The 230,686-nt window shown below is 71.6% G+C and carries 165 protein-coding genes, 7 tRNA genes and 1 pseudogene (2 of these 173 cut by a window edge); 114 read left to right on the forward strand and 59 right to left on the reverse strand.

Features of this window, described 5'->3' with window-relative positions:
• The 7 genes from OG623_RS29055 to OG623_RS29085 all read left to right on the forward strand — a co-directional run.
• A protein-coding gene (locus tag OG623_RS29055; protein ID WP_406150496.1) for a helix-turn-helix transcriptional regulator crosses the window boundary here: on the forward strand, positions 1-706 show its 3' portion. Its footprint begins 251 nt before the window's first position; 706 of the gene's 957 nt are visible here — the last part of the coding sequence; its start codon lies beyond the left edge, outside the window; it ends in the stop codon at positions 704-706.
• A 37-nt stretch (positions 707-743) separates the two neighbouring features.
• Positions 744-1,019 carry a hypothetical protein gene (locus OG623_RS29060; RefSeq protein ID WP_406150497.1) on the forward strand — a complete coding sequence of 92 codons (276 nt, stop codon included), beginning with the start codon at positions 744-746 and terminating at the stop codon, positions 1,017-1,019.
• A 23-nt stretch (positions 1,020-1,042) separates the two neighbouring features.
• The gene (locus OG623_RS29065; RefSeq protein ID WP_406150499.1) at positions 1,043-1,240 is read left to right on the forward strand and encodes a hypothetical protein; all 198 of its coding nucleotides are present in this window, start codon (positions 1,043-1,045) and stop codon (positions 1,238-1,240) included.
• Positions 1,241-1,454: 214 nt separating this feature from the next.
• Positions 1,455-1,748, forward strand: a complete 294-nt coding sequence (gene tatA / locus OG623_RS29070) for a Sec-independent protein translocase subunit TatA (protein ID WP_406150500.1) — start codon at positions 1,455-1,457, stop codon at positions 1,746-1,748.
• 49 nt (positions 1,749-1,797) lie between these two features.
• On the forward strand, positions 1,798-2,757 hold the full coding sequence (tatC, locus tag OG623_RS29075; RefSeq protein WP_406150502.1) for a twin-arginine translocase subunit TatC: 960 nt from the start codon (positions 1,798-1,800) through the stop codon (positions 2,755-2,757).
• A 37-nt stretch (positions 2,758-2,794) separates the two neighbouring features.
• Positions 2,795-3,685 (forward strand): diacylglycerol kinase, encoded by an 891-nt coding sequence (locus OG623_RS29080; protein ID WP_406150503.1) that lies wholly within the window; start codon positions 2,795-2,797, stop codon positions 3,683-3,685.
• Between the two features lie 50 nt (positions 3,686-3,735).
• Entirely contained in the window at positions 3,736-6,564 is a 2,829-nt protein-coding gene (locus OG623_RS29085; protein ID WP_406150504.1) for a DEAD/DEAH box helicase, read from the forward strand.
• A gap of 76 nt (positions 6,565-6,640) precedes the next feature.
• Here OG623_RS29085 and OG623_RS29090 read toward each other — a convergent pair whose 3' ends face one another.
• The 3 genes from OG623_RS29090 to OG623_RS29100 form a co-directional block, all read right to left on the reverse strand.
• Complete coding sequence (locus OG623_RS29090; protein WP_406150506.1) at positions 6,641-7,111, reverse strand: SPW repeat protein; 471 nt, start codon at positions 7,109-7,111, stop codon at positions 6,641-6,643.
• Between the two features lie 166 nt (positions 7,112-7,277).
• Entirely contained in the window at positions 7,278-7,925 is a 648-nt protein-coding gene (locus OG623_RS29095; protein ID WP_406150507.1) for a fasciclin domain-containing protein, read from the reverse strand.
• A 72-nt stretch (positions 7,926-7,997) separates the two neighbouring features.
• Positions 7,998-9,701, reverse strand: a complete 1,704-nt coding sequence (locus OG623_RS29100; protein WP_406150508.1) for a molybdopterin-dependent oxidoreductase — start codon at positions 9,699-9,701, stop codon at positions 7,998-8,000.
• Positions 9,702-9,860: 159 nt separating this feature from the next.
• Here OG623_RS29100 and OG623_RS29105 point away from each other — a divergent pair, with 159 nt between their 5' ends.
• From OG623_RS29105 to OG623_RS29125, 5 genes are all read left to right on the forward strand, one after another.
• Complete coding sequence (locus OG623_RS29105) at positions 9,861-11,132, forward strand: NAD(P)/FAD-dependent oxidoreductase (RefSeq protein WP_406150509.1); 1,272 nt, start codon at positions 9,861-9,863, stop codon at positions 11,130-11,132.
• Positions 11,129-11,851 carry a DUF1365 domain-containing protein gene (locus OG623_RS29110; RefSeq protein WP_406150511.1) on the forward strand — a complete coding sequence of 241 codons (723 nt, stop codon included), beginning with the start codon at positions 11,129-11,131 and terminating at the stop codon, positions 11,849-11,851. The genes OG623_RS29105 and OG623_RS29110 overlap by 4 nt, the downstream gene beginning before the upstream one ends.
• 137 nt (positions 11,852-11,988) lie before the next feature.
• Positions 11,989-13,185: a class I SAM-dependent methyltransferase gene (locus OG623_RS29115; RefSeq protein WP_406152047.1), complete on the forward strand. Its 1,197-nt coding sequence runs from the start codon at positions 11,989-11,991 to the stop codon at positions 13,183-13,185.
• A gap of 5 nt (positions 13,186-13,190) precedes the next feature.
• Positions 13,191-14,489 (forward strand): class I SAM-dependent methyltransferase, encoded by a 1,299-nt coding sequence (locus OG623_RS29120; RefSeq protein ID WP_406152049.1) that lies wholly within the window; start codon positions 13,191-13,193, stop codon positions 14,487-14,489.
• On the forward strand, positions 14,486-15,289 hold the full coding sequence (locus OG623_RS29125; protein WP_406150512.1) for a DUF1295 domain-containing protein: 804 nt from the start codon (positions 14,486-14,488) through the stop codon (positions 15,287-15,289). Before OG623_RS29120 ends, OG623_RS29125 begins: the two co-directional genes overlap by 4 nt.
• Before the next feature lie 52 nt (positions 15,290-15,341).
• Here the strand turns inward: OG623_RS29125 and OG623_RS29130 are convergent, their stop codons facing one another.
• The 4 genes from OG623_RS29130 to OG623_RS29145 all read right to left on the reverse strand — a co-directional run bounded on the left by OG623_RS29130 (position 15,342) and on the right by OG623_RS29145 (position 18,696).
• Positions 15,342-16,097, reverse strand: coding sequence for an anti-sigma factor domain-containing protein (locus OG623_RS29130; RefSeq protein WP_406150513.1), 756 nt, complete (start codon positions 16,095-16,097; stop codon positions 15,342-15,344).
• Positions 16,094-16,678: a sigma-70 family RNA polymerase sigma factor gene (locus OG623_RS29135; RefSeq protein ID WP_406150515.1), complete on the reverse strand. Its 585-nt coding sequence runs from the start codon at positions 16,676-16,678 to the stop codon at positions 16,094-16,096. Before OG623_RS29135 ends, OG623_RS29130 begins: the two co-directional genes overlap by 4 nt.
• 202 nt (positions 16,679-16,880) lie before the next feature.
• Positions 16,881-17,723, reverse strand: a complete 843-nt coding sequence (locus OG623_RS29140; RefSeq protein ID WP_406150516.1) for a siderophore-interacting protein — start codon at positions 17,721-17,723, stop codon at positions 16,881-16,883.
• A 64-nt stretch (positions 17,724-17,787) separates the two neighbouring features.
• Entirely contained in the window at positions 17,788-18,696 is a 909-nt protein-coding gene (locus OG623_RS29145; RefSeq protein WP_406152051.1) for a 5'-3' exonuclease H3TH domain-containing protein, read from the reverse strand.
• Positions 18,697-18,963: 267 nt separating this feature from the next.
• On the opposite strand from OG623_RS29145, the gene OG623_RS29150 reads away from it, so the two are divergent.
• The 4 genes from OG623_RS29150 to OG623_RS29165 all read left to right on the forward strand — a co-directional run bounded on the left by OG623_RS29150 (position 18,964) and on the right by OG623_RS29165 (position 24,134).
• Complete coding sequence (locus tag OG623_RS29150; RefSeq protein WP_406150517.1) at positions 18,964-20,055, forward strand: glycine betaine/L-proline ABC transporter ATP-binding protein; 1,092 nt, start codon at positions 18,964-18,966, stop codon at positions 20,053-20,055.
• Positions 20,048-22,672, forward strand: a complete 2,625-nt coding sequence (locus OG623_RS29155) for an ABC transporter permease/substrate binding protein (protein WP_406150518.1) — start codon at positions 20,048-20,050, stop codon at positions 22,670-22,672. Before OG623_RS29150 ends, OG623_RS29155 begins: the two co-directional genes overlap by 8 nt.
• 191 nt (positions 22,673-22,863) lie before the next feature.
• Complete coding sequence (locus OG623_RS29160; RefSeq protein ID WP_406150520.1) at positions 22,864-23,409, forward strand: helix-turn-helix domain-containing protein; 546 nt, start codon at positions 22,864-22,866, stop codon at positions 23,407-23,409.
• A 20-nt stretch (positions 23,410-23,429) separates the two neighbouring features.
• Positions 23,430-24,134: a helical backbone metal receptor gene (locus OG623_RS29165; RefSeq protein WP_406152053.1), complete on the forward strand. Its 705-nt coding sequence runs from the start codon at positions 23,430-23,432 to the stop codon at positions 24,132-24,134.
• Here OG623_RS29165 and OG623_RS29170 read toward each other — a convergent pair.
• Entirely contained in the window at positions 24,073-25,227 is a 1,155-nt protein-coding gene (locus OG623_RS29170) for a TDT family transporter (RefSeq protein WP_406150521.1), read from the reverse strand. The two genes, OG623_RS29165 and OG623_RS29170, sit on opposite strands and share 62 nt — an antisense overlap.
• 70 nt (positions 25,228-25,297) lie before the next feature.
• Here OG623_RS29170 and OG623_RS29175 point away from each other — a divergent pair, with 70 nt between their 5' ends.
• Positions 25,298-26,257: a LysR family transcriptional regulator gene (locus tag OG623_RS29175; protein WP_406150522.1), complete on the forward strand. Its 960-nt coding sequence runs from the start codon at positions 25,298-25,300 to the stop codon at positions 26,255-26,257.
• Positions 26,258-26,277: 20 nt separating this feature from the next.
• On the opposite strand, the gene OG623_RS29180 is transcribed toward OG623_RS29175, so the two are convergent.
• Complete coding sequence (locus OG623_RS29180; protein WP_406150524.1) at positions 26,278-26,991, reverse strand: gamma-glutamyl-gamma-aminobutyrate hydrolase family protein; 714 nt, start codon at positions 26,989-26,991, stop codon at positions 26,278-26,280.
• Between the two features lie 112 nt (positions 26,992-27,103).
• Positions 27,104-27,841: a FadR/GntR family transcriptional regulator gene (locus tag OG623_RS29185; protein ID WP_406150525.1), complete on the reverse strand. Its 738-nt coding sequence runs from the start codon at positions 27,839-27,841 to the stop codon at positions 27,104-27,106.
• A gap of 78 nt (positions 27,842-27,919) precedes the next feature.
• Between OG623_RS29185 and OG623_RS29190 the strand changes: the two genes are divergently transcribed.
• The 4 genes from OG623_RS29190 to OG623_RS29205 are packed head-to-tail and all read left to right on the forward strand — an operon-like array spanning position 27,920 to position 32,455.
• Positions 27,920-29,281 carry a glutamine synthetase family protein gene (locus OG623_RS29190; protein WP_406150527.1) on the forward strand — a complete coding sequence of 454 codons (1,362 nt, stop codon included), beginning with the start codon at positions 27,920-27,922 and terminating at the stop codon, positions 29,279-29,281.
• Between the two features lie 8 nt (positions 29,282-29,289).
• On the forward strand, positions 29,290-30,654 hold the full coding sequence (locus OG623_RS29195; RefSeq protein ID WP_406150528.1) for an aldehyde dehydrogenase family protein: 1,365 nt from the start codon (positions 29,290-29,292) through the stop codon (positions 30,652-30,654).
• A gap of 6 nt (positions 30,655-30,660) precedes the next feature.
• The gene (locus OG623_RS29200) at positions 30,661-31,503 is read left to right on the forward strand and encodes a 3-oxoacyl-ACP reductase (protein ID WP_406150529.1); all 843 of its coding nucleotides are present in this window, start codon (positions 30,661-30,663) and stop codon (positions 31,501-31,503) included.
• Between the two features lie 4 nt (positions 31,504-31,507).
• The gene (locus tag OG623_RS29205) at positions 31,508-32,455 is read left to right on the forward strand and encodes a DUF2510 domain-containing protein (protein ID WP_406150530.1); all 948 of its coding nucleotides are present in this window, start codon (positions 31,508-31,510) and stop codon (positions 32,453-32,455) included.
• An 11-nt stretch (positions 32,456-32,466) separates the two neighbouring features.
• Here OG623_RS29205 and OG623_RS29210 read toward each other — a convergent pair whose 3' ends face one another.
• Positions 32,467-33,669, reverse strand: a complete 1,203-nt coding sequence (locus OG623_RS29210; protein WP_406150531.1) for an amino acid deaminase/aldolase — start codon at positions 33,667-33,669, stop codon at positions 32,467-32,469.
• 396 nt (positions 33,670-34,065) lie between these two features.
• Between OG623_RS29210 and OG623_RS29215 the strand changes: the two genes are divergently transcribed.
• Together OG623_RS29215 and mycP are read left to right on the forward strand one after the other, a co-directional pair.
• A complete protein-coding gene (locus OG623_RS29215) occupies positions 34,066-34,929 on the forward strand; it encodes a hypothetical protein (RefSeq protein WP_406152054.1) in 864 nt (287 codons plus the stop codon).
• The gene (gene mycP, locus OG623_RS29220; protein WP_406150532.1) at positions 34,926-36,161 is read left to right on the forward strand and encodes a type VII secretion-associated serine protease mycosin; all 1,236 of its coding nucleotides are present in this window, start codon (positions 34,926-34,928) and stop codon (positions 36,159-36,161) included. The genes OG623_RS29215 and mycP overlap by 4 nt, the downstream gene beginning before the upstream one ends.
• A gap of 89 nt (positions 36,162-36,250) precedes the next feature.
• On the opposite strand, the gene OG623_RS29225 is transcribed toward mycP, so the two are convergent.
• On the reverse strand, positions 36,251-37,144 hold the full coding sequence (locus OG623_RS29225) for a serine hydrolase (protein WP_406150533.1): 894 nt from the start codon (positions 37,142-37,144) through the stop codon (positions 36,251-36,253).
• Between the two features lie 86 nt (positions 37,145-37,230).
• On the opposite strand from OG623_RS29225, the gene OG623_RS29230 reads away from it, so the two are divergent.
• Complete coding sequence (locus OG623_RS29230) at positions 37,231-37,959, forward strand: SseB family protein (protein WP_406150535.1); 729 nt, start codon at positions 37,231-37,233, stop codon at positions 37,957-37,959.
• A gap of 61 nt (positions 37,960-38,020) precedes the next feature.
• Here the strand turns inward: OG623_RS29230 and OG623_RS29235 are convergent, their stop codons facing one another.
• Positions 38,021-38,386, reverse strand: a complete 366-nt coding sequence (locus OG623_RS29235; protein ID WP_362889221.1) for a DUF1844 domain-containing protein — start codon at positions 38,384-38,386, stop codon at positions 38,021-38,023.
• Between the two features lie 389 nt (positions 38,387-38,775).
• Here OG623_RS29235 and infC point away from each other — a divergent pair, with 389 nt between their 5' ends.
• The 10 genes from infC (at position 38,776) to OG623_RS29285 (ending at position 49,704) form a co-directional block, all read left to right on the forward strand.
• Positions 38,776-39,438, forward strand: coding sequence for a translation initiation factor IF-3 (gene infC, locus OG623_RS29240; protein ID WP_406152056.1), 663 nt, complete (start codon positions 38,776-38,778; stop codon positions 39,436-39,438).
• 122 nt (positions 39,439-39,560) lie between these two features.
• Positions 39,561-39,755 (forward strand): 50S ribosomal protein L35, encoded by a 195-nt coding sequence (gene rpmI / locus OG623_RS29245; protein WP_099176763.1) that lies wholly within the window; start codon positions 39,561-39,563, stop codon positions 39,753-39,755.
• 115 nt (positions 39,756-39,870) lie between these two features.
• The gene (gene rplT / locus OG623_RS29250; protein ID WP_003970214.1) at positions 39,871-40,254 is read left to right on the forward strand and encodes a 50S ribosomal protein L20; all 384 of its coding nucleotides are present in this window, start codon (positions 39,871-39,873) and stop codon (positions 40,252-40,254) included.
• Positions 40,255-40,417: 163 nt separating this feature from the next.
• Positions 40,418-41,257 carry a TrmH family RNA methyltransferase gene (locus OG623_RS29255; RefSeq protein ID WP_406150537.1) on the forward strand — a complete coding sequence of 280 codons (840 nt, stop codon included), beginning with the start codon at positions 40,418-40,420 and terminating at the stop codon, positions 41,255-41,257.
• Positions 41,258-41,403: 146 nt separating this feature from the next.
• Complete coding sequence (locus OG623_RS29260; protein WP_406150539.1) at positions 41,404-42,573, forward strand: ATP-binding protein; 1,170 nt, start codon at positions 41,404-41,406, stop codon at positions 42,571-42,573.
• A gap of 113 nt (positions 42,574-42,686) precedes the next feature.
• Entirely contained in the window at positions 42,687-43,814 is a 1,128-nt protein-coding gene (pheS, locus tag OG623_RS29265; RefSeq protein ID WP_362889214.1) for a phenylalanine--tRNA ligase subunit alpha, read from the forward strand.
• Entirely contained in the window at positions 43,814-46,324 is a 2,511-nt protein-coding gene (gene pheT / locus OG623_RS29270; RefSeq protein ID WP_406150541.1) for a phenylalanine--tRNA ligase subunit beta, read from the forward strand. Before pheS ends, pheT begins: the two co-directional genes overlap by 1 nt.
• Before the next feature lie 363 nt (positions 46,325-46,687).
• On the forward strand, positions 46,688-48,028 hold the full coding sequence (locus tag OG623_RS29275; RefSeq protein WP_406150543.1) for a transcriptional regulator: 1,341 nt from the start codon (positions 46,688-46,690) through the stop codon (positions 48,026-48,028).
• Positions 48,029-48,126: 98 nt separating this feature from the next.
• On the forward strand, positions 48,127-48,657 hold the full coding sequence (locus OG623_RS29280) for an NUDIX domain-containing protein (RefSeq protein ID WP_406150545.1): 531 nt from the start codon (positions 48,127-48,129) through the stop codon (positions 48,655-48,657).
• Positions 48,658-48,924: 267 nt separating this feature from the next.
• On the forward strand, positions 48,925-49,704 hold the full coding sequence (locus OG623_RS29285; RefSeq protein ID WP_406150546.1) for a thioesterase II family protein: 780 nt from the start codon (positions 48,925-48,927) through the stop codon (positions 49,702-49,704).
• Between the two features lie 61 nt (positions 49,705-49,765).
• On the opposite strand, the gene OG623_RS29290 is transcribed toward OG623_RS29285, so the two are convergent.
• Together OG623_RS29290 and OG623_RS29295 are read right to left on the reverse strand one after the other, a co-directional pair.
• Positions 49,766-50,008, reverse strand: coding sequence for a ferredoxin (locus OG623_RS29290; RefSeq protein WP_406150548.1), 243 nt, complete (start codon positions 50,006-50,008; stop codon positions 49,766-49,768).
• A 3-nt stretch (positions 50,009-50,011) separates the two neighbouring features.
• Positions 50,012-51,217 carry a cytochrome P450 gene (locus OG623_RS29295; RefSeq protein WP_406150549.1) on the reverse strand — a complete coding sequence of 402 codons (1,206 nt, stop codon included), beginning with the start codon at positions 51,215-51,217 and terminating at the stop codon, positions 50,012-50,014.
• 379 nt (positions 51,218-51,596) lie between these two features.
• On the opposite strand from OG623_RS29295, the gene OG623_RS29300 reads away from it, so the two are divergent.
• The 3 genes from OG623_RS29300 to OG623_RS29310 all read left to right on the forward strand — a co-directional run bounded on the left by OG623_RS29300 (position 51,597) and on the right by OG623_RS29310 (position 83,684).
• Positions 51,597-52,748, forward strand: a complete 1,152-nt coding sequence (locus tag OG623_RS29300; protein WP_406150551.1) for a glycine amidinotransferase — start codon at positions 51,597-51,599, stop codon at positions 52,746-52,748.
• Positions 52,749-53,042: 294 nt separating this feature from the next.
• Positions 53,043-72,512 (forward strand): type I polyketide synthase, encoded by a 19,470-nt coding sequence (locus OG623_RS29305; RefSeq protein ID WP_406150553.1) that lies wholly within the window; start codon positions 53,043-53,045, stop codon positions 72,510-72,512.
• 90 nt (positions 72,513-72,602) lie between these two features.
• Entirely contained in the window at positions 72,603-83,684 is an 11,082-nt protein-coding gene (locus OG623_RS29310; protein WP_406150554.1) for a type I polyketide synthase, read from the forward strand.
• Between the two features lie 122 nt (positions 83,685-83,806).
• Here OG623_RS29310 and OG623_RS29315 read toward each other — a convergent pair whose 3' ends face one another.
• Positions 83,807-84,850, reverse strand: coding sequence for a methyltransferase (locus OG623_RS29315; protein WP_406150555.1), 1,044 nt, complete (start codon positions 84,848-84,850; stop codon positions 83,807-83,809).
• A 303-nt stretch (positions 84,851-85,153) separates the two neighbouring features.
• Between OG623_RS29315 and OG623_RS29320 the strand changes: the two genes are divergently transcribed.
• The 13 genes from OG623_RS29320 (at position 85,154) to OG623_RS29380 (ending at position 120,191) form a co-directional block, all read left to right on the forward strand.
• Positions 85,154-103,951: a non-ribosomal peptide synthase/polyketide synthase gene (locus tag OG623_RS29320; protein WP_406150557.1), complete on the forward strand. Its 18,798-nt coding sequence runs from the start codon at positions 85,154-85,156 to the stop codon at positions 103,949-103,951.
• 38 nt (positions 103,952-103,989) lie between these two features.
• Positions 103,990-105,207 carry a cytochrome P450 gene (locus tag OG623_RS29325; RefSeq protein ID WP_406152058.1) on the forward strand — a complete coding sequence of 406 codons (1,218 nt, stop codon included), beginning with the start codon at positions 103,990-103,992 and terminating at the stop codon, positions 105,205-105,207.
• A 91-nt stretch (positions 105,208-105,298) separates the two neighbouring features.
• The gene (locus OG623_RS29330) at positions 105,299-106,231 is read left to right on the forward strand and encodes a sulfotransferase domain-containing protein (RefSeq protein ID WP_406150558.1); all 933 of its coding nucleotides are present in this window, start codon (positions 105,299-105,301) and stop codon (positions 106,229-106,231) included.
• A gap of 68 nt (positions 106,232-106,299) precedes the next feature.
• On the forward strand, positions 106,300-107,181 hold the full coding sequence (locus OG623_RS29335) for a TauD/TfdA dioxygenase family protein (protein WP_406150560.1): 882 nt from the start codon (positions 106,300-106,302) through the stop codon (positions 107,179-107,181).
• A 26-nt stretch (positions 107,182-107,207) separates the two neighbouring features.
• Positions 107,208-108,332 (forward strand): 3,5-dihydroxyphenylacetyl-CoA synthase DpgA, encoded by a 1,125-nt coding sequence (gene dpgA / locus OG623_RS29340; protein ID WP_406150561.1) that lies wholly within the window; start codon positions 107,208-107,210, stop codon positions 108,330-108,332.
• A gap of 20 nt (positions 108,333-108,352) precedes the next feature.
• Positions 108,353-109,078, forward strand: a complete 726-nt coding sequence (dpgB, locus tag OG623_RS29345) for an enoyl-CoA-hydratase DpgB (protein ID WP_406150563.1) — start codon at positions 108,353-108,355, stop codon at positions 109,076-109,078.
• Positions 109,075-110,469, forward strand: a complete 1,395-nt coding sequence (gene dpgC, locus OG623_RS29350) for a (3,5-dihydroxyphenyl)acetyl-CoA 1,2-dioxygenase DpgC (protein WP_406150564.1) — start codon at positions 109,075-109,077, stop codon at positions 110,467-110,469. The genes dpgB and dpgC overlap by 4 nt, the downstream gene beginning before the upstream one ends.
• Positions 110,466-111,767, forward strand: a complete 1,302-nt coding sequence (locus OG623_RS29355; protein WP_406150565.1) for a PLP-dependent aminotransferase family protein — start codon at positions 110,466-110,468, stop codon at positions 111,765-111,767. The genes dpgC and OG623_RS29355 overlap by 4 nt, the downstream gene beginning before the upstream one ends.
• A 55-nt stretch (positions 111,768-111,822) precedes the next feature.
• Positions 111,823-112,971, forward strand: a complete 1,149-nt coding sequence (locus OG623_RS29360) for a glycine amidinotransferase (protein WP_406150567.1) — start codon at positions 111,823-111,825, stop codon at positions 112,969-112,971.
• Between the two features lie 50 nt (positions 112,972-113,021).
• On the forward strand, positions 113,022-116,204 hold the full coding sequence (locus OG623_RS29365) for a non-ribosomal peptide synthetase (protein ID WP_406150569.1): 3,183 nt from the start codon (positions 113,022-113,024) through the stop codon (positions 116,202-116,204).
• Positions 116,201-117,823 carry a condensation domain-containing protein gene (locus OG623_RS29370; RefSeq protein ID WP_406150570.1) on the forward strand — a complete coding sequence of 541 codons (1,623 nt, stop codon included), beginning with the start codon at positions 116,201-116,203 and terminating at the stop codon, positions 117,821-117,823. The genes OG623_RS29365 and OG623_RS29370 overlap by 4 nt, the downstream gene beginning before the upstream one ends.
• Positions 117,814-119,289 carry a lyase family protein gene (locus OG623_RS29375; protein ID WP_406150572.1) on the forward strand — a complete coding sequence of 492 codons (1,476 nt, stop codon included), beginning with the start codon at positions 117,814-117,816 and terminating at the stop codon, positions 119,287-119,289. Before OG623_RS29370 ends, OG623_RS29375 begins: the two co-directional genes overlap by 10 nt.
• Positions 119,286-120,191 carry a kinase gene (locus OG623_RS29380; protein ID WP_406150573.1) on the forward strand — a complete coding sequence of 302 codons (906 nt, stop codon included), beginning with the start codon at positions 119,286-119,288 and terminating at the stop codon, positions 120,189-120,191. The genes OG623_RS29375 and OG623_RS29380 overlap by 4 nt, the downstream gene beginning before the upstream one ends.
• A 21-nt stretch (positions 120,192-120,212) precedes the next feature.
• Here OG623_RS29380 and OG623_RS29385 read toward each other — a convergent pair whose 3' ends face one another.
• The 5 genes from OG623_RS29385 to OG623_RS29405 all read right to left on the reverse strand — a co-directional run bounded on the left by OG623_RS29385 (position 120,213) and on the right by OG623_RS29405 (position 129,048).
• On the reverse strand, positions 120,213-121,655 hold the full coding sequence (locus tag OG623_RS29385; protein ID WP_406150574.1) for an FAD-dependent oxidoreductase: 1,443 nt from the start codon (positions 121,653-121,655) through the stop codon (positions 120,213-120,215).
• Positions 121,656-121,796: 141 nt separating this feature from the next.
• The gene (locus OG623_RS29390; protein ID WP_406150576.1) at positions 121,797-122,168 is read right to left on the reverse strand and encodes a nuclear transport factor 2 family protein; all 372 of its coding nucleotides are present in this window, start codon (positions 122,166-122,168) and stop codon (positions 121,797-121,799) included.
• A 236-nt stretch (positions 122,169-122,404) separates the two neighbouring features.
• Entirely contained in the window at positions 122,405-125,254 is a 2,850-nt protein-coding gene (locus OG623_RS29395) for an AAA family ATPase (protein ID WP_406150577.1), read from the reverse strand.
• Entirely contained in the window at positions 125,251-128,013 is a 2,763-nt protein-coding gene (locus OG623_RS29400; protein ID WP_406150578.1) for an AAA family ATPase, read from the reverse strand. The genes OG623_RS29395 and OG623_RS29400 overlap by 4 nt, the downstream gene beginning before the upstream one ends.
• Before the next feature lie 156 nt (positions 128,014-128,169).
• Positions 128,170-129,048: a TetR/AcrR family transcriptional regulator gene (locus OG623_RS29405; protein WP_406150580.1), complete on the reverse strand. Its 879-nt coding sequence runs from the start codon at positions 129,046-129,048 to the stop codon at positions 128,170-128,172.
• A 20-nt stretch (positions 129,049-129,068) separates the two neighbouring features.
• Here OG623_RS29405 and OG623_RS29410 point away from each other — a divergent pair, with 20 nt between their 5' ends.
• On the forward strand, positions 129,069-129,275 hold the full coding sequence (locus tag OG623_RS29410) for an MbtH family protein (RefSeq protein WP_406152060.1): 207 nt from the start codon (positions 129,069-129,071) through the stop codon (positions 129,273-129,275).
• A 27-nt stretch (positions 129,276-129,302) separates the two neighbouring features.
• A complete protein-coding gene (locus tag OG623_RS29415) occupies positions 129,303-131,537 on the forward strand; it encodes a pyridoxal-phosphate dependent enzyme (RefSeq protein WP_406150582.1) in 2,235 nt (744 codons plus the stop codon).
• A 155-nt stretch (positions 131,538-131,692) separates the two neighbouring features.
• Here OG623_RS29415 and OG623_RS29420 read toward each other — a convergent pair whose 3' ends face one another.
• The 3 genes and pseudogenes from OG623_RS29420 to OG623_RS29430 form a co-directional block, all read right to left on the reverse strand.
• Positions 131,693-134,215, reverse strand: coding sequence for an ATP-binding protein (locus OG623_RS29420; RefSeq protein ID WP_406150583.1), 2,523 nt, complete (start codon positions 134,213-134,215; stop codon positions 131,693-131,695).
• A gap of 855 nt (positions 134,216-135,070) precedes the next feature.
• Positions 135,071-135,709 (reverse strand): annotated as a pseudogene (locus tag OG623_RS29425) (hypothetical protein); the annotation flags it as partial.
• A 165-nt stretch (positions 135,710-135,874) separates the two neighbouring features.
• Entirely contained in the window at positions 135,875-136,735 is an 861-nt protein-coding gene (locus OG623_RS29430; RefSeq protein WP_406150584.1) for a 3-hydroxybutyryl-CoA dehydrogenase, read from the reverse strand.
• 223 nt (positions 136,736-136,958) lie between these two features.
• On the opposite strand from OG623_RS29430, the gene OG623_RS29435 reads away from it, so the two are divergent.
• Complete coding sequence (locus OG623_RS29435) at positions 136,959-138,188, forward strand: glycoside hydrolase family 10 protein (protein WP_406152062.1); 1,230 nt, start codon at positions 136,959-136,961, stop codon at positions 138,186-138,188.
• Positions 138,189-138,224: 36 nt separating this feature from the next.
• Here the strand turns inward: OG623_RS29435 and OG623_RS29440 are convergent, their stop codons facing one another.
• Together OG623_RS29440 and OG623_RS29445 are read right to left on the reverse strand one after the other, a co-directional pair.
• Positions 138,225-138,428: a DUF1918 domain-containing protein gene (locus tag OG623_RS29440; RefSeq protein ID WP_406150586.1), complete on the reverse strand. Its 204-nt coding sequence runs from the start codon at positions 138,426-138,428 to the stop codon at positions 138,225-138,227.
• Between the two features lie 42 nt (positions 138,429-138,470).
• Entirely contained in the window at positions 138,471-139,442 is a 972-nt protein-coding gene (locus OG623_RS29445; RefSeq protein WP_406150588.1) for a DMT family transporter, read from the reverse strand.
• On the opposite strand from OG623_RS29445, the gene OG623_RS29450 reads away from it, so the two are divergent.
• The 4 genes from OG623_RS29450 to OG623_RS29465 all read left to right on the forward strand — a co-directional run bounded on the left by OG623_RS29450 (position 139,441) and on the right by OG623_RS29465 (position 143,223).
• Positions 139,441-140,901 carry a PLP-dependent aminotransferase family protein gene (locus OG623_RS29450; protein WP_406150590.1) on the forward strand — a complete coding sequence of 487 codons (1,461 nt, stop codon included), beginning with the start codon at positions 139,441-139,443 and terminating at the stop codon, positions 140,899-140,901. The genes OG623_RS29445 and OG623_RS29450 overlap by 2 nt on opposite strands.
• Entirely contained in the window at positions 140,898-141,335 is a 438-nt protein-coding gene (locus OG623_RS29455) for a GNAT family N-acetyltransferase (RefSeq protein WP_406150592.1), read from the forward strand. The genes OG623_RS29450 and OG623_RS29455 overlap by 4 nt, the downstream gene beginning before the upstream one ends.
• A 65-nt stretch (positions 141,336-141,400) precedes the next feature.
• Positions 141,401-141,961 carry a histidine phosphatase family protein gene (locus OG623_RS29460; RefSeq protein ID WP_406150593.1) on the forward strand — a complete coding sequence of 187 codons (561 nt, stop codon included), beginning with the start codon at positions 141,401-141,403 and terminating at the stop codon, positions 141,959-141,961.
• A 110-nt stretch (positions 141,962-142,071) separates the two neighbouring features.
• Positions 142,072-143,223: a serine hydrolase domain-containing protein gene (locus OG623_RS29465; protein WP_406152063.1), complete on the forward strand. Its 1,152-nt coding sequence runs from the start codon at positions 142,072-142,074 to the stop codon at positions 143,221-143,223.
• Between the two features lie 173 nt (positions 143,224-143,396).
• Here the strand turns inward: OG623_RS29465 and OG623_RS29470 are convergent, their stop codons facing one another.
• Positions 143,397-144,158 carry a LysR family substrate-binding domain-containing protein gene (locus tag OG623_RS29470; protein WP_406150595.1) on the reverse strand — a complete coding sequence of 254 codons (762 nt, stop codon included), beginning with the start codon at positions 144,156-144,158 and terminating at the stop codon, positions 143,397-143,399.
• Between the two features lie 58 nt (positions 144,159-144,216).
• Here OG623_RS29470 and OG623_RS29475 point away from each other — a divergent pair, with 58 nt between their 5' ends.
• Positions 144,217-144,615 carry a DUF5997 family protein gene (locus OG623_RS29475; protein ID WP_406150596.1) on the forward strand — a complete coding sequence of 133 codons (399 nt, stop codon included), beginning with the start codon at positions 144,217-144,219 and terminating at the stop codon, positions 144,613-144,615.
• A gap of 60 nt (positions 144,616-144,675) precedes the next feature.
• Here OG623_RS29475 and OG623_RS29480 read toward each other — a convergent pair whose 3' ends face one another.
• From OG623_RS29480 to OG623_RS29525, 10 genes are all read right to left on the reverse strand, one after another.
• A complete protein-coding gene (locus tag OG623_RS29480) occupies positions 144,676-145,314 on the reverse strand; it encodes an SRPBCC family protein (protein ID WP_406150598.1) in 639 nt (212 codons plus the stop codon).
• Between the two features lie 120 nt (positions 145,315-145,434).
• Positions 145,435-146,433 carry a type I glyceraldehyde-3-phosphate dehydrogenase gene (gene gap, locus OG623_RS29485; protein WP_406150599.1) on the reverse strand — a complete coding sequence of 333 codons (999 nt, stop codon included), beginning with the start codon at positions 146,431-146,433 and terminating at the stop codon, positions 145,435-145,437.
• Positions 146,434-146,530: 97 nt separating this feature from the next.
• Positions 146,531-147,490, reverse strand: coding sequence for a GlxA family transcriptional regulator (locus OG623_RS29490; protein WP_406150601.1), 960 nt, complete (start codon positions 147,488-147,490; stop codon positions 146,531-146,533).
• A gap of 71 nt (positions 147,491-147,561) precedes the next feature.
• Positions 147,562-148,776 carry a D-mannonate dehydratase ManD gene (manD, locus tag OG623_RS29495; protein WP_406150603.1) on the reverse strand — a complete coding sequence of 405 codons (1,215 nt, stop codon included), beginning with the start codon at positions 148,774-148,776 and terminating at the stop codon, positions 147,562-147,564.
• A 65-nt stretch (positions 148,777-148,841) separates the two neighbouring features.
• Positions 148,842-149,702: a carbohydrate ABC transporter permease gene (locus OG623_RS29500; protein ID WP_406150604.1), complete on the reverse strand. Its 861-nt coding sequence runs from the start codon at positions 149,700-149,702 to the stop codon at positions 148,842-148,844.
• Positions 149,699-150,661, reverse strand: coding sequence for a carbohydrate ABC transporter permease (locus OG623_RS29505; protein ID WP_406150606.1), 963 nt, complete (start codon positions 150,659-150,661; stop codon positions 149,699-149,701). Before OG623_RS29505 ends, OG623_RS29500 begins: the two co-directional genes overlap by 4 nt.
• On the reverse strand, positions 150,661-151,968 hold the full coding sequence (locus OG623_RS29510; protein WP_406150607.1) for an extracellular solute-binding protein: 1,308 nt from the start codon (positions 151,966-151,968) through the stop codon (positions 150,661-150,663). Before OG623_RS29510 ends, OG623_RS29505 begins: the two co-directional genes overlap by 1 nt.
• A gap of 190 nt (positions 151,969-152,158) precedes the next feature.
• Positions 152,159-152,944 carry a FadR/GntR family transcriptional regulator gene (locus OG623_RS29515; RefSeq protein ID WP_406150608.1) on the reverse strand — a complete coding sequence of 262 codons (786 nt, stop codon included), beginning with the start codon at positions 152,942-152,944 and terminating at the stop codon, positions 152,159-152,161.
• A 72-nt stretch (positions 152,945-153,016) separates the two neighbouring features.
• Positions 153,017-154,144 carry a Gfo/Idh/MocA family protein gene (locus tag OG623_RS29520; protein ID WP_406150609.1) on the reverse strand — a complete coding sequence of 376 codons (1,128 nt, stop codon included), beginning with the start codon at positions 154,142-154,144 and terminating at the stop codon, positions 153,017-153,019.
• The gene (locus OG623_RS29525) at positions 154,144-154,953 is read right to left on the reverse strand and encodes a sugar phosphate isomerase/epimerase family protein (RefSeq protein ID WP_406150611.1); all 810 of its coding nucleotides are present in this window, start codon (positions 154,951-154,953) and stop codon (positions 154,144-154,146) included. Before OG623_RS29525 ends, OG623_RS29520 begins: the two co-directional genes overlap by 1 nt.
• 304 nt (positions 154,954-155,257) lie before the next feature.
• On the opposite strand from OG623_RS29525, the gene OG623_RS29530 reads away from it, so the two are divergent.
• From OG623_RS29530 to OG623_RS29555, 6 genes are all read left to right on the forward strand, one after another.
• Positions 155,258-155,938 (forward strand): TetR/AcrR family transcriptional regulator, encoded by a 681-nt coding sequence (locus tag OG623_RS29530; protein ID WP_406150612.1) that lies wholly within the window; start codon positions 155,258-155,260, stop codon positions 155,936-155,938.
• Positions 155,939-156,030: 92 nt separating this feature from the next.
• The gene (gene argC, locus OG623_RS29535) at positions 156,031-157,059 is read left to right on the forward strand and encodes an N-acetyl-gamma-glutamyl-phosphate reductase (RefSeq protein ID WP_406150614.1); all 1,029 of its coding nucleotides are present in this window, start codon (positions 156,031-156,033) and stop codon (positions 157,057-157,059) included.
• Positions 157,060-157,147: 88 nt separating this feature from the next.
• Complete coding sequence (gene argJ, locus OG623_RS29540) at positions 157,148-158,302, forward strand: bifunctional glutamate N-acetyltransferase/amino-acid acetyltransferase ArgJ (RefSeq protein ID WP_406150615.1); 1,155 nt, start codon at positions 157,148-157,150, stop codon at positions 158,300-158,302.
• The gene (gene argB, locus OG623_RS29545; protein WP_406150617.1) at positions 158,299-159,225 is read left to right on the forward strand and encodes an acetylglutamate kinase; all 927 of its coding nucleotides are present in this window, start codon (positions 158,299-158,301) and stop codon (positions 159,223-159,225) included. Before argJ ends, argB begins: the two co-directional genes overlap by 4 nt.
• Positions 159,222-160,421, forward strand: coding sequence for an acetylornithine transaminase (locus tag OG623_RS29550; protein WP_406150619.1), 1,200 nt, complete (start codon positions 159,222-159,224; stop codon positions 160,419-160,421). Before argB ends, OG623_RS29550 begins: the two co-directional genes overlap by 4 nt.
• A gap of 25 nt (positions 160,422-160,446) precedes the next feature.
• On the forward strand, positions 160,447-160,992 hold the full coding sequence (locus OG623_RS29555) for an arginine repressor (protein ID WP_406150621.1): 546 nt from the start codon (positions 160,447-160,449) through the stop codon (positions 160,990-160,992).
• On the opposite strand, the gene OG623_RS29560 is transcribed toward OG623_RS29555, so the two are convergent.
• Positions 160,986-161,687, reverse strand: a complete 702-nt coding sequence (locus tag OG623_RS29560) for a L,D-transpeptidase (RefSeq protein WP_406150623.1) — start codon at positions 161,685-161,687, stop codon at positions 160,986-160,988. The genes OG623_RS29555 and OG623_RS29560 overlap by 7 nt on opposite strands.
• A 187-nt stretch (positions 161,688-161,874) precedes the next feature.
• On the opposite strand from OG623_RS29560, the gene argH reads away from it, so the two are divergent.
• Together argH and OG623_RS29570 are read left to right on the forward strand one after the other, a co-directional pair.
• Complete coding sequence (argH, locus tag OG623_RS29565; protein WP_406150624.1) at positions 161,875-163,308, forward strand: argininosuccinate lyase; 1,434 nt, start codon at positions 161,875-161,877, stop codon at positions 163,306-163,308.
• Positions 163,309-163,371: 63 nt separating this feature from the next.
• Positions 163,372-164,343: an aldo/keto reductase gene (locus OG623_RS29570; protein ID WP_406150625.1), complete on the forward strand. Its 972-nt coding sequence runs from the start codon at positions 163,372-163,374 to the stop codon at positions 164,341-164,343.
• A 51-nt stretch (positions 164,344-164,394) separates the two neighbouring features.
• Here OG623_RS29570 and OG623_RS29575 read toward each other — a convergent pair whose 3' ends face one another.
• Positions 164,395-164,895, reverse strand: coding sequence for a hypothetical protein (locus OG623_RS29575; RefSeq protein WP_406152065.1), 501 nt, complete (start codon positions 164,893-164,895; stop codon positions 164,395-164,397).
• Between the two features lie 104 nt (positions 164,896-164,999).
• On the opposite strand from OG623_RS29575, the gene OG623_RS29580 reads away from it, so the two are divergent.
• Positions 165,000-165,551, forward strand: a complete 552-nt coding sequence (locus OG623_RS29580; protein ID WP_406150626.1) for a TetR/AcrR family transcriptional regulator — start codon at positions 165,000-165,002, stop codon at positions 165,549-165,551.
• Entirely contained in the window at positions 165,548-167,095 is a 1,548-nt protein-coding gene (locus tag OG623_RS29585) for an MFS transporter (protein WP_406150628.1), read from the forward strand. Before OG623_RS29580 ends, OG623_RS29585 begins: the two co-directional genes overlap by 4 nt.
• Before the next feature lie 74 nt (positions 167,096-167,169).
• On the opposite strand, the gene OG623_RS29590 is transcribed toward OG623_RS29585, so the two are convergent.
• Complete coding sequence (locus tag OG623_RS29590) at positions 167,170-167,841, reverse strand: lysophospholipid acyltransferase family protein (protein ID WP_362890374.1); 672 nt, start codon at positions 167,839-167,841, stop codon at positions 167,170-167,172.
• A 232-nt stretch (positions 167,842-168,073) separates the two neighbouring features.
• Here OG623_RS29590 and OG623_RS29595 point away from each other — a divergent pair, with 232 nt between their 5' ends.
• The 3 genes from OG623_RS29595 (at position 168,074) to OG623_RS29605 (ending at position 170,468) form a co-directional block, all read left to right on the forward strand.
• Positions 168,074-169,249, forward strand: coding sequence for a glycerophosphodiester phosphodiesterase (locus tag OG623_RS29595; protein WP_406150630.1), 1,176 nt, complete (start codon positions 168,074-168,076; stop codon positions 169,247-169,249).
• Between the two features lie 108 nt (positions 169,250-169,357).
• Complete coding sequence (locus OG623_RS29600) at positions 169,358-169,927, forward strand: sigma-70 family RNA polymerase sigma factor (RefSeq protein WP_406150631.1); 570 nt, start codon at positions 169,358-169,360, stop codon at positions 169,925-169,927.
• Between the two features lie 37 nt (positions 169,928-169,964).
• Positions 169,965-170,468 carry a GNAT family N-acetyltransferase gene (locus OG623_RS29605; protein ID WP_406150632.1) on the forward strand — a complete coding sequence of 168 codons (504 nt, stop codon included), beginning with the start codon at positions 169,965-169,967 and terminating at the stop codon, positions 170,466-170,468.
• A 49-nt stretch (positions 170,469-170,517) separates the two neighbouring features.
• On the opposite strand, the gene OG623_RS29610 is transcribed toward OG623_RS29605, so the two are convergent.
• Positions 170,518-170,979 carry a hypothetical protein gene (locus OG623_RS29610; RefSeq protein WP_406150633.1) on the reverse strand — a complete coding sequence of 154 codons (462 nt, stop codon included), beginning with the start codon at positions 170,977-170,979 and terminating at the stop codon, positions 170,518-170,520.
• A gap of 2 nt (positions 170,980-170,981) precedes the next feature.
• Positions 170,982-171,341: a hypothetical protein gene (locus OG623_RS29615; RefSeq protein WP_103516013.1), complete on the reverse strand. Its 360-nt coding sequence runs from the start codon at positions 171,339-171,341 to the stop codon at positions 170,982-170,984.
• A 587-nt stretch (positions 171,342-171,928) separates the two neighbouring features.
• Between OG623_RS29615 and OG623_RS29620 the strand changes: the two genes are divergently transcribed.
• The 8 genes from OG623_RS29620 (at position 171,929) to OG623_RS29655 (ending at position 182,417) form a co-directional block, all read left to right on the forward strand.
• Complete coding sequence (locus tag OG623_RS29620; RefSeq protein ID WP_406150635.1) at positions 171,929-172,993, forward strand: methionine ABC transporter ATP-binding protein; 1,065 nt, start codon at positions 171,929-171,931, stop codon at positions 172,991-172,993.
• Positions 172,990-173,661 (forward strand): methionine ABC transporter permease, encoded by a 672-nt coding sequence (locus OG623_RS29625; RefSeq protein ID WP_406150637.1) that lies wholly within the window; start codon positions 172,990-172,992, stop codon positions 173,659-173,661. Before OG623_RS29620 ends, OG623_RS29625 begins: the two co-directional genes overlap by 4 nt.
• 68 nt (positions 173,662-173,729) lie before the next feature.
• Entirely contained in the window at positions 173,730-174,596 is an 867-nt protein-coding gene (locus tag OG623_RS29630; RefSeq protein ID WP_406150638.1) for a MetQ/NlpA family ABC transporter substrate-binding protein, read from the forward strand.
• 142 nt (positions 174,597-174,738) lie between these two features.
• Positions 174,739-175,377, forward strand: coding sequence for a GNAT family N-acetyltransferase (locus tag OG623_RS29635; RefSeq protein ID WP_406150639.1), 639 nt, complete (start codon positions 174,739-174,741; stop codon positions 175,375-175,377).
• A 121-nt stretch (positions 175,378-175,498) separates the two neighbouring features.
• Positions 175,499-176,713, forward strand: coding sequence for a precorrin-6y C5,15-methyltransferase (decarboxylating) subunit CbiE (gene cbiE / locus OG623_RS29640; RefSeq protein WP_406152066.1), 1,215 nt, complete (start codon positions 175,499-175,501; stop codon positions 176,711-176,713).
• A 331-nt stretch (positions 176,714-177,044) separates the two neighbouring features.
• On the forward strand, positions 177,045-180,263 hold the full coding sequence (gene cobT / locus OG623_RS29645; protein ID WP_406150640.1) for a nicotinate-nucleotide--dimethylbenzimidazole phosphoribosyltransferase: 3,219 nt from the start codon (positions 177,045-177,047) through the stop codon (positions 180,261-180,263).
• A gap of 89 nt (positions 180,264-180,352) precedes the next feature.
• Complete coding sequence (gene cobA, locus OG623_RS29650) at positions 180,353-181,600, forward strand: uroporphyrinogen-III C-methyltransferase (protein WP_406150641.1); 1,248 nt, start codon at positions 180,353-180,355, stop codon at positions 181,598-181,600.
• On the forward strand, positions 181,593-182,417 hold the full coding sequence (locus tag OG623_RS29655) for a TrmH family RNA methyltransferase (RefSeq protein WP_406150642.1): 825 nt from the start codon (positions 181,593-181,595) through the stop codon (positions 182,415-182,417). The genes cobA and OG623_RS29655 overlap by 8 nt, the downstream gene beginning before the upstream one ends.
• A 1-nt stretch (position 182,418) precedes the next feature.
• Here the strand turns inward: OG623_RS29655 and OG623_RS29660 are convergent, their stop codons facing one another.
• Positions 182,419-183,747: a serine/threonine-protein kinase gene (locus OG623_RS29660; protein WP_406150643.1), complete on the reverse strand. Its 1,329-nt coding sequence runs from the start codon at positions 183,745-183,747 to the stop codon at positions 182,419-182,421.
• A gap of 781 nt (positions 183,748-184,528) precedes the next feature.
• Here OG623_RS29660 and OG623_RS29665 point away from each other — a divergent pair.
• The 4 genes from OG623_RS29665 (at position 184,529) to OG623_RS29680 (ending at position 187,791) form a co-directional block, all read left to right on the forward strand.
• The gene (locus tag OG623_RS29665; RefSeq protein ID WP_362890345.1) at positions 184,529-184,735 is read left to right on the forward strand and encodes a hypothetical protein; all 207 of its coding nucleotides are present in this window, start codon (positions 184,529-184,531) and stop codon (positions 184,733-184,735) included.
• A gap of 216 nt (positions 184,736-184,951) precedes the next feature.
• Positions 184,952-185,914, forward strand: a complete 963-nt coding sequence (locus tag OG623_RS29670; RefSeq protein ID WP_406150644.1) for a phosphotransferase family protein — start codon at positions 184,952-184,954, stop codon at positions 185,912-185,914.
• A gap of 64 nt (positions 185,915-185,978) precedes the next feature.
• Positions 185,979-186,299 (forward strand): zf-TFIIB domain-containing protein, encoded by a 321-nt coding sequence (locus OG623_RS29675; RefSeq protein ID WP_406150645.1) that lies wholly within the window; start codon positions 185,979-185,981, stop codon positions 186,297-186,299.
• 142 nt (positions 186,300-186,441) lie between these two features.
• Positions 186,442-187,791, forward strand: a complete 1,350-nt coding sequence (locus tag OG623_RS29680) for an OFA family MFS transporter (protein WP_406150646.1) — start codon at positions 186,442-186,444, stop codon at positions 187,789-187,791.
• Positions 187,792-187,942: 151 nt separating this feature from the next.
• Here OG623_RS29680 and OG623_RS29685 read toward each other — a convergent pair.
• The 5 genes from OG623_RS29685 to OG623_RS29705 form a co-directional block, all read right to left on the reverse strand.
• Positions 187,943-188,017: transfer RNA gene (locus OG623_RS29685), tRNA-Val, on the reverse strand.
• Between the two features lie 24 nt (positions 188,018-188,041).
• Positions 188,042-188,113 (reverse strand) — tRNA-Val (locus OG623_RS29690).
• Positions 188,114-188,132: 19 nt separating this feature from the next.
• Positions 188,133-188,204 (reverse strand) — tRNA-Val (locus tag OG623_RS29695).
• A gap of 1 nt (position 188,205) precedes the next feature.
• Positions 188,206-188,279, reverse strand: a tRNA-Cys gene (locus OG623_RS29700).
• A gap of 37 nt (positions 188,280-188,316) precedes the next feature.
• Positions 188,317-188,389: transfer RNA gene (locus tag OG623_RS29705), tRNA-Gly, on the reverse strand.
• 208 nt (positions 188,390-188,597) lie between these two features.
• Here OG623_RS29705 and OG623_RS29710 point away from each other — a divergent pair.
• The 3 genes from OG623_RS29710 (at position 188,598) to OG623_RS29720 (ending at position 191,458) form a co-directional block, all read left to right on the forward strand.
• Positions 188,598-189,653, forward strand: a complete 1,056-nt coding sequence (locus tag OG623_RS29710; RefSeq protein ID WP_406150647.1) for a chorismate-binding protein — start codon at positions 188,598-188,600, stop codon at positions 189,651-189,653.
• Complete coding sequence (locus tag OG623_RS29715; RefSeq protein WP_406150648.1) at positions 189,650-190,474, forward strand: aminotransferase class IV; 825 nt, start codon at positions 189,650-189,652, stop codon at positions 190,472-190,474. The genes OG623_RS29710 and OG623_RS29715 overlap by 4 nt, the downstream gene beginning before the upstream one ends.
• A gap of 141 nt (positions 190,475-190,615) precedes the next feature.
• Positions 190,616-191,458: a GNAT family N-acetyltransferase gene (locus OG623_RS29720; RefSeq protein WP_406150649.1), complete on the forward strand. Its 843-nt coding sequence runs from the start codon at positions 190,616-190,618 to the stop codon at positions 191,456-191,458.
• A gap of 17 nt (positions 191,459-191,475) precedes the next feature.
• Here OG623_RS29720 and OG623_RS29725 read toward each other — a convergent pair whose 3' ends face one another.
• The gene (locus tag OG623_RS29725; RefSeq protein ID WP_406150650.1) at positions 191,476-191,991 is read right to left on the reverse strand and encodes a DsbA family protein; all 516 of its coding nucleotides are present in this window, start codon (positions 191,989-191,991) and stop codon (positions 191,476-191,478) included.
• A 154-nt stretch (positions 191,992-192,145) separates the two neighbouring features.
• On the opposite strand from OG623_RS29725, the gene OG623_RS29730 reads away from it, so the two are divergent.
• The 3 genes from OG623_RS29730 (at position 192,146) to OG623_RS29740 (ending at position 194,250) form a co-directional block, all read left to right on the forward strand.
• The gene (locus OG623_RS29730; RefSeq protein ID WP_406152067.1) at positions 192,146-192,634 is read left to right on the forward strand and encodes a hypothetical protein; all 489 of its coding nucleotides are present in this window, start codon (positions 192,146-192,148) and stop codon (positions 192,632-192,634) included.
• A 250-nt stretch (positions 192,635-192,884) separates the two neighbouring features.
• Complete coding sequence (locus OG623_RS29735; RefSeq protein ID WP_406150651.1) at positions 192,885-193,904, forward strand: LacI family DNA-binding transcriptional regulator; 1,020 nt, start codon at positions 192,885-192,887, stop codon at positions 193,902-193,904.
• Between the two features lie 190 nt (positions 193,905-194,094).
• Positions 194,095-194,250, forward strand: coding sequence for a hypothetical protein (locus OG623_RS29740; RefSeq protein WP_362890326.1), 156 nt, complete (start codon positions 194,095-194,097; stop codon positions 194,248-194,250).
• Positions 194,251-194,325: 75 nt separating this feature from the next.
• Here the strand turns inward: OG623_RS29740 and OG623_RS29745 are convergent, their stop codons facing one another.
• Together OG623_RS29745 and OG623_RS29750 are read right to left on the reverse strand one after the other, a co-directional pair.
• On the reverse strand, positions 194,326-194,883 hold the full coding sequence (locus OG623_RS29745) for a CGNR zinc finger domain-containing protein (RefSeq protein ID WP_406150652.1): 558 nt from the start codon (positions 194,881-194,883) through the stop codon (positions 194,326-194,328).
• Positions 194,884-195,324: 441 nt separating this feature from the next.
• On the reverse strand, positions 195,325-195,738 hold the full coding sequence (locus OG623_RS29750) for an SsgA family sporulation/cell division regulator (protein WP_003959770.1): 414 nt from the start codon (positions 195,736-195,738) through the stop codon (positions 195,325-195,327).
• 190 nt (positions 195,739-195,928) lie between these two features.
• On the opposite strand from OG623_RS29750, the gene OG623_RS29755 reads away from it, so the two are divergent.
• From OG623_RS29755 to OG623_RS29780, 6 genes are all read left to right on the forward strand, one after another.
• Complete coding sequence (locus OG623_RS29755) at positions 195,929-196,384, forward strand: TIGR02611 family protein (protein WP_406150653.1); 456 nt, start codon at positions 195,929-195,931, stop codon at positions 196,382-196,384.
• Positions 196,385-196,438: 54 nt separating this feature from the next.
• Positions 196,439-196,510 (forward strand) — tRNA-Val (locus OG623_RS29760).
• A 211-nt stretch (positions 196,511-196,721) separates the two neighbouring features.
• Complete coding sequence (locus tag OG623_RS29765) at positions 196,722-198,008, forward strand: ABC transporter substrate-binding protein (RefSeq protein WP_406150654.1); 1,287 nt, start codon at positions 196,722-196,724, stop codon at positions 198,006-198,008.
• A gap of 10 nt (positions 198,009-198,018) precedes the next feature.
• On the forward strand, positions 198,019-199,011 hold the full coding sequence (locus OG623_RS29770) for a carbohydrate ABC transporter permease (RefSeq protein ID WP_406152069.1): 993 nt from the start codon (positions 198,019-198,021) through the stop codon (positions 199,009-199,011).
• Positions 199,008-199,868 (forward strand): carbohydrate ABC transporter permease, encoded by an 861-nt coding sequence (locus tag OG623_RS29775; protein WP_406150655.1) that lies wholly within the window; start codon positions 199,008-199,010, stop codon positions 199,866-199,868. The genes OG623_RS29770 and OG623_RS29775 overlap by 4 nt, the downstream gene beginning before the upstream one ends.
• A 46-nt stretch (positions 199,869-199,914) precedes the next feature.
• The gene (locus OG623_RS29780; protein WP_406152070.1) at positions 199,915-200,463 is read left to right on the forward strand and encodes a hypothetical protein; all 549 of its coding nucleotides are present in this window, start codon (positions 199,915-199,917) and stop codon (positions 200,461-200,463) included.
• 35 nt (positions 200,464-200,498) lie between these two features.
• Here OG623_RS29780 and OG623_RS29785 read toward each other — a convergent pair whose 3' ends face one another.
• Positions 200,499-202,931 carry an SCO7613 C-terminal domain-containing membrane protein gene (locus OG623_RS29785; RefSeq protein ID WP_406150656.1) on the reverse strand — a complete coding sequence of 811 codons (2,433 nt, stop codon included), beginning with the start codon at positions 202,929-202,931 and terminating at the stop codon, positions 200,499-200,501.
• 115 nt (positions 202,932-203,046) lie between these two features.
• Here OG623_RS29785 and OG623_RS29790 point away from each other — a divergent pair.
• Positions 203,047-203,118 (forward strand) — tRNA-Val (locus OG623_RS29790).
• A gap of 61 nt (positions 203,119-203,179) precedes the next feature.
• Here the strand turns inward: OG623_RS29790 and OG623_RS29795 are convergent.
• Positions 203,180-203,905 carry an exonuclease domain-containing protein gene (locus OG623_RS29795; RefSeq protein WP_406150657.1) on the reverse strand — a complete coding sequence of 242 codons (726 nt, stop codon included), beginning with the start codon at positions 203,903-203,905 and terminating at the stop codon, positions 203,180-203,182.
• A gap of 192 nt (positions 203,906-204,097) precedes the next feature.
• On the opposite strand from OG623_RS29795, the gene thrS reads away from it, so the two are divergent.
• Positions 204,098-206,074, forward strand: a complete 1,977-nt coding sequence (gene thrS / locus OG623_RS29800) for a threonine--tRNA ligase (protein WP_406150658.1) — start codon at positions 204,098-204,100, stop codon at positions 206,072-206,074.
• 56 nt (positions 206,075-206,130) lie between these two features.
• Here the strand turns inward: thrS and OG623_RS29805 are convergent, their stop codons facing one another.
• The gene (locus tag OG623_RS29805) at positions 206,131-206,808 is read right to left on the reverse strand and encodes a potassium channel family protein (RefSeq protein ID WP_406150659.1); all 678 of its coding nucleotides are present in this window, start codon (positions 206,806-206,808) and stop codon (positions 206,131-206,133) included.
• A 66-nt stretch (positions 206,809-206,874) separates the two neighbouring features.
• Between OG623_RS29805 and OG623_RS29810 the strand changes: the two genes are divergently transcribed.
• The gene (locus tag OG623_RS29810) at positions 206,875-207,447 is read left to right on the forward strand and encodes an HIT domain-containing protein (RefSeq protein ID WP_362890307.1); all 573 of its coding nucleotides are present in this window, start codon (positions 206,875-206,877) and stop codon (positions 207,445-207,447) included.
• Positions 207,448-207,471: 24 nt separating this feature from the next.
• Here OG623_RS29810 and OG623_RS29815 read toward each other — a convergent pair whose 3' ends face one another.
• A complete protein-coding gene (locus tag OG623_RS29815; RefSeq protein WP_406150660.1) occupies positions 207,472-209,142 on the reverse strand; it encodes a hypothetical protein in 1,671 nt (556 codons plus the stop codon).
• A gap of 149 nt (positions 209,143-209,291) precedes the next feature.
• The gene (locus OG623_RS29820) at positions 209,292-211,526 is read right to left on the reverse strand and encodes an elongation factor G-like protein EF-G2 (protein WP_406150661.1); all 2,235 of its coding nucleotides are present in this window, start codon (positions 211,524-211,526) and stop codon (positions 209,292-209,294) included.
• Positions 211,527-211,799: 273 nt separating this feature from the next.
• Between OG623_RS29820 and pgsA the strand changes: the two genes are divergently transcribed.
• From pgsA to OG623_RS29895, 15 genes are all read left to right on the forward strand, one after another.
• A complete protein-coding gene (pgsA, locus tag OG623_RS29825; protein WP_406150662.1) occupies positions 211,800-212,483 on the forward strand; it encodes a phosphatidylinositol phosphate synthase in 684 nt (227 codons plus the stop codon).
• A complete protein-coding gene (locus OG623_RS29830) occupies positions 212,480-213,403 on the forward strand; it encodes a phosphatidylinositol mannoside acyltransferase (protein ID WP_406150663.1) in 924 nt (307 codons plus the stop codon). Before pgsA ends, OG623_RS29830 begins: the two co-directional genes overlap by 4 nt.
• Positions 213,400-214,560, forward strand: a complete 1,161-nt coding sequence (locus OG623_RS29835; RefSeq protein ID WP_406150664.1) for a glycosyltransferase family 4 protein — start codon at positions 213,400-213,402, stop codon at positions 214,558-214,560. The genes OG623_RS29830 and OG623_RS29835 overlap by 4 nt, the downstream gene beginning before the upstream one ends.
• Before the next feature lie 38 nt (positions 214,561-214,598).
• A complete protein-coding gene (locus OG623_RS29840; protein ID WP_406150665.1) occupies positions 214,599-215,144 on the forward strand; it encodes a hypothetical protein in 546 nt (181 codons plus the stop codon).
• Positions 215,145-215,310: 166 nt separating this feature from the next.
• Positions 215,311-216,231, forward strand: a complete 921-nt coding sequence (gene pdxS / locus OG623_RS29845; RefSeq protein ID WP_406150666.1) for a pyridoxal 5'-phosphate synthase lyase subunit PdxS — start codon at positions 215,311-215,313, stop codon at positions 216,229-216,231.
• A gap of 6 nt (positions 216,232-216,237) precedes the next feature.
• Entirely contained in the window at positions 216,238-216,831 is a 594-nt protein-coding gene (gene pdxT, locus OG623_RS29850; protein ID WP_406150667.1) for a pyridoxal 5'-phosphate synthase glutaminase subunit PdxT, read from the forward strand.
• Positions 216,832-216,892: 61 nt separating this feature from the next.
• Positions 216,893-217,645 carry a YebC/PmpR family DNA-binding transcriptional regulator gene (locus OG623_RS29855; protein WP_406150668.1) on the forward strand — a complete coding sequence of 251 codons (753 nt, stop codon included), beginning with the start codon at positions 216,893-216,895 and terminating at the stop codon, positions 217,643-217,645.
• Positions 217,646-217,758: 113 nt separating this feature from the next.
• Entirely contained in the window at positions 217,759-218,292 is a 534-nt protein-coding gene (gene ruvC, locus OG623_RS29860) for a crossover junction endodeoxyribonuclease RuvC (protein ID WP_406150669.1), read from the forward strand.
• Entirely contained in the window at positions 218,289-218,915 is a 627-nt protein-coding gene (gene ruvA, locus OG623_RS29865; protein ID WP_406150670.1) for a Holliday junction branch migration protein RuvA, read from the forward strand. The genes ruvC and ruvA overlap by 4 nt, the downstream gene beginning before the upstream one ends.
• Before the next feature lie 11 nt (positions 218,916-218,926).
• A complete protein-coding gene (ruvB, locus tag OG623_RS29870) occupies positions 218,927-220,027 on the forward strand; it encodes a Holliday junction branch migration DNA helicase RuvB (RefSeq protein ID WP_406150672.1) in 1,101 nt (366 codons plus the stop codon).
• A gap of 168 nt (positions 220,028-220,195) precedes the next feature.
• A complete protein-coding gene (yajC, locus tag OG623_RS29875; RefSeq protein ID WP_406150673.1) occupies positions 220,196-220,681 on the forward strand; it encodes a preprotein translocase subunit YajC in 486 nt (161 codons plus the stop codon).
• 147 nt (positions 220,682-220,828) lie between these two features.
• Complete coding sequence (secD, locus tag OG623_RS29880; RefSeq protein WP_406150675.1) at positions 220,829-222,586, forward strand: protein translocase subunit SecD; 1,758 nt, start codon at positions 220,829-220,831, stop codon at positions 222,584-222,586.
• Between the two features lies 1 nt (position 222,587).
• Positions 222,588-223,724 carry a protein translocase subunit SecF gene (gene secF / locus OG623_RS29885; protein WP_406150677.1) on the forward strand — a complete coding sequence of 379 codons (1,137 nt, stop codon included), beginning with the start codon at positions 222,588-222,590 and terminating at the stop codon, positions 223,722-223,724.
• The gene (locus OG623_RS29890) at positions 223,721-224,278 is read left to right on the forward strand and encodes an adenine phosphoribosyltransferase (protein ID WP_362890277.1); all 558 of its coding nucleotides are present in this window, start codon (positions 223,721-223,723) and stop codon (positions 224,276-224,278) included. Before secF ends, OG623_RS29890 begins: the two co-directional genes overlap by 4 nt.
• 178 nt (positions 224,279-224,456) lie before the next feature.
• Entirely contained in the window at positions 224,457-227,219 is a 2,763-nt protein-coding gene (locus OG623_RS29895) for a RelA/SpoT family protein (protein ID WP_406150678.1), read from the forward strand.
• A gap of 63 nt (positions 227,220-227,282) precedes the next feature.
• Here OG623_RS29895 and OG623_RS29900 read toward each other — a convergent pair whose 3' ends face one another.
• From OG623_RS29900 to OG623_RS29910, 3 genes are all read right to left on the reverse strand, one after another.
• Positions 227,283-228,032 carry an ALF repeat-containing protein gene (locus OG623_RS29900; RefSeq protein ID WP_406150679.1) on the reverse strand — a complete coding sequence of 250 codons (750 nt, stop codon included), beginning with the start codon at positions 228,030-228,032 and terminating at the stop codon, positions 227,283-227,285.
• Positions 228,033-228,267: 235 nt separating this feature from the next.
• The gene (locus OG623_RS29905) at positions 228,268-229,497 is read right to left on the reverse strand and encodes a DUF349 domain-containing protein (protein ID WP_406150681.1); all 1,230 of its coding nucleotides are present in this window, start codon (positions 229,495-229,497) and stop codon (positions 228,268-228,270) included.
• 189 nt (positions 229,498-229,686) lie between these two features.
• The gene (locus OG623_RS29910) at positions 229,687-230,475 is read right to left on the reverse strand and encodes a peptidylprolyl isomerase (RefSeq protein WP_406150682.1); all 789 of its coding nucleotides are present in this window, start codon (positions 230,473-230,475) and stop codon (positions 229,687-229,689) included.
• A gap of 149 nt (positions 230,476-230,624) precedes the next feature.
• Here OG623_RS29910 and OG623_RS29915 point away from each other — a divergent pair, with 149 nt between their 5' ends.
• Positions 230,625-230,686: the beginning of an MBL fold metallo-hydrolase gene (locus OG623_RS29915; protein ID WP_406150683.1), read on the forward strand. 625 nt of this gene lie beyond the right edge of the window; only the first 62 of its 687 coding nucleotides appear in the window; it begins with the start codon at positions 230,625-230,627; the stop codon falls past the right edge of the window.

The raw sequence follows: 230,686 nt of genomic DNA on the forward strand, positions 1-230,686 counted from the left end.
CGCCGCCGACGAGGCGACCGCACTGCTCGTCGCGGCCCGTGCCGTCGCGACGCTCCCCGGTCTGCGGGAGAGCGACCGGCAGGCGCTGGTGCGTGCGACGGCGAAGCTGGAGACGGCGGCCGGTGAGGTGGGGGCCGCCAGCTCGCGGCTCTCGGTCACCTTCGAGTCCGAGGGCGGTGTCTTCGCCGACGTCGACCGGGCGATCTCGGAGCGGCGCCGTCTCTGGCTGCGCTACTACTCGCCCGCGCGCGACGAGCTGACCGAGCGCGAGGTGGACCCGATCCGGCTGTTCGCCGTCGGCCACACCTATATGGAGGGCTGGTGCCGGCTCACCGAGGCACGGCGTACGTTCCGGCTCGACCGGGTCGCCGAGATCAGACTGCTGGACGCGCCCTCCGCACCGCCCGAGCTGGAGCTCCGCGATCTCTCCGAGGGGCTTGTGCAGCCCGCGGCCGAGGACCCGGAGGTCGTGATCGAGGTCGGCCCCGGTGGCCGGTGGGTCGCCGAGTACTACCCGCACGACAGCGCCGACGAACTGCCCGACGGTGGCCTGCGGATCACCCTGCGCACCCCCGACCCGGCCTCCCTGCGCAGGCTCGCCCTGCGGCTGGGCGGCGAAGGCCGCATCACCTCGCCTCCCGAGCTGGCCGAGAGCGCCCGGCTGGCGGCGAGCGAGGCACTGGCCGCCTACGACGGCGCGCTCTGAGAGGGGGCCACCGGTGCATCGACGGGAGGAAGGGCGCATGGCCGTGATACCGGGCATGCGGAGCGGACCGGTTCCGGTCGCGGTGCCCGACGCCGTGCGCTTCCGGGCCGCCTGCCCCGACTGCCGTGAGCGGTTCGAGCTCGCGGCGGGTGCGCTGCGGCTGGCCATCGGCGCCAGCCGCCGTACGACCTTCTACTCCTTCACGTGTCCCGCGTGCGGCTCCGCTGTCCGCAAGCCGGCGGGGGAGCGCATCGTCGAGCTTCTCAGCGGTGGCGGGGTACGGACACTGCGCCTGCACACCGCCCTGCGGTGACGAGAGACATAGAGGATCCGTCCATGTTCTGGCCCATGCTCGCCATCGCTCTGGGGTTCGCCGGCCTCGCCGTGCTCGGTGTGCTGGCCGTCAAGGTCTTCGTCGAGGCCCAGCGGCTCTCCGGACAGATCGCCGCGACGACGCGGCGGATCAACCGAGCGGCGGAGGATCTCGAACGAGCGGCCACCACCCTCGCCGACACGGGAGAGGCCCTGCGATAGCCGGGCGCGGCCTCCAGATTCATGGTTCCGGGGGGTACGCTTCTTGAGCGGCCCAGGCAGGGAGGTGTGGGCCGCAAGCGGGAGTACGCACAGGCATTGCCTCACGTTTACCCCTGCGGGTTACGATCGCTGCCAGCGCCGGGCCGGACAACTGTCCGGTCGAACGGGTAGCGAGCCCCACCCCCCAGACGCCTCAGTGAGAAGGAAGTCGCACATGATCGGCAATCTGAAGCCCCTAGAGATCGTTCTGATCATCGCTGTCGTCCTGCTGCTCTTCGGTGCCAAGAAGCTTCCCGACATGGCGCGTTCGCTCGGCAAGTCGGCCCGCATCCTCAAGAGCGAGGCCAAGGCCATGAAGAAGGACGACACGGAGCCCGCGGCGCCCACCACGGAGAACGTCGCGGACACCACCGCGGCCGACGCCACCGCGCGCACCATCCAGGCCGCTCCGGGAGACGTCACCAGCTCCCGCCCGGTCAGTGAGCCCAAGCCCACCACCCAGAGCTGACAGCTGATCCGCACCGCCGGAAGCTGTCGTACGAGACGAGGGAAGTGGGTTGCTCAAGTCTGCCCGCAAGCAGGATAAGGACGACGAGGGGCGGATGCCCCTCCTCGATCACCTGCGTGAGCTGCGCAACCGGCTGCTGAAGTCGGTCCTGGCGATCATCGTCGCCGTGATCGTGGCAGCGTTCTTCCAGAAGGAAATCTTCGAGTTCCTGATGAAGCCGATCCTGGACTCGGTCGGCTGCAAGAACGGCGCCGTGACCATGATCAATGGTCGGCCGTGCGCGGAGATGACCACCAACGGTCTGCTGTCGCCGTTCACCATCGCGCTGAAGGTGTCCTTGATGACAGGCGTGCTGGTGGCCACCCCGGTGTGGCTGTACCAGCTGTGGGGATTCGTCGCCCCCGGCCTGCATCAGAAGGAGAAGCGCTACTCGATCACCTTCGTGGCGGCCGGTGTACCGCTCTTCGTGGCCGGGGCCTACCTGGCGTACACGATCCTGCCGGAGACCGCGGACATCATGCTCGGGTTCACCCCCGACAACGTGAAGAACCTGCTGCCGCTCGACGACTTCCTGGACCTGATCACCCGCATGGTGATCGTCTTCGGTCTGGCCTTCGAACTGCCCCTGCTGCTCATCCTTCTCAACATGACGGGGGTCCTCTCCGGCGCCCGCATGCTGCGCTGGTGGCGCGGCATGATCGTCGGTCTCACCGCCTTCGGGGCCATCGCCACCCCGGGTGGGGACCCCATCTCGATGCTGCTGCTCGCGGGCCCCCTCGCGGTGCTCTACTTCATCGCGGTCGGTTTCTCGCTCCTCAACGACAAGCGCAGGCGGCGTGCCAACCCCGACGCCGAGCTCGACGACGACGAGGCGTCGAGTCTGGACCTCACGCCCGAATCGGTCGGCGCGGTCGAACCGGTGTCGAGGCCGGCCCTGCCCGAGCAGTCGGACGGTGAGGCGGACGGCGGAAGGTCACGCCGGCTCAACGGCTACGACGACATCACCTGACCTTGGACGACATCGTCCGACCTTGTAGGGTCCGCTGGTGACCAGCGAGATCACCCTCTTCGTCAATCCCACCGCCGGAAGCGGCCGGGGCGCGCGTGCCGCGCAGCCGGCCGCTTCCGCCTTGCGGGACGCGGGCTTCTCCGTACGCACCGTTCTCGGCGAGGACGCCGATGACGCGCTGCGCCGCGCCAGGGAAGCGGTGGCGCAGGGCACCGGTGCCCTGATAGCCGTGGGCGGGGACGGCATGATGTCCCTCGCCCTCCAGGCCGTCGCCGGGACCTCGACCCCGCTCGGTGCCGTGGCCGTCGGCACCGGGAACGACTTCGCCCGCGCACTCGGGCTGCCGATCCGTGATCCGGCCGCCGCCGGGCGGGTGGCCGCCGAGGTGCTCCAGGCCGGCACGGCGCGCGCGATCGACCTGGGGCGGACGGAGGAGCGCTGGTTCGGCTCCGTCCTGGCCTCGGGCTTCGACTCGCGGGTCAACGACCGGGGGAACCGGATGCGCTGGGTGGGCGGGCGCTTCAAGTACGACCTGGCGATCCTCGCCGAGCTGGCCTCCTTCAGGCCGGTCCCGTACCGCGTGAGCTTCGACGGCGGTCCCCCGGCCGAGATCGAGGCGACGCTGATCGCCGTGGGCAACGGCACGACGTACGGCGGCGGCATGCGCATCTGCGCCGACGCGGTCATGGACGACGGCCTCTTCGACGTGACCGTGGTCGGCGACTGCAGCCGGACCACCCTCCTCAAGGTCTTCCCGAAGGTGTACCGGGGCACGCACATCGGGCACCCGAAGGTCACCGTGCACCGGGTGTCGTCGATAGAGCTGGTCGCGGCCGGTGTCACCGCCTACGCGGACGGTGAGCCGCTGGGCGCGCTGCCCGTCCGCGCCACCTGCGTACCCGGTGCGGTCCGGGTCCTCGCACCGTGAGAACAAAGATCGGGCTGACTGTCATACGGGGCGGGTAGGCTCGTATCACGATGACAGAGGACCTCTCACCAGCTGAGCGATACCAGGCGTCCCGCGTCCGTGCGGCCGAGCAGGCCACGGCCCTCGGGCCCTTTCGCGAGATGTACGAATTCGGTCTGGACCCGTTCCAGATCGAGGCCTGCCAGGCCCTGGAGGCCGGCAAGGGAGTGCTGGTCGCGGCCCCCACCGGGTCGGGCAAGACGATCGTCGGTGAATTCGCCGTGCACCTGGCCCTGGAACAGGGCCGCAAGTGCTTCTACACCACGCCCATCAAGGCCTTGTCCAACCAGAAGTTCACCGATCTCGTCCGGCGTTACGGCGCGGACAAGGTCGGTCTGCTCACCGGTGACAACAGCGTCAACGCCGACGCACCCGTCGTCGTCATGACGACCGAGGTCCTGCGCAACATGCTGTACGCGGGATCCCAGGCCCTCACCGGCCTCGGTTACGTGGTCATGGACGAGGTGCACTACCTCTCCGACCGTTTCCGGGGCGCCGTGTGGGAGGAAGTGATCATCCACCTGCCGGAGTCCGTGACCCTGGTATCACTGTCGGCGACCGTGTCCAACGCCGAGGAGTTCGGCGACTGGCTGGACACCGTCCGGGGCGACACCCAGGTGATCGTCTCCGAGCACCGGCCCGTGCCGCTGTGGCAGCACGTCATGGCCGGACGCCGGATGTACGACCTCTTCGAGGAGGAGACCGACCACGGCGGCCGGGGCACCGGCCGGCGCGAGGTCAGTCCGGATCTCGTCCGGCTCGCCCGGATGGAGAACCAGCGCGGATACGACCCGCGTGAGCGCAGGCGCGGAAAGATGGTGCGTGAGGCGGACCGGGAGCGTGAGAGACGCCGGCGCAGCCGGATCTGGACCCCGTCGAGGCCCGAGGTCATCGACCGGCTCGACGCCGAGGGACTCCTGCCCGCCATCACGTTCATCTTCAGCAGGGCAGGCTGCCAGGCGGCCGTCCAGCAGTGCCTTCAGGCCGGGCTCCGGCTGAACGACGAGGACAAGCGCCGGCTGGTGCGGGAGATCGTCGAGGAGCGTACGGCGTCCATTCCCCCCGAGGACCTCCATGTCCTCGGGTACTACGAGTGGATCGAGGGCCTGGAGCGTGGCATCGCCGCGCACCACGCGGGGATGCTGCCGACCTTCAAGGAGGTCGTGGAGGAGCTGTTCGTCCGCGGCCTGGTCAAGGCGGTCTTCGCGACCGAGACGCTGGCGCTCGGCATCAACATGCCCGCGCGTTCCGTGGTGCTGGAGAAGCTGGTCAAGTGGAACGGCGAGCAGCACGCCGACATCACCCCCGGCGAGTACACCCAGCTGACCGGGCGGGCCGGCCGCCGGGGCATCGACGTGGAGGGCCACGCGGTCGTCCTGTGGCAGCGGGGGATGGACCCGGGCGCGCTCGCCGGGCTCGCGGGGACGCGTACGTATCCGCTGCGCTCCAGCTTCCGGCCCTCGTACAACATGGCGGTCAACCTCGTCCAGCAGTTCGGGCGGCACCGCTCGCGCGAGCTGCTCGAGACCTCCTTCGCGCAGTTCCAGGCCGACCGGTCGGTCGTCGGGATCTCCCGGCAGGTCCAGCGCAACGAGGAGGGGCTCGCAGGCTACAAGGAGGGCATGACCTGCCACCTGGGGGACTTCGAGGAGTACGCGCGGCTGCGCCGCGATCTCAAGGACCGTGAGACGGAGCTGGCCAAGCAGGGCGCCGCCCAGCGGCGGGCCGCCGCCGCCTCGTCCCTGGAGAAGCTGAAGCCGGGTGATGTCATCCATGTGCCCACCGGGAAGTTCGCCGGGCTCGCCCTGGTCCTCGACCCGGGACTCTCGGCGGGCCGGACCAACGGCCATCGTGGGCTCGAATACCACGACGGTCCGCGCCCCCTGGTGCTGACCGCCGAGCGGCAGGTCAAGCGGCTGGCCCAGATCGACTTCCCGGTGCCGGTCGAGGCGCTGGAGCGGATGCGGGTGCCCAAGTCGTTCAACCCGCGCTCACCGCAGTCCCGCCGGGATCTGGCCTCCGCGCTGCGGAGCAAGGCCGGGCACGTCGACCCGGGCCGGCACCGCAAGAAGCGGGCCGCGGCCGCCGACGACCGGGAGATCGCCCGGCTGCGCGCGGAGCTGCGGGCGCACCCCTGCCACGGGTGCGACGAGCGCGAGGACCATGCCCGCTGGGCCGAGCGCTACCACCGGCTGCAGCGCGACACACGGCAGCTCGAGCACCGTATCGAGGGCCGGACGAACACCATCGCCCGGACCTTCGACCGCATCGTGGCGCTCCTGACCGAGCTCGACTACCTCCGGGGCAGCGAGGTCACCGACAACGGCCGGCGGCTGGCACGGCTCTACGGGGAGCTCGACCTGCTGGCCAGCGAATGCCTGCGGGACGGCGTCTGGGAGGGTCTCGACCCCGCCGAGCTCGCCGCGTGCGTGTCCGCCCTGGTCTACGAGGCGCGGCAGGCGGACGACGCGGTCGCGCCGAAGCTGCCCTCGGGTCCCGCGAAGGCCGCGATGGGCGAGATGATCCGTATCTGGGGCCGTCTCGACGCCCTGGAGGAGGACTTCAAGATCAGCCAGACGGAAGGGGTCGGGCAGCGCGAGCCCGACCTCGGCTTCGCCTGGGCGGTCTACATGTGGGCCTCGGGCCGGACGCTGGACGAGGTCCTGCGCGAGGCGGAGATGCCGGCGGGCGACTTCGTGCGCTGGTGCAAGCAGGTCATCGACGTACTCGGCCAGATCGCGGCAGCCGCGCCCCGGGACGGGAGTTCCGTCGCGAAGAACGCCCGCAAGGCCGTCGACGCGGTGCTGCGGGGTGTGGTGGCGTACAGCTCGGTGGGCTGAGCGCCGTCCGGACGCGGACCTGACGACGGGTGGCCAGGGGCATGCGTGCCCCTGGCCACCCGTGAGGTGCCTCCCGTCAGGCCTTCTTCTTCTTGTTCATGATCGAGAGTCCTGCGCAGGTTGCGCCCAGCACAACCGTCAGACCACCGACGATCACGTTGGTGAGGATGACGCCCATGTCCGGGCTCTGGCCCACGATCCAGGGCGACACGATGAGCCATGCGCCCAGTGCGACGATGCCCATGCTCATCCCGGTCATCCGCTCCGGCATGGCGGTGAAGCAGAGCGCCAGCAGGGCTATCGCGATTCCGATGACGACGTTGTGGACCACCAGGGAGGGCTGGTTCGCGGTGAAGTGGAGCACCCACGGCGAGACGGCGGCGAACAGACCGGCCAGGAACAGCGGGGCGTCCGCGCCGGCCGTGGTGCGGCCGCCGCTCATGACACGGTTGTGGCGCGCTCGCATTTCCTCGGCGTCGGGATGTCCGGAGAGGTCCCTCGCGGTGTGTCCGGAAACGTCCCTTCCGGTGTGCGAGATGTTACTCATGAGGATGTTCTCCTTCGCACTTGCTGGAGCGACCGCGGTCAGATGACACGGTCATCAGCTCTCCACACCAGTGTGCTCTTACATGTCCCTTATGTGTAGTTTTCCTGGCGATCGAATTCTGCGGTTCCGTCGGGGCGGTGGTCACCGCCCCGACGGAGGCGCCGGCTCAGCTCTTCGGCATCAGAACGGTGTCCACGATGTAGACCGTCGCGTTGGCGGTCGGGACGTTGCCGCAAACGACCTTCGACGAGTCGTTCACGGTGTACGACGTCTTCGACCCCGACGTCGTCAGCTTCGTCTTGGCCAGGGTGTCGAAGGAACCCTTCTCCAGCTGCTTCGGCGTGAGCTTCTCTCCCACGACGTGCGAGGTGAGCACCTTGGTGAGCTCGGCCTTGTCCGCGAGCAGCTTGTCCAGGTCGGCCTTCGGGATCTTGGCGAACGCGTCGTCGGTCGGGGCGAACACCGTGATGTTCTCGGCGCTGTTCAGGGTGTCGACGAGGTCGGCCTTCTTGACGGCCGTGACCAGCGTGGACAGCGCGGGGTTGTTGGACGCGGCCGTGGCGACCGGGTCCTGCGCCATGCCGTCGAACGAGCCCGCACCCGTCTTCGGGACCGTCGCACAGCCCGGGCCGAAGGGCTCGTCCATGGGCTGGGTGTCCTCGGCCGGCGCACTCGACGACGAGGCCTTGTCCGCACCGGAGTCGGAGCCGGAAGCGGAGGTGTCCGAGTCGCTGGAGCAGGCGGTCAGGGCGAGGGGCAGCATGGCGGCCGCGGAGGCGGCGACAGCGATGCGGCGGAGGTGACGGTTGCTCATGAGGATCTCCTGGGTGAATCGTTACTGATGGGGATGGATCTGGATAGGGGGCACGGGGTGCGCAAGGGACGGTCAGGGCACGTCGACCACCACCGAGTGCCACCCGGTCGCACCGTCGGGGACGGTGCCGACCCGCTTGTCGGTCTGTGTGGCGCCGGTGCGGTCCGTCGCACGGACCTGGAGGGTGTGGTGGCCGGTCGTGGCGGGCCACTCCCACACCCACTGGCGCCAGGTGTCACGGCCGGCCTCGGCGGCCAGCTTCGCGGTGTGCCACTCGCCCTCGTCGACCCGGACCTCGACCCGGGCGATGCCCCGGTGCTGGGCCCAGGCGACACCGGCGACCGGCACGGTCCCCGCCCGCGGGGCGGCGAAGGGGCGGGGCGTGTCGATGCGTGACTGGGTCTTGATCGGAGCCCTGCGCGACCAGTCGCGCTTGACCCAGTAGGCGTCGTAGGCGTCGAACGTCGTGAGTTCGATGTCCTGGATCCACTTGCACGCCGAGACATAGCCGTACAGGCCGGGGACGACCATCCGGACCGGGAAACCGTGGTCGAACGGCAGCGGTTCGCCGTTCATACCGACCGCGAGCAGCGCGTCCCGGCCGTCCATGACCTCCTCGACCGGGGTGCCGATCGTCATCCCGTCCACGGAACGCGCCACGATCTGATCCGCGGAGCCGCCCTTCGACGGTGGCCTGACCCCGGCCTCGCTCAGCAGGGTGGCCAGGCGTACGCCGATCCACCGTGCCGTGCCCACATAGGGGCCCCCGACCTGGTTGGACACGCAGGTCAGCGTGATGTCGCGCTCGACGAGCTCACGCTTCAGGAGATCCTGGAAGCTGAGGGTGACGGGTCGCGTCACCCCCTTGCCGTGGATCCGCAGCCGCCACCGGTCGGCGTCGACGCGCGGGACCACCAGGGCGGTGTCCACCCGGTAGAAGTCCTTGTTCGGGGTGACGAAGGAACTCAGACCCCGGATGTCAGGACCCGCTCCTGAGGGGATGGGGCGCGCCGGTGAGGCGGGCGGCGGGAGCGTGATGTCCTCGCGTGAAGCGGCCGCCCCGGCCAGCTGGGACGCCTGGAGCCCTCGGCCCAGGAGCCCCGCACCGGCCGAGGCCGCCGCCGCCGCGGTCGCCGCGATCACGAACCCGCGGCGGTCGAAGGCGCTCGGCACCGTGCTGCCCTGCACCGTGCTGCCCTGCACCGTGCTGCCCTGCACCGTGCTGTCCGGCGCCCCGCCGTCCGGCACGCCGCCGCCCGTCTCACCCGCCGCGGGAGACGGGGCGGCGGCCGGCGCCAGCCGACCCGCGAGGAGATACAGCACTCCCGCGGCCACCAGCGCGCCCACGGCCGAGGGCAGCGCATCGCCCGGACGTCCTTCCGGCCGTCCGGCCGCGGACACCGCCCCGACCACACCGAAGACCAGTACGGCCGCGGCGCCGGTCCGCCGGTGGCGCAGCGCGAGGATCCCCACCGCCATGGCGAAGAGCGCCAGCAGGACGAGGATGCCGAGCTGCAGCACCAGCTTGTCGTTCGTGCCGAAGTTCCGTACGGCGAAGTCCTTGACGGCCGGGGGAGTGCGGTCGATGACCGCCCCGCCCACGGCCGCGACCGGACCCGCCTCGGGACGTACGGCGGCGGCGACGAGCTCGGCGACACACAGGGCGGTGAACCCGGCGATCAGACCGCTGAGCGCGGCGAACGCGGCGCGCGCCCAGCGGGACCGCCGGGACCCGGTGGCCCCGTACTTCTGCGAAACGTCTCGGTCTGTGCTCACACCGGGGGTTCGGCGCCGACCGCCCGGCGGATTGGTCGTTCACCCCGACGAAGGAAATCCGGTCATCGGCCAATCCACCGTGTCCACCGCCCCGAATGACCTCTGAGGGGCACTCCGACAGGGCCCCGGCCAGGCACGCGACACCGGAAGGAGCCCGAATTGGCACGGGAGCGACGGCGTACAGCCGTGGTGGGCAGCGGGGTGGCGGGACTGACCGCCGCGCACATCCTGGGGAGGGCGCACGAGGTGACGCTCCTGGAGGCGGACGAGCGGCTCGGCGGGCACGCGCACACCCATGACCTGAGGTCGTCGGACGGCCGGACCCACCGTGTCGACTCGGGGTTCATCGTGCACAACCGGCGGACGTACCCGCATCTGCTCAGGCTCTTCGACGAACTCGGCGTCGCCACGCAGGAGTCGGAGATGAGCATGTCCGTCCGCTGCGAGGGGTGCGGACTGGAGTACGCGGGCGCCCGCGGCGCCGCGGGGCTGTTCGCCCGGCCGGGGTCGCTGCTCAGGGGCCCGTATCTGCGGATGCTGACCGAGGTGCCACGGTTCCACCGCGCGGCCAGGGCGTTGCTCACGCTGCCCGAGGACACCGGGGCCATGACCCTGGGCGAGTTCGCGGCGCGCGGCCGGTTCTCCCGCTACTTCCGCACCCACTTCCTGACACCCATGGTCTCGGCCGTGTGGTCCTGCGACCCGGCGACGGCGATGCGTTACCCGGCCCGCCACCTCTTCACGTTCCTGGAGCACCACGGGATGCTCTCCGTCGGGAACTCACCGGTCTGGCGGACCGTCACCGGCGGCTCACGTACGTACGTCGACCGCGTCGCGGAGCGGGTGCACTCCGTGCGTACGTCCGCCCCGGTCCGCGCGGTGCGCCGGCACAGCGACGGCGTGGAGATCGTCACGGAGGACGGCGCCACCGACGACTACGACGCGGTGGTCGTCGCGACCCACCCCGACCAGGCGCTCCGGCTGCTCGCCGACCCCACCGACGAGGAGCGGCGCACCCTCGGGGCCTTCCGTTACTCCCGCAACCCCACACTGCTGCACACCGACACCTCGCTGCTGCCGCGCAGCCGGGGCGCCGCGGCCTCCTGGAACTATCTGATGCCGTCCTGCGCCGCCGACGCGGACCGGGTGACCGTCAGCTACGACATGAACCGCCTCCAGCGTCTGGACGCGCCCGAGCGCTTCGTCGTCACGCTGAACGGCGCCGACCGCGTCGACCCGGACCGGGTTCTGGCCAGGGCGCTCTACGAACACCCCGTCTTCACCCCGGAGTCGGTCGCCGCGCAGGCCGGGCTGCCCGCACTCTCCGGGCCGGTCACCGCCTTCGCGGGGGCCTACCACGGCTGGGGGTTCCACGAGGACGGCTGCCGGTCGGGTGTGCGGGCCGCCGAGGCGCTGGGGGTGATCCGGTGAACGCCCTCTACCCGTGCACCATCACCCATGTGAGGACCGCGCCCCGCAGATACGCCCTGCGGCACCGCACCTATCTGTGGCTCATCGACCCGGACCGCCCGCCACGGCTGCCGCACCTCCTGCGCCCGCTCGCCCGGTTCGACGCCCGCGACCACTTCGGCGGCACGGCGCCCACCGTCAGGGCCGGACTCGAACGGTTCCTCCTGGCCCAGGGCGTGGAACTCGGCGGCGGAGCCGTCACCATGCTCACCCAGGCCCGTGTGCTCGGGCATGTGTTCAACCCCCTGACCGTCTACTGGTGCCACCGCCAGGACGGCACCCCGCTCTGCGTCGTCGCCGAGGTCCACAACACCTACGGGGAGCGGCACGCCTACCTGTTGCGGACGGACGAGGCGGGCCGCGCGGTCACCGCCAAGGACTTCTACGTCTCGCCGTTCTTCCCGGTGGACGGCGCCTACCGGATGCGGCTGCCCGAGCCGGGCCCCCGGCTGAACCTGACGGTCCATCTGGAGCGCGCGGAAGCCCGCCCGTTCACCGCGACCGTACGCGGAACCCGGCGTCCGGGTACGCCCGCCCAGCTGCTCCGGCTGTTCCTGCGCCACCCCTTCTCCACCGCGGTGGTATCCGCCGCGATCCGGCTGCACGGCGTCCGGCTGTTCCTGCGCCGGCTCCCCGTACAGCCACGTCCCCGTCATCGCACCCAGGAAGGCATGCAGTGAAGGTGCCCACCTCTCCCGTCTCCCACCGTCCCCCCGCCTCCGCCTCCGCCTCCGCCGGCACAGGCACCGGCGTACCGGGCCAGGGCGGTCTCGCGTCCGCACCCCGCGCCACCTCCGATCCCGGGCGCTGGCCCGATGTGGCCGCGCTGCCACGGGCCTCGGCGGCGAGGACCGCGGTGGCCGAGCGGCTCGTACGGCACGCGCTCGCCCGGCTCCCGCTGTGGGTGAGCCTCGCCGGCCGTCGAAGCATCGGGCTCGGCGGGCCCCTGATGGAGATCCGCGATCCCGACGCCTTCTTCCGGCGGATCGGGGCCGGCGGGCTCATCGGCTTCGGCGAGTCCTACATGGCGGGTGAGTGGGACTCTCCCGACCTCGTCGGCGTCCTCACCGTCCTCGCGTCCAACGCGGCCGGCCTCGTCCCCGCACCGCTGCAGAGGCTGCGGAGCCTGTGGGCCCCGCGGAAGCCCGCGGCGCAGACCAACACCCCCGAGGGCGCCCGCGACAACATCAGCCACCACTACGACCTGTCGAACGACCTCTTCGCGCTCTTCCTCGACGACACACTCACGTACTCCGCCGCCGTATTCCGCGGCTTCCCCGCCGAGCGCGACCTGCTGGCCGCCGCACAGCACCGCAAGATCGACCGGCTCCTCGACCTGGCCGGTGTGGGCGACGGCACCGAGCTGCTGGAGATCGGCACCGGCTGGGGCGAACTCGCCGTACGAGCGGCGGCGCGCGGCGCTCGGGTCACCACCCTGACCCTCTCCGGGGAACAGCGGGAGCTGGCCAGGGCCCGGATCCGCGAAGCGGGCCACGCGGACCGGGTCGACGTCCGGCTCAGCGACTACCGGGACGTCACCGGGGAGTACGACGCGGTCGTCAGCGTCGAGATGATCGAGGCGGTCGGGGAGGAGTTCTGGCCGGAGTACTTCCGGACCCTGGAGCGCTGCCTGGCCCCCGGCGGGAGGATCGCCCTCCAGGCGATCACGATGCCCGACGACCGGATGCTGGCCAGCCGCGGCACGTACACCTGGATCCACAAGTACATCTTCCCCGGCGGACTGCTGCCCTCCACCGAGGCCGTGGAGCGCGTCACCACCTCCCGCACCTCGCTCCGCACGGCACGGCGCGACAGCTTCGGCGCGCACTACGCCGAAACCCTGCGCCTGTGGCGTGAGCGCTTCACGGAACGTGCCGACGAGGTCGACGCGCTCGGCTTCGACGCGGTCTTCCGCCGCATGTGGACCTTCTATCTCGCCTACTCCGAGGCCGGCTTCAGGTCCGGCTATCTCGATGTGCAGCAGATGCTCCTGACCCGTGAGGACACCGCGTGAAGACCATGACCGAGACCCCGCGGAACGGAGCGGCGCAGCTGATCGCACCCCTCATCGAGCGGTTCACCGGCGGGCCGCCGCCGGTCAGGATCAGGATGTGGGACGGCAGCGAGACCGGTCCCGAAGGCGCCCCCACGGTGGAGGTGCGCTCCCGCAGGGCGCTGCGCCGGCTCCTGTGGCAGCCCGGCGAACTCGGCCTTGCCGAGGCCTACATCACCGGCGACATCGACATCGCCGACGACCTGGCGGCCGGGCTCCGCGCGCTGCGCCGGGGACCGGGACAGCGGCTGCCCCACCCCGGCCTCGCCGACCGGCTGCGGGCGGCGGGCACCGCACTGCGCCTCGGTGCGATCGGGCCCCGCCCACCGACTCCCGCGGCCCGCGCCGGACTTCGCGGCGCGCCGCACAGCAGGGCGCGCGACCGGGCCGCCATCAGCCACCACTACGACCTGTCCAACGCCTTCTACTCGCTGCTGCTCGACGAGACCATGGCGTACTCCTGCGGCTACTGGACCGGCGCCGGGCCCGACTACGGACCGGCCGACGCGCAGCGCGACAAGCTCGAACTCATCTGCCGCAAGCTGGCGCTGACAGCCGGCGCACGCCTCCTCGACATCGGCTGCGGCTGGGGATCCCTGACCCTGCACGCGGCGGCCCGGCACGGGGTCCGGGTCACCGCCGTCACCCTCGCCGCCGAACAAGCCGCCCATGTGCGGGGGCAGGTGGAGGCGCGGGGCCTCCAGGATCTCGTCGATGTGCACTGCTGCGACTACCGCGACGTCGCAGCTCTGCCCGGTTTCCGGGGCGGGTACGACGCCGTCTCCACCGTCGAGATGGGCGAGCACGTCGGCGACGCGCAGTACCCGGCCTTCACCGCGCTGCTCCACTCCGTGCTCAGGCCGCGCGGCCGGGCCCTGGTCCAGCAGATGTCGCGCGGCACGACCGCACCCGGCGGTGGCGCGTTCATCGAGTCCTACATCGCCCCCGACATGCACATGCGTCCGCTCGGCGAGACCGTGGGCCTGCTGGAGGGCGCGGGACTCGAAGTGCGTGACGTCGAGTCGTTGCGCGAGCACTACGTCCTGACCGTCGAGGCCTGGCACCGCACCCTGGAGGAGCGCCTGCCGGAGTTCGTGGCGCTGGTGGGCGAGGAGACGGCCCGGGTGTGGCGCCTCTACCTGGTGGGCGGCGCACTCGCCTTCGAGGAGCGGCGCATGGGCGTCGACCAGATCCTCGCGGTGCGCCCCGACGCCGACGGCTCGTCGGGCCCGGCCACCACCCGGCACGGCTGGTACTCCGGGTGAGCGGCTTCGACTGGGCGGAGTTCGCGCGGAGCCTGCCGGTGACGGCGGGCGCCGCACTCGGCGTCATGCTCGTGACGTTCCTGATCGCCCTGCGCAGGGGCCTGCACCGGATCGTCGACGTGGCGTGGGGACTCGGCTTCGCGGCGGTCGCCCTCGTCGCGTACGCGCTGTCCGACGGCGAGGGCGACGACGGACGCAGGGCCCTGGTCACCGTGCTCACCGTCGTCTGGGGCCTGCGGCTGGCCGTGCACATCGGCCGCCGGGGCCGGGGCCACGGCGAGGACCCGCGCTACGAGGCCCTGCTGGCCAAGGCGCCCGGCCATCCCGGCCTGTACGCGCTGCGCACGGTGTACCTCCTCCAGGGGGCGCTCGTCTGGCTGGTCTCCCTGCCCGTGCAGGCGGCCTCACATCTGCCTGGCCCGCTCGACGGGTGGGCCAGGGCCGGGACCGCGCTCTGGGCGGTGGGGCTGGGCTTCGAGGCGCTGGGGGACAGCCAGCTCGCGCGGTTCAAGGCCGATCCCGCGAACCGGGGGCGGATCATGGACCGTGGCCTGTGGTCCTGGACCCGGCACCCCAACTACTTCGGGGACTTCTGCGTCTGGTGGGGGCTGTTCCTCATCGTCTGCGTGGACCCCGCGGTCGCCGCCGCGACCCTCGTGTCCCCCGTCGTCATGAGCTTCCTGCTGACCAGGGGCAGCGGAAAGGCGCTGCTGGAGCGGCACATGGCCGGACGGCCGGGATACGCGGACTACCGGGCCCGCACCAGCGGCTTCTTCCCGCGCCCGCCCCGCCGACGCTGAAACGCGGGGGGACACGCGACATGTCCCCCCGCGTTTCCCCGCTGCCGGGACCTCAGGCGTCCTCGAACGTCATCAGGGCCACCGGATCCGAGGTCGGCTGTGCCGATCCGCCGGCCGGTTCGACGGTGATGCCCATGCCGGACGCCCGGTCCACCGGCCCGTCGAGCAGGACCGCGTCATCCGTTGCGGACGGGTTCAGCAGTCCGGCCGCACGCATGGTGTCGCCGTCGTCGAACCACAGCTGGTACACCTTGCCGCCGGGCGGCTGTGCCAGGCCTGATGCCAGGAACACCGCCCGGTTCACGCTCTGCGAGACCACCACCGTGCCCCGCGCGCCGTCCCCGAGGTCCGCCGCGCTGGTCGCCGCGTCCGAGGCGGTCAGCACCCGCGCCACCTGCTCGTTGTGCTGTTCGGCCCTGGCGGTCTCCTGCCTGGCGTCCTGCGCGAGCCGGTTCTGCCACACCGCGACCCCGCCGAGAGCGGCAGCGGCGGCGACGCAGGCCGCCAGTGCGTACGCCGACCAGCGGCGGGACCGCCCGACCGAGGCGCCGGAGCGGGCGCCGCGCGCACGCGACGGCGGCTCCTGCCGTACGGTCGCGATGTCGCGCAGTACCCGTTCCCGGAGCGCGGGCGGCGGGGTGGTGGACACGGCGAGCCCCAGCCTGGCGGCGGTGGCGGACAGCTCGCGCACCTCCTGGGCGCACGCCTCGCAGGCACCCAGATGCCGCTCGAAGGCGATGCGCTCGTCCTCGGGCAGCGCGTGCAGGGCGTAGGCCCCGGTCAGTGTGTGCAGCTCGGCCGTGCTCATACGCCCACCCCCAGGCAGTCGCGCAGCCGGATGAGCCCGTCGCGCAGCCGCGTCTTGATGGTTCCCAGTGGTACGGACAACAGCTCGCCGACCTCGCGGTAGGTCAGCCCGCGGTAGTAGGCCAGCGTCACGGACTCCCGCTGGAGTTCGGAGAGCGTCCGCAGACAGCGCCGGACCTGCTCTCTCTCCAGCCGGCTCTCGACCTGCTCGGACACCTCGTCGAACTCCGGGGTGCGGTCGAGCAGCGCGGCCCTGTGCTCCCGTGCCGCGGTCGCCTCGGCCGACCTGACCCGGTCCACCGCGCGGTGGTGGGCGAGCGTCAGCACCCAGTTCATGGCGCTGCCCCGGGACGCCTGGTAGCGGGGCGCGGTGCGCCACAGCTCGACCAGGACCTCCTGGGCGACCTCCTCGGACTGGGCCGGGTCACGGAGCACACTGCGCACCAGCCCGAGGACCGGCCCGCTGACCTGGTCGTACACCTGGGTGAAGGCCTCCTGGTCCCCACGGGCGACCTGGCCGAGCAGCTCCTGCAGGCCGGGGCCCGACGAAGGGACCCCACTGATGTGTACGGCTTCTCTCACGCGGACGGTCCTCCCGGAGCACGCATCGGTTTCCTTGGTGATTCGGAGCCGGTGGCCCGGAGGATTGGTCGGACACCGCGCGGATCCGCCTGCCCGCCCGGCCCACCCGCACACCCTCTCCCTCACATGCTGTGCCGCACATGCGAGAACCCGGTCGCCGTCAGGGGCGGCGACCGGGTTCGAATGACGCGGGGGAGGGGCGCTACGCGGCGCTCTCCTGCTCGCGCTCCACCTGCTCGTTCCACTCGCGCTTGACCGCGCGCCAGGCGTCGTCGTCCTTGCCGAGACGCCAGTAGCCCGAGATCGACAGCTGCTGGAGCGGGATGCCGCGCTCCAGGCGGAGGTGGCGCCTGATCTCCTTGACGAAGCCCGCCTCGCCGTGGACGAAGGCCTGCACCTGGCCCTCGGGGAACTCCAGGCCGGTCACCGCGGTGACGAGCCCCTCGCCCACCGGGGCGTCGCCGCGGTGCAGCCAGGTCACCGAGACGCCGTCCGGCGACGCGAGCTTCTGCTCCTCCGAGGCGTCCGGCACCTCGACGAAGACATGCGCCGTCGCGCCCGCCGGGAGCTGCTCCAGCGACGCCGCGATGGCGGGCAGGGCGCTCTCGTCGCCCACCAGCAGATGCCAGTCGGCCGAGGCCTCCGGGACGTAACCGCCGCCGGGGCCGAGGAAGGTCACCTGGTCGCCGCGCTGTGCACGCGCCGCCCAGGGGCCCGCCAGGCCCTCGTCGCCGTGCACCACGAAATCGATCGCGAGCTCACGGGTGTCGGGATCCCAGGAGCGCACGGTGTACGTCCGGGTGGTGGGCCACAGCTCGCGCGGGTACTCCTCGCGGATCGCCGCCATGTCGAAGGGGTGGCTGTAGTCCGCGCCCTCCGGGGCGAAGCACAGCTTGACGTAGTGGTCCGTGTACTCCCCGAGGGTGAAGTCGGCCAGGCCGTCGCCACCGAGGATCACGCGCACCATGTGCGGGGTGATCTGCTCGGTGCGCAGAACCTGCGCCCCCTGCGCCTTCGGTGTCCGGCGTTGCGGCCGCTCTGCCACGAGGTTCTCCCTGCTCTGGACCTATGCGAGGAACTACAAACTTAGGTTTACCTAAGCTAGCACCTCATGCCTGGAGTGTGACGAGCAGGCGCTGGAGCGCGTTCCCCAGACCCCACTGTGCCGCAAGGGACTCCAGGGCGGCGGGGTCACGTGGTTCGCGGGGGAGCGCGGGGGTGAAGTCGGGCAGGGGCACGTCGTCGGCGACACGGACGACCTTCGGGGCCACCGCCACGTAGTCCCGGGCCTCGTCGAGCCGCTTGCGCCGCGACGGGGTCAGCGGGGCGGCGGGGTCGTCCACCGCCGCCATGATGCCCGCGAGGTCGCCGAAGGTGTCCAGCAGCTTCGCCGCCGTCTTCTCGCCGATACCGGGCACACCCGGAAGTCCGTCGCTCGGATCGCCGCGCAGCAGGGCCAGATCGACGTATCCGCCGCCGTCCACGCCGTACTTCTCGCGGAGCCAGGCCTCGTCCGTCACCTGGAGGGTCCCCACGCCCTTCAGCGGGTAGAGCACCCGCACCCCGCGGGCGTCGTCGACCAGCTGATACAGATCGCGGTCCCCGGTCACGATGTCCACCGGTCCCGCGGCCCGGCCGGCCAGGGTGCCGATCACGTCGTCCGCCTCGTACCCCGCGACGCCGACGCGGGCGATCCCCAGGGCGTCCAGCACGGCCTCGATCACCGGGACCTGCGGGGAGAGGGTGTCGGGGACCTCCTCCTCGTCCGGGACGCCCCCGGGGGTCTCGACGGCCACCCGGTGCGCCTTGTAGGTCGGGATCAGATCGACCCGCCACTGCGGACGCCAGTCCGCGTCCATGCAGGCGACCAGGTCGTCGGGCCGGTGGTCCTGCACCAGCCTGGCGATGAAGTCGAGCAGCCCGCGCACGGCGTTGACCGGGGTGCCGTCGGGCGCGCGCACCGAGTCGGGGACGCCGAAATACGCGCGGAAGTAGAGGGAGGCGGTGTCGAGGAGCATCAGGCGTCGGGTCACACTCCGATCATGCCGCACGCCTCCGACAGCCGGGCCTGACGCGGTGACGGGTTCCCGCGACAGCGTTTTCTTTCGAGTGATCTAAATCACACGTGTGTTTGGGTCGCGTGAGCGGGGGCAGGCGCGGCATCGGAGCGGACCACGTCCATTTTTCAACTTGATGCGCGTGCTCTGCGGACCGAATCCGCACCGCTCCACGGTCTGCCGCAGGGGGCTTGGCAGACCGTTTTCGGTTCAACGCGTGAGGTGTATGTGTCAAGGCTGCAAGCTGAGCACCTGTACAAAGTGTTCGGCAGACGACCCGATCAAGCCGTGCAGAAGCTCGAGAGCGGTATCCACCGCGACGAGCTGCGCGCCGACGGAACGACCGCAGCGGTGATCGACGCCTCGTTCACCGTGGAACCGGGGCAGATCTTCGTCGTGATGGGACTCTCCGGTTCGGGGAAGTCCACGTTGCTGCGGATGCTCAACGGCCTGTTGGAGCCGACCGCCGGCAGCGTGCTGTTCGACGGCCAGGACCTGACCGCTCTGAGCCCCCGTGACCTGCGTGATGTGCGCTCGACCAAGATCAGCATGGTCTTCCAGCACTTTGCGCTCTTCCCCCACAGGAGCGTCCTGGAGAACGCGGCGTACGGCCTGGAGGTCCAGGGCGTCCCGCGGGTCGCACGGGAGGCGCGCGCCGCCGAGGCGCTGGAGATGACCGGCCTCGCCGGCTGGGAGAAGTCCTGGCCCGACGAGCTGTCCGGCGGCATGCAGCAGCGTGTGGGCCTGGCCCGCGCGCTCGCCACCGACGCCGACCTGCTCCTGATGGACGAGTCCTTCAGCGCGCTCGACCCGCTGATCCGGCGCGACATGCAGGACCAGCTCCTGGAACTGCAGAAGCGCCTGAAGAAGACCATCGTCTTCATCACCCACGACCTCAACGAGGCCATGCGCCTCGGCGACCGTATCGCCGTGATGCGGGACGGCGAGATCGTCCAGCAGGGCACCGCCGAGGACATCCTCGTACGGCCGTCCAACGACTACGTCGCCTCCTTCATCCAGGACGTCGACCGCTCCCGGGTGCTCACCGCCGGTTCGATCATGGAGGCGCCCGAGAAGGGCCGCTCCCACAAGGACCTGCTGGCCGAGGCGCCCGCGACGGTGTCGTCCGAGACTCCCATAGCGGAGCTCTTCGCACCCTGCTCCACCAGCGGTGCGGCCGTCGCCGTCACCGGTGAGGACGGCGGTGTCATCGGCGTCGTCCAGCGCACCAGGCTGCTGGCCGCGCTCGGCGAGGAACCTCAGGTGGACCACCAGGTTCCGGCCCCGGGTGAGGTCAAGAAGGTGATCGCCGGTGCCTAGGTTCACCTTCGGCTCGTGGGTCGAGGACGCGGTCGACTGGCTCCAGTCGAACCTCACCTGGATCTTCGACTTCATCAAGACCGTGCTCGGCGGGATGTATGACGGCGTCAACGCCGTGCTGGGTGGCGGCGAGCCGTTGCTGATGGCCGGGATCTTCGCGGTCCTGGCGTTCTGGCTGCGTGGAGTGATTCCCGCGGTGCTCACCTTCGTGGGCTTCGCGCTCATCGACTCCCTCGCCCTCTGGGACGAGGCGATGGGGACCCTCTCGCTGGTCATCGTGGCCGCGGTCATCACCATCGTGATCGCGGTGCCCACCGGTATCTGGGCGGCCCGCAACAGCCGTGTCAGCGCCACGCTGCGGCCGGTGCTCGACGTCATGCAGACGATGCCGGCGTTCGTCTACCTGATCCCCGGCGTCATGTTCTTCGGCGTCGGTGTCACCCCGGGTGTGATCGCCACCATCGTCTTCGCGATGCCGCCCGGCGTCCGTATGACCGAGCTCGGTATCCGCCAGGTCGACGGCGAGTTGGTGGAGGCGGCCGAGGCCTTCGGTACGACGCCCAAGGACACCCTCACCCGGGTGCAGCTGCCGCTCGCCCTGCCGACGATCATGGCCGGGATCAACCAGGTCATCATGCTCGCCCTGTCGATGGTCGTCATCGGCGGCATGGCCGGCGCCGGCGGCCTCGGCGAGAAGGTCTACGCCGCGATCACCCAGCTCCAGGTCGGCCTCGCCGCCGAGAGCGGGATCGCCGTCGTCATCCTCGCCATGTACCTGGACCGGATGACCGGTGCGCTCAACGAGCGGGTCTCCCCGCTCGGCCGCCGCGCCGCCGCCAAGGTCGCCGCCGGTGCGCGGCGCCTGAAGTTCACGCACTACAAGCCGGGAACCGCCATCGCGATGACCGGGATCGTCGTACTCGCGCTCATCGCGGGCGGCCTCAACATCGCCGGTTCCAGCGACTCGAAGGCCTCACAGGCCGACAGCTCCAACGTCGGCAACGGCCAGAAGATCAACCTGGGCTACATCCCCTGGGACGAGGGCATCGCCTCCACCTTCCTGTGGAAGGAGATCCTGGAGCAGCGCGGCTACGAGGCCGGGGTCACCCAGCTCGACGCCGGTCCGCTCTACTCCGGTGTCGCCCGCGGTGACATCGACTTCCAGACGGATGCCTGGCTGCCGACCACGCACAAGGACTACTGGGACAAGTACAGCGACGACCTGGACGACCTGGGTTCGTGGTACGGCCCGACCTCGCTGGAGCTGACGGTCCCCTCGTACGTCAAGGGCATCGACTCGCTGGCCGACCTCAAGGGTCAGGGCAAGAAGTTCAACGGCAAGATCATCGGCATCGAGGCCAGCGCCGGGATGATGGGCACCCTCAACAAGAAGGTGCTCAAGGAGTACGGCCTGGAGGGCGAGTACAAGGTCGTCTCCTCCAGCACCTCGTCGATGCTCGCCGAGCTGAACGCCTCCATCAAGAAGAAGGAGCCCGTCGTGGTGACCCTGTGGTCGCCGCACTGGGCCTACGGCGCGCACGACCTCAAGAAGCTCAAGGACCCGAAGGGTGCCTGGGGCAAGGGCGAGGACGTGCACACCGTGGCCCACAAGGGCTTCGCGAAGAAGGCACCCGCGGTCGCGGACTGGCTCAAGAACTTCAAGCTCACCGAGAAGCAGCTCACGAGCCTGGAGAACGAGATCCAGAAGGCGGGCCAGGGCAAGGAGCAGGACGGCGTCCGCAGCTGGCTGAAGCAGAACCCGGGCCTCGTCGACCAGCTCGCCCCGCTGCCCGGCGGTTCGCAGAAGGACGGCAAGGACGCGGGCAAGACCGTCAACCTGGGTTACTTCCCGTGGGACGAGGCCATCGCCTCCACCTACCTCTGGCAGAACGTGCTGGAGGACCGTGGATACAAGACGACGGTCAAGCAGCTCGACCCCGGCCCGCTGTACACGGGTCTCGCGCAGGGACAGCTGGACGTCCAGTTCGACTCCTGGCTACCGACGACGCACAAGGACTACTGGGACAAGTACAAGGACAACCTCACCGATCTGGGTTCCTGGTACGGGCCCACCTCGCTGGAGCTGACGGTCCCGTCGTACGTCAAGGGCATCGACTCGCTGGCCGACCTCAAGGGCCAGGGCAAGAAGTTCAACGGCAAGATCATCGGCATCGAGTCGAGCGCCGGGATGATGGGCACCCTCAACAAGAAGGTGCTCAAGGAGTACGGCCTCGAAGGTGAGTACGAGGTGGTCTCCTCCAGCACCTCGTCGATGCTCGCCGAGCTGAACCGGTCGATCAAGAAGAAGGAGCCGGTCGTGGTGACCCTGTGGTCGCCGCACTGGGCCTACGGTGCGAACGACCTGAAGAAGCTCAAGGACCCGAAGGGTGCCTGGGGCAAGGGCGAGCAGATCCACACGGTCGCCAAGAAGGACTTCGCCAAGGACTTCCCGGAGCTGACCGGCTGGCTGAAGGACTTCAAGCTCAGTGAGGCGCAGCTCGCCTCGCTCGAGGTGGAGCTCCAGAAGGGCGGCGCCGGCAAGGAGAAGGAGTCCGCCCGCCGCTGGATGGACGCCAACCCGGACGTGGTGGAGAAGATGGCGCCTGTCGCCGGCTGATCCACGCACCCCGCCACACTGAAGGGGACGGCCCCGGTAGCGAACCGGAGCCGTCCCCTTCAGGCTGGTCGGGGGAGTCCGCGGAGGTCCCTCGTCCGGCCCCGGTCCGCCGGATTGCTCTCCGTCCGCGTAAACGACATGCGTAGGGTGCTGGCAACCGGGAGGATGGCGATCCGGGGAGGGAGCCGGACATGGACGACAAGGAAGCCCTTCGAGTGGGTGCGGCGGTCCGCCGACGCCGCAGATCCCTCGGACTCACCCTGGCCGCGGTGGCCGGGCGCAGCGGACTGTCCGTACCGTTCCTCAGCCAGATCGAGAACGAACGAGCCAGACCCAGTCCCCGGTCCCTGGACCGGGTGGCGGATGCGCTGGAGACCACGACCGAGCGGCTGCGGGCCGCCGCGGACTCGGCACGCGCGGTGGACGTCGTGCGGGCGGACGACGAGGACGGCGTACGCAGGCTGGTGCGCGGGCGGCACCAGCTCAGCGCGCTGGAGTTCGTGGGCGAGCCGGACCTCGGGCGCGAGTTCCAGCACCGCAACGACGAGGTGATGTACGTCGTGGAGGGCGCCGTCGAGGTCGAGGCCGAGGGCCGGGCCCACCGGTTGGGCCGGGGCGACACGCTCTTCCTCTCCGGCGGGGTCCGTCACCGGTGGCGGGCGACCGTGCCGGACACCCGGCTGCTGGTCGTCTCGGTCGCCGAGCACATCGACGCGACCTACGACTCGCGCCGCTGACCTGGGGAGCAGGGGTGCCCATGCGTGTCGTCTCGCTCGTCCCCTCGCTCACCGAGGCCGTCGCCGTCACCGCTCCCGGTCTGCTCGTCGGCGTCACCGACTGGTGCACCCGTCCCACGGACCTCACGGCCGCCCGGATCGGCGGCACGAAGAACCCCGACACCGCCGCCGTGGCGGCCCTGCGCCCCGACCTCGTCATCGCCAACGAGGAGGAGAACCGGGAGCCCGACCTGGCCGCACTGCGGGCGGCCGGGCTGAACGTCCTGGTCACCGAGGTACGCACCCTCGACCAGGCCTTCGTGGAACTGGAACGGGTCCTCACCGCCTGCGGGCTGTCCCGGCCGCCGTGGCTTGAGGAGGCCGAGGCCGCCTGGGCCGCGCTGCCGCCCGCACCGGCCCCGCGGCCCGCGATCGTGCCGGTCTGGCGCAAGCCCTGGATGGTGCTGGGCCGCGACACCTTCGCAGGTGACCTGCTGGCCCGTCTCGGGGTGCGCAACGTCTACGCGGGCCACCCCGAGCGCTACCCCCGCGTCCCGCTCGACGAGCTGAACGCGTCCGGCGCCGAGCTCGTCGTCCTGCCCGACGAGCCGTACCGCTTCACCGCCGACGACGGCCCGGAGGCCTTCCCCGCCCTGACCGCGGCGCTCGTCGACGGGCGTCACCTCACGTGGTACGGACCGTCGCTGGCCGAGGCGGCCGGGGCGCTGCGAGCAGCACTCCGCTGAACAGCCCGCCCAGCGTCCGTACGCCGGCCACCGCCCAGGCCGTCACCAGCAGGGCGTAGAGCGCCACGGCCAGCCAGGTGTACGCGTCAAGCCCTGTGTGCCTGGCAAGACCCGCCGCGCCGGTCACACACGTACCGACCGGGAAGGTGAACCCCCACCAGGTCATCGTGAATCCCATGCCGCGCCGCATCGCGCGCACCACCAGCGCCGCTGACAGGGCCAGCCACAGCAGGGCGAAGCCCATCACCGGCACCCCGTACAGGACGGCGAACGCGCCGAGCGCCGAGGCGTACGGAGCCGCGACCGCGCCGGGCGCCATGTCGGCCAGCTGGTTGACGGCGGTCGTGGACTGGCCCAGCGGCCCGAGCACCAGGAACAGCGTCGGGGTCAGCGCGAGCGGCAGCGGGCCCTGGTGGACCAGGCGTGCGAAGACCAGCGGAAGGACCATCAGGGTCGCGAGCAGGGACAGCCCGAACATCGCGTAACAGGCAAGCAGCAGCGCCTCACGCCCCTGGCCGGGCGACAGCTCCGGCACCAGCAGCGGTCCGACCGCGGCCGAGACCATCGGGGCCACCAGCGGCAGCAGCCAGACCGGCGACGCGGTGCCCGGGTCGGGACGGTGGCGTACGACCATGAGGTACGGGATCGCCACGGCGGCGCCGAGGGCGGTGGCCGTGCCCGCCGTGAACAGCAGCACGTCCACGACGACGGCGGCCGGATGCCCGATGACGTCCCTGCCCACCACCAGGGTGCCCGTGCCGACCGCGAGCAGCGCCATGGACATACAGCCGTGGAACGGGGCGACGGCGGGATCGCCGAGGTGGGCCAGGCCCTGGTCCCGGTGCAGGACCCAGTGCCCGGCGCGGGCCGTCAGCACGAGCACCAGGAGCAGGGCGGACAGCGCCCACACCGCGACCAGACCGGTCCGCAGACCCGGCACCTCCACGGGCAGGGCGGCCCCGGCGGTCGCGACGATGGCGGTACCCATCACCGTCGCGTACCAGTTGGGGCCCAGATGCCGCAGGGACGGGAGGCGGAGGGCGGGGGGACGGAGGGCCGGGGACCCGGTGCTGGTCTGCGAAAAGATGGCCATGCCACGATTCTCGGCGGGCCGGGCGCCGCCCACCAGGAAGCGCGGGGCTATGAGGTCATAGGCTGGCCTTATGTCCGGTCAGATTACCCCCCACTCCGCCCTGCCCCACCGGGTTCCCGACCTGGGAGCCATGGTGCTGCTGCTCGCCGTCGCACGGCGCGGGAGCCTGGGGCGGGCGGCCCGGGACGTCGGCATCAGCCAGCCCGCAGCGTCCGGCCGCATCCGGTCGATGGAGCGGCAGCTCGGCGTCGCACTTCTTGACCGCTCGCCGCGCGGATCCCGGCTGACCGACGCGGGCGTCCTCGTCACCGACTGGGCGCGCAGGGTCGTCGAGGCGGCCGAGGCGTTCGACGTGGGGGCCCAGGCGCTGCGGGACCGGCGCGACTCCCGGCTGCGGGTGGCCGCGAGCATGACCATCGCGGAGTATCTGCTGCCCGGCTGGCTGATCGCCCTGCGGGCCGAGCGCCCGGGGACCGCCGTGTCCCTGCTCGCGGGGAACTCGGCGGCGGTCGCCCTGCGGCTGCTGGCCGGCGAGGCGGATCTGGGCTTCGTCGAGGGACTCTCGATACCGGAAGGGCTCGACGGCACCGTCATCGCGCACGACCGGCTGGTCGTCGTGGTCGCCCCGTCCCACCCGTGGGCGCGCCGGGCCACGCTGACCCCGGGGGAGCTCGCCGGGGCGCCCCTGATCCTGCGGGAACACGGCTCGGGCACCCGCCAGGTGCTGGACGCCGCGCTCGCCGTGCACGGCGGACTCGCGCGCCCCCTGCTCGAACTCTCCTCGACCACCGCGGTGAAGGGGGCGGCGGAGAGCGGCGCCGGACCCTGCGTGCTGAGCGAACTCGCGCTGGGGGAGGAGCTGTCCGCGCGCCGCCTGGTCAAGGTCCCGGTGGCGGGCGTCAGGCTGCGCCGGCAGCTGCGCGCGGTCTGGCCCGCGGGCCACCGGCCCACCGGACCCGCCCGGGACCTGCTCTCGCTGACCGCCCGCGCGCCGGGCGGGACTCCGGGACGGCCCGGCCCCGAGCGCTGAGCGGTCGGGGTGAGGGAACCTCAGGCCGAGGGCACCGCGGTCCCGGCCCTGGCCGCCGCCACCAGGGCCCGCATGATGCGCAGGTCGTCGCCCATCTCGGGGTGCCACTGGACCCCGAGCACCCACCGGGCGCCCGGCAGCTCGATCGCCTCCACGGTGCCGTCCGCCGCGTGCGCGGAGGCCGTCAGACCCGGCGCGAGCCGGTCCACGGCCTGGTGGTGGTAGGTGGGTACGGACGCCTCCTCGGGCACGAGCGAGGCGTACAGCGTCCCGGGGACCGGCGTCACCGGGTGCTCGCCGAGCACCCCCGCCTTGCCGAACGGGCCCGTGTGCCCGTCCAGATGCTGGGTCAGCGTGCCGCCGAGCGCCACATTGAGCAGCTGCATGCCCCGGCAGATCCCGAGGACCGGGGTGCCGGCCTCCGCCGCTGCGCGCAGCAGGGCGACCTCCCAGGTGTCGCGTGCGTGCGCGGGCGGGCCCGTCCTGAAGTCGCGCTCCGCGCCGTACAGCCCGGGATCGACATCGGCACCGCCCGCGATCACGAGACCGTCCAGTCGCGCCACGGCGGCCCTCGCCCTCGCCGGGTCGTCCGGCGGCAGGAGCGCGGCGAGTGCGCCGGAGCGCTGGACCAGCGCGGGATAGGCGGAGGGGAGTACCGCCGCGGGGAGTTCCCAGACGCCCCAGCGAGCCGCCGGCTCCAGATAGGTCGTCACGCCGATGAGCGGTTCGTGCATGGTGCGGTCCCTCCGGCGGCCGGTCTGCGGGCCGGCCCGGTGCAATGGTGTTGCGGCATACCTTTGTTCGTCCCGGTCCTTCGCGCAAGAGCGGTGATCCGGAAGGGCGGGTTCAAGCCAGGAAGCCCCGGAGCAGCGCGGCCGTCCCCGCGCAGTGCTCGCGCATCACCGCCCGTGCGCCGTCCTCGTCGCCGTCGAGTACCGCGGCGACGAGGGCCGTGTGCTGGGCCTGCGAGTGTTCGAGGTTCCGCACCAGCAGGGGGATGCAGTCCAGCAGGTCGTTGACGCCCGCGCGCACGGTCGCGTACCCGGCGGCGAGCGAGGGGGAGCCGGAGAGCTCGGCGAGCGTGAGGTGGAAAAGGGTGTCGATCCTGCGGTAGTCGGGCAGAGGTGCCTCGTGTGTCGCCGCCAGAGCCCTACGCAGCCGGTCCGCCCTTCCGCCGTCGAGTCCGCGCGACGCGCAGAGCCCGGCCGCACCCGACTCCAGGACCTCGCGGAAGAGCAGGACGTCCTCGATGTCGACGTCCGCCACCCGGCGGCGCAGCTCGTCGCCGTCGGCCGGACGGACGCGGGGGAGCACGAACGTACCGCCGTACCGGCCGCGTCTGGCCTCGATCAGGCCCTGGTCCTGGAGGACCCGCAGCACATCGCGCAAGGTCACCCGGCTGATGCCGAGCAGCCCGGCCAGCTCGCGTTCCGCGGGCAGCCGTCCGCCGTCCGGCACCAGGCCGAGCCTGACCACCTGGAGGATCTGCTCCAGCGCCTCCTCGAAACCGTTGCCCGCCCGGACGGGCCGCAGCCCGGGCAGCGGCCCGTCGAAGGACCCGGATTCCCCCGTCTCTTCCGCCACGTCCCGATTCCCTTCCCCCCAATGGTCTTCTCCCATACCTTAGGGCGTCCGACCGGCTGACCGAACGAGGAGTATCCCGTGGCAGACCGACAACCCCCGCTCGGGACCGACGAGCTGCGCCTGCTCGTGGAGCGGGGCGAGATCGACACCGTCGTCCTCGCCTTCACCGACATGCAGGGCAGGCTCCAGGGCAAACGGTTCGCGGCGTCCTTCTTCCTCGACGAGGTCCTGGAACACGGCACGGAGGGCTGCAACTACCTGCTCGCCGTCGACACGGACATGAACACCGTCGACGGATTCGCCATGTCCTCCTGGTCCAACGGCTACGGCGACTTCGCGATGCGCCCCGACCTCACGACCCTGCGCCGCATCCCCTGGCACGAGGCGACCGCCCTGGTCATGGCCGACCTCGCCTGGGAGGACGGGACACCGGTCGTCGCCGCGCCCCGCCAGATCCTGCGACGGCAGCTGGAGCGGCTCGCCGCCCACGGACTGACCGCCCACGTCGGCACCGAGCTCGAATTCATCGTCTTCAAGGACACCTACGAGCAGGCCTGGGACCGCAACTACCGCGGCCTCACCCCGGCCAACCAGTACAACATCGACTACTCCGTCCTCGGCACCGGCCGCATCGAACCCCTGCTGCGCCGCATCCGCAACGAGATGGCGGGCGCAGGGCTCACCGTCGAATCGGCCAAGGGCGAGTGCAATCCCGGCCAGCACGAGATCGTCTTCCGCTACGACGAGGCGCTCGTCACCTGCGACCAGCACGCCGTCTACAAGACCGGCTCCAAGGAGATCGCCGCCCAGGAAGGCTTCGCGCTCACCTTCATGGCCAAGTTCAACGAGCGCGAGGGCAACTCCTGCCACATCCACCTCTCGCTCCAGGACGCCGACGGGCGCAGCGTCATGGCCGGCGCCGACGGTGCGATGTCCCCCGTGATGCGGCACTTCCTCGCGGGCCAGCTCGCCGCCCTGCGCGACTTCTCCCTGCTGTACGCGCCGAACATCAACTCCTACAAGCGTTTCCAGCCAGGATCCTTCGCCCCGACCGCCGTCGCCTGGGGCCGCGACAACCGCACCTGCGCGCTGCGCGTCGTCGGACACGGCCGCTCGCTGCGCTTCGAGAACCGGCTGCCCGGCGGTGACGTCAACCCGTACCTGGCGGTCGCCGGCCTCGTCGCCGCAGGGCTCCACGGCATCGAGCGGGAGCTTGAACTCCCCGAGCCCTGCGAGGGCAACGCCTACACCGCCGGATACGACCAGGTCCCCACCACACTCCGGGAAGCCGCCGCCTGCTGGGAGAACAGCGAGCTCGCCCGGGAGGCCTTCGGCGACGACGTCGTCGCGCACTACCGCAACACGGCCCGCGTCGAACTGGAGGCCTTCGACGCCGCGGTGACCGACTGGGAGCTCCGCCGCTCCTTCGAACGCCTGTGAGGCACCCCGTGATCCATGAACACCGCGTCCTGAACCCGGCGACCGAAGAGCTCGTCGCCACCGTCCCCGCCACCTCGGTGGCCGATGTCGACACCGCCGTCATCCGCGCCGCCGCGGCCCAGCGGACCTGGGCCGCCCTGGCCCCCGCCGACCGCGCCCGGCTGCTGCGCCGCTTCGCCGTCCTGGTCGACGAACACGCCGAACGGCTCGCCCTGCTCGAAGTCACCGAAGCGGGACACACCCTGGGCAACGCCCGCTGGGAGGCGGCCAACGTCAGGGACCTGCTGGACTACGCGGCCGGGGGAGTGGAACGCCTGACGGGGCGCCAGGTCCCGGTACCCGGCGGCGTCGACCTCACGTTCCTCGAACCCCTGGGTGTCGTCGGGGTGATCGCCCCGTGGAACTTTCCGATGCCGGTCGCCGCCTGGGGCGCGGCCCCCGCCCTCGCCGCCGGCAACGCCGTCCTCCTCAAACCCGCCGAGACCACCCCGCTCACCACACTCCAGCTGGCCAGGATCGCCCTGGACGCCGGCCTGCCCGAACACCTCTTCCAGGTGCTGCCGGGCGCGGGTGACGTGACGGGTGACGCACTGGTCCGGCATCCCGACGTGGCCAAGATCGTCTTCACCGGTTCCGCCCGGGTCGGCAAGCGGATCATGGCCGGGTGCGCGGACCGGGTGAAACGGCTGACCCTCGAACTCGGCGGCAAGAGCCCCAACATCGTCTTCGCCGACGCCGACGTCGAGGCCGCCGCGACATCGGCGCCCATGTCCTTCCTGGACAACGCGGGCCAGGACTGCTGTGCGCGCACCCGCATCCTGGTCCAGCGCTCCGTGTACGACCGCTTCCTCGAACTCCTGGCCCCGGCTGTCTCCTCCGTCGTCGTGGGCGACCCGTCGGACGAGAGGACACAGATGGGGCCCCTGATCTCCAGGGCCCAGCTGGAGCGCGTATGCGGATTCGTCCCCGAGGGCGCCGACGGCATCAGGGGCAGCGCGCCCGCAGGACCCGGCTTCTGGTTCCCCCCGACCGTCCTCACCGGCACAGCCCCCGACGCCCCTGTCGCCACCGAAGAGGTCTTCGGCCCGGTCGCCGTCGTCCTGCCCTTCGACGACGAGGACGACGCCGTCCGGCTCGCCGACGCCACCGAGCACGGACTGGCAGGCTCGGTCTGGACCCGTGACGTGGGCCGCGCCCTGCGGGTCTCCCGGGCGGTCAGAGCCGGGAACCTGTCCGTCAACTCCCACTCGGCCGTCCGCTACTGGACCCCGTTCGGCGGGTACAAACAGTCCGGACTCGGCCGTGAACTGGGGCCCGACGCCCTCGCGGCCTTCACCGAGACCAAGAACGTCTTCATCGGCACGGAGGCCTGAACAGACATGACCACCGAGACGACAACTGGCACGACCACCGGTACGACCACCGAATCCGGGAACGTCTGCCGCCGGCTGACCGGCCGCACCGCCGTCATCACCGGGGCGGGCAGCGGCATCGGCCTCGCCGCCGCGCGCCGACTGGCATCGGAAGGAGCGCGCGTCGTCTGCGGCGACATCGACGAGCGCGCGGGCATGGCCGCGGCGAAGGAGGTGGCGGGCGCCTTCGTACCGGTCGACGTCACCGACCCGGACCAGGTCGAGGCGCTCTTCGCCGCCGCGCACGACACCTACGGCTCCGTCGACATCGCCTTCAACAACGCCGGCATCTCGCCGCCCGACGACGACTCCATCCTCACGACGGGGCTGGAGGCCTGGAAGCGCGTCCAGGACGTCAACCTCACCTCCGTCTACCTCTGCTGCAAGGCCGCCCTGCCCTACATGCGGAGCCAGGGGCGCGGCTCGATCATCAACACCGCGTCCTTCGTGGCCAGGATGGGCGCCGCGACCTCCCAGATCTCGTACACCGCGTCCAAGGGCGGTGTCCTCGCGCTGTCCCGCGAACTCGGTGTGCAGTTCGCCCGCGAGGGGATCCGCGTCAACGCCCTGTGCCCGGGCCCGGTCAACACCCCGCTGCTCCAGGAGCTGTTCGCCGCGGATCCGGAGCGCGCCGCCCGCCGGCTCGTCCACATCCCGCCCGGCCGGTTCGCCGAGGCGACGGAGATCGCCGCCGCCGTCGCCTTCCTGGCGAGCGACGACTCCTCGTTCGTCAACGCCACCGACTTCCTCGTCGACGGCGGCATCTCCGGGGCGTACGTGACCCCGCTGGACCTGGCCTCTCTAGAGTGAGGGCATGAGCAACGCCACTCCGCCCGGCTGGTACCCGGACGTGAACACACCCGGCACCGAGCGCTGGTGGGACGGCACGGCCTGGACCGGCCACGCCCGCCCGACCGCCGTCACCCAGCCGTCGGGGCTCCAGCCGCAGGCCGCGCACGGCTCGGCGGGTACCACGGGTACCAGCGCGCGGACCGTCGTCATGACGGTCGCGGGCCTGGTCGTCGTGGCCGTCGCCGTCACGGGGTTCCTGATGCTGGGCGGGGACGGCGACGACACACCGCCAGGGTCCGGGACCGGCAGCAGCGCGCCGTCCACCGCGGGCGCGGCGGACCCGAAGTCCTCCGGGTCCTCCGGGTCCTCCGCGGACCCGGACGATCCGGAGGACTCGGAGGACGACCCCACGGTGCTGGTCGATCAGCTCAACGGGGTCACCCTCCCGGTTCCCGACGGCTGGGAGAAGCCGGAGGACACCATCGAGGGCGACCCCACGATGCGTACCGTCGGCTCCTACGCCTGCCCCGGCGACTCGGGAAGCTTCTGCTACCACGGCACCGTCACGGTCCACACGGCGAACGGCACCGACCTCACGGACATGAAGGCGCTGGCCGAGGACGACATCGGGACGGCGGCCGACCACGCCTACGAGGAGGACACCGTGGGCGACCTCATCCACGGAGGCATCACCTTCCACAAGGACCTGGCGTCCAGGTCGGTGACCGTGGCGGGGCGCAGCGGATACCTGGTGCGCCGCCAGGTCACCACGGGCAAGGGCCCCGGCGGATACGTGGAGTCGCTCGTCTTCCCCTCCGCGGTGGGCAGCGAGACACCGGTGATCGTGCGCTTCGCCTTCGACGCAGGCCAGGACGCGCTGCCGCTCTCCCTCATGGACACCATCACCGAGGGCATCCGCCCGATCGGCGACGCCACGAGCGGCGGCGTGGGCAGCAGCGTGGCGCCCTGAAGCGAGACGCCCTAGAGGAAGGTGCGGCCCTCGCCGCGGTACGTCGGCACGGTGGCCGTGATCCGCTCGCCCTCGATCAGCCGCAGCTCGTCGAAGCGCTCGCACAGCTCACCCGCCTTGGCGTGCCGGAACCACACCTTGTCGCCGATCAGCAGGTCGTCCGCGGGGGCGCCGAGCAGCGGCGTCTGGACCTCACCCGGGCCCTCCTGCGCGTCGTAGCGCAGCCCTTCGGGCAGATACGGCACCGGCAGCCGGTCGGCGCCCGCGGCCCCGGACGCCGGATAGCCGCCGCCCAGCACCGTCACCACGCCCACGCCAGGCCGCCGCACCACGGGCTGGGCGAACAGCGCCGCCGGACGGCCCGTGAACGAGGTGTAGTTGTCGAACAGCCTCGGTACGTAGAGACCGGAACCCGCCGCGATCTCCGTCACCGCGGACTCGGCGGCCGTGTGCTGCACGCTGCCGGTGCCCCCGCCGTTCACGAACTCCAGGCCCGGTGCCACCGCGCGGACCGCCCGCACCACCTCCGCGCGCCTGGCCGTCAGCTCCCTGCGGGCCGCGGCCTGCATCAGCCGGACCGCGCGCGACCGCAGCGGCCGGCCGGCGATCGAGTCGCCCACACCGGCGACATGGCCCTCGTACGCCATCAGCCCCACCAGCCGGAAGCCCGGCCTGCGGTCCACCGAGCGGGCCAGGTCGGCCAGTTGGGCGGGGGAGCGGAGCGGGGAGCGCAGGGCGCCGATCCTGATCCGCCCGCCGAGCAGCCGCAGCGAGGTGTCCAGCTCCAGGCAGACCCGGATCTCCTCCGTGCCGCCGGCCCGCGCGGCGTCGATCAGCTCCAGCTGCGCGTGATCGTCCACCATCACCGTCACGGCCGCCGCGAGCTTGGGATCGGCGGCCAGTTCGGCGTACGCGGCCCGGTCGGCCGACGGATAGGCCAGCAGTACGTCGTCGAATCCGGCGCGGGCCAGCCACAGCGACTCCGCGAGGGTGAACGACATGACGCCCGCGAAGCCGGGCCGCGCGAGCACCCGCTCCAGGAGGGCACGGCAGCGCACCGACTTGCTCGCCACCCGGATCGGTTTCCCGCCCGCCCGGCGCACCAGATCGGCGGCGTTGGCGTCGAAGGCCTCCAGGTCGACGACGGCCACCGGGGCGTCGAGATGGGCGGTGGCCCGGTCGTACCGGCTCCGGTCAGTGGCGCGGACAGTCATGGACGCAGCTTGCCAGACGGCCGTACCACTGGGTAGGGGGGACGTTCGGTGCAGATCGTCCCTGACCCCGCGTCCGTTCCCACGGGGTGCCCTCCACCCCGTAGAGTGACCGTCACACGATCGACCGGCGGGCCCGTGCGCAGCGGTGGTCCGTGGGCGGTGCGGGGACGTGGACCAGGGGGACGGATGAGTACCGAGGCGCAGCGCGCTCCAGTGCCGCCCCGACCGACCACCCCGCCGCCCGTGCCGCCTGCGCAGCCCGTCCCGCCGGTGGAGGCGGCCACCCCGTCCGCGCCGCCGGTGGAGACGACCGCCCGGCTCCGCCCCGTACCTCCCGTGCCGTCCTCACCGCCCCCGCAGCCGCCCGCCGTCACCAGACGCAGACCCGTCGGCGCTGTGGACCTCACCCCGCGCCCCGGCGCGACCCCGCCCCCGCCCGGGACGTACTACGCGCCGGCGGAGACACCGGCCGAGACCACCACCCGGCTGCGCCCCGTCAAGGCACGGCGCCCCGGCAGGACCGCCGCAGCCGCGGTGTGCGCCGTGCTCGGCCTCGGGCTCATCGGCGGCGCGGTCACCGGCACCTGGCTCACCGGCGACTCGGCCGCCGAGCCCGGCGACGTGAGCCCGTACGCCGTGACCCGTTCCCTCTGGCACAGCGAGCCCGTCGACTCCCTCTTCCCGCGCACCCTCAAGGGCGACGGCGCCGGTCCGGGAGCCACCGACCGGGTCTGGACCAGGGTCGCCGTCGCGAGCGACGGCGGGTGCGCGGCAGGACTGGACCCACTGCTGCTCAAGACGCTCGGCCCGGTCGGCTGCGAACGCCTGGTGCGCGCCACCTACACCGACGCCACCCACAGCAGTGTCACCACCGTCGGCATGGTCTTCACCGAGGCGGGCACCGAGGCGATGGGCGCGCTCAGCACCCGGTTCACCACCCAGCACCTCGCCGGGCGCTCCGATCTGATGCCCCGCACCTATCCGGTCAAGGGCACCGTGGCCGCCGACTTCGGCGACGAGCAGCGCGCCAGCTGGACGGTCCATGTCCTGACCGGGCTGCCCGTCGTCGTCTTCGCCGTCTCCGGCTTCGCCGACGGCCGCGCGGTCGCCGAGCCGCAGCCCGCCGCCGAGGCCATGGCCGCCGACGCCACGACCGCCCCCGCCCAGGCCGGACTCGGCCACGAGGCGAAGGGCATCGCCGACCGGGTGGAGCGCGCCCTGCGCAGGACCGTCACCGACCGCACGGAGAAGCCGGAATGACCCGCCCCCGCCGGCTGCGGGCACTCGCCGCGGTGACCACGGCCACCGCCTTCGCGCTGCTGCCCGCAGTCCCCGCCCACGCGGACGCCATCCGCGACCAGCAGTGGGGCCTGGAGGCCCTGCACACCGACACGGCCTGGCAGACGACGAAGGGCAAGGGCATCACTGTCGCCGTCCTGGACACCGGGGTCGACGACGACCACCCCGACCTCGCGGGGCAGGTGCTCCCGGGCAAGGACCTCATCGGCTTCGGGGCCGAAGCGGGCGACCGCTCCTGGGCCCTGCACGGCACCGCGATGGCCGGCATCATCGCGGGCCGCGGCAACGGCCCCGGGCGGGCCGACGGCGTGCTCGGCGTCGCCCCGGAAGCGAAGATCCTGCCCGTGCGCGTGATTCTGGAGTCCGGCGACCCGTCGCGCGCCAAGGCCCGCGAGTCGCGTGGGAACGCGCTCGCCGACGGCATCCGCTGGGCGGCCGACCAGGGCGCCGACGTCATCAACCTCTCCCTCGGGGACGACAGCGAGTCGGCCCACCCGGAACCGGGCGAGGACGCCGCCGTGCAGTACGCCCTCGGCAAGGGCGTCTCCGTCGTCGCCTCCGCGGGCAACAGCGGTGAGAAGGGTGACCGGATCTCCTACCCGGCCGCCTATCCCGGTGTGATCGCCGTCGCGGCCGTCGACAAGTACGGCACGCACGCCGCGTTCTCCACCCGTCGCTGGTACGCCACCGTCAGCGCGCCCGGTGTCGACATCGTCGTGGCCAACCCCGACCGGCAGTACTACATCGAGTGGGGCACGTCCGCCGCGTCCGCGTTCGTCTCCGGGGCCGTGGCCCTCGTGCGCGCCGCGCATCCGGGACTCTCGCCCGACCAGGTCAAGACCCTGCTCGCGGACACCGCGGGCAACGCCCCGTCGGGCGGCCGCGACGACTCCAGGGGTTACGGACTGGTCGACCCCGCCGCCGCGATGGAGGCCGGGGCGAAGCTGAGCCCCGACGGTCTGAGCGCGGAGTCCGCGAAGGCCGGCTACCGCAAGGAGTACTTCGGCTCGGGCCCCGACCCGCGTCGGGACGACGGAGAACCGGCCGGTTGGCTGGCACCCACCGCGGGCGGCCTCGGAGCCGTGCTGCTCGCCCTGGCCGTGGTGCTGTGGCGCGGCAGGCGGCCGGGCGGCAGGGGCCCCGGCGGGACCCCGCCCCACTACAGCCGGTTCCCCACCCGCCCCCTGCGCTGACCGGCCCGCCCCCCCGCGCTGACACCCTGCACCCCGCCCGCCGACGCCCTCGTCCGCGCCGAGCGACCCGACCGGCCACCCGTCTCGGCTCAGCCCGATCCGGTCACACCGACCGCCGCCTTCGCGACCGTCTCCACCAGTGCGATGCCTGCCTCCTTCGACGCGTGTCCGCGCGACAGCACCGCCACCAGCACGGTGTGCCCGCCGCTCTCCACCCGCCCGATGCTGTTGACGTCCCACAGCCCCGTCGTCGTCCGGGGCATCCAGCCGTTCTTCAGCACGGCGTCGGTGCCCGCCGCCGACACACCCCACCGCTGGTCCGCCTCGACCTGGCCCATCAACCCCTCCAGATACGCCCGCGAGTCCGCCGAGAGCTCCGAATCCGCCCCGGACACCGCACCGAGCAGGCGCACCTGGTCGGCGGCCGTGGTCTGGGTCAGCCCCCATGCGTGGGAGGCCTCCGTCTCGGTCAGCCCCAGCCGTGCGTTGGCCGCGTCGAGGCCCTCCTGCCCGCCGATCACCTTGAGCAGCTCGGTGGCCGATGTGTTGTCGCTGCGCTGGATCATGGCCTCCGCGTACGCCTGCTCGGCGCCGCTCAGCTTCCGGTCCTCGTCCTGTGCCCGGAGGAGCAGCGCCGCCAGGATGTCGACCTTGACGATGCTGGCGGCGTCGTACGTCCCGTCGCCGTACGCGCCGCCCGCGCCGCTCCGCGTGTCCAGCACGGCCACCGACACATCGGCGCCGTCCGCCAGGGGCGCCAGCGCGTCGGCGAGCTCCGCGTCGAGATCCACTCCGGCCTCCTCGCTCGGGCCCGCCGCGGCCGGCGGGCTCGATGCGGACGATACGGCGGCCACGGCCGTGGACGCGTCACCCGGTGGGTGACCCACCAGATACGCGCCGCCCGCGGCGGAACAGCCCAGCAGCACCACCACAGCGGCCACCGGCCAGGACCGCGCGCTCCTGCGAGTTCTGTGACGGGACATGGCCCGGACGCTAGGGAGCCCGGCTGGCAGCAGCCTGTGCCCCACCTGTCGCCCAGGTGGGAGAACCGACCCACTACGCTCGTCGTGTGGCGCTCAAGAACATCCCGGACTCCGGTTTCTCCGACGACGACGGCACTGCCTCGCCCGAACTGACGGCGGCCCTCACGGCGTGGGCCGACGACAGGACGGCCGTCGGCCCGGTCCTGGCGGCGCTCCGCGGCGCCCGGCTGCTCGTACCGGTCGTCGCCGTGCTCGGCGAGGCCGAGGAGGACGAGAAGGGAATGCGCCGCGAGAAGACGAGTGACATGGCAGTGCCGACCCTTCAGGCCGGCGACCGGCGCGCCCTGCCCGCCTTCACCTCCACCGCCTCGCTGGCCCTCTGGGACCCGCAGGCACGCCCCGTCGCCGTACCCCTGCACCAGGCGTTGCAGGCCGCCGCGCACGAGAAGGCGGACACGGTGGTGCTCGACCTCGCCGGGCCCGTGGCCTTCGAGCTGACCGGCCCGGCGCTGCTTGCCCTCGCCGAGAACCGCACCAGCACGGACCCCATCGACGACCCGGCCGTCGTCGCCGCCGTACGGGACGCGGTCGCCGCCGAGCCCGCGGTGCTGCGCGCGCACCTCGGCCCTGGCCGGGCCGACGGCACCCTGGCCCTGGTCCTCACCCCGGACGCCGTCGTCGCCGACGCCGCCCGCCGGGTCGCCGACGCGCTGTCCGCCAGCGAGGTGCTGCGCGCCCGGCTGGTGCGGGGGATCGACCTTGCGCTGCTGCCGGCCGATGCCGAGGCCCCGGGCGAACCGCTGTTCAGCCGCTGACACGGGCGAGCCCGCCACCTGTCGCGGGCGGCGGGCTCGGAAATCGGAAGGCGCGCGGCGGCTAGCCGTAGACGGGGCCCGTGTACTTCTCGCCCGGCCCCTTGCCGGGCTCGTCCGGTACGAGCGAGGCCTCGCGGAAGGCCAGCTGCAGCGACTTCAGGCCGTCCCGCAGCGGCGAGGCGTGGAAGGTGCTGATCTCGGTCGCGCTCGCGTCGAGCAGCCCCGCCAGGGCCTGGACCAGCTTGCGGGCCTCGTCCAGATCCTTGTGCTGCTCGCCCTCCTCGGTCAGGCCGAGCTTCACGGCTGCCGCGCTCATCAGATTGACGGCGACGGTCACGATCACCTCGACCGCGGGAACCTCCGCGATGTCGCGGGCCATGTCGTCGAAGCCGGGGTTCTCGGTGCTGGGAGTGGTCGCGTCGCTCATGCCCCACACGATAAGGCCACGCCGGCACGGCTCCTCCTGCGGGAGCCGTGCCGGCATCGGGTTCGCAGCAGCCCCGGCGAGCTGCTAACCTTGTGTAACGACCGGCCGGACACCTATGTGCTCGGCCCACAAGTGGAGGCTCCGATCTCCCACCTGACCGTCCTCACGGACGGCGGGTCACCGGTCAGGTGGCAGCCATCGTTCCGTACGGACGATGGGGCCGCCCGATAGCGCCCCGCGGTTGCACGCGACGGTGTTCCGGTAGTTCCAGGAGCCCCGCCTGTGTCCCGTCCGGGGCATTTGTTCTTTCCCGGCTCGGTTGGTCACTCAACAAGAGACGTTACGCGGCTGTCCGCCAGGCGGTCGCGTGGTGCTACCGAGGAGGATCCATCAGCGCCGAGCCCCGCATCAACGACCGGATTCGCGTTCCCGAGGTGCGACTTGTCGGTCCCAGCGGCGAGCAGGTCGGGATTGTTCCGCTTGCCAAGGCCCTGGAGCTCGCACAGGAGTACGACCTCGACCTGGTCGAGGTGGCGGCGACAGCCCGTCCCCCCGTGTGCAAGCTCATGGACTACGGGAAGTTCAAGTACGAGTCGGCCATGAAGGCCCGTGAGGCGCGCAAGAACCAGGCGCACACGGTCATCAAGGAAATGAAGCTCCGGCCGAAGATCGACCCGCACGACTACGACACCAAGAAGGGTCACGTCGTCCGGTTCCTCAAGCAGGGGGACAAGGTCAAGATCACGATCATGTTCCGTGGTCGTGAGCAGTCCCGCCCCGAGCTGGGCTTCCGACTGCTCCAGCGTCTCGCTTCGGACGTCGAGGACCTCGGCTTCATCGAGTCGAACCCGAAGCAGGACGGCCGGAACATGATCATGGTTCTGGGCCCGCACAAGAAGAAGACCGAAGCCATGGCCGAAGCCCGTGAGGCCCAGGCCGCCCGCAAGGCGGAGCGTCAGGGCTATGCCCCCGACGCCGAGTCCGAGGGTGACACCGCTGAGGCCCCGGCCGCAGCGGCCGGGGCTCCGGCCGAGACACCTTCCGAGGCGTGACCTCCGGGGGCCGCCACCCAGGCGCCCCCGGGTCCCTCGGAAGCCACCCAAAGATCTGACGCCCCCGCGGTCCGGTGCCCGCACCGAACAGGGGGCGCCACTGACGAGGAGAGAACGGCGCGATGCCGAAGAACAAGACGCACAGCGGTGCCAGCAAGCGCTTCAAGATCACGGGCTCCGGCAAGGTGCTGCGCGAGAAGGCCGGCAAGCGCCACCTGCTCGAGCACAAGTCCTCGAAGAAGACCCGCTCGCTGACCGGCACGGTCGTCGTGGCTCCGGCCGACGCCAAGAAGGTCAAGAAGCTTCTCGGCAAGTGAGGCGCGGCCTCCGGCTCACCCCGGAGGCGCGACCTCGATCCGACCGGGACCAATTCGTTTCCGGGCCGGGTGAGTCCTCAAGGCGACCACCCGACCCCGCTGCAAGGAGTTAAAAGTGGCACGCGTCAAGCGGGCGGTAAACGCCCACAAGAAGCGCCGGGCGATCCTCGAGGCGGCCAGCGGTTACCGCGGTCAGCGTTCGCGCCTGTACCGCAAGGCCAAGGAGCAGGTCACCCACTCCCTGGTCTACAACTACAACGACCGCAAGAAGCGCAAGGGCGACTTCCGTCAGCTCTGGATCCAGCGCATCAACGCGGCCGCCCGCCAGAACGGCATGACGTACAACCGCCTCATCCAGGGTCTGAAGGCCGCCAACATCGAGGTGGACCGCAAGATCCTGGCCGAGCTCGCGGTCAACGACGCCAACGCGTTCGCCGCCCTCGTCGAGGTCGCCCAGAAGGCCCTCCCGAGCGACGTCAACGCCCCGAAGGCCGCCTGACCAAGGCAGCACTTCCCGTCGTCCCAGCGATGTGAGCCGGACCCGCAGGCGTGAGCCGTCTGCGGGTCCGGTGCGTTGCAGCACGTGTCGCGTACGCGGTCAGCCGTACGCAGAGAAACGTACGCAGAGAAGCTGACTTACGCAGAGAGGCTCGCCGCCGACCATGGGCACCCCCGAACTGATCTCCGCGCGGTCGCCGCGAATCGTCGCCGCACGCCGACTGGCCAGGCGTAACTTCCGCGGCAAGGAGCGCAGGTTCATCGCCGAGGGCCCGCAGGCCGTGCGGGAGGCCGCGGCGCACCGGGGCGACGACGGCGAGCCGACGCTGATCGAGCTCTTCGCCACCGTCGACGCGGCCGAACGTCACGACGACATCGTCGACGCCGCCCTGGCCGCGGGCGCCCGGGTGCACCTCGCGGACGCGGAGGTGCTCGCCGATGTCTCGCAGACCGTCACCCCGCAGGGCCTGATCGGTGTCTGCCGCTTCCTGGACTCGCCCTTCGACGCCATCCTCGCGGCGAGGCCCACCCTGGTCGCCGTCCTGGCCCATGTACGCGACCCCGGGAACGCGGGCACGGTGCTGCGCTGCGCGGACGCCGCCGGCGCCGACGCGGTCGTGCTCACCGACGCCTCCGTGGACCTCTACAACCCCAAGTCGGTCCGTGCCTCCGTCGGCTCCCTCTTCCATCTGCCGGTCGCCGTCGGCGTACCCGTGGAGCAGGCCGTGCGGGGGCTCCGCGACGCGGGCGTACGCATCCTGGCGGCCGACGGCGCGGGTCAGGACGACCTCGACGACGAGCTCGACGCGGGCACCATGGGCGGACCCACCGCCTGGGTGTTCGGCAACGAGGCCTGGGGCCTCCCCGAGGAGACGCGCGCCCTGGCCGACGCCGTGGTCCGGGTCCCGATCCACGGAAAGGCCGAGAGCCTCAACCTCGCCACCGCCGCCGCCGTGTGCCTCTACGCCTCCGCGCGGGCCCAGCGCCCCCGGCGGGCCGGCTGATCCCGGGCCGCGGCCGGCCGACACCGATCGATACGGGCCACACCCGGCGGGCAGCCGCCCTGAGGGTGTCGCCGGGCGGCCGGCGCCTAGTAGGGTGACGAACTCGGGGGCCCACTGCACCGGTTCGAGAGGTGGGGTACGGGAAGATGGCTGTCGGCATGAGCAGGCCGCGAGCGACACACACGGCCGCCGTGCGCGCCCTTTCCGACGCGGCGGACTCCGACGCGACAGGCGTGGGCCCGGCCGGCAGGGACCTCGTGACGGGCATCGGCCCCGACGATCTGCCCGACGGCCTCGTCGTCGCCGACGAGACCGGCACGGTCATCTGCTTCAACGCCGCCGCCGCCCGGATCACCGCCACACCCGCCGCCGCCGCGCTCGGCCACGCCCTGGAGCGGGCGCTGCCCCTGGAGGACCTCAAGGGGCGACGCTGGTGGGACCTGACCGACCCGTACGGCGGGCTCGCCACCCGGGTCGGACAGCCCGAGCGGAATCTGCTGCTGCCCGGCGGCCGCGAGGTCCTGGTCTCCGCCCGGTACGTACGCGAGACGCCGACAGGACCGGTCCGGCGCCTCGTCGTGTCGCTGCGGGGCACCGAGGCACGCCGGCGCACCGAGCGCAGCCACGCCGAGCTGATCGCCACCGTCGCCCACGAGCTGCGCTCACCGCTGACCTCGGTCAAGGGCTTCACCGCCACGCTGCTGGCCAAGTGGGAGCGGTTCACCGACGCCCAGAAGCGGCTGATGCTGGAGACCGTCGACGCCGACGCCAACCGCGTCACCCGGCTCATCGCCGAGCTGCTCGACATCTCCCGTATCGACTCGGGCAGGCTGGAGCTGCGCCGCCAGCCCGTGGACATCTCCGCTGCCGTCGAGCGCCACGTCCAGGCCCTGGTCGCGGCCGGCCAGGCGCCCGACCGGTTCCTCGTCCGCACCGGCCGGCCGCTGCCCGATCTCTGGGCGGACCCGGACAAGGTCGACCAGGTCCTGGGCAACCTCCTGGAAAACGCGGTGCGCCACGGCGAGGGAACCGTCACCATCGATATCGCCCCTGCACCCGCACCGGGCAAGGACGACGAGAGCGGAACGGCAGTCACCGTGAGCGACGAAGGTCCCGGCATCCCCGAGGAGTCGATGGGCCGCGTCTTCACCCGCTTCTGGCGGGGGAGCAAGCGCGGCGGGACCGGCCTTGGCCTGTACATCGTCAAGGGCATCGTCGAGGCGCACGGCGGGACGATCACCGTCGCCCGCGCCCCCGGTGGCGGCGCCGAGTTCCGATTTATCCTGCCCGTGAGCACGCCGGCCTACCTGGTCTGAGCGCCCACGGGCTTCTTCGCCTCCCGGTGGCCCGTAGACTCGACTTTTGGCACCTTTGCGTCCTCAGTCGTCGAACCAGGGTCGCCACCAGCCAATCGGAAGCACGGGAAGAGATGTCGGCACCGAACAAGTCGTACGACCCAGTCGAGGTCGAGGCACTGAAACCGGAAGAGATCGAGCGTCTGCGGGACGAGGCGTTCGCCGCCTTCGCCGCCGCGGGCGACCTCGAAGCGCTCGCCCAGGCGAAGACCGCGCACACCGGTGGTACCTCGCCCCTGTCGCTCGCCAACCGCGAGATCGGCGCCCTGCCCCCGCAGGCCAAGGCCGAGGCGGGCAAGCGCGTGGGCCAGGCCCGCGGCGCCGTCTCCAAGGCGCTGGCCGCCCGCCAGGCCGAGCTGGAGGCCGAGCGTGACGCCCGGGTGCTCGTCGAGGAGGCGGTGGATGTCACGCTGCCCTACGACCGCACCCCCGCAGGCGCGCGCCACCCGCTGACGACCATCATGGAGCGCGTCGCCGACGTCTTCGTGGCCATGGGCTACGAGATCGCCGAGGGCCCCGAGGCCGAGGCGGAGTGGTTCAACTTCGACGCCCTGAACTTCGTGCCCGACCACCCGGCGCGCCAGATGCAGGACACCTTCTTCGTCCAGGGCGCCGACGGCGCGAAGAGCGACGAGTCCGGTGTCGTGCTGCGTACGCACACCTCGCCCGTCCAGGCGCGCTCGCTGCTCAGCCGTAAGCCCCCCGTCTACGTGGTCTGCCCCGGCCGGGTCTACCGCACCGACGAGCTCGACGCCACGCACACCCCGGTCTTCCACCAGATCGAGCTGCTGGCCGTCGACGAGGGCCTCACCATGGCCGACCTCAAGGGCACCCTCGACCACATGGTCCAGGCGCTCTTCGGCCCTGACATGAAGACCCGGCTGCGGCCGAACTTCTTCCCGTTCACCGAGCCGTCCGCCGAGATGGACATGGTCTGCTACGTCTGCCGCGGCGAGTCCGTCGGCAACCCGGACCGCCCCTGCCGCACCTGCGGCAGCGAGGGCTGGATCGAGCTCGGCGGCTGCGGCATGGTCAACCCGAAGGTGCTCGTCGCCTGCGGTGTGGACCCCGAGAAGTACAGCGGATTCGCCTTCGGGTTCGGCATCGAGCGGATGCTGATGTTCCGCCACAACGTCGAGGACATGCGAGACATGGTCGAGGGTGACGTCCGGTTCACCCGGCCGTTCGGGATGGAGATCTGATGCGCGTCCCGCTTTCCTGGCTGCGGGAATACGTCGACCTGCCGGCGACGGAGACCGGCCGTGACGTACAGGCCAAGCTCGTCTCCGTCGGCCTGGAGGTCGAGACCGTCGAGCAGACCGGCGCCGGGCTCAAGGGCCCCCTGGTCGTCGGCAAGGTCCTGACCATCGAGGAGCTGGAGGGCTTCAAGAAGCCCATCCGCTTCTGCACCGTCGACGTCGGCACCGCCAACGGCACCGGCGAACCGCAGGAGATCGTCTGCGGCGCCCGTAACTTCGCCGTCGGCGACAAGGTGGTCGTGGTCCTCCCGGGCGCCGTGCTGCCCGGGGACTTCGCTATCGCCGCCCGCAAGACGTACGGCAAGACCTCGCAGGGCATGATCTGCTCGACCGACGAGCTCGGCATGGGGGACGACGGTACGCACGGCATCATCGTGCTGCCGCCGGAGTACGAGCCCGGCACCGACGCGATCGAGCTCCTGGAGCTCGTCGACGAGGTCCTGGACATCGCCGTCACGCCCGACCGCGGCTACTGCCTCTCGATGCGCGGTGTCGCCCGTGAGACCGCCACCGCCTACGGCCTTCCGCTGCGCGACCCGGCGCTCCTGGACGTGCCCCCGCCCAACGCCCACGGCTACCCGGTGAAGGTGTCCGACCCCATCGGCTGCGGTAACTTCACCGCGCGTACGGTCACCGGGCTGCGGCCCGAGGCCCGCTCCCCGATCTGGATGCAGCGCAGGCTGCAGAAGGCCGGGATGCGGACCGTCTCGCTCGCCGTGGACATCACCAACTACGTGATGCTGGAGCTCGGCCAGCCGCTCCACGCCTACGACCGCTCCCGCGTCCAGGGGACGATCGGGGTGCGCCGTGCCGAGCAGGGCGAGAAGCTCACCACGCTCGACGGTGCCAAGCGCGTCCTGGACGCCCAGGACCTGGTCATCACCGACGACCGCGGCCCGATCGGCCTCGCGGGCGTCATGGGCGGTGCCGACACCGAGATCGCCGACCACGCCGAGGACGCCGGCACCACCGAGGTCGTCATCGAGGCCGCGCACTTCGACGCGATCTCCGTCGCCAGGACCGCGCGCCGCCACAAGCTGGCATCCGAGGCGTCCAAGCGCTTCGAGCGCGGTGTCGACCCGCAGGCCGCCGCCGCTGCCGCGCAGCGCACGGTCGATCTGCTGGTCCTCCTCGCGGGCGGCACGGCCGAGGCCGGCGTCACGGAGATCACCGCTCCGTCCGCCCCGCGCTCCATCGCGATGCCCGCGAACCACCCGGACCGGGTGGCCGGTGTCGCGTACGGGCGTGAGACCGTCGTGCGCCGCCTCCAGGAGGTCGGCTGCGACGTCTACGGACAGGACGAGCTGATCGTCACGGTGCCGTCCTGGCGCCCCGACCTCGCCGAGCCGAACGACCTGGCCGAGGAGGTCATCCGGCTGGAGGGGTACGAGAACCTCCCCTCCACCCTGCCGACCCCGCCGTCGGGCCGCGGGCTCACCGATCGTCAGCGGCTGCACCGCCGCATCGGCCGGGCGCTCGCCGGTGCCGGATACGTCGAGGCGCTCAGCTACCCGTTCATCGGCGACGCCGTCCTCGACCAGCTCGGCCTGGAGAAGGACGACGCCCGCCGCCGCACGGTCACCCTCGCCAACCCGCTCTCCGACGAGGAGCCCGCGCTGCGCACCACGCTGCTGCCCGGCCTGCTCGGCGCACTGCGGCGCAACGACGGCCGTGGCAGCCACGACCTGGCGCTCTTCGAGACCGGGCTGGTCTTCCGGCCCACCGGCGAGGAGACCAAGGCCGTACGGCTGCCCGTCGACCGCAGGCCCACCGACGAGGAGATCGCCGGTCTCGACGCGGCGCTCCCGCGTCAGCCGCGCCGCGCCGCCGTCGTCCTCGCGGGCGCCCGTGAGCAGGCCGGCTGGTGGGGCAAGGGCCGCCCGGCCGACTGGGCGGACTCCGTCGAGGCCGCGCGCACCATCGCCCGTGAGGCGGGCGTCGAGGTGACGGTCCGCGCCGACCGGCACGCCCCGTGGCACCCCGGCCGCTGCGCCGCGCTGTACGTCACGGTCGACGGCGAGGAGACCCTCTTCGGACACGCGGGCGAACTCCACCCGCGTGTCGTCAAGGAGCTCCACCTGCCCGAGCGGACCTGCGCGATGGAGGTCGAGCTCGACGTCCTGGAGAAGGCCGTCGACGGTCAGCTCCAGGCGCCCCGTATCTCCACCTTCCCGGTGGCGACCCAGGACGTCGCGCTCGTCGTCGCGTCGGACGTGCCCGCCGACGCGGTGGAGAAGGCGCTGCGCGAAGGCGCGGGCGGCCTGCTCGAATCGCTGCGGCTGTTCGACGTCTTCACCGGCGAGCAGATCGGTGAGGGCAACAAGTCCCTGGCGTACGCGCTGCGGTTCCGTGCCCCGGACCGCACGCTGACCGTGGAGGAGGCCTCGGCGGCCCGCGACACCGCGGTCGCCCTGGCCACCGAGCGCACGGGCGCGGTGCTGCGCGGCGCATAGGACCTGCCGCGGTGAGAAGGGGCGTATCCGGCCACCGGATACGCCCCTTCTGCTCTCGCGGGACGGCCCGGGGACCGCACAGGGGGTTGTGCTGCCGTCGGGGCAGCGCGGGCTGTGCGATCCGGCGCCGCCCGTCCTGCCACGGAGTGTCGGGCAGGCAGGCAGGACGAACGGCGCGGGTGCGGGTCGTCGAACTGTTACGAGGGGGAGCCGACGACCCGGCCGCCTCTTTGCGAGGCACTCATTCAACCGAGTGGTGCCCCGGCGTGCGAGAGCGCACAGCAGGATGGTTCGGGCATTTTGTTCACACCCCGTGTGAATCGTGCTCCACTAGGCTCATTGCGACGCGCACATGGGGGGGCAATGGAGCCCAACGTCCTGCTCGAATCCCTGATCGACGAGGCGGGTGTGTCCCGTGCCGGGCTGGCCGGCCATGTCAACCAGGCCGGCCGGGCCCGCGGGCTGTGCCTGCGCTACGAGCACACGGCGGTCGCCAGGTGGCTCAAGGGCCAGCGCCCGCGCGGGCAGGTACCCGACCTGATCTGCGAGGTCCTCGCGGGCCGTCTGGACCGGCCCGTCACCCTCGACGACATCGGTATGGGCATCGCCGGGGCGCACCCGGCGGCCGAGGCGGCCGGCCTCTCCGGGTTCGTCGAGCACGCGACGGCCCTGTGGCGCTCCGACGAGCAGCAGCGCCCCCACCTCACCACCGCTCCGGCCGTCACGGGCACGACGGCGGTGATGCCGGTCTGGGAGTGGGAGAACCCTCCCGAGGACACCGATGTCTCACGGCCCGGGCCGTCCCGCGTGAGCATGGCGGACATAGCGATGCTCCGTACCGCCCGGGCCCACTACGAACAGATGTACCGAAAGGCGGGCGGGATCGCGACCAGGTCCCGCATCGTCGGCTTCCTCAACTCCGAGGCGGCGCCGCTGCTGCGCGGTGGGTACAGCGATGCGACGGGCCGTCAGCTCCACCGCGCGACCGCGGGACTCGTGGCCGTCGCGGGGATCTGCGCGTACGACTCCGACGCCCATGGACTGGCCCAGCGCTACTTCCACCAGGCACTGCGGCTGGCCAAGGCCAGTGGAGACCGGGGGCTCGGCGGCTATGTGATCGCGCTGCTCGTCAACCAGTCGCTGCACCTGGCCGAATTCCGCCGGTCGGTGGCCTTCGCGGAGGCGGCGCTGCGCGCGGCGGGTCCGCACATCACCCCGGCGCTGGCCACCGATCTGCACGCGATGCAGGCCAAGGCCTATGCCCAGCTCGGCGACCACCGCAGCGCCCTGGGGTGCATCCGCCGTGCCGAGGCCGAGGCGGGCCGTATCCGCAGCGGAGGTGAACCGGACGAGACGGGTTACGTCCAGCCGGGACTGGTCAACGTCCAGGTGGCGGAGGCGCTGCTGCGGCTCGGGGATCTCGCAGGCGCCCGGGAGCACGCGGCTGCGGCCGTACGCTCCCCGGCGCACGACCGCGGGACCGTGCACCGGCTCGCGATGCTCACCCACCTCGAACTGTTCCAGGGGGAGGCGGACCGGGCGGCCCGCACGGCCTCGGAAATGGCCGAACGCGCCCGGGGCATGGAGTCCCAGCGGCTGCGGGACCGGCTGCGCTCCGTGCGGCAACATCTGGCCGCGAGCGGCAGCGCCGAGGCACGAGCGGCGGCCGGACTGATCGAGGGGGCGCTGCGCGTGCCCCTGTGAGCCGCGTCCGAGCCTCGTCCGAAACGCCTCCGCGCGTTCCCCCACGGGCCGGACCCTGCTCCGATGTTGCCATCGACCAGTCGGAAGGTGGCAGAAACGTGCAGTGGACGAACTTAAACGAACAGACCGTGTATGAGAATCGCTGGTTCCGGGTCAATCTGGCGGATGTCGTTCTCCCCGACGGCCGGCATCTCGACCACTTCCTCATCCGGCTCAGGGCGGTGGCCGCCGCGACCGTCGTCAACGAGGCCAACGAGGTGTTGCTCCTGTGGCGGCACCGGTTCATCACCGACAGCTGGGGCTGGGAGCTCGCCGCTGGCGTGGTCGAGGACGGCGAGGACATCGCCGCCGCCGCGGCACGGGAGATGGAGGAGGAGACCGGCTGGCGTCCCGGTGAGCTGTGCCCGCTGATGACCGTGGAACCGGCCAACGGCCTCGTCGACGCCAGGCACCATCTGTTCTGGTCGAGGGAGGCGACGTACACAGGGCATCCCGCGGACGACTTCGAGTCCTCACGCCGCGAGTGGGTCCCGCTCAAGCTGGTGCCGGACATGGTCGCGCGCGGTGAGATACCGGCGGCGGGCATGGCGGCCGGTCTGCTGATGCTCCACCATCTGCGGCTGGGCTGACGGCTCATGACGGGTGCGGGGTCCGGTTCGCACACTCCGGCCGGCTGCCGCACCTGTGGAGGCACTCAGTCGTGCGGGTAGAACCGACGCGTCCGGTCCGGTCCGACCGGGGCCGGCCCGGTGGACCGGCCGTGGAGTGAGGTCGCGCGGGAGGAAGCACAAGCCGACCGGCCGCGTAACGGTGGCGTGCACGGATGCTGTCGCGAACCCGGCCCGAGAGGGTCGGCGGGTACGCTGACCCGCCGAGCCGAAAGGAGCTGCCCCACCATGGCGCAGCCCGTTCTGCCCAGAAGACAATGGTTCCGAACGTTTCACCCGCGCCCGGACGCCCGGACCACCCTGGTGTGCCTGCCGCACGCCGGAGGGTCCGCGAGTGCCTTCTTCTCGTTGTCGGAACGCCTGCCCGCCGAGATCGAGATCGTCGCCGCGCAGTACCCAGGACGCCAGGACCGGCTACGCGAGCCCTGCCTCGAGACGGTGCCGGACATCGCCCGAGGGGCCTCCGAGGAGCTGCGAGCGCTCGTCGCGGGCCGCCCCTTCGCCCTCTTCGGACACAGCATGGGCGGCGCTGTCGCCTTCGAGCTGGCCCGGTTTCTCGAACGTGAGGGCCCTGCCGCGCCCGGAGCCCTGTTCGTCTCCGGCCGCTGCGCCCCGTCGATCGCGGCCGATCGTGGCATACGGTTCCTCGACGACGACGGCTTCGTCGAGGAACTCCGGGAGCTGGAGGGCACCGACAGCGGCGTCCTCGACGACCCCGAACTCCTGCAGCTCATCCTGCCGACGGTGCGCTCCGACTACGGCGCCGCCGAGACGTACCACGCCGGAGCCGACGCCCTGGTGGGTTGCCCGGTGGTGGCGCTCGCGGGAGACCAGGACCCCCATGTGACGCTCGACGAGGCGGCCGCCTGGCGTCGACACGCCACCGGTGCCTTCGACATGAAGGTCTTTCCCGGCGGTCACTTCTTCCTGACCGACCACGAGCCGGAGATCGCCGCGCTCATCGCCGAAACTCTGTGCGCCAGCCCTTGGGGACCCACTCACGGCTGAGGACGGTGCGAGGGCGGAACGGGACTTCTCGGACTCGGCCCCGCCTGTTCGGAGACACGCGTCAGGTGCTGGAGCGGCCTTCGGCGGGGAGGTCCTCGGCGGAGCTGCCCCCGGCCCACAGAGTGATCGCCGCAGTGGGACAGAGACCGGCGGCTTCCCGGACCGCCTCCCACATGTCGGCGGGCGGCTCGGGACGCAGGACGACGGCCTTGCCGTCGTCCTCACGCTGGTCGAACACCTCGTCGGCCGTAAGGGCGCACATCCCGGACCCGATGCAGCGCTCGACGTCCACCCCGGCTCTCACGGTTCACACGTCCCACGTGACCGGGAGGCTCTTCACCCCGTGGATGTCCGACAGCTCCGTGCGCACGACGATGTCCTCGGCCGGTACGGCGAGCCGCAGCGACGGGAAGCGGGCGACCAGCGCGGGGAACCCGACGCGCATCTCGACGCGCGCGAGTTGCTGTCCCAGGCACTGGTGGATGCCGTGCCCGAAGGCCACGTGCCCGCCGTCCTCCCGCTGGAAGTCGAGCACATGCGGGTCGGTGAAGCGCTCCGGGTCACGGTTCGCCGTGTTGTAGGACAGGATGAGCGACGAGCCGGCCCTGACGGTCCGGCCGCCGAGGCGGACGTCCTCCAGCGCCGTACGCATGAAGGTCTTGCCGACGCTGAGGTACCGCAGCAGTTCCTCCACAGCGCGGTCCGTGAGCCCGGGGTCGGCACGCAGCGCGGCGAGCTGCTCGGGGTGGCGCAGCAGCGCGAAGGCGCCGAGCGCCAGCATGTTCGCCGTGGTGTCGAGGCCTGCCGCGAGCAGTACCAGCGTCATGCCCTGCAGTTCCTCGTCGGTGAGGTCGCTGTCGGTGAGCTCACTGAGCACGTCGTCGGTAGGGTGCGCGCGCTTCGCAGCCACCAGCTCACCCAGGAGGTGCCGGGTCGTGGTGTAGGCGGTGACCGCATCCTCGTCCCGCGTCTCGGCATCCATGAACGACTCGAACTGACCCTGGAAGAAGGCCCGGTCGGCGTGCGGAACGCCGAGAAGCTCACAGATCACCATCGCCGGGACCGGCTTGGCGAACGCGCTCACGAGATCCGCGGGAGGGCCGGACTCCTCCATGGCGTCCAGGTGATCGGCGGTGATCTGCTCCACGCGCTCGGTGAGCTGCCGCATCCGACGCACGGTGAACTTGCCCATCAGCGGCCTGCGGTAGCGGCTGTGCTGTGGGTCGTCCATGAGGAGGAACTCGCCCGGCGGCACCGGAGGAAGCTGCAGGCCGCCGTAGTCGACGGTCGGATGACGCATGAACTCCCGCCGGGAACTGAACCGCGGGTCGGAAAGCACCGACTTGATGAGGTCGTATCCCGTGACCAGCCAGCCGACGTGTCCGCCGGGGAACGTGTAGCGGCTGAGGGGGCCGTGACGCCGGGCTTCGAGCAGCTCCGTCGGAGGGTCGAAGGGGCAGCCGGGTTGCCGCGCCGTGGGCAGTGTGGAGACGGTGTGCAACGGGTCACCCATGACCCCTCCTCATCTCGCGAGAGAACGCATTCGACCGAGCCCGGAAGACGCGGCTCGTGGGAAGCGGATATCAACGGGCGACCCGCATCGGGACGGGCGGGGAATGCAAACCTCCACCCATCCCGCACGCATTTCTACCCGGCGGGCCGCAAACTGTCCACCCCTGACCTGTCTCATTCCCGACGCCGTCCTCGATGCCTTTGTGCGACCTCAGGTGCTCAATATCTGATGCTGCTTGTCGTGCTGGGGGTGAAAAGGGATTCCGTGCCGTAACGGCGGAGCTCGCCGATGCCTGCGGCGGTCAGGTCCCGCTGATGATGGGACGGGCTCCATGAAGTCCGCGGCCGGCCGGTCACCCGACGAGTAGGCGGTTCACTGCATGCTTCTGAACAGTTTTGACGAGTGGTCGCGACTGCGTGAGGTCGTCGTCGGATCCGCGGAGAACTACGTCTCGCACGAGAGGGAGCTCTCGTTCGACCTCTTCTTCCATGACAACCTCGCTCAGGACAACCCCGGCCGGTCCGAGTGGTACTACCCCCGGCTTTCCGTGCGGAGTGAGGAGTCCGACCGGCAGCGGCTGCCGGTGGCCCGGCGCTATGTCGACGAGCTGAACGAGGACCTCGAAGGCCTGGCCGACACCCTGCGCGGCCTGGGTGTCACCGTTCACCGCCCCCGCACCCTGCCCGCCGGGACCGCCGAGGTCACCACTCCGGCCTGGTCCGCCTCCGTCGTGCCGCCGCTCAACATCCGCGACAACACGCTCGTCCTCGGTGACGAGATCATCGAGACACCTCCTATGATCCGGTCCCGCTACTTCGAGACCCAGTTGCTGAAACCGCTGTTCCAGGAGTACTTCCGGCGTGGCTGCCGCTGGACCACCATGCCCCGCCCGCTGATGACGGACGCTTCCTTCGACCTGTCCTATGTGCGAACCGCGACCGTCGGCGGACCGACCGAGCCCATCGGCGAGCCCCGGCCCTCGCCCTGGGACGTCGGCACGGAGATGATGTTCGACGCTGCCCAGTGCCTCCGGCTCGGCCGGGACATCGTCGCGAACGTCTCGACGGAGAACCACGAACTCGCTGTCACCTGGCTGGAGCGCCACCTGGAAGGCCGCTTCCGTATCCATCGGGTCCACCGGCTGAGCGACAGCCACATCGACAGCATGGTGCTCGCCCTGCGCCCCGGCCTGCTGCTCGTTCGCTCGGAGGCGGTCGCCGACGCCCTGCCGCCCGCTCTGCGCCGCTGGGACCGGATCGTCGCCCCCACCCCCACGCAGAACAGCTTCCCGCGGTACGACGACGACGCGCTCATCCTGACCAGCCCCTTCATCGACCTGAACGTACTGTCCGTCGACCCGGAGACCGTTCTGGTCAACGAGTCGAGCCCGGAGCTGATCCGGACTCTGGAGCAGGCGAAGTTCACCGTCGTGCCGGTGAGGCACCGGCACCGCCGCCTCTTCGGCGGTGGGTTCCACTGCTTCACCCTCGACACCGTGCGGGACGGCGGGCCGGAGGACTACCTCGACTGAGAGCCACCGCCCCGCCGCCCCCGTCGGCCGTCCCGCCTTTTCACGTACCGGGATAAGCGGTGCGCCACGCTGCGGCGAATTTATCGCCCCGGGATGTAACGGCGGAGTTCGCCGATGGTCGCGCATGCGCCGGGTGAAAGCGTGGGTCGATCGCAGGACGTGCCGCTCATATTCTTTCGGAACCGGAATTCGGGAGAACGTGCGCAGGTGTTCATTCTGTTTATCCGTGACTTCTTGCAGAGATATCGGGTATCGAGAATCCGGGTAAGCCGGCAGATCTGAGGAGACGCACTCATGAGGGCAGCGGACGGCCCGGACTCGGCGCTCGCCATCGTCGGCGTCTCGTGTCGCTTCGCCGGGGCGGAGAACCCGGACGAGCTGTGGCGGATGCTGGCCTCGGGCGGGAGTGGTGTCGGCGAGGTGCCGCCCGGGCGCTGGACGGGAGCCGCAGCCGGACAGACTCCTCGCGGCGGTGCCTATCTGGAGCGCGTCGACGAGTTCGACGCCGCGTTCTTCGGGATCTCGCCCCGGGAGGCCCCGTTCGTGGACCCCCAGCAGCGGCTCGCCCTCGAGTTGGGCTGGGAGGCGCTGGAGGACGCCCGGATCACGCCGGACCGGATCCGCGGCACCCGGCTCGGCACATTCGTCGGCGTCACCGGCGACGACTACGCCCAACTTCTCTCCCCTCACGCCCAGAGGCTCGCCACGCAGCACGCGTTCACCGGCGTGCAGCGCGGTGTCCTCGCCAACCGGCTGGCCGCCTTCCTCGGTGCCCGTGGACCGAGTATCACCGTCGACTCCGCGCAGTCCTCCTCCCTGGTCGCACTCCATCTCGCCTGTGCGAGTCTGCGTGCGGGCGAATCCGATGCCGCGCTGGCCTGCGGAGTCAATCTCCACCTGCTGCCGCAGAGCGTCCTGCTCGCCGCCCGCCTCGGTGCGCTGTCCGCCAGCGGTCGTTGTCACACCTTCGACGAGCGCGCCGACGGCTACGTACCGGGCGAGGGCGGTGGCGCCGTCATCCTGAAGCGCCTCGACACCGCACTCGTCGACGGCGACCGCATCCTGTGCCTGGTCCGCGGCAGCGCGACCAACAACGACTACGCCGGAGCGACCCTGACGGCCCCGACCGGCGAGGCCCAGTCCGATGTCCTCACCTCCGCCTACCGGAGCGCCGGCATCGCGCCCGGGGCCGTCGGCTACGTCGAACTGCACGGCACCGGCACGCCCACCGGGGACCCCGTCGAGGCCGCCGCACTGGGCGATGCCCTCGGCCGTCACCGCCCGGCCGACCGGCCCCTGGCCGTCGGCTCGGTGAAGACCAACATCGGTCACCTCAGCGGCGCCGCCGGAATAGCCGGTCTCATCAAGGTGGTCCTCTGCCTCAAGCATCGCCGACTGCCCGCCAGCCTCAACTTCGAGAGGCCGAACCCGCGCATCCCCTTCGAGGAACTGAACATTCGTGTGCAGCGGGGACTGGGCCCGTGGCCCGACAGCGCCACAGGGCCCGATGGTGAGGACGGCGAACTCGTGGCCGGCGTCAGCTCCTTCGGCATGGGCGGCACCAACTGTCATGTGGTCCTCTCCGACTGGAACCCCTGCCCGGTCGCGCCGGCCGCCCCGCCGACGTCTCTTCCCGAAGTGCCCTGGCTGTTGTCCGGACGCAGCGAGGCCGCTCTGCGTCATGCCGCGTCCCGGCTGGCAGGCAGCGGCGCGGTCAACGACACGGAAGTGTCAGCGGCGGATGTCGCATGGTCCCTCGCAGTGTCCCGCAAGGGCTTCGAGCGGCGGGCGGCCGTCGTGGCGCCCTCGCACGAGGAACTGCTGACCGCAGTACGCGGACTCGCCGACGGGGCCCCCGGGCCCGATGTCCTGCTGTCCGGCCCGGCGATGCCGGTCGCGCTGGGAGTGGTGTTCTCGGGCCGGGCCCCGAAGCCAGGAGGCGCGGGCCCGGCCCTGTCCGCCTTCCCTGTGTTCGCCGAGGCGTTGGCGGAGGTGTGCGAAGCCTTCGACGCGGTCGCCGCTGAGGTCGCCGACACGATCGGTCTGCCGACGGGGGCGAGGCTGCGGCTCGGGCTGGAGGACGGGGCGTTCGGCGCGGGGCTGCGTCGGACCATGATCGGAGAGGCCGGCGTGGAGCCGGAGCCGGAGTGCGGCGGTCGGGCGCAGGCCGGAGCCTTCGCGTTCGGGGTGGCCTCGTGGCGGCTGCTGGCGTCGTGGGGCCTCCGGCCGTCGGAAGTGGTGGGACACGGAGTGGGCGAGCTGGCGGCCGCGCATGTGTCGGGTGTGTGGTCGCTGCGGGACGCGGCTCGGATGGTGCTGGCGCGCGGGTGGCTGAGCGAGACCTCGCCGGCCGACGAGGCGGAGGCCTACCGCAGGGTGCTGTACTCGGCCGGGTCTCACGTCCCACGGCTGCCCGTGGCGTCGACAATGCTGGGAGGGACGGCGGAACCCGCACAGCTCCAGGACCCGGAGCACTGGGTACGACAGGCGCGTGAGACGGCTCCGGGCGCCGACGGCGTGGCGGCGCTGATGCGGGAAAGCGACGTGTCGGCCTTCGTGGAGATCGGCCCGGACGCCGGTCTCATCTCGTCGGCCGCGGACACCGAGACCCTGCCCGCTGTCATCTCGTTGGTCCGGGCGGCCGAGAACCGCGTATCGGTCAGGTCGCTGGCGGAGCTCTGGGTGGCGGGCGTCGATGTCGACTGGGCCCCTCTGCTGGGCAGCGCCCGCGGTGTCGACCTGCCGACCTACCCTTTTCAGCGCCGTCGCTTCTGGCTCGACGCCGAGTCGGCACCGGTCATCACGGAGGCACCCGACACCGCGGCGCCCAGCGGCACGGACACCGCGGGCATCGGCCGTGAGGAGTTCACCCGGCTCACCGCGCTCACCGGTCCGAAACGGACGGCGGCGCTGCGCACCTTCGTGTGCGAGCAGGTGGCCCTCGTCATGCGGGACACGAGCCCGGTCGACCCGGCGCTCACGTTCAAGGATCTCGGTTTCGACTCCGTCATGATCGAGGAACTCGGCAGGACACTCGCGGTGTGCACGGGACTGCCCTTGAAGGCGAGCACGGTGTTCGACCATCCCACGCCCCAGGCTCTGGCCGCGCACATCGACGTCTCACGCACCGCCGTCGACCGCCTGACCGGTCCGCAGGGCGGGTCCCACGATCCCCTCACCTCCGGGGAACCCGCCACCGCACTGGGCGCACGCGCGAAGTCCCCACGCCTGACGGCCACAACCCCGGACCACCCGGGCTCCACGACACCTGCCACGCGTCTCCACCACGACGAGGCGGCCGGTGCGGCGCACGAGCAGGACGAGCGCCTGCGGGACACCGACGACGACCCCGTCGCCGTAGTCGGCATGGCCTGCCGCTACCCCGGCGGAGTCGCCTCGGCGGACGATCTCTGGCGTCTGGCCGCCGACGGCGCACACGCTGCCACGACCTGGCCCACGGACCGAGGCTGGGTCTCGCACGGAACGGATACGGGTGAGACCGCTCCCGGTGGCGGATTCATCGACGGAGCGGGCGACTTCGACGCGGAGTTCTTCGGGATTTCGCCGCGTGAGGCGCTGGCGATGGACCCGCAGCAGCGGTTGCTCCTCGAGACCTCCTGGGAGGCCATCGAACAGGCCGGGATGGACCCGGACGGCCTGCGCCACTCGTCCACCGGCGTCTATGTCGGCGCCACCACCCACGACTACGGACCCCGCGCCCACCAGGCACCGGAACACCTCGCAGGCCAGATCCTCACCGGCAGCACGCCCAGTGTGATCTCGGGCCGGGTGGCGTACACGTTCGGTTTCGAGGGTCCCGCGGTGACGGTGGACACGGCGTGCTCGTCGTCGCTGGTGGCGATACATCTGGCGGGCAGGGCGCTGCGGTCGGGCGAGTGCGACCTGGCCCTGGCCGGCGGCGTCGCCGTCATGGCGACGGATGGCATGTTCCGCGAGTTCGGCCGGCAAGGGGGGCTGGCGGCCGACGGGCGGTGCAAGCCCTTCTCGGCCGACGCCGACGGAACGGCTTGGTCCGAGGGGGTGGGCGTCCTGGTTCTGGAACGTCTGTCGGACGCCCGGCGTCATGGGCATCGGGTGCTCGCGGTTGTGCGGGGGAGCGCGGTCAATCAGGACGGTGCGTCGAACGGTCTGTCCGCCCCCAGCGGTCGTGCGCAGGAGCGGGTGATCCGTGCGGCGTTGGCTGATGCGGGGCTGGGTGCGTCGGATGTGGACGTGGTGGAGGCGCACGGCACGGGGACGCGGTTGGGTGATCCGATCGAGGCCGGGGCGTTGCTGTCGACGTACGGGCAGGGGCGTGATCCCGAGCGGCCGTTGTGGTTGGGGTCGGTGAAGTCGAACATCGGGCACACGCAGGCGGCCGCTGGTGTGGCGGGTGTCATCAAGATGGTGCAGGCGTTGCGTCATGAGGCGTTGCCCGCGTCGTTGCAAGCGGGTCGGCCGTCGGAGCATGTCGACTGGGCCTCTGGTGGGGTGCGGTTGTTGGCCGAGGGGCGTGAGTGGTCCGGGGTGGGGCGGGTGCGCCGGGCGGGTGTGTCCTCGTTCGGGATCAGCGGTACCAACGCCCACGTGATCGTGGAAGAGGCCTCGGCCGACGGGGAGCCCGTGAGCCGTCGCGATATGCCCTCTGTCGTGCCGTGGGTTCTCTCGGCCCGTGGTGCCGACGCGCTCCGGGACCAGGCGGAGCGCCTCGCGGCGTTCGTGGACGCCCGACCGGACGTGTCCGCCGCGGACGTGGGTCTCTCCCTTGTGTCGGGGCGTGCGGTGCATGGGCATCGTGCGGTGGTGGCGGGTGCGTCGAGGGAGGAGTTGCTCGATGGGGTGCGGGCTTTGGCCCGGGGTGTGGGTGGTGCGGGTGTGGTGCGGGTGGATGGTGCTGTGGCGCGGACGGTGTTCGTGTTTCCGGGGCAGGGGTCGCAGTGGGTGGGTATGGCGTTGGAGTTGTTGGGGGACGTTCCGGTGTTCGCGGAGCGGTTGGGGGAGTGTGCTGCGGTTCTGGAGCCGTATTTGGATGTTGCTTTGTTGGAGGCGTTGGGTGATGGGGAGGTTTTGGGTCGGGTGGAGGTGGTGCAGCCTGCGTTGTGGGCTGTGATGGTGTCGTTGGCTGCGGTGTGGGAGTCGTATGGTGTGCGGCCGGCTGCGGTGGTGGGTCATTCGCAGGGTGAGATTGCTGCTGCGGTGGTGGCGGGTGCGTTGAGTCTGGAGGACGGTGCGCGGGTGGTGGCTCTGCGGAGTCGGGCGATCGCCGCCGAACTCGCCGGCCACGGCGGCATGGTCGCTGTGCAGCGCCCCCTCGCGGAGGTGGAGCAGCTGCTGTGCACGTACGAGGGCGAGGTGACGGTCGCCGCCGTGAACGGCCCGGCGTCCACCGTGGTATCCGGCGGCACCGAAGCGCTCGACGGCCTGGTGGCGGACTGCGAGCACCTCGGCATTCGGGCCCGCCGCATTCCCGTCGACTACGCCTCACATTCGGCGCAGGTGGACGCGCTGACCGACCGGATTCTCGCCGACCTGGCCCCGATCCGGGCGCGCCGGGCGCAGGTGCCGTTCTTCTCGACGGTCACCGCCGACTGGCTCGGCGACGACGTGCCGGACGCCGCCTACTGGGTGCGCAATCTCCGTCACAGGGTCCGCTTCGAAGAAGCCGTACGGGAGTTGGCCGTCGACGGGTTCGACGCCTTCGTGGAATGCAGCGCCCACCCGGTTCTGGCCGGGAACGTGACGCACACACTGGAGGAAGCCGGCCGGGACGCGGCCGTGGTCGGCTCGCTGCTCCTCGGAGACGGCGGCCTGCGGCGCCTGCTGACCTCACTGGGCGCCGTCTTCACCCACGGCACTCCCGTGGACTGGTCCCAGATCTACGCCGGCACCGGTGCCCGCCATGTCACCCTGCCCTCGTACGCCTTCCAGCGAGAGCGCTTCTGGCTCGCCCCCGACACCGGCACCGGCTCCCCGGACGTCGCGACCGCCGGAGTCACCCCGGTCCGCCACCCGCTGCTCGGAGCGGCGGTGCGCACCGCCGTCGACGAGAGGCTCGTCCTGACCGGACGACTCACCGAGCAGAACCAGCGGTGGCTGTACGACCACGTCGTCGGGACACTCCCGCTCCTGCCGGGAACCGCCCTGCTCGAAGTGGCGGCCCAAGCGGGCGCACGGTACGGCACCCCCCACATCGAGGAACTCACCCTGCACGCCCCGCTGCCGCTGCCCGCCGCAGGCGACGCCACGGATCTCCAGATCACCGTCACCGCCGACGGCCCCGGGCGGGCCACCGCGACCGTGCACAGCCGCCCCGGATCCGATGACCGTCCGGGCACCACGGACTCCCGCGCGCCCTGGACCCACCACGCGACAGCGGCCCTCCGCACGGAGGCCCCCGCACCGGACCCCGCCGCCCCCGACTGGGCCGCGACCTGGCCGCCACCCGGCACCACCGAGACCGACCTCACCGGCCTCTACGACGAACTGGCCGACGACGGATACGTCTACGGCCCCGCCTTCCAGCGCCTGGCCGGCCTCTGGAACGCCCCCGACGGCACCGTCTACGCGGAGACGCGCCCGCCCGAGCACGACGAGGCCCCGTTCCCGGAGGGCGAGGGCTTCGCCCTTCATCCGGCGCTCCTCGACGCCGTCCTGCACGCCGTGGTCACCACCGGCCGCTCCGAGGGCGGACTGCGCCTGCCGTACGCCTTCAACGAGGTGTCTGTACATACCGCCGGCGCCCGCACACTGCGCGCCAGGATCACCCCGTCCGGCGGCTCCGCCGTCGCCATCGACCTCGCCGAACCGTCGGGGCGACCCGTCGCGGGCATCGGCTCTCTCACCCTGCGGCCCGCCGACACCACCCAGCTCACCGGGCAGCACGGCACGGCGGGCCGCTCCCTCTTCGCCGTGGAGTGGGAACCGCTGCCGCTGCCCGCCGAGGCGCGCACCACAGGCCACTGGGCCGTGCTCACCGACGACGACGCGTCACCGGTCCCCGGCGCCCTGCGGAACGCCGGCGCCGCACCCGACACCTACCGTGACCTCGACGGCCTGCGCGGCGCCCTCGACGCCGGCGCCGGCGCGCCCGACGTCCTCGTGTGGACCGTGCGCGACGGGCGCGGCGATACGGCCACCACCGCCTACGTCCACGCGGGCAGGGCACTGGAGACCGCCCGCACCCTGCTCCTCGACGAACGCCTGGCCGGCACCCGCCTCCTCACCGTCACCGAGGGAGCGGCCGGCCCGACTTCCGCTGTCGGCACGGCATCCGCGGCCGGTGTCGCCGCCGCCACCGTCTGGGGCTTCCTGCGGACCGCGCACACCGAAACTCCCGGACGGTTCCTCCTGGCCGACATCGACCAGGACGCCGATTCGCTGCGACTCCTGCCCGCCGTGGCCGCGTGCGACGAACCCCAGGTCGCACTGCGCGCCGGCCGGGCCCATACCCCTCGGCTCGCCCGGGTCACGGGCCAGGCCGACGACACCCCCACGCCCTTCGGACCCGACAGCACGGTTCTGCTCACCGGCGCCACCGGACACATCGGCCGCCTGATCGCCCGGCGCCTGGTCGATGAGCACGGCGTACGCCGACTCGTCCTTGTCAGCCGTCGCGGAGCCGAGGCCACCGGGGATCTCACGGCCGACCTCACCGGGGCGGGCTGTGAGGTGACCACCCTCGGCTGCGATCCTGCGGACCACGATGCCCTGAAGACCGCGCTCGCGGGCATCCGCGCCGACCACACCCTCACCGCGGTGGTTCACGCGGCGGGCGCCCTGGACGACGGAGTCGTCACCTCCCTGACGCCCGGCCAGCTCACCACCGTCATGCGTCCCAAGGTGGACGCCGCCTGGAACCTGCACGAACTCACCCGCGACGAGCCGCTGACCGCCTTCGTCCTCATGTCCTCGGTCTCGGGTGTCCTCGGCGGTCCCGGGCAGGCCAACTACGCCGCCGCCAACGCGTTCCTCGATGCACTCGCCGTCCACCGCGCCGGCCTCGGCCTGCCGGGCCAGAGCCAGGTCTGGGGCCTGTGGGAACAGGACGACCTCAGCGGTGGCATGGCCTCCGGCCTCGACACCACCGACCGTACGAGACTGGCCGGGCTCGGTGTGGCGCCCCTGCCCGAGGACGAGGCCCTCGCGCTGTTCGACCGCGCGGTCGCCGACGGCGGGCCGCTCGTGGTGCCCACCAAACTGGACCTGCGCCGCGTACGCGAACAAGCGCCCAGCGAGGGGATACCGGCGCTGCTGCGTGGACTCGTCCGTCCGGCGCGGCCCGCGGGTACTGACGGGACGTTCACCGAGCGTCTGACGGCCCTGGCACCGGACGAGCGGATCGACCTGGCACTCGGACTCGTACGGGACCTGTCCTCCGCCGTCCTCGGCCATGCCACCGCCGACCGGATCCCTGTCACGCGCACCTTCCGGAGCTTCGGCTTCGACTCGCTCAGCGCACTCGAACTGCGAAACCGTCTGAACAACGCGACCGGACTGCGCCTTCCCGTCGGACTGGTCTTCGACCGCCCCACCCCCACCGAACTGGCCGCCCACCTGGTGGACCAACTGGTGGGAACGGAGCGGCAGGAGGAGTCCGCCGCGCCGACCGCGCCCACGGACGAACCCCTCGCGATCATCGGCATGGCCTGTCGCTACCCCGGAGGCGTCACCGGTCCCGAGGAGCTCTGGGAGCTCATGGCCACCGGCGCGGACGGCATCGGCCGCTTCCCGGATGACCGTGGCTGGGACCTCGACGGGCTCTACCACCCCGACCCGGACCACACGGGCACCTCCTACACCCGCGAGGGCGGTTTCCTGTACGGAGCAGGCGACTTCGACGCGGGCTTCTTCGGGATCTCGCCGCGTGAGGCGCTGGCGATGGACCCGCAGCAGCGGCTGCTCCTCGAAACCTCCTGGGAAGCCCTCGAACAGGCGGGACTCGACGCGGACGGCCTGCGCGGCACCCGCACCGGCGTCTTCGCGGGGCAGGTGTACCACGACTACGCCCCGTCGCTCGACCAGACCCCGGGGCACGTCGAGGGCCTGCTCATGACCGGCAGCGCGGGCAGCGTCCTGTCGGGCCGGGTGGCGTACACGTTCGGTTTCGAGGGTCCCGCGGTGACGGTGGACACGGCGTGCTCGTCGTCGCTGGTGGCGATACACCTGGCGGGCAGGGCGCTGCGGTCGGGCGAGTGCGACCTGGCCCTGGCCGGCGGCGTGACCGTCATGGCCACCCCCGCCCCCTTCGTCCAGTTCGGGCGACAGCGGGGTCTCGCCGCCGACGGCCGGTGCAAGCCCTTCTCGGCCGATGCCGACGGCATCGGGATGGCCGAGGGTGTGGGCGTTCTGGTCCTGGAGCGTCTGTCGGAGGCCCGGCGCAACGGGCACCAGGTGCTGGCCGTGGTCCGGGGCAGTGCCATCAACCAGGACGGGGCCAGCAACGGCCTGACGGCGCCCAACGGTCCTGCGCAGGAGCGGGTGATCCGTGCGGCGTTGGCTGATGCGGGGCTGGGTGCGTCGGATGTGGACGTGGTGGAGGCGCACGGCACGGGCACCGTCCTCGGTGATCCGATCGAGGCGGAGGCGTTGCTGTCGACGTACGGGCGGGGGCGTGGTGCGGGGCGGCCGTTGTGGTTGGGGTCGGTGAAGTCGAACATCGGGCACACGCAGGCGGCCGCTGGTGTGGCGGGTGTCATCAAGATGGTGCAGGCGTTGCGTCATGGAATGTTGCCGGCTTCGTTGCATGCGGGTCGGCCGTCGGAGCATGTCGACTGGGCCTCTGGTGGGGTGCGGTTGTTGGCCGAGGGGCGTGAGTGGTCCGGGGTGGGGCGGGTGCGCCGGGCGGGTGTGTCCTCGTTCGGGATCAGCGGAACCAACGCCCACCTCATCCTCGAAGAGGCACCCGTCCGGGTCGAGTCGGCCGCGGGACGACGCACCGAACCCGGGGTCGTGCCGTGGGTGATCTCCGCACGCAGCCACCACGCACTGCGTGCGCAGGCCGGCCGGCTGGCTGCCTGCGTCCAGGCCCTGCCCGGCACCTCCGTCACGGATGTCGGCGCCGCCCTTGTGTCGGGGCGTGCGGTGCATGGGCATCGTGCGGTGGTGGCGGGTGCGTCGAGGGAGGAGTTGCTCGATGGGGTGCGGGCTTTGGCCCGGGGTGTGGGTGGTGCGGGTGTGGTGCGGGTGGATGGTGCGGTGGCGCGGACGGTGTTCGTGTTTCCGGGGCAGGGTTCGCAGTGGGTGGGTATGGCGTTGGAGTTGTTGGGGGATGTTCCGGTGTTCGCGGAGCGGTTGGGGGAGTGTGCTGCGGTTCTGGAGCCGTATTTGGATGTTGCTTTGTTGGAGGCGTTGGGTGATGGGGAGGTTTTGGGTCGGGTGGAGGTGGTGCAGCCTGCGTTGTGGGCTGTGATGGTGTCGTTGGCTGCGGTGTGGGAGTCGTTCGGGGTGCGGCCGGCTGCGGTGGTGGGTCATTCTCAGGGTGAGATTGCTGCTGCGGTGGTGGCGGGTGCGTTGAGTCTGGAGGATGGTGCGCGGGTGGTGGCTCTGCGGAGTCGGGCGATCGCCGCCGAACTCGCCGGCCACGGCGGCATGGCATCCGTAGCGGCCTCCGAGAAGGACGTACGCCGGCTCCTGGACGGCATCACGGCCCCCGTGGCCGTCGCCGCGGTCAACGGGCCCACCGCCACCGTCGTCTCCGGCACCCCCGAAGGACTCGACGCGCTCGGCACCCTGTGCGAGCGCGAAGGAGTGCGCTACCGCCCCGTCCCCGTCGACTACGCCTCACATTCGGCGCAGGTGGACGCGTTGACCGACCGGATCCTCGCCGATCTGGCCCCGATCCGGGCGCGCCGGGCGCAGGTGCCGTTCTTCTCGACGGTCACCGCCGACTGGCTCGGCGACGACGTGCCGGACGCCGCCTACTGGGTGCGGAATCTGCGCAGCCCGGTGCGTTTCGAGGAAGCCGTTCGCGCTCTCGCCGCGACGGATGCCGGAGCGTTCGTGGAATGCAGCGCCCACCCGGTGCTGACCACGGCCGTGCAGGACACGCTCGAAGCGGTCGGCCACGAAGCCGCGGTGACCGGAACGCTGCGCCGCGACGACGGAGGAGCGCGACGCCTGTTCGCGTCGTTCGGCGAAGCCTTCGCGCACGGAGTACCCGTGGACTGGGCGCGGGCTGTCCCCGCCACCGACACCGGGCATGTCGATCTGCCCACCTACGCCTTCCAACGCGAACGCTACTGGTGGGACTCCGACACGCTCCGCAGGCCCGCCGCCGCGCAGGACACCCCGCAGACCGCCGACGACACCGGCTTCTGGGACGCCGTGCAGAGCGACGACGCCGAAACCCTGGCCGGACTCCTCGACATCGACGTCGACGCCCTGGACGGCATGCTGCCGGCCCTGCGGACCTGGCGCCGCAACCGTACGGCCACGGCCGCCGTCGACTCCTGGCTCTACCACGTGCGCTGGACCCCCGTGGCCCTGCCCGACTCCCCTGCTCTGACCGGCACATGGCTGCTGGCCGTGCCCGTCGGCTCCGTCGCGGCCACCGACTGCGCCGACGCCGTCGCCGCAGCCGTACGCGACCACGGCGGTGAGGTCACCACGCTCACCCTGACCGCGAACGCCACACGCGACGACATCGTGGGCCTGCTGCCCGAGGGACCGGTCGCCGGCGTGCTGTCCCTGCTGGCCGTCGCCGACGGCGCCGCGACGGAGGACGGTGTCGCGCGCACCGGCCTCACCACGACTGTCGCACTGCTCCAGGCCCTCGGTGAGGCCGGGACCCGCGGCCCCCTGTGGTGCCTGACCCACGACTCCGTCACCGTCGGCCCCCAGGACCTGCGCACCGCCCGGGACAACGCAGCCGCCCAGCACATGGTGTGGGGCCTCGGCAGGATCGCGGCCCTGGAACACCCCGAGCGGTTCGGCGGCCTCATCGACCTGCCCGCACGCCCCGACATGCGCACGGGCCGTCTCCTCGCGGCCGTTCTGTCCGGCGACACCGGCGAGGACCAGGTGGCCCTGCGCCCGTCCGGCGCCCTGGTCCGCCGCCTCTCCCGCACCGGTGCCCCCGGCGCCCGCCCGGCGTGGCGCCCACGAGGCACCGTCCTGGTGACCGGCGGCACCGGGGGGCTCGGCGCCAGGGTGGCCCGTCATCTCGCCCGGACAGGCGCCGAACACCTCCTGCTGGCAAGCCGACGCGGCCCCGACGCGCCGGGCGCCGCCGAGCTGCGGGCGGAGCTGGAGGAGACCGGCGTACGCGTCACCCTTGCCGCCTGCGACGTCGGAGACCGCGAGGCACTCGCCGCGCTGCTCGCCACGATGCCCGCCGGCTGCCCGCTCACGGCGGTCGTCCACACCGCGGCCGTCCTCGACGACTCCGTCCTCGAACGACTCACCCCCGACCGGATCGACGACGTCCTGCGGGTCAAGGCCGACGGTGCCTGGCACCTGCACGAGCTGACCCGGGACACCGACCTGGACGCATTCGTGCTCTTCTCCTCCCTGGCCGGCACCCTGGGCGCCTCCGGGCAGGGCAACTACGCCCCCGGCAACGCCTACCTGGACGCCCTCGCCGAGCAACGGCACGCCCTGGGGCTTCCCGCCACCTCGATCGCCTGGAGCATCTGGGACGAGCGGGGCATGGCCGGCATGGGCGACATCGAGGCCAGTGCCGGCCGCCACGGTCTGCCCGTGATGGACCCCGACCTGGCCACCGCTGCCCTCCTCGCGGTGGCCGGTGACTCCGAGCCGACCGTCCTGGTCGCGGACGTGGAGTGGGACAGGTTCCACATCGCCTACACAGCGACCCGCCCCAGCCCGTTCCTCGCCGGCCTTCCGGAGATACGACAGCTCACAGCCGAAGCCCCCCGGCCGGTGGCAAGCACCGACGGCCTCGCCACCCGCATCACCGCCCTGAGCGACCGGACCGAACAACAGGTCGCCCTGCTCGCCCTCGTACGCGAACAGGCCGCCGAGGTCCTCGGCCACTCAGGCCCGGACGCCGTCGATCCCACGACCGCATACCGGGATCTCGGCTTCGACTCCGTCACCGCCGTCGAGCTGCGCAACCGGCTGAACAACGTGACGGGACTGCGCCTGGCCTCCACCATCGTCTTCGATCACCCCAACGCCCGTGCCCTCGCGGCCCACCTGCGCGACCAACTCGTCGGCGGCGGAGACACCGACCCTGCTCCGGCACCCGCACCCGCACCCGCATCCGTCCCGGCCACGGCGCACGAGGACGACCGGATCGCCGTCGTCGGCATGAGCTGCCGCTTCCCCGGAGGCGTCCGCTCTCCGCAGGACCTGTGGCATCTGCTCCGCGACGGTGGCGACGCCATCACCCCGTTCCCCGCCGACCGGGGCTGGGACCTCGACGCACTCCGCGGGACCCACCCCGGTGGCGGCACCGGCACGTCGAGCACCCACGAGGGCGGATTCCTCGACGGGGTGGCGGACTTCGACGCGGAGTTCTTCGGGATCTCGCCGCGTGAGGCGCTGGCGATGGACCCGCAGCAGCGGTTGCTCCTCGAGACCTCCTGGGTGGCCATCGAACAGGCGGGCATCGACCCCACCAGCCTGAACGGGACCCGGACCGGCGTGTTCGCCGGCACCAACGGCGGCGACTACCTCGCCGCCGGCCAGGAAGTCCCCGAGGAGACCGCCGGATACGTGGCCACGGGCAACATCGGCAGTGTGCTCTCGGGCCGTGTCGCCTACACCCTGGGACTGGAGGGACCGGCCCTCACCGTGGACACGGCCTGTTCGTCCTCGCTCGTCGCGCTGCATCTGGCCGTGCGCTCGCTCCGACAGGGTGAGTGCGACCTCGCACTCACCGGCGGCGTCACCGTCATGTCCACCCCGGGCATCTTCACCGAGTTCACCAGGCTGGGCGGCCTCGCCCCCGACGGTCGCAGCAAGGCGTTCGGATCGGGGGCGGACGGTGCCGGGTTCGCGGAAGGCGTCGGCGTCCTCGTCGTCGAACGTCTGTCGGACGCCCGGCGTCATGGGCATCGGGTGCTCGCGGTTGTGCGGGGGAGCGCGGTCAATCAGGACGGTGCGTCGAACGGTCTGTCCGCTCCGAGTGGTCCTGCTCAGCAGCGGGTGATCCGTGCGGCGTTGGCTGATGCGGGGCTGGGTGCCTCGGACGTGGACGTGGTGGAGGCGCACGGCACGGGCACCGTCCTCGGTGATCCGATCGAGGCCGGGGCGTTGCTGTCGACGTACGGGCAGGGGCGTGATCCCGAGCGGCCGTTGTGGCTGGGGTCGGTGAAGTCGAACATCGGGCACACCCAGGCCGCGGCCGGTGTGGCGGGCGTCATCAAGAGCGTTCTCGCCCTGCGGCACGGTGTCCTTCCCCGGACCCTGCACGCCGACGAGCCCTCGGCGCACCTCGACTGGTCGGCCGGCACCGTCGCTCTGCTCAGCGAGCCGCACGACTGGCCCGAGACGGGACGACCCCGGCGCGCCGGAGTCTCCTCGTTCGGAGTCAGCGGCACGAACGCTCACGTCATCCTGGAACAGGGTCCGGACACCGAGACCCACGAGGACACCCCCCGCCCTGACGGCACGACCGGACTCCGTCCTGACGGCACGACCGGACTCCGTCCTGACGGCGCGACCGGGCCCTGGACCCTTTCGGCGCGGTCCGACGCGGCCCTCCGTGACCAGGCCCGGCGTCTGCTGCCATGGGCGGAGGACGTCACCGGGCCCACCCGGGCCGACGACATCGGTCACGCCCTCGCGACCACCCGCTCCGTACTCGGCCACCGGGCCGTCCTCCTCGATGTGAACGGCACCGGACCAGCACGCGCGCTGACCGACCTCGCGGAGGGTCGGGACACGCCCGCCGTCGTCCGTGGCACCGTCACCGCCTCCGACGACCGCGTCGTCTTCGTGTTTCCGGGGCAGGGGTCGCAGTGGGTGGGTATGGCGTTGGAGTTGTTGGGGGACGTTCCGGTGTTCGCGGAGCGGTTGGGGGAGTGTGCTGCGGTCCTGGAGCCGTATCTGGGTGTTTCCCTGTTGGAGGCGTTGGGTGATGGGGAGGTTTTGGGTCGGGTGGAGGTGGTGCAGCCTGCGTTGTGGGCTGTGATGGTGTCGTTGGCTGCGGTGTGGGAGTCGTTCGGGGTGCGGCCGGCTGCGGTGGTGGGTCATTCGCAGGGTGAGATCGCTGCTGCGGTGGTGGCGGGTGTGTTGAGTCTGGAGGATGGTGCGCGGGTGGTGGCTCTGCGGAGTCGGGCGATCGCCGCCGAACTCGCCGGCCACGGCGGCATGGTCGCTGTGGAACGGCCGCTCGCGGAGGTGGAGCAGCTGCTCGCCCCCTACGAGGGCATGGTGACGGTCGCCGCCGCGAACAGCCCGTCCACGACCGTGGTTTCCGGCAGCACGGAGGCCCTCGATCCTCTGATGGCGGACTGCGAGCGCCTCGGCATTCGGGCCCGCCGCATCCCCGTCGACTACGCCTCACACTGCGCTCAGGTCGAGAAAATTCGTGCCCAGGTCGAGAAGGCGGCTGCCGCCGTGGTGCCACGCCCGGGGCGGGTGCCGTTCTTCTCCACCGTGACCGGGGGCGAGCTCGGCCATACGGAACTGGACGGTGCGTACTGGTACCGCAATCTGCGGTCCACCGTCCGCTTCGAGGAGACCGTACGGGCCCTGCTCGACGCGGGATTCCGCCGGTTCGTCGAGACGAGCGCGCACCCCGTGCTCACCACCGCCGTTCAGCTCACCGCCGAGGACCACGGGCCGGCCGCGACCGCCACGGGCACACTGCGCCGCGACGACGGCGGCCGGACGCGCCTGCTGCGGTCGCTCGCCGAGGCCTTCGTGGCCGGCGTCCCGGTGCGGTGGGACCGCGCGTACGACGACCGCCCGGTCCGGCGGGTCGAGCTCCCCACGTACGCCTTCCAGCGGAAGCGGTACTGGGTGGCCGACAGCGGCACCGTACGTCGCCGTCCGCAGGGGCACCAGGACGGCATGGAGAGCACGGGGCACGCGCTGCTCGGCAGTGCGGTATCCCTGCACGGGACCGGTGGAGTGCTGCTCACCGGACGCCTGTCACTGCGGGAACAACCCTGGCTGCGCGACCACGCCGTACGTGGCCGCGTGTTGGTGCCCGGCACGGCGCTGCTGGACATGGTCCTGCGCGCCGGGGACGCGGTCGGCTGCGACCGGGTCGAGGAACTGACCCTGGAGACCCCGCTGCTGCTGGAGGCGACCGGGCCGGTCCAGGTGCAGGTGCTGGTGGCCGGGGCGGCGGCGGACGGCAGCCGTGCGGTGGATGTCCATGCCCGCCTCCAGGGCTCCTCGTCCCAGGACGCGGACTGGGCCCGGCATGCGCGTGCGACGTTGGTGAGCGGTGCCGGGCACGGGACCCGAACCGGCCCGGACGTCTGGCCGCCCACCGGCGCGCGACACGTGGACATCACGGGACTCCATCAGCGACTGGACGAGCAAGGCCTCACGTACGGACCGCAGTTCCAGGGCCTCACCAAGGTGTGGCGCGGGCCCGAGGGCGAGCTGTTCGCCGAGGCCTCCCTTCCGGAGGGGGACGCGAAGGGCTTCGGGATTCATCCCGCGCTCCTGGACGCCGCCCTCCACGCCTGGCCTGCCTGCACGGACGACGAGCACATCAGCCGGCTGCCCTTCGTCTGGACCGGCGTCACCCTGCACGCCACCGGCGCGACGCGGCTGCGGGCGACGCTCACGCCGACCGCAGAGGGCGCCTTCTCGGTACAAGTCACGGACAGCGCGGGGCTGCCGGTCCTGTCCGCCGACGGACTGCTGACCCGCCCGCTCGACGAGACGCGTCTGCCCGCGCTGCCCGAGGACGGCGCCGCGGCGTACCGGGTGGCCTGGACCCTCGTACCGGCGTCGGCCCAGCACGCGGAACCCCTGGGTGTCTCGGTGCTCGGTGAGACGTCCCCCGGGCTGCCCGGACCGGATCCCGTCTACGGTCGGTGCCTCGATCTGGCGGCACTGGAGGAACACCTGACCCAGGGGGCGCTTCCGGCCCCCGGACACGTCCTCGTGGACCTGCGGACCGTAGCGCTCCCGGACAGCGCCGAGGACACGGCCGCAGCCGCCGAACGCACCGTCCTGCACGCGTTGCAGCTCGTGCAGCAGTGGCTGGCCGGCGAGCGGTTCACGGAGTCCCGGCTGGTCCTCGTCACCGGCGGAGCGATCCAAGTCCATGACGGCGAACGCATGGACCACCTTGCGGGCGCACCCGTATGGGGCCTGGTGCGCTCGGCGCAGACGGAGCACCCCGGACGTTTCGTCCTCCTTGACGTACTTGACCACGCCCCCGCGGTCTCCGGGACGGTGCTGCGAGCTCTGACGGTGGGTGAACCTCAGCTCGCGGTCCGGGGAGACGACGTGTTCGCCCCTCGACTGGTGCGTGGCGACGTATCGCCGACGCCGGACCACGGCCTAGCCCCGGCACAGGGGCACGACGACTCCACCTCGCGGCACGACGACTCCGCCTCGGGGCATGGCGAGGAATCGGCCGGGGAGCGCCGACTCACGCACGCCGGGAACGGCACGCTGGAAGGGATTGTCTGGGGTCCGACGCCTGAGGACGACGGAGACCGCACTGTAGGCGAGCGCGAGGTACGGATCGAGGTCCGCGCCGTCGGGCTCAACTTCCGGGACGTCCTGATCCCCCTGGGCATGTATCCGGATGCGGAGAACGCGCTGATGGGCAGTGAGGGTGCCGGTGTGGTCGTGGAGATCGGCTCCGGTGTGACGAACGTGGCCGTGGGCGACCGGGTCATGGGCGTCTGGCAGGACGCGTTCCGGTCCTCCGTCGTGGTGGATGAGCGGGTGGTGGTGGGGGTTCCGTCGGGGTGGTCGTTCGTCGAGGCTGCTTCGGTGCCGGTGGCGTTCGTGACGGCGTTTTATGCGTTGGTGGATGTGGCGGGTGTGCGGTCGGGTGAGTCGGTGTTGGTGCATGCGGCTGCGGGTGGTGTGGGGATGGCCGCGGTGCAGTTGGCGCGGTGGTTGGGTGCTGAGGTGTGTGCGACGGCGAGTGAGTCGAAGTGGTCGGTGGTGCGGGGGTTGGGTGTGTCGGCTGATCGGATTGCTTCGTCGCGGTCGGCGGGGTTCGCGGAGGTGTTCCGGTCGGGTGTGGATGTGGTGGTGGATTCTCTGGCGGGGGAGTTGGTGGATGCGTCGTTGGGGTTGGTGCGTCCGGGGGGTCGGTTCGTGGAGCTGGGCAAGGCGGATGTGCGGGATCCGGCTGAGGTGGCTGCTGCCTATGAGGGGGTGAAGTACCGGGCGTTTGATTTGGCGGAGGTGGCGCCGGAGCGGTTGGGGGAGATGTTGCGTGAGGTGGTGGGGTTGTTCGAGGCGGGTGTTTTGGAGTTGTTGCCGAGGCGGGTGTGGGATGTGCGGCGGGCTGGTGAGGCGTTCGGGTTGATGAGTCGGGCGGGGCATGTGGGGAAGTTGGTGTTGAGTGTTCCTGCCCCTGTTCCTGCTGCTGTTGCTTCTTCCTCTCCTTCTTCTGTTTCGGGTGGTGGGGGTTGGGTGTTGGTGTCGGGTGGTTCGGGTGTGTTGGGGGGTGTGGTGGCGCGGCATTTGGTGGGTGTGTGGGGTGTGCGGCGGTTGGTGTTGTTGAGTCGTAGTGGTGATGTGGGTGGGTTGGTGGGGGAGTTGTCGGGGTGGGGTTGTGAGGTGCGGGTGGTGGTGTGTGATGTGGCGGATCGGGTGGCGTTGGGGGGTGTGGTTGCTGGGTTGCCGGGTGGTGTGTCGGGGGTGGTGCATGCGGCGGGTGTGTTGGATGACGTGGTGGTGGAGGGGTTGTCGGGGGAGCGGTTGGGGGGTGTGTTGGCGGCGAAGGTGCGGGGTGGTTGGAATTTGCATGAGGTGATGGCGGGTTCGGGTGGTTTGTTTGTGTTGTTTTCGTCGGCTGCTGGGGTTTTGGGGGCTGCGGGGCAGGCGAATTATGCGGCGGGGAATGCGTTTTTGGATGGGTTGGCGGCGTTTCGGCGGTCGCGTGGGTTGTCGGGTGTGTCGGTGGCGTGGGGGTTGTGGGAGGAGCGGAGTGTGATGACGGGGGGTCTGGAGCGGGCGGATCTGGCGCGGATGCTTCGTATGGGTGTGTTGCCGATGTCCAGCGAGGAGGGGCTGCGACTCTTCGACACCGCCGCACAATCGGCGGACAGCCTGCTCGTGGCCGCTCGCTTCGACCCTCATGCACTGGCCGAGGCAGGTGCCGGACAGTCGATGCTGCGTGATCACACACACGGGTCAGGTCCCCTTCGCCGCACCGTGGCCCCGGTCGAGGAACATCGGCAATCGGAGGGCCCGCCGCTGCCCGTGCGACTGGAGGGACTGGGCGACGCGGAACGAGATCAACTGGTGCTGAGGACGGTACGGGAGCACGCGGCGACCGTGCTGGGTTACGAATCGTCCACCGCGATCCCCGTCGAACGGGGATTCCTGGACCTCGGCATCGATTCGCTCACCGCCGTCGAACTGCGCAACCGGCTCAGGACCGAGACCGGTCTGCCCCTGCCCGCAACCCTGGTCTTCGACCATCCCGACGCCACTCGTCTCGCGCGGTACCTCACGGAAGCGCTGGCACCGGACGGGACCGGCGACGCAAGGGCGGACGCCGCACCGGGCCGGCGGACGGATGGCACCTCCGCTACGGCAACCGTCTCCGAGGCAGGAGCTGATGAGGTGTCCGGCCACCTGGAGTCGGCCGACGCCGACGAGCTCTTCGACTTCATCGACCGGGAATTCGGTTCGAACTGACCGCCACAGGCACACGTCCCACCGCTCCCCTCGGCCTGTTTGAACGCCGTACGACCCTCTGACACCGCAGCAAGAGCATGTGAGGCCCTGATGCCGGAAGATGACAAACTGCTCGGCTACCTGCGCCGGGTGACCGCCGATCTGCACCACACCCGGGGGCGGCTGCGTGAGATCGAGGCCGCGGCCCACGAACCGATCGCCGTCGTCGGTATGGCCTGTCGCTTCCCCGGCGGCGTCACCACCCCCGAGGAGCTCTGGCATCTCGTTCGGGACGGCGCCGACGCCATCACCCCGTTCCCGGACGACCGGGGCTGGAACACCGAGGACCTCTACGACTCCGACCCGGACGCGCCCGGACGTACCTATGTCCGCGAGGGCGGGTTCCTGCACGACGCGGGCGACTTCGACGCCGACTTCTTCGGGATCTCGCCGCGGGAGGCCGAGGCGATGGATCCCCAGCAGCGCCTGCTCCTCGAAGCGTCGTGGGAAGCCGTCGAACGGGCGGGCATCGATCCCACCTCCCTGAAGGGCCGTACCGCCGGCGTGTTCGTCGGCGCTGTCGCGCTCGACTACGGGCCGCGCCTGGACGTCGCCGACGGCCTCGAAGGACACCTGATGACCGGCACCACCACCAGCGTCGTCTCCGGTCGCATCGCCTACACGCTTGGGCTCCAGGGGCCGGCCGTCACCGTGGACACGGCCTGTTCGTCCTCGCTCGTCGCGCTGCATCTGGCCGTGCGCTCGCTGCGCCAGGGCGAGTGCGACCTCGCCCTCACCGGCGGCGTCACCGTCATGCCCACCCTGGGCACTTTCATGGGGTTCAGCCGTCAGCGCGGCCTGGCCACCGACGGCCGGTGCAAGCCCTTCTCCGCCGCCGCCGACGGCTTCGGCCCGGCGGAGGGCGCCGGCATGCTCTGCCTCGAACGGCTCTCCGACGCCCGGCGCAACGGACACCGCGTCCTGGCCGTCGTCCGTGGCACGGCCGTCAGTCAGGACGGCGCCAGCAGTGGCCTCTCCGCTCCGAGTGGTCCTGCTCAGCAGCGGGTGATCCGTGCGGCGTTGGCGGACGCGGGTCTGCATGCGTCGGATGTGGACGTGGTGGAGGCACATGGTACGGGCACGCGGCTGGGTGATCCGATCGAGGCCGGGGCGTTGCTGGCGACGTACGGGCAGGGGCGTGATCCCGAGCGGCCGTTGTGGCTGGGGTCGGTGAAGTCGAACATCGGGCACACCCAGGCCGCCGCCGGCGCCGCGGGCATCGTGAAGACCGTACTGGCCCTGCAGAACCAGGAGTTGCCCCGCACCTTGCACGCGGACGAGCCGTCACCGCATGTCGACTGGTCCGACGGCACCCTTCGCCTCCTTACCCGATCCGCCCCCTGGCTCCGGGGCGAACGGCAGCGTCGCGCTGGAGTGTCGTCGTTCGGAGTCAGTGGCACCAACGCGCACGTCATCCTCGAAGAGGCCCCGGCCGACGAGAAGATCCCGGCCGGCGAGATCCCGGCCGACGAGGAGACTCCCGCCCCCGGAGGTGCTGCCCGGACGCTCCCGGCGGTGCCCTGGGTCCTCTCCGCCAAGTCCGTGGCGGCACTGCGCGACCAGGCCGGGCGGCTCGCCGCCCACGCCGAGCTGAACCCCGCCCAGTCACCGGCTGACACGGGCCTCACCCTGGCCACCGCCCGTACCGCCTTCGACCACCGGGCCGTCCTCCTCACCCCGGAACGCACCGACGGCACGCACCTGTTGAGCAGGTACGCCTCGGGCGACGAACCCGTCGAAATCGTCTCCGGCATGGTCCACGACGGCATCGGCCCCGTCTTCGTCTTTCCGGGGCAGGGCTCGCAATGGACCGGCATGACGGTGGAACTGCTGGACGACTCACCGGTTTTCGCCCGCCGGATGGACGAGTGCGCCGCAGCGCTCGCGCCCCATCTCGACGTTCCCCTGCTGCAAGCACTGCTGGACGAAGCCGCGTTGGAGCGTGTGGAGGTCGTCCAGCCCGTGCTGTGGGCCGTGATGGTGTCGCTGGCCGCCGTGTGGGAGTCCTACGGTGTCCGCCCGGCCGCGATCGTGGGCCATTCGCAGGGCGAGATCGCCGCCGCGGTGGTGGCGGGAGCGCTGACCCTGGAGGATGGGGCACGGGTCGTCGCCCTGCGCAGCCGGGAGCTGACGGCGCTTTCCGGACGCGGCGGCGGCATGGCCTCTGTCACGGCACCGGAGGAGGACGTACGCCGCGTCGTCGACTCCCACCGAGGCACCCTGTCCGTTGCCGCGGTCAACGGACCCGCGCACATCGTGGTCTCCGGTGACGCCGACGCGCTGGATGAACTGCTCGCCGCATACGACGCCGACGGTGTGCGGGCCCGCCGCATCCCGGTCGGCTACGCCTCCCACTCGGCACACGTGGAGGAGATCCGAGCCGGTGTCGAGAACGCCGCGTCCGGAGTGTCTCCACGCCCCTCCGACGTGCCGTTCTACTCCACGGTGACCGCCCGGAAGACCGACACGGCCACGCTGGACGCCGGTTACTGGTACCGCAATCTCCGCTCCCTCGTGCGCTTCGAGGACACCGTGCGCGTCCTGCTCGACGCGGGATTCCGGCACTTCGTCGAGATCAGCCCCCATCCGGTGCTCACCCCCGGCGTGGAGCGGACCGCAGAGGACCACGGCAGCGAGGTGTCGGTCGTCGGCACGCTGCGCCGCGGCGACGCCGGGGAAAGCCGGATGCTCAGGTCCCTCGCCGAGGCCCACGTCGCCGGGACACCGGTGGACTGGGCCCGCGTCTTCGACGCGACCGGCGCGCAGCGCGTCGACCTGCCGACGTACGCCTTCCAGCGGCGCCGCCACTGGCTCGACTCGACCCCACCCGTCTCCGCCGCCGGTGGCGGTATGGAACCCGCCGGGCATCCGCTGCTCGACGCAGGCGTGCCCCTGCCCGACTGCGACGGTCACCTGTTCACCGGCCGCTGGTCCCTACGCACCCACCCCTGGCTCGCCGACCACACGGTCGTGGACCGGGTGATCGTCCCGGGCACAGCCCTCGTCGAGACTGTGCTGCGTGCGGGCGAGGCCGTCGACTGCGACCGGCTGGAAGAACTCAGCATCGAAACCCCCATCGTGCTGCCCGCGGACGGACGCCCCCTGCGCGTCCAGATCACGGTGGGCGGTCCCGAGGACGACGACGGCCGCCGGGCCGTCGGCGTGTACGTCTGCGACACCGAGGGCGTCTGGGCACGGTACGCCCGCGCCACCCTCGCAGCCACCGGCGACCACCCCGAACCCACCGGACTCGAAAGCTGGCCCCCCGCCGACGGCGCCCGCCAGATCGACACGAGTGAGTGGTATGAGCGACTCGCCGGCGCCGGACTGACTTATGGGCCCGCCTTCCGCGGGCTCGGAACTGTCTGGATCCGAGGAGAGGAGATCTACGCCGAGGTCGCCCTGCCCGACGAGGCGCGTCGGTCCGCCGACGGTTTCGGTCTGCACCCGGCGCTGTTGGACGCAGCCCTGCACGCCTGGCCGGCCCGCGCGGACGATCTCACGTCCGTCGGACTGCCGTTTCTGTGGACCGGCGTGTCCCTGTACGCCACCGGAGCCTCAAGCCTGCGCGTACGCCTGACGCCGGTCACCGGAGGCGGCATGTCGGTACTCGTGGCGGACCACGCCGGCCGACCGGTGGCGTCGGCCGAGGCCCTGGTGACCCGGCCTGTGCGGGACATCGGCGCGACGGTCGGCGACCGTACGGCCGGTGGGGGCACGCTGCACCGGGTGAAATGGACCCCCGTGCCGACGCCGGCCGCCGACGGGGCCCCGGTCCTCGCGGTTGTCGGCCCGGACGACCTCGGGCCCGGGCTCAGCAGGACCGTGTCACGCCACGACGATCTGGCCACCCTCGCCGAGCAACTGGCCGACGGCCGGTGCCCGAGGCCGGAGTATGTGCTGACGGGCATCGCCCAGGACGACCCGACGGCCCGTTCCGAAGCCGAGGGGGATACGGCCGAGGAGGCCCTGGCCGCGGCCGGCCAAGCTCTGGCGGTCGTGCAGTCCTGGCTGGCCGACGAGGCGTTCGCCGGCACCGGGACCAGGCTGGTGCTGGTCACCCGGGGAGCTGTGGCCGCCGGGGCGGGCGAGGGCGTGCCGGGCCTGGCCGCCGCGCCCGTCTGGGGCCTCGTGCGATCCGCACAGTTGGAACACCCCGGCCGATTCGTCCTGGCCGACCTCGATCACGACCCGGCCTCGCTCGCCGCCCTGCCCTCGGCCCTTGCCACCGGCGAGCCCCAACTGGCCCTCCGGCGGGGCGAGATCTCCGTCCCGCGGCTCGGTGATGTGCCGGATGCACCGGAACTGCCCGAAGGCGCCTGGAAGCTACGGACCACCCCGGGAGACGCCCTCGACGGACTCACCCCGGTCCCGTCGACGGCAGCGACCCGGCCGCTCGGAGAACGCGACGTACGTGTCGAGATCCGGGCAGCGGGCGTCAACTTCCGTGACGTGCTCATCTCCTTGGGTACGTATCCGGACGCGGAGAACGCGCTGATGGGCAGTGAGGGTGCCGGCGTGGTCGTGGAGATCGGCTCCGGCGTGACGGACGTGGCCGTCGGCGACCGGGTCATGGGGCTGGGAGGCGAGTGGTTCGGCTCGTTCACCGTGGTGGATGAGCGGGTGGTGGTGGGGGTTCCGTCGGGGTGGTCGTTCGTCGAGGCTGCTTCGGTGCCGGTGGCGTTCGTGACGGCGTTCTACGCGTTGGTGGATGTGGCGGGTGTGCGGTCGGGTGAGTCGGTGTTGGTGCATGCGGCTGCGGGTGGTGTGGGGATGGCCGCGGTGCAGTTGGCGCGGTGGTTGGGTGCTGAGGTGTGTGCGACGGCGAGTGAGTCGAAGTGGTCGGTGGTGCGGGGGTTGGGTGTGTCGGCTGATCGGATTGCTTCGTCGCGGTCGGCGGGGTTCGCGGAGGTGTTCCGGTCGGGTGTGGATGTGGTGGTGGATTCTCTGGCGGGGGAGTTGGTGGATGCGTCGTTGGGGTTGGTGCGTCCGGGGGGCCGGTTCGTGGAGCTGGGCAAGGCGGATGTGCGGGATCCGGCTGAGGTCGCCGCTGCCTATGAGGGTGTGAAGTACCGGGCGTTCGACCTGGCGGAAGCAGGACCGGACCGTATGGGGGAGATGCTGCGCGAGGTGCTCCGGCTCTTCGAGGCAGGCGTGTTGCGGCACCTGCCCACCGGAGTCCGTGATGTGCGGCGGGCTGGTGAGGCGTTCGGGTTGATGAGTCGGGCGGGGCATGTGGGGAAGTTGGTGTTGAGTGTTCCGGCCGTCGCTTCTTCTGTTTCGGGTGGTGGGGGTTGGGTGTTGGTGTCGGGTGGTTCGGGTGTGTTGGGGGGTGTGGTGGCGCGGCATTTGGTGGGTGTGTGGGGTGTGCGGCGGTTGGTGTTGTTGAGTCGTAGTGGTGATGTGGGTGGGTTGGTGGGGGAGTTGTCGGGGTGGGGTTGTGAGGTGCGGGTGGTGGTGTGTGATGTGGCGGATCGGGTGGCGTTGGGGGGTGTGGTTGCTGGGTTGCCGGGTGGTGTGTCGGGGGTGGTGCATGCGGCGGGTGTGTTGGATGACGTGGTGGTGGAGGGGTTGTCGGGGGAGCGGTTGGGGGGTGTGTTGGCGGCGAAGGTGCGGGGTGGTTGGAATTTGCATGAGGTGATGGCGGGTTCGGGTGGTTTGTTTGTGTTGTTTTCGTCGGCTGCTGGGGTTTTGGGGGCTGCGGGGCAGGCGAATTATGCGGCGGGGAATGCGTTTTTGGATGGGTTGGCGGCGTTTCGGCGGTCGCGTGGGTTGTCGGGTGTGTCGGTGGCGTGGGGGTTGTGGGAGGAGCGGAGTGTGATGACGGGGGGTCTGGAGCGGGCGGATCTGGCGCGGATGCTTCGTATGGGTGTGTTGCCGATGTCCAGCGAGGAGGGGCTGCGACTCTTCGACACCGCCGCACGGTCTCCCGAAAGCGCGGTCCTGGCCGCCCGCCTCGACGCCCGCTCCCTGGCGGCCGGTGACGCAGCCGGCCATCCCATGCTGCGCGGCCTGCTCCGGCAGCCGTCCGCGCCCCGGCGACGCAGCCTGACCGCGGCCGCCCATGGAACCGGCACCGGGGACCGGGCCACGGAGCTGCGGGACTCCCTGCTCCGGCAGCAACCGGACGGACGCCGGGCCACACTGCTCGACATGGTCCGCACCCAGGTGACCACGGTGCTCGGGCACGCGGACGCCGACGCGGTCGCGCCGGACCGGGCGTTCAAGGAACTCGGTCTCGACTCGCTCACCGCCGTCGACCTGCGCAACCGGCTGAGCACCGCCACGGGGCTGCGGCTGCCCGCGACGCTGGCCTTCGACCACCCCGACTGCTCAGCCCTCGCCGGACACCTCCTCGCCGAAATCCTCGGAGCGGAGCACACAGCCGCCGACCCCGGTCCGTACGGCCACGAGGCTTCCGGAACGTACCCGGACGACGACCCGATCGCCATCGTCGGCATGGCGTGCCGCTACCCCGGAGGCGTCGCCACCCCGGAGGACCTGTGGCGGCTCGTCGACTCCGGCGGCGACGCCATCGGCCCGCTCCCCGCCGACCGGGGCTGGGACCTCGACGCCCTGTACGACCCCGACCCGGACACCCCCGGCCGTGCCTACGTCCGGGAGGGCGGCTTCCTGCACGACGCCGGGCGCTTCGACGCGGAGTTCTTCGGTATCTCACCGGTGGAGGCCCTGGCCACCGACCCCCAGCAGCGGTTGCTCCTCGAAACGGGCTGGGAGGCCGTCGAGCGGGCCGGTATCGTCCCGGCGACCCTGCGCGGCAGCCGGACCGGGGTGTTCGTCGGCTCGCACTACCAGGAGTACGGCCCCCGCCTGCACCAGGCCGGACAGGGCATCGAAGGCCACCTCATCACCGGCACGGCCGGCAGCGTGGTGTCCGGGCGGATCGCGTACGTCCTGGGTCTCGAAGGCCCGGCCGTCACCGTGGACACCGCCTGCTCGTCGTCTCTCGTGGCCGTGCACATGGCGGTGCGGGCGCTGCGGGCCGGAGAGTGTGACCTCGCGCTGGCCGGGGGAGTCGCGGTGATGCCGGGGCCCGGTGCTCTCATGGGCTTCAGCCGCCAGCGCGGCCTGGCGCCGGACGGGCGCTGCAAGCCGTTCGCCGACGCGGCGGACGGGACCTCCCTCGCCGAGGGTGTGGGCGTCCTGCTGGTGGAACGGCTCTCGGACGCCCGCCGCCACGGACACCAGGTCCTCGCCCTGGTCCGCGGGACGGCGACCAACCAGGACGGCGCCTCCAACGGGCTCTCCGCGCCCAACGGACCGTCCCAGCAGCGCGTCATCCGCGCCGCCCTGGCCGACGCCCGCCTGACGACCTCCGACATCGATGCCGTGGAGGCGCACGGCACCGGCACCCGGCTCGGCGACCCGATCGAAGCGCAGGCCGTCCTGGCCACCTACGGCGCCGACCGCGCCGCCGGTGCGGTTCCGGTACGGCTCGGTTCGGTGAAGTCCAACATCGGTCACACCCAGGCCGCCGCCGGGGCGGCCGGCATCATCAAGATGGTGCACGCGCTCCACCACGGCGTACTGCCCCGCTCCCTGCACCTCGACAAGCCGTCGGACCACGTCGACTGGACGAGCGGCGCCGTCGAGCTGCTGCGTGACCCTGTGGCCTGGCCTGCCACCGACCGGATCAGGCGCGCCGGCGTGTCCTCCTTCGGTATCAGCGGCACCAACGCCCACGTGATCATCGAGGAAGCTCCCCGGCAGGAGCTCGGTCCCGCCGCCGACTCCCCGGGGGACGCGTCAGAGCCGGCCGGCACCGTGCCATGGGTACTCTCCGGGCGTTCCCCGGGAGCGTTGCGCTCCCAGGCGCGCCACCTCCTCGCGCACCTGCGGCAGCGGCCGGCCGACGCCATGCCCTCCCCCCGCGACCTGGCCGTCGCGCTCGCGACCCGGCGCTCGCTCTTCGCGCACCGGGCCGTCGTCACCGGTGAACGCCACGAGGAGCTCGAATCGGGACTGCAGGCGCTCGCCGCAGGCGGGCCCGCGCCCCATCTGGTGACGGGCGGCCCACCGACCGGGCGTACGGCGGTCCTGTTCACCGGACAGGGCAGCCAGCGCCCAGGGATGGCCGGAGAGCTGCACCGCACCCATCCGGTCTTCGCCGCCGCCTTCGACACCGTCTGTGCCCGCTTCGACACCCTGCTTCCCGACGAACCGCCGCTGCGGGACGTCGTCTTCGACACAGGCGAGACGGCCGCGCACACCCTCACCGGAACGCTCCACGCCCAGTGCGCACTGTTCGCGGTCGAAGTCGCGCTGTACCGGCTCCTTGCCTCCTGGGGCATGCGCCCCGGGATGGTCGCGGGCCACTCCGTCGGCGAGATCACCGCGGCCCATGTCGCCGGTGCGCTCACCCTCGCCGACGCGTGCACACTCGTCGCCGCCCGTGGCCGGCTCATGCGCGATCTGCCCGAAGGCGGCTCGATGGTCGCCGTGCGGCTACCCGAGAGCGAGGTCGAGCCGTTGCTGGCCGGCCATGCCCACGAGGTAGGTCTGGCCGCCGTCAACGGCCCCGACTCGGTCGTCCTCTCCGGAGCCGAGGACGCCGTCGCCGAGATCGTCACCCAGCTCGAGGAGCGCGGTGTGCGGACCCGTCGGCTGACGGTGTCCCACGCCTTCCACTCGCCGCTCATGGAACCGGTCCTGGCCCCACTGCGCGCCGAACTGTCCGACCTCGCCTGCACCGTGCCCGAGATCCCGGTCATGTCCCATCTGACGGGCCGGTTCCTGCCCATGGACCGTCCGGTGGAGCCGGAGCACTGGGTACGGCACGTGCGCGAGCCGGTCCGCTTCGCCGACGGAATCGCCGCGCTGGCCGCCCGAGGCGTGACCACCTTCCTCGAGATCGGTCCCGACGCCGTACTGTCCGCGGTGGGCCAGGACAGCGCCCCCCAAGCCGAGTTCGTCCCGACGCTGCGCGCCGACGAGGGCGAGGCCGCCGCCGTGACACGGGCGGCCGGGCAGCTCTTCGCACGCGGCGCCGACATCGACTGGACCGCCGCACTCGCCGTCCCGAACGGTGTGCCTCGTGCGGTGGAGCTGCCTACGTACGCCTTCCAGCGGGCCGACTACTGGCTGCCCTCGGACGGCCCGTCCATAAACGGCGATCCCCGGTGCCCCGCCGGCCGGCCGGGCGCCCTTCTCCACGCTGCCGACGATGCGGCACTCGCCGCGGAACTCGGCCTGGGAGACGCCGGGTCGACGAACGCGTTGCTGCCGATCCTGGCCGCCTACCGCCGTCGGCGCGAGGAGGAGAGCCGCATCGACGGCTGGTGCCACCGCGTGGCCTGGACGGCGGCCACCGTCCCTCCGTCCGCACCGGCCGGCACCTGGCTCCTTCCCGTTTCCGCGGAGCAGGCATCCGACCCGTGGGTCACCGGCCTGGTGACGGCACTCCGCGCCGAAGGCACGAATCCGGTCCTCGTGCCCGTCAGCTCGGGCGACGAAGCACCGGCCGCACAGCTCCGCGCCGCGGCGGACGATGCCGGTGCCGTCTCCGGCGTACTGTCCCTGCTGCCCCTCGCTCCCGGACGGCACCCGGCCCATGACGCGGTGCCGATGGGCGCCGCGCTCACCCTGGCGCTCCTGCGTGCCCTGGAGGAGAACGGCAGCCGCCTCCCCGTATGGCACGCCACGCGTTCCGCGGCGGCGGTCGGCGCTGCCGAGCGGGTCCTTCACCCGGAACAGCTCGGAGTGCAGGCGCTCGGACGCGTCGCCGTCCTGGAGTCCTCAGGGCACTGGAGGGGCACGGTCGACCTGCCCGGGCGGATCGACGGCTGGACCGGCAGCCGGCTCGCCGCCGTGCTGGCGTACAGCGCGGCCGACGGCGGGGACGGGAGCGGCGAGGAATACGAGAGGGACATCGCGGTCCGCGGCGCCGGTCTCTTCGCCCGCCGCATCGTCCAGGCACCCGGCATCACACCCGCGGGCACCACACCGGCCGGCCCCTCCGCCCCCTCTCGGCCGCCCGGGGGCACGGTCCTCGTCACCGACGGGGGCGGACCCCTCGCCCGACAGATCGCGCTGCACCTCGCCCGCGGTGGGGCCGAACGCCTTCTGCTCGTCCGCCACCCCGACCGGCAGAGCCCGGACGCCACCGACGGGCTGCGAGCCGAACTCACCACGCTCGGCGCGCGCGCCGACATCGTCGTCCGCGACCTCGGCGACCGCGCCGAGGCAGCCGCCCTGCTGGACGGCATCCCCGCGACCGGCCCGCTGACCGTGGTCGTGCCCACCGTCCCCTCATCCGACAGCGGCACGCTCGCCCAACAGACCGTCACCGGGCTCCAGGAGGCCCTGCGAACCGACGCCCGGGCAGCTCGGAACCTGCACGACCTCACCCGTGACCGGGCCGATCCTGCCTTCTTCGTTCTCCTCACCACCCTCACCGCTGCCGTCGGCGCTCCCCGGCAGGGCGGACAGGCCCTGTCCGACGCCCTCCTGGACGCCCTGGCCGTGGAGCGCCGAGCAGCCGGACTGCCCGTGACCCGCGTGGCCCGTGGGCCGTGGGCCGGTGCCGCGGAGGACACCGGGGCCCGTGACGACGGCCTGGTCCCGATGAGCCCTGACCTCGCCCTGCGAGCCCTCGACCGGGCCGTCGGTGCCCAGGAGACCGGGCTCGCCGTCTTCGACGCGGACTGGCAGCGTCTGGCGACCCACGTCGCCGCCACCTCCGCAGCCCGGCCGCTGGCCAGGCTGTTCGACGGCGTCCCTGCCCTGCACGACGCGGTACGAAGCGCCGGCACCGTGCGCGAGGACTCCTACGCCCCGCACCCGGACGAGTACCTGCGCCGCCTGAGGGCGCTGCCCGCCGAGGAACGGAGCGGCGAGATGCTGCGGCTCGTGCGCACCCAGGTCGCGCTGGTGCTGGGCCACGACACCGATGACGTGGTGGCCCCCGACCGCAGCTTCGTCGAGATGGGCTTCGACTCGCTCACCGCGACCCGTCTGCGCAACCGGCTCGGCGCCGCGACGGGTCTGCAGATCAGCGCGGCCACCGTCCTCGACTGCCCCACCCCGGACACCCTGGCCGACCACCTGCTCGAACTCTGCACGGGCCCGCGCGCCCGGCCGCGCCCCCGACTGCGCCCCCGGAAGCGCGACTGACACCCATCGGTCCCGGCACGCCACCGGGACCGGCACGCCACCGAGACCGGCACGGACACCGAAGCACCGACACGGCGGCGGGGCCGGCCCGGAGGCCGGCCCCGCTCCTTCGTCCCGGACGGTCAGCGTTTGACGCCCAGGCTCAGCCCGTGCTCGTACGGCAGCCCCGGAACGGTACCGACGTCCTCGAACCCGGCCTCGCACAACCACCGTTCGTAGTCGCGTGCCGGATAGGCCATGCCCTGGCCACTGGCCAGCACATTGAAGTACAGCCCGAGACGGGCGCCGAAGACTCCGTCGGTCTCGTCGTCGGAGACGTTGTAGCCGTACACCACGACCCTGCCGCCCGTGGGCAGCGCGTCGTAGGCCTTCCTCATGAGGAGCAGGATCGCGTCCTCGTCGAAGATCTCCAGCACATGGCTGAACAGCACGGCGTCCGGCCCCTCGGGGAACGGATCGGTGAACATGTCGCCGGGCGTCACACTCACCCGGTCGGGCTGCGCCTCCGCGTCGGAGGCGAGCCGGGAGACGCTCGGCATGTCGAACACCGTCGTCCTGAGCTTCGGATGACGGGCGACCAGCCGCGCCGATGTGCTACCGTCCCCGCCGCCCACGTCGAGGACGTGCCGTACGTCCCCGAAGACCGGCTGCTCGATCAGCGCGTCCACCGAACGGAGCGTGAAAGCGGTCATGGCCCGGTGGAAGACCTCCTCCAGAGGAGGATTGCGGGACAGCCGTCCGTACAGCGTCGGCTCGTCACCGGGGTGGGCGGCCAGAGCGGTGTTGGTGCCAGCCCGCAGCGCCGTCGTCATGTCCGCGAACGCGGGATAGTAGACCTCCTTCCAGCCGGTCAGGATGTGACTCCAGCTGTCCGGTTCCTCGTCCGCTGCCAGCAGGTCCTCAGCGACGGACGAATTGTGGTAGGCACCGTTCCGGCGTTCCAGCAGACCCGTCGTACAGACCGCCTGGAGCAACACCCGGAGCTGGTGCGCCGGCAGACCGCAGAACGACCGGATCTCCGCCGCGCTCGCGCCGGGACTCCCCGACAGGAATGCGAAGATCCTCAACTCGGCCGCAGTGGTGACGGCGTTGAACAACGCCGGAGCGTTGACGAGGAAGTGGAAGCGTTCGAGGACCGGATCGTCTTTCTGGGCGGCGTTATTCATCGTTCTCCCGGGAAGGAAGGGCGTCAGCCGGCACGCCACGGTGGTCCCGGCACGCTAGGCGGGCGAAAACCCAACGACAACGACGATCCCCGCCGTTACGGACACATGGCCGCCCGCGCGCGGACGACCGGCACCGCCGTCGGGTGCCGCACCGCCGACGCCGCTCGTAACTGTGGCTCCCACCGATGCTGCGGACCCCAGCTCCTCAGCACCATCTCTACTGCCCGCACAGGGTCGCAACACGTCCGCGTGGACGGCCCGCGCGGATGCAACGGACAGCCCGGCCAGCACTGAGGAGTGCACGTGATTCCTGCGTCGTACGCGCAACGCCGGCTGTGGCTCGTGGACCGGCTGGAAGGCCCGAGCGCCCTCTACGTCGTCCCGCTGGTCCTGCGGCTCTCCGGGCGGCCGGACGTGACGGCCCTGCGGGCGGCCCTGCACGACGTGGTGACCCGCCACGAGGCGCTGCGCACCCGGTTCCCCCAGGTCGACGGCGAACCCGTGCAGGAGATCGTGCCCGCCGTCGCGCTTCCCGACCTGCTGACCGTGGACGAGGTACCGGCCGACGAGCTGGAGGCCGAGATCGGCCGCACCGGCCGTCACGTCTTCGACCTGACGGCCGGCATCCCCTTCCACGCCCGGCTGCTCACCGTCGACGACCGGACGTCGGCGCTCGTGATCGCCCTGCACCACATCGCCGCCGACGGCTGGTCCGCCGCCCCGCTCTGGCGTGACCTCTCCGCCGCCTACACCGCGCGCCTGGCCGGGGCCGAGCCCGACCTCGCGCCGCTGCCCGTGCAGTACGCCGACTACACCCTGTGGCAGCGCGAACTGCTCGGCGACGCCGATGACCCCGGAAGCCTGCTCGCCGAGCAACTCGCCCACTGGCGCACGGCGCTGGCCGACGCCCCCGAGGAAATCCAGCTGCCCACCGACCGGCCGCGGCCCGGAGCATCCGCCCACGACGGAGGCACCGTACGCCTCGACATCCCGGCCGACCTGCACGCCCTCCTCGCCGACGTCGCGCGTGCCGAGAACGCCACCATGTTCATGGTCTGGCACGCCGCGGTCGCCGTACTGCTCTCCAAGCTCGGAGCCGGCGACGACATCCCCATCGGCAGTCCGTTCGCCGGACGCGACGAGGCCGACCTCGAAGACCTCGTCGGATTCTTCGTGAACACCCTCGTCCTGCGCACCGACCTGACCGGCGATCCCGCCTTCACCGAGGTCGTCCGGCGGGTGCGCGTCGCGACAGCCGGTGCCATGAACCACCAGGACGTGCCCTTCGAGCGGCTGGTGGAGGAACTCGCCCCGGTCCGGTCACCGACCCGGCACCCCCTCTTCCAGGTCAACCTCACCCTGCACAACACCCCACAGGCCCGGGTCGACCTGCCCGGCCTGACGGCCGTCGCGGACTTCGCGGACCTGACACTGGCCAAGTACGACCTCGACCTCCAGGTCCTGGAACACTTCGACGAACAGGGTCGGCCTGCCGGTCAGCGCGTCGAACTCCACTACTCCGCCGACCTGTTCGACCGCACCACGGTCGAAACCCTCGCCGGCCGGCTCCTGCGGGTTCTGCGGCAGGCCGCGCGCACCCCGCACCTCGCGCTGCACGCCGTCGACGTCCTCTCGTGCGACGAACGCGAGACGCTGCCGGCCGCCGCGGGCGACACCACCGCCCCGCCGCCCGGGGCGACCGTGCCCGACCTCTTCGCCGCCAGGGCCGCCGCCCATCCCGAGGCGACAGCCGTGACCCACGACGAGAACAGCCTGACCTACGCCGAGCTGGACGCCGAGTCCAACCGCCTCGCCCGCCAACTCGTCGCGTGCGGCGCCGGACCCGAGACCCGCGTCGCGGTGTCGCTGGACCGTGCTCCCGGCCTGGTCGTCGCGTTGCTCGCCGTCATGAAGGCGGGTGCGGCGTACCTCCCGCTCGACCCGGCGTACCCGGCCGCCCGGATCGACGCACTCCTCACCGACTCCGCTCCCACCCTCCTGCTCACGACGGCAGACACCGCCGCACACGCCGTCGCTCCTTCGGGCCTGCGCCGCGTCCTGCTCGACGACCAGGACGTCCGCACCGCCGTCGACGCGAGGGACGCCGGTGCGCTCGCCCAGGAGGAACGCCGCGCCTTCCTGCGGCCCGGCCATCCGGCCTACGTCATCCACACCTCGGGTTCCACCGGAACGCCCAAGGGAGTCGTGGTCGCCCACTCACAGGTGACCGCGCTGCTGCGGTCCGCCGCCGACCGGTACGGCTTCGGCACCGACGACGTGTGGACCTGGTTCCACTCCTACGCCTTCGACTTCTCGGTGTGGGAGCTGTGGGGTGCGCTCCTCACCGGCGGCCGGCTCGTCGTCGTCGGCCATGACACCTCCCGCTCCCCGGCGGACTTCCACGCCCTCCTGGTCCGCGAGGGCGTCAGCGTCCTCAGCCAGACGCCTTCCGCCTTCCAGCAACTCGACCGGGCCGATGCCCGAAAGGACACCGCGGCGCTCGACGCACGGCTACGCCTCGTGGTGTTCGGAGGCGAGGCCCTGGACCCCGCGCGGCTCACGGACTGGCACGCCCGTCACGGTGCCGAAGGCCCGCGCCTGGTGAACATGTACGGCATCACCGAGACGACCGTGCACGTCACCCACCTCGACCTGGACGCCGGCAACCGCGGCGCGCCCGGCACGCACGGCGGCAGCCCCGTAGGACGCCCCCTCGACCACACCCGCGTGTACGTCCTCGACGACGCGCTGCGGCCCGTGCCGCCCGGCGTGCCCGGGGAGATGTACGTCACCGGTTCCGGATTGGCCCGCGGCTATCTGGAGCGGCCCGGAACGACCGCCGCACGCTTCGTGGCCTGCCCCTACGAACCGGGCGAGCGGATGTACCGCACGGGCGACCGGGCCCGCCGCGCCACCGACGGAACCCTCACCTACCTGGGCCGCACCGACGACCAGGTGAAACTGCGCGGCTTCCGCATCGAGCCCGGCGAGGTGGAGGCCGCCCTGCTCGGCCACCCGCAGGTGGCCCAGGCCGCCGTCGTGCTCCGCACCGACACCCCCGGTGACCGGCGCCTCGTCGGCTACGTCGTCCCCCGCGACCCGGCCGGTGCCACCGGCGAGGACGGTGCGGACCTGGCACGCCGGGCGCGTGAGTACGCGGCGGCGGTGCTGCCCGCCCACATGGTGCCCTCCGGCTGCGTGCCGTTGGCGCGGCTCCCGCTCACCGTCAACGGCAAACTCGACCGTGCCGCGCTGCCCGCCCCCGGCCGGGAGAGCACCACGGTTCGCGGACGAGGCCCCGCGACCGTGCGCGAGCAGATCCTCTGCACGGCCTTCGCCGATGTCCTGGACCTGCCCGAGGTCGGAGCCGACGACGACTTCTTCGCGCTCGGCGGACACTCCATGCTCGCCGTGCGCCTCCTCGACCACCTCCGTGCCCAGGGCGTCCGCGTCGACATGCGGACCTTGTTCACCGCCCCGACGCCTGCCCGGCTGGCCACCGTCGCGGGTCCCGAACCCGTCCGGGTCCCCGAGGGCACCGTGCCGCCCGGTGCCGCACACCTCACCCCGGAGATGGTCCCCCTCGCCGGTCTCACCGAGGACGAGCTGCGCACCCTCACCGACGCTTTGCCCGACGGCGCGGCCGGTGTAGCCGACGTCTACCCCCTGGGGCCCCTCCAGGAGGGGCTCTTCTTCCACCACCGGTTCCACGCCGGAGCGCGCACCACCGGGTCCGGAACCATGAGCGACGCCCACACGGGCACCGGCGACCAGGACGCCTATGTCGTCCGCTACGTCCTGGGATTCGACACCGCGCAGCTCCTGGACGCCTTCCTCGCTGCCCTGTCCCAGGTCATCGACCGGCACGACGTCCTGCGCACCTCCCTCGCCTGGACGGACCTGCCGCACCCCGTGCAGGTCGTGCACCGGCACGCGGAACTGCCCGTCACCGAGACCGACCTGGGAGACGGGCCGGTCCCCGTCGAACGCCTGCTGGCCCACGGCGACGAGCCGCTGGACCTGCGCAGTGCCCCGCTGATGGATGCCCGGACCGCCACCGAGCCCGGCACCGGCCGCCGGCTCCTCGCCGTCCGTATGCACCACATCACCCAGGACCACACCACGCTCGACCTGGTGCTGCGCGAGACGACCGCCGTACTCGCCGGCCGCGGCGACGGCCTGCCCGCTCCCCGCCCCTACCGCGACTTCGTCGGACAGGCACTGCTGAGCACCCCCGCCGAGGAACACAGCGCCTATTTCGGCCGGCTCCTCGGCGATGTCACCGAACCCACCGTCCCCTTCGGCGTACGGGAGGTGCGGGGCAGCGGTACCGACGTCACCGAACGCCGCACCGTCCTCGACCAACGGGTGACAGCCCGCCTGCGGGACCAGGCCCGTCGCGCCGGAGTGAGCGCCGCGACCGTCCTGCACGTCGTGTGGTCCCGGGTCCTCGCCGCCGTGTCCGGACGGGACGACGTCGTCTTCGGCACCCTCCTCCTCGGACGCATGCAGGCGGGCGACGGCGCCGGCGACGTGCCCGGCCTGTTCATCAACACCCTCCCGGTCCGCGCCCGCACCGCCGGCACCGACGTGGCCGGAGCGGTCCACGCCATGCACCACCAGCTCGCAGAGCTCCTGGTGCACGAGCACGCCTCGCTCGCCGTCGCCCAGCGGGCCGGCGGTGTGCGGGCACCCGCGCCGCTGTTCACCGCAGTGCTCAACTACCGGCACAACACCGAGGGCGGCCCCGGCTCGGTCCTGCCGCCCGGCACGGAGCTCCTCGCCTTCCGGGAGCGCACCGACTATCCGCTGACCGTCTCCGTCGACGACGACGGCACGGCACTCGCGTTCGACGTCCAGGCCGCGGCCTCCGTCGACCCGGACCTTGTCACCCGGCTGCTGCACGCCACCGCCGAGCGCGTCGTAGACGCCCTCGAACAGGCTCCGGACACCCCGCTGGCCGACCTCGACGTACTGCCGGCCGCCGAGCGGCACCGCATCCTCACCGAGTGGAACGACACCGTCGCGCCCGGTCCGGTCCCCACCCTCGACGCCCTCTTCGCCGACCGGGCGGCCGCCACCCCGCACGCCCCGGCACTCGCCTTCGACCACGAGAACACGTCCGCGGACCACGGGGACGGACGCGGAGAGGGGCTCGGCGGAACCGAACACCTCGACTACGCCGAGCTCGACGCCCGCGCCAACCGGCTGGCCCGCCACCTGATCGGGCACGGCATCGGTCCCGAGGGCCGGGTCCTGCTCCTCATGGACCGCTCGCCCGACCTTGTCGTCGCTCTCCTCGCGATCCTCAAGTCCGGTGCCGCGTACGTACCCGTCGACCCGGACCAGCCCGCCGAACGCATCGCCCACCTGTGCGGCGACGCCGCGCCCGTGGCCGTGCTCACCCGCACCGCACACGCCGGGGCCGTGCCCGTGGACGCCCCGGCGGCGATCGTCGTGGACGACCCCGCCGTACGTTCCGCGGTCGCGGCACTGTCCGCGCATCCGGTCACCCAGGGCGAGCGCTCCACCCCGCTCCACCCCGCCCACCCGGCGTACGTCATCTACACCTCCGGGTCCACCGGCACCCCCAAGGGCGTCGTCGTCCCGCACTCCGGAGCGGTCAACCTCCTCGCGTTCCGCTGGCCCGGTCTGACCGCCGACAGCCGTCTGCTGCAGTTCGCCTCGATCGGCTTCGACGTCGCGACCTGGGAGATCATGACGGCCTTCGCCGCCGGAGCCTGCCTGGTCATGGCGCCCGCCGCCCGGCTGCTGCCCCGCGGTGGCCTCGAGGACCTCGTCGAACGGCACGCCGTCACCCACCTGCAACTCCCGCCCACCGTTCTCGGCATGGTCGAGGACGACCACCGGCTGGCCGGCGTACGCACGCTGCTGGTGGCCGGCGAGGCACTCGGCCGGACGCTGGTGGACCGTTGGGGCGCCGACCGCTGGTTCGGCAACGCCTACGGCCCGACCGAGATCACGGTCATCGCCGCCGCAGACGGTCCCCTGCGCCCCGGTGACGCTCCCACCATCGGCGGCCCGCTGCCAGGCGTCCGCCTCTACGTCCTCGACGCCCGCCTCCAGCCGGTCCCGGACGGCGTCGACGGCGACCTGTACGTCGCCGGCGCCGGAGTGGCCCGCGGCTACCTCGACCGGCCCGGACTCAGCGCCGAGCGCTTCGTGGCCGACCCTCACGGAGCGTTCGGAACCCGTATGTACCGTACCGGCGACAGGGCCCGGCGCACCTCCGAGGGGCGCCTGCTGTACACCGGGCGCGCCGACGACCAGGTCAAGATCCGCGGCTTCCGTATCGAACCTGGTGAGATCGAGACCCGGCTCACCGAGCACGAAGGCGTCGCCCACGCCGCCGTCATCGCCCGCGACGACGTTCCCGGCGCCCCGAGCGACAGGCGCCTCGTCGCTTACGTCGTGCCGAGCGACCCCGGCGCCACCGGTCTGCCGGCCCTGCTGCGCGAGTACCTCGCGGCCCGGCTCCCGGCCCATCTGGTGCCGGCCGCGTTCGTGTCCATGGACCGGCTGCCACTGTCGGTCAACGGCAAGCTCGACCGGGCCGCGCTGCCCGCCCCGGACCCCGCCACCGGTGCCGGCGTCGCGCGTCCCACGGGTACGTACGACGAACTCCTGTGCGCGGCCATGGCGCAGGTCCTGGGCCTGCCGCGGGTCGGTGCGGGCGACGACTTCTTCGCGCTCGGCGGGCACTCGCTGCTCGCCGTGCGCCTGGTGAGCCGCGTCCGCGCCGTCCTGGGCGTCGAGATCCCGGTGCACGCGGTCTTCGAGGCGCCCACGGCGGCGCGACTCGCAGCGCGCATGGGGGAGTGGACGGGGGTCGGTGTGCGGCCTGCGGTGTCGGTGGGGGTGCGGCCCGGTCGGTTGCCGTTGTCGTATGCGCAGCGTCGGTTGTGGTTCGTGGACCGGTTGGAGGGTGCGAGCGCGCTGTACAACATTCCGTTGGTGGTGCGGTTGTCGGGGCGGGTGGATGGTGCTGCTCTGGGTGCTGCGTTGGGTGATGTGGTGGTGCGGCACGAGGCGTTGCGGACGCGGTTTCCGCAGGTGGAGGGGGAGCCGTATCAGGAGATTGTGCCGGTGGGTGAGGCGCGGGTGGAGCTTCCTGTGGTTCCTGTTCGGGGGGATGAGTTGGAGGGGCGGGTCGAGGAGTGCTGTGGGTATGTCTTCGATCTGGCTGGTGAGCTGCCGCTGCGTGCGACTCTGTTGACGGTGGACGAGGAGAGTTCTGTCCTTGTCCTGGTGGTGCATCACATCGCGGGTGACGGGTGGTCGCTTGCGCCTCTGTGGCGGGATCTGTCGGCCGCGTACGCCGCGCGCCGGGCCGGCCATGCCCCGGGCTGGGAGCCGTTGCCCGTGCAGTACGCCGACTACACCCTCTGGCAGCGGGACCTGCTCGGCGACGCCGGAGACCCCGAGAGCGTGCTGGCGGAGCAGACCTCACACTGGCGCACGACGCTTGGGGGTGCCCCCGAGGAACTCGCGCTTCCCAGGGACCGGCCGCGCCCTTCCGTCGAAAGCCACCGGGGCGCGGCGATACCCGTCCGTGTACCTGCCGAACTGCACGCGCGGATGGCGGAACTGGCCCTGGCCGAGGGTGTGACCATGTTCATGGTGTGGCAGGCGGCGGTGGCCGTGCTGCTGTCGCGGCTGGGCGCGGGGGATGACATCCCGCTGGGCAGCCCGGTCGCGGGACGCACCGACGCGTCGCTGGAGGACCTGGTCGGTCTCTTCGTCAACACACTGGTGCTGCGCACCGATCTGTCCGGCGACCCCGCCTTCACCGACGTACTCGCCCGGGTCCGCCGGGACGCACTGGGTGCACTGCACCATCAGGAAGTCCCGTTCGAGCGCCTCGTGGAGGAGCTGGCACCGCCCCGTTCGATGGGCCGCCACCCCCTCTTCCAGACCGTCCTGGAAGTGCAGTCCACGCCCCTCCTCGTCCCGGAACTGGACGGAGTGGACGTGGAAGTACTGCCCTACGCGGTCCGCGACGCCAAGTTCGACCTCGACCTGCAGGTCGCCGAGCGCTTCGACGCCGACGGACGTCCCACCGGCATGGAGGGGGAACTCGTCTATGCCGCCGACCTCTTCGACCGCACCACCGCAGAGGCCCTGGCCGCCCGGCTGTTGCGCGTCCTCGACGCCGTGGCCACCGCTCCCGGACGGCCCGTGCACACCGTCGACGTACTCGACGAGGCCGAGCGGCGGCTGCTGCGGGACTGGTCCGGTCAACAGCCCGAGATCGGCGGCCCGGACGCCCGGGTCTACATCCTCGACGACCGGCTCACGCCCGTTCCGCCCGGCATGACCGGCCGGCTCTACACGACCTGCGACGGGACCACGGACGACGCGGTCGCCTGCCCGTTCACCGAGGAGGAGTCCACCATGCGACCCACCGGAGCACATGCCCGCTGGGATGAGGAGGGACGTGTACGCATCGTGGCGCCCGGCACCGGAACAGCACCGGTGACGGACGCACCGCCGTCCGTCACCGCCCCCGCCCGGCGCGGAACAGGGCTGCGCGAGGAACTGCTCCGCACCGCCTTCGCCCACGTACTCGGCGTGGAGGAGGTCCTCGCGGACGACGACTTCTTCGCCCTCGGAGGCCACTCCCTCCAGGCCGTGCGCCTGGTGAGCCGCATCCGCGCGGTCCTCGGAGTCGAACTGCGCGTGCGGGACCTCTTCGAGACACCGACCGTGGTCGGACTGGCCGCCAGGCTGGACGAGGCGACGGGGGTCGGTGTGCGGCCTGCGGTGTCGGTGGGGGTGCGGCCCGGTCGGTTGCCGTTGTCGTATGCGCAGCGTCGGTTGTGGTTCGTGGACCGGTTGGAGGGTGCGAGCGCGCTGTACAACATTCCGTTGGTGGTGCGGTTGTCGGGGCGGGTGGATGGTGCTGCTCTGGGTGCTGCGTTGGGTGATGTGGTGGTGCGGCACGAGGCGTTGCGGACGCGGTTTCCGCAGGTGGAGGGGGAGCCGTATCAGGAGATTGTGCCGGTGGGTGAGGCGCGGGTGGAGCTTCCTGTGGTTCCTGTTCGGGGGGATGAGTTGGAGGGGCGGGTCGAGGAGTGCTGTGGGTATGTCTTCGATCTGGCTGGTGAGCTGCCGCTGCGTGCGACTCTGTTGACGGTGGACGAGGAGAGTTCTGTCCTTGTCCTGGTGGTGCATCACATCGCGGGTGACGGGTGGTCGCTTGCGCCTCTGTGGCGGGATCTGTCGGCCGCGTACGCCGCGCGCCGGGCCGGCCATGCCCCGGGCTGGGAGCCGTTGCCCGTGCAGTACGCCGACTACACCCTCTGGCAGCGGGACCTGCTCGGCGACGAGGAGGCCTCCGACAGCCGTCTCACCGCAGAGGTCGAGCACTGGCGGGCCACTCTCGACGGCGTCCCCCACGAATTGGCCCTGCCGTTCGACCGGCCCCGGCCGGCGAGGCCCGGGCGTGGCGGTGGCTGGGCCGACATCGAGGTGCCCGCCGAACTGCACGCGAGGATGGTGAAGCTGGCCCTGGCCGAGGGTGTGACCATGTTCATGGTGTGGCAGGCGGCGGTGGCCGTGCTGCTGTCGCGGCTGGGCGCGGGGGATGACATCCCGCTGGGCAGCCCGGTCGCGGGACGCACCGACGCGTCGCTGGAGGACCTGGTCGGATTCTTCCTCAACACCCTCGTCCTGCGCACCGATCTGTCCGGCGACCCCGCCTTCACCGACGTACTCGCCCGGGTGCGGACGACGGCACTGGACGCCCTCGACCACCAGGACGTCCCCTTCGACCGGCTCGTGGAGAAGCTGGCACCCGCCCGCTACACCGACCGGGTGCCCTTCTTCCAGGTCCTGGTCGCCGTACAGAACATGCCGCAGGCCCCCGTCACGCTCGACGGCCTCGACTCGGACGCGGGGCCCGGAAAACCCACCACGGCCAAGGTCGACCTCGACGTCCAGGTCGTCGAGCTCCACGACGAGGACGGCGCACCGAACGGCATGGCCGGCGGCCTCACCTACGCCACGGATCTCTTCGACCACTCCACCGCCGAGACCCTCGTCGCCCGGCTGCTGCGCGTCCTGGACGCCGTCACCGCCGACCCCGCCCGGCAGATCTCCCGCATCGACGTCTTCGACCCCGCCGAGCGGCGCCGTCTGCTCACCGAGTCGAACGGACCCCGCAGCGACACCCTGGCGCTCACCGTCCCCGAGGTGTTCACCATCCGGGCCTCCCGCGCCCCGAAGGCGATCGCCCTCGACACCGGTGCCGAACAGGTCACCTACGGACAGCTGGAGGCACGCTCGAACCGGCTCGCCCACCACCTCATGGATCTCGGTGTCGGACCGGAGACCGTGGTCGCCGTCGTCATGGACCGCTCCCCGGACGTGGTCACCACCCTGCTGGCGGTCCTCAAGGCCGGTGGGGCCTACCTCACGCTCGACCCCACCCAACCGGCCACCCGCAGTGCCGAGATGGCCGCCCTCGCCGGAGCCGGGATGTGCCTGGCCGACGGACGCCACGCCGATGCGGCACGCGGCATGTTCGCCACCGTCGTCGTCGCCGACGAGGGAGACTCCGCATGGGCGGACCGGCCGGCCGGCACCGTCGCCGGACGCAGCCTGCCTGACCAGCTCGCCTACATCATGTTCACCTCCGGCTCCACCGGCGAACCCAAGGGCATCGGAACCACCCACCGCGACATCGTGGACCTCGCCGGCGACCGCTGCTGGCAGTTCTCCGGCACCGCCCGAGGCATGTTCGCCGCACCGCACACCTTCGACGGCTCCACGGTCGAGGTGTGGGTACGGCTGCTCACCGGCGGCGCCCTCGTCGTCACTCCACCCGGGCGGACCGACGCGGCCCGCCTCCGCGGGCTCGTCGCCGACCACGGACTCACCCACGCCCATCTGACCGCCGGCCTGTTCCGGGTCATCGCCGAGGAGGACCCCGCCGCCTTCACCGGCGTCCACGACGTGCTCACCGGCGCCGACATCGTCCCCAAGGAGGCGGTCCGCCGGGTCCTCGAAGCGGTCCCCGGCATCGTCGTCCGCAGCAGCTACGGACCGACCGAGTCGACCGTCATCGCCACGCAGATCGCGCTCACCGACCCCGACACCCTGGGCGACGCCGTGTCGATCGGCCGCCCCATGGACAACACCGGCGTGTACGTCCTCGACGACAGTCTCCGGCCCGTCCCCGCGGGCGTCGCCGGCGAGGCGTACATCGCCGGTGCCGGACTGGCCCGCGGCTACGTCGCCCGCGCGGGACTCACCGCGGAACGTTTCGTGGCCTGCCCCTTCGACACGGAAGGCGCACGCATGTACCGCACCGGCGACATCGTGCGCCGACGGGCCGACGGCGCACTGGAATTCGTGTCCCGGGCCGACGACCAGGTGAAGATCCGGGGCTTCCGGGTCGAGCCGGGCGAGGTCGAGGAGCTCCTGGCCGCTCACCCCGCCGTCGCCCAGGCCGTCGTCACGGTCCGCGAGGACACCCCGGGAGACAAGCGTCTCGTGGCCCATGTGACGTACCTGCCCGGTGAGTCCCTCTTCGACGTACGCGAGTTCGTCGCCGGACACCTGCCCGAGTATCTGGTACCGGACGCGGTCGTCGTACTGGACCAACTGCCCCTGACCGCAAACGGCAAGGTGGACCGCGCGGCCCTGCCCGCCCCCGACGCGGTGAGTGCCGGGGCGCCGCGCCGGCCGCCGTCCCTGCGCGAGGAACTCCTCTGCTCCGTCTTCGCGCAGGTCCTGGACGTCCCCCGGGTCGGTGTGGACGACGACTTCTTCGCGCTCGGGGGCCACTCGCTGCTGGCCGTGCGCCTCGTCAGCCGGATCCGCTCCCTCCTCGGCGCCGAGATCCCCGTACAGGCCGTCTTCGAGACGTCCACCGTCGCCGGCCTCGCCGCCGTCGTCGAGGACGCCGTGTCCACCGGCACCCTGCGACCCGCGCTCACCTCCCGCGACCGGCCCCGACGGGTGCCGCTCTCGTACGCCCAGCGCCGCCTGTGGTTCGTGGACCGGCTCGAGGCCGCCGGGCCCCTCTACAACATCCCGCTCGCGCTGCGGCTGACCGGCACGCTGGACCCCGGCGCGCTCCGTGCGGCCTGGACCGACCTGCTCACCCGCCACGAGAGCCTGCGCACCCGGTTCCTTCACGCCGACGGCGACCCCTACCAGGACATCGTCTCTCTCGACGACTTCCCCCCGTACTTCGCCGTCGAGACCGTGGACCGCGCGGACCGGGACGCGCGGATCACCGAAGCCGCCGGTCACGTCTTCGACCTGACCGCCGGGCCACCCGTCCGGGCCACCCTTCTCGACGTGGACGGACCGGACAGCGAAGAAGCGGTGCTCGTCCTCCTCACCCACCACATCGTCGCCGACGGCTGGTCGATGGTCCCTCTGCTGCGCGACCTCTCCACCGCGTACACCGCGCGCCTGGCCGGCCACGCCCCCGGCTGGGAGCCGCTGCCCGTGCAGTACGCCGACCACGCCCTGTGGCAGCGCGACCTGCTCGGCGACGGCGACGACCCCGACAGCGTCCTCGGCAGGCAGGTCGCCTTCTGGCGGGACGCGCTGAGCGACAGTCCCGAGGAGCTGACCCTGCCCACCGACCGGCCGCGGCCGGCCGTGGCGAGCCGCGAGGGCGGCTGGGTTCCCATGGTCACCCCGGCCGGGCTGCACGCACGCCTGACGGAACTCGCCGTGACCCAGGGAACCACCACCTTCATGGTGTGGCAGGCGGCACTCGCCGTCCTGCTCTCCCGCCTCGGCGCGGGCCAGGACATTCCCGTCGGCAGCCCGGTCGCGGGCCGTACCGACGAGGCCGCCGACGATCTGATCGGCTTCTTCGTCAACACCCTCGTGCTGCGGACCGACCTCTCCGGCGACCCCACCTTCGCCGAGGTGCTCGGCAGGGTCCGCAGGTCGGCGCTGGGAGCCCTGGGACACCAGGACATACCGTTCGAGCGACTGGTGGAGGAGCTCGCACCGTCACGGTCCCGGGCCCGCCACCCCCTCTTCCAGGTCCTGCTCGCCGTGCAGAACGTGCCCGGCGCCTCCGTCGATCTGCCGGGGCTGCACGTCGAGGCGCTCCCGACCGAGCTGGGCCGCGCCAAGTTCGACCTCGATCTCCATGTTGCCGAACGGTTCGACGACGAGGGAAGGCCCGCCGGCACCGACGGCGGGATCACCTACGCCGCCGACCTCTTCGACCGCACGACCGTCGAGGCCCTCGTCGACCGCCTCCTGCTCGTCCTGCACGCTGTCGTCGCCGATCCCACCGCGCGGGTCCGTGACATCGCACTGCTCGACCCCGCCGCGCACCACCGCGTCCTCACCGAGTGGAACAGCACCGAACGGGCCGAACCGGCGGCCACCGTGCCCGACCGCTTCCGGGCCCAGGCCGCCCGCACCCCGCACACTCCCGCCCTGGTCGCCGACGGGGCGCGCATGACGTACGCCGAACTCGACGCCGCCTCCGACCGGCTCGCCCAGTACCTGACCCGGCACGGCGCCGGCCCCGGACAGCTCGTCGCCGTCGCCCTGGAGCGCTCGCCGGAGACGATCACCGCCCTGCTCGCCGTCCTGAAGACCGGCGGTGCCTATCTCCCCGTCGACGTCGGCTATCCCACCGCCCGCGTCGAGTTGATGCTGCGCGACGCAGCCCCCGTCGCGCTCCTGACCACCGGCGACATCGCGGACCGGCTGCGCGGGGCCGGCGAGGACCTGCCGTGCGTCGTCCTCGACGACCCACGGACCCGGGACGCGGTGGCCGCGGAGAAGGCCGTGCCCACGGCCACACCGCCGCACCTGGACTCCGCCGCCTACACCATCTACACCTCAGGCTCCACCGGCACTCCCAAGGGCGTCGTCGCCACCCACCGGGCCGTGGACCGCCTCGTCCGCCCCGCCGACTACGCCGACGTGCGTGCCGAGGACGTGGTCTCCCACCTGGGATCGGTCTCCTTCGACTCCACCACCTTCGACATCTGGGCCACCCTGCTCAACGGTGCCACCCTCGCCGTGGGACCCCCGGGTTCCCCCTCCGTCGCGGACATCCGTGACTTCCTCGCCCGGCACCGGGTGACCGTCGCACTGCTTCCCACCGGACTGCTGCACCAGGTGATCGACCTCGACGTCGAGGCGCTGCGCGGTGTCCGCTCCGTGCTGACCGGTGGCGAGGCACTCTCCGTCGAACACTGCCGCACCCTGTTCGACGCCCTGCCCGGCGTGCGGCTGATGAACGGATACGGACCCACCGAGAGCATCACCTACACCCACACCCACGTCGTCACCCCGGAGGACGTCGACAGCGGCCGTGCGATCCCGCTCGGCCGCCCGCTGGCCCGCACCCGCGCCTACGTCCTCGACACCGCCCTGCAGCCGGTCCCCGTGGGTGTCCCCGGCGAGCTGTACATCGCCGGGGACGGTCTCGCCCGCGGTTACACACACCGACCGGGCCTGAGCGCCGAACGCTTCACGGCCTGCCCGTTCGAGGACGGCGGCGCCCGGATGTACCGTACCGGCGACCTGGTGCGGTGGCGGTCGGACGGTGTGCTGGAGTTCGTCGGGCGGGCCGACGACCAGACCAAGATCGGTGGCTTCCGCGTCGAACCAGGAGAGGTGGAGGCCACGGTCTCCGCCCACCCCGACGTCGCCCAGGCCGTCGTCGTGGTCAGGGAGGACACCCCCGGCGACAAACGCCTCGCCGCCTACGCGGCACCCGCGGACCCCGCCGTCTCCGGCCCCGAACTGTCCGACCGCATCCGGGAGTTCGTCGCCGACCGGCTGCCTGACCACATGGTGCCGCCCTTCGTGACCGTCCTGGACCGGCTGCCGCTCACCCCGAACGGCAAGGTCGACCGGGCCGGCCTGCCCACCCCCGACCCGATGGCCGCCGTCAGCGTGGAACGCGGACCCGCCTCACCCTACGAGGAGCTGCTCGGAGTCGTCTTCGCCGATGTGCTGCGCCTGCCCCGCGTCGGCATCGACGACGACTTCTTCGCCCTGGGCGGGCACTCCCTGCTCGCGGTAAGGCTGGTCAGCCGCATCCGTACCGTACTGGGCGCCGAGACCTCCGTGGCCGCCGTCTTCGAGAACCCGACCGTCTCCGGCCTGGCACGGCAGCTGACCCGGGACGGGGGCCGCGTCCGACCGGTCGTCGTGCCGATGCCGCGCCCACCCGTGCTGCCGCTGTCCAACGGCCAGAGCCGCCTCTGGTTCGTGGACCGCATCGAAGGACCCAACCACCTCTACAACATCTGTCTCGTCCTGCGGCTCACCGGGGACGTGGCCCCCGAGATCCTGCGCACGGCCCTCGCCGACGTGGTCTCCCGGCACGAGAGCCTGCGCACCACCTTCCCCCTGGTCGATGACGAACCGACCCAACACGTCCTGCCCGTCGACCAGGTGGCCGTGGACCTGCCCGTCACCGCCGTCACCGAGGAGGAACTGGCGGAAGCGCTCTCGGCGCTCGCCGCCCACCCCTTCGACCTGGCTTCGGAACTGCCGCTGAAAACCGCCCTGTTCTCTCTGGCCCCCGGCGCGTGGGTGTTCTCGCTCACCGTCCACCACATCGCCGGCGACGGCTGGTCGATGGGCCCGCTGTGGAGGGACCTGTCGCAGGCCTACCGGGCGCGTGCCGCCGGGCGGGCCCCGGAGTGGGTGCCGCTGCCCGTGCAGTACGCCGACCACACCCTCTGGCAGCGGGACCTGCTCGGCGACGTGGACGACCCGGACAGCGTGCTCGCCACCCAGGTCGCCCACTGGAAGGACCGGCTCCGGGGCGCGCCCCAGGAGCTCGCCCTGCCTGTGGACCGGCCCCGCCCGACGGTGTCGGACCACAGGGCCGGACTGGTGCCGCTGAACATCCCGGCACCCCTGCACGCACGTCTGGCGGAGCTGGCGCTCGGACAGGGCGTGACCATGTTCATGCTGCTGCACGCGGCTGTCGCGGTCCTGCTGTCCAAGAGCGGTGCCGGACGGGACATCGTGATGGGCAGCCCCGTCGCCGGACGCACGGACCAGGCCCTCGAAGACCTCGTCGGCTTCTTCGCGGGCACCCTGGTGCTACGCACCGATCTGTCGGGCGACCCCGACTTCCTGCAACTGCTCGACCGGGTACGCGAGGCCGGCCTCGACGCGTTCGAGCATCAGGACGTGCCGTTCGAGCGCCTGGTGGAGGAACTGGCCCCGGCTCGCTCCATGGCCCGGAATCCGCTGTTCCAGGTGATGCTCGCCGTACAGAACAACCACAGGGGCACACTCAGCCTGCCCGGCGTGCACGTGAGCGAGGAGCGCGCCGGTTCCCTGACGGCCCGGTTCGACCTGGATTTCGAGATCCGGGAGAGCTTCGACGAAGGCGGTGCGCCCGCAGGGCTCGACGGCGAGGTCGTCTTCGCGGCCGAACTCTTCGACCGCTCCACGGTGGAGACGCTCGCGGCCCGGCTCACCAGGGTCCTGGAGGAGGTGGCCGCCGACCCCACCCTGCCGGTGGCGCGTGTCGACCTCCTCGACGACGCCGAACGGCGGCGCGTGCTGGAGGAGTGGAACGACACCGCCGGCCCCCTCCCGGACGACACCCTCGCCGGACTGCTCGCCCGGCAGGCCGCCCGCACACCCGGAGGCATCGCCCTGGTCTCCGACAGCACGCAGGTCACCTACGCGGAACTCGACGAGCGGTCCGACCGGCTCGCCCGGCACCTGATCGGCCTCGGAGCAGCGCCGGAGACCCTGGTGGGCGTGGCCCTCGAACGGTCGGTGGAACAGATCGTCGCGCTCCTGGCCGTGGTCAAGACCGGCGCCGCCTACCTGCCCGTCGACCCCGGCCAGCCGCGGCGGCGCACCGACCTCGTGCTCACCGACGCCTCCCCGGTCCTGGTACTGAGCACCGCGGAGACCACCGCCCGGCTCGGCGGCACGGAGTCGACGGCGCCGGCACGGTGGCTCGACCTCGACGGACCCGCGATGATCGGTCTCCAGGACACCCCGGCATCCGCGCCGGTGACCGATGCCGATCGCGGGACGCCCCTGCTGCCGCACCACCCGGCCTACGTGATGTACACCTCCGGCTCCACGGGCACCCCCAAGGGCGTCTGCGTCCCCCACCACGGCGTGGTCAACCAACTGGCCTGGATGCAGGAGGAGTACCGCCTCGAACCGACCGACCGCGTGCTCCAGCGGGCGTCGTTCGGATTCGACGCGTCGGTGTGGGAGATCTTCTGGCCCCTGCTGAACGGCGCCGCGGTGGTGCTGAGCGGGCCCGGCGCACACGCGGACCCCGTCCACCTCGCCGAACTCATCGACCGGGAAGGGGTGACCGTCGCCCAGTTCGTCCCCTCGGTGCTGCGGACGTTCCTCGACGGAGGTGCCGCCGGGCGGTGCACCGGCCTGCGGACGGTCCTCTGCCTCGGTGAGGCGCTCCCGGCCGCCGTGCGCGACCGCTTCCGTGAGGTCCTCGGCGTGCCGCTGCACAACCTCTACGGCCCCACCGAGGCGTCGATCGCCGTCACCTCCTGGCCGTGCGACGCGGCTCAGGACGGCGACACCGTGCCCATCGGACGCCCCCTGCGCAACATCCGGGCGTACGTCCTCGACGACGGCCTGCTGCCCGCTTCCCCCGGCACCGCCGGCGAACTGTACGTGGCCGGCGACGGCCTGGCTCGCGGATACCTGGGCCGGCCGGTGCTCACCTCCGAGCGCTTCGTGGCCTGCCCGTTCGGAGGCCCCGGCGAGCGGATGTACCGCACCGGCGACATCGTGCGGTGGACGGCCGGAGGACACCTGGAGTTCCTGGACCGCGCGGACGACCAGGTGAAGATCCGCGGCTTCCGCATCGAACCGGGCGAGATCGAGGCGACCCTGGCCGCGCACCCGGAGATCGCCCAGGCGGCCGTCGTCACCCGGGAGGACCCGGGCGGCGAGCCCGCCCTGGCCGGCTACTTCGTCCCGGCGGCCACCGCCACCGCCGACGACGGCGCGCACCTGGAGAGGCGGGTCAGGGACTACCTGGCCGACCGGCTCCCGGAACACCTGGTGCCGCCGGTCCTGATGCCGCTGGACACGCTGCCGCTCACCCTCAACGGCAAGCTGGACCGGGCCGCCCTGCCCGCCCCCGACTACACCGCCCTCGCGGCCGGCGGCCGGGGCCCCCTCACACTCCGCGAACAACTGCTGTGCTCCGTCTTCGAGCAGGTACTCGGAGTCTCACCCGTCGGCGTCGACGCGAGCTTCTTCGACCTCGGCGGCCACTCCCTGCTCGCCGTACGGTTGGTCAACCGCATCAAGGTGGTCATCGGCGCCGACGTCCCCGTCCGCGCCGTGTTCGAGGCGCCCACCGTCGCCGCCCTGCTGGCCTGGATCTCCATCGAGGGGCGGCAGGGGACCACGGACGTGCTGGTGCCCATGCGTGCCTCCGGCGGACGGCCTCCGCTCTTCTGCGCCCACACCGTGCTGGGCCTGGGCTGGGAGTACGGCTGGCTCGCCGACGCCGCCCCCAGGGAGCAGCCGCTCTACGCCCTGCGCCCCCGCGGCATGGACACGGGCGCGGAGGAACTGCCCGAGTCGCTGGCCCGGATGGCCGCCGACTACGTCGCGCAGGTCCGTGCCGTGCAGCCCGAAGGCCCGTATCACCTGCTCGGCTGGTCCTTCGGCGGCAACGTCGTCCAGGAGATGGCGGCCCAGCTCCAGGACGAGGGCGAGAAGGTGGCCGCCCTGATCCTGCTGGACTCCAGCCCCGTGGACGGCCCCGTCACCGCCGAGCAGCGCGCGGGCTTCGCCGAACAGGAGGAGAAGGTGGCCGGTGCGCTCACCGGCGAGGAGCACGAGGCGTATCTCCGCGTCGTCCGCAACAACACCCGCATCCTCCTGGCGCACCGGACCCGCAAGACGTCCGGCACCCTGCTGCTGATCTCCGCCGACTCCGAGGCGAAGGCCGCGCTCTGGCGGCCCTTGGTCTCCGGCGAGGTACGGGAGCACACGCTCGACTGCGCCCACCGCGAGATGCTCCTCGACCCGGACGTCGTCCGGCGGATCTGGGACATCGCGGCGGGCGAACTGGAACCGACCGACGCCGACCCGGACCCGGCGTGACGGCCGGTCCGGCGGACGGCACCCCCTGCGAGACGAGGATGGCTGTGGGCGACCCCCTGTACACCGTCACCACCATGCCCACGCGGCGCCGGCCCGACCGGCCGTTCGACCCGCCGGCCGAACTGCTCGAAGCCCGCCGCCACGGTCCCATCAGCCGCTACGTCTTCCCCGGCGGGGTGGACGGCTGGCTGGTCACCGGATATGACCTCATCAGGTCGGTCCTGGCCGACCAGAGGTTCAGCTCACGGTGGGAACTCCTGCGCCACCCGACCGTCGACCACGGGGACATCGAACTGGAACCCGCGCCCCCGGGCGAGTTCCTCTTCATGGACGATCCCCGCCACGGCCGCTATCGCAAGCCGCTGATGGGTAAGTTCACCGTACGACGCATGCGGCTGCTCACCGAGCGCATCGAGGAGATCACCGCCGGGCACCTCGACGCCATGGAACTGGCCGGACCACCCACCGACCTGGTGACCGCGTACGCCAAACCCATCCCGGCGGTCACCATCTGCGAACTGCTGGGCGTCCCGCACAGCGAACGCGACTCCTTCCAGGAGCAGGTCGACGCCTTCCGGGACCTGGAGTCCGACCGCGACGACCTCATCGCTGCCTACCTCGCGACCCGCGCCCACCTCGGCACACTGGTCGCCGCCAAGAGGGCCAGCCCCACCGACGACGTGCTGAGCGAACTCACCGACAGCGACCTCACCGACGAGGAACTGGTCGGGATGTCCCTCTTCCTGCTCGCGGCAGGCCTCGACACCACCATGCACATGATCGGTCTCGGCACCTTCGCACTGCTGCGCCACCCCGAGCAGCTCGACGCGCTGCGCGCCGACCCCGAACTCGCCGACCGGGCCGTGGAAGAACTGCTGCGCTACCTGAGCGTCGGCAAGACCTTCATGCGGACGGCGCTGCAGGACGTGGAGCTCGGCGGCCACACCATCAAGGCCGGCACCTCGCTGATCCTGTCCTACAACACCGCCAACCGGGACCCCGACCGCTTCACCGACCCCCACGTGCTCGACCTGCACCGCCAGGAGGGCGCCCACATCGCCTTCGGACACGGCATCCACCAGTGCCTGGGCCAGCAACTGGCCCGCGTCCAGATGAGGGTGGCGTTCCCCGCCCTGGTCCGCCGCTTCCCCACACTCCGGCTCGCCGTCCCCGCCGAAGAGATCGTCCTGCGCCCCGAGGCGGAGATCGCGGACGTCTACGGCGTGAAGAGTCTCCCGGTCACCTGGGACGCGTAACTGTGGCGAACGTGGATGCCGTGCGACGGCCCGCCACGGCAGATTGTGACCGAATCCGCTGCCTCTCCGTTCCCTTGTGAGGGATGTCGCCATGGGTGATCAGACCCAGAACCGAGCACCGATCCGGTACAAGTCTCCGCAGCAGGACAGTGCCCGCTGGAACGACTTCCCGCTGCGTGAGGGCGACATCGTCGTCAGCAGCCCGGCGAAGTCAGGCACGACCTGGGTACAGATGATCTGCGCGCTTCTCATCTTCCAGACCCCCGAACTTCCCAAGCCACTGTCGGCCCTGTCACCGTGGCTGGACCAACTCTTCACCCCGCAGGACCAGATGTACGCGCAGCTCGCCGCGCAGGAACACCGCCGCGTCCTCAAGACGCACGTCCCGCTCGACGGGCTCCCGCTCGACCCGCGCGTCAGCTACCTCGTCGTCGCACGCCACCCCCTGGACCGGGCCCTGTCCATGTACCACCAGGCCGCCAACGTCCGCGCCGAGTGGCTGCACGCCTTCAACAGCGACCAGGACTCCACCGAGTACACGGGCCCGTCCTCCCTCACGCTCCCGCCGGCCCGCGAGTACCTGCTCAACTGGTGCCGCGCCGGCGAGTCCGACGCCTGGGAGCAGGACGTGGCCGCCGCCGAACTCCACCACCCGCTCGACGCATGGAACCGGCGCGATGAGCCGAACGTCAGGCTGCTGCACTACGACGACCTGTGCGCCGACCTGGAGGGCCAGACGTCGGCGCTGGCCGAGTGGCTGGGCATCACCGTGGACGAGTCCGTCCTGGCCGAGCTGGTGCGTGCGGCGACCTTCGACGAGATGAAGGGCAGGGCCGCAGACCTGGCGCCGGACAAGGAGGTCCTCGCGGACCCCGCGCAGTTCTTCCGGTCAGGACGCTCCGGCGGTGCCCGTGACGTCCTGACCGAGGACGACCTCAACGCCTACCACGAGCGCGTCGGCGCCCTCGCCCCGAAGCCGTTCCTGGACTGGCTGCACGGCGGAACGGCGGGCGCCCGCCCGTGAGCCCCCGCGGGCTCCCCGCCGACGCCTCGGCCTCGAAGCCCCCGTCACCACTCGAAGGAGACCCCGCTGTGCCCCCGTCCGCAGCACCGCAGCCCGCCACCGACCTCGACATCCGCCGCGTCTCCGGTGCCCTCGGCGCCGAGGTCCGCGGGATCGAGCTCAACGACCTCACCGACGCCCAGTTCGACCGCATCCACGAGCTCATGCTCGAACACCTCGTGCTGTTCTTCCCGGACCAGGAGACACTGACCCCGGAAGGACACGTGGCGTTCGGCCGGCGCTTCGGTGAGGTGGAGGTCCACCCCTTCCTGCCCAAGCTCGAGAACCACCCCGAGATCACGGTGATCCAGCCCGACAAGGGCGGCAAGGCCGACGAGTGGCACATCGACGTCAGCTTCAGCCCCAGCCCGCCGATCGCGTCGATCCTGCACCTCATCGACACCCCGTCCGCCGGCGGCGACACCATGTGGAGCAACCAGTACCGGGCGTACGAGACGCTCTCCGAGCCGTTCCGCGAGATGCTCGAAGGCCTTACCGCCGTCCACGTCCTGAAGATCCCACCGGTCGTCGAGATGTCCGCCGAACATCCCGTCGTGCGCGTACACCCGGTGACCGGACGCAAGTCGCTCTACGTCACCCGGATGTGGACCTCGCACATCCCGCAGCTCACCCGGCAGGAGAGCGACACCGTCCTCCAGCACCTGTTCGAGCACTCCGAGCAGCCGGCCTTCACCCTCCGGTACCGCTGGAATCCGCACACCGTGGCCCTCTGGGACAACCGCGTCACTCAGCACATCGCCATCAACGACTACCAGGAACACCGCCGCGGTCAGCGTGTCACGGTCAACGGAGACCTGCCGTCGAGCAACACCGCGCGCCGGCCCGAGTACCGGCGCAACGGCGACGAGCGCTACTACCCGCGCCGCATCAACGCCAAGGCCGGCTACTGAGCCGGCCCCGCCCCACGGAGGAAGACGTGCGCGGAACCCAGCAACCGGTCGGCCGGGCAGCCGGGCAGCCCCCGGGGCGAGCAACGGGCGGCACACCGGGACTGGTCGGTGTCGGCACCGCCGTGCCACCCGTCTCGTACACCCAGCGCGAGGTCCTCGACACCTTCGGCATCACCGACCGCCGCATCCGCTCCGTCTTCCTCGGGGGCAACATCGAGCGCCGCAACCTCACCCTGCCTCCGATCGGCCCCGACGGGCGGCCCGTCCAGGAGTCTCAGGGCGACCTGCTGCGCAAACACACCGAGACAGGGCTGAGGATGGGCCGGGAGGCCGTCGAACGCTGCCTGGCCGACTCCGGCGCCGAGCTCGCCGACATCCGCTACCTGTGCTGCGTCACCTCCACCGGACTGCTCACGCCCGGCCTGTCCGCGCTGCTCATCAGGGACCTCGGCATCCATCCGTCCTGCCAGCGCCTCGACGTCGTCGGCATGGGCTGCAACGCCGGGCTCAACGCGCTCAACGCCGTCGCGGGCTGGGCCGGCGGACACCCCGGCGAACTCGCCCTCATGGTCTGCGTCGAGGCCTGCTCCGCCGCCTACGTCTTCGACGGCACGATGCGCTCCTCGGTGGTCAACAGCCTGTTCGGCGACGGCGCGGCCGCCGTCGCCGTCCGCGCGCCCGCGCACCCGGACGACGAGGCGCCGCCGGCCGGTCCGGAACTGCTGAGGTTCACCAGCCACATCATTCCCGAGGCCGTCGCCGCGATGCGCTACGACTGGGACGACGTACACGGCAAGTTCAGCTTCTACCTCGACGCCGATGTGCCCTACGTCGTCGGCGCCCACGCCGAGACCGCGGTCTCCCGTCTCCTCGACGGCACCGGACTGGGTACCGGGGACATCGCCCACTGGGTGGTGCACTCCGGCGGCAAGAAGGTCATCGACGCGATCCGGGTGAACCTCGAACTGTCCCGGCAGGACGTGCGGCACACCACCGGAGTGCTGCGCGATCACGGCAACCTCTCCAGCGGATCGTTCCTGTTCTCCTACGAGCGGCTGCGCGACGAGAAGACCGCCGCTGCGGGCGACCTCGGTGTCCTGATGACGATGGGGCCGGGGTCGACCATCGAGACGGCCCTGGTGCGCTGGTGAGGAAAGGAACTGGTGTGACCATGAAGACCGGACGTGACCGGACGGGACTGCCCGAGGAACTGGGCGTCCTGATCCGGCTCGACGGCGGCAGTCCGCTGCCCGAGCTGACCGCGGCACTGGACGCGGCCTGCGAGCAGGCGGGGGAGCAGCCCGAACGGACCGTTGTGGTCCTGCGGTTCACCCCGTCGCCCGTCCAGCCCCACGAGTGGCCCGGCGGAGCCTCCATTCAGGAGGTCAAACGCTGGGAGCGCGCCCTGCGTCGGCTGGAGCAGCTCGACCACGTCAACATCGCCGTCGTCGAGGGCACGTGCGGCGGACCGGTGCTCGACCTGCTGCTGGCCGCGGACTACCGGATCGCGGGCCCCGACCTGCGGCTGATGCTGCCCGTGAACGAGGGGCACTTCTGGCCCGGCATGACCCTGTACCGGCTGGTGCAGCACATCGGGCTGGCCCGCGCTCGCCGCATCGTGCTGTGGGACTCCGCCATCGAACTCCACGACGCCACGGAACTCGGCATCGTCGACCAGGTCAGCGAGGACCTCACCGAAGCCGTCCACACCGCGGCCGTGCTGCGCGGCCGGCTCTCCGACCGGGAGACGCGCATCCGCAGGCGACTCCTGGAGGAGGCAGCGACCGCCGAGTACGACGACGCGCTCGGTGTCCATCTGGCCGCCTGTGACCGCGAGTTGCGGCGCCTGTCCGACATCGGTCAGGACGCGCCGGAGCGCACGGAGGCGGCCGAATGACGACCCAGGGCTCCCATCTCGTCTCCACCCGGGCCTCCGGCGGCATGTCCACCGGCGCTCCCGCCGCCCTCACCGGCGTCTTCGACGACGACGCGCGGCGCCTCGCCGCGCGCGCCGCCGAAGCCGAGCAGGCCCTCGCCGCACTCCCGTCGGTACCGGGGCGGTCCCCCGGCGAGCGGGCCCGCGCCGCGACTGTCCACGCCGAAGTGCGCCGCCTCCGCCGTGATTTCCTCTCCCGGCACACCGAGACCGTCTACGACCGGCTCACCGACGGCCTGACGCGCCGGCCGAGGCTGCCGGAGCTCGTGGACGCCGCCGCCGGCCTGGTGCCCGGCCTGGTGCCGACCCGCGAGCAGATGGCCGCCGAACGCCGCTTCGTCCAGGCGGAGAAGGAGGGCCGGGAGATCGACCAGGGCCGGTTCTGCGGCGCCGTACTGCGCTCGGCCACCGCCGGCAGGCACCTCGTGGAGACGATGCTCGGTCCCACGCCCCGCGCCCTGGGGCTTCTGGACGGATTCCGCGCCGAGGGCCGCGTCGAACTGGACACCGTCCACGTCGAACGCCGGGGCGCGGCCGCCCACGTCGAGTTCCGCAACCCCCGTCGGCTGAACGCCGAGAACGCCCGACTCATCGCCGATCTCGACACCGCCGTCGACCTCGTCCTGCTCGACCACACGGTCCGTGTCGGCGTCCTGCGCGGCGGCGTCGTCGACCACCCCGCCCACCGGGGGCGGCGCGTCTTCAGCGCCGGAGTCGACCTCACCGACCTGCGCGACGGCCGGATCCCGCTGGTCGACTTCCTCCTCGGCCGCGAACTCGGCTACGTGAACAAGCTCCTCCACGGACTACTCATCGACCCGGCCCCCGGCGCCGGGAGTGAACGGGGCGTCACCAAACCGTGGATCGGGGCCGTCGACACCTTCGCCATCGGCGGCGGCATGCAACTCCTGCTCGCCCTCGACCACGTCGTCGCCGAGGAAGGCGCCTACGTCAGCCTGCCCGCCGCCGAGGAGGGCATCGTGCCCGGTGCGGGCAACCTCCGCCTCACCCGGCAGACGGGATCCCGCCTCGCCCGGCAGATCGTGCTCGGCGGACGCAGGATCGCCACCACCGACCCGGAGGCCTCCACGGTCTACGACGAGGTCGTGCCCGCCGACCGCATGGACGAGGCGGTCGACCGCGCCGTGTCGGGCCTCTCCGCCCCCGCGGTCGCCGCCAACCGGCGCATGCTCACTCTCGCGGAGGAACCGCTCGACCACTTCCGCGTGTACCTCGCCGAGTTCGCCTTCGCCCAGGCGGACCGCGCCTACGCCCCCGACGTCCTCGAGAAGGTCGAACGCCGCTGGCAGGAGCGTGAACGGCGACGCGCCGCACGAGGGAGCCGTACATGACCCGCACCCCCGACCTGTACGAGGCGGACCTCCACGCCTGCCTCGAGGACCCGGTGCTCGGGGCCATCGGCTTCCTCAACGAGGTGATGAGCCGTCATCCCGACGCCATCTCCCTCGCACCCGGCGCCCCCCACCCCGACTTCGTCCAGGCACTGGACCTGCGCGCCCTGACCGACCGCTTCCTCACCCATCTGTGCACCGAACGCGGCCTCGCCCCCTCCCGCGCCGAGCGCATGCTCTACGAGTACGGGCCCGCCCAGGGCCTCATCAACGACCTCGTGACCGAGGCACTCCGCACCGACCAGGGCGTCGACGTCGCGCCGGAAGACGTCGTGATCACCGTGGGCGCCCAGGAGGCCCTTCTGCTCACCCTGCGGGCGCTGCACCGGAACGCCGGCGACCTGCTCGCCGTGGCCGACCCGTGCTACCCGGGCGTCGTCGGCGCCGCACGGCTCCTCGGCATCCCCGTGACCGACGTCCGCGAAGGATCCGCAGGACTCGACGTGGACCACCTCGCCGCCCGCTGTGCCCAGGCCCGCGCCGAAGGCCGTCGCGTCCGCGCCTGCTACGTCGCCCCCGACTTCTCCAATCCCGGCGGCGCCCGCATGTCCCTCGCCGCCCGGCACGCCCTGCTCGACCTGGCGGAGCGCGAGGACCTGCTCCTCGTCGAGGACAACACCTACGCCTTCACCGCCTCCGTGGACGACGCCCTGCCCGGCCTCAAGGCCCTCGACACCCGGCGCCGCGTCATCCACGTGGGCACGTTCGCCAAGGTCGGGTTTCCCGGCGCCCGCGTCGGCTACGCCGTCGCCGACCAGCGGGTCGGTCACCACGGCGGCGAACGGTCGCTCGCCCAGGAACTCGCAGACCTCAAGACCATGGTCACCGTCAACACCTCGCCGCTGTCCCAGGCCGTCGTCGGCGGCCTGCTCCTGGAACACGGGCGCTCCCTGCGGGCGCTGGCCCGGCGCAAGGCCGAACGCTACCGGGCCAACCTCGCCCGGCTGACCGACGCCCTGGAACGGCACCTGGCCGACGGCATGCCGGCGGGAGTCTCCTGGCACCGGCCGGCCGGCGGCTTCTTCGTCCGCGTCGACCTGCCCGTGCCCGCCGACCTCGCGCTCCTGGAGGTGTCGGCGGCCCAGTACGGCGTGCTGTGGGCGCCGATGCGGCAGTTCTCCCTCACCGACCGCGGCGACCGGCAGATCCGGCTGTCGTGCAGCTACCTGGAGCCCGACCGGATCGAGACCGGTGTGCGGCGCCTCGCGTCCTTCCTCACCAAGGAGGCCGCAGGATGACGAACGGCCACCACAAGCAGGCCGCCTCCCAACGCCCCACGAAAGGCACCCGTCGATGCGCCTGAACAGTTACGACGACTTCACCCCGCTGAAGGAGGTCGTCCTCGGCTCGGCCGACGGATACCTCGACCGGGTGCGCGACATGTCGTTCGACATGTTCATCAGCGACAACCTCTCCGGAGCCCGCGGCTACTACCCCTCCATCTCCACCTGGCGCGACAGCGAGGAACGCCGCAACCGCAACACCCCCCACCGTCTCGCGCAGAAGGAGCACTTCCTCGGCGAACTCGTCGAGGACGTCGAAGGCCTCGCCGCACAGCTCACCGCACTCGGCGTCACGGTGCACCGGCCCCTGCCTCCCGCCCCGTCGACGGCCAGGGTCGCCACCCCCGCCTTCGAGGCCGCCATCACACCCCCGCTCAACCTGCGCGACAACACCCTGATCATGGGCGACGAGATCATCGAGACCCCGCCCATGCTGCACGACCGCTACTTCGAGACCCAGTTCCTCAAGCCGGTCTTCCTGGAGTACTTCCGCGGCGGCGCCCGCTGGACGACCATGCCGCGCCCGATGATGACCGACCACTCCTTCGACCCCGCCAACGTCGCCCACGCCGCCCCGAACATCGAAGTACCCCTCGACCCGCGGCCGTCGCCGAACGACGTGGGCATCGAGCCGATGATCGACGGGGCCAACTGCCTCCGGCTGGGGCGCGACCTGATCGTCAACGTCTCCAACGCCAACCACGCCCTCGCCTTCGAATGGCTCCGACGCCACCTCGAAGGACGCTTCCGCGTGCACCGCATGGACCGGCTGACCCAGAGCCACATCGACTCCGTCGTGGTCCCCCTGCGCCCCGGGACCCTGCTGCTGCGCGACCCGGGAGTCGTCGACTACCTGCCCGAGGCCCTGCGCGGCTGGGACGTCGTGGTCCCGCCGCCGCCCGGTACCGACGACTACCCGCAGTACGCGAACGACGACCCCATCCCGGCGAGCCCCTACATCGACCTCAACGTGCTGTCCGTCGACGAGGACACCGTCATGGTCAACGACGCCTGCAAGACCCTCATGGCCACCCTGGAGAAGCACGGCTTCACCGTCGTCCCCGTCCGGCACCGGCACCGGCGCCTGTTCGGCGGCGGCTTCCACTGCTTCACCCTCGACACGGTGCGCACCGGTGGAGCCGAGGACTACCTGGCCTGAGCGCGCCGCCCCGTCCGTACGCCGGTTCATCGATCAGCAGGAGCGTCCCGATGCAGGAAACAGCACCCGACCCGGTCGCCGGGCAGGCGGCGGCGCCCGCCCCGCCGGAGGACTCCGTCGCGGCTCTCGCCCTGGCGTGCTCGGCGGACGCGGCCGCCGTGAGGTTCGCCGTGCGCCTGAAGGTCGCCTCCGTGCTGCTGGGCGTGGCCCCCATGGACCCCGACGCCTCCTGGCGCGACCTGGTGCGGCACGTGGGCACCGACGAGGGACGTGCGCAGGCGGAGGAGGTCTGGGCGGACGCGGCGGCGACAGCCGGTATGACCGCGGAGCGCCTCGGCGGCTACGAACTGCGCGCGCTGCGCCTGATGACGCAGGACCCGGACCAGCCGCACACCCGGCACGGACTCCTCTCGCCCGAGGAGACCGAGGCCGTCGTCGCGCGTGGCGCCGGCCCCGTACGGCCGATGCCCGGACGCCGCTTCCACGAACTCTTCGAGGAGCGCGTCCGCCGGCATCCCGACGCCGTGGCCGTCGTGCACGGGAGCACCACCCGCACCTATCGCGAACTCAACGACGAGGCCAACCGGATCGCCTGGGCGCTGCTGCGCGAAGGACTGGAGCCGGAGGACGTGGTGGCCGTCGTCACCGAACGCCACGTGCGGTGGCCGGCCGCCGTGCTCGCCGTGTTCAAGGCGGGGGGCTGCTATCTGCCGCTCGAGCCGGGGTTCCCCGCCTCGCGCGTCGCGAGGACCCTCGCCCGCAGCCGGTGCCGCTGGGTGCTCGCCGACCCCCGGGTGCCCTCCCTGGACGAGGCACTCGGCGCCACCGACACGGTGGTCCGCCGGATGACCGTCGAGGAACTCGCCCGGAGCGACGGGCCCACGCACGACCCCGAGGTCGCCGTGGCCGGGGACCAACTCGCCTACGTGTACTTCACCTCGGGGTCCACCGGCGAGCCCAAGGGCGCCATGTGCGAGCACGACGGCTTCCTCAACCACCTCTACGCCAAGATCGAGGACCTCGGGATCCAGGAGGGCGACACCGTCGGGCAGACGGCACCGCAGTGCTTCGACATCTCCCTGTGGCAGCTCGTGTCGCCCTTCCTCGTCGGCGGCCGCGTGCTGCTCGTCGAGCAGGAGGCCGTGCTCGACGTCAGCCGGTTCGTGGACCTCGTCAACCACCACGGCGTCCAGGTGCTCCAACTCGTACCCACCTACCTCGAACTCGTCCTCGCCGAGGCCGCCCGGGGCCGCGCCTTCCTCCCGCACCTGCGCGTCATGGCCGTGACCGGGGAGGCGCTCAAGAAGGAGCTGGTCCGCCGCTGGTTCGAGAGGTTCCCCGGCGTCCCCCTCGTCAACTGCTACGGCCTCACCGAGGTCAGCGACGACTCCCACCACGGCGTCATGCGCACCGTGCCGGCCCACCCCTCCGTGCCGCTCGGCGACACCATCCGCAACTGCCGCGTCTACGTCATGGACGAGCAGCTCCATCTCGTCCCCGACGGTGCCCCGGGCGAGATCGTCATCGCCGGCGTCTGCGTCGGCCGCGGCTACGTCAACGACCCCGACCGCACTGCCGCCGTCTACCACCAGGATCCCCTGCATCCCGCCGAACGCCTCTACCGGTCCGGTGACTTCGGCCGCAGGGTGCCGTCCGGTGAGCTGGAGTACCTCGGGCGGCGGGACGAACAGGTGAAAATCAGTGGTTTCCGCATAGAGATCGGAGAGATCGAGGACCGCCTGCTCCAGACTCCCGGCATCCGCGACGGCGCCGTCGTCGTCGCCGGCACCGACGACGACCCCCAACTCGTCGCGTACTACACGGGCGAGGACGCCCCCGACGGCCCGGAGACCGCACGGGTCCTCGGCACCTCTCTGCCCCACTACATGGTGCCGCCCCGGCTCCACCACGTCCGCGAACTCCCGCTGTCCGGCAACGGGAAGATCGACAAGAAGGCTCTCACCGCACGCGCCCGCGAGAAGGCTCACGCCCGGAGGACCGGCGGCACCGGCGCGCCGAACCTCGACACCGCCACCGAACGGCGGGTCGCGGACATATGGGCACGGCTGCTGCGCGTGCCAGGGGAACGCATCGGACGCGACAGCCGCTTCACCGACCTGGGCGGCACCTCGCTCTCCGCGATCCGTCTGGCCATCGAGCTCGAACGCCAGGTCACCGTCGCCGAACTCCGTGACACCCACACGGTCGCCGACCTCGCCGCCCTGCTGGACAGCAAGTCCGCCCCCGCCCCGGCACGCCCCGCCGATGGCCCGGCCCCGCTGCCCGTCCTCGACGCCCGCACCGCCGACCCGGACCCCGCCGCGCGCGCCGACGCGCACCGCGCCGCGGCCCTGGACGCCCTCGCCGCCTCCGGCGCCGTCATGCTTCGCGGCGTCGGCGCCCGCACCCCCGCAGACGTCGCGCGCGTCGCCGCCGCGCTCGGCATCGAACCGATGACGGAACGGGAGGGCTTCGCGCCCCGCACCGCCCTCGCACCCGGCGTGTACTCCGGCAGCCACTGGCCCGCCGAAGACCCGATGTGCATGCACCACGAGCTGAGCCACGCCGCCACCGTCCCCGGCACCCTGCTCTTCGCATGCCTCAGCGCACCCGACAGCGGCGGCCGCACGACCGTCGCCGACTCCCAGCAGGTCCTCACCGCGCTCCCGCCCGACCTCGTGGCTCCCTTCGCCGAGCACGGCTGGCTGCTGCGCCGCGCCTACCACGACGTCGGCCTCTCCTGGCCCGAGGCGTTCGGCAGCACCGACCGTACGCCGGTCGACACCTACTGTGCCGAGGCCGCGGTCGACAACACCTGGCTCCCTGACGGCCGCCTGGTGACCCGCCAGCGCCGCACCGCGGTGGTGGCCCACCCCCGCACCGGGGTGCCCGTCTGGTTCAACCAGATCGCCTTCCTCAACGGCCTCACCCTGGAACCCGCGATCCGGGAGTACCTCACCGACGTGTACGGCCCTGACGGACTGCCCTTCGACACCGCCGCAGGCGACGGCACCCCCGTCACCGCCGACGCGGTCGAGAGGATCAACGCCGTCTACGACCGGTTCACCGTGGGGGAGCTCTGGCAGGAGGGTGACGTCCTCCTCGTCGACAACATCCGCACGGCCCACGCCCGGGAACCGTACGAGGGCGACCGGCAGATCGCCGTCGTCCTCGGTGACCCACTGCAACTGCCAGGCCACGTCCTGCCGCTCGGCGACGGCGGACCGTCGTGACACCTTCCGGCCCCGCCGTCCGCGACGGCCGGTCCACGCCCGGCGCCCCGGCCGGGCCGGTCGTCCTGCCGGCGACGTACGCCCAGGAACGCGCCTGGCTCGCCTCCCGCCTGGCCCAGGACCCGCCCACCTACTGCGCCGTGGACGAGTTCCCCCTGCACGCGGCCGTGACCGCGAACGACCTCGTGCACGCCCTCCAGGTGCTCATGGACCGCCACGAGCCCCTGCGCACCGTCCTGCGCACCGTGGACGGACAGCTCTGCCAGGAGGTGCACCCCCACCCGGAGCCTCAGATCGAGCTGCTCGACCTGAGCGCGTACGACCACGCCGCACAGGCCGAGGAGCGGCGCTCCCTGCACGCCCGGCTGGCCTGCGGCCCGTTCGACCCGCACCGGGCACCCCAGTGGCGCGCGGCCGTCCTCGATCTCGGGGAGGGAGCCTGGTCGGTGGTGTTCGCCGCCCACCACACGGTGTACGACACCGCCTCCGGGTTCCACGTCCACGCCGAACTCACCGAACTCTGCGCAGCCGCCGAGGAAGGACGCGACCCCCGCCTGCCCCGGCTCCCCTTCGGCTACGGCGCCTACGCACGGCGCGAACGCGGCCGGCCCGTCGCCGGCGCGCCCGCCGACCACTGGCGGACCCGTCTGCACGGACTGCCGCCCGTGCACACCGTGCCGCTGGACAGGCCGCGCCCGGCCTCCCGTACCTTCCGCGGCGCCGAGGTGCGCACCGCCCTGCCGGCCGGCACCGCAGCAGCCCTGACCGGCGCCGCCCGTCACCACGGCACCCGGCCCGTGATGCTGTTCCTCGCTGCCTGGACCGCCCTGCTCCACCACCACTCCGGCGCGGAGGACGTCGCTGTGGGCCTGCCCGTCGCCGGGCGGGACGACCCCGCGACCCGCTCCATGGTCGGTACCTTCGTCAACATGCGCGTTCTGCGGGCCGACCTCTCGGGCGACCCCGACGGCACCGAACTCGTCCGCCGCACCACCGCCGCCGTCCGGGCCGACGAACCGTACGACATCCCCTTCCAGAGCCTCGTCGAGCTCCTCGCGGCGCCGCGTCTGCCCGGCGTACCGCCCCTCTACCAGCTGGCCTTCAACCACACCCCGGCCGGCGGTCTCGGCCCGCCCGTCTCCTCCTGCGAGGAGGACCTCCTCCTCGACGTCGCCGACAGCGGCGTCCGCCTCGTCTACGACACAGCCCTCTTCGGCCGCCTCACCGCCGACACCCTGCTGGCCGACTACCTGCGGCTGCTCGCCGCCCTGCTCGACGCGCCAGGCACCCGCCTCTCCGCGCTGCTCCCCGGCACGCTCGCGCGGCGCACACCCCGCCCCGCGGCCACTTCGCCGCGCGCGGGGACGGCCCCACGCGACGTGGTCGAGGAACGGGTGGCGGCCGTCTGGCGGACCCTGCTCGGCACCGGCGCCGTAGACGTCCACGAGGACTTCTTCACCGCGGGCGGCCACTCGCTCCAGGCCCTGCGCCTGCTCGCCCGCCTCGCCCCGGAGCGGGAGAGCGGCATCACCCTGCGGACCTTCTTCGCCGACCCGACGGTGGCCGGACTCGCCACCGCCCTGAAACGCACCCTTCCCGGGAGGACAGCATGGCGGTGACCGGCCGGATCGAAGGCACACCCAGCGACGTGTGGCACGAGGAGGTGCTCGCCGCGCAGTTCGCCTACGAAGCCGAACACTTGCTACCCCACTACGTCGCCGTCGAGCGGGCCCTCCTGCGCGAGTACCTGCGGATGGGACTGGTCGACATCGCCGGTGCGGCGGCCCTCGACGCCCGCCTCGGCTCGCTCGACGCCGACATACCGAGCGCCGACCCCACACAGAACATGTCCGACATCTCCTTCGCGCTGGAACACCACGTCCAGTCCGGGCCCACCCCGCCGTTCGCCGCCTGGCACGTCGACCGCAGCCGCAACGACGCCCAGGTGTGCGCCCAGCTCATGGCCGCCCGCACCAACTTCCGTGCCATCGCGTCGGACCTCCTGGAACTGGGACGGGCCGTCACCGTCCTCGCCGGCCGCCACACCGACACACCCATGCCCGGTTACACCCACGGCCAGGCCGCACAGATCATCACCCCCGGCTACCACCTCGCCGCCCTCGCCGCAGAGACCAACGCCGCACTGCGCCGCATGCTGCACACCTACGACGAGACGGACGCCTGCCCCCTGGGATCCGGCGCCATGGCCGGCCAGGAACTGCCCTGGGACCGCGCCCGGCTCGCCGCCCACCTCGGCTTCGCCCGCGCCCAGCCACACGCGCTGGTCGGTGTCGCCTCCCGCACCTGGACCGTCTCCATGGCCACGGACCTCGCAGGCTACGCCGCCGTCCTGAGCCGCTTCACCACCGACCTGATGACCTGGAGCGGCAGCGGCTTCGGATTTCTCGACCTGCCCGACAGCCTCACCGGCATCTCCGCCGCCATGCCGCAGAAACGCAACTTCCCCGTACTCGAACGCATCCGCGGACGCTGCGCCCACGTCGTCGGACGGGCGGCGGACCTCGTCGCCGGACAGCGCAACACCCCCTACAGCAACACCGTCGAGGTGTCCAAGGAGACCGGCTCCCACCTGCACACCCAGGCCGGAGCCATGCGCTCCCTGCTGCGCCTGACGCACGCCGTCGTCACCGGAGTCACCTACCACACCGACCGGATGCGTACCGCCTGCGCCGAGGACCACCTCGGAGGCTTCACCCTCGCCAACCGCCTCACCCTGGACTGCCGCATCCCCTGGCGTACCGCCCAGATCGTCGCCGGACGCTACGTCAAACGCGCCGTCGAACAGGGGCTGCGCGCCGACCGCCCCGACGCCGGCCTGCTGCGCGCCTGCGCGGCCGAGTCCGGGTACGAGGTGGACCGGGCCGCCGAACTGCTCGCCGAGTCCTTCGACATCGACCGCGGACTGCGCGCCAAGAACTCGTCGGGCTCCACCCACCCCGACAGGGTCGGAGAGTTCCTCGCCGAGGAGGAGAGCGAACTCGACCGGCTCGGCGCCGAGTGGTCGTGCCGGAACGCGGCGGCCCGGCCGGTCGACACCCCCCTGACCGCCCAGGACCTCGCATGACCTGGCCGCCGACGGCAGCCCGCCGGGTGGCCGTGGACATCGACGAGGGCACAGGGGCCGCTCGCGGCACGTTCGGGGAACTCCTCCAGGGTGTCCTGCCCGACGGCACCGCCTTCCTCGTCACCCTTCCCATCAGCCTCGGCAGCCGCGCCAGGTTCCGCTACGACCGGCACGGTCCGCTGCACGTCTACCCCGCGCACAAGACCAAGTCGCTCGGGCTGGCGCGGTCCATGCTCGACACGCACGGGGCCGGCGGGGGAGGAACCCTTCTTCTGGACAGCGACCTGCTCGTCGGTAAAGGCCTCGCCAGCTCCTCCGCCGACCTCGTCGCGACGGCCCGCAGTGTCGGCGTGGTACTCGGCCTCGACACCTCGCCGGGCGCCGTCGAGGACTGGCTGCGCCCCGTCGAACCGACCGACGGGGTCATGCACCCGGGCGTCGTCGTCTTCGAGCACCGCGCCGTTCGGCTCCGCGCCCACCTCGGCGCGCTGCCGCCCGTCACCGTCGTCGCGGTCGACGAGGGCGGACGTCTCGACACCGTCGCCCACAACCGGCGTCCCCCGCACGTTCCGTCCGCGCTGCGGCACGAGTACGCGTGGCTCGTCAGCGAGCTCGCCGACGCCGTCCGTGCCGAGGACCTGCACGCCGTCGGCGCCGTCACCACACGCAGCGCGGTACTCAACCAGCGTCTGCTGCCCAAGCGCAATCTCGAGGCAATGACCGGCATCGCCGAACGCCTTGGCGCGCCCGGCGTGGTGTGCACGCACAGCGGTACGATGCTCGGCCTCCTGCTGGACGCCACCGACTCCGGGTACCGGAAGAGGCTCGAAGCGGCGCGCTCAGCCTGCGCGGCGCTCCCCGGAACCCTCTCCGTCTACCGGTCGGCCGCCGCGGACCGGTAGACGGGGAGGAGTCCGGACCGGTCACACCGGAGCGGACTCCGCGCTCTTCGTCCAGTGCATGCCGTCCTGGGAGACGACCAGCCCGTTCTTCACGGCCGGAGCGTCGTCGGCCGGCTCGCCGAAGGCGGCCTGCATCTGGATGCGGTGTCCTTCCCAGTGGACGTCGCGGGACTGCTGCCGCAGGTCCTTCTTGCGCTGTTCCCGGTAGGAGTCGGAGGTCAGCGCCGTATCGTCCGAGGCGCCGCCGCCCACAAGGCCGACGAACGCCCCGGCACCGGGCGCGGGGTCATGGGTGACGCGCCGCGCATCGCTGAAGTACTGCTGCTCGTCGCGGGTGACGTCGTAGAAGCTGACGAGGAAGTCGTGGAAGGTCTGGTACTCCGTGCGGTACCTGGCCTCGTACTCCGCGAAGCACTCCTCCTCCGCCAGCTCGCCGCTGAGCACGGTGTTGATCGAACGCGCGGCCAGCAGTGCGCTGAACGTGGCCATGTGCACGCCTGAGGAGAACAGGGGGTCGATGAAGCCCACCGAGTCGCCCACCAGCGTCATGCCCGGACGCCAGAAGGTCTCGTGCAGGTACGAGTAGTCCTTGCGCACGCGGATCTCGCCGTACGGTCCCTCGGTCACGCGCTCGGCCTCGGACAGGTAGTCGGCGACGAGAGGACAGTCGGCGATCATCTCGGCCAGCGCCTCGCCACCGTCGCCCCGGATCCGGTCCGCGCAGTCCTTGCGCACCACCGCGCCCACCGAGGTGAGTGTCTCGGTCAGCGGGATGTACCAGAACCACCCCGAGTCGAAGGCGACGCACGTGATGTTGCCGCTGTTCGGCTCGGGGGCCCGCTTCCCGCCCTCGAAATAGCCGTAGAGCGCGATGTTCTGGAAGAACTCCGAGTAGAGCCGCCGGCCGCCGATGCGCCCCTGCAGCCGGCTCTGGTTGCCGGAGGCGTCGACGACGAACCGGGCGCGCGTCTCTCGTTCGATGCCGTCCTCGTCCTTGTAACGGACCCCGGACACCCGGCCGTCGTCCTCCAGGACGTCGCGGACCGCGCAGCGCTCACGGACCACGACGCCCTTGCGCCGGGCGTTGTCGAGGAGCAACTGGTCGAACTTCATGCGCTCGACCTGGTAGGCGAACGAGGTGGGGCCCGCGAACTTCTCGGAGAGCGCGAAGTCGAAGGTCCACGGTTCGGTGTTGGAGCCCCAGCGGAACGTGCCGCCACGCTTCTTCGTGAACCCGGCACCGTGCAGTTCCTCGGAGACACCGAGGAGGGCGCATATTCCGTGCACCGTGGACGGCAGCAGGGACTCGCCGATCTGGTGCCGGGGAAAACTCTCCTTCTCCAGAAGCAGGACCCGGTGGCCCTGCATGGCAACGAACGTCGCGGCCGACGACCCGGCGGGGCCGCCTCCGACGACGATCACATCGAACGACTCTGCCGATTCCGAATCGCCGGTACTGGTCATTGGGGGCCTTCCGACCGAGGGGGACCGGCCGACGTGAACGGCCGGCGGCAACCATGACGAGGTCGTCCGGACGGAAGCCTCGCGGACCGTGACCGGCTGGGCATCGGTGTGAGCCACCGTTACGTGCGGGGTGCCCCGCGCTCACACCATCGGCGAGAAGAAGTAGGTGTTGCGGACCTCGAAGAGCAGGTCGTCGTCCAGCCGGAAGAAGTCGGCGAACCTGAGTTCCACTTCGCTGCCGTCCTTCAGCGTCCCGCGGAACCCGCCCTCGACAGCGGCGTCGTGAGCGCCGACCACGAGCTTGACCACGGTGTGGCACCCCCTGTCGATGACCCGCTGACCTCGGTAGAAGGCGTCGAGCCCGTCCCGGCCGACGATGGGGTCGTAGCCCGGCCGCTCATACACCGCACGCCGGGCGAAGAGCCCGACCACTCCCTGCACGTCTCCGTCGTCCACCAACGCGTAGTAGCGGTGGATCCGTTCGGCGATCTGCTCCACCTCGAAAGCGGTCATGCCGTTACCTTCCGGTCAAAGGCGCTCAGTGCGCTCCGCGCGACGGGGAGGCGACTGGCGCTGGGGGTGGGGGGAGTGGGGGTCCTGACTCCGGTGCGGGGGCGGACCCGGCGGGCAGCAGGCGAACGGCCTGGCTCCGCGGCTCCTCCAAGACTAGACACACTTCGCCGCGTTCGGCAGACCGGCGGCGGACGAAGTACGGTCCGCGACGGCGGTGTTCACACCGGCGGCCGGCCTCAGGCCCTCGTCTCGCCACGGACGGCGGTCTGCGGCCGGCCCAGCGCGCTCCGCAACTCCTTGCGCCCCGACAGGCCGAGCTTGCGGTAGACGGAGGTGAGGTGCACCTCCACCGTACGGCGTGTCACGAAGAGCACCTCCGCGATCTGCAGGTTGGTCCGTCCCGTCGCCGCCAGCTCCGCCACCTGCTTCTCACTGCGGGTGAGTTCGCCCGCCCTGCGGGACGCGGCGCGCCCGGGCCGCGCCCCAGCGCTGAGCAGAAGACCGTGGGCCTCGTCGTGGAGGGTGTGGGCCCCGAGGGCGTGGGACTCCTCCCACCCCCGGCGCAGTACCGTCCGGGCCTGGCTGGTGTGTCCGGCCCCCAGCAGCGCACGGCCGCGGGCCACACGTGCCCGCGCCAGCGACAGCGCGGCGCCGCTGTGGGCCAGCACGGTCTCCGCGTCCGTGAACAGCTGCAGCCGCTCGTGCTCGTCGCCCGCCGAGGCCAGCAACTCCAGTGCGGTGCCCAGGGCGACAGGGAAGCCGGCGGCGTGTGCGAGAGCCACCGCCCGGGTGGCGAGACGGCCGGCCTCCGCACGGTCGCCGAGGGCCAGGTGGGCGTGTCCGGCCCAGTACCACCAAGGCGAAGCGGCCGGGTTCGTCCGATGCCACATGTCCTGCCGGCGGCCGCACTCCGTGAGATCGGTCAGGGCGGCCCCGGGGTCGCCCTGGACCAGCCGAAGGCGCCCGCGGGCACCGAGGAACTCGCTCCACTGCCAGGCGTCGTCGACCGTGCCCGGCGGCACCGTGCCTGCCAGGGCGTCGGCCGCCGCGACGTCGCCCCGGTCGAGCAGAGCGTGCAGCCTGTATGCCAGCGCGAGCGTCTGGTGATGGGTGACCTGTGCCCCGGGCGTCGACCCCAGGGCTTCGGCCGTGGAACGGAGCGCGTGGTCCAGGCGCCCCAGCCGCTGGGCGGCCTCGGCGTCGAGGGCGAGCAGACCGGCCCGCAGCCGGCCGGGCACGGTGTCGGTGCCTTCCAGGAGCTGCTGGTAGATGTGGGCGGCGTCGGCGGGCCGGTCCGCGTACGCCAACGTGGCGCCCGCAGCGGCCAGGGTGACGGTGGAGTCGGTGATCGGAGTGGCGGCCCGCACCACCCGGTTCGCGGCGGCAAGAGCCTGCGGAAGGAGCTCCGTCCGGCTCATCGCGATGAAGGCACGGCCCGCGAGCAGGGCTCGCTCGGCCGGGGTCGCGCCGGGCAGGTCCAGGCGCAGCGAGACCGTTTCGAGGAGATTGGTGCAGGCGTCGAGGTTGTCGGTCGCGGCCATCAGCATGTCCGCCTCCAGCCGCTGGAGACGCGCTCGCCCGGAGGGCGAACCGGTGTCCTGCACAGCCAGTAACTCCGCCGCGCGTCCCATCCGGCCGGTGCGGGTCAAGGCGCCGACGAGTGCGCTGAGTGCCGTCAGACGCAGGCCGGGATCGGTCAGGCGGTCCAGTACGGACGTCAGGTGACCGATACAGGCGTCCGCGTCCACCCATCCCTCCGCGACACCCAGTTCCATCACCAGGACCGGGTCGCAGGTGTCCTCGTGGCCGTGCGGGACACAGGACCTCAGCAGGTCCACCGCGTGTTCCGCCGCCCCCCGGAGCATGGCCGTGCGGGCCTCCTCCCGCAGTACGGCCCGCGCCCACGGCTCTCGTGTCGTGGCCGGGGACTCGAGCAGGTGCTCGGCGATGCCGGCGGCCGGTGCTCCGCTGTCGTGCAACAGCCGGGCGGCTCGGCCGTGCAGGTCCGCACGGGTCCGGGGCGGGGTGCCCGTCAGGACCGCGTTCCGCACGGCGCGGTGCGCGAGGGACCAGACGTCCGCAGCGGACTCCTGTGCCAGCCCGACCGCCTCCAGCCGGCGAAGGGAACGGGTGAACGCGGTCGTCTCCACCCGCGCGAGACCGGCCCCGGTCGTGGTCGGTGTCCGCTCGCCCAGAACGGCCACGGCCTGCGCGGCGCGTACGGTGACGGGGGACCGCTCATGCAGGAGGCGTCTCGCCCGCCGTCCGAAAACCGGGATGTCGCCTTCGCTCGCGGCTGCCAGCCCGGCGCTCGTCAGCGGTTGTCCCAGCTTGCGCAACCCGGCGACCAGGCTCGTCACCAATGCGGGATTGCCACCGGTCGCAGTCAGGCAGTCCGCCTGGAACCCGGCCTCGACGGCGCTCCCCGTCAGTCGGCTGACGACCGTACCGATGCCCGGCCCGGTCAGCGGCCGGGGCCTGACGGTCTCGACCATCGAGCGCGGCACCCAGTCCACGGGCGTGACCGGCTCCTCGCTGTCACGCCAGCCGAGGGCCAGCAGGACCGTCAGATCGTGCCGGGTGCGCAGGAGACGCACGAGCGCTCTGATCGACTCGACGTCGGCCCGGTCCGCGTCGTCGATCGACAGGAGCGTGGGACGCGTCGTCGTAGCGGAACCCACCACCTGCCGGTACAGCAGGAGCGGTTCGTGCGGGGCAGGCGCGGCGACGTCGGGCGAGGAGAACGGCACACGTGCCTGCCCGGACGGAACCCGGGAGCCGAGGTGGAGGAGCCCTTCGCGAGCCCCCGCCATCTCCACGACCCGCAGGCCGCGCCGCTGTGCTGCCTGGGCCAGGGCCCGCAGGAGCGCCGTCCTGCCGATGCCGCCCGGCCCCTTGACCACGACAAGACCGGTGCGCCCCGCGGCGGTCCGCCGGAGGAGGTCGCGCAGGACCGCCGTCTCACGCTCGCGTTCGACCAGCGGAAAGCCCTGCCCGGCGGACAGCTCCTGGTCGTGGACGCCCGACGTAGCGATGCCGTGTCCGGTGCGAGTACGCCGCCGTCCGGGGCCTGACGTGCCGGTCACTTCGTTCCGATGCTCGACGGCAGGGCATGACGCCCGCTGATGTCCAGCTTGCGGTACGCGTTGGTCAGGTTCCGCTCGATCATCCGCGTCGACACCCGGAGCCGCTGTGCGATGTCCGCGTTGCGCAGACCGGCCGCTGCCAGCCGGGCGACCCGCGCCTCGGACGGGGTGAGCTCGGGCCGAGGCTCCGGGACGGCGGGGCTCCGCCCGATCTGCGCCCCGATCTGTCGCGTCAGGCGGTCCGTACCGCAGGCGACGGACAGCGCTCGGGCCCGCTGCAGAGCTTTACCGGCCCGCAGCCCGTCCACGCCCGGCCGACTGCCGTACGCGTACAGCGCCCGGCACAGCTCGTCGAGGTTCGTGGACCCTTCCAGTACGGACACCGCCTCCGCCAGCAGCTCCGTTCCCCGGCGGCCGGGCGTGACGCGTCCCAGCGCCACCAATGCCCGTCCCTCCACGGACGGCGCGCCCCACTTGCGGGCCTGCTCCACCCCGAGGTGTCCCGCGGCCAGCGCCCGGTCCTGCTCGCCGAGCCGGTGATGCATCAGGGCGGCGTGGGCGGACCAGGGCAGCACGGCCGGATTCGACCAGCCGATCCGCTCCAGCCGCTCGCCCGCCGTACGGAAATGGTGGAGGGCGATGAGATCCTGCCGACGGCGGGCAGCGAGCAGGCCGCGCGCCATGTGCAGGAGGGCGGCGTGGTACTGGTCCTGGTGGTGGGGCAGGTCGTCGGCGAGGCACTCCTCGGCCAGTTCGGGCTCGCCGTTGTGCAGGGTGACGATGGCGAGGACCGCGGAGCGGATGGCCGTAAGGGCATTGACCTCGGAGTCCACCACGACATCGGCCCGTACCATCGTCTGCCGGGCCTCGGCGATCCGGCCGTGGGAGAGGGCCACCACGGTGCGCTCCGCCCGCAGCACGGCGGCCTCCGCGTCAGAACCCCGGTGGTCGACGAGTCGGCCGACCGCGTCCAGCCAGGGAACGGCCTCCTCGGTGTGCTCTGCGGCAGCCAGGGCGTTCACCACCAGAGGCAGCGGGGTGTGGGCCTGTCGCGGATCCGGCGGCTCCAGGGCCAGTATGCGCGTCCCGAGGTCCGCCAGACGCTTCGCCGGTGCGGTGTTGGTGACGAACGCGATGTGTATCAGCGCGGCGAGCAGTTCCCGTTCGCCCACTGTCCCCACGGGCGGTCGAGGCCCCAGCTCTTCGAGCCTGCGCAGGGCGGACGAGTGGATCGCGGGGTCCTGGTCGCACAGGACGTAGTGGCGGGCCTCCAGGCGCAGCGAGAGCTCGGCCGCGGCGGCATCGGCCGAGCTCAGGCTCCGCAGCTCGGCGGCCAGGCCCTGGGTCAGGAGGGCGATACCGGACTGCGACGGCTGGTAGAGCAGCGGGCCCAACTGGACCGCCGCGTCGGCACGGGTCAGGGGAGAGCCGAACAACGGCAGCGCCTCGACCACGTGCCGCAGCGCGGCGAGGGTCGCGAACCCTCGCTCCGCCTTGGCGAGGTCGGTCAGTACCCGGGCCCGGAGCGGTCCGGTGCACGAGCCGTCCAGCAGGGCCTGGCGCAGATAACGGGCCGCGTCGCGCGGTGCCCCCCGCGTCAGCGCGCTGTCTGCGGCGGCCCGCAGAATCCTCACGGCCTGGGGATCCTGCAGGGTTTGCACCGACATGAGCTGCCCGGCCGCGGCCTCCACCGAGTGCCCCGCCCGGTGCAGCAGCACCGCGGCGCGGTTGCGCATGACCGTGAGCTCGTCCGCCGGGATGCCGTCCGCCAGCGCGTCCCACAGCAGCGTGCCGTCCTCCCCGGTCCCCGGCCGGCCCAGCCCCCAGAGGCCCAGTGCGCCGACCGCCCGCACGTACGCGGGCGCTTCCAGGCCCGCCAGTTGCGCCACGACCCGCTGGTCGGCCTCGCCGCCCAGGACGCACAGCGCGTGCACGACGCGGCGGACCGGGTCGGGCTGGGACCGCAGGAACGCCGACAGGTACTGGCAGAGACTGTCCGAGCGCAGCGTACGCGCGAGTTCGGCATGCTCGGCCCGAGGCCTCAGACCTCGGGAGTACGCCTCGTCCAACAGCGACCGCAGCAGTAGCGGACTGCCGGCGGAACGCATCTGCACGGCCGCCACGAACTCCGCGTCCGCGGCACCGCTCAACGCCGTACCGACCCACCGGCGCACGGAATCGGGGCCGAGAGCACCCAGCCGGATCCTGTGGTCCGCCGCGTCCACCAGTCCGTGCAGGGCGGAGCCCGTATCCGGCACGACACCGGACGGCAGCGAGAGGGCGAACACCGTTCGGCGGTCATGCCGCACGGCCAGGCACTTCGAGAGCTCCGTCAGCGACTCCGCGTCGGACCACTGCAGGTCGTCGACGACGACGAGGACCGGGCCGTCGCCGGACAGACCGTCCAGGACGGACGCCGACGGCACCCGCCCACCGACCGGTTCGGGACGCGAGTCGCAGGGGGCCCGTCGCTCCCTGCCGAACTCCGCGGCGGGGGAGAAGCCCGCGGCCGGGGAGAAGCCCGCGGACCCCACCAACTGGTCCACCACACCACACGCCAGCCCCCGCTCCGAGCGGGACGCCTGGGCCCTGAGCACCAGGAAACGCTCGTCCCGCGCCCGCTGCGAGAGGGCTTCGAGGAACGACGATCTGCCCGTGCCGAGCGGCCCCTCGACCAGGAGCAGAGATCCGTGTCCTGCCTCGGCACGTCGCAGGGCGGCAACCGCCAGCGTCAGTTCGGCCTCACGTTCCAGTAGCACCAGTGCCGTCCTGTTCTCGTGCGACCCTCGGCGGCCGTCGCCGTACGTACTCCTACCCATCTTCGAGCCGCCGAGTGCCGGGACAGCCCGCTGCCGGCCCGGATTCCGGGAGGCACTGCTCGTGCGGACGGCTCGCGCACCGGGGCGGCCCCACGCTCAGGGGGCCAGCGTGCAACGGGTGAAGATGTCCGTCAGCTCCCGCGCCAGGCGGCCCAGGTCGGCCACGGGGAACAATTCGTGATGGCGGACCACGTTGTCGAGGGCGCCCTGCACGGCCAGCGCCAGCACCGGCGGGTCCGGGATGCGGAACTCGCCCGCACGGCAGCCCTCTTCGAGCAGCGCGACCAGAGTCTCCACCGACAGGGCGCTGCGCGCGACGTCGTCAAGTCCGAGGGCCGGCCGTTCGCGGACGAGTCCGGCGATCTCGGTGAGTGCCCGTGCATGCGCCGGGTAGCGGGTCATGAAGACGAAGTGAAAGGAGATGTAAGCACCCAGTTTCCCGCGATACGTCGTCTCCTCCGCGAGGTGGCCGGTCCGAAGCGTGCCCGCCTTCTCCAGGATGCTCCGCGTGACTTCCCGCAACAGTTGTTGTTTTCCCGCGAAATGGTAGGAGATCAGACCGGTACTGCTCAGATTGGCATGTCTGCAGATCGCCGTGAACGATGTCCTCGTGTAGCCGATCTCGGCCAACGTCTCGATCGTCGCCTCGACGATCTGTGTCCTCCGTGCGTCCTGGGTGAAAGTGCGGCCGCGCACGGGTCGGGACGGCAGTTCCCTGTACATCGTGTCCTCGGATCGACGGTAACAGGCGAATGTTCTGTTCCAGGTCGTGCGGTGTCGCGTCGCTGCGCGTACCCAACTCGCGCCCGTTGGTTCCCACCGGGTGAACTCCCGGAAGACAGCCCCTAGTTCTAGCAGGGACATCGACAGACGGCGGGCCCCCGGCGCCGTAACGGTGGATCCCACCGAGGACCGGCCCGACGCCCGCCGTGAGGATGGCGTCGCTGCGGTGGACCGGCCATCGCGCGAAGACATGGGAAAGGGCGGTGGGACAGGTGAACCCGTTCGACGACCCGGACGCCACCTTCCAGGTCCTCGTCAACGACGAGGGCCAGCACTCGTTGTGGCCCGCGTTCGCGGAGGTCCCCGACGGCTGGAGGGTCGCGCACGACGAGGACAGTCGCGAGGCGTGCATGACCTACATCGAGAAGAACTGGACCGACCTTCGGCCCAGGAGCCTGATCGAGGCCATGGAAGGCTGACCGCGGAACACCCCCCGAGGAGCGCGCATGCGACACGACACCCTTGTCGACGCCATCGGAAACACCCCTGCCGTGCGGCTGCGGGTGGATGCCCCCGACGGCGTCGAGGTCTACGGCAAACTCGAACTGCTGAACCCCTACGCCATGAAGGACCGCGTCGCCCGCCGCATCATCCTCGAGGCACGCCGCACCGGTGCCCTGCGAGAGGGCGCACCGATCGTGGAGAGCTCGTCCGGCACCATGGCCCTCGGCGTCGCCCTCGTCGGCACGTACCTCGGGCACCCCGTGCACATCGTCACCGACCCCCGCATCGACCCCGTGACCCTCGCCAAGCTCGAGGCGATGGGCTGCAGCGTGCACATCGTGAAGGCCATGACCGCGCACGGCTGGCAGGGCGCCCGCCTCGAACGCCTCGCCGAGCTGATGCGTGACCTGCCGGGCTCCTGGTGGCCGCAGCAGTACAGCAACCCGGACAACCCGGCCGCCTACCGGACGCTCGCCGCCGAACTCCTCGACGACCTGGGCACCGTGAACGTCCTGGTCGGCTCGGTCGGCAGTGGCGGCTCGCTCTGCGGCACCTCCGCCGCGCTCCTGGAACACCTGCCCGACCTGAAGGTGGTCGGCGTCGACTGCGTCGGCAGCGTGCTGTTCGGCCAGCCCGACGTCGCCACGCGCAAACAGGGCGGCCTCGGCAACAGTCTCCACCCCGACAACATCGACTACCGGCTCTTCGACGAGGTCCACTGGCTGTCCGACGACGAGGCCTTCGACGCGACCAAGAGCCTCGCGCGGGAACAGAAGATCTTCGCAGGCAACACCTCCGGCTCGGTCTACCGTGTCCTCACCCACCTCGCCGCCCGCGCCGCCCCGGGGACCCGGCTCGTGGGCATCATGCCGGACCGCGGGGACCGATACGTCGACTCCGTCTACGGGCACGAGGCCGCGGGCCCGATCGCCACCGTCCCCACCGAGGTGGCCTTCGGCACGACCGTCCACAACTGGTCCTGTGCGGCGCTTCCGCGCAGAGAGCGCCCGGTCCTCCTCTTCGTCGAATCCAACACCACCGGCACCGGCATGCTGGCCCTGCGCACCGCGACCCGGCTCGGCCTCGCACCGGTTCTCCTCACCAAGGACCCCGCCCGCTACCCGGGACTGGACGAGACGGGCTGTTCCGCCGTCCTCTGCGACACCGAGGACGAGGCCGCAGTCCGGGCAGCCGCCAACTCGGCCGCCGCGGGACGCACCGTCGCGGGAGTCACCACCACCAGCGACTTCTACCTCGTCCACGCGGCGGCCCTGGCCCGGTCGTTCGAACGGCCCGGACACGCGCCCGGCACTGCCGCACTCTGCCGGGACAAGTCACTGACCCGCGCCGCCCTGAGCGAGGCGGGGATGCCCCAGCCCGCCCACGTCGTCGTCGGATCCGCTGAGGGTGTCGCGGCGGCCGTCGCCCGCGTCGGACTGCCCTGCGTGGTCAAACCGGTGGACGGCTCCGGATCCCAGGACGTGCGCTGGTGCGCCGACGAGGCGAGCGCCGTCACGCAGGCCGCGCACATCCTCGCCGCCACCGAGAACGTCCGGGGGCAGGCGCGCGCCGGCAAGGTCCTCGTCGAGGAGTTCGTGGACGCTCCCGAGTACAGCGTGGAGATGTTCTGCGCCGACGGCGAGGCCGTGTGCGTGGGGGTCACGGGACGGACCGCCACCGCGTTGCCGCACTTCGTCGAGACCGGGCACGTCTTCCCGGCCGTCCTGTCGACCACGGCGGGGGCCGACATCGCGGAGTGCGCCCGGAAGGCCCTCGAAGCGGTCGGCTTCGAACTCGGCCCCGCCCACGTCGAGGTCCGGCTGACCCCGGCGGGACCCGTCGTCATCGAGATCAACGGACGCCTGGCCGGCGGCATGATCCCCCAACTGGTCCGTGCCGCGACCGGCATCGACCTGCTGGACCAACAGCTCCGCGCCGCCACCGGGCGCCCCCTCGCACTGACCGCCGACCGTGCGCTCCACGCCGGACTGCGGTTCCTGACGGCGACGGAGACCGGTCGGCTGACCGGTATCACCGGTGTCGCGGAGGCTGCCGGCGTCCCCGGCGTCGAGTCCGTCGTCACCACCGGAGCCCTCGGCCGCACGGTCCGACCGCCCCGGACCGCCTACGACCGCCTGGGTCATGTCATCGCCGTCGGATCCACACCGCAGGAGGTCGAGACCGCCCTGGAGACCGCGATGGCACTGATTCGAGTGGAGACCGTCCGAGAACCCTGAGGACTCGCCGCCGGCCGGTTCGGGCACGCCGCACGACGGAGACCCGGCGACCGACGTCAACACCGCTCAGGCACTCCCACGCCTTCCGGGCGGGCCGTCGTGGCATGACCACCGCTCCCGCGACGGTCATGCCGTGACGGCCCGCCGCACGACGGCTACACGCCCCGCAGCTCCGGCCGGACGACGCCGCCGACCCGCACACCTCGCAGTACCTCCCGCGCATCGGGCATGCGGCGCAGCGCCACAGCCGGCGGGGAGGTGGACACGGCCGCGGGCGCCGCCGGTGCACTCGCCTGCTGCTGCGCCTCCCAGGCCGCGATGTGTGCCCGGGACCGCAGGCCCAGTGTGGTGCGAATATGGCGGATGTGTGTTTCGACGGTACGCACGGACACGTGGATCCGCGCCGCTATCTGACGGTTCGTCAACCCCTCCACGACGAGCGCGGCCACGTCCCGCTCCCGCCTGCTCAGCGGATGCGCGGCCCCCTCGCCCCGGGGCTCCGACACTTCGTTGCCGAGCGCCAGAGCCAGCGCCTGGGGCCACGGCATCGCACGACCTGCCTCCAGCCAGGACTCGGCCCGGCCCACGGGCAGCGCTCGCAGCGCGGTGTCACGCGCTTCCTGGACACGTCGCTGCCACCAGCCGCTCTCCCCCGGCCCGTCGCCACGCACCCCTTCCGCCACGCCCAGCAGCCGCGTTCCGAGTTCGAACCGGTAGCCGCGGGCCGCGACCAGCGCCAGCCCTTCCAACGCCCGTGCGGCGTCCGCGTGATGATGTGCACGGCAGCGCAGGGCCTCGGCGAAGTGCTCCTCCGCCCGTTCCAGGTCGCCCTTCTCCAGGGCCAGCGCGCCGGCGGTGGACAGAACGGAGCTCAGCCACTGCGGAGGCACCCCACCACGGAGTACGGGGAGCGCTTGTCCGAGCTCACGCTCCGCACCTGCCGGATCGCCGCCCTCCAACCGGTTCCGGGCGAGGGAGCCCAGGCTCAGCGCCACGAGGGTGTCGTGCTGAGCCCGCAGCCCGATCTCCAGCGATTCCTCCAGGTCGTCGACCGACGCCCGGCACTCGTCCCGCGCCTGGTGCAGGATCCCGCGGTTCAGCAGCAGCCGCCCCAGCAACGGTGAACGGCCCCGCTGCCGCTCCTCCCGCACCGCCTGGTCGATCAACCGTGCCACCCCGTCGCCCCGACCGGCCAGAGCCGCCGCTTCCAGCGCGAGGGCTCGGTAGTCGGAGTTCGGTGCGGTCTGCTCCAGGGCATGCTCCACGACCCCGGCCACCTCGGCGCCCCGACCCTGTGCCCCGTCCACCGCGGCCAACGCCGCGACCAGCAGCAACTGCCGTTCGTCGGAGCCCTCTCCCATCCGCCGGACCGCGTGTGCGAGATTGTCCCGCTCCCGGGCCAGCCGGTCCAGCGTCGCGACCGGCACCACTGCCTCGGTCCGCAACGGCAGAGACATCGTTGTCAGCCAGGCGATCAGACGTTCGTACGTCGCTGTGTCCTCGCCCTCGGCGACGAGCCGCTCCTGTCCGAAACACTGCGTGGACTCCAGCATCCGGAAGCGCGCGGCGCCGCCGTCCCCGCCCGTTGACGGGGTGATGACGGACTTCGACTCCAGGGCGACCAGGAGTTCCGGCAGGGCGACCGCCGCCTCCGGCACGTCCGCCGTGACCGCCGAGACCGCGTCGGGCCCGAACCCGCCCGGCAGGATCGACAGCCTGCGCAGCAAAGCCTGTTCCGCCGGGCCCAGCAGCACGTACCCCCACTCCAGCGAGGCGCGCAGACTCTGGTGGCGGTCGTCCGCCAGCCGCCAGCCGTTCGTCAGGAGCGTCAGCCGGTCGTGGAGCCGTGAGCGGATCTCGGCCGGCGGGAAGACGCGGATCAGCCGGGCGGCCATCTCGATGAGCAGCGGCAGTCCGTCCAGGCGTGCGCAGATTTCGGCGATGTCTGCGGCGTTGTCCCGGGTGAGCCGGGAGTCCGGGGCGACCGCGCGGGCCCGTTCCATGAAGAGCGCGACCGCGTCGGAACGCAGACCGCCGGCGAGCGAGTTGACGGACTGCGGGTCGCTCAACGCCAGACCCGTCACGGAGAACACCGACTCGCCGGGCAGCCGTAGCGGCTCTCTGCTGGTGGCGAGCACGCTCAGCCGTGGCCGTCCGGGGAGCAACTCGGTCAGCAGGGCTCCGCACGAGTAGAGCACCTGGTCGCAGTCGTCCAGAACGAGCAGCCTGTCCCGGGCGGAGGCCGTCCGGCCCTCGTCCCTCTCATCGCCGAGCGCTTCGAGGATTCGCCGGCGCACGTCGTCTGCGTCGGTGACCGTACCGAGCCGCACGACCGAGACCTCGCTCCGGCGGCCGCGCGCCTCCTGACCGGCCACTTCCAGCGCCAGCCGGGACTTGCCCACGCCTGCGGGGCCCGTCAGCGTCAACAGCCGTGCCTCGTGCAGCAGGCGGTTCAGCTCGACCAACTCCTCGGTGCGGCCGACGAAGCTGCTCAGCTGAGTCAGGAGTTCGCTGCTCAGCCCGGCCTCCACGCCGCCGGACTTCTGCCGCAGCCGGTACGAGCGCTGACGGCAGGCGTTGGAACAGTAGCGGACCCGGGGCTGCGAGGTTCGGGACTGCTTGGTTCGAGTCAGTTCGGTGCCGCAGGTGTCGCACGTGACAGTCGTGGGGGTGGACATGGCACACACCTTTCATGGTGTCGGCGAGTGCAGTGACGTGCTGGATTTCGGTAAGCAAATCTCACTTCGGGGAAACGAGGAATAGCCGGTCGAAACCACAGGGGAAACCGGTGTCCTGGGAAGCGACGGGCAGCGGGGGTGAACGCCCGGGAATTGAAATGAGACTTTCCGGTGAAACTCTTGCAGGTGTCGGGCGTGCCCCGCCCGCCGTGAGGGGGCAGGGGGAATGGCTGCGGGGTCTCTCGCCGCTCGCCGCCGCGTTCGGCCCGGTCAGTCGTCGGTGAGTGGACCGTAACGGTTCGGCGTCCGGCCTTGAGTGTTCGGGGTATCTGTAATGCGGGTGGTCACCACTGGATACCGCCTTTCTGTACTCAGATGTGGGGTATCACGCAGAGTGAATGTCGGGCATGGGGTAGTCGATTCGTTCCGCGTGATTGCCTCAGAGCCTAGGAATGGTCTCCTCCGCTAGTCAAGCAATGTTTTGCGCGCACCCAAAAGACTGTGGTCGGAGGTTCGGTGGGCGCTGTGCCCGGTTATCCGGCCTGTGGAGTCCGCTTCACGCCTGTTTCGAAAAGAGTTTCCGTACCGTCCACCGCCGGCTCGCGTTCAAACGGCGTCCGGCGGGCCCGTTCAGCGGGAAGGGCGGGCGGGAAAATCTCCGTTTCGGCGCCACGGTTCCTGACCGTCGGACGTCGTAAACCCTTTGCGCCCGGGTTTTCTGCCAGTCCGAGCTCAGCCGCTATGTCGGATGCGGTCGGCAGGAAGGAAATGATGCGCAAGTCCGCAACTGTGGACCGCTCCCCGGGGGCCGGAGCACGCAGGAAGCCTGGCCCCGGGCGTCAGTCCATTTCCAGGTCAGGCGCCCCAGCGCAGGGCGACGGTGTCGCCCGCGTTGATCACCTTTCCGCGGGTCGCTCCGGCGAAGGACGACCCGTCGACGCTGACCTTCCAGGTGTTCGAGCCGCTGTTGGCCTTGCCGTCGAGAGCCGTGACGGTGCCCGTTCCGGTGGCGGGGGTCACGCTGTTCACACAGCCGGCCGGGGTGGCTGCGGTCGCGGCCGAGTCGAGGACGGTGCCCAGGGTGGTCGTGGTGCCGGTGGGGGTGAAGGTGACGGAGCAGACCGTCAGGCCTCCCGCGCCGTCGTCCACCGTGACCGCCAGCTCGGTGGGGGTTCCGGCGGTGAAGTCGCTCTGGGCGGCCCACCGCGGTGCCCCGGCGGTCGAGGGGACGGGGGGAGCCGCTGTGAAGCCGCCGCCCGCGACGGCGCGGAGGCCGTCGATCGAGGGGTAGGCGGACGGGGTGGTGTCACCGGGCAGGTACTTGAAGCCGCCGCCGGGGTTGAACTGCTGCGAGATGAGGAAGTCGACGGGGGTCTTGCCCGCGGAGGTGAGGAAGTCACCGGTCTGCGGGTCGGTGCCGCAGGCGTTCAGGCCGGAGACGGCCCAGCCGTTGGAGTCGGTGTTGACGCCGAACATGGCGTTGAACGCGCCGCTGGCCGGCCCACAGCTGGAGCACAACGCCCTGATCCGCCCGATCGGTGCCTACACCGGACGCGGCCGGCGGGCCGTGCCGGCCCTTCGCTGAATCCCCGTCCGGTCGTCCGGACACGTGCCCCGGCGGGGCCCGGCGGTGCGAACGCCGGGCCCGCTGACGAGTGGTCAGACGTACGGGTAGAAGCCCGAGCCCGTCTTGCGGCCGAGTCGGCCCGCGTCGACCATCCGCTGGAGCAGCGGGGGAGCGGCGTACAGCGGCTCCTTGTACTCCGCGTACATCGAGTCGGCGACCGAGGCCACGGTGTCGAGGCCGATCAGGTCGGCGAGCTTGAGCGGCCCCATCGGGTGGGCGCAGCCCATCTCCATGCCGTTGTCGATGTCCTCTCGGCTGGCGATGCCCGACTCGAACATCCGGATGGCGGAGAGCAGGTATGGGATCAACAGGGCGTTGACGACGAAGCCCGAGCGGTCCTGGGCGCGGATCGGGTGCTTGTCCAGCACGGTCCGCACGACGGATTCCGCACGCTTGACGGTCTCGTCGGACGTCGTCAGCGCGGGGATCAGCTCGACGAGCCGCTGCACGGGCGCCGGGTTGAAGAAGTGGATCCCGATGACCTGGTCGGGACGGGAGGTCGCGACGGCCAGCTTCACCAGCGGGATGGAGGAGGTGTTCGAGGCGAGGATCGCGTCCGGCCGTGTCACCACCTGGTCCAGCACCTGGAAGATTTCGGTCTTGACCTGCTCGTTCTCCACGACCGCCTCGATGACGAGGTCACGGTCGGCGAACTCGCCGAGGTCCGTGGTGAAGCTGAGGCGGGCGAGGGTCTCGTCACGCTCCTCAGGGGTGATCTTGCCGCGCTGGGCCGCCTTGGAGAGGGAGTTGTGGAGCCGGGTGCGCCCTATCTCCAGGGCCTCTCCGGTGGTCTCGGCCACCTTGACATCGAGGCCGCTGCGGGCGCACACCTCCGCGATGCCTGCGCCCATCTGGCCACAGCCCACCACCCCGACGCGTGCAATGTCGGCCATAGACTCCGTCACCTCGTGCCTTTCGCTGATCCTCGTGCGGCAGTCCCGTTTGATTCCGGTGTCCGCCTCGACCCCACGACGTTACTCCGAGGCCCGGTTCCGGTGAGCCGCGGGTCGGGACGGCCGGAGGAAGGCATGATCTGTGTCACGCACTGCCGACGTGACACACAGGGACAGAGGAACGAAAGGGATGCAGATGCCTCGTATGGGCCGCAGGTCATTGATGATGGGCGCGGCGGGCACCGTCGCCGCGCTGATGACAGCGGGCGACGCCGCGGCGGCGCGCAGGCCGGGTCCCCCTCCGTACGGGCGCCGTGCGGCGGACGCGGGTGAGCTGCGCGGGGTGTGGATCGCCACGGTCGGCAACCTGGACTGGCCCTCGCGGCCCGGTCTGAGCGCCGCGGCCCAGGAGGCGGAGCTGACCGCGCACCTGGACCGGGCGGTCGCACTGCGGCTGAACGCCGTGGTCCTCCAGGTCCGGCCGAGCGCCGACGCCCTGTGGCCCTCGTCGTACGAGCCGTGGGCCGAGTGCCTCACCGGTGTCCAGGGCAAGGACCCCGGCTGGGACCCGCTGGGCACGGCGGTGCGCGAGACGCACGCCCGCGGTCTGGAACTGCACGCGTGGTTCAACCCGTACCGCGTGGCGAACCACACGGACCCCTCACGTCTCGTCGCCACCCACCCCGCCCGGCGGCATCCGGACTGGGTCCTGCCGTACGGCGGGAAGCTCTACTACAACCCGGGCGTGCCCGAGGTCAGGAAGTTCGTCCAGGACGCGATGCTCGACGCGGTCAGCCGCTACGCCGTCGACGCGGTGCACTGGGACGACTACTTCTACCCCTATCCGGTGGCCGGCCAGGTCTTCGACGACGACGCCACCTACGAGCGCTACGGCGCGGACTTCGGTGACAAGGCGTCCTGGCGCCGTGACAACACCGACCGGCTGGTGCGTGAGACGGCGACACGCATCAAGGAGGTCAGGAGCGGCGTCCGGTTCGGGATCAGCCCCTTCGGGGTGTGGCGCAACTCCACGACCGATCCGCTGGGCTCCGACACGGCGGGCGGCGTGCAGACGTACGACGACCTGCACGCCGACACCCGGAAGTGGGTCAAGGAGGGCTGGATCGACTACATCTGTCCGCAGATCTACTGGAACATCGGCTTCCCCGCCGCCGACTACGCGAAGCTGGTGCCCTGGTGGGCCGAGACGGTCCGCGGCACCGAGGTCGGTCTGTACATCGGAGAGGCGCTGTACAAGGCCGGCGACCCCGCCCAGCCCGCGGCCTGGCAGGACCCGGCCGAACTCTCCAGGCACCTGGACCTCGCCGCGGAGCATCCCGAGGTCGGCGGCCATGTCTACTTCTCCGCGAAGCAGGTGAAGGACGACCCCGCGGGGGCCATGGCCCGGCTCGTGGCCGACCACTACCGGGCCAGGGCCCGTACACCGCGCTGACCTTCGCCGGCGGTCCTGTTTCCGGCGGTCCCGGTCCTAGCGGTCCCGGTCCTCGGCGGCGGTGTGCTGGACGACGCTGTCGGGGCCGGGGGACCTGATCGACTCGTGGCCGTCCTCGAAGCGCAGCCGGTACGGGGGACTGCCCCCGTCGCCGAGCACCTCGATGATCTCTGCGACCCGGTCATGCTGACCCACGGTCCTGCCGTGTGTCACCAGCCGGTCGCCCGTGTGTGCCTCCATCGGGAGCGACCTCCTCACGGGTGGCGGTCCATGTCGACAAGTCTATGACTCCACGGGCGCGGCGGCTTCCGCGCGGCGTGCGGCGGGCCGCCCCGCGCGCTGGGTGACCGCGATGCACACCAGGACGGCGACCGCCGCCACCGGTGCGGCGGCCGCCACCTCCTCGCCGAGAGCGAGGAACGACCAGACCAGGGTGAGCAGCGGCTGCGCCAGCTGGAGCTGACTGGCTCGCGGTACGCCGATCTCCGCCATGCCCCGGTACCAGACGTACAGCCCGAGGAAGGTCGACCCCGCGGCCACCCAGACCAGTCCGATGACCCCGTGCGCCGTGAGGTGCACCGGTTCGAAGGGCAGCGCGACGGCCGCGCCCGCCACCGCGAGCGGCAGGGTCATGACGAGCGCCCAGCCGATCACCTGCCAGCCGGGCATCACCCCGGCCAGCTTGCCTCCCTCGGCGTATCCGGCCGCGCAGACGAGCAGCGCCCCGAACAGGTACAGATCGCCGCCTGAGAGCTTCCCGCCGCTCTGCTGGACCGTGAAGGCGATCACCACGGCCGCTCCGGCCAGCGCCGCGACCCAGAAGGCGCGTGGCGGGCGCGAGCCGGTGCGCAGCGTCGAATAGAGCGCCGTCGTCAGCGGCAGCAGCCCCACCACGACCGCGGCGTGCGAGCTGGTGGAGGTCTGGAGCGCCAGCGTGGTCAGCAGCGGGAACCCCACGACCACACCGCACGCGACGACCGCGAGGCCCGCCCGGTGGCGTCGTGCGGGCACCGGGACCCGGCCCACGAGCAGGGCGCAACCCGCTATCAGCGCCGCGAGCACGCTGCGCACGGTGACCAGGGACCAGGGGCCGAAGCTCTCCAGGCCCCACACCGTCGAGGGGAAGGTCAGTGAGAAGGCGAGGACGCCGAGCCCGGCGAGCACGACGCCGCCGCCCGGGCCGCGGCGTGCCAGGGGTCGGCCGCCCTCGGCCGCTATCGTCAACTGATCGGTAGTGCTACTCTGCGCTGTCATGTACGAGCGTAGCAGCGTGGCTGAACTGGTGTCCTCTCTGCGGGGTGAGCTGAACCGCTACTCACCGGGTGGGAAGCTGCCGTCCAGCCGTGCGCTCGTCGAGCGTTTCAAGGTCAGCCCGGTGACCGTCTCGCGGGCGGTCGCGCAGCTCGCAGCCGAGGGCCTGGTCGTCACCCGCCCCGGAGCGGGAGCCTTCCGGGCCGACACCCGTGGCGCCGTGCCCCCGCCGGGCGACACCTCCTGGCAGGAGGTGACGCTCAGCGGGGGCGGCGGGCCCGAGGTCGTGCCGCGCACCGTCGACGCTTCGGGGGTCCTGGTCACGCTCGCCGAACCCCCGTCCGGAGTCATCGAGTTCAATGGCGGCTACCTCCACCCGGGTCTCCAGCCCGAGCGTGCCCTGGCCGCCGCCCTGGCCAGGGCCGGCCGCAGGCCAGGGGCGTGGGGGAGGCCGCCCACCTGCGGGCTGCCGGAGCTGCGCGACTGGTTCGCCCGTGAGATCGGGCCCACACTCACAGGACCCGACGTCCTGATCACGGCCGGCGGGCAGAGCGCCCTGGCCACGGCGCTGCGGGCGCTCGCCCCGCCCGGCGCCCCCGTACTCGTCGAGTCGCCCACCTATCCCGGCATGCTGGCCGCCGCCCGGGCCACCGGACTGCGGCCGGTGCCCGTCCCCATGGACGCCGACGGGGTCAGGCCCGACCTGCTGGAGGCCGTCTTCCGTGCCACCGGCGCCAAGGTCTTCGTCTGCCAGCCGCTCTTCCACAACCCGACGGGCGTGACCCTCGCCCCCGAGCGGCGTGAGCGCATCGTGCGGGCCGCCCGGCTGGCCGGCGCCTTCGTCATCGAGGACGACTTCGCCCGCCGCCTGGTCCACGACGACGCGGGACCGCTCCCCGAGCCCCTGGCCGTGGACGACCCGGACGGCGTCGTGATCCATGTGCGCTCCCTCACCAAGATCACGTCACCGAGTCTCCGGGTCGGTGCGCTGGCCGCCCGTGGACCTGTCAGGGAGCGGCTGCGCGCGATCCAGGTCGTCGACAGCTTCTTCGTGCCGCGCCCGCTCCAGGAGGCCGCACTCGAACTCGTGAGCTCCCCGGCCTGGGACCGCCATCTGCGTACCGTCGCCGCCGAACTCGGAAGCCGCCGCGCCGCGATGACGGCCGCCGTGCGCAGCCGGCTGCCCGAACTCACCCTGGCGCACGTGCCGTCGGGCGGCGGCAGCCTCTGGCTCCGGCTCCCCGGGCCGGGAGCCGAGGAGCCCGCCCTGGTCTCCGCCGCGCTGCGGGCCGGTGTCGCCGTCGCCCCGGGCCGTCCCTACCACTGCGCCGAACCCCCGGCGGGGCACATCAGGCTGAGCTTCGCGGCCGTCTCGGGCCCCGCCGAGATCGCCGAGGGCATGCGCCGACTGCGCACGGCCGCCGACACGTTGCGGACGCCGGGCGATAGCCTCCCGGGATGAACCATCACGACAGCGCCGGGCAGCGCTACGAGATCTCCGACGATCCCGCACGGCTGGACCCCGTCCGTATCCACCACTGGCTGTCCACGGACGCCTACTGGGCCCTGGGGCGTACCAGGGAGCAGCAGGACCGTATGACGGCCGGCTCACTCAACTACGCCGCCTACGACACCACTTCGGGCGAACAGGTCGCCTTCGCCCGTGTGGTCACCGACCGCGCCTCCTTCGCCTGGATATGCGACGTCTACGTCGACCGCGCGGCCCGCGGTGAGGGCCTCGGCACCCGGCTGGTCACCACCGTCAGGGACGAGCTGATCCCGCTGGGCGTGCGCAGGTTCCTGCTCGCCACCAAGGACGCGCACGGCGTCTACGCGAAGCTCGGCTTCACCCCGCTCCCCGAGCCGGACATGTGGATGATCCTCCACGCCGGCTGAGCACGGGGCGCCCGTGCGTGCCGGGCCCTCTTGACCGTTGTGGCGCCGGGCCCCACGATCGCGCCATGAGTGTTCGGGTGTCCCTGGTCGCCGCAGCGCGCAGTTCCGCACTCCTCGCCGAGCGTTTCGACGACGACCGGCCGCTCGACGACGCCGGCTGGCGCGAGGTCCAGCTCGCCGCGCACGCGCTGGTGCCGCTCGGCGCCGCCGAGCTGCGCTACTGCTCACCCACCCCGCGCAGCCGCGCCACCGGCGACGCCCTCGGCTTCGCCCCGCTCGTCCAGCTGGCGCTGCGCGACTGCGACATGGGCCGCTGGCGGGGGCTCACCCTGGCCGACGTCGCCGCCACCGAGCCGGCCGGTGTCGACGCCTGGCTGGCCGACCCGCGCTCCGCACCGCACGGCGGTGAGTCCCTGCTCGCCTTCATATCCAGGGTGGGGAGCTGGCTGGACACCCGCCCGGTCGTCGAGGGCACCGTCGTCGCGGTCGCCGAACCCGCCGTCGTCCGCGCGGCGTTGGTCTACGCCCTGAAGGCTCCGCCCTCGACGTACTGGAACGTCGACGTCCGCCCGCTCTCCGCCGTGGCCGTCACCGGACTGCCCGGCCGCTGGAGCCTCAGTCTCTGACCGCATCTCACCCGGCCGAGGGAACGTCGCCCGCGATGCCTTCCCGTCGGTCCGACCAGTCGGTACGGTGCGAGCAGCCGAGACGAGGAGTCAGACCCGTGCCGCAGACCCTGCCGCAGATCCAAGGCCACTGCGACGAGCGGTTCGCCGCGGTGCGTGACGCGTTCGCGGCGAATTTCGCCGAGCGTGACGAGCTGGGCGCCGCGGTCACCGTCCTGCTCGACGGCCGGCCCGTGGTGGACCTCTGGGGCGGCTGGGCCGACGGAGCGCGGACCCGCCCCTGGGAGCGGGACACCGTGGTCAACGTCTGGTCCACGACGAAGGGCCCGGTCGCGCTCTGCGCCCATCTCCTGGCCGACCGCGGCCTGCTCGACCTGGACGCCCCGGTGGCCGCGTACTGGCCCGAATTCGCCGCCGGGGGCAAGGAGTCCGTGCGCGTACGCCATCTGCTCTCGCACCGCTCGGGGGTCGCCGGCCTGCGCGATCCCCACACCCTGGCCGAGCTCTACGACTGGGAGCTGACCACGGCCCGTCTCGCGGCCACCGAGCCCTGGTGGGAGCCCGGCACCCGCTCCGGCTACCACGCCATCACCTACGGATTCCTCGTCGGCGAGGTCATCCGCCGGATCACCGGGCTGCTCCCCGGGGAGTTCCTGCGGCAGGAGATCACCGGACCGCTCGGCATCGACTTCACCGTGGGCCTCCCGGAGAAGGACGCCGACCGGGTCGCCGAGCTCGTCCAGCCGAGGTCCGTGTCCGCCGAACAGGCCGCGCTCTTCGCCCGGATGGAGCCCGTCGCCATCGCCTCGCTGCTCAACCCCCGCACGGGCACCGCCGCCGCCAACACCCCCGGGTGGCGCGCCGCCGAGATCCCCGCCGCCAACGGGCACGGCACCGCCCGCGCGGTCGCCTCCCTCTACGGCATCATCGCAGGGCGCGGCAGCATCGACGGCCGGCGGATCCTGTCGCAGGAGGCGGCGGAGCGGGTCCGCGAGGGCCAGGGCAGCTGCCGTGACCTGGTACTCGGCGCGGGCTTCGCCCACGAGACCGAGCTGGGCCTCGGCCTCTGGCTGAGCGGCCCGAACGCGTCGTACGGCCCCAACCCGCGCGCCCTCGGCCACGACGGCGCCGGCGGCTCCAGCGGACTCGCCGACCCGGAGGCGGGGATCGCCCTCGGTTACGTCATGAACCGCATGGGCGCGCACGTCGCCGATGACCCGCGCAAGATGACACTGGTCGACGCGGTGTACGGCGCCCTGTGAGCCGACGCGGTGTGGAGGGTCCTTCCGTACCGGAGGCTTCTCGTTGAATCCGGTACCGAAGTTATGGACCGACCTGTGTGGTCGGCGTCCCGCTCGGGAGCGCACCCGGCGCGTAGCTCCGAAGTACTACGGGTAGGGGTGCGGGGCCGTCGAGGGGCAGCCCCGACAGCACGTCACGGCCTGCGGCGGGGCTTTCCGCGCTTGGCGCCGCCCCTGGGCTGCTTGCCCGCCGCCGGCTTGCGCGGGGTCGCGCTCTTCCTGCCGTCGGTGCCCTTGGCCTTGGGCTTGGCCTTGGCTTTGGCCTTGGGCTGCGGAGGTGTCGGGGGGCGGCCCCGGGTGCTGTTGACGGTCCGGCCGCGGACGATCCCGATGAACTCCTCCACCAGGTCGGTCGTCCTCTCCTGCGGCCACGACAGCGCGATCCGCGACTCGGGGGCATCGGTGAGCGGCCGGTAGGTGAGGTCCTTGCGGTGGTACAGACGGGCCAGCGACTGCGGTACGACCAGCAGCCCCACCCCCGCAGCCACCAGCGCCACGGCGTCCTCCGTCGTGGCGGGCCGCTCGAACGCGGGCCTGCCGGGCGGGCGCTCCCAGTCGAGGGTGTCGTCGAGGGGATGCAGCACGGTCTCCTCGGCCAGGTCCTCGGGCGACAACTCCTCGACGGCCGTCGCCTCGTGATCCTTGGGGACCACGACCACGGTCGTCTCGGTGTAGAGGGGGATCGCGCTCAGGTCCGTACGGTCGACCGGCAGCCGCACGAAACCGGCGTCGGCACCGCTGCCGCGCAGCAGTGCCGCTGCCTCGGCGGCGGGCACGCCGACCAGGGTCAGGGGGGTACCGGGCAGTCGCTCGTTCCAGATCCGCACCCACTTGGTCGGGGTCACGCCCGGGACGTAGGCGAGCCGGAACGCAGGGGGTTCTTCCGAGCCTGTCACTCCGCCAGGTTACCGGCCGTGGTCGGAGGCGGCGTACATGCTCGATACCCTGGACACCATGACGTCGCACCAGACCACCCAGACGATGAAGCCCGCCACCGCGGCGAAGAAGCTGGGTGTGTACCTCGAAGCCACCCCCGCAGAGTTCCAGGAGGGCGTCGTCTCGCGCGCCGAGCTGAACGCGTTGCAGACCGACCCGCCCCAGTGGCTGGTGGAGCTGCGCCGCAACGGCCCGCACCCCCGTCCTGTGGTCGCGTCGAAGCTGGGCGTCTCCATCGCGGGCCTCGCGCGGGGCGGCGTCACGGAACCCCTCACCACCGAGCAGATCGATGCCCTGAAGCAGGACGGCCCCGAGTGGCTGCAGAAGGAGCGCGCCACCCAGGCGGAGGTCCGCAAGGAGGCCGCGCGCATCAAGGAGCGCAACGCCGCCCGCGCCGAGCAGGCCGACCGGAACTAGCCCGTCACCCTGCCCATGCAGGCCCACGGTGACCGGTCCGCCGACCGCGGCCGGTCCCGGTCACCCCTCGGCCCCCGTGTAGAACTCGATCGTCGCCACCGTGGTCGCGGCCACGGTGTCCGGGTCCGCACCCGAGGCGGCGAACGCACGGCCCCACTCCTCGCCCGAGCGCGCCACGAAGGCCTGCGCCTCGGGTGAGGTCCCCCACTCCACGGCGTCCCGCGGGCTGATCCCCTCGCCCGCCAAGTGCCATCCGAGCCCCAGCAGCGCAAGATCCCAGCCGATCCCGACCGCGCCGGGACCGTACTGGCTCCGGAACTCCTCGGGAACCACGGACACGTGCTCCAGCTCGAACACGGTCCGCCCCGCGTCCTGCGGTGTCAGACGTACCTCGACCTGGCTGAAGCCGGGATCGGGGCCGAACACCCAGGACACCCGCAGCCGCTCCTGGCGCACACACTCCAGGATCTCGCCGCCGGCGTTCCCCTCCAGCTGGTACGTGCCGCCGACGCGGAAATCGCCGGTGACCGGCAGGAACCACCGGGCGATCCGTTCCGGCGATGTCACCGCGTCCCACACATCGGCGGCATCGGCACCGAAGGTGCGCCGCAGCAGCACCGTGCCCGCCTCCTGCGACGCCACACGCCGTGTGCCGACCTCCCGGTGCACCCGGCCGATCTCGTCGACGATCTCGCCCATGACCGCTCACTTCCCTCAGGTGGTCCCCGCCCGCCTCCAGGGTTTCCTGGCTCGGGTGCACCGGCACCATGGTGTGGTCCGTCGGCGTCACGGTGCCGGAGCGCGGGTCCCGGCGCGTCGTCAGCCGGCGGCGAGGAGCTGGAGCGTATCGATCACACGGTTCGAGAAGCCCCACTCGTTGTCGTACCAGGCGACCACCTTGATGTGGCGGCCGTCGACGCGGGTGAGGGCCGAGTCGAAGATCGACGAGGCCGGATTGCCGGTGATGTCGGACGACACGAGCGCGTCGTCCGAGTACTCGAGTACGCCCGCGAGCGGCCCCTGCGCCGCTGCACGGTACGCCGCCAGCACCTCATCGCGCGTCACGTCGCGGGCGACGGTCGTGTTGAGTTCGACGATCGAGCCCACCGGCACCGGCACGCGGATCGAGTCGCCCGACAGCTTGCCGTCGAGGTTCGGCAGCACGAGGCCGATCGCCTTGGCGGCGCCCGTCGTGGTCGGCACGATGTTGACAGCGGCGGCGCGGGCGCGACGGGCGTCGCGGTGCGGACCGTCCTGCAGGTTCTGCTCCTGCGTGTAGGCGTGCACCGTCGTCATGAAGCCGTGCTCGATGCCCGCGAGACCGTCGAGCACCGCGGCCAGCGGCGCGAGCGCGTTGGTCGTGCACGAGGCGTTCGAGACGATCGTGTGTGCCGCCGGATCGTAGGCGTCCGTGTTGACGCCGAACGCGAGTGTGACATCGGCGCCGTCCGCAGGCGCGCTGATGAGCACTCTCTTCGCGCCCGCTTCGATGTGGGCGCGGGCCGCCTCGGCCGATGTGAAGCGGCCGGTCGCCTCCAGCACGAGGTCCACGCCGAGCTCGGCCCAAGGCAGCCGGGCCGGTTCACGCTCGGCGAGCACGGCGATGCGACGGCCGTCGACGACGAGGGTGTCACCATCGGCGGTGACCGGGCGGCCGAGCCGGCCCGAGGTCGAGTCGAAGGCCAGCAGTCGCGCGAGAGCGGCGGGCTCGGTGAGGTCGTTGACGGCGACGACCTCCAGGTCGCTTTCGCGTTCGAGCAGCGCGCGCAGCACATTGCGTCCGATGCGGCCGAATCCGTTGATGGCGATACGAGTCATGAGTGTGTCCCTTCGGTTTCACCCTCAGATTCGCGCGCGGCGTCCGCCGGTGACAGCAGCGTGATCGCCATGGTCCGTAAGGATCGCGCCAGGGCCCTCAGAGCGTGTCCTGGGCGAAGGTGCGCCGGTAGTCGCTCGGTGTGGTGCCGAGCACGCGATGGAAGTGCAGCCGCAGATTCGCGCCGGTGCCGAGACCGACGTCGGCGGCGATCTGCTCGACGCTCCGCTGCGAACGTTCGAGCAGCTCGCGGGCGACGTCGATGCGGGCGCGCATGACCCACTGCATCGGCGTGTACCCCGTGTCCTCGACGAAGCGCCGGGAGAACGTGCGCGGCGACACCGCCGCGTGCCGGGCGAGGGCTTCGAGGGTGAGCGGACCGGCGAGCCGGTGCAGCGCCCACTCCCGGGTGGCGGCGAACCGCTCGCCGAGCGACTCGGGCACACTGCGCGGCACGTACTGCGCCTGACCGCCGCTGCGGTAGGGGGCCGCCACCAGGCGCCGTGCCGCGTGGTTCGACGCGGCCACCCCGAGATCGCCGCGCAGGATGTGCAGGCACAGGTCGATGCCCGAAGCGGCGCCGGCCGACGTCAGCACACTGCCCTCGTCGACGAACAGGACGTTCGCGTCGACCCGGACGAGTGGACGCTTCGCCGCGAGGGCCCGCGTGTAGTGCCAGTGCGTCGTGGCGCGCTTGCCGTCGAGCAGGCCCGTCGCGGCGAGCGCGAAGGCACCCGTGGAGATGGCCGCCAGTCGCGCGCCCCGGTCATGGGCGGCGATCAGCGCATCGACGACGGCCTGCGGCGGTCCGTCGCGGTCCGGGTGCCGGTAGCCGGGTACGAAGACGAGGTCGGCCCACTCCAGCGCCTCGACGCCGTGGGCGACGTGGTACGACAGGCCGTCGCCCCCGGTCACCGGACCGGGCGCCGCGCCGCACACCCGCACCTCGTACGGCATGCTCGCCCGGGTCGTGAACACCTGCGCGGGAATGCCGACATCGAGGGGCTTCGCACCTTCGAGCACGAGGACGGCGACACGACGCGGGGACGGGGCGGACATGAGGAAGAGGCTACGCGGCGCGCGCTCGGCCCCAGGGGCCGTCAACTCCCCGTGGTGCGACGGCAGCCGGGTCACCAGTCGTGCAGGGTGCCGTCCTGGAGGCGGTTCACGGGCAGGTACGCGGCTCGGTAGGGGTGGGCGGCCGCGAGGTCCAGGTCGAGGCCGACGCCGATGCCGGGGGTGTCCCCGGGGTGGAGGTGGCCGTCGGTGAAGGTGAAGGCGTGGGGGAACACTTCGTGGGTGAGGGGCGTGTATCCGGAGTATTCCTGGATGCCGAAGTTGTGGATGGCGAGGTCCAGATGGAGTGCGGCGGCCATGCCCACGGGGGAGATGTCCTCGGGGCCGTGGATCGCCGTCCTGATCTGGTACTGGGCGGCGAAGTCGAACAGCTTGCGCAGCGGCGAGATGCCACCGAAGTGGGTGACGGCGGAGCGGACGTAGTCGATGAGCTGTTCGGTGACGAGAGTCTGGTAGTCGAAGACGGAGTTGAACACCTCGCCCACCGCCAGCGGTGTGGTGGTGTGCCGGCGGACCAGGCGGAAGGCGTCCTGGTTCTCGGCGGGGGTGCAGTCCTCCAGCCAGAACGGCCGGTACGGTTCCAGGTCCTTGCCGAGCCGAGCGGACTGGATCGGAGTGAGCCGGTGGTGGGCGTCGTGCAGGAGAGGCAGGTCGGGGCCGAACTCGGCGCGGACCGCTTCGAACACGGCGGGCGTGTGGCGCAGATAGGCGTCGGTGTCCCAGTCCTCGACGAGGGGACGGACCTGCTGGTGCGCGATGGCCGCGCCGTCGGTGTCCGTGGTGTGGACGCCGTAGACGGCCTTCAGACCGGGGATGCCGGACTGGATCCGGACGGCGGGGTAGCCATCGGCCAGGCGGGCACGGACCGAGTCGAGGAGTTCGGGGATGTCACGGCCGTTGGCGTGGCCGTAGGTGCGCAGCCGGGCACGGCTGGCTCCGCCGAGCAACTGGTAGAGGGGCAGGCCGGCCACCTTGGCCTTGATGTCCCACAGGGCCACGTCGACCGCGGCGATGGCCGCCATGGTGACCGGTCCGCGCCGCCAGTAGGCGCCCCGGTAGAGGTACTGCCAGGTGTCCTCGACGCGGTGCGGGTCCAGGCCGAGGATAAGGGGCACGACATGGTCCGACAGGTAGCTGACGACAGCCTGCTCCCGGCCGTTGAGCGTGGCGTCCCCGAGGCCGGTGACGCCCTCGTCGGTCGTCAGCTTCAGCGTGACGAAGTTACGGCCGGGGCTGGTGACGACGACCTGCGCGTCGACGATCTTCATGCGTGTCTGCTCTTTCAGGGGGAGAAGCGGGAGCGGGGGCCAGGGCGGGGCTTTCGGAACCCGCCCTAGCCCTTGGTCGCGCCGGAGGTGAGTCCGGCGATCAGGTATTTCTGGCCGAGGACGGCGGCGATCAGTACGGGCACGGTGATCAGGGTGGTCGCGGCCATGAGTCCGCCCCAGTCGGTGCTGGCGTAGGAGATGAAGTTGAACAGGGTGACGGGCACCGTCTGGGTACTGTCGTCGGCGAAGACCAGCGCGAACATGAAGTTGTTCCAGCTGAAGACGAAGGCCAGCAGGGAGGCCGTCGCGGTTCCGGGTGCCGCCAGCGGAAGGGTGATGCGCCGGAAGGCACCGAACGCGCTGAGTCCGTCGACCTGGGCGGCCTCCTCGAGTTCGACGGGGAGCCCGGCGAAGAAGCTGATCATGATCCACATGATCAGCGGCACGGAGACGAACATGTGGCTGAGGACGAGCACGGTGTAGGAGCCGACCAGTCCCGCCTGGGCGAACAGGTAGTACCAGGGCACCAGGAGGGAGATGGCCGGCACGATCCGCGCGACGAGGATGAGGGAGGCCGCGCGGTGCATGGAGAACCGGCCGACCGCCCACGCCGCGGGCACCGCTATCACGGCGGACAGGACGGTGGAGACCACTCCGACCAGAAGGGAGTTGCCCATGGAGCGGACTATCTGGCCCGCTTCGAAGACGGCGCGGAAGTTCTCCAGGGTCGGGGTGAACCACAGACCGACGGAAGGATCGGTGACCTGGACGTTGGTCTTGAACGCGGCGGCGAACATCCACACGATCGGCAGCCCGAAGAGCAGCACGACCAGGGTGACGGCGAGTGCGCGGGCGGCGGAGAGAAGCGTGCGGCGGCGGTTGCGTGCGGCAGCGGTCGGGGCCGCGGGGCCGGCGGTGACGGTCATACGTTCTTCCCTTGGCCGCGGCGACGCATCAGGATGACGACGCCGACGATGAACAGTGTGAACAGGACCAGCACGGCCGCGGCGAGGCCGTACTCCTGGTAGTCGAAGGTGAGGCCGTAGGCGTAGACGTTGAGTGTCTCGACCTCGAAGTCCGAACCGCCGCCCGGGCCCTTGGTGGCGTAGAGCAGGTCGAAGGTCTTCAGGGCGTCGACGGCGCGCAGCACCAGGGCGGTGGCCAGGGTGGGGACGAGCATCGGCAGCGTGACGTACCGGAAGCGCTGCCAGGGGCCGGCGCCGTCGACGCGTGCGGCCTCCTCGGGTTCTTCCGGCAGCGTCGTCAGACCGGCCAGGAGCAACAGGGTCATCATCGGGGTCCATTGCCAGACGTCGATGAGGACCAGGGTCGGCAGGGACTGTCCGACCGAGCCGAGAAACTCCTGACGCGGCAGACCGACGGAGCTGAGCAGGTGGTTGGCGATGCCGTTGGTGGGGTCCAGGATCAGCAGCCACAGGATGCCGATGGCCACGGGTGTGGCCAGCAGCGGGATGATCAGGACGGTGCGTACCCAGCGCATGCCGCGGAACGGTTTGCGCAGCAACATGGCGAGAGCCAGCCCGAGTACGGTCTCCACGAGTACGGCGCCGAGCGTGAAGACGACGGTGCGTGTGAGGGCGGGCCAGAAGCGGCGGGTGTCGCCGATGGCGTCGGTGAAGTTGGTGAGCCCGATGTGTTCCTTGCCGGCGTTCACCGCGCCGAAGGCATCGGTCAGGCTGAGGTCCGCGGTGAACAGCAGCGGAAAGACGATCATGAGGCCGACGAAGAGCAGGGCGGGCGCGAGCATGGCCCAGCGCAGTCGGCGATTGGCCTGGTCGAAGGTGACCGTGGCGCGTCGGCCCTTTGGGCGGGGCGGTTGCGGTGTGCCCGTGCCGCGGGTGGTGGTGAGTCCGGCGGTACTCATCAGGACTCCTTGTGACGGTTGTCGCGGACGAGGAATTCGTTGAACTCGGCGTGGGCGTCCCGGGCGACCGGCCGGACCGACTGGCCGAGTACGGACGCGACGAGCGGGCGCCCGATGATGTCGCGGGCGCGGCCCACCTGGAGCACCTGGGGCCGGTCGTGGCCGACGCCGCGGGAGGCGTTGACGCGCATGGCCTCGGCCAGTTCCGGCGGGAACTTCCGCAGGGTGCTCGGGTCGTTCCATGCGGAGGTGCGGGCGCCGGGGATGCCTTCCGCCTGCAGTGCGCGGGACTGGCTGACCCCTGCGGCCCAGCGGATGAACTGCCATGCGTCGTCCCGCCGCAGGGAGAAGCGGTTGATGCCGAGGCTCCACGAGGGGATGTTGTGAGGTCTGGCACCGGCGGGGCCCGCGGGGAAGGGAGCGAATCCGACCGTCTCGCGCACGGCGGGCGTCGTGATCTTCGGGTCGAGGAAGCTGCTGTAGATCGCGTCCGCGTCGATGTAGAACGCCGCTTTGCCCTGGGCGAAGATCGGCATGGCCTGTTCCAGGCTCATGTTGGTCGCGCCCGGAGGCCCCGTCCGGCCGAGCAGCCGTCCGTAGTACTCGTACGCGGCGATGGCCTGTGCGCTCCCTATGCCGGAGGCGCCGTCGACGATGAAGTCACCGCCGTAGGAGTACAGGAAGCTCGACCACTGGGAGACGGCGCCGCTGCGCTGGCCGCGGCCCACGTAGCCGAACATGCCGCCGGACCGGTCGGCGGCCTTCTCCGAGGCGGCCAGCAGCTTGTCGAGGGTGTCCGGCACCCCGCCCAGATCGGCGGCGATGTCCTTGCGGTAGTACAGCACCGGGCGTTCGGTGACGACGGGGACGCTCAGGACCTCGCCGGCCGTCGTCGACGTCCTGCGTGGGGCGTCCTGGAAGTCGTCCCATGCGAAGTCCGCGTCACCGGTGACCCGGTCGGTGAGATCGACCAGCCAGTCGTTGTGGGCGAAGAGCCCCTGCTCCTGCAGGGCGCGCACCATCATGACGTCGATGTCCGTGCCGGAGGCGTTCAGTTTGACGTTGTAGCTGCTGGCGAGCTGGTCCGCGGTCAGCAGCGTCATGGAGACCCGGCGGCCGATCAGGTCTTCGAACTCGCCCAGGCGGCGCTTCACGGCCTGGGACCAGACGTGATTGATCGCCATGATCCGCAAGGGCGCGCCGGCGGCCGGACGGCCCGGTGAGCACGCACCGACGGCGGCCACCGCTCCGCCGGTCATCAGCCGCCCGAAGGAGCGCCGACTCAGAAGCTGGCTGCTCGTGGACATCCTTGTCCTCTGTCTCTCAGTCCGGATACGTACGACCCGAAGGGTCTGGTCCAACTGGTAGGACCAGTTGGACCAGTTGGACCAGACGAAACGTAACAGGGGGAACCTCGGGGCAACACCCCCGACCCGGAACTTCTCACCTTCTGGTCGGTGCGCCCGTCCGAGCCCGGCCTGATCCGGACGAAAGGCCCTAAGGCCCGTGCTGCCCCAGAAGCATCTCGATGTGATTGCTGGCCATGACGTCGATCTGCACGTCCAGGTCGGAGCCGTACGTGCGCAGGGCGAGGGTGAGGTGCTCATGCATCCGGCGAGCGGCCTCTTCGGGGTCGCGCCGCTCCAGCGCCTCGAAGATCTCGGGGTGGTGCGGGACGCCCGGTTCGGCGATCGAAGGATCGGAGTTGGAGCGCAGCATCAGCTCGAACATCATGCCGCTCACGGAGGACAGCATGATCCTCAGGACCGGGTTCTTGCTGGCCACGGCGATGGCGTCGTGGAAGGCGAGGTCGGCGCGCGCCTTGTCCACCACGTCCTGGGCGGTCTCCAGCTCGTCCCGTGCGGCGCGCAGCGCCGCGAGATCCTCGTCCGTCGCCCTCAGGGCGGCCAGCCGGACCATCTCGGTCTCCATCGGAATGCGCGCTTCGATGAGCTGGCGGACGGTCGGACGTCCGGCTCGGTACAGCGCGTCGTAACCCCGTGCCTGTCCCGAGTCCTGCTCCCGGACGAAGGAACCGCGCCCCGGGGCGACTTCGATGAGTTGCTGGGCCTCGAGCCGCCGCAGCACCTCGCGCACCACGCCCCGGCTGGCCTGGAACTCGCCGGCCAGCTCACGTTCCGACGGCAGCTTGTCGCCCGGGGCGATCACTCCCGAGCGGATGTCGTGCTCCAGACGGCGCGCGATCCGCTCCGTCAGCAGGCCGCGCGGAGCAGTTCCGAGGGGTGAACGCGCCGCCGAGGGCAGGTGACGGGGTGGCTGCATGGTCCGTATCGTACTGGCCGCCGCCCGGCCGGCGTCGGCGGCGATCCGCCGACACCGGCCGGACAGCGGTGGTCACAGCGTCGCCGCGAAGGGGCTGACGCTCTCATCGACGTAGGGAATGCTGTCCAGACCGCTGCTGAGGCGGACGCTCTCGCCGGTGGTCACCGATGCGTCGATCGCCGTGAGGACATCCAGAGCGTGGTATCCGAGGTCGCCGGTGGCGATGTGGGGCCGCCCCGTGCGAAGGGCGCGGGCCATGTCGAGCACGCCCAGCCCTCGGCCCGCCTCGACCCGGGCCGAGGGGATGGTGTGCCAGACGGGATCCGCGTCGTCGTCGCCGGCGAGTGTGCCCCGGGTGATCCTGACGTCCCCGCTGAAGAAGTTCGGGTCGGGCAGGACCATGGTGCCCTCGGTGCCGGTGATCTCGACGACGCCGACGCGCGTGAGGGGCGAGTCGAAGCTGAAGACGCTCTGGCTGACGCCTCCGGCGGCGAACCGGACGAGCGCGGAGACATGGGTGGGCACCGCGACGTCGAAGCTCGTCCCGGCTCGGTCGCCGGTGCGTATGGTGCGCACCGCTCGGGCGGTGGAACCCACGGCGGCGACGCGCTCGGCGGGGCCGAACAGGTTGAGGAGCGTGGTGATGTAGTAGGGGCCCATGTCGAACAGCGGGCCGGCCCCCTTGGCGAAGAAGAACTCGGGGCCGGGGTGCCAGGCATCGGGTCCGGCGTTCTGCATCACGGTCTGCGCGGACAGCGGCCGGCCGATGTCGCCGCGGGCCAGAGCGCGCCGTGCGGTCTGCAGGGCGGGCCCGAGGACCGTGTCAGGGGCCACGCCCACGCGCAGGCCCGCGGCCGCGGCCTGGTCCAGCACCGAGCGGGCGCTGTCCCGGTCGACGGCGAGGGGCTTCTCGGACCAGACGTGCTTGCCCGCGGCCAGTGCCCGGGAGGAGACCTCGGCGTGGGCGGCCGGAACGGTCAGGTTGACGACGATGTCGACGTCGTCGTGGGCCAGGACGTCGGCCGCGGTGCCCGAGCGCAGGACACCGTGTCCGTCCGCCCGGGCCCGTGCGCGCCCGGTGTCCAGGTCACCGACGATGTGGACCCGGACGTCGGGGAACGAGGTGAGGCTCCGGAGGTACGTGTCGCTGATGTTGCCCGCGCCGATGAGGCCGACTCCGACCGGTCCGTGGGTGCTCATCAGCGGATCCCCTTCGCGTGGAGGTAACGGACGGCGGCGGCGATGCCGTCGAGGACATCGCCGTCGTAGTGGTCGAACTCGATGACGGCCCAGCGGGCATGGCGGGCGCTGCGCAGTGCGGCGTCCAGGGGGATCCGACCCTCTCCGGGCGCCACCTGGCCCGTGTCGGCGGGATCGAAGGGGAGGCCGGAGAAGAACGGGTCGTCGATCACGGCACCGTCCTTGATGTGCAGGGCCTCCACACGGCTGCCCAGCCGCTCCAGGAGCGACACCGGGTCGTTGCCGCCGACCGCGGCCCAGTACAGGTCGATCTCCAACGTGACGCGGGGATCGAGGAGTCCGGCGAAGAACTCGAAGGCGCTGACGCCCTTGATCCTTTGCACGAACTCCTGCGAGTGGTTGTGGTAGCCGACGGTGAGACCGTGGGCGGCGGCGGCTTCGGCGGCTCGGTTCAGAAGATCCGCGGTAGCGGCGACGTCCCTCTCGGCCACCCAGCGTTCGGGGGCCACAAACGGGTCGAACACGGACTCCAGGCCCAGGGCGCGGGCCGCCTGGAACGTCTCCTCCCACTGCGCGTCCTGCCCGTCGGCCGAGGAGGCGTCGGGCGAGAGCAACCCCGCGTGCCCGGTACGGGCTGTCAGGCCTGCCTCCCGCAGGGCGGCCGGGAGGCTGTCGATGCTGCCCACGAAGTCGTAGACCTCCACCGTGCGTAAGCCCAGGGCGGAGATCTGTGCCAGCGTGTGCTGTCGGTCCGTCTCCAGCAGGTGCCGGACGGAGTAGAGCTGAAGAGCCATCTGAGGTGCGGGCATGCCGAAGAAGTCCTCTCCGAGGTGAATGCGCGCCGGGCCGGCTTCGCCGGGAACGATACCGACATGTATGTCGGTTTTCTAGGCGCGTGCACGCGCCTCGCGAACATGGCCGCCGGGCTGCCGGATATCGAGCTCCGGTCGCGGCTCGAAGCCCGGTCCTGCGCGGAGGTCGGGCGGACACGGCACGGGCATGCCTCGCTGCTCGGCCTGGACGACGGTTGCCCCACCGCGCCGCATCGGCGGCGGAGCGTCGCCGGACAATACCGACAGGGCTGACGGTATCTGGAGTGGATAGCATCGAATCATGAGCCGTCCGACAGCCTCCGCATCGAGCGGCGCCCGCAACTACCCCAAAGGGGAAAGGCGCCGCGCGCAGATCATCGAGGCGGCCTTCACCGCGTTCGGCAAGGTCGGCTACCGCAACGCCAGCATGGTCCAGCTGGCCGGCGCCTGCGGCGTCTCCCGTGCGGGGCTGCTGCACCACTTCCCCACCAAGGAGGCGCTGCTCGAAGCCGTCCTGGCCCGGCGTGAACTCCAGGACGACGCGCATTTCTTCAGTGAGGGAGCCGCTTCCCAGGCCGCCGAGGACGGTCTGGAGTACTTCGCCGGCCTGATCCGCCTCGTGGCGCACAATCAGGCGAACCCGACCATCGTGAGCCTGTTCGCCGTCCTGTCGAGCGAGGCCACCGCACTCGACCACCCCGCCCGCCCCTACTTCGTCGCCCGCTACGAGCGCGTACGGCGCGAGGCCAGGGCCGCGGTGGAGAACCTGTCCCGGCGGGGTCTGCTGCGCCCCCACGTCGACACCGAGTGCCTGCCCGCGGAGCTGGTGGCCATGATCGACGGCCTGCAGGTGCAGTGGCTCCTCGACCCTCGGGCGATCGACATGCCCACCCACCTCCGAGCCCGCCTCCGTGAATTCATCGACGTCGAAATCCCGTGCGCCGACGGTTCCGCGGCCCTGGGTGCCACGGAAGCCCCGTAATCGGCGCCGTCTCCACCGGCGGGAGCCCTGTGGGGGCTTTGCATAAAAGTGCATAGCTGCGTATAGTCATGCCATCGATGAGAGGAATTCCGATGGCGGTACGTGCGGCAGTGGCAGGGGCGAGTGGGTACGCCGGCGGGGAACTGCTCCGTCTGCTCCTCACCCACCCACAGGTCGAGATCGGGGCCCTCACCGGCCACTCCAACGCCGGGGAGCGACTCGGCGCGCTACAGCCGCATCTGCGGCCGCTCGCGGACCGCGTCCTCGCCGCGACCACGGTCGAGGCGCTCGCCGGACACGACGTCGTCTTCCTGGCCCTGCCGCACGGGCAGTCCGCGTCGGTGGCCGAACAGCTCGGTGACGAGGTGCTCGTCGTCGACATGGGCGCCGACTTCAGGCTGGAGAACGCCGCCGACTGGGAGAAGTTCTACGGCTCCCCGCACGCCGGTACCTGGCCCTACGGCCTGCCCGAGCTGCCCGGCGCCCGTGCCGCGCTCGAAGGCTCCAAGCGGATCGCCGTGCCCGGCTGCTACCCGACGGCCGTCTCCCTCGCGCTCTTCCCCGCGTACGCGGCCGGCCTCGCCGAACCCGAGGCCGTCGTCGTCGCCGCGTCGGGCACCTCCGGCGCGGGCAAGGCGGCCAAGCCGCATCTGCTGGGTTCGGAGGTCATGGGCAACATGTCCCCGTACGGCGTCGGCGGGGTCCACCGGCACACCCCCGAGATGATCCAGAACCTCGGCGCGGCGGCGGGTGAGCCCGTCTCCGTGTCGTTCACGCCGACCCTCGCGCCCATGCCACGCGGCATCCTCGCCACCTGCAGCGCGAAGGCGAGGCCCGGGGTGAACGCCGAGTCGCTCCGCGCCGTGTACGAGAAGGCCTTCGCCGACGAGCCCTTCGTCGACCTGCTGCCCGAGGGGCAGTGGCCCGCGACCGCGGCCGTGTACGGGTCCAACGCCGTGCAGATCCAGGTCGCCCACGACGAGGCCGCCGGCCGGATCGTCGTGATCAGCGCCATCGACAACCTCGCCAAGGGCACCGCCGGAGGCGCCCTGCAGAGCATGAACATCGCCCTCGGGATCCCCGAGGAAACGGGTCTTTCCACGATCGGAGTCGCACCGTGAGCGACGCACGCGCAGCCGCCCGGCTGCGGGGGACGACGAAAGCCGCGCCGCTGCGCTGCGTGGGCGGAGAAGCGAACGAGGAGATGCAGTGAGCGTCACGGCAGCCAAGGGGTTCACGGCGGCGGGTATCGCCGCCGGAATCAAGGACAGCGGCAATCCCGACCTGGCCCTGGTGGTCAACAACGGGCCCCGCCGCGCCGCCGCGGGCGTCTTCACCTCCAACCGCGTCAAGGCCGCACCCGTCCTCTGGTCGGAACAGGTCCTCAAGGGTGGCGAGGTGACCGCCGTCGTCCTCAACTCCGGTGGTGCCAACGCCTGTACGGGCCCCCAGGGCTTCCAGGACACCCACGCCACCGCCGAGAAGGCCGCCGAGGTGCTCCCCGGGCACAACGCGGGGGAGATCGCGGTCGCTTCGACCGGTCTGATCGGTCTGCTCCTGCCCATGGACAAGCTCCTGCCCGGTATCGAGAAGGCCGCGACGGCCCTGAGCGAGCACGGCGGCGAGAAGGCCGCCATCGCGATCAAGACCACGGACACGGTCCACAAGACCGCCGTCGCCGACGGCGACGGCTGGAGCGTCGGCGGAATGGCCAAGGGCGCGGGCATGCTCGCCCCCGGCCTCGCCACCATGCTGGTCGTCCTCACCACCGACGCCGACGTCGAGGCGCCCGCGCTCGACGCCGCGCTGCGCGCCGCCACCCGCACCACCTTCGACCGCGTCGACTCCGACGGCTGCATGTCGACCAACGACACCGTGCTGCTGCTCGCCTCCGGCGCGAGCGGAATCACCCCCGAAGGCGCCGAGTTCGCCCAGGCCGTGCAGAGCGTCTGCGCCGACCTCGCCCGGCAGCTGATCGGTGATGCCGAGGGCGCCTCCAAGGACATCCGGATCGAGGTGATCAACGCGGCGACCGAGGACGACGCCGTCGAGGTCGGCCGGTCCATCGCCCGTAACAACCTCCTCAAGTGCGCCATCCACGGCGAGGACCCCAACTGGGGCCGCGTCCTCTCCGCGATCGGCACCACGAAGGCCGCCTTCGAGCCCGACCGGCTGAACGTCGCGATCAACGACGTCTGGGTCTGCAAGAACGGTGGCGTGGGCGAGGACCGTGAACTGGTGGACATGCGCTATCGCGAGGTCGGGATCACCGCGGACCTCGCGGCGGGGGACGAGTCGGCCGTCATCTGGGCCAACGACCTGACCGCCGAGTACGTCCACGAGAACAGCGCGTACAGCTCATGAGCGCCGCGAGGAAGCACACCGCGCTGCCCAAGGCCCAGATCCTCATCGAGGCGCTGCCCTGGCTCACCCGGCACAACGGCAGGACCGTCGTCATCAAGTTCGGCGGGAACGCCATGATCGACGAGGACCTGAAGGCCGCCTTCGCGCAGGACGTCGTCTTCCTGCGGCACGCCGGCCTCAAGCCCGTCGTCGTGCACGGCGGTGGTCCGCAGATCAGCGCCCAGCTCGACAAGCAGGGCCTGGTCAGCGAGTTCAAGGCCGGTCTTCGCGTCACCACGCCCGAGGCGATGGACGTCGTACGGATGGTGCTGGCAGGACAGGTCCAGCGCGAGCTCGTCGGGCTGCTCAACCAGCACGGCCCGCTCGCCGTCGGCATGACCGGCGAGGACGCCCACACCATCACCGCCACCCAGCACCGCCCGATGATCGACGGCGAGGCCGTGGACATCGGCCGGGTCGGCGAGATCACCGACATCGACACCGGCGCGATCCAGGCGCTGCTGGACGACGGCCGGATCCCGGTCATCTCCTCCATCGCGCGTTCCGCCGAGGACAACCACGTCTACAACGTGAACGCCGACACCGCCGCCGCCGCACTCGCCGCCGCGCTGAACGCCGAGACGCTGATGGTCCTCACCGACGTCGAGGGCCTCTACGAGGACTGGCCGAACAGCGACGACGTCATCAGCCGGCTCACCGCCACCGAGCTGGAGAAGCTGCTGCCCGACCTCTCCAGCGGCATGGTGCCCAAGATGCGGGGCTGTCTCCACGCCGTACGCAACGGCGTCGAGACCGCCCGCGTCATCGACGGCCGGGTCCAGCACTCGATCCTGCTGGAGATCTTCACCGACGAGGGAATCGGCACGATGGTCGTGCCCGACGCGACAACCGCCGTACAGCACGACGCAGAGGGGGAGTCATGACCGGCAACGAGGAGTTCGCGCAGCGCTGGCAGGGCGCGCTGATGGACAACTACGGCACACCGCGGCTGCCGCTGGTGCGCGGCGCCGGCGCCCGGGTGTGGGACGCGGAGGACAACGCGTACCTCGACTTCGTCGGCGGTATCGCGGTCAACGCGCTCGGCCACGCCCACCCGGCGGTGATCGACGCCGTCTCCACGCAGATCGCCACGCTCGGCCATGTCTCCAACCTCTACACCGCCGAGCCGTCCATCGCGCTCGCCGAGCGGCTCCTGACGCTCTTCGGACGCACCGGCAGGGTCTTCTTCTGCAACTCGGGAGCCGAGGCCAACGAGGCGGCCTTCAAGATCGGCCGGCTGACCGGGCGTACGCACATGGTGGCCACCGACGGCGGCTTCCACGGCCGGACCATGGGCAGCCTCGCACTGACCGGCCAGCCCGGGAAGCGGGACCCCTTCCTACCGCTGCCGGGCGAGGTCACACATGTGCCGTACGGCGACGTCGAGGCGCTCCGCGGAGCGGTGACGACCGGGACCGCGCTGCTGATCATCGAGCCGGTGCAGGGTGAGAACGGCGTCGTCGTGCCGCCCAAGGGCTATCTGGAGGCGGCCAGGGAGATCACGCGGGCCACCGGCACGCTGCTCGTCCTGGACGAGGTGCAGACCGGGATCGGCCGCTGCGGCCAGTGGTTCGAGCACCAGGCCCACCAGGGCGTCGAGCCCGACGTGGTGACCCTCGCCAAGGGGCTCGGCGGCGGGCTGCCCATCGGGGCGACCGTCGCGTTCGGCGCCGCGGCCGACCTGCTGAAGCCGGGACAGCACGGCACGACGTTCGGCGGCAACCCCGTCGCCTGCGCCGCCGGTCTCGCCGTGCTGGACACGCTCGCGGCCGACGGCACCCTGGACACCGTGAAGCGGCTCGGCGAGCGGATCAGGGACGGCGTCGAGAGCCTCGGACACCCGCTGGTCTCCCACGTCCGGGGTTCAGGACTGCTGCTGGGTATCGTGCTCACCGGGCCCCTCGCGCCGAAGGTGCAGCAGGCGGCTCAGGAGGCCGGCCTCCTGGTGAACGCGCCCGCCCCCGACGTCGTCCGGCTCATGCCGCCGCTGATCATCGGTGACGCGGAGGTGGACGCGTTCCTGCGGATACTGCCGGCAGCTCTCGACGCGGCCTACGGGGACGGACGATCAGGGGAGTGACGATCCGCAGAATGAGGCGACGACGATGACCGAGGCGCAGGAAACCGACCACGGAGGGCAGTCGGTGCCGCAGACCCGCACCGCACGCCACCGCAGGATCGTGGACATCCTCAACCGTCAGCCGGTGCGCTCGCAGAGCCAGTTGGCCAGGCTCCTGTCCGACGACGGGCTGAGCGTCACCCAGGCGACGCTCTCCCGCGACCTGGACGAGCTCGGCGCGGTGAAGATCCGCAACACCGGCGGCGAGCTGATCTACGCGGTGCCCAGCGAGGGCGGTTTCCGTACCCCGCAGGCGCCGCTCGGCGGGTCCGCGAAGGAGGAGCGGATGCGCAGGCTCTCCGCGGAACTGCTCATCTCCGCCGAGGCGTCGGCCAACCTGGTGGTGCTGCGTACGCCTCCGGGCGCCGCCCAGTTCCTCGCCTCGGCCATCGACCAGGCCGAGCTCCAGGCGATCCTCGGCACGATCGCGGGGGACGACACGCTGATGCTGATCAGCCGCGACCCGAGCGGCGGTCAGGCACTGGCCGACCATCTGCTGCGGCTGGCCCAGAACGACCGCGCCCCTCAGTAGCGGGTGATCGCGGTCGGGCCTGACGCCGTCCCGACCGCGATGTGCGGACGGCGGGCCGGGTCCGCCCAGGCCAGGATCCGGTCCATCGCGGCCGCCGGCACGGACACACAGCCGGCGGTCGCACCCTTGCCGTCCACATGCAGGAAGATCCCGGCGCCCCTGCCGCGTACCGGACGGTGGTAGTTGAAGCCGATGACGAGCGCACGGGCGTACTGCGTGGGGTAGGTGACGAGGTGTTCGGCCTCGTCCGCGCGGCAGTCGGCGGGCCGTGGTTCCACCCAGCGGTTGTATGCGCGTGCCGTGTTGTCCTGGCACCACCACGCGTCCTCACCGGCCCGCCGGTACGGATAGCGGGTCCCGGGCGGTGCCGCCTCGGTCCCGAAGGCGTACGGCAGGTCGTACAGCCCGGTGGGCGTGGTGTTCGTGCCCTGGGTGCGGGTGGCGCCTTCGGCCAGCCCGTTCGCCCCGAAGCGGGCGGGCGCCGAACCCGCCGCCACCCAGCCGTCCCCGCGCCGGTCCCACCAGGTGACCGTGCCCGTGACGGAGTCGGTGCCGGAAGCCTCCGCGGTGATCAGCTGCGTACCGCCGCCCGTGTCGGCCAGCCGCTCGGGAAGCGACGGTGCCCCGGCGGGCCGCGCCGCGAGTGAACCGGCCAGGGCGAGCAGGACGGACACGGTCACCAGGAGTCTGCGCATGCCCGGACCGTACGGCGCCCGGCCCCCGGCCCCCACCGCACCTGCTCCGTACGGCCCAGCGGCCCCCTTCTTCCGGCCGCGCTGACCAGGAGCTTTGACAATGCATACGGAGCATTGCATAGTTATGCTATTCGTGATCGCGCCGTGAGGCGGAAGCACACCCCTTGCACTCCCGAGGAGCACCGCAGTGAGCAACGGCACCGGTAACAGCGACGTACGCCTCTGGGGCGGCCGTTTCGCCGACGGCCCCGCCGAGGCGCTGGCCAAGCTGTCCGCCTCCGTCCACTTCGACTGGCGGCTCGCGCCGTACGACATCGCCGGCTCCCGTGCCCACGCGCGCGTCCTGAACACGGCGGGGCTGCTCACCGAGGACGAGCTGGGCCGGATGATCGAGGGGCTCGACTCGCTGGAAGCCGCCGTCGCCGACGGTTCGTTCACCGGCACCATCGCCGACGAGGACGTCCACACCGCCCTGGAGCGCGGACTCCTGGAGCGTCTCGGCCCCGACCTCGGCGGGAAGCTGCGCGCCGGCCGGTCCCGCAACGACCAGGTCGCCACGCTCTTCCGTATGTACCTGCGCGACCATGCCCGGATCATCGGGGGACTGGTCGCCGAGCTCCAGGACGCGCTGGTGGGACTGGCCGAGGCGCACCCGGACGTGGCCATGCCCGGCCGTACGCACCTCCAGCACGCACAGCCCGTGCTCTTCGCCCACCATGTCCTGGCGCACGCCCAGTCCCTGGCCCGGGACGCGGAGCGGCTGCGGCAGTGGGACGAGCGGACCGCGGTGTCGCCGTACGGCTCCGGTGCGCTGGCCGGATCGTCCCTCGGGCTCGACCCGGAGGCGGTCGCGGCCGACCTCGGCTTCGAGCGCGGGTCGGCGGGCAACTCCATCGACGGCACCGCGTCGCGGGACTTCGTCGCGGAGTTCGCCTTCATCACCGCGATGATCGGCGTCAATCTCTCCCGCATCGCCGAGGAGATCATCATCTGGAACACGAAGGAGTTCTCCTTCGTCACCCTCCACGACGCCTTCTCCACCGGCTCGTCGATCATGCCGCAGAAGAAGAACCCCGACATCGCCGAGCTGGCCCGCGGCAAGTCCGGCCGCCTCATCGGCAACCTGACCGGCCTGATGGCGACCCTGAAGGCCCTCCCGCTCGCGTACAACCGTGACCTCCAGGAGGACAAGGAGCCGGTCTTCGACTCCTGCGACCAGCTGGAGATCCTGCTGCCCGCCTTCACCGGCATGATGGCCACGCTCACCGTCAACCGCGAGCGCATGGAGGAGCTGGCCCCGGCCGGCTTCTCGCTCGCCACGGACATCGCCGAGTGGCTGGTCAGGCAGGGCGTCCCGTTCCGGGTGGCGCACGAGGTCGCGGGTGAGTGCGTCAAGGTCTGCGAGCAGCAGGGCATCGAGCTCGACCAGCTGACGGACGAGCAGTTCGCGAAGATCTCCGAGCACCTCACCCCCGAGGTGCGCACCGTCCTGAACGTGCCCGGAGCACTCGCCTCGCGTAACGGCCGCGGCGGGACGGCGCCCTCGGCCGTCGCCGTCCAGCTGGCCGAGGTGAAGGCCGACCTGGTGACGCAGCACGCCTGGGCGACCGCGCGCGGCTGATTCACAGGCATCGCGGGCTACGTTGACGGGAAGGCGTTCGGAACCGACCCTGAGGAGCCCGCGATGCCCTTCGCCCGCCTGAACCGAGCGACTACCCCGACCTCCCACATCGGGCTCGGCCTGGCCGCCGTCGGCAGGCCCGGCTACATCACCCCGCACCGTGACCAGGATCTGCCCGGTGACCGCGGCGTGGACGCGCTGCGCGCCCGCACCCATGAACTCCTGGACGCGGCCTACGCCCAGGGCGTGCGGTATTTCGACGCCGCCCGCTCCTACGGCCGCGCCGAGGAGTTCGTCGCCGAGTGGCTGGCCGCCCACCCCGAGGCGACGGACGTCGTCATCGGCAGCAAGTGGGGCTACACCTACACCGGCGACTGGCGCGTCGACGCCGAGACGCACGAGGTGAAGGACCACGGCCTCGCCACCTTCGAGCGCCAGCACGCCGAGACGGAGGGACTGCTCGGCGACCGGCTCGATCTCTACCAGATCCACTCGGTGACCGCCGACAGCCCCGCACTGAGCGACAAGAACCTGCACGCGCGACTCGCCGAGCTGGCCGCCGGAGGCACCACCGTCGGCTTCTCCGTGAGCGGTCCCGGCCAGAGCGACGCCATCCGGGCCGCCGTCGCGGTGACCGTGGACGGCGAACCCCTCTTCCGTACCGTCCAGGCCACCTACAACGCCCTGGACACCTCGGCCGGGGCGGCGCTCGCCGACGCGCACGACGCGGGGCTCACCGTGATCGTCAAGGAGGCCGTGGCCAACGGCCGGCTCACCGGGACCGAGGCGCCCGCCGTCCTCCGCGAGATCGGTGCCGAGGCCGGCCTGGACGCGGACGCCGTCGCCCTGGCGCTGGTCCTCCACCAGCCCTGGGCCGGAGTCGTCCTGTCCGGCGCGGTCACCGCCACCCAGCTGGCCGCCAATCTGCACGCACCGCTGCTCGACCTCGACCCGGGTCGGCTCGACCGGCTGGCCGCGCTCGTGGAGGAGCCGGAGGCGTACTGGCGCCACCGGGCCTCGCTGCCCTGGAGCTGAGCGGCCGCAAGCACGGGTCGTCGCCCGGCACCCACGCCGGGGCCTTCCCGCTCACGCCCAGTCGGCGAGCGCCTGGAAGTCGGCCCGCACCAGCCCCACCCCGGGGTCGACCCGGCGCAGCAGGGCCCGCCCCGGGTGGTGTGCGGCGACCCAGGCCGTATCGATGCCGGAGATCTCGTCGTCGACCCAGGCGAACGGCCTGCCGTCCGCGTAGTCGACGACGTAGCGGGTCTTCCAGTACGTCCCGTCCGCCGTGGGCGCGTGCATCGTGGGCCAGTCGATGTACGGGAGCGGGGGCAGCCCGATGCGCGGGCCGATCCACTCGTTCGCCTGGTCCTTCCAGGTGGTGGCCCAGACGAGTTCGTAGAGGTCGGCGAGCGCCAGCAGCTCGTCGCCGTGACCGGGGCTGAGCAGCACGGGCAGCGGAGTGTCCGGCGGCCACCCCGTCGGCCGCATCCGGTGGAGCGTGTAGCCCTCGGGGACGGTGGGGCGGGCCAGGGCCGCGTACGGGTTGAGCGGACCGTCGATGTCGATCATCAGCAGCGGCTTCATCACGCCATGGTGCCCCGGGCCGCCCGGCACGGGCGGATCATCCCCGGCGGTCGTGGAGCGAGTCGCATGGGACATCACTGTCTCATCTGGGCTAGTGTCGTTCCATGACTCTTGATCGTGAGCAGGTTCTGCGCAGCGCCGCCGCCCTGCTGACCCGTAAGTCCACGGCGACCATGGACGAGGTCGCCCGGGCCGCCGGGATAGGCCGGGCCACCCTGCACCGGCACTTCGCCGGGCGGGGCGCCCTGGTCGGGGCGCTCGAAGACCTCGGGATCCGGGAGTTCGAGGCGGCCCTGGACTCCGCCGCGCTCGACGAGGGCCCCGCCGACGAGGCGCTGCGGCGGCTGGTCGAGGCCGTCGAGCCGAGCGCGGGACTGCTGTCCTTCCTCGTCTGCGAGAGCCAGCTCTTCGAGGGGGGCGAGGTCAACGAGGGCTGGGACCGCCTGGACACCCGGGTCTCGGCCTTCTTCCGGCGCGGTCAGGAGCGCGGCGAATTCAGGATCGACCTCACCCCGGCCTGGCTGACCGAGGCGCTGTACGGCCTGATCGGGAGCGGTGCGTGGTCCGTGCAGGCGGGGCGGGTCGCCGCGCGGGACTTCTCGTACATGGTCGTCGAGTTGCTCCTGGGTGGAGCACGCCGGAGCGTGGAGAAATGAGCAGCACCACGTCGAGTGCCGGCGTCACGGGCGATCTCCACCATCCCGGCCGGTGGATCGCCCTCACCGTCCTCGTCCTGGCGGTGCTGCTCGTCGCCGTCGACGCCACCGTCCTCGGACTCGCGACGCCCTTCCTCAGCGAGGACCTCGAACCGACGGGCACCCAGCTGCTCTGGATCGGCGACGTGTACTCCTTCGTCATCGCCGGGCTCCTGGTCTCCATGGGCAGCCTCGGCGACCGCATCGGCCGGAAGAAGCTGCTGCTGACCGGCGCCACCGCGTTCGGCGCGGTGTCGGTGCTCAACGCCTACGCCGCGGGCCCCGGGATGATGATCCTGGCCCGGGCGCTGCTCGGTGTCGCGGGCGCCACCCTGATGCCGTCCACCCTCGCCCTGATCCGCAACCTCTTCCACGACCCGCGCGAGCGCAGCCTGGCCATCGGCATCTGGGGTGCGATGGCATCGGCGGGCGCCGCCGTCGGACCCGTGGTGGGCGGGCTCCTGCTGGAGCACTTCTGGTGGGGCTCGGTCTTCCTGATCAATCTGCCCGTGATGGCGGTACTGGTCGCCGTGGGCATCAAGATGATCCCCGAGTCGAAGAACCCCGCGCCGGGCCCCTGGGACCTGATCAGTGTGGGGCTCTCGATGGTCGGCATGATCGGCGTGGTGTACGGCATCAAGGAGTTCGCCGCACACGGCGTGAACTGGTTGCCCGGCGTGGCGGGCGTCGGCGGGCTGCTGGCCCTCATCTGGTTCGTACGCCGTCAGCTGAAGCTCCCGGCACCTCTGCTGGACATGAGGCTCTTCCACCACCGGGGGTTCTCCGGCGCGGTGCTCGCCGACCTGCTGACGATCCTCGGGCTGTCCGGAATCGTCTTCTTCCTCTCGCAGTTCCTGCAGCTGGTCCAGGGGAGGGGTCCGCTGGAGGCCGGGCTCGCCGAACTGCCCGCGGCGGTCGGCGCGGTGACCGCCGGCCTGTCGGCGGGGAGGGTCGCCCGCCGCTACTCCGTGCGCTCCGTGGTCGCCGGCGGGCTCGGCGCCATCGGGGTGTCACTCGCCGTGGTCACGGTGATCCACAAGGAGACCGGCTATCCGCTCATCGGTGTCCTGCTCCTGGTGGTGGGCGTCGGTGCCGGGTTCGCCTTCACCGTCACCTCCGACGTGATCCTCTCCAGTGTCCCGAAGGAGCAGGCAGGCTCCGCGTCGGCGGTGTCCGAGACGGCGTACGAGCTCGGGGCCGCCCTCGGGATCGCCCTGCTCGGATCCATCGTCACGGGCGTCTATCTGGGCTTCGGGACCCCCGCGGGCATATCGGCCGACTCGGCGGCTGCCGCCCACGAGTCACTCGGCGGAGCGGTGGAGACCGCCCAGCACCTCCCGCCGCACCTGGGGAACGAGCTGGTCGTCGCGGCCCAGGAGGCCTTCGTCAACGGGCTCAGGGTCTCCGCGGCGGTGGGCGCGGTCGTCCTGCTGGCGACGGCCGTCGCCGCGTGGTTCCTGCTGCGCGGGCAGAAGCTGGAGGACGGGATCATCCCCGACGAGTGACCGGCCCCCGACGCGTGACCGGGCTCCGACGCGTGACCGGCCTCCGACGCGTGACCGGCCTCTGTGGGCGTGGCCTAGGCGGCCTTGGCCTTCGTGGCGTACATGTCGACGTACTCCTGGCCCGACAGGTGCATCACCTCGGCCATCACGGAGTCCGTCACCGCCCGCAGGACATAGCGGTCGCGGTCCATGCCCTCGTAGCGGGAGAACTCCATCTGCTCACCGAAGCGGACCGTGACCTTGCCGGGGCGCGGGAGGCCGGAACCGCCCGGCTGCAGCTTGTCCGTGCCGATCATCGCGAACGGCACGACCGGCGCGCCGGTCATCAGGGTCAGCCGTGCGATCCCCGTACGGCCGCGGTAGAGCCGGCCGTCGGGGGAGCGGGTGCCCTCCGGGTAGATGGCGAAGGCATGGCCCTCGTCCAGCACCCGGCGGCCCGTCATCAGGGCCGCGACCCCGCCGCGGCCACCGTCCCGGTCCACCGGGATCATGCCGCAGCCGGTGAAGAACCAGGCCATCAGCCGGCCCTTGAAGCCCTTGCCGGTGACGTACTCGTCCTTGCCGATGTAGAACACCGGCCGGTCGCAGCAGATCGGCATGATCATGGAGTCGATGAACGTCAGGTGGTTGCCCGCGAGGATCACAGGACCGTCCCCCGGGATGTTCTCGACGCCCTCGACCTGTGGCCGGAAAAGCAGTCGCAGGATCGGTCCGAGCACTGCCTTGATGACCGTGAGTCGGGACAACGCATCCTCCGGTGTCGTGGCCGGGCGGCCGGGGCGGGAATTCGCGAGGGTCTGTGCAGGTGAGGACGATACTCGCGGGTACCGCCTCTCCGCACATCGGGTTCACCCAGTGGATACGCAGTGTTGACGTGTGTTTCCGCCACGTTCGTCCGCGGTCCGCCCCGCCGATGGCGTAGCCGCCTACGATCGTGCCTCGCCCGAAGGTGCCGGACATCATATGCGAGGAGCATTCATGACAGAGCACGCGCGGACCGAACCCGGCCGCCGGACCCTCCTCGGGGCTGCGGTCCTCGGCACGGCCGCCCTCGGTGCGACCGCCGTCGGAGCGGCCGGCACGGCGAACGCGGCCGGGCGTGTCCCGGACAAGCGGGGCAACGGCGACGGCACCTACCGTGACCTGCCCGTCCCCACGGTCATCGGCCACCGGGGGACCGCCGGCTACCGCCCCGAGCACACCATCGGCTCCTACCAGCTGGCCCTGGACATGGGCGCGCACATCGTCGAGCAGGACCTGGTGCCGACCAAGGACGGTCACCTGGTCTGCCGCCACGAGAACGACATCACCGCCACGACGGACGTCGCCGAGCACCCCGAGTTCGCCGGCCGCAAGACCACCAAGGAGATCGACGGGGTGCCGCTGACCGGGTGGTTCACCGAGGACTTCACCCTCGCCGAGCTGAAGACCCTCAGGGCCAAGGAGCGGATTCCGGCCAACCGCCAGAGGAACACCCTCTACGACGGCCGCTGGGAGATCCCGACCTTCGAGGAGGTCCTGCGCTGGGCGGAGGAGGAGGGCCGCAGGCGCGGTCACGCCGTCTGGCTCTACGTCGAGACCAAGCACCCCACCTACTTCAGGGGTCTGGGTCTCGCACTGGAGGAGCCGCTCGCCAAGCTGCTGCGCCGCCACGGCCGGCACCGTGCGAACTCGCCGCTGATCCTCCAGTCCTTCGAGCCGACCTCGATGCGCCGGCTGTCGAAGCTCGTCGCCACGCCCCGTGTGGTGCTGCTCGACGCGGCCGACACGCAGCCCTGGGACTTCGTGAAGGCCGGTGACCCCCGCACCGTCGCCGATCTGGTGAAGCCCGCGGGGCTGAAGTGGATCGCGTCCTTCGCCCAGGGCATCGGCCCCTGGCTGGACCTGGTCATCCCCCAGGACGAGGACGGACGGCTGACCTCCCCCACCACCCTGGTCGCCGACGCGCACGCGCGGGGCCTGATCCTGCACCCGTACACGATGCGCAACGAGAACACCTTCCTGCCCGCGGACTTCAGGCGCGGCACGGACCCCAACGCGTACGGCGACGCGTTCGGCGCCTTCCGGACGTACTTCGAGACAGGCATCGACGGGATCTTCTCGGACAACCCCGACACCGCCCTGCTCGCGGCGGCCGACTTCAACCAGCGCTGAAGAAGAGGGCCGGGCGGGCCGCGCGTCAGCCGCCCGGCCCCGGTGCCCCGGTCGGGTGGAGCGCCCCCTGTACGGCAACTCGCCGGGCGGGGGGCGCGTTGACGGGGCATGACTCCTCCCGATCATGTTCCCGCTGCCGGGGCCCGGACGGCGCGCGACGGCGCCAGGGTGGCCCTCCACTCCCTGCACGCGCTGGTGCGCGCGGAGGCCGGAGCCGAGGCCGAAGCGGCCGGGACCGAGGCCGCGGACCTGGAACAGTCGGTGTGGCTGAGGCTGTTGGAGCGCCGAAGAGGACCTGGACTCCCCACCGACCCCGTCCGCTGGGTGCGGGCCGCCGTACGGACGGAGGTACGCGCCGCCCGGCGCAGGATCCGGCGCGAGCGCGCCTACACCGCCGGTGAACCGCCCGGCGACTGGGCCAGCTGGCCGGAACGGATCGCGGTGGGGGCCGACGAGCGCCGCGCACTGCGCGCCGCGGTGGGCCGACTCCCCGGGGAGTGCCCCCGATTACTCCAGGCGATGTTGGCCCCCCACGATCCGACCTACCGGGAAATCGCAGGGGAGTTGGGTATGTCACAGGGGAGTTTGGGCCCTATGCGTTCCCGATGCCTTGGATGTCTGCGCAGAATGCTGACGGCGGAGGTTGTAGCTCCTGAACTGCGGGGAATGGAGCGGTAGACAACCGGCGGAACAGGTGAGCGGGAGGCATGCACACATGGGCATGAGCGTGACCATCTCGGCGGCGGCAGCACAGGACGCCGAGCAGATCTTCAGACTCCAGTACCTCTGTTTCCAGAGCGAGGCGGAGCTCTACGGCAACTACCGGATCGACCCACTCGTCCAGACCCTCGACTCCGTCCGGGAGGAACTCACCACGGACCTGGTGTTCGTGGCCCGGCTCGGCGACGAAGTGGTCGGCTCGGTACGCGGCTTCACCGACACGGACGGCACGGGCAGGATAGGCAAGCTGTGCGTGCACCCCCGGCTCCGCAACCACGGCCTGGGCACCCGTCTCCTGCGGGCGGCGGAATCCGGTCTGGCGGACGGGCGTTCGGCCACCCGCTTCCGTCTCCACACCGGGGAGCGCAGCGAGGGCAATCTGCGGCTCTACCGCAAGGCCGGCTACGCCCGGGTGGGCAACACCACCGGGGTCGACGGTGTCCGGCTCGTCCTGCTGGAGAAGGACGCCACCGCGCCCGCCTATGTCACCAGTGCCTGAACCCCGCGCCTGAGCCACTCCCGCGCGAGGCCTGTGCCGGCCGCCGGTGTCAGGCGTTCCGTGCGCGGCGCAGCCAGATCATCCCGGTGACCGGCAGGATCACCGGGATGAACAGGTAGCCCATGCCGAATCCCGACCACACCGTGCTGTCCGGGAAAGCGGAGGGCTCGAGGCGCGTCCAGGTACCGACGATCAGTACACCCGCGAGCTCGGCGGCGCAGCAGACCAGCGCCGCCCTGCGCGCCTTGTCCCCGCCCCGCACCAGCGAGTACGTGATGAAGCCGTACACGACGGCCGCGACGGCCGAGAGGATGTAGGCGAGCGGCGCCTTGCCGAAGTCCAGGATCATCTCGACGATCGAACGGGACGCGGCGGCCACGGTGAACACCCCGTAGAACCAGACCAGTACCCGCCCCGGCCCGGTGCCGAGCTCGAACTGCTGCTTCTGCGGCGGGGTGTCGTCCTGCGATGCCGGGGACGCGGACGCCCCCGTGCGGTCGGTGTCGCGCATGGTCAGTTTCCCCAGATGTCGTAGAGCCGGACTTCGAGGACGGCGAGCACGACCGCACCGGCCGCCACCGTCACCGATCCCCAGCGGGTCCGCTCCGACAGCGACAGGAAGCCCGCCGCGGGCACGGCAGCGAAGGCGCCGATCAGATAGGCGATGAAGATGGTCATGCCCTGGTCGGGCCGCTCGCCGCGTGCCAGCTGCACGATTCCCACGAGCAGCTGCGCCAGCGCCAGCACGGAGACGACCGCCATACCGATGAAGTGCCAGTCCTTCGTGGGCTGGTCCCGGTAGGCGGCGAATCCGCACCAGGCGGCGAGGGCGAGCGCGGTCACGGCGACCGCGACCGTCAGGGCGTCAAGCATGACGTGAGGATATTACGGACGTGCGGAGCGGCCGCGTGCGGCCCCGGTGGGCGCGATCGGCTGCGGAGACGCGGCGGGCGGTGGCCGGCGGGCGTGGCCTTTGCCACAGAGTGCGCACAGCATGATCGCGCCCGCGCCGGTGCGGGACCCGCAGCGGTTCGCGTTTCCGCAGGTCACGCCCATGCGCGCGGCGATCCCCGGCCGGGGGCAGCCCTGTCCAGCGCCGTCCGCTATGCGGACACGGGGGATCGGGGAGACGTTACGTCTGTTTTACTTGGCGCATGACCACGACGAGCTACCGCAGCCCTGCGACCGAGGCGATCCTGACGCCCGGTGCTCGTTGTATGTGTCGAATGCGCGCTTTCTGAGGGTCCAAGCCCGCGCCTCGCGCCCCGAAGCGAGACCGAGCCAGTGCCGTCCGCACCCAGCGGACCGAGCCGGCCCGCGCATGCACCCTGCCCGGCGGATCCGCCGCGGCCGGACCATGCGGAGACTCCCACCGGTCGACCACTGAGAACAGTCTCATCAGACGAATGCCCCGTGCCCGGCGGATCCCGCGCCGTGCACTCGACAGTGACGGAAACCCTGTGATCACCACTTCGGGCCTCACGAAGGTCTACCAGTCACGCGGCCGCGAGGTCACCGCCCTGGACGGCGTGGACCTGCACGTACGCGAGGGCGAGGTCTACGGCGTCATCGGACAGAGCGGCGCCGGCAAGTCCTCCCTCATCCGCTGCGTCAACCTCCTCGAACGCCCCACGTCGGGCACCGTGACGGTCGCGGGACAGGACCTCACCGCCCTGGCCGGGCGCAGCCGCCGCGCAGGCAAGGAGCTGCGCCGGGCGCGCAACCGCATCGGCATGGTCTTCCAGCACTTCAACCTGCTGGACTCACGCACCGTCCGGGACAACGTCGAGCTGCCCCTGGAGATCCTCGGGACATCAGGACAGGAGCGGACCCGTAAGGCGCTCGAACTCCTCGACCTCGTCGGGCTCGCGGACAAGGCGAAGGCCTACCCAGGTCAGCTGTCCGGCGGCCAGAAGCAGCGCGTCGGTATCGCCCGCGCCCTCGCCGGCGACCCGAAGGTGCTCCTCTCCGACGAGGCGACCTCGGCGCTCGACCCCGAGACCACCCGCTCCATCCTGCAACTGCTGCGCGACCTCAACCAGGAACTCGGCCTCACCGTCCTGCTCATCACCCATGAGATGGACGTCGTCAAGACCGTCTGCGACTCCGCCGCGCTGATGAAGAAGGGCCGCATCGTCGAGTCGGGCACCGTCGGCGCGCTGCTGGCCACCCCGGGCTCCGAACTGGCCCACGAGCTGTTCCCCGTCGGCGGCGCCGCCTCCGGTCCTGGCTCCACCGTCGTCGACGTCACCTTTCACGGTGAGACCGCGGCCCAGCCGGTGATCTCGCAGCTCTCCCGTACGTACAACATCGACATCTCGATCCTCGGCGCGGCGATGGACACCGTCGGCGGCAAGCAGATCGGCCGTATGCGCATCGAGTTGCCCGGCGGCTTCGAGGAGAACGTCGTCCCGATCGGCTTCCTGCGCGAGCAGGGCCTCCAGGCCGAGGTCGTCGACGACGGCACCGCCGTCGCCACTCCCTCCCCGACCCCCGCCGCGATCACCAAGGAGGTGGCGAAGTGACCTGGTCCGAAATGCAGCCACTGCTCACGCAGGGAACCATCGACACCCTCTACATGGTGCTCTGGTCCACGCTCGTCACCGTCGTCGGCGGGCTGCCGCTCGGCATCCTGCTCGTCCTCACCGACAAGGGCGGACTGCTCCAGAACACCGTGGTGAACAAGGTCGTCGGCGCGGTCGTGAACATCGGCCGCTCCCTGCCCTTCATCATCCTGCTGATCGCCCTGATCCCCTTCACCACCTGGATCGTCGGCACCTTCATCGGCCCGTCCGCGATGATCGTGCCGCTCGCCGTCGGCGCCATCCCGTTCTTCGCGCGGCTCGTCGAGACAGCGGTGCGCGAGGTCGACCACGGGCTCGTCGAGGCCGTCCAGTCGATGGGCGGATCCATCCCCACGATCGTCCGCAAGGTCCTGCTGCCGCAGGCGCTGCCCTCGCTCGTCTCCGGAGTCACCACCACCGTCATCGTGCTCATCGGCTACTCCGCGATGGCCGGCGCGGTCGGCGGCGAAGGACTCGGCTCCAAGGCCGTCACCTACGGATTCCAGCGCTTCGACGACCAGTTCATGCTCATCACCGTCGTGCTGCTCGTCGTCATCGTGACCGTGGTCCAGCTGATCGGCGACGGAGCCGTACGCCTGCTGGCGCGCCGGGGCCGCACCACATCCTGACCTGTCCCTCCCCTGAAGCCCGAACTCCTTGTCGGGCGCACCACCACCACCGGAAAGAGGCACTCTTCGTGCGTAAGAACATCAAGATCACCGCTGCCGCCGCGGCCACCGCCGCCCTCGCCCTCGGGCTCAGCGCCTGCGGTACGGACTCCGACCCGGGCGCCAAGAGCGGGAGCGGCGGTGACGCGGACACCTCCAAGGCCCTCGTCGTCGCCGCGTCCCCCACGCCGCACGCCGACATCCTCAACTACGTCAAGAAGAACCTGGCGGACAAGGCCGGCCTCAAGCTGGAGGTCAAGGAGTTCACGGACTACGTCCTGCCGAACACCGCCACCGAGAGCGGCCAGGTCGACGCCAACTTCTTCCAGCACAAGCCCTACCTGGACGACTTCAACGAGAAGAACAAGACCCACATCGTCCCGGTCGTCAACGTCCACCTCGAACCCCTCGGTCTCTACTCCAAGAAGATCAAGGACATCGAGGACATCAAGGCGGGCCAGACCGTCGCCGTCCCGAACGACACCACCAACGAGGGACGCGCGCTCCAGCTCCTCGCCGAGAACGGGCTGATCACCGTCAAGGACGGCGTGGGCACCAACGCCAAGCTCAGCGACATCACGGACAAGAAGGGCCTGGAGTTCAAGGAGCTCGAAGCCGCGACCGTGCCCCGCGCCCTGGACGACGTCGACGCCGCCGTCATCAACGGCAACTACGCCATCGAGGCCGACCTGAAGCCCGCCCAGGACTCCCTGGCACTGGAGAAGGCCGAAGGCAACCCGTACGCCAACTTCCTGGCCGTCAAGGAGGGCAACGAGGACGACCCCCGGGTCAAGAAGCTCGCGAAGCTCCTGAACTCCGACGAGGTCAAGAAGTTCATCGAGGACACCTACAAGGGCTCGATCGTCCCCGCCTTCGGCGAGGTCGCCAAGTCCTGACCCCCCGGCACCACTTGCCGCACGAGCCCCGCACACCCGCACCAGGGTGTGCGGGGCTCCGCCGTGCGGACCCGGCCATGCGCATCCACGGCCCGATGCTGCATGCTGGTGCCTTTACCGGGTCTTCGGCATGGAGCTGCGCATGACTACCACCTTCCCGTCCATCTCCATCAGCACGGACAGGTTGGTGCTGCGCCCCTTCGACATGGCCGACGTCCCGGCGTACATCGAGATGATGAACGACGAACTGGTCACCGCCTGGACCGACGCCCCGCACCCCTACACCCAGGTCGACGCCGAACGGTGGGTCCGCAGGATCGCGCCCGCCGAACGCACCCAGGGCAGCGGCATCGTGCTCGCCGTCACCGAATTCCTCACCCAGCGCCTCGTCGGCTCCGTACGGCTCCTCAACACCGACCGGCGCACCCTGGCCACCGAGGTCCGCTACATCACCGCCCCCTGGGCACGAGGTGAGGGATACGCCACCGAGGCCGTACTGGCCCTCGCCGAGTGGCTCTTCCGGGACCAGGGCTTCGAACGGATCGAGCTCCGCACCCCCGCGGGGAACACCGCGTCCCAGCAGGTCGCCCAGAAGCTGGGCTGCATCAGCGAAGGAGTCCTGCGCAACGCCCGCATAGCCAGGACGGCGACCGAGGACGGGGGCTGGGCCGACATCAGGACCGACCTCATCGTGTGGGGGCTGCTGCCCGAGGACCTGGACGGCGTCGCCGAGCAGCTGGCCGACGCGGGCGGCTACGGCACGTACAACGACTGGAACTGACCCACGCTCCCGGGCTCCGGGACTCCCCGGCGGAGTGCTGGTACGGACCGGATACGCTCGCCTTGCTCCGCCCGTCCCGCGTGGAGCCCCCGCCTGCTCACACACCAGGAGAATGACGACGATGGCCGACCGGGTCACGGTGATCGGCTGGGACGGTTCGCCACTGACCGGTGTGGCCACCGCCGCACTCTCGGCCGCCACGCTCGTCGCCGGTGCCGCCCACCACCTCGCGCTCCCCGAGGTCCCCGGGCGCGCGGAACGGATCCGGCTCGGCAGCGTCGACCTCGCCGCCCGCAGGATCGCCGGGCACCGGGGGAGCGCCGTGGTCCTCGCCGACGGCGACCCCGGCTTCTTCGGCGTCGTACGCACCCTGCGCAAGCCCGAACACGGCCTCGAGGTCGAGGTGGTCCCCGCCGTCTCGTCCGTCGCCACCGCCTTCGCCCGCGCCGGAATGCCCTGGGACGACGCGCAGATCGTCGTCGCCCACCCGCGCACCCTGCGCCGCGCGGTCAACGTCGTACGCGCCCACCACAAGGTCGCCGTGCTCACCTCGCCCGGCGCGGGGCCCGCGGAGCTCGCACTGCTGCTCGAAGGCGTCCACCGCACCTTCGTGATCTGCGAGGAGCTCGGCACCGTACGCGAACAGGTCACCGTCCTGACCTCCGACAAGACGGCCGACCACACCTGGCGCGACCCCAATGTCGTCATCGCCATCGGCAGTGGTCCCGAGACCACCGCCGCCGGCGCCTGGATCGCCGGCCGCCGCCCCGAGAACGTACGCGGCTGGGCCCTGCCCCCCGCGTCGTACGGCGGTACGGGGGAGAGCGGCGAAGGGGAGTTCCCCGGCCTGCGCGCCGCCCAGCTCGCCCGCCTCGGGCCGCGCACCGGCGATCTGGTCTGGGACATCGGTTCCGGCAGCGGGGCCCTCGCCGTGGAGGCGGCCCGCTTCGGGGCCGCTGTGCTCGCCGTGGACAGCGACCCGGACGCCTGCGCGCGTACGGCCGCCGCGGCACGCGCCTTCCAGGTGGGCGTCCAGGTCGTCATGGGCACGGCCCCGCACGTCCTGGAGCGCCTGCCCGAACCCGATGTCGTACGCATCGGCGGCGGCGGAGTGGCCGTGGTCACGGCGGTCGCCGACCGGCGGCCGGAACGTATCGTCACCCATGCCTCGAACCGGGACGAGGCGGAGGCACTGGGCGCGGCGCTCGGGGAGAACGGATACGCGGTCGAATGCGCGCTGCTCCAGTCCGTCGAACTGGACACCTCCGCCTGGACGGAACGTGAACGCTCCGTCGTGTTCATGCTCTCCGCGGTGCGTTCCGATCTCGCCCCCTGAGGTGTTCGGGGGGAGCGCGAGGTAGGCTGACCGATTGTTGTACCGCGCCCGGCTGTTCGACGGTTCGTTCGTCAATGTCCGGAAAAGTGGACAGTTTTGGTCCGCGATGTGGTACGGCGCAACCGGGGGACGCGCAACGTGGCGCAGTCCACAGCGAGCCGGGGCAGAACTGTCTGTCGCGGCGGCGAACGGCCGCGAGAATGTACACCTCCGCGCGCGTTTCGTGCCGCGCGGGGAGCCCGCTCGTTCTTGTTGACGAGCGCCGGCGTGCCGTGGTTCGGGCATCCCGGGTGAAGGGCGAAGGAGCACTGACGATGGGCGAGGGGTACGCATGACTGACACCGGCCAGATCCCGGGCGAGGGACTGCCGGAGAACGCAGGCATGGTGGAGCAGCCGGGCATCCCCGCCCCGGACGCCTACACCTACCTCGAACCCTCCGAGCAGGCACCCGAGGATGACGACGTCCTTCTGATGCCCGCGTCCCAGGGCGCGTGGAGCGACGCTCCGGGCGCACCGACGGGCCAGCACGAGCAGTTCCAGGCGCACACCCCTGTGCAGGTGCCGGCCGCCGCAGCGCCGGCCAGGCGCCCGCTGCACCGGGGTCCCGCCTCCACCGAGGCACCTTCCTACGGGGGTACGCCGACCGGCGGAGTGGTCCGCTCGCTCGCGGACCGGGGGCCGGCAGGACCGCGGAACCCGATGCCCGTGCGGCACGCCGGGCCGCCGACCTCGGGGCCCGAGTACTTCGACATCCCCGCGGACGACGCGGCCATGCTGCCGGGCCCGCAGCTGGGGGAGATCCCGCCGCAGGGCGCCTCCGCGTGGGGCGCGCCCGAGCCGGTGGCCGCGCCCGAGCCGGTGGTGGAGCCGGTGGCCGCGCCCGAGCAGGCTGCCGTGCCCGTGCCCGAGCCGGTGGTGGAGCCCGAGGCGCCCGCCGAGGCGTTCGTGCCCGCCGAACCGGCCGAACCCGAGCCGGTCGCGCCTGTGGTGCCCGCCGAGCCGGTCGCCCCCGCGGAGGCCGTCGTCCCGGGCGAGCCCGTCGCTCCCGTGGAGCCCGTCGTCCCGGCCGCCGCCGTTGAGCCCGTCGCGCCCGTCGCGCCCGCAGAAACGGTCGCTCCGGAGCCGCACCCGGAGCAGCAGGCCGCCGCGCCGGCGGAGGCTCCCGTCGCGCCGGCCACCGCTCAGGCCGATGAACTTCCGGCGGAGGCCGAGGCCCCCGCGCCGGCTCCGGCCGAAGTGCCCGCGCCCGCCGACGCATCCGCGCCCGCTCCCGCCGATGCCCCCGCGCCCGTCGACCTGCCGGTCGAGGACGCCGCCGCCGCGGCCGAGCCGGTGGGACAGTTCGTGCCCGTCGACGGCTCCGTGCCCACGACCCCGCATCTCTCCCCGACGCCTCCCGCCGGGACCGCCGTCCCCGCTGCAGCCGAGCCTGAGCAGGCTCCCGAATCCGTCGCCGAGCCGGCACCGCCCGTGCCCGAGGCTGTGGAGGTACCGCAGCAGCCGGTCGCCGCCCAGCAGCCCGAGATCCTGCCCGAGCCCGTCGTCGTACCCGAGCCGGCTCCCGAGCATCTCGTCGTACCGCAGGCCGGGCCCCAGCTCCTCACCGAGCCGGAGCCGCAGCCCGAGTCGCAGCCCACGCCCGAGCCCGGCACGGGCCCCGAGATCATCGAGACCCCCGGGGCCGAGGTCCCCGAGGCAGAGGTCTCCCACGCCGAGGTTCCGGAGGCTGTGATTCCGGAGCCCCGGCCCCTGGAAGCAACGGCACCGGCAGCCGAGGCCCCCGCCGAGCCGGAAACGGCCCCCGCCGAGGACGGGACGGCCCCCGCCCCCGGCTACGACGACGCCGAGCGCGAAGCCGTGCTGCGGGTGATGCGTGAACGCCGCGACATCCGCAACGGCTTCCGCGGTGACCCCATCCCGCACGAGGTGCTCCTCCGCGTCCTGGAGGCCGCCCACACCGCGCCGAGCGTCGGCCACTCGCAGCCCTGGGACTTCGTCGTCATCCGGTCGGCCGAGACGCGCCGCTCCATGCACGAACTGGCGCAGCGCCAGCGCGAGGCCTACGCCAAGTCGCTGCCCAAGGCGCGGGCCAAGCAGTTCAAGGAACTCAAGATCGAGGCCATCCTCGACACCCCGGTGAACATCGTCGTCACCGCCGACCCCACTCGTGGTGGCCGGCACACCCTGGGCCGGCACACCCAGCCGCAGATGGCCCCGTACTCCTCGGCGCTCGCCGTGGAGAACCTGTGGCTCGCCGCCCGCGCCGAAGGCCTCGGCGTCGGCTGGGTCAGCTTCTTCGACGAGCGCGAGATGGTCCGGGCGCTCGGTCTGCCCGAGCACCTCGAAGTCGTCGCCTACCTCTGTGTCGGTTACGTCGACGAATTCCCCGAGGAGCCCGAACTGATGCAGGCGGGCTGGTCCAAGCGCCGCCCGCTGTCCTGGGTCGTCCACGAGGAGACGTACGGCCGGCGCGCCCTGCCCGGCGGGGAGCCGCACAGCCTCCTCCAGGAGACCATCGAAGGCATCCGCCCGCTGGACGCCAAGGCGCTCGGCGAGGCCTGGGAACGCCAGAAGCGGATGACGAAGCCCGCCGGCGCGCTCGGCATGCTGGAGATCATCTCCGCCCAGCTGTCCGGGCTCTCCCGGCTGTGCCCGCCGCCCGTCCCCGAGCCCGCCGCGGTCGCGGTGTTCGCCGGTGACCACGGGGTGCACGCCCAGGGGGTCACGGCGTGGCCGCAGGAGGTCACCGGCCAGATGGTCGCCAACTTCCTCGATGGCGGCGCGGTCTGCAACGCCTTCGCCGCCCAGGTCGGCGCCGAGGTCTGCGTCGTCGACGTCGGTGTGGCCTCCGAACTCCCCGCGATGCCCGGGCTGCTCCCCAGGAAGGTCCGTGCGGGAACGGCCGACTTCACCACCGGCCCCGCCCTCACCCGCGAAGAGGTGCTCGCGGCGATCGAGGTGGGCATCGAGACCGCCCGCGACCTGGTGGCCGCCGGCAACAAGGGCCTGCTCACCGGTGAGATGGGCATCGCCAACACCACCGCTTCGGCCGCGCTGATCTGCGTCTACACCGGTATGGACCCGGCGGAGGTGACCGGCCGCGGCACCGGGATCAACGACGAGATGCACGCCCGCAAGGTCGATGTGGTGCGCCGCGCCCTCGACCTGCACCAGCCCGACGCGGACGACCCCATCGGGGTACTGGCCGCGGTCGGCGGCCTGGAGCACGCCGCCATGGCCGGCTTCCTGCTGGGCGGCGCCTCACTCCGTACGCCGGTGATCCTGGACGGTGTGAGCGCGGGTGCGGCGGCCCTGGTCGCCCGGGCCATCGCCCCCGAGGCGCTCGCCGCGTGCATCGCGGGCCACCGCAGCGCGGAGCCCGGCCATGTCGCGGCCCTCAACAAGCTGGGCCTGCGCCCGCTGGTCGACCTGGACCTCCGCCTCGGCGAGGGCACGGGCGCCCTGCTGGCGCTCCCCATCGTGCAGAGCGCCGCCCGCGCGATGCACGACGTGGCGACGTTCGACTCCGCGGGAGTCACGGAGAAGTAGTCTCCACCCCGAAAACCCCACGTCACCGCCGCTCCGCCGCAGCAGCGGCCCGCAGCACACCGCACCCTGCACGAGGAGCCCGCACGACCATGGCCGAGCATGACGATCACCCTGCCTACCCCGTCGGACTGCGCCTGAACGGGCGCCGCGTCGTCGTCGTCGGCGGCGGCCAGGTCGCGCAGCGCCGGCTGCCCGCCCTCATCGCGACCGGGGCCGACATCACCCTGGTCTCCCCGTCCGCGACCGCGTCCGTCGAGGCGATGGCCGACACCGGCGAGATCCGCTGGGAACGCCGCAGGTATCAGGACGGCGACCTCGCCGACACCTGGTACGCCCTCGTCGCCTCGTCCGACGCCGCGGCCAACGACGCCGCGTCCGCCGAGGCCGAGCGCACCCGCACCTGGTGCGTCCGGAGCGACGACGCGGAGGCGGCCACCGCCTGGACCCCCGCCACCGGCCGCAGCGAAGGCATCACCGTCGCCGTCCTCACCACCACCTCGCAGGGCCGCGACCCCCGGCACTCCGCCGCGGTGCGTGACGCGATCGTGGAGGGGCTGCGCGACGGCACCCTCGCCGCCCCGCACCACCGCACCCGCGCTCCCGGCGTCGCCCTGGTGGGCGGCGGTCCTGGTGACCCCGACCTGATCACGGTCAGGGGCCGGCGGCTCCTCGCCGAGGCGGACGTGGTCATCGCCGACCGGCTGGGCCCCCGCGATCTGCTCGACGAGCTCCCGCCGCACGTCGAGGTGATCGACGCGGCGAAGATCCCGTACGGCCGTTACATGGCGCAGGAGGCGATCAACCAGGCGCTCATCGACCACGCCAAGGCCGGCAGGTCGGTGGTACGCCTCAAGGGCGGCGACCCGTTCGTCTTCGGCCGCGGCATGGAGGAGGCGCAGGCCCTGGCCGCCGAGGGCATCGCCTGTACGGTCGTCCCCGGGATCTCCAGCTCGATCTCCGTGCCGGGCGCGGCCGGGATCCCCGTCACCCACCGGGGCGTCGCGCACGAGTTCACGGTGGTCAGCGGCCATGTGGCCCCCGACGACCCGCGCTCCCTGGTCGACTGGAAGGCGCTCGCACAGCTGCGCGGCACCCTCGTCCTGCTGATGGCCGTCGACAAGATCGGCGCCATCGCCCAGGCCCTCATCGCCCACGGCAGGTCGCCCGGGACCCCGGTGGCCCTGGTCCAGGAGGGCACCACCGCCGCCCAGCGGAGGGTCGACGCGACGCTCGGAGACGTCGGCGAACGCGTGATCGCGGAAGAGGTACGCCCCCCGGCCGTCATCGTCATCGGCGATGTCGTCGCCGTCGGCACGGCGACGGCGCCCCGTGGCTGAGCTCATCACCGTCGACGACCCGGACGACCCGCGGCTCGGCGACTACACCGGCCTGACCGACGTCGAGCTCCGACGCCGGCGCGAACCCGCCGAGGGTCTCTTCATCGCCGAGGGCGAGAAAGTGATCAGGCGTGCCGGGAACGCCGGGTACGAGATGCGGTCGATGCTGCTCTCCGCCAAGTGGACCGAAGTCATGCGCGATGTGATCGAGGAGGCCACGGCACCCGTCTACCTGGTCACCCCCGCCATCGCCGAACGCGTCACCGGCTACCACGTGCACCGCGGGGCGCTGGCCTCCATGCGGCGCGAGCCACTGCCCGACGTCGCCACGCTGCTCTCCCCGGCGGAGGGCGGGATACGCAGGGTCGCCGTGTTCGAGGACATCGTCGACCACGCCAACCTCGGCGCCGCCTTCCGTAACGCCGCCGCACTCGGCGTCGACGCCGTCCTGCTCACCCCGCGCTGCGCCGACCCGCTCTACCGGCGGGCGGTCAAGGTCTCCATGGGCTCCGTCTTCCACGTCCCCTGGACCCGCCTCACGTCCTGGCCCCAGGACCTCGGCCTGCTGCGGGAGGCCGGCTTCACCACCGCCGCGCTCTGCCTGAGCGACACATCGATCACCCTGGACGAACTCGTCGCCCGGCGGCACGGGAAGCTGGCGCTCGTGTTCGGCACGGAGGGCGACGGCCTCACCCCCGAGGCACTCGCCGCAGCCGACACCCACGTCCGTATCCCGATGGACGCCGGGGTCGACTCGCTCAACGTCGCCGCGGCCTCGGCTGTCGCCTTCTACGCGACCCGGGCCGACCGGGCCTGACTCAGGCCCCGGGGTCCTCGTACGGCCGCACCGGCTGGACGGCGGCCCCGTCGTACGTCTGTGACGGCGTGCCGCCCAGTCCGCGTGCCGGGCCCTGGCAGCCCTGGGCGGCCGCGATGCCCAGCGCGACGAGCAGCGTCACCACGACGAAGACGACGAGCCGCTGACGCAGCAGCCGTGGGTTCGCCGGCCGCCGCTTCCCGCCCTTGCCCGCCGAGGTCGTCCTGACCCCCGGCCGCGGGGCCTGCCTGCCGTTCGTGCCCTTCGGCCCATGGGGCTGCTGCCCCGGGCGCGGCCCGCCCCGCACCGCCCTGGGCTGCGAGCCGCCGGTCCGGGGGGCCGCCGGACGCGACGCGGGGCGCCGCGCGCCCGTGGCACGCGACTCCTGGGTATGCCCGCCTGCCGTACGCCGGGTCGCCTGCTCGGTGTACGGGCCGTCGAGCCGGCCGGTCGGCCGGTCCAGCTCCTGGGCGCCGCGCTGTGCGGGCGGCCGGCGCTCGTGCAGCCCCTGCGCCTCGCGCGCGGCGATCTCCTTGAGCCGCATGGACAGTTGCAGGGTGCTCGGCCGTTCCTCCGGGTCCTTCGCCAGACACGCCCGTACGAGCGGGGCGAGCGCATCGTGCACATCGAAGAGATGCGGCTCCTCGTGGACCACGCGGTAGAGCATCACCTCGGAACTGCCATGTCCGAAGGGCGAATCCGCCATCGCCGCGTACGCCAGGGTGGCGCCCAGCGAGAACACGTCCGTCGCGGGCGTCACCGCCGCTCCGCGCACCTGCTCGGGCGCCAGGAAGCCCGGGGAGCCGACCGCCGTACCGACATGGGTGAGCGTGCTGGCCCCGGTCGCCCAGGCGATACCGAAGTCGATGATCCGGGGGCCCTTGGGGGAGAGGAGGATGTTGGAGGGCTTCAGGTCACGGTGGACGACACCCGCCTCGTGGACCGCCACCAGTCCCTCCGAGAGAGCCGCCCCGATCGAGGCGACCTCGGCGGCGGGCAGCGGGCCCTCCTCGACGACCTTGTCGTGCAGCGAGGGGCCCGGCACGTACTGCGTGGCGAACCAGGGCCGATCCGCCTCAAGATCGGCGGCCACCAGCCGCGCGGTGCAGCCGCCGCGGATCCTGCGGGCGGCGGACACCTCGCGCGCGAAGCGGGAGCGGAATTCCTGGTCCTCCGCCAGATCCGGCCGGATCACCTTGAGCGCCACCCGCTGGCCCCTGCGGTCGGATCCTAGATAGACGACGCCCATGCCGCCCGCACCGAGCCGCCGGTGCAGCCTGAACGAGCCGACGACACGCGGGTCCTCGCGCCGGAGCCGCATCATCGCCATCGTCTGTCCATCCCCGCTGCCGGTCCGCCTGACGAGGCACAGCTTACGTACCCGTGGCGCGGCGCGCTCAGAGGCCGCGCCCTCGCCGGCCCATCGATTGTCGGCGCCCGACGGGAGGGCTGAGGAGCGGTCAGGGGGCCGGGGATCCGGGCTTCCTGACGCGTGCGAGATCCCAAATGACCGTCACATGAGGGGGATTGGATCAACGAAGGGCGATCGTACGGAAAGGGGCGTGGACGCCGGTGACACGACGAGGACGTACCACGTGGTGGCCCCACGAGCGGGCCGCCGGATGGAGGCAGCGGGCCGCGGAGGCGTGGTGGAAGTGAGTGAAGTCACCCTCCCCATGGCCTTGAAGGCACTGGGCGGTGCCCCTGTCGGATGTCGGACCGGTGTCCGCACCGGGACCTCCAGGGCCGACGCCGCCGTCTTCGACCGGCTGCTCTCGATGGCGAACGGCACGGACCGACCTCCCGGAAGGACCCGCGAGGCCACCAGGGGGCGGACACACCCCAGGGTGTGTCGTCAAACTGCCGCCTGCCGCGCGACGGCAGTTTTGACGACACACCCTAGGGGTCCGGAGCCCACGCCGGTGCCGTTTCTCCACCCAGGGGAGTACACGGAAGGCGGCCGGCTCATCCTCGGGGAGGCCCGGTATTCGGTACGCGGGCATGACGCCACCTGGTGCCCGTCTCCCTAATCTTGAACTCATGCGGCGGGCGCGGAACTCGTCCCCCGAGGCCAGACGCCCGCCGCTCCGGAACAGGTCAGGAGAGGAACCATGGCGGACACGGCCACGCGGACGATCATCCGCACGCAGGGGCGCAGGGCATACGCCGCGTTCGGCGTACGCCGGTCCGGCACGCGCCACCCGCTGGTGGCGACAGCCATGGTCCTTCCCCTGGCGGCCCTGCTGGTCGTCGTCTTCGGCGGCTGGGACGCAGTGGTCACACAGGCGTCGTCCGTAGGCGTGATGCTGGGGCGCTGAGCGGCGCCCCAGGTCCGGGAGAGCGGTCCGGACCGGGACATCCGGCCAACAGCCCCGTGGGGACGGGGGTGCGGCGGACGGCAGCGTTTGTCCGGCCAGCTGGGGAGCTGGCCGGACATCGCGCTGTCCGGACCCTTTTCGCGACGGTCGGCCGCGTACGATCACCGCCGGGACCCGGCCCCCGGCCGGCCGATCACCCCCGCGGGAGCCGATCCGATGACCACCACCCCCGTCGTACGCACCCTGGGCGACCTGGCGCACGACAGCGCCCACGCGGGCGCGGCACCGTGCGCGTGCGCCCCGCCCCAGGTGCTCGCGGACCGGCCCGACGGCACGGTGGTCCGCAGCGGCCCGGCCGTCGCCAAGGCCCACGCCCGTGACTCGGAGCAGCCCGCCCTCGCGGCCCGCCTGTCCCTGGCCGCCTCACCCCTGCTGGCCGGGATCCTGCTCCCGCCGCTCCCCGCCCCCGACGGGCCGCCCGGCGCAGCCGACGGGCGTACGGTCAGCCTCTGGCCGTACGGCTCGCCCGTCGACCCCTCGGACCCCGGTGCCGCCCCCTGGGAGGAGGCCGCCGTCCTCCTGGCCAGGCTGCACCGGACCCCGCCGCCCCATCCGCTCCCGCCGATGCGCGGACCGGTCAAGGCGGCCCGCGCCGTGGCACGGATGCGCGCCGCCCGGCCCGGCGACCCGGCCACCGCCCCCGTGCTCGCCGCCTGGCGCGGGCTGCCCGGCTGGGCCCGCGCCGAGCGCCCGCTCCCCGGGCACCGGGACGGCTTCCTCTGCCACGGTGATCTGCACCTGGGCCAGCTCGTACGGCACCCCGCCCACCACGGCCCCTGGCTGCTGATCGACGTCGACGACACGGGCCTGGGCGACCCCGCCTGGGACCTGGCACGGCCCGCCGCCTGGTACGCGGCAGGGCTGCTGCCGCCCGGGATCTGGCTGCGCTTCCTCGATGCCTACCGGGCGTCAGGAGGCCCCGCGGTGCGAGTCGAAGGGGACCCGTGGCCCGATCTCGACGTCGTGGCGCGCGCGCTCACGGTGCAGACCGCCGCCCTCGCCCTCGCCAAGTCCGCGGCGGAGGAGCGCAGTCCGGACGAGGTGGAGCAGCTGATGATCGACGCTTGCGACCGGATCGCCTCCCTGCCGACCGGGCGGGCGCTCGAACAGCCGTCGTAGGGTGGGGCGTTCGTCGCCGGGACCGCATCCCGGCGACGTCGTCACCCTCTGAGGAGCCCACTCGATGATCCAGTGCCCCAAGTGTCATGGCCAGATGAACACCTACAACCGCAACGGCGTCCAGATCGAACAGTGCGGCGGCTGCCGGGGGATCTTCCTCGACTACGGTGAGCTGGAGGCACTGACCCGCCTGGAGTCGCAGTGGGCCCAGCAGGCCCCGCCCGCGCCACCCGCCCCGCAGGCGTACCCCGCCCCGCAGGCGTATCCCGCGCCGGGGGCCTACCCCGCCGCACAGGGCCCGGCCTGGGGAGCACCGCACCAGGGCAGTCACTACGGCGGCCACCACCACCGCAAGAGCTTCGGCCGGATGCTGTTCAGCTCCTGACCCGGCCCGCCGAAACGGCGGTGCAGCGACGCGGGTCCGGGCCCGTGCCAGGACCCGCGTCGCATACGGGTATTGCATACGGTCGACGAACTTCGGTTCATGATCTAGTCATGGCCATATCTCATGCCTAGAGTGCGGGTGCATGAACTTCCTCGACAGGTCCCGAACTGTCGCGCCCCCGGGGTGGAGCCGCTGGCTCGTACCGCCCGCCGCGCTCGCCGTGCACCTCTCCATCGGCCAGGCCTACGCCTGGAGCGTGTTCAAGCCTCCGCTGGAATCCGCTCTCGACCTCTCGGGCACCGCCAGTGCACTCCCGTTCCAGCTGGGCATCGTCATGCTCGGCCTCTCGGCCGCGTTCGGCGGCACCCTCGTCGAACGCAACGGCCCACGCTGGGCGATGTTCGTCTCGCTCGTCTGCTTCTCCTCCGGCTTCCTCGTCTCCGCGCTCGGCGCCGCCACCGGCCAGTTCTGGCTCGTGGTGCTCGGCTACGGCTTCATCGGCGGCATCGGCCTCGGCATCGGCTACATCTCTCCGGTCTCCACCCTCATCAAGTGGTTCCCCGACCGCCCCGGCATGGCGACCGGCATCGCCATCATGGGATTCGGCGGCGGCGCGCTCATCGCCTCACCCTGGTCCACCGGGATGCTGGAAAGCTTCGGCGCGGACCGTTCGGGCATCGCCACGGCCTTCCTCATCCACGGCGTCGTCTACGCGGCCTTCATGGCGCTCGGCGTGTTCCTCGTGCGGGTGCCGCCGGACGGCTGGCTGCCCGACGGATGGCAGCCGAAGCAGGAGACCCGCAGGCTCGTCACCAACGCCCAGGTGTCCGCCCGCAACGCCCTGCGCACCCCGCAGTTCTGGTGCCTGTGGGTGGTCCTCTGCATGAACGTCACCGCGGGCATCGGCATCCTGGAGAAGGCCGTGCCCATGATCCAGGACTTCTTCGCGGACACCTCCACCCCGGTGTCGGTCTCCGCCGCGGCCGGCTTCGTCGCCCTGCTCTCGCTGGCCAACATGGGCGGGCGCCTGCTGTGGTCCGCCACCTCTGACCTCATCGGCCGTAAGAACATGTACCGGATCTACCTGGGCGTCGGCGCGCTCATGTACGTGGTCATCGCACAGCTCGGCGACAACTCCAAGCCGCTCTTCATCTGCTGCGCGCTGGTGATCCTCTCCTTCTACGGCGGCGGGTTCGCGACCGCGCCCGCGTATCTGCGGGACCTCTTCGGCACGTACCAGGTGGGCGCCATCCACGGACGGCTGCTGACCGCGTGGTCCACGGCGGGCGTACTCGGACCGCTGATCGTCAACCGGGTCGCGGACGCGGGGGAGCGGGCAGGACACAGCGGCCCCAGCCTCTACACGACCTCCCTGACGATCATGATCGGGCTGCTGATCGTCGGCTTCGTCGCCAACGAATGCATCCGCCCTGTCCACGCACGCTTCCACGAGACATCGGAAGGGGCCCCTCGTGTCCACCAGCAGTCGTAAACCGCTCATGGTGTTCGTCTGGCTCTGGGTCGCCGTGCCGTTCGGCTACGGGCTGTACGAGCTCGTCCGCAAGGCCACCCAGCTCTTCACCGGCTGACCCGCACCCGCCCACGACAGAACCCCCGGTCGTCGAGACGACCGGGGGTTCGGCTGGTGCGCGATACTGGGATTGAACCAGTGACCTCTTCCGTGTCAGGGAAGCGCTCTCCCGCTGAGCTAATCGCGCAGGGCTGACCCTGCGTGTACTGCGTGCGCGATACTGGGATTGAACCAGTGACCTCTTCCGTGTCAGGGAAGCGCTCTCCCGCTGAGCTAATCGCGCGGGGGTCCTTGCGGACCGGTGGACGATACTGGGATTGAACCAGTGACCCCTTCCGTGTCAGGGAAGTGCTCTCCCGCTGAGCTAATCGTCCTTGGAGGTGGAGACGGGATTTGAACCCGTGTAGACGGCTTTGCAGGCCGTTGCCTCGCCTCTCGGCCACTCCACCAGGGATGGGGGTTCGGGAAGATCCCCCACCTTCTGCGAGCGGACGACCAGGTTCGAACTGGCGACCTCAACCTTGGCAAGGTTGCGCTCTACCAACTGAGCTACGTCCGCTTGTCTTTCCCGGTCGGCTTGCGCGTCCCGGTGACGTGTTGAACTCTAGCGGATTCCGGGGCCAGCACAAAAACGCGTTTGTGCAGCGTGCTGCGCCACCGCCGCCCGCCGCAGGTCACCGCCCGCCGTCACGAGGGTCGTCGTGCGCAGATCCGCCAGGCGTCGCAGGCCAGGCGGGACTCTGTGGACGCGGCCTAGACTCGGTCCCGTGCGCCACCTCGCCCCCCTTGCCCGCTTCGGTGGCCTCGTCGCCTCCGGGTTGCTCGATGTCACCAGCGACCCCAGCGCTCTGGAATCCTCCGGTTTCTGGGCGGTATGTGCTGATTTCGAGGGCCGTCTTGTCTGCGCCCGCTTCGCCACCGTCCGGTCGGAGGAGGTCCCCCTCCCCGTGCCCGGAGCCTGGCGAGGACCCGCCCCCGACGACTGGACGTCCTCCCTCGACCAGCACGCCTACATGGCCGGCGTACGGCGGATCCGTGAACACATCGCGGCAGGCGAGGTCTACCAGGCCAACCTCTGCAGGGTCATGTCCGCGCCGCTGCCCGACGACGGGGCCGCCGACGTGGACGCCCTCACCGCACTGCTCGCCCGCGGCAACCCGGCGCCGTACGCGGGCACGATCCGGCTCCCGCGGCACGGGGTGGAGATCGCCACCGCGTCCCCCGAACTCTTCCTCGCGCGCGACGGCCGGACGGTCGAGTCAGGGCCGATCAAGGGCACCGGGCGCACCGAGGCCGACCTGTTGGAGAAGGACCACGCGGAGAACGTGATGATCGTGGACCTGGTCCGCAACGACCTGGGCAGGGTCTGCGCCCCCGGCAGCGTGAGCGTTCCCGGTCTCTGTGCCGTGGAGAAGCACCCGGGGCTCGTCCACCTCGTCTCCACCGTGCGCGGCCGGCTCGCCGAGGGCGGCGGGTGGCCGGAGCTGCTCGGCGCGGCGTTCCCGCCCGGGTCCGTCACCGGTGCGCCCAAGTCCAGCGCGCTGCGGATCATCGAGGCCCTGGAGACCGCCCCTCGCGGACCGTACTGCGGGGCGGTCGGCTGGGTGGACGCCGACCGGGGCACCGCACAGCTCGCCGTCGGCATACGGACCTTCTGGATCGACCGCACAGGGCCCGGTCCCCTCCTGCGCTTCGGCACCGGAGCGGGCATCACCTGGGGATCCGACCCGGCCCGTGAATGGGCCGAGACCGAGCTCAAGGCCTCCCGACTGCTCGCTGTAGCGTCGGGCAACCACCAGGAAGCAGGAAGGACCGCGTCATGAGGATCTGGGTCAACGGCGGACTGCGCGACGCCGATGACGCCCGGCTGTCCGTGCTCGATCACGGGCTGACGGTGGGGGACGGCGTCTTCGAGACGGTCAGGGTCGCCGGGGGCCGGCCCTTCGCCCTCACCCGGCACCTCGACCGGCTGACACGCTCGGCCAGGGGCCTGGGCCTGACCGATCCCGATCACGACGAGGTGCGTCGCGCGGTGAAGGACGTCATCGGGGCAGCGGGACCCATGGAGCTCGGCCGGTTGCGGATCACCTTCACCGGGGGCCTCTCCCCGCTCGGCTCCGACCGTGGCGACGCCGGCCCCAGCCTCGTCGTCGCGATGGGCGAGGTGACGCGCCGCCCCGACAGCACGGCCGTGGTCACCGTCCCCTGGACGCGGAACGAACGCGGCGCGGTCACGGGCCTGAAGACCACCTCGTACGCCGAGAACGTCGTCGCTCTCGCGCGCGCCCACGAGCGGGGCGCGTCGGAGGCCCTGTTCCCCAACACCGCAGGCCGGCTCTGCGAGGGCACCGGATCCAATGTGTTCGTCGTCCTGGACGGCCGGATCCACACGCCTCCCGTCACCTCGGGGTGCCTCGCCGGGATCACCCGGGCGCTCACCGTGGAATGGACGGGCGCACAGGAGACCGACCTGCCGCTGGACGTGCTGGAACGAGCCGACGAGATCTTCCTGACGTCCACGCTCCGCGACATCCAGGCCGTCCACCGGGTCGACGGGCGGGAACTGCCCGGCGCCCCGGGGCCGGTGACGGCGAAGGCCGTGCGGATCTTCGACGAGCGCGCCGCGGACGATCTCGATCCCTAGGGTCTTTCGTTTGGATCATGCCGGGCTCGCGGGGTGATCCAAACGAAAGATCCTAGCCCGGCCCACCGCGAGCGCGGTCAGGGGCGCCGGAATCCGTAAAGAGGGTGACCGGTCGGCCCTCCGACGGGTACAACACTCTGAATGACCACGACCATCCGGCCGGCCGGGCCGGTACAGCAAGGCGCCGACGGCGCGCGGGCTCGCACGTACGACGTGTGCGACAACGGGCGGCCCGTGGGCGCCGTCGACATCTCCACCGACCCGGCGTTCGGGCCTTCGGCGGGCATACTCCGGTCGCTCGACATCGAGGAGGCGCACCGCGGGCGCGGACGCGGGACCATCGCCGCGCTCGCCGCAGAGGAGGTGCTGCGCGGCTGGGGCTGCACCCAGGTCCGCCTGGTGGCCCCCGCGGACAACGGCGCCGCGCGGGCCCTGGCGACCGTGCTCGGCTACACCGAGCGCAGCCGGAACATGCTGAAGACCCTCCGCAGGACCGCCCCCGCGCTGCCGGCCGGGGTCTCCGGGCGTCCGATGACGGAGGAGGAGTTCGCCGCGTGGGAGGCCACCAGCGCCGAGACGTACGCGCAGGAGTGGATCGAGCGCGGTGTGCCGGAGGAGCAGGCCCGGCGCAAGACCGAGACGGACCAGGCCACGGCCCTGCCGGACGGCCTGGCCACCCGTGGCATGTACTTCCATGTCCTCGTCCACGACGGCGCGGTCGTCGGCCATGTCTGGGTGGCCAGGCGTGAGGCGCCGGACGAGGACAGCGACGACCTCGGCTACGTGTTCGACGTGGAGGTACGCGACGAGTACCGGGGGCGCGGGTACGGCAGGGCGCTGATGCATCTCGCGGAGGACATCACGCTCGACGCGGGCCTGGGCCTGCTCGGCCTGCATGTCTTCACGTCCAACACGCCCGCGCTGCGGCTGTACGAGTCGCTCGGCTACGAGGTGCAGCGGTACAACCTGGCCAAGGCGCTCTGAGCGCATCGACCCGCAGCTCAGTCCTGGCCGGCGAGCAGGCGGTCGGCGATCTCCTCGATGCGCGCGCGCAGCCCTTCCTGGCTCTTCCCGCCGTCCAGCCGCTCCTCACCGATCACATACGTGGGGGTGCCGGTGACGCCGATCGCCTTGCCCTCGGCCTGGTCCGCGTCCACGATCAGCAGATGCCGTCCGTCGATCAGGGCGGTGTCGAACTCCTCGGCGTCCAGGCCGAGTTCGCCCGCCACCTCGACCAGCAGGGGCTCACCGGCACGGGCCAGGTCCGCGGTCCTGGCCAGGACCGCCTCGATGTACGGCCATCCCTTGCCCTGGACGACCGCCTCCTCGGCCGCCTGCGCCGCGGCGTACGCGTGCTTGTGCTTCTCCAGCGGGAAGTGGCGCAGCCGGACCTCCAGCCGGTCGCCGTAACGGGCGCGCAGGGCGTGGATGTCGGAGAGGGCCCGATGACAGTCGGGGCACTCGAGCTCGCACCAGAGGTCGAGGACGACCGGCGCTGCGGAGGGGGAATCGCTCATGACGTCAGTCTTCCAGGCCGGTCCCTCGCTTCCCAAACGGCACCTGGGGACGACCGCAGCCCTGAAATGTCCCTGATGTGGTCCCACGGCGTGGCTTCCGGGACGGTCGTCGGTGCAGGATGGAATGGACGTATCCCGATTGCTGGAGGCCCCGATGCTTGCCGAGACGATCTGTTCCGCGGTGTCGGCGGCCGGTTTGGGCATAGCCGCGATCACCGCCTACCGGAAGCGGTTCCTCGCGGCGACCCGTATCGCCGCCTACTCGCTGGTGCCCGTCGGACTGGTGATGACCGGTGTCGTCGAGTGGGTGTCGGGCATCGTCTTCAAGCCGAGTGTCTGGCTCGGCTTCGGGCTGCTGGCCGTGGCCTGGCTGCTCTTCATGACCACGCGCGCGGTGGAGCGCCGCAGCGGCTCGACCCGTAAGGAGCGCAGGGCCGCGCGTGCGGCGGAGCGGGGCGCCGCGGTCGAGCCGGCCGCTTCCTCACCCTCGCTGACCTCCGGGCCGGGAGTTGTGGCGACGAGCCCGCAGCCGCAGGAGAGGCAGAAGCAGACGCAGGACAGGCCGACGAAGAAGCAGCAGGCCGCCGCGCCGGGCGAGGACTTCAGCGACATCGAGGCCATCCTGAAGAAGCACGGGATCTGACCGGCGGACCGGCGGACCGCGCCGTCCGGGCTGCTGCGGCGGCGGGGCGTGAATCGGGTATGAATCGATTCATGCCCCGCCGTGCGTGACGGGGTGCTCCTGTGCGTGCAAGGACCTCGGTATATTCGGGTCAGGGCGCGGGTTGCGGCGCCCGATCTTGACGGTGTCCCGGGGATGCGGTTAGCGTCCCGAGCGGATTGAAACAATTCAACGCGGCGGCGTGGCCGGATGCAGCAGTGGGGCAGGGCAAGTGGGGCGTGTGGCAGGGATCAAGGATGTGGCCCGGCAGGCCGGAGTCTCGGTGGGTACGGTCTCCAATGTGATCAACCGCCCCGACGCGGTGCTCCCCGACACCCGGGCCCGAGTGCTGGCGGCGATCGAGGAACTCGGATACGTACGCAGTGAGTCCGCCAGGCAGCTCAGGGCGGGCCGCAGCCGCATCATGGCCCTGCTCGTGCTGGACATGGGCAACCCGTTCTTCGTCGATGTCGCCCGCGGTGCCGAGCGTGCGGCGCGGGACGCCGGTCTGGGCGTGATGGTCTGCAACAGCGGCCAGAGCCCGGAGGAGGAGGCCGAATATCTCGGGCTCTTCGCCGAGCAGCGGGTCTGCGGGGTGCTGGTCACCCCCGCCGACGCCACCGGCGGCAACCTCGAGGCCTTCGCCCGCCACCGGATCCCCTACGTCCTCGTCGACCGGGTGGCGTCGTCCACCGACAGCTGCGCCGTCTCCGTGGACGACGTACGCGGCGGCACGCTCGCCGTCGGGCACCTGGTCTCGGCGGGCCACCGCTCCGTCGCCTATGTGAGCGGGCCCGGTGATCTCCACCAGATCAGGGACCGCCGCGAGGGAGCCCTCGCGGCGCTCGCCGAGGCGGGTCTCGGCCCCGAGGCGCTCGTGGAGATCCCCTCGGACCGCCTGGACGTGGCGGCAGGGCGCGACGCCGGGGCCAGGCTGCTCGGGCTCGTACCCCGGCCGACCGCGGTGTTCTGCGCCAACGACCTGCTGGCGCTCGGCGTCCTCCAGTCGCTCTACGCCGCCGGTGTGCGGGTGCCGCAGGACGTCGCCATCGTCGGCTACGACGACATCGAGTTCGCCGCGGCAGCCGCCGTACCCCTCACCTCGGTCAGACAGCCCGCCGTGGTGATGGGCAGGATGGCGGCCGAGCTCCTGCTGGAGGAGGCGGACGACGAGGCCGGCGGCCACCGGCACCGCAGCGTGGTCCTCCAGCCCGAACTCGTCGTACGCGCATCGAGCGCCGCCCCGCGCTGACCCCGGCTTCTGTCCCGGCGATCGGACCGGGCGGGCCGAGGAGGTTCCCCTGTCGAGGTGCGAGGCGCGAACGCATGCGGGATCTTCGGACGCCGGAACGATTCCGTTCATCCTGGAGAGGTCGAACTCGCCCCGCGAAAGGGTTCGTTGATCGCCAACAGGGGCGGCTCTGAGTCATGATCGCTACGAGATGGTGGACACATCCCGGGGCGACGTCCCCGTACCCCCCGCCGAAGAGCCGCGTGGCTGCCTCTTCGCGCTTTCCCAGCCGCCGCTGATGATTTTTCTGACCGTGGTCGGCGGCCTGCTGTTGATGGCCGCACTGCACGATCTGTTTCTGCTGTGAGCGGCCGCCCTGCCCGGATTCCCACCGGCCCGCTGGGACGCCCGCCTCCCGTGGGACAGGCGGCGTACGGACGGTTCAGCGAGCCGCTTCGCGGCGTCTGGCCCGGTAGGCGGCCACATGGAGCCGATTGCCGCAGGTACGGCTTGAGCAGTAGCGGCGGGACCTGTTGCGCGACAGGTCGACGAAGGCGTCCCGGCAGTCCGGGGCCTCGCACCGCCGCAGCCGGTCCTGCTCACCCGCCACGACGATGAAGGCCAGGGCCATGCCGCAGTCCGCCGCGAGGTGGTCGGCGACGGAGGCGTCCGGCGCGAAGTAGTGGACGTGCCAGTCGTAGCCGTCGTGGTCCGTGAGCTGCGGGGTGGTGCCGGCCGCGGCCACCAGGGTGTTGACGAGGTCCGCGGCCGTACGGGCGTCGGGCGCGGCGAATATCTCCGCGAACCGGGCCCTGACGTCGTGCACGGCCCGCAGGTCCTTGTCGCCGAGCTCCCCGACGCCGCTCACGCGATGGCGTTCCGCGAAGGCGTAGAGCGCGGTGAGCTCGGCGAGCCCGTCGCCCGTGTCGTCGTCCGGTGCGGTGTTCACCAGATCGACCACCGTTTCGAGGGCGATCCGGGTGTCGTGTGGGATCAGCACGCTTCGCTCCCTGGCCTCCGGCGGACGGGTGTCCGCCGATGCGGGCTGACTCTACTGGCTCGGCGAGGGCATCCAGGGGCCGGTGCGGGCCCGGCGGGGGAGTGCGGCCCCTTTTCCTGGCCGGTCGGTGCCGTCGGAGCGTGCGGGGCGTCCTGGTGGCCCGGGAGGCCCTTCCGGCGGCAGAGGCGAGGTGCGTGGTGCGTATGAGGCGGATGGTGCCCGGCCGGCCCGCCGCTCCCGCCTGGCCGACCCTGCCGCTCCCGCCCGGCCGCCCCCCCGCTCCCACCCAGCCCCGCCGCTCCAGTTCCGCCCGCTCCCGCCCGCAGCGCGGCGCCGCCGCCGCGGTGGGTTCCGCGGCGACGGCGCCGGTGTGCCCTATGAGGTTGTCCGCGCTACGCCGTCTCCCCGAGTCGGACGGCGTCCCGCAGCTCTCTGCCTGGCTCAGCTCTCGGCCAGGATGTGCGAGAGCTCCGTATCGAGGTCGAAGTGACGATGCTCGGTGCCGGGCGGGACCGCGGCGTCGGTCCTTTTCAGGAACGACTCCAGGGCTCTCGCCGGGGCTTCCAGCAGGGCTTCGCCCTCCGGGGAGCTCAGCGCGATGCATACGACGCCTTGGCCGTGACTACGTGATGGCCAGACGCGGACGTCTCCGGTGCCGGTGGGCCGGTGCAGCCCCTCGGCAAGGAGGTCACGGGCGAAAACCCATTCGACCGTCTCCTCCGCTCCGGTGTGGAAGGTGGCGTGCACGGCATAGGGATCGGCCGTGTCATACCGCAGGCCCGCGGGTACAGGCAGTGAGGACTCGCTCGACACAACGAGGCGCAGGTGCAGCTCGCAGCTGACCGTGGTGTTCATAAGCGCCAGGGCCTTTCGCTCAGTGTGCGCTCGGGGATTCGCACGTCGGCGAAATCGACATGCCACCTACGGTGCCGTTGTAAACCCCTCTGACCTATTTGTGATGCTTCGGGTCGCTCGTCCAGGGGTGTGTAACTTTGGGTCATGCGTCCATTCCAGTGACGATCACGCTTCCGGTAGGTTGGCCTTCATGAACGCGGAGAGTGACGAGCGGGACGAGGTCGCCGCGACGCCGGCCCCCGGTTCCGACGCGGGGGACGGAGGCGCGGCGGAGCGTGAGCTCGGCTCACGGGCGCCCGGGTTCATCCGGGCGTCGAGGGTGCTTCATCTGAGCTGGCAGGTGGGGATCTTCGTCGTCGGCCTGGCCGTCGTCGGTGCGGGCATCGTGATGCTGCCGCTGCCCGGCCCCGGGTGGCTGGTGATCTTCGGCGGTATGGCGATCTGGGCGACCGAGTTCGTCTGGGCGCAGCTCGTCCTGCGCTGGACCCGCCGCAAGGTCACCGAAGCCGCTCAGCGCGCGCTCGATCCGAAGGTCAGGCGGCGCAACATCATCCTCACCACGGTGGGGCTCGTGATCATCGCGGTGCTCGTCGGGATCTACGTCTGGAAGTTCGGCGTGGTGATGCCGTGGAAGATCGAGCAATGACCCGCTGATGGTCCCGTGGCGCCGCTGACATGGGGTAATGTGTGCCGTGCGCCGGGGCGATTAGCTCAGTGGGAGAGCGCTTCGTTCACACCGAAGAGGTCACTGGTTCGAACCCAGTATCGCCCACCCCGGATCGATGGCCCGGAAGCTTCCGAGAAGCTTCCGGGCCATCGGCGTTCTCGCATGCCTCCGTCGCTGCCGCATCACATTCTTGTTCGACCTGTCGTCGGGCCGTCGAAATTTCGTCCTAACCGTTGACGCGCCCCTCGGTGCTCCCTACTTTGACCCGGCAAGCGCTTTCTAAAACGATTCAATGTCGACTGGGTGGGGGCGAGCTATGTCTCGGAACAACGGCATGGACCGGCGGCAGCTGCTGAAGCTCACCGGCCTCTCGGCGGCCGGTCTCGGGCTGACCGCGGCCGGCTGCGGCTCGGGCGGCAGCGGTTCCGGCGGTCAGGTCACCATCCGGCACGCGTGGTGGGGCGCGGACGACCGCGCGAAGAAGGTCCAGCAGTGCGTCGCCCTCTTCGAGAAGAAGCACCCGAAGATCAAGGTGAAGACGGACTTCCAGCAGTACGCGGACTTCTGGAAGAAGTTCAACACCCAGGCGGCCGGTGGCAACCCGCCGGATGTCATCCAGAACGCCGTGACCTTCCTGCGCAAGTACGAGGCGAAGAACGTCCTTCTCGACCTCAAGCCCCAGGCGGAGAAGGGCAACCTCGATCTGGACGGCTTCCGCGCGGGGCTGGAGAAGTTCGCGGAGATCGACGGCAAGCTGACCGGTGTCCCGGTGGGCAGCAACTCGATGGCCCTGGTCATCGACGAGCGGGCGTACGAGAAGGCGGGTGTCACGCCGGAGATCGGCTGGACCTGGGACGACTGGTACGCGGGCCTAAGGAAGATCAAAAGTGGCCAGGGGCTGGCCGGTGACTCGGGACCGCACGGCGTGATGTACCTCTACGACCTGATACTCCGCCAGAACGGCAAGGCCTTCTTCACCGAGGACGGCATGGGCTTCGGCGAGGCCGAACTCCTGCCCTACTGGACCGAGGCGCTCGCGCGGGTGAAGGCCGGGGTCTACACCGACCCCAACAAGGTCGAGCAGATCAAGCCCGCCCTCGCGCTCGCGAAGGGGCTGTCCGCGAGCGAGTTCAACTGGGACAACTTCTCCGTCCGCTACAGCGCCGAGGGCAAGGGCTCGTACGGCCTCGCCCCCATACCCAGCACCGACGGCGGGAAGACCGGCCAGTATCTCGGCTCCCTGATGCTGAGCGGCACGGCACGCACCAAGCACCCGGCCGAGGTCGCGGTCTTCATCAGCTTCATGACGCAGGACCCGGAGGTCGCCCGGATCATGGGCTACGACCGAGGAGTCCCCGCCACCACCGCCCAGTTCGAGGCCTACCGGCCCACCGACGCGCCGAACAAGGCGATCGCCGAGTACGAGACGAAGATCGCGGACGCGGGTCTGCTGGAGCCCATCACACCGCACCCGGCAGGCGCCGATGTCGTCGAGGCCGCCTTCCTGCGCATCGGCGGAGACCTGTCCCTGGGCAAGGCATCGCCGAAGGACGCCGTGAAGCAGTTCTTCTCCGAGGCGAAGACCGCCCTCGCCTCGAACTGAGAGGACCGTGGTGACTCACATCCACCCCTCACCGGGCGTGCTCGCCGCCGAGGGCGACCGCTCCGGGACCGAGCGGAACGGCCGCGGCGCAGATGCCCCGTCCGCGGACCCGCCCCGGCGCGACCGGGGCGAGAACCTGGCCGGCTATCTGTTCATGTCGCCCTGGATCGCGGGCTTCCTGCTCCTGATCGCCGGGCCGATGGTGGTCTCGCTGTACCTGTCGTTCACCGAGTACAACCTGTTCGACGCGCCACGCTGGATCGGCCTCCAGAACTTCTCCGACATGTTCGCCGACCCCCGCTGGCGCCAGTCGGTCAAGGTCACCTCCTGGTACGTGGTGATCGGCACCCCGGTCAAGCTGGCCGCCGCGCTCGCCGTCGCGATGCTGCTGTCGCAGAAGCGCTGGGGCCAGTCCTTCTACCGGGCGGCCTTCTACGCGCCCTCCCTGATCGGCGCGAGCGTCTCGGCGGCCATCGTCTGGCGCGCGCTGTTCTCGGACGATGCGATCGTCGACCGTACGCAGAAGGTGTTCGGCGTCGACGTCGGAGGCTGGATCGGCGACCCCGGGATGATCATCTACGCGCTGATCGCCCTCACCGTCTGGCAGTTCGGCGCGCCGATGGTCATCTTTCTGGCCGGCCTCAAACAGGTGCCGCGTGAGCTGTACGAGGCCGCCGAGGTGGACGGCGCGGGTCCCTGGCGCAGGTTCTTCAGCATCACCCTGCCCATGATCTCGCCCGTCCTGTTCTTCAACGTCCTGCTGGAGACCATCCACTCGTTCCAGATCTTCGGCTCGGCCTACATCGTCAGCAACGGCAGCTGCGGCCCGGCCGACGCGACGCTCGTCTACACCTGCTACCTGTACGAACAAGGCTTCGTGAACAGCCGCATGGGCTTCGCCTCGGCCATGGGCTGGCTGCTGCTCCTCGCGGTCGGCCTGGTCACCGCCGTGCTGTTCCGGTCCCAGAAGCGCTGGGTGCACTACGAGGAGGGTGGCCGATGAGCCTCCACCACACAGCCGTACGGCGCCGGGGGCCCGGCGCGCTCGCCTGGCACCTGGGCGCGCTCGTCATCCTCGCCGTGGTCCTCTACCCGGTGGTGTGGACCATCGGGGCCTCGTTCAAGCCCAGCTCCGAGATCATCGGCGGCCTCGACCTGTTCCCGGCCGACCCCATCGGCGACAACTACGCCCGGCTCACCGAGGGCATCGCGGACATCCCGGTCTCGACGTTCTTCCTGAACTCCGCCTACATCGCCTTCGGTTCCGTGATCGGAGTGGTGCTGTCCTGCTCGCTGACCGCCTACGCCTTCGCGAAGGTGCGGTTCGCCGGCCGCACCATCATGTTCGCCGTGATGATCGGCACGCTCCTGCTGCCGTACCACGTACTGATCATTCCGCAGTACGTCCTGTTCCAGAAGCTGGAGCTGATCAACACCTTCACCCCGCTGCTGATCGGCAAGTACCTGGCCACCGACGCCTTCTTCGTCTTCCTGATGGTGCAGTTCATGCGCGGCCTGCCCAGGGAACTCGACGAGGCGGCACGGCTGGACGGCTGCGGACATCTGCGGACCTACTGGTCCGTCGTCATGCCGCTCTGCCGTCCGGCGCTCGTCACCAGCGCCATCTTCACGTTCATCAACGCCTGGAACGACTTCATGGGGCCTCTGCTGTATCTCAACGAGCCGGACAAGTACACCGTCTCCATGGGGCTGAAGATGTTCATCGACCAGGACGCGGTGGCCGACTACGGCGGCATGGTCGCCATGTCGCTGGTGGCGCTGCTCCCGGTGCTGGCCTTCTTCGTGGCCTTCCAGCGGTATCTGATCGACGGCATGGCCACCTCGGGTCTGAAGGGCTGACACCGTGGCCACCAGGAACCCCGCGCGGGCCGGGCGTTCACGCGTCATGGAACGCTTCGCCCTGTTCTCCGAGTGTCTGCTCGTCGGTGTGTGGATCGCCGTCGCCGCGCTGCCCCTGGTCACCTTCCCCGCCGCCTTCGCCGCGGGGACCCGGCATCTGCGCCGCTACCTGGACGGTCAGCGGGGCGGCCTGCGGGAGTTCGCGGTCGACGCCCGGGCCGCCGTCCGCGGCGGATGGCTCGTCGGCGTGACCGTGTGGGCCGCCGCCGGACTGCTCCTGCTGGACCTCGCGGCCGTACGCGCCGGGCTGCCCGGAGGCTCCTTCGTGGGCGCCGTCGGCATCCTCGCCATGATCGGTCTCCTGGTCGCCGTGGTACGCGCCGCCTCCTGCTGGGAGCCCGGCGCCTCCTGGCGCGCCCTCCTGCCCGAGGCGGGCCGCGACACGGTACGCGACCCGGCCGGCTCCCTCCTGCTCGTCTGCGGGATGGCCGTCGTCGTGCTGTCCGGCGCCCTGGTGCTGCCGCTGGCCGTCCCCGTCGTCGGGGCCCTCGCCGCCGCGGCCACCGCGGTGCGGGCCCGCGAGCTCTCCCGCTGAGCCGTCTCATGGACGCGGACGTCGGCGTCGGCGCCTCAGCGCATCCGGCCGAAGCTCGCCCGCACCCGGCGTGCGTCGCGCAGCCGCTGCTCGTACGTCGCACCGACCGCGAGCAGCAGCAGCCCGGCGAGCGCGGGGGGCGCCCAGCGGGGGAGTGCGTCGAACACCTGCACCACATGCGGGGCCAGCTCGTGCAGGCCGTCCAGCGCCAGGACCGCACCGCCCACCACCAGCGGGGCCTGAAGCCTCAGACGGGCGCCCGCCAGTGTGACGGCCAGCGCCGCCACGCCCAGCAGCAGAGGCCGCAGCCAGCCGGCATCGGTCCAGGCGACCACGAGGCTCGGCACCATCGTCGTCGCGAGCGCGGGACCGTACGCCACCCAGGAGGACGCGTCCGGGTCCCTGCGGCCGCGCGCGTACCCCACCGCGAGCGCCGCCGCGGACACCGGCAGTGTGTAGGCCTCGGGGGCCGTCACCCCGGAGGCCGTCAGCCGGACCCACGCCGCCGCGACGAACAGCGCCGCAGCCGCGCCCCCTGCCGTCCGCCGGCGCTCCGGGCGCAGCGCGGTTGCCCCGGCCAGCACCCCGCACAGCCCCAGGACCAGAGACAGGAACGGCCCGTCCGTCACCGCGAGTGCCACGGCGACCAGCGCGGCGAACACCCCCGCGAGCTCCACCGACGCCGCCACCACCGGCTCACCCGCACGCGCCCCGAGCAGCACCGTCGCCGCCGTCACCACCAGCACCAGCGGGGCGGTGTGCGGGGCGCTCCAGCCCAGCGACGCCCCGACCGCACAGCTGACGGCGATGGCGCAGGGCACCGAGGCGCAGACGAGCACCGAGCGCACCGCCGGCACCCCGGACAGCGCCGCCGAGGCACCGAACAGCACCATCAGCGTCCCCGACACCCCATACGTCGCGGGCTCGGAAGCCAGCCCGAGCATTCCCACGCTCACGCCTCCCACCAGCGCACACACCAGGCACGTCAGCGCGACCGCGCCGGCCGCCCGGCGCACCACGAGCGCCAGCAGCACCGCGATCAGCAGCAGCTCCACGCCCACGGCCGTGGCGTACGGAGCGTCCACCTCGGCGAGCAGCACCGGCACCGCCCCCCAGCCCAGGACAAGACCGCCGGCCGCCGCCGCGACGCGCCATCCCCTCTCCGGCAGCACGCGCGGCCACCTCCTGTGCAGCGCGGCCGACAGACCGGCCGCCACCGCGAGCACCACCGGGGCGGAAGCCGACCCCGCCCACGGCATCGACGGACCCAGCGCGCCCCGAAGACCCGCCGGCGCCCCCGACCACACCTCAGGCATCACGGACACAGGGCCCAGCAGCGCGGCCGCGAGAACGGGCGCCGCCCACAGCACCGCGCCCGCCACGACCGCCGCCGAGGCGGCCAGCACCCCCCGCACCACCGGCTGCGGGACCCGGAGCGACAGCACCACCGTCAGGGCCGCACCGCACAGCAGGTGGACCACCACCGCCCAGGCCCACGGCAGTTGCGCGCCCGGCACGCCGCCCACCGCCGCCACCGCGGCGAGGCCCGCCACCGCGCTCCCGATGACGGCGAACTCCTTCGGAGCACGCCACGCCCCGGCGAGCGCCACCGCCGCACCGGCGAGCAGCAACGCGCCCGGTTCCAGGGCCCCGCGCGCACCGTCGGCCGACAGGGACAGCGCCAGAGCCAGGCCCAGCGCGATCAGCCCCGTCAGCCACGCCCCGGCGCACGCCGTGACCCGTACCGCGAGCCCCCGGCCCCGCGAGGCCACCGCGACGTCCACCGCGGCCGTCGCCAGGAGCGCCCAGCCGAAGCCGGTCGCGGACGCCCCGGTGGCCCAGGCCGTCAGGACCGGCGTCAGCTGCCCCGCCACCACCGCCGCGGGCAGCGGCACCCGCAGCCCACCGAGCAGCAGCCCGTACGCGGTCCACCCCGCCGCAAGTACCGCCGACGCGGCCGCCGAGAACACGAGCCCGTCCGTCCCGGGAGCCGCGACCGCGTGCAGCGCGACCGCGTCCAGCACCGTCAGGACCAGGGCCAGAACGGCCACCGCCTCAGCGGTCGACGGCAGCGAACGGCGCAGCAGCGGCACGGGCGCCGCCAGCGCGCCCGCGGTCACCGCGGCCAGCACCGCCGAACGGCCCGTGATGCCCATCTCGCCCCAGCTGAACAGGGTGAAGGCGACAGCCGCGACCGTCAGCAGCAGACCACCGAGGACCAGCAGCACATTCTGCGTACCCCGCGCGGGCGCCGCCGTGGGGCGGGGGCCGACAGGGGCGTACGGCGGTGCGGGGGTGTACGGCCGGGCGGCGGGCGTCGCAGGAGGCGGCGGCGCGGCCACCGGCGCGCGCAGCACGCCCAGCAGCCAGGCACGGCGGTTCAGCAGCTGGAGCCGACGGGCGTCCAGCCGGACCAGTTCGCGATCGAGGAGGGCCAATTCCTCGGCGGGTGGCGGCACATGTCTCATGTACGGGAGTGTGGCCGCCGCCACACCCGCGTACATGCGTTCCCCTACTCAGTTCCGCGACTGAGTAGCGGTTTGAACGCAGAGCGCCGAGCCCTGTATGGTTCAACCCGTTCCCGGGCGATTAGCTCAGTGGGAGAGCGCTTCGTTCACACCGAAGAGGTCACTGGTTCGAACCCAGTATCGCCCACCCGGGAAAAGCCGGTCCGTCAGTCACGTCGACGGACCGGCTTTCGCGTACCCGGCGCCGGTCAGGCCGCCGCGGGGAGCTTCGGACGCAACGGCCACGCCGGGTCCACCGGCCCAGGTGTGTCGCTCTTCTCGAACCACGCCTGGAGTCCCCGCGCCTGGTCCGCGTGCCACACGGCCTGGAGCGCGTGCACCTCGGCCGCCGACAGCCGCTCCAGCCGGGCGGCGAACCGCCGCCCCACCGCCCGCACCAGTTCGAGCGACGCCGCCGCGCCGGCCGCCGCGTCGTGCCCGCCGTCCGGCGTCACGCCGTACACCTCGCACAGGTCCGCCGGGGTGCGCGGCCCCTTGCGGTAGCGGTCCAGATGCTTGTCGAGCACCCGTGGGTCCAGCACATGCAGCGGCTGGTCCCGCAGACAGCCGGCCAGGGACGACGCCCGGTGGCGCCTGAGCTCCCTGTCCAGCAGGGTCAGACCGAACGGCGCGTTCATCACGGCCAGCGGCCGTCCCGTCGCGCTCTGTTCCGCCAGAGCCCGTGCTATCTCCTCGACGACCGGTGCGGGCCACCGGCCGTTGCGCTGGAGATGGTCGTCGGTCAGGCCATGGATCCCGGTCGCGCCCGGCGGCACCGGAATCCCCGGACTGACCAGCCAGCGGGTGACGCGGATCCGTCCCCCTGTCGTGTCCTGGACGACGAGGGCGGCCGACACGATCCGGTCCTCCTCGGCGTCCGGCCCTGTCGTCCCGATGTCAAAAGCGGCCAACGGCCCGTCGAACCAATGGATCATCCCCGAACTCCTCGCGCCTGCACGGCAGATGACGGGATTCCTCTGCCCGGTTCGGTGATACCCGCGAGCCGTGTCCGGTACGCCGCCCGGACCGGTCCGCGGTATCCCTTTCGCGTCCGGGGCCCCCGGCTCGGTACGATTCCTCTTGCGCGCCAGTGGAGAGCGACGCACCCCCTCAGTCAGGAGAGACCGGTGTCAGACGTCCGTGTGATCATCCAACGCGATTCCGAGCGGGAAGAGCACGTGGTGACGACGGGCACGACGGCCGCCGAGCTCTTCCCCGGGCAGCGCACCGTCGTCGCCGCGCGGGTCGACGGCGAGCTGCGGGACCTCGCGTACGCGCTCAAGGACGGCGAGGTCGTCGAGCCCGTCGAGATCTCGTCCGAGGACGGCCTGAACATCCTGCGGCACTCCACCGCCCATGTGATGGCGCAGGCCGTGCAGGAGCTGCACCCCGAGGCCAAGCTGGGCATCGGCCCGCCGGTCAAGGACGGCTTCTACTACGACTTCGACGTCGAGAAGCCGTTCACGCCCGAGGATCTCAAGGCCATCGAGAAGAAGATGCAGGAGATCCAGAAGCGGGGCCAGAGGTTCTCCCGCCGGGTGGTCACCGACGACGACGCCCGCGAGGAGCTCGCCGACGAGCCGTACAAGCTGGAGCTCATCGGCATCAAGGGCTCCGCGTCCTCGGACGACGGCGCGGACGTCGAGGTGGGCGGCGGCGAGCTGACCATCTACGACAACCTCGACGCCAAGACCGGCGAGCTGTGCTGGAAGGACCTCTGCCGGGGCCCGCACCTGCCCACCACCCGCTACATCCCCGCGTTCAAGCTGATGCGGAACGCCGCGGCGTACTGGCGGGGCAGTGAGAAGAACCCGATGCTCCAGCGCATCTACGGCACCGCCTGGCCCACCAAGGACGAGCTCAAGGCACATCTGACGTTCCTGGAGGAGGCCGCCAAGCGCGACCACCGCAAGCTCGGCAGCGAGCTCGACCTCTTCTCCTTCCCCGACGAGATCGGCCCGGGTCTCGCGGTGTTCCACCCCAAGGGCGGCGTCATCCGCCGGGCCATGGAGGACTACTCGCGGCGCCGCCACGAGGAGGAGGGCTACGAGTTCGTCTACTCGCCGCACGCCACCAAGGGCAAGCTCTTCGAGAAGTCCGGCCACCTGGACTGGTACGCCGACGGCATGTACCCGCCCATGCAGCTCGACGACGGGGTGGACTACTACCTCAAGCCGATGAACTGCCCGATGCACAACCTGATCTTCGACGCGCGCGGCCGTTCGTACCGTGAACTGCCGCTGCGCCTCTTCGAGTTCGGCACGGTCTACCGGTACGAGAAGTCGGGTGTCGTCCATGGCCTGACCCGCTCGCGCGGCTTCACCCAGGACGACGCGCACATCTACTGCACCCGTGAGCAGATGGCCGAGGAGCTGGACCGGACGCTCACCTTCGTCCTGAACCTGCTCCGCGACTACGGTCTGACCGACTTCTACCTGGAGCTCTCCACCAAGGACCCGGAGAAGTTCGTCGGCTCGGACGAGGCCTGGGAAGAGGCTACGGCGACGCTGCAGCAGGTCGCCGAGAAGCAGGGACTGCCGCTGGTCCCCGACCCGGGCGGCGCCGCCTTCTACGGGCCGAAGATCTCGGTGCAGTGCAAGGACGCCATCGGGCGTACCTGGCAGATGTCGACCGTGCAGCTCGACTTCAACCTGCCGGAGCGCTTCGACCTGGAGTACACGGGCCCGGACGGCACCAAGCAGCGCCCGGTCATGATCCACCGCGCGCTGTTCGGCTCCATCGAGCGCTTCTTCGCGGTGCTCCTGGAGCACTACGCGGGCGCGTTCCCGGTGTGGCTCGCCCCCGTCCAGGCGGTCGGCATCCCGATCGGCGACACCCACATCCCCTACCTCCAGGAGTTCGCCGCCGAGGCGCGGAAGAAGGGGCTGCGGGTCGAGGTGGACGCCTCGTCCGACCGGATGCAGAAGAAGATCCGCAACCACCAGAAGGCCAAGGTCCCGTTCATGGTCATCGTCGGTGACGACGACATGAACGCCGGCACGGTGTCCTTCCGCTACCGCGACGGCTCGCAGGAGAACGGCATCGCCCGTGACGAGGCGATCGCCAAGCTCGCCGACGTGGTGGAGCGACGCGTACAGGTGTGATCACCGCGCCATGAGGCCGGTGACCCCATGAGGCCGGTGAGGAGGCCCCCGGAGAGCTACTCGCTCTCCGGGGGCCTCTTGTCCTCCTGCCGGGCGAACGTCTGCACCAGCCAGGACGAGAACGACCCCGTCACCGCCCCCAGCAGCGCAAGACCGCACGCCATCAGCCCTGCCGCGATCACCCGGCCCAGCAGCGTCACCGGCACCGCGTCGCCGTAGCCGACCGTGGTCAGCGTCGCGCAGGCCCACCACAGCGCGTCGCCGAACGTACGGATGGTGGAGTCCGGGACGCCGCGCTCCTGCTGGTACACCGCCAGCGAGGCGGAGAAGCCCAGCAGCAGCGCCGATGTGCCGGCGTACGCCATGACCCGGGCGTGCAGGCTGAGCCGTGGCCGCTCCCGGTGCAGCTGGACCCGGGTGTAGAGCTGGACCACGCGCAGGGGGCGCAGCGGCGGGAGCAGGAGGATGAGGGTGTCCAGCCAGTGGGTGCGGACGAAGCGCCGGCCCTGCCCGCTGAGATGCAGCCGCACGCCGTAGTCCGCGGCGAAGAGGAGCCAGGTGACGCCGACCAGGACGAGGGTGATGTCACGCCAGGGTTCGGTGGGGCGCGGCACCAGGACGTGCACCGCGTAGCCGGCGAGATAGACCAGGGACGCGAGGAGGAGCGGCATCTCCGTGCGGTGTTCCCAGCCCGCGAGCCGGGGCGGGACGGGGGCGGTGGGACGGTCGCTCATGGCGCCAGCATCGCCGTGGGCGGACGGGCTCGCCCCCGGCGACACGCGCGGCGGGGGTGACGCAATATGCTGGCGGGCATGACGAGTGAGCCGGAACAGCAGATCGGAGTGGGGACGCCCGACGCGTTCCAGCGCCTGTGGACGCCCCACCGGATGGCCTATATCCAGGGTGAGAGCAAGCCGAGCGGCCCGGGAGCCGGGGACGGCTGTCCGTTCTGCGAGATTCCGTCGAAGTCCGACGTGGACGGGCTCATCGTCGCCCGGGGCGAGCGGGTCTACGCCGTGCTCAATCTGTACCCGTACAACGGCGGGCATCTGATGGTCGTGCCGTACCGGCACGTGGCCGACTACACGGAGCTCGACGGCGCGGAGACCGCGGAGCTGGCCGACTTCACCAAGCGGGCCATGGTCGCGCTGCGGGCGGCGTCCGGGGCGCACGGCTTCAACATCGGGATGAACCAGGGTGCCGAGGCGGGCGCGGGCATCGCCGCGCACCTCCACCAGCATGTGGTGCCGCGCTGGGGCGGGGACACCAACTTCATGCCGGTGGTCGGGCACACCAAGGTGCTCCCGCAGCTGCTGGGGGACACCCGGGCGATGCTGGCCGGTGTGTGGCCGGCCGAGCCGTCGTCCGTCTGAGCGGGGTCTTTGCCCCGGGCGGGCTCACGCGTCGTAGACGTCGGCCTTCTTCGGGGCGGGGTCCTGGACCATGCCGCTGAGGATCATGGAGCGGTTGTCGAAGCGCTCGATGTCGACGCCGTGCTCCTTGAGTACCCGCATCGTCGCCGAGTGCACGACGCGCAGGACCGGGGTCGCCGTCCGCATGGCGTCGTCGGCCATGAAGCGGTGGCCCCACGGCTTGTCCGCCCAGGCGTGCCGCAGGCCGAACGGCTCGGGCAGCACGATCTTGCCGCCCAGGTAGTCGAGCAGCGGCGGATACCAGGTGAAGGGGGCACGCAGGGCGAGCCTCACGACCTCGCTCGCCTTGACGACGGGGAGGCTGACCGTGCGGGTCTCCCAGAATCTGACCGCCTTCTTGACGGTCTTGGTCGGGGCCTCCGGCTTGCTGAGGAAGAGGGAGTGGACGGGACCGAGCGCGTGTCCGGTGACCTCGATGCGCAGCGTCTCGTGGAGCACGGTGACCGTGATCAGCATCGTGATCACCAGCTGGCCGTCCCAGAGGGTGAACTGGACGCCCAGATAGTGCCGGTTGCCGCTGCCGAACTGCTGGTGGTTGCAGATGCGCTGTATCTCGTGGGGCTTGATCTGGAAGGTGGCGACGTCCTCGCCCTCGGGGCGTGAGACGGAGCCCGCGTTCTCGCCGACGGGGGAGACGATCCAGTGCTTCACGGACGGTGTGGGGAAGCCGCCGGTGTTCAGCGGGCCGCGCTCCAGCAGCTTCAGCTGGTCGTGGATGGCGCGTACGACGTCCCAGCTGCGGAACTGGTGGATCTCCTTGGCCGGGTCCTCGGGTACGAGCTCCTCGGCGAGCTGCCAGCTGCCCCAGCGGGTGCCCATGCCGAGGATGCCCTTGGGGCCCGCGTAGAAGACGGCGTTGGACTGCTGCTCGGCGGAGAGCTTCTCCAGGCCTTGGCGCAGGGCCTCGCGTGCGGTCTCGTTGGGGTTCCTGGGCGCGGCCTCGGGGATCTTCGCGCTGACGCCCCCGCCGGAGAGAAGCCCGTCCCAGCGGGCGCGCAGGTCCTTGACCGAGGACTCGGCGGTGCGCTTGGCGAGCATCCAGCCGATCAGCGGGGCGATGGCGGCGGCGCGGAGGTAGAGGGCCGGGAAGCCGGTGAGCGGCATGACGATCAGGAAGATCGCGACGACGACGCCGAACACCACGAGCAGGACGCCGCCCAGCGCCTGGAAGACCTTGTCCTTGGACTTGTTGAGGAAGTCGCGCAGCCGGAAGGCGAGGACCCAGAGGATCAGGCCGGGCAGGAAGGCGAAGCCGAAGACGGCGGTGATCAGGGTCAGCCGGGTGTCGCGTGCCTTGCGCAGCCCGTTCGCGGACAGGCAGTGCTCGACGACGGTCTGCGGGTCGGTGCCGAAGGACTGGATGAGCGCGCCCCGGCCGCCGCCGAGCATGCGTTCCTGGACGGCCCTGGAGTACGCCTCGCCCAGATTCGGCTTGAAGTAGTCGGACTTGAACAGCTTGGACAGGCCCGGTTTCACCTCGGACTTGTGCCACTCGCTGTTGGCCTTGAGGATCTCCGTCGCATCGCTGTCACGGTATGCGGCGGAGGCGAGGGCGTTGGTCGCCACCGCCTGTCCTCCGGAGCCCGCCAGCGGGATCTGTGCTCCGGGAGAGAAATCGAATACGTCGTCGGCCACTGTCGCCCCCACTCGCCCCGCACGGTCTGCTCCTGCGGCTGTTCCCAACTACCGTACGTCGCACACCTGCTGAGCTGGGACACCACAGGGTATCGCCCGGACGCGGCGTCCGCCCGCCCTTGACGCGGAGGCGGGCGGAACGCGCCACCTCAGATCGGCTGGCCGACCTTTGCGGCGGTATCGGGTGTTTCGCCCAGGCGGTCGGCGAGTTGGGGCGGCATCGGTTCGTGCCGGGCGTACGCCCGGTCGAAGCGTCCGGTGCCGTGCGTCAGGGAGCGGAGGTCGACGGTGTACCTGCCGATCTCGATCTCCGGCACCTCGGCCCGCACCAACGTGCGGTCCCCGGTCGCCTGTTCCGTTCCGACGACCCGTCCGCGCCGTCCCGCGAGATCGCTCATGACGGCACCCACGTAGTCGTCCGGGATCAGGACGCCGACCTCCGCGACGGGTTCGAGCAGCTGGACACGGGTGTCGGCCGCGGCCTCGCGGAGCGCCAGCGCGCCCGCGGTCTGGAAGGCGGCGTCGGAGGAGTCCACCGAGTGCGCCTTCCCGTCGAGCAGGGTCACACGTATGTCGACGAGCGGGTTCCCGGTCGCCACACCGCGGGCCGCCTGGGCGCGTACCCCCTTCTCGACGGAGGCGACGAACTGCCGCGGCACCGAGCCGCCGACCACCTTGTCGACGAATTCGATGCCCGACCCCGCCGGCAGCGGCTCGACCTCGATCTCGCAGATGGCGTACTGGCCGTGGCCGCCGGACTGCTTGACGTTCCGGCCGCGAGCGAGTGCCCGGGAGGCGAAGGTCTCGCGCAGCGGCACACGATGGGGTTCGGCGTCGACCTGCACGCCGTACCTGCTGCGCAGGCGCTCCAGAGCGACGTCCGTGTGTGCCTCGCCCATGCACCACAGGACAACCTGGTGGGTGTCCTGGTTCTGTTCGAGGCGCATGGTCGGATCCTCGGCGACCAGGCGTGCCAGGCCCTGCGAGAGCTTGTCCTCGTCGGCCTTGCTGTGGGCGTGCACCGCCAGCGGGAGCAGCGGGTCGGGCAGGGACCACGGCTCCATCAGCAGCGGGGCGCCGTTGCCCGAGAGGGTGTCGCCGGTCTCCGCGCCGCCCAGCTTGGACACACAGGCCAGGTCCCCGGCGATGCAGCTGTCCAGCGGGCGCTGCTGTTTGCCGAAGGGCGCGGAGAGGGGGCCGACCCGTACGTTCGCCTCGTGGCAGGGGCGGGCCACCCCGCCGGGCTCGGTGAGTCCGTGGCCGCAGACGTGCACGGTGTCGTCGGGGCGCAGGGTGCCGGAGAAGACGCGGACCAGGGAGACCCGTCCCACGTACGGGTCGGACGAGGTCTTCACGACCTCGGCGACCAGGGGCGCCGCCGGATCGCAGACGGGAGCGGGGCGCGGGGCGCCGTCCGGGGTGGTGACGGCGGGCAGCGCGCGCTCCCCCGGGGAGGGGAATCCGCGGGTGATCAGATCGAGGAGCTCCATGGTGCCGATGCCCTGGCGGGCGCCTTCGGCCGCGGGCGCGGCGGTGAGGACGGGATGGAAGGCCCCTCGTGCGACGGCGCGTTCCAGGTCGTCGATCAAGGTCGTGACGCCGACCTCACCGCCCGAGAGGTAGCGGTCCATCAGGGTCTCGTCCTCGCTCTCGGCGATGATCCCCTCGATGAGCCGGCCACGGGCCTCCTGGAGCGGTTCCCGCTGGTCACCGGTCGGGGGGACCTCCTGCCTCTCCCCCGACGAGTAGTCGAAGATCCGCTCGGTGAGGAGTCCGGTGAGCCCGGTGAGCGGGGCGTGTCCGTCCGGGCTCTCGGGTCCCTGCACCGGCAGGTGGAGGGGGAGGACGGCGTCGGGGTCGTCGTGCCCGAAGATCCGGCCGCAGATCCGTGTCATCTCGTCGAAGGACGTCCGCGCGGTGTCCAGGTGCGTGACGACGATCGCCCGAGGCATCCCGACGGCCGCGCACTCCTCCCAGACCGCGCGGGTGGTGCCCGCGACCGCGTCCGCCTCCTGGGCGGCCGAGACGACGAAGAGGGCCGCGTCCGCCGCGCGCAGACCTGCCCTGAGCTCCCCGACGAAGTCCGCGTAGCCGGGGGTGTCCAGCAGATTGATCTTGTAGCCGTCCCATTCGACGGGGACCAGCGAGAGCTGTACGGAGCGGTGCCGGCGCTGTTCGATCTCGTCGTGGTCGGAGACGGTGGCGCCGTCCTCGACACGGCCGGCCCGGTTCAGCGCCCCGGCCGTCAGCGCGAGTGCCTCGACCAGCGTGGTCTTGCCCGAGCCGCTGTGGCCGACCAGCACCACGTTCCGTACGGAAGCGGGCCGGTCGGCCGTCGCCGCCCTGCCGGCGGCTCCGGTGTGCGTATGTGTCCTGTCGCCCATGATGCGTGCCTCCCGATCGGTTGGCGCGGTGCCGCAAGAGCTGGGGAGTGGATGCACGGGCAGGGCGGAGCCGCGGCGGCTCCGGCGACGCCCGCGGTCATTCGAGCTTTTCACCCGTGCCGGAAGCCGTCCATACGTCACACACGGCCGGGCATGACTTCCTGGACATCCGGCGGGACGGGGTGCCCCGCCACCCCGCGCCGTGGCTCGTGACTACGATGGGCCAGCCGATGGCCGAAAGGGCCCCGGCGGACACCGAACCTCGGGAAGGCCATGCTGAACAAGTACGCGCGTGCATTTTTTACGCGTGTCCTCACACCGTTCGCCGCTCTGCTGCTCCGCCTCGGGGTCAGCCCCGACGCGGTCACCCTGATCGGCACGGCCGGAGTGATGGCAGGTGCGCTGGTCTTCTTCCCGATGGGGGAGTTCTTCTGGGGCACGATCGTGATCACGATCTTCGTCTTCTCGGACCTGGTCGACGGCAACATGGCCCGGCAGGCCGGGATCTCCAGCCGGTGGGGCGCGTTCCTGGACTCGACGCTGGACCGGGTGGCGGACGGCGCGGTCTTCGCCGGGTTCGCCCTCTGGTACGCGGGCAGCGGTGACAACGACATGATGTGCGCCGTCGCCATCTTCTGCCTGGCCAGCGGTCAGGTGGTCTCGTACACGAAGGCGCGGGGCGAGTCGATCGGCCTGCCGGTCGCGGTCAACGGACTGGTGGAGCGGGCCGAGCGGCTCGTGATCTCGCTGGTGGCCGCCGGCCTCGCGGGACTGCACGGCTTCGGGGTGCCCGGCATCCAGATCCTGCTCCCGATCGCGCTGTGGGTCGTCGCCGCGGGCAGCCTGGTGACGCTGGTCCAGCGGGTGGTGACCGTGCGCAGGGAGTCGGCCGAGGCCGACGCCGCCGCGGCAGCCCAGGGCGGCACGGCGGAACAGGGGAGCGAGGCCGCGCAGTGAGCGGCACCGGGTCCGGCCTCAAGGACCGGCTGACCGACGGGCTCTACGGTCTCGGCTGGGGCGCGGTCAAGAAGCTCCCCGAGCCGGCCGCGGCCGCGCTCTTCCGCACCCTGGCCGACCAGGTGTGGAAGCGGCGCGGGAAGTCCGTGCTGCGGCTCGAGTCCAACCTCGCCCGGGTGGTGCCCGAGGCGGACGCCGCCCGGCTCGCCGAGCTGTCGAAGGCCGGTATGCGCTCGTACATGCGCTACTGGATGGAGTCCTTCCGGCTGCCGACCTGGACCCCGGAGCGGATCAGGGCCTCCATCGACGTGCAGGACTCCCACCGGCTCACCGAGGCGCTGGACACCGGCCGTGGAGTCGTCCTCGCACTGCCGCACCTGGGGAACTGGGACCTGGCGGGCGCATGGGTGACCACCGACCTGAAGGTGCCGTTCACGACCGTCGCCGAGCGGCTCAAGCCCGAGACGCTCTACGACCGGTTCGTGGCCTACCGCGAGAGCCTGGGCATGGAGGTCCTGCCGCACAGCGGAGGCGCCGCGTTCGGGACCCTGGCCAGACGGCTGCGCGCGGGCGGTCTCGTCTGCCTCGTCGCCGACCGCGATCTGTGGGCCTCCGGTGTCGAGGTGAGCTTCTTCGGCGACACCGCGCGCATGCCCGCAGGACCCGCGCTGCTGGCCCAGCAGACGGGCGCCCTGCTGCTGCCCGTCACCCTCTGGTACGACGGCACGCCCGTGATGGGCGCCCGGGTCCATCCCCCCGTCGACGTACCCGAGTCAGGTACCCGTGCGGAGAAGACGTCCTCCATGACACAGGCGCTGGCAGATGCCTTCGCCTCCGGGATCGGCGAACACCCCGAGGACTGGCACATGCTGCAGCGGCTCTGGCTCTCCGATCTGGACCCCCAGGGGGAAGCTCCGTGAAGATCGGCATCGTCTGCCCGTACTCCTGGGACGTTCCGGGCGGGGTGCAGTTCCACATCCGTGACCTGGCCGAGCACCTGATCCGCGTCGGCCACGACGTCTCGGTGCTCGCGCCCGCCGACGACGAGACGCCCCTTCCGCCGTACGTCGTCTCCGCGGGCCGTGCCGTGCCCGTCCGCTACAACGGCTCGGTCGCCCGGCTGAACTTCGGGTTCCTGTCCGCGGCGCGCGTCAGGCGCTGGCTGAACGACGGCACCTTCGACGTCATCCACATCCACGAGCCCACCTCGCCCTCACTGGGCCTGCTCACCTGCTGGGCGGCGCAGGGGCCGATCGTGGCGACCTTCCACACCTCCAACCCGCGCTCCAGGGCCATGATCGCGGCATATCCGATCCTCCAGCCGGCGCTGGAGAAGATCAGCGCACGCATCGCGGTGAGCGAGTACGCCCGGCGCACCCTGGTCGAGCATCTCGGCGGGGACGCCGTGGTCATCCCCAACGGCGTCGATGTGGACTTCTTCGCCCGCGCCGAGCCGAAGGCCGAGTGGCAGGGCGGGACGCTCGGCTTCATCGGGCGCATCGACGAGCCGCGCAAGGGGCTGCCCGTCCTGATGAAGGCACTCCCCGCGATCCTCGCCGCCCGTCCGGAGACCCGGCTCCTGGTCGCGGGGCGCGGTGACGAGGAGGAGGCCGTCGCCTCGCTGCCCGAAGAGATGCGCTCACGCGTCGAGTTCCTCGGCATGGTGAGCGACGAGGACAAGGCACGCCTGCTGCGCAGCGTCGATGTGTACGTCGCGCCGAACACCGGAGGCGAGAGCTTCGGCATCATCCTGGTCGAGGCGCTGTCGGCCGGTGCGCCCGTGCTCGCCAGTGACCTGGACGCGTTCGCGCAGGTGCTCGACCAGGGCACCGCGGGCGATCTGTTCGCCAATGAGGACGCGGACGCGCTGGCCACGGCCGCGATCCGGCTGCTGGGCGACCCGGAGCGGCGCGCGGGGCTGCGGGAGCGTGGCAGCGCGCATGTGCGCCGCTTCGACTGGGCGACGGTCGGCGCCGACATCCTGGCGGTGTACGAGACGGTGACCGACGGGGCGGCCGCCGTGGACACCGACGAACGCACGGGGCTGCGCGCGCGCTTCGGTCTCGCGAGGGACTGAGCGCGGCCGGTGCCTCCACGACGGTAGCCTTGCCGCCCGTGATCGAAATCCTCGTATGGACCGTCGTCGCGCTCTTCGCGATCGGCCTGTATCTCAGCTGGACCGCCGGGCGGCTCGACCGCCTCCACGCCCGTATCGACGCGGCCAGGGCGGCGCTCGACGCCCAACTCCTGCGCCGCGCCTCGGTCACCCAGGAACTCGCCACGTCCGGGGTCCTGGATCCCGCCGCGTCGATGGTGCTCTACGAGTCCGCGCACGCGGCGCGGCAGGCGGAGGAGGAGCAGCGCGAGGTCGCCGAGAGCGAGCTGAGCTCCGCCCTGCGGGCGGTGTTCGGCGAGACAGCACAGGTCGAGGCCGTGAAGGAGTTCCCGGGCGGTGAGGACACGGCGAAGGAACTGGCCGCCGCCGTACGCCGTGTACCGATGGCACGCCGCTTCCACAACGACGCGGTGCGTGCCGCCCGCGCACTGCGCAGACACCGCACGGTGCGGGTGTTCCGGCTCGCCGGGCATGCCTCGTTCCCGCTGGCGTTCGAGATGGACGACGCGCCGCCGGTCGCCCTCGCGGACCGGCCCGGCAGCTGAGAGCGGGCCCGGCACGGCGGCCGGGAGGAGTGCGGAGCGGTCCACGGGGTGTTCATTGGCCCTTGCTGTGGACTGCTCCAGGAGCGTTTGCTCGGATCTGCACCGCTGCTCGGATCCGCACCGTGCAACGCCTTTCCACTCCCGTTCCACTCCAGTGAGGTCATCCGTGTCCACGCTTCCCAGCACCCCGCAGTCCGCCGAGACCCCGGCCACCGGCACCGCCCGCGTCAAGCGCGGCATGGCCGAGCAGCTCAAGGGCGGCGTGATCATGGACGTCGTCAACGCCGAGCAGGCGAAGATCGCCGAGGACGCGGGCGCCGTGGCCGTGATGGCCCTGGAGCGGGTGCCGGCCGACATCCGCAAGGACGGCGGCGTGGCCCGGATGTCGGACCCCGACATGATCGAGGAGATCATCGCGGCCGTCTCCGTCCCCGTCATGGCCAAGTCCCGCATCGGCCACTTCGTCGAGGCCCAGGTGCTCCAGTCCCTCGGCGTCGACTACATCGACGAGTCCGAGGTCCTCACCCCGGCCGACGAGGTCAACCACAGCGACAAGTTCGCGTTCACCACCCCCTTCGTCTGCGGCGCCACCAACCTGGGCGAGGCCCTGCGGCGGATCGCCGAGGGCGCGGCGATGATCCGTTCGAAGGGCGAGGCGGGCACCGGCAACGTCGTCGAGGCCGTCCGGCACCTGCGCCAGATCAAGAACGAGATCGCCCGGCTGCGCGGCTACGACACCAACGAGCTGTACGCCGCGGCCAAGGACCTCCGCGCCCCCTACGAGCTGGTCAAGGAGGTCTCCGAGCTCGGCCGGCTGCCCGTCGTGCTCTTCTCCGCCGGCGGTGTGGCCACCCCCGCGGACGCGGCGCTGATGCGTCAGCTCGGCGCCGAGGGCGTCTTCGTGGGCTCCGGCATCTTCAAGTCGGGCGACCCGGCCAGGCGCGCGGCCGCCATCGTCAAGGCCACCACCTTCTTCGACGACCCGAAGATCGTCGCGGACGCCTCCCGCAGCCTCGGCGAGGCCATGGTCGGCATCAACTGCGACACGCTGCCCGAGGGCGAGCGCTACGCCAACCGCGGCTGGTAGTCACCGATGACCGACACCCCTGTCATCGGCGTCCTGGCCCTCCAGGGCGACGTACGGGAACATCTGGCGGCCCTGGCCTCGGCGGACGCCGTGGCCAGGCCGGTCAGGCGGCCCGATGAGCTCGCCGAGGTCGACGGGCTCGTCGTACCCGGTGGTGAGTCCACCACGATGTCCAAGCTGGCCGTGCTCTTCGGCATGCTGGAGCCCCTGCGCGAGCGGGTCGCCGCCGGGATGCCGGTCTACGGCACCTGCGCCGGGATGATCCTGCTCGCCGACAAGATCCTCGATCCCCGGTCCGGCCAGGAGACGGTCGGCGGCATCGACATGATCGTGCGCCGTAACGCCTTCGGACGGCAGAACGAGTCCTTCGAGGCGGCCGTGGACGTCGACGGTGTGCCCGGCGGACCCGTCGAAGGGGTCTTCATCAGGGCCCCCTGGGTGGAGTCGGTCGGCGCCCGCGTGGAGGTCGTCGCGACGCACGGCGGGCATATCGTGGGCGTACGCCAGGGAAACGCCCTGGCGACGTCCTTCCACCCGGAACTGACCGGGGACCACCGGGTGCACGCACTCTTCACCGATATGGTGCGCGCCGTGGCCTGATGCGATCCCGGTAGGATCTCTCGGGTTCGGATCGATTTTGGTGACGCGAAGGAGAAGGCAGATGTCCGGCCACTCTAAATGGGCTACGACGAAGCACAAGAAGGCCGTGATCGACGCCAAACGCGGCAAGCTCTTCGCGAAGATGATCAAGAACATCGAGGTCGCGGCCCGTACGGGCGGTGCCGACGTGTCCGGTAACCCGACCCTCTTCGACGCCATCCAGAAGGCGAAGAAGAGCTCGGTCCCCAACAAGAACATCGACTCCGCGGTCAAGCGCGGCGCCGGTCTCGAGGCCGGTGGCGCCGACTACGAGACGATCATGTACGAGGGTTACGGACCGAACGGCGTCGCGGTGCTCATCGAGTGCCTCACCGACAACCGCAACCGTGCCGCGTCCGACGTCCGCGTCGCCATGACCCGCAACGGCGGTTCCATGGCCGACCCGGGCTCCGTCTCGTACCTCTTCAACCGCAAGGGTGTCGTGATCGTCCCCAAGGGCGAGCTGGGCGAGGACGACGTGCTCGGCGCCGTGCTCGACGCGGGCGCCGAGGAGGTCAACGACCTCGGTGACACCTACGAGGTGCTCAGCGAGGCCACTGACATGGTCGCGGTCCGCACCGCGCTGCAGGAGGCCGGCATCGACTACGACTCGGCCGAGGCCAACTTCGTCCCGACGATGCAGGTCGAGCTCGAGGAAGAAGGCGCCCGCAAGATCTTCAAGCTCATCGACGCGCTGGAGGACAGCGACGACGTGCAGAACGTCTTCGCCAACTTCGACGTCTCCGACGAGGTCATGGAGAAAGTCGACGCCTGAGGCGCAGCGACCGGGAACGGGCCGACGGGACACACCCCGTCGGCCCGTCGCATTGTCAGTGGAAGCCGATAGCCTGCAGGAACAGTTGACCGAGCGGCGGAGGGGGCCCATTCATGCGGGTGTTGGGCGTGGACCCGGGGCTGACCCGGTGCGGCGTCGGAGTCGTCGAGGGAGTCGCCGGCCGGCCGCTCACCATGGTCGGCGTCGGCGTCGTGCGGACCCCGCCCGACGCGGAGCTCGGCCACCGGCTGGTCGCCATCGAGCAGGGCATCGAGCGGTGGCTCGACGAACACCGGCCCGAATACGTCGCCGTGGAGCGGGTGTTCAGCCAGCACAACGTGCGTACGGTGATGGGCACGGCGCAGGCCAGCGCCGTCGCCATGCTCTGCGCATCGCGCCGTGGCATCCCCGTAGCCCTGCACACCCCGAGCGAGGTCAAGGCCGCCGTCACCGGCTCGGGCCGCGCCGACAAGGCACAGGTCGGGGCGATGGTGACCCGGCTGCTGCGGCTCGACGCACCGCCGAAGCCCGCCGACGCCGCCGACGCACTGGCCCTCGCCATCTGCCACATCTGGCGCGCGCCCGCGCAGAACCGACTGCAACGGGCCGTCGCCGCCCACCGCACGCTGAAAGGCCGTACCGCATGATCGCCTTCGTCTCAGGCCCGGTGGCCGCCCTCGGCCCGGCCACGGCCGTGATCGAGGTCGGCGGTATCGGCATGGCCGTCCAGTGCACCCCGGACACCCTCACCGGGCTGCGGATCGGCAAGGAGGCCAGACTGGCGACGTCCCTGGTCGTCAGGGAGGACTCGCTCACCCTGTACGGCTTCGCGGACGACGACGCGCGGCAGGTCTTCGAGCTGCTCCAGACCGCCAGCGGGGTGGGCCCCAGGCTCGCCCAGGCGATGCTCGCCACGCACAGCCCCGACGCCCTGCGCATCGCCGTGGCCACCGGTGACGAGAAGGCACTCACCGCCGTGTCGGGCATCGGCAAGAAAGGCGCCCAGAAGCTCCTCCTCGAGCTCAAGGACCGGCTCGGCGAACCGGTCGGCGCGCACATCGGGCAGCAGGGCATCGGCGCCGCCGTCAGCAGTTCCTGGCGGGACCAGCTGACGGCCGCCCTGATCGGCCTCGGCTACGCCACCCGCGAGGCCGACGAGGCCGTGACGGCGGTGGCACCGCAGGCCGAGGCGGCCGTGGCCGACGGCGGACAGGCCCCCGTGCCGCAGCTGCTGCGCGCCGCCCTGCAGACACTCAACCGCGCACGCTGAGAGCTGACGAGATGAACTGGGACGAGACCGGACCCGACACCGGCGAGCTCACCGACCTCACCGACATGGGCGAGCGGCTCGACGACCGCTTGGTGGACGCGGGGGCTGACGGCGAGGACACCGCGGTCGAGGCCGCCCTGCGCCCGAAGGACCTTCGCGAATTCGTCGGCCAGGAGACGGTGCGCGAACAGCTCGACCTGGTCCTGCGGGCCGCCCGCGTCCGCGGTGCCACCGCCGACCACGTGCTGCTCAGCGGTGCTCCCGGCCTGGGCAAGACCACCCTCTCCATGATCATCGCGGCCGAGATGGGCGCGCCGATCCGGATCACATCGGGCCCCGCCATCCAGCACGCCGGCGACCTCGCGGCGATCCTGTCCTCGCTCCAGGAGGGCGAGGTCCTCTTCCTCGACGAGATCCACCGCATGTCGCGGCCCGCCGAGGAGATGCTCTACATGGCGATGGAGGACTTCCGGGTCGACGTCATCGTCGGCAAGGGCCCGGGCGCCACGGCCATCCCGCTGGAACTGCCTCCGTTCACCCTCGTCGGCGCCACCACCAGGGCAGGACTGCTGCCGCCCCCGCTGCGGGACCGCTTCGGCTTCACCGGCCACATGGAGTTCTACGCCCCCACCGAGCTGGAGCGGGTCATCCACCGCTCGGCCGGCCTGCTCGACGTCGCCATAGACACGGCGGGCGCCGCCGAGATCGCCGGACGCTCCCGGGGCACGCCCCGTATCGCGAACCGGCTGCTGCGCCGTGTCCGGGACTATGCCCAGGTCAAGGCCGAGGGTGCGATCGACCGCGACATCGCAGCGGCGGCCCTCCGGGTGTACGAGGTCGACGCCAGGGGCCTCGACCGGCTGGACCGCGCGGTCCTCGGCGCCCTGCTGAAGCTCTTCGGCGGAGGCCCCGTCGGGCTCTCCACCCTCGCGGTGGCCGTGGGGGAGGAGCGCGAGACCGTCGAGGAGGTCGCCGAGCCCTTCCTCGTGCGGGAAGGACTGCTCGCGAGGACCCCGCGGGGCCGGGTCGCCACGCCCGCCGCATGGGCGCACCTGGGGCTCGTACCTCCGCAGCAGGGCACAAAGGGACAACAGGGCCTGTTCGGGGCGTGATACACCACGGGTTGGCCAGCAGGGGAACCAGGGTGCCATGCTGGACGTTGTTCCAATGATGCGGACTCGCTTAGACTCCGCCGATGCCGCCCGTACCGGTCGGTGTACCCACCCCCGTAGACCAGGCCGCGTGAATCCAGCGTGGTCGTGCGAAGGAAGTTCCGTCCCGTGAGTCTCGTGACCCTCCTCCCCTTCATCGTGCTCATCGGGGCCATGTTCCTGATGACCCGCTCCGCCAAGAAGAAGCAGCAGGCGGCTGCGGCGATGCGCAACGACATGCAGCCCGGCACCGGCGTCCGGACGATCGGGGGCATGTACGCCACCGTCAAGGAGATTCAGGAGGACACGGTTCTCCTCGAGGTCGCGCCCGGCGTGCACGCCATCTACGCGAAGAACGCCATCGGCGCGGTCCTGGACGACGCGGAGTACAACCGCATCGTCCACGGCGACGACGAGCTGGACACCGAGGGCACCGTCGTGCCCGACGACGCCTCCTCGCTCACCGGCGACGCGCCCGCGGACGCCGATGCGGCCGACGACGACGCCAAGATCGACCTGGGCAAGAAGCCCGAGGACGCCGAGGTCAAGGACGCCGGCGCCAAGGGCTCCGAGGCCGAGGAAGCCAAGGCCGACGGCGAGGGCGACGCGAAGTAGTTCCACGACCCGCAGACGCCGGACACCCCAGGGTGTCCGGCGTCTCACGGGCCGTGCGGTCTTCTGCGGGGGCGGGTCCCCACAACACTTCGTGGCCGCTCGGGCGCGTACCCGGCGCGGGGCGGTTGGACAGGGAGAAACGAAAAGGTGGCAGCACCGAAGAAAGGCCGGGGATCATCCGGTGGACAGGGCAGGCCGGGCCGTGCCCTGGTACTGATCCTGATTGCCATGGTCGCCCTGACCGGCGGGATGTTCCTGTCCGGTCACACCACGCCCCGGCTCGGCATCGACCTGGCCGGCGGCACATCGATCACGCTCAAGGCGAAGAGCCAGCCCGGCAAGCCTGACGCGATCAACGAGACCAACATGAACACCGCGGTCAGCATCATCGAACGCCGTGTCAATGGTCTGGGCGTATCCGAGGCCGAGGTTCAGACCCAGGGCCCCTCGAACATCATCGTCAACATCCCCAAGGGGACGAACTCGAAGCAGGCCAGGGAGCAGGTCGGCACGACCGCCCAGCTCTACTTCCGGCCCGTGCTCACGGTCGCCGGCGGCAAGCCGACCCCCGAGGGGTCCGCCAGCCCGTCCGCGAGCGGTACCGGGAAGCCGAGCGCCACGCCCAGTGCGAAGGCGAGCGACCCGGAAACGGCCTCCGATTCGAAGACGACGCCGTCGGCGACCGCCACCACCCAGGGCCGTGCCGTCACCGACGCCCTCAAGGCCGACGACGAGACCCCGGACCCGTCCGCGAGCACCGGCGATGGATCCGACACCCCGGCGGCGAGCGAGACGCCCGACGCGGCCACTGCGGCGCTCCAGAAGAAGTTCACCGAGCTGGACTGCACCGACGCCTCCGCCCGTGCCAAGGCCGGTGACGGCGTCAAGCCCGAGGACCCCACGGTCGCGTGCAGCTCCGAGGGTGACGCCAAGTACCTCCTGGGCCCGGCCGAGGTCTCCGGTACGGACGTCGACGACGCCAAGGCGCAGTTCGACCAGCAGCGCGGCATGTGGCTCGTCTCCATGGAGTTCACCGACAAGGGCTCCAAGAAGTTCCAGACGATCACCAAGAAGCTGTCGGCGCAGCAGTCCCCGCAGAACCAGTTCGCGATCTCCCTCGACGGTGAGGTCGTCTCCGCCCCCCAGGTGAACGAGACGCTCAGCGGCAGCGCCGAGATCTCCGGCAGCTTCAACCAGCAGTCGGCGGAGGACCTGGGCAACATCCTGTCCTACGGCGCGCTCCCGCTGTCCTTCAGCGAGGACACCGTCACCACCGTCACCGCCGCGCTCGGCGGCGAGCAGCTGGAGGCCGGTCTCATCGCCGGTGCCATCGGGCTCGCCCTCGTCGTGATCTACCTGGTGGCCTACTACCGCGGGCTCGCGCTCATCGCGCTCCTCAGCCTGCTGGTCTCCGGCATCCTGACGTACACGATCATGGCCCTGCTCGGACCGGCCATCGGCTTCGCGCTGAACCTCCCGGCCGTCTGCGGAGCCATCGTGGCGATCGGTATCACAGCGGACTCGTTCATCGTCTACTTCGAACGCATCCGCGACGAGATCCGTGAGGGCCGCACGCTGCGTCCGGCCGTCGAGCGCGCCTGGCCCAGGGCCCGTCGCACCATCCTCGTGTCCGACTTCGTGTCCTTCCTCGCGGCCGCCGTGCTCTTCCTCGTCACCGTCGGCAAGGTCCAGGGCTTCGCGTTCACGCTCGGTCTCACGACCCTGCTCGACGTGGTCGTGGTGTTCCTCTTCACCAAGCCCGTGGTGACGCTGATGGCCCGTACGAAGTTCTTCGGCGGCGGTCACCCGTGGTCCGGTCTGGACCCGAAGCGGCTCGGCGCCAAGCCGCCGCTGCGTCGTTCCCGTCGCGCCAACGTCCGCACCGACCACCCGAAGGAGGCGTGAGATGTCGCGACTCGGCGATCTCGGCGCCCGGCTCTACCGTGGCGAGGTCGGTTACGACTTCATCGGCAACCGTAAGATCTGGTACGGCATCTCGATCCTGATCACCATCACGGCCATCGTCGGCCTGGCGGTCAGCGGCCTGAACATGGGCATCGAGTTCAAGGGCGGTGCCGTCTTCACGACCGATGCCAAGGCCAAGGTGTCCGTCAGCCAGGCCCACGAGGACGCGGTCGCCGCCTCCGGCCACGAGGCGATCGTCCAGGAGCTCGGCAACGGCGGGCTGCGGATCCAGATCACCGAGGTCGACACCAAGAAGGCCGACTCGATCAAGGCCCAGCTCTCCGAGGACCTCGGCGTTCCCGAGGCCAAGATCAACGCGGACCTCGTCGGCCCCAGCTGGGGCAAGCAGATCGCCAACAAGGCCTGGACCGGCCTCGGCATCTTCATGGTCCTCGTGGTGATCTATCTGGCCATCGCCTTCGAGTGGCGCATGGCCATCGCCGCGCTCGTCGCGCTGATCCACGACATCACCATCACCGTCGGTGTCTACGCCCTCGTCGGCTTCGAGGTCACCCCGGGCACCGTGATCGGTCTGCTGACCATCCTCGGTTACTCCCTCTACGACACGGTCGTCGTCTTCGACAGCCTCAAGGAGGGCACGAAGGGGATCACCAAGCAGACCCGCTGGACCTACAGCGAGATCGCCAACCAGTCCATCAACGGCACGCTGGTGCGTTCCATCAACACCACCGTCGTCGCCCTGCTGCCGGTCGCCGGTCTGCTGTTCATCGGTGGCGGCGTCCTCGGCGCCGGCATGCTGAACGACATCTCGCTGTCGCTGTTCGTCGGCCTCGCCGCCGGTGCGTACTCCTCGATCTTCATCGCCACCCCGCTGGTCGCCGACCTCAAGGAACGCGACCCGCAGATCAAGGCCCTGAAGAAGCGGATCCTCTCCAAGCGTGCCGCCGCGGCGGCCAAGGGCGAGTCCGTCGAGGACGGGCGCGACGACCGGGCAGGCGAGTCGGGTGAGTCCGGTGATTCCGGCGAGGACACCGCGGCCGCCGAGACCGCGGGGGCCGTCGTCGGCCAGCGCCGGCAGCCCGGAGGCCACGGCCGCACCCCGAGGAACCGCCGATGACGAGCACGAGCGTCACCGACGCCACCAGGGAGCTCCTGCTCAGCAGGATCCGTGACGTACCGGACTATCCGAAGCCCGGAGTGCTGTTCAAGGACATCACCCCGCTGCTCGCGGACCCGGTCGCCTTCGCGGCGCTCACCGACTTCTTCGCGGAGCTGTGCGTACGGCACGGTGCCACCAAGATCGTCGGCCTGGAGGCGCGTGGCTTCATCCTGGCCGCACCGGTCGCGGTCCGGGCCGGGCTCGGCTTCGTCCCCGTCCGCAAGGCCGGGAAGCTGCCCGGTGCCACGCTGGGGCAGTCCTACGAGCTGGAGTACGGCCGGGCGGAGATCGAGATCCACGCCGAGGACCTGTCGGCCGACGACCGGGTCATGGTCATCGACGACGTCCTGGCGACCGGCGGCACCGCCGGGGCCTCGCTGGAGCTCATCCGGCGGGCCGGTGCCCAGGTCGCGGGGGTGTCGGTCCTCATGGAGCTCGGCTTCCTCGCGGGCCGTGCCCGGCTCGGAGCGGGGCTCGGGGCCGCCCCGCTGGACGCTCTGATCACGCTCTGATCATGTTCTGACCTGCACGGCGCCGAAGCGGCGCGCGTAGGGACGTACAGGACGGGTATCCGGGAACATCCGGGTACCCGTCCGCGTTGTGAGGGGTTCCGCAGTCCCCGGGCGAGGACCTGTCCCGAGGTCGATACCATGGGTTTTCCGGTAGCCCGGATCCGCACGAGGAGCGCTCTTGCCAGACGAGGTCCAGCCAGTCGCCGCCCCGCAGCCCGAAAGGCCCGCGGCGGCCTCAGCCACGCCCGGGAAGGCGCAGCCCGACGGAGCGGGCACGCCAGGACCCGGGGGCGGACACACGCAGGGCCCCGCCGAGGCACCGGCCGACCGGGAGCCCGCCGCGCCGGCCAGGCCGACGCCGCCACCCGGCGCGAAGCCGGCCCCGCCCCCCGGGACGAAGGCCGCACCCACGTCCGGGACGAAGTCCGCGCCCCCGGCGAAGCCCGCCGAATCCGGCTCGGCGGGGCAGGCGCAGAAGTCCCCGGCCCCCGCCCCGGCCACCGGGCAGCCGACGCCTGCCACGAAGCCTCCGGCCACCGGGCAGTCGGCTCCCGTCGCCAAGCCCCCCACGCCGGTGTCCGCCGCGAAGCCGCCGGTCAGGCCGGCCGCCACTCCGCCGGCCCCCGCCGTGCGCTCGGGCGGCTCCTCCAACCGGGTCAGGGCCCGCCTCGCCCGACTGGGCGTACAGCGCTCCAGTCCGTACAACCCGGTCCTCGAACCCCTCCTGCGTACGGTCCGCGGCAACGACCCCAAGATCGAGTCCGCCACGCTGCGCCAGATCGAGAAGGCCTACCAGGTCGCCGAGCGCTGGCACCGCGGCCAGAAGCGCAAGAGCGGCGACCCCTACATCACCCACCCGCTCGCCGTCACCACGATCCTCGCCGAGCTCGGCATGGACCCGGCGACCCTGATGGCCGGGCTGCTGCACGACACCGTCGAGGACACCGAGTACGGCCTGGACACCCTGCGCAAGGACTTCGGCGACCAGGTGGCGCTGCTCGTCGACGGCGTCACCAAGCTGGACAAGGTCAAGTTCGGTGAGGCCGCCCAGGCGGAGACCGTACGCAAGATGGTCGTCGCCATGGCGAAGGACCCCCGGGTCCTGGTCATCAAGCTCGCCGACCGGCTGCACAACATGCGCACCATGCGCTACCTCAAGCGGGAGAAGCAGGAGAAGAAGGCCCGCGAGACGCTGGAGATCTACGCCCCGCTGGCCCACCGCCTGGGCATGAACACCATCAAGTGGGAGCTGGAGGACCTCGCCTTCGCGATCCTCTACCCCAAGATGTACGACGAGATCGTCCGCCTCGTCGCCGAGCGCGCTCCCAAGCGTGACGAGTACCTCGCCATAGTGACCGACGAGGTGCAGTCCGACCTGCGCGCCGCCCGCATCAAGGCCACCGTCACCGGCAGGCCCAAGCACTACTACAGCGTCTACCAGAAGATGATCGTGCGAGGCCGCGACTTCGCCGAGATCTACGACCTGGTGGGAATCCGCGTCCTCGTCGACACGGTCCGCGACTGCTACGCGGCGCTCGGCACCGTCCACGCCCGGTGGAACCCGGTGCCCGGGCGGTTCAAGGACTACATCGCGATGCCCAAGTTCAACATGTACCAGTCGCTGCACACCACGGTGATCGGTCCCAGCGGCAAGCCCGTCGAGCTCCAGATCCGTACGTTCGACATGCACCGCCGCGCCGAGTACGGCATCGCCGCGCACTGGAAGTACAAGCAGGAGGCCGTCGCCGGCGCCTCCAAGGTCCGCACGGACGTCCCGAAGAACACCGGCGGCGGCCGGGGCCAGGACACCGTCAACGACATGGCGTGGCTGCGCCAGCTCCTGGACTGGCAGAAGGAGACCGAGGACCCCAGCGAGTTCCTCGAGTCCCTGCGCTTCGACCTCTCGCGCAACGAGGTCTTCGTCTTCACGCCGAAGGGCGACGTGATAGCGCTGCCCGCCGGCGCCACGCCGGTCGACTTCGCCTACGCCGTCCACACGGAGGTCGGCCACCGGACCATAGGAGCACGGGTCAACGGACGGCTCGTGCCACTGGAGTCGACCCTCGACAACGGCGACCTGGTGGAGGTCTTCACCTCCAAGGCGGCCGGGGCAGGGCCGTCCCGTGACTGGCTCCAGTTCGTCAAGTCGCCCCGGGCGCGCAACAAGATCCGCGCCTGGTTCTCCAAGGAGCGGCGCGACGAGGCGATCGAGCAGGGCAAGGACGCCATCGCCCGCGCCATGCGCAAGCAGAACCTGCCGATCCAGCGGATCCTGACCGGCGACTCGCTGGTCACGCTCGCGCACGAGATGCGCTACCCGGACATCTCGTCGCTGTACGCGGCGATCGGCGAGGGCCATGTCGCCGCGGCGGGCGTCGTCCAGAAGCTCGTCCAGGCGCTCGGCGGCGAGGACGCCGCCAACGAGGACCTGGCGGAGAGCTCACCGCCCTCGCACGGCCGCAACAAGCGCCGGTCCAAGGCGGACCCCGGCGTGGTCGTCAAGGGAGTCGAGGACGTCTGGGTCAAGCTCGCCCGCTGTTGTACGCCTGTGCCGGGCGACCCGATCATCGGCTTCGTCACCCGGGGCAGCGGTGTCTCCGTGCACCGCGCGGACTGCGTCAACGTCGACTCGCTCTCGCAGCAGCCGGAGCGGATCCTCGACGTCGAGTGGGCACCCACCCAGTCCTCGGTCTTCCTCGTCGCCATCCAGGTCGAGGCGCTGGACCGCTCGCGGCTGCTGTCGGACGTCACCCGCGTCCTGTCCGACCAGCACGTCAACATCCTGTCGGCGGCCGTGCAGACGTCGCGGGACCGGGTGGCCACCTCGCGCTTCACCTTCGAGATGGGCGACCCCAAGCACCTGGGACACGTCCTGAAGGCCGTACGCGGCGTGGAGGGCGTCTACGACGTCTACCGCGTCACCTCGGCCCGTCGGCCGTAGCGCAGGCCCTCCCCGTCGGCGACCCGGGCTCCGGCCCTCCAGGTCGCCGACGGTCGGCCCGTGTTACGCGTCGACCTCGTACTGCCCGTACTCCAGGAAGTACCGCATCTCCTCCGGTGTGCCCTCGATGGCCTCCTCGACCGCGGCGCGCAGCGCGTCGCTGATGCCGGGGCGGGCGAGGATGCGGAAGAGCGCGACCCGGTCGTCCTCGGCCTGGGCCAGGCGGTAGCCGGTCTCCAGCCACTCCCGGATCTCGGCGGGTGAGTTGTTGTCGAGGAGTGCGTTGATCTCGGCGGTGACGCGCTTGCCGGAGGCCGGGTCGCCGAGGATGCGGAAGAGCGCGACGTGGTCGTCCTCGGCCTGGGCGAGTGGGTAGCCGGTCTCCAGCCACTCCCGGATCTCGGCGGGTGAGTTGTTGTCGAGGAGTGCGTTGATCTCGGCGGTGACGCGCTTGCCGGAGGCCGGGTCGCCGAGGATGCGGAAGAGCGCGACGTGGTCGTCCTCGGCCTGGGCGAGTGGGTAGCCGGTCTCCAGCCACTGCCGCATCTCGGCGGGTGAGTTGTTGTCGAGGAGTGCGTTGACCTCGGCGATGACGCGCCTGCCCGAGGCCGGGTCGGCGAGGAGGCGGGCCAGGGCGACCCGGACGTCGTCGTCGGACATGTCGCCCGGGGCGTCGCTGCCGTCGCTCGCGGATGCCGCCGACACAGCGCCCGACGCGCCCGGGGCCCCGGCAGCGAAGGCCGGACCCGTGAGCAGGAGAGCCGGAGCAAGTGCGGTGGCCGCGACGGTCAGAGCGGCACGGGTCAGTCTCATCTGTGGACCTGCCTCACGAAGATGGTGATCGGGTGGAGAGCCGGCGGCGGCACGATGCCCGCCGATGCCGTGATCATCCCCCGGCACGCCGTCCCGGTTCATTGCCCGGTTCCGGCAGTCGTCACAGGTTCTTCACTGCCGCCCGGCACGCGGAAGGGGGCCTCCGTACGCGCCGCGTACGAAAGCCCCCTGCGTGGACCGGAAGTGGACCGGAAGCGGACCGGAAACGCCCGGTTCAGCCGCCGAACTCCTCCAGGCCTTTGAGCGCCTGGTCCAGCAGAGCCTGCCGGCCCTCCAGCTCACGCGCGAGCTTGTCCGCCCTGGCGTTGTTGCCCGAGGCGCGGGCCGTGTCGATCTGCGTACGCAGCTTGTCGACGGCCGCCTGGAGCTGACCGGTCAGACCCTCCGCGCGTGCCCGCGCCTCCGGGTTCGTCCGGCGCCACTCGGACTCCTCGGCCTCCTGGAGCGCCCGCTCCACCGCCTGCACCCGGCCCTCGACCTTCGGGCGGGCGTCACGCGGGACATGGCCGACGGCCTCCCAGCGCTCGTTGATCGACCGGAACCCGGCCCTGGCGGCCTTGAGGTTCTTCACCGGGACCAACTTCTCGGCCTCGGCGGCGAGTTCCTCCTTGAGCTTGAGGTTCTCGCCCTGCTCCGCGTCCCGCTCGGCGAAGACACCGCTGCGCGCAGCGAAGAACACGTCCTGGGCCCCGCGGAAGCGGTTCCACAGCTCGTCCTCGGCCTCACGCTGGGCGCGGCCCGCCGCCTTCCACTCGGTCATCAGGTCGCGGTAACGCGCGGCCGTCGCACCCCAGTCGGTCGAGCCGGACAGCGACTCGGCCTCGGTGACGAGCCTCTCCTTGACCTTGCGGGCCTCCTCGCGCTGGGCGTCGAGCGCGGCGAAGTGGGCCTTACGGCGCTTGGAGAAGGCGGAACGGGCATGCGAGAAGCGGTGCCACAGCTCGTCGTCGGACTTGCGGTCCAGACGAGGCAGCCCCTTCCAGATGTCGACGAGCGCACGCAGGCGCTCACCCGCCGACCGCCACTGCTCGCTCTGCGCCAGCTCCTCGGCCTCGACGACGAGCGCCTCCTTGGCCTGACGGGCCTCGTCGGTCTGCTTCGCCTTCTGGGCCTTGCGCTCCTCGCGACGTGAATCGACCGTCGCGACGAGCCCGTCCAGCCGCTTTCCGAGCGCGGCGAGATCGCCGACGGCGTGGTGCTCGTCGACCTGCTGACGCAGGTGCTCGATCGCCGCCGTGGCGTCCTTCGCCGACAGGTCGGTGGTCTTCACCCGCCGCTCCAGGAGGCCGATCTCGACCACCAGGCCCTCGTACTTGCGCTCGAAATAGGCCAGAGCCTCCTCGGGGGAACCGGCCTGCCACGATCCGACGACCTGCTCGCCCTCGGCTGTACGCACGTACACGGTGCCCGTCTCGTCGACACGGCCCCACGGGTCGCTGCTCACAGCGCCTCCTCCACCTGATGCATCGAGGGGGTTCGCCCCCCGTGCATCGTCCACAGTTTCCTGGGGCGGGCAGCGCCCGCCCTGCACAACGCCAATCTAGGCGACCGGCCACCCGGCTGTCCGCACCCAGCGCGGCTGAAATTCTCCGGTGGGCCCATCGGGCGTCGTGCGGGGCGGCAGCCTACGCGGTCAGGCCTTGTCGACCGTCACCTTCTCGACCGTGACGGTCTTCTTCGGAGCGCCGTCGCCGGCGCCCTCGGCGACACCCGCCTTCGCGACCTTCTTGACGGCCTTCAGGCCCGCGTCGTCCATGGTGCCGAACGGCGTGTAGTTGGGCGGCAGCTTGGTGTCCTTGTAGACCAGGAAGAACTGGCTGCCGCCGGTGCCCGGCTGACCGGTGTTCGCCATCGCCACGGTGCCCGCCGGATACGTCACCGCGCCGTCGGCGCCCGCCTTGCCCAGCGCGGTCAGATTCTCGTCCGGGATGTTGTAGCCGGGGCCGCCCGACCCGTCACCCTTCGGGTCACCGCACTGCAGGACGAAGATGCCCTCCGTGGTCAGACGGTGACACTTCGTGCCGTCGAAGTACTTGTCGTCCGCCAGGGACTTGAACGAATTCGTGGTGTGCGGGGTCTTCGCCGCGTCCATCGCGATCCCGATGTCGCCCTGGCTCGTCTCGAGCGACATCGTGTACTTCGCCTTTTTGTCGATCTTCATCGCGGGCTCAGGAGTGCTGCTCTCGCTCTCCGTGGGCGATGCCGACGGGTCGGCGCTCGCGGCCGCCTCCGTCGTGTCCTTCGAGTCGTCGCCGTCGAGCGAGACATAGGCGCCCACTCCGATGACCGCCACCACGGCCACCGACGAAGCGATGATCACCGTGAGACGCCTGGTCCTCCGGCGCGCCTCCTCCCGGCGCTGCTGCTGCCGCTCGAACTTCTCCCGGGCGAGCTGCCGCCGCCGCTGATCGCTGCTGACCACCGGATGGTCTCCTTGTACGTCGTCTGATCGGTCCTGGATTTGCCCGTACGGTATATGGGTTAGCTGTGGAATGAGGAGCGCCGGTAGTCTCTGAACGGCCACGTTCTTCTCCGTGGCCCTCCTCGTCGGACGAACACCTAAGGACGAACGTGCTCATTGCCGGGTTCCCCGCCGGGGCCTGGGGGACCAATTGCTACCTGGTCGCCCCCGC

The organism is Streptomyces sp. NBC_01012 (assembly GCF_045162755.1).
Classification (GTDB): domain Bacteria; phylum Actinomycetota; class Actinomycetes; order Streptomycetales; family Streptomycetaceae; genus Streptomyces.

Excerpts from the sequence above, each read along its gene's own strand:
- OG623_RS29730 (WP_406152067.1), top strand. The coding sequence starts at position 192,146 with ATGCTTGCCGAGACGATCTGTTCCGCGGTGTCGGCGGCCGGTTTGGGC.
- OG623_RS29600 (WP_406150631.1), top strand. The coding sequence starts at position 169,358 with ATGACTCCTCCCGATCATGTTCCCGCTGCCGGGGCCCGGACGGCGCGC.
- OG623_RS29610 (WP_406150633.1), bottom strand. The coding sequence starts at position 170,979 with ATGCGCGACACCGACCGCACGGGGGCGTCCGCGTCCCCGGCATCGCAG.
- OG623_RS29380 (WP_406150573.1), top strand. The coding sequence starts at position 119,286 with ATGACCTGGCCGCCGACGGCAGCCCGCCGGGTGGCCGTGGACATCGAC.
- OG623_RS29585 (WP_406150628.1), top strand. The coding sequence starts at position 165,548 with ATGAGCAGCACCACGTCGAGTGCCGGCGTCACGGGCGATCTCCACCAT.
- OG623_RS29355 (WP_406150565.1), top strand. The coding sequence starts at position 110,466 with ATGACCCGCACCCCCGACCTGTACGAGGCGGACCTCCACGCCTGCCTC.
- OG623_RS29285 (WP_406150546.1), top strand. The coding sequence starts at position 48,925 with ATGGCGCAGCCCGTTCTGCCCAGAAGACAATGGTTCCGAACGTTTCAC.
- OG623_RS29235 (WP_362889221.1), bottom strand. The coding sequence starts at position 38,386 with ATGAGCGACGCGACCACTCCCAGCACCGAGAACCCCGGCTTCGACGAC.
- OG623_RS29510 (WP_406150607.1), bottom strand. The coding sequence starts at position 151,968 with ATGTCCACGAGCAGCCAGCTTCTGAGTCGGCGCTCCTTCGGGCGGCTG.
- OG623_RS29750 (WP_003959770.1), bottom strand. The coding sequence starts at position 195,738 with ATGAACACCACGGTCAGCTGCGAGCTGCACCTGCGCCTCGTTGTGTCG.
- secF (WP_406150677.1), top strand. The coding sequence starts at position 222,588 with ATGTCGCGACTCGGCGATCTCGGCGCCCGGCTCTACCGTGGCGAGGTC.
- OG623_RS29255 (WP_406150537.1), top strand. The coding sequence starts at position 40,418 with ATGGGCACCCCCGAACTGATCTCCGCGCGGTCGCCGCGAATCGTCGCC.
- cobA (WP_406150641.1), top strand. The coding sequence starts at position 180,353 with ATGGCCGAGCATGACGATCACCCTGCCTACCCCGTCGGACTGCGCCTG.
- OG623_RS29605 (WP_406150632.1), top strand. The coding sequence starts at position 169,965 with ATGGGCATGAGCGTGACCATCTCGGCGGCGGCAGCACAGGACGCCGAG.
- OG623_RS29160 (WP_406150520.1), top strand. The coding sequence starts at position 22,864 with ATGGACGACAAGGAAGCCCTTCGAGTGGGTGCGGCGGTCCGCCGACGC.
- dpgB (WP_406150563.1), top strand. The coding sequence starts at position 108,353 with ATGAAGACCGGACGTGACCGGACGGGACTGCCCGAGGAACTGGGCGTC.
- cbiE (WP_406152066.1), top strand. The coding sequence starts at position 175,499 with ATGGCCGACCGGGTCACGGTGATCGGCTGGGACGGTTCGCCACTGACC.
- OG623_RS29120 (WP_406152049.1), top strand. The coding sequence starts at position 13,191 with ATGACCGAGACCCCGCGGAACGGAGCGGCGCAGCTGATCGCACCCCTC.
- OG623_RS29820 (WP_406150661.1), bottom strand. The coding sequence starts at position 211,526 with ATGGGCGACAGGACACATACGCACACCGGAGCCGCCGGCAGGGCGGCG.
- OG623_RS29725 (WP_406150650.1), bottom strand. The coding sequence starts at position 191,991 with ATGAGCGATTCCCCCTCCGCAGCGCCGGTCGTCCTCGACCTCTGGTGC.
- OG623_RS29065 (WP_406150499.1), top strand. The coding sequence starts at position 1,043 with ATGTTCTGGCCCATGCTCGCCATCGCTCTGGGGTTCGCCGGCCTCGCC.
- OG623_RS29810 (WP_362890307.1), top strand. The coding sequence starts at position 206,875 with ATGCTGGCGGGCATGACGAGTGAGCCGGAACAGCAGATCGGAGTGGGG.
- OG623_RS29665 (WP_362890345.1), top strand. The coding sequence starts at position 184,529 with ATGGCGGACACGGCCACGCGGACGATCATCCGCACGCAGGGGCGCAGG.
- OG623_RS29890 (WP_362890277.1), top strand. The coding sequence starts at position 223,721 with ATGACGAGCACGAGCGTCACCGACGCCACCAGGGAGCTCCTGCTCAGC.
- OG623_RS29490 (WP_406150601.1), bottom strand. The coding sequence starts at position 147,490 with ATGTCCGCCCCGTCCCCGCGTCGTGTCGCCGTCCTCGTGCTCGAAGGT.
- OG623_RS29765 (WP_406150654.1), top strand. The coding sequence starts at position 196,722 with ATGTCTCGGAACAACGGCATGGACCGGCGGCAGCTGCTGAAGCTCACC.
- OG623_RS29560 (WP_406150623.1), bottom strand. The coding sequence starts at position 161,687 with ATGCGCAGACTCCTGGTGACCGTGTCCGTCCTGCTCGCCCTGGCCGGT.
- manD (WP_406150603.1), bottom strand. The coding sequence starts at position 148,776 with ATGAAGATCGTCGACGCGCAGGTCGTCGTCACCAGCCCCGGCCGTAAC.
- OG623_RS29900 (WP_406150679.1), bottom strand. The coding sequence starts at position 228,032 with ATGAGACTGACCCGTGCCGCTCTGACCGTCGCGGCCACCGCACTTGCT.
- OG623_RS29460 (WP_406150593.1), top strand. The coding sequence starts at position 141,401 with ATGAGTGTTCGGGTGTCCCTGGTCGCCGCAGCGCGCAGTTCCGCACTC.
- OG623_RS29550 (WP_406150619.1), top strand. The coding sequence starts at position 159,222 with ATGACCGGCAACGAGGAGTTCGCGCAGCGCTGGCAGGGCGCGCTGATG.
- OG623_RS29130 (WP_406150513.1), bottom strand. The coding sequence starts at position 16,097 with ATGAGCACGGCCGAGCTGCACACACTGACCGGGGCCTACGCCCTGCAC.
- OG623_RS29455 (WP_406150592.1), top strand. The coding sequence starts at position 140,898 with ATGAACCATCACGACAGCGCCGGGCAGCGCTACGAGATCTCCGACGAT.
- OG623_RS29420 (WP_406150583.1), bottom strand. The coding sequence starts at position 134,215 with ATGTCCACCCCCACGACTGTCACGTGCGACACCTGCGGCACCGAACTG.
- OG623_RS29305 (WP_406150553.1), top strand. The coding sequence starts at position 53,043 with ATGAGGGCAGCGGACGGCCCGGACTCGGCGCTCGCCATCGTCGGCGTC.
- OG623_RS29555 (WP_406150621.1), top strand. The coding sequence starts at position 160,447 with ATGACCGAGGCGCAGGAAACCGACCACGGAGGGCAGTCGGTGCCGCAG.
- OG623_RS29715 (WP_406150648.1), top strand. The coding sequence starts at position 189,650 with ATGAGGATCTGGGTCAACGGCGGACTGCGCGACGCCGATGACGCCCGG.
- OG623_RS29260 (WP_406150539.1), top strand. The coding sequence starts at position 41,404 with ATGGCTGTCGGCATGAGCAGGCCGCGAGCGACACACACGGCCGCCGTG.
- OG623_RS29440 (WP_406150586.1), bottom strand. The coding sequence starts at position 138,428 with ATGGAGGCACACACGGGCGACCGGCTGGTGACACACGGCAGGACCGTG.
- dpgC (WP_406150564.1), top strand. The coding sequence starts at position 109,075 with ATGACGACCCAGGGCTCCCATCTCGTCTCCACCCGGGCCTCCGGCGGC.
- OG623_RS29480 (WP_406150598.1), bottom strand. The coding sequence starts at position 145,314 with ATGGGCGAGATCGTCGACGAGATCGGCCGGGTGCACCGGGAGGTCGGC.
- OG623_RS29205 (WP_406150530.1), top strand. The coding sequence starts at position 31,508 with ATGAGCAACGCCACTCCGCCCGGCTGGTACCCGGACGTGAACACACCC.
- OG623_RS29385 (WP_406150574.1), bottom strand. The coding sequence starts at position 121,655 with ATGACCAGTACCGGCGATTCGGAATCGGCAGAGTCGTTCGATGTGATC.
- pheT (WP_406150541.1), top strand. The coding sequence starts at position 43,814 with ATGCGCGTCCCGCTTTCCTGGCTGCGGGAATACGTCGACCTGCCGGCG.
- OG623_RS29615 (WP_103516013.1), bottom strand. The coding sequence starts at position 171,341 with ATGCTTGACGCCCTGACGGTCGCGGTCGCCGTGACCGCGCTCGCCCTC.
- ruvA (WP_406150670.1), top strand. The coding sequence starts at position 218,289 with ATGATCGCCTTCGTCTCAGGCCCGGTGGCCGCCCTCGGCCCGGCCACG.
- OG623_RS29805 (WP_406150659.1), bottom strand. The coding sequence starts at position 206,808 with ATGAGCGACCGTCCCACCGCCCCCGTCCCGCCCCGGCTCGCGGGCTGG.
- OG623_RS29855 (WP_406150668.1), top strand. The coding sequence starts at position 216,893 with ATGTCCGGCCACTCTAAATGGGCTACGACGAAGCACAAGAAGGCCGTG.
- OG623_RS29660 (WP_406150643.1), bottom strand. The coding sequence starts at position 183,747 with ATGGCGATGATGCGGCTCCGGCGCGAGGACCCGCGTGTCGTCGGCTCG.
- OG623_RS29090 (WP_406150506.1), bottom strand. The coding sequence starts at position 7,111 with ATGAGTAACATCTCGCACACCGGAAGGGACGTTTCCGGACACACCGCG.
- OG623_RS29780 (WP_406152070.1), top strand. The coding sequence starts at position 199,915 with ATGGAACGCTTCGCCCTGTTCTCCGAGTGTCTGCTCGTCGGTGTGTGG.
- argB (WP_406150617.1), top strand. The coding sequence starts at position 158,299 with ATGAGCGCCGCGAGGAAGCACACCGCGCTGCCCAAGGCCCAGATCCTC.
- OG623_RS29775 (WP_406150655.1), top strand. The coding sequence starts at position 199,008 with ATGAGCCTCCACCACACAGCCGTACGGCGCCGGGGGCCCGGCGCGCTC.
- OG623_RS29430 (WP_406150584.1), bottom strand. The coding sequence starts at position 136,735 with ATGGCCGACATTGCACGCGTCGGGGTGGTGGGCTGTGGCCAGATGGGC.
- pdxT (WP_406150667.1), top strand. The coding sequence starts at position 216,238 with ATGACCGACACCCCTGTCATCGGCGTCCTGGCCCTCCAGGGCGACGTA.
- OG623_RS29570 (WP_406150625.1), top strand. The coding sequence starts at position 163,372 with ATGCCCTTCGCCCGCCTGAACCGAGCGACTACCCCGACCTCCCACATC.
- OG623_RS29390 (WP_406150576.1), bottom strand. The coding sequence starts at position 122,168 with ATGACCGCTTTCGAGGTGGAGCAGATCGCCGAACGGATCCACCGCTAC.
- OG623_RS29525 (WP_406150611.1), bottom strand. The coding sequence starts at position 154,953 with ATGCCCGCACCTCAGATGGCTCTTCAGCTCTACTCCGTCCGGCACCTG.
- OG623_RS29530 (WP_406150612.1), top strand. The coding sequence starts at position 155,258 with ATGAGCCGTCCGACAGCCTCCGCATCGAGCGGCGCCCGCAACTACCCC.
- OG623_RS29755 (WP_406150653.1), top strand. The coding sequence starts at position 195,929 with ATGAACGCGGAGAGTGACGAGCGGGACGAGGTCGCCGCGACGCCGGCC.
- OG623_RS29095 (WP_406150507.1), bottom strand. The coding sequence starts at position 7,925 with ATGAGCAACCGTCACCTCCGCCGCATCGCTGTCGCCGCCTCCGCGGCC.
- OG623_RS29795 (WP_406150657.1), bottom strand. The coding sequence starts at position 203,905 with ATGATCCATTGGTTCGACGGGCCGTTGGCCGCTTTTGACATCGGGACG.
- OG623_RS29170 (WP_406150521.1), bottom strand. The coding sequence starts at position 25,227 with ATGGCCATCTTTTCGCAGACCAGCACCGGGTCCCCGGCCCTCCGTCCC.
- OG623_RS29720 (WP_406150649.1), top strand. The coding sequence starts at position 190,616 with ATGACCACGACCATCCGGCCGGCCGGGCCGGTACAGCAAGGCGCCGAC.
- pgsA (WP_406150662.1), top strand. The coding sequence starts at position 211,800 with ATGCTGAACAAGTACGCGCGTGCATTTTTTACGCGTGTCCTCACACCG.
- OG623_RS29520 (WP_406150609.1), bottom strand. The coding sequence starts at position 154,144 with ATGAGCACCCACGGACCGGTCGGAGTCGGCCTCATCGGCGCGGGCAAC.
- OG623_RS29225 (WP_406150533.1), bottom strand. The coding sequence starts at position 37,144 with ATGTCCCGTCACAGAACTCGCAGGAGCGCGCGGTCCTGGCCGGTGGCC.
- OG623_RS29165 (WP_406152053.1), top strand. The coding sequence starts at position 23,430 with ATGCGTGTCGTCTCGCTCGTCCCCTCGCTCACCGAGGCCGTCGCCGTC.
- ruvC (WP_406150669.1), top strand. The coding sequence starts at position 217,759 with ATGCGGGTGTTGGGCGTGGACCCGGGGCTGACCCGGTGCGGCGTCGGA.
- OG623_RS29300 (WP_406150551.1), top strand. The coding sequence starts at position 51,597 with ATGCTTCTGAACAGTTTTGACGAGTGGTCGCGACTGCGTGAGGTCGTC.
- OG623_RS29580 (WP_406150626.1), top strand. The coding sequence starts at position 165,000 with ATGACTCTTGATCGTGAGCAGGTTCTGCGCAGCGCCGCCGCCCTGCTG.
- tatA (WP_406150500.1), top strand. The coding sequence starts at position 1,455 with ATGATCGGCAATCTGAAGCCCCTAGAGATCGTTCTGATCATCGCTGTC.
- OG623_RS29500 (WP_406150604.1), bottom strand. The coding sequence starts at position 149,702 with ATGACCGTCACCGCCGGCCCCGCGGCCCCGACCGCTGCCGCACGCAAC.
- mycP (WP_406150532.1), top strand. The coding sequence starts at position 34,926 with ATGACCCGCCCCCGCCGGCTGCGGGCACTCGCCGCGGTGACCACGGCC.
- OG623_RS29365 (WP_406150569.1), top strand. The coding sequence starts at position 113,022 with ATGCAGGAAACAGCACCCGACCCGGTCGCCGGGCAGGCGGCGGCGCCC.
- OG623_RS29275 (WP_406150543.1), top strand. The coding sequence starts at position 46,688 with ATGGAGCCCAACGTCCTGCTCGAATCCCTGATCGACGAGGCGGGTGTG.
- OG623_RS29435 (WP_406152062.1), top strand. The coding sequence starts at position 136,959 with ATGATGGGCGCGGCGGGCACCGTCGCCGCGCTGATGACAGCGGGCGAC.
- OG623_RS29575 (WP_406152065.1), bottom strand. The coding sequence starts at position 164,895 with ATGAAGCCGCTGCTGATGATCGACATCGACGGTCCGCTCAACCCGTAC.
- OG623_RS29295 (WP_406150549.1), bottom strand. The coding sequence starts at position 51,217 with ATGGGTGACCCGTTGCACACCGTCTCCACACTGCCCACGGCGCGGCAA.
- OG623_RS29450 (WP_406150590.1), top strand. The coding sequence starts at position 139,441 with ATGTACGAGCGTAGCAGCGTGGCTGAACTGGTGTCCTCTCTGCGGGGT.
- OG623_RS29180 (WP_406150524.1), bottom strand. The coding sequence starts at position 26,991 with ATGCACGAACCGCTCATCGGCGTGACGACCTATCTGGAGCCGGCGGCT.
- OG623_RS29060 (WP_406150497.1), top strand. The coding sequence starts at position 744 with ATGGCCGTGATACCGGGCATGCGGAGCGGACCGGTTCCGGTCGCGGTG.
- OG623_RS29680 (WP_406150646.1), top strand. The coding sequence starts at position 186,442 with ATGAACTTCCTCGACAGGTCCCGAACTGTCGCGCCCCCGGGGTGGAGC.
- OG623_RS29210 (WP_406150531.1), bottom strand. The coding sequence starts at position 33,669 with ATGACTGTCCGCGCCACTGACCGGAGCCGGTACGACCGGGCCACCGCC.
- OG623_RS29200 (WP_406150529.1), top strand. The coding sequence starts at position 30,661 with ATGACCACCGAGACGACAACTGGCACGACCACCGGTACGACCACCGAA.
- OG623_RS29635 (WP_406150639.1), top strand. The coding sequence starts at position 174,739 with ATGACTACCACCTTCCCGTCCATCTCCATCAGCACGGACAGGTTGGTG.
- OG623_RS29670 (WP_406150644.1), top strand. The coding sequence starts at position 184,952 with ATGACCACCACCCCCGTCGTACGCACCCTGGGCGACCTGGCGCACGAC.
- OG623_RS29310 (WP_406150554.1), top strand. The coding sequence starts at position 72,603 with ATGCCGGAAGATGACAAACTGCTCGGCTACCTGCGCCGGGTGACCGCC.
- OG623_RS29785 (WP_406150656.1), bottom strand. The coding sequence starts at position 202,931 with ATGAGACATGTGCCGCCACCCGCCGAGGAATTGGCCCTCCTCGATCGC.
- rpmI (WP_099176763.1), top strand. The coding sequence starts at position 39,561 with ATGCCGAAGAACAAGACGCACAGCGGTGCCAGCAAGCGCTTCAAGATC.
- OG623_RS29360 (WP_406150567.1), top strand. The coding sequence starts at position 111,823 with ATGCGCCTGAACAGTTACGACGACTTCACCCCGCTGAAGGAGGTCGTC.
- argC (WP_406150614.1), top strand. The coding sequence starts at position 156,031 with ATGGCGGTACGTGCGGCAGTGGCAGGGGCGAGTGGGTACGCCGGCGGG.
- OG623_RS29505 (WP_406150606.1), bottom strand. The coding sequence starts at position 150,661 with ATGAGTACCGCCGGACTCACCACCACCCGCGGCACGGGCACACCGCAA.
- cobT (WP_406150640.1), top strand. The coding sequence starts at position 177,045 with ATGACTGACACCGGCCAGATCCCGGGCGAGGGACTGCCGGAGAACGCA.
- OG623_RS29085 (WP_406150504.1), top strand. The coding sequence starts at position 3,736 with ATGACAGAGGACCTCTCACCAGCTGAGCGATACCAGGCGTCCCGCGTC.
- OG623_RS29315 (WP_406150555.1), bottom strand. The coding sequence starts at position 84,850 with ATGAATAACGCCGCCCAGAAAGACGATCCGGTCCTCGAACGCTTCCAC.
- OG623_RS29675 (WP_406150645.1), top strand. The coding sequence starts at position 185,979 with ATGATCCAGTGCCCCAAGTGTCATGGCCAGATGAACACCTACAACCGC.
- OG623_RS29375 (WP_406150572.1), top strand. The coding sequence starts at position 117,814 with ATGGCGGTGACCGGCCGGATCGAAGGCACACCCAGCGACGTGTGGCAC.
- OG623_RS29405 (WP_406150580.1), bottom strand. The coding sequence starts at position 129,048 with ATGTCTTCGCGCGATGGCCGGTCCACCGCAGCGACGCCATCCTCACGG.
- OG623_RS29595 (WP_406150630.1), top strand. The coding sequence starts at position 168,074 with ATGACAGAGCACGCGCGGACCGAACCCGGCCGCCGGACCCTCCTCGGG.
- OG623_RS29330 (WP_406150558.1), top strand. The coding sequence starts at position 105,299 with ATGGGTGATCAGACCCAGAACCGAGCACCGATCCGGTACAAGTCTCCG.
- OG623_RS29445 (WP_406150588.1), bottom strand. The coding sequence starts at position 139,442 with ATGACAGCGCAGAGTAGCACTACCGATCAGTTGACGATAGCGGCCGAG.
- OG623_RS29475 (WP_406150596.1), top strand. The coding sequence starts at position 144,217 with ATGACGTCGCACCAGACCACCCAGACGATGAAGCCCGCCACCGCGGCG.
- OG623_RS29325 (WP_406152058.1), top strand. The coding sequence starts at position 103,990 with ATGGCTGTGGGCGACCCCCTGTACACCGTCACCACCATGCCCACGCGG.
- gap (WP_406150599.1), bottom strand. The coding sequence starts at position 146,433 with ATGACTCGTATCGCCATCAACGGATTCGGCCGCATCGGACGCAATGTG.
- OG623_RS29515 (WP_406150608.1), bottom strand. The coding sequence starts at position 152,944 with ATGCAGCCACCCCGTCACCTGCCCTCGGCGGCGCGTTCACCCCTCGGA.
- OG623_RS29145 (WP_406152051.1), bottom strand. The coding sequence starts at position 18,696 with ATGCTCCTCGACACCGCCTCCCTCTACTTCCGCGCGTATTTCGGCGTC.
- OG623_RS29415 (WP_406150582.1), top strand. The coding sequence starts at position 129,303 with ATGCGACACGACACCCTTGTCGACGCCATCGGAAACACCCCTGCCGTG.
- OG623_RS29740 (WP_362890326.1), top strand. The coding sequence starts at position 194,095 with ATGGTGGACACATCCCGGGGCGACGTCCCCGTACCCCCCGCCGAAGAG.
- pheS (WP_362889214.1), top strand. The coding sequence starts at position 42,687 with ATGTCGGCACCGAACAAGTCGTACGACCCAGTCGAGGTCGAGGCACTG.
- ruvB (WP_406150672.1), top strand. The coding sequence starts at position 218,927 with ATGAACTGGGACGAGACCGGACCCGACACCGGCGAGCTCACCGACCTC.
- OG623_RS29175 (WP_406150522.1), top strand. The coding sequence starts at position 25,298 with ATGTCCGGTCAGATTACCCCCCACTCCGCCCTGCCCCACCGGGTTCCC.